The sequence below is a fragment of the Pseudomonas sp. GW822-FHT01E03 genome, assembly GCF_058802985.1.
Genome location: NZ_JBXAOQ010000001.1, coordinates 432,221 through 655,692 on the forward strand (window position 1 = coordinate 432,221; position 223,472 = coordinate 655,692).

Genomic DNA, 223,472 nt, shown 5'->3' on the forward strand with positions numbered 1-223,472 from the left:
TTCCCGGCCATTGACGGACAACCATTGGCCCATCTCTGCCTGAACCTTTGCCGTGCATTCAAGGCCGGCGAAGCGATAGATGCGCTCGACCACGGCCTGGGGCGCGGCCAGGGTGTCTTCGAACTGCACATCGAGAAAGCGCCCGGCCGGCATGCCTTCGCGCACCGCCATGGCATGGCGCAAGGCCCGCGCCATGCGCCGGTTCCACTGTTCGCCGACAGCTTGGGCATCGGCCTGGTCGCTGTACAACTGCCACAGGGTATGGATGAAGCTGGCCAGCGAGGGAATGGTCCTGGCCGGTTCGCGATGGGTGAGCACCACCTGCGCACCGGGGAACACTTCGAACAACAGCTCCAGGGTATGCAGGTGCTGCGGGCTCTTGAGCAACCAGCGCCGGCCGGGGGCGATGCCACGGCGTGCCTGCTGCCATTGCAGGAACTGCAGGGAGCGCTTGAGGTAACGGTAGACCTGGGTCTGGTCCTGACGGTCGAGCCAGGCGGTGTAGCTGGGGACGTTGACGTAGGAGTCCATGGCGCAGAGGAACGAGTGCTCCATCAGCATGAACTCTTCGTCGGGCTGCTCGGCGTCCAGTGGGTGAATGGCCAGCAGTTGCGGAAGGAACTCGACCATCGCCGCGACTTCGGCGCGCGCCCGGCCGAGGCGCTGCAACGGCTGCTCCACGGTCTCCCCGTCGAGAGGCGCCGGGTAGCGGGTTTCCCACCACTGCGCCTTGCTGAACTGCGGGTCCACCGCCAGGGTGCGTTGCAGCAGCGTGGTGCCGGTGCGTGGCAGGCCGACGATCACCAGTGGGTCGTTGATTTCCAGCTCGAGGATTTGTGGGTAACGCCGACAGTGATCCTCGATGATCAGACGGTTGACCAGTTGCGCCAACAGTTTCTCACGCAACAGTCCCCGCCCCGACACGGATAGCCGCGCTTCTTTTTCCAGGGCGTCAGCCAGCACCACCAGGCCCTGGCGAAAATCGCCGGGGCCGAAATCGTCGAGGCCGCCCGCACGTGCGCAAGCTTCAGCCAGCAAGGTATCCAGGGCGAAGTCATTGGCACTCATCGCACAAGCTCCTTCAGATCATTGAGTTTGACCACGCGTGTCGTTGGCTGCACCGGCTGCTTTGCTCCCACCCATCGCAGGCAGAGGGTGCCATGGGGATGGCCGGCAGTTTCCAGCCAGTTCGCCAGACCAGGGTCAACGCAGCAGAGGATCATGCGCAAGCGGCCATCCGCCTCCAGTTGCGCCGACTGTTTGTTCAGACAGATACGGTGGTAGCGGTAGTCGAGCGACTCCATCCAGTAGTTGTTGATCTGCACATTCCAGAAATCGCAGTCGGGCACCTGATCGACCTCGATCAGCAATGCCTCGTCATCCGCCAGAGCCCAGTAGGAGTGGTAATAGAAAATGTTCGGGTCGCCCCCCACCGACTGGCATAGTGCCTGGTCGGCGGCGGGCAGTTGATTGGTGTGCTTCTGATAACCCTGAGCCCAGTCGGCGAATAACCGCGCGGTGTTCTCGACGAAACTTCCCACCCGCTGCAGGCTTTGTTGCAAGCGCGGCGCATTCAGCGGTTCGGGTGTCTGGCGGGCATTGAGGCGTTCAATGCGCAGTTGCGCCGGCTGCTCGCTACTACGGTCCAGAAAGGTTTGGCGGACAATCAAGGCATTGCTCTGCGGTTCGAGCCGCAGCCAGTTACCGATGCCGGGTGGATGCTGGCTGAGGATGATTTCGAAGTTGCCCTCGGCATCCGACTGCAACATGCCTGCATCGAGAAACCCGGTCTGGATCATCTTGCCATCCGTCTCGTAGCCCCCCTTCTGGGAGCCGAAACTGAGGTAGGCAACACTGCCGCGCTGGCCGCTGACCCGATACTCGTGCGCGCCGTTGAGGCGCGCATAGCTATACAGATTATCGGGGTTGTCGGCGCCAATTTTCGCGGTTTCATGGGAGGGGGTGATGAAGCCCGGGAAGTCCGGATCGGCAAATTCCAGGTGCATTTCCAATGCAATGCGCAGCAAGCGCGTGAGATAGCGAAATCCTTCGGCGCGGGTCTGCACATCGGCCGGAGCCTCGGCGCGCAATATTTGCTCGCCGCTGCGCCGCAGTTGCTCGCAGAAGAGGTTCCAGCTTTCGCCGCTGAGCACCTCCTGATCAATCCTGTCTGTAACCATGTCGGTCTCCTCTGTTGGCGGAAAGTCCGCCGCTGCCAGTGACCTTAGGGAGCACCCCCTTGCCGATTCTTCGTCCAAGCGGACTAAATCGCCTGCTAGTCCGCACAGACGAGGAGCCGTGCGCCGTGAGCGGCGAGGATCGCGCCTGAGCCCATGGCTTACTTCCCGCCGCAGTTCGTGGCGCGCAGTCATCCTCAGAGGAGTTACCCATGACCGCAGAGAAAAATCTGGTCCGTTCAGTGACCGTGGACATCGCCGCACCGGCCGAATTTGTCTGGTCGGTACTGATCGACCTGGTGCGTTATCCGCAGTGGAACCCCTACACCGTCAAGGTCGAGTCCAGCTTGCGACTGGGCGAACCGGTCAATCTGTTTCTGCCCGATCCGGGACGACCTGGTGAACTGCTGCACGTGATCGAGTACCTGGCTGACTTCGAACCCCACCGGTTACTCGCCTGGGAGATGTATGCCAACGCCGACAATCCCGACGCTGCCCGTCGCGAGCAGCACATCGAGCCCATCGGCGCGGCCAGTTGCCGCTACCACACCACCGACCAGTTCCTCGGCGCCACCGCCGACCAGGTCATGACCGATCATGGCGCTTGGGTCAAACAAGGGTTCGATGCCGTTGCCCACGCCCTCAAGATCCGTGTCGAGACGCTGTACGCGTCCGTCGCGTGACCTGCAGCTGCCGGCGCCTCTTCGTCCAAGCAGACGAAGAAGTGCCGGCGGTGCTTTACCTACCGTGGTGTTCAGCCGGCGCCAATCCCGGCAGAACTCGAGGAGGTATTCGATGTTGACTCATCTGCAATGGCTGGAAGCGGAAAGCATCCAGATCATCCGTGAAGTGGTGGCCGAGTGTGAAAACCCGGTGATGCTCTACTCCATCGGCAAGGACAGCGCGGTCATGCTGCACCTGGCGATGAAAGCCTTCGCCCCGGGCAAGCCGCCCTTCCCCCTGCTGCACGTGGACACCACCTGGAAGTTTCGCGAAATGATCGCCTTTCGCGACCAGACCGCCGAACGCCTGGGCCTGGAACTGCTGGTGCACATCAACCCCGAAGGCGTGGAAAAGGCCATCGACCCTTTCATCCACGGCTCGGCCTTGCACACCGATGTGTGGAAGACCCAGGGCCTGAAGCAGGCCCTGGACCACTACGGTTTCGATGCCGCGTTCGGCGGCGCCCGGCGCGACGAGGAAAAGTCGCGGGCCAAGGAGCGGGTGTTTTCCCTGCGCTCCGAGCAGCACCGCTGGGACCCCAAGCAGCAGCGCCCGGAGCTCTGGCACCTGTACAACACCCGCAAGCGCAAGGGTGAAAGCCTGCGGGTGTTCCCGCTGTCGAACTGGACCGAGCTGGATATCTGGCAATACATCTACCTGGAACAGATCCCCATCGTGCCCTTGTACTTCGCCAAGGAGCGCCCGGTGGTACGCCGTGACGGCACGCTGATCATGGTCGACGACGAGCGCCTGCCGCTGCTGCCGGGAGAAACCCCAGAACTGCGCAAGGTGCGCTTCCGCACCCTGGGCTGCTACCCGTTGACCGGCGCAATCGACAGTGACGCCGACAACCTGCCGGCGATCATCGGCGAAATGCTGGTCAGCCGCACCTCGGAACGCCAGGGCCGCCTGATCGACAGCGACTCGGCGGGCTCCATGGAGAAGAAAAAACAAGAGGGGTATTTCTGATGAACGCAATCACCGACGCACGCAATGGCGACCTGACGCCCTACCTGCAACAACAGCAGAACAAGCAGCTGCTGCGCTTCATCACCTGTGGCAGTGTCGACGACGGCAAGAGCACCCTGATCGGCCGACTGCTGTATGAATCCAAGGTGTTATTCGAGGACCAGCTTGGCCAGCTCGAAGCCGACTCGAAAAAGCTCGGCACCCAGGGTGACGAACTGGATTTCGCCCTGCTGGTCGACGGCCTGAGCGCCGAGCGCGAGCAAGGCATCACCATCGATGTGGCTTATCGCTTCTTTGCCACCGACAAGCGCAAGTTCATCGTCGCCGACACCCCCGGCCACGAACAGTACACCCGCAACATGGTCACCGGCGCGTCCACCGCCGACCTGGCGGTGATCCTCATCGACGCCCGCCAGGGCTTGCTGACCCAGACCCGCCGGCACAGTTACCTGGTGTCGCTGCTGGGCATCCGCAAGGTGGTGGTGGCGATCAACAAGCTCGACCTGGTGGACTACTCCCAGGCGGTGTTCGAGCGCATCGAAGCCGAGTATCGCGCCTTCGCCGCACAGATCGGCCTGCAGGATATCCAGTGCATCCCCCTGTCGGCGCTGCGCGGCGACAACATGCTCCAGGCCAGCCCCAACACGCCTTGGTACCAGGGCCCGAGCCTGCTTGCCTACCTTGAAGACGTACCGCTGGAGCAGGACCGGCAGAGCCAGGCAGCGTTCCGTCTACCGGTGCAGTGGGTGAACCGGCCGAACCTGGATTTTCGTGGCTATTGCGGCAACGTCGTGGCCGGCAGCGTGCGCGTCGGCGAGCGCATCCGGGTGCTGCCCTCGGGCCAGCAGAGCGAGATCACCGGCATCCTTGGCAGCGCCGGGGAGCAGCAGCAAGCCCTGTGCGGCCAGGCCGTGACCCTGACCCTCAAGGACGAGATCGATATCAGCCGCGGCGACCTGATCGCCCTGGCCGACACCCCGCCGGCGGTGGCCGACCAGTTCGAAGCGACCCTGGTATGGATGGACGAACAGCCCCTGCTGCCGGGGCGCCCGTACCTGATGAAGATCGGTTGCCGCACCGTCGGCATGAGCTGCGCCAACCTCAAGCACCGGGTCGATGTGAATAGCCTCGAGCACCTGGCGGCCAAGACCCTGGAGCTGAACGGCATTGGCGTATGCAACCTGCACCTGGACCGGCCGATCGCCTTCGATGCTTATGCCGACAACCGCGATACCGGGGGCTTTATCGTTATCGACCGCCTGAGCAATCGCACGGTCGGTGCCGGCATGCTGCACTTCGCCTTGCGTCGTGCGCAGAACGTGCACTGGCAGGCCATCGACGTCAACCGCGAGGCCCACGCCGCGCTCAAGGGCCAGTCGCCACGGGTGCTGTGGTTTACCGGTTTGTCCGGCGCGGGTAAATCGACCATCGCCAACCTGGTCGAGCGCAAGCTGCATGCCCTGGGCCGCCACACCTATCTGCTCGACGGCGACAACGTGCGCCACGGCCTGAACCGCGACCTGGGCTTTACCGAAGCCGACCGGGTGGAAAACATCCGCCGGGTCGCGGAGGTGGCCAAGCTGATGCTCGATGCCGGACTGATCACCCTGGTCTCGTTCATCTCACCGTTCCGGGCCGAGCGTGACATGGCCCGCAGCCTGGCCGGTGACGGCAACTTCCTCGAGATCTTCATCGATGCGCCGCTGGCCCTGGCCGAGCAGCGCGACCCCAAGGGCCTGTACCTCAAAGCCCGGCGCGGTGAGCTGAAGAACTTCACCGGCATCGACTCGCCCTACCAGCCGCCAGTGGCGCCGGATATCCATATCGACACCCGGCACGAGTCTGCCGAGGCCGCCGCCGAACGCATAGTCGAAGCCCTGCTGGCGCTGTAAGAGCTACCGGGCGCAGCCTGCCCCTTGGGTATGCGCTGCGCCCGTCAGTGCCTAGGCCAAACGGACGATTTTGCCGCCGTGACCCCGGTCGATACTCGCCCATGACAACACGCAGCCAAAGAGGCGCGCATGACCCTGCCCTTTTCCACCTGCCCGGACCTGCACGCCAGCATCGACATCCCCTCTGCCGAGCTCAGCAACCTGCTCGGGCTGGTCTACCACGGCACGCTGGAGCCCACGCCCTGGGCCAGTTTGCTGGAAGCCCTGCGCCAGCGATTCGCCGCCAGCTTCTTCACCCTGGTGCTGCGCAACCCCGACCATGAACGCCCCGGGCTGATCGTCAATGCCTCGGTGCATGGCGCGCTGTTGCCCGGCGAGCCCTCTTACAGCGAACACTTCTATTCGATCTGCCCGTTCCTCGACTGGCCCGCGGACCAGGTGGCCAGTGCCGACCAGGTGCTGGGCACGGAGGCCTGGCTGGCCCATGATTTCTACCGCAACTACCTGCATCCCCTGGACCTGCGCGATGTGCTGGTGGCCAACATGCGCACTGCCGCCGGCATGCACTGCGCACTGTTCGCCTGCCGCGACCACGCCAGCGAAGCGTTCACCCCGGCGCAGATCAACCTGATCCGCCTGTTGCTGCCGCACCTGCAACAGGCGGTGGACCTGCACTCGGCGGTGGATCAACTGGATGCCGAACGCCAGCTCTACGCGGCAACCATCGACCGCCTGATGGTGGGCACGGCCATCCTCGACGAGAACGGCCGGATGATGCGCTGCAACCGTGCCGCCCAGCGCCTGTTCGACAGCCATGACGGTCTGGAGTGCAAGCACGACAAGCTCTGTGCCTTCGCCAACCATGAGAACCGCACACTGCAGCAGGCCATCCAGGCCGTGTTGAAACAACGCCCCCGCGGCCTCGACGACCTGCAAGTCCTGACCCTGTCGCGGCCCAGCGGTGAGATGCCGCTGAACCTGCTGCTGCGCCCGATTGCCATGAACTACCAGACCCACAACAGCGCCCGACGCCCGGCAGTGGTGGTGTTCATCCGCGATCCCGCCGACTCGCCACAAGCCTCTCGTGACCTGCTGCGTAGCCTGTTCCAACTGACCCGCACGGAAACCGAAGTGGCCATGCTGGTCATGGACGGCCAGACCCTCGATGAGACAGCCGAGGCACTCGGGGTTTCGCGCAACACCGTGCGCGCTCACTTGCGCGGTGTATTCGCCAAGACTGGCGCCACGCGCCAGGCGCAACTGGTCAAGACCTTGCTCAATAGCGTGGCGTCGTTGGGGTAGCTGTCTGCATAAACTCAACCGCGCACCAGGTAGGCCCCCGGGGGAACCCGATGTCGCAGCTTCTTGCATTTGCCGGGTGCGGGCTGATGCCCTGCCGGGCGATCAGGAAACCAGATTCGGCATTTGCCCGGACGCGGCATATGGCCGCGGGGAATCTCGACCTCAGCGTACGCCCGCTCTGGCTCAGCATTAGTCATTTGTAATTTTCCTTCGGACCCGGCTCTGCCAGCCGACGGCGCATCCAGCCCCCGATATGCCTCTGCGCGAGCCAAGTTGCCAGCGTCGCTCCCAGTGTCCGGAGTGGATTGCTCAGCAACGGCCACTTCCGCTTCGCGACGCCTTTGGGCCTCCTCCTCCAGCCCCTTCTGTACTGCGACCAAGTCCTCTTTTGCATTGGGTGGGGTACCCGAAGACTGGGCCTGCTGCGCCGCCTGGATCAATTGGAAGTTGCGGTTGCGTAACTCGACGTTGCGACCAACCCGTATGTTCGAGCGCGCCGCCAGGGTTTCAGCCTGCTGGTACTGCCCCTGCTGAAGGCGCAACACACCCAGGTAATGCAACGTCGCGGGATTGTTCGGCTGGATATGCAGGGCACGCTCCAGCGTAGCGGCGGCCTGGTCCAGTTGGCCATTTTCATACTGCCGCGAGGCGGTTTCGATCAAGGTGGTTGATGCGCTGTTACTCCGCGCCGGCGCGCTTCGTTCGGCAGCAACCGAACAAAGCGACGGGACAGCGCAGAACACCAGGATGAGGCCCGGCAGAAAACTCTTGGTTGGCATCAGGGGGCGGACTCGACTGAATTCAAACGGCACTGCCGTAAAACAGGCCACAACGCTGCTCGGCATTTGCGATACAGGGCCGCTATTGACCTGGCCAATACCCTGAAGTTCCTGCTGCAACGACCGTTGCGACCAGTACCATTTTTTACCACCCCCAACATCCAGGCACGATCTGTTGCTGTTCTTCACGCAGGGAGCAAAACGGCCATTAACGGACGCTCAGCCTACGTCTTTTTCCTGCGTACATTACGTCCTCCTGAAAATAGATCAGAAGGTGTAAACCTTATTCAGGACGGGACACTTCCGTTTGTTCCGGCATTTCCAGGGCATCATCGACCTCGATTCCCAGGTATCTGACGGCGCTTTCAAGCGTCGTATGACCAAGCAGAAGCTGGACAGCTCTCAGGTTGTTCGTCCTGCGATAGATCAGCGATGCCTTGGTTCGCCGTAGTGTGTGAGTACCGTACATGGCTGGGTCCAGGCCAATCGCTGTCACCCACGCTTTGACTATTCAAGCGTATTGTCTGGTGGAAGATGGACGCATCGTCAGGCGTATTCAACGGAATATTCCATTTAAGAGTTTTCTGCCTCGGGCGCACGGAAGGCCTTACTGTAATAGCCGGACTGGTCGAAACAGCAAACCTGCTTCTTGCCGGTTGCAAGCATATCGCAGGCATCACCAATTCGCTTTTCGCGCGTCTTGAGTTGCTTGGCTGAAGTAATCCAGTGGATCCAGTCTACTCGTGCGATGGTCGTTGTATTATTCCAAACTTTACGAGCCTCAGGAGTGGCTGCCAGTGCTTCCTCAAAATCTGCCGGGATGTCAGGTTCGGGTTCCTTTTTCACAGGGGTTAGCTCGAGTGTAACGATATCCCCAACGGCCACACCTGCGGCGTCGAGTAACTCGCTACTTACCTTCAGCCAATGGCTCAGCTGACCATCGGGCTCAAGGGTTGCCTGGAAATGGTGCCCATTGATTGTGCCTTCAACTGTCGTCCTTCCCCGCCTCGGAAGCGGTTCACTCGCGTCTCTTGGCAGTACTGCGAACGCCCACGACGTATCATTACCGGGCTTTGCCGGACGAAGAAGCTTTGCTTCGAATCGGGATTTCACATCGATTACTGTCATTGCCACTCCTCCAACTAATATGCCTGACTACGTTCTGGCAACATCACTGTCGCGTTTAAATGCGACATTGATGACGCCAAGATGAGCGCTTAGTTATCCATCACCTCGTCCAGTGCCTTCTCGAGGGTGCTGACCGTGCGCTCGATATTGTGCAGCTTTTCGAGTCCGAACAGACCGATGCGAAAGGTCTGGAAGTCGGCCGGCTCGTCGCATTGCAACGGCACTCCGGCGGCGATCTGCAGGCCGTGGCTGGCAAATTTCTTACCGTTCTTGATGTCGGCATCATCGGTGTAACTCACCACTACGCCAGGAGCCTGAAAGCCGGCTGCGGCCACGCTTTTGATGCCTTTGCCGGTCAACATTGCGCGCACCCGATCGCCCAGAGCCTGTTGTTCGCCGCGGACCTTGTCGAAACCGTAGGCTTGCGTCTCTTTCATCACTTCGTTGAATCGCGCGAGGGAATCGCTGGGCATGGTCGCATGGTAGGCATGTCCGCCCTGTTCGTAGGCCTGCATGATCTGAAGCCACTTTTTCAGATCGCAGGCGAAGCTGCTGCTCTGCGTCTGCTCGATGCGCTCTAGGGCCAAAGCACTGAGCATCACCAGGGCGCAGCACGGGGAGGCGCTCCAGCCTTTCTGCGGTGCGCTGATCAGCAGGTCGACTGCGCATTTGTGCATATCAACCCAAATCGTGCCTGAGGCGATGCAGTCCAGCACGAACAGGCCACCCACCGCATGCACCGCGTCGCCAACGGCCCGCAGGTACTCGTCGGGCAGGATAATCCCTGATGACGTTTCAACGTGGGGGGCGAAGACAATCTGCGGCTTCTGCGCCGCAATGGCTGCCAGCACTTCGTCCAGAGGGGGTGGAGCGTAGGCAGCCTGGCGACCTGTGTCGACCGGTCGGGCTTTGAGCACCGTGGTGGCCGCCGGGATGTTGCCCATCTCAAGGATCTGGCTCCAGCGATAACTGAACCAGCCGTTGCGTATCACCAGGCATTGCTGGTCGGTGGCAAACTGTCGCGCCACCGCTTCCATGCCGAATGTGCCGCTGCCCGGCACCACCGCAACAGCCTGGGCGTTGTAGACCTGTTTCAGGGTCTTGGAAATGTTCTTCATCACGCCTTGAAATGACTGCGACATGTGGTTGAGCGAGCGGTCGGTGTAGACCACTGAGTACTCGACCAGCCCCTCGGGATCGATACTGGGATAGAGCTTTGACATGGGTGACTCCTTTGGCAGGGATCTCAGTGGTATCGACCCTGCCCTAAGCCTTGGCAAATGACAAGATTGCTCGGGATTGAATTGCGACTTCTGTCGAGCGGCTGGCAGGTCGCTGCTGAGTTGTGGGAAGGGGGGCTTAAAGGTTCAAAAGTGTTTGAAACCCCAAGGGGAATTCATTTTTGGACATTGCGGTTGGGCGGTAGCCAGATCGATACGCCGCTCGCGCCTAGCACATGGGGCCTAGGCGCTGCGCTGATAAGGATGCTCCCGGTCTATAGAGCCCGGGGAGATTCAATTTGTTGAGAAGTGTCGTCTATTTTGACGCAGTATCCATATAAGACTTTACCGCCGCGAGCCCAGGTTGACCTTCCACTGTTTGAACATCAAGCAACGTTCTATCAAGCCATTCGGGATGGGCACTCAGCCATTTTTTTACCGCAGAGCGTGGGTCAAGGCCACCATTGATCACGTAGTCCATCATGGTGTTTTCGGCATCGATGGAAAACTCCAGATTTTTCAGGAGTTGGCCCACGTTAGGGCATTCCTCCAGATATCCCGTACGCACGTCGGTCCGCACCGACGATGCGCCGAAATTTTCTCCGTAGTACTTGTCGCCACCTGACAAATATTCCAGTTCAATATTCTTGTTCATTGGGTGAGGAGCCCAGCCCAGAAACACAATCCAGTCGTTCTTTCTGATTTGCCTGCCGACTTGTGTCAGCATGCCCTTCTCACTGGACTCAACCAGGCTCCAGCTACCCAGGTTATACGCGTTATCCGCGATGAGGTTCTGGATCGGTTTGTTTCCGCCTGGCTCTACTCCATAGATTTTCCCGCCAAACTTTGACTTGTAAGTGTCCAGGTCAGCATAGCTTTTTACACCTTGCTCATAGACGTATCGCGGAACCGCCAAGGTAAATTTTGCGCCCGTGAGGTTCACTCGCACTGTCTGAATCGACTTGTTGTTGTAGTAAGGCTGAGCCGCCTCGATCAATGCGGGATCCCATGTTCCGAGGAACACGTCGATACTCTTGCCTTCCATCGCCTTGTAGGCAATTCCCGTCGATAACGTTATGACTTTTGGGGCGTAGCCCAGTCCTTCCAATACTGCTGTGGTCAAAGACGTCGTCAACGTGATGTCGGTCCATCCCACCTCTGCGAACTGAGGCGCGCGACACCCCACAGGGTCCGCGGCGCCGGCAATCCCCTGGAATGTCATCAACAGCACGGCACAACCGATAGCACTGCTTTTCATACCGGATCCCCTTGCGTTCTCTTGTTTTTTGGAGAATCCAGTGATAACTTTTTTTTCATTGAGTGTCCAATGAAAAAAGAGAGCCCCCCATGCCAAAGGTCGGAATGCAGGAAATCAGAAGGAAGCAGCTCGTTGAGGCGACGCTCACCCTCATTGGTGAGCAAGGCATGGCGGGGACGAGCATGGCTCAGGTCAGCGCCCGTGCGGGGTTGGCCAACGGCATCGTCCACCACTATTTCTCGGACAAGAATGCTTTGCTTGAAGCCACCTTGAGAGAGCTGAACAAACGCATAAATGCCGAGATCTTTGCGCGCCTGCGAAAGTCCGCAACACCCGCTGAGCGTGTTCTCGCGTTTGTGGACGGGAACGTCAGTGCCTTGAACCTGACGCGAGACAATGTCGCGGCCTGGCTCGCTTTCTGGGCCCAGGTACCGCAGTCCCCCAAACTGCAGCGGGTACAGAACATCGTTGCGCGCAGGAGCCACTCCTTACTTTTCCATGCCTTGTCAAAAAGCATGGACAAGGCAATAGCCCATTCCAAGGCGCAGATGATCGCGATCTTCATCGACGGTTTATGGTTGAGGGCTGCGGTCGATTGCAACCCGGACACGATCGACGATTCGCGCCGCCTGGCTTACGAGTTCCTCAACAACGTACTTGGTTATGATCTGGAGGCGTAGAAATGACACCTGAAGAATATAAAAGTCTTGATGCCGTGGGCCTCGTTCAATGGTTGAAGTCCGGTGAAGTCACTCCGCTGGAGTTGGTCAACCTGGCAGCCAGAGAAATTGAAATCCAGGACCCTGCCTTGGGCGCGGTCGTTGCAATCGATATCGAAGGCGCACAGCGAGCGGCGCTAGATCCCAAGGCAGGACCACTCGCAGGTGTGCCGATCCTGATAAAGGACACCAATATCGATGTAAAAGGCTTTGCAACCAGGCACGGTTCGCGATTGTACGAAGATGCCGTCCCCGCTCAGGTCGACAGTGAGTTTGTGAGTCGATTGCGTAATGCCGGGGCAATCATTCTCGGGAAAACCAAAACACCTGAGTTTGCAGGAGACTTTGTGACAGAGCCTGAATGGCAAGGCCCTTGTCGAAACCCCAGGAATCCGCAGTACGCTTCTGGTGGGTCAAGTGGAGGATCCGCCTGTGCCGTGGGCGCAGGCATGGTGCCCGTTGCACACGGCACCGACTGTGGCGGGTCGATCAGGGTTCCGGCTTCCGTTTGTGGTGTGGTTGGGCTGAAGCCAAGCAGGGGACGCAACCCTGTAGGTCCTCATGTCGGCGAGTTTGTTGGTGGCCTTGATTCCGAGCATGTACTGACCAGGACCGTCCGCGATAGCGCATTGCTGCTGGATGTCCTGTCTGGCTATGAACCAGGCGCGCCTTATGCTGCTCCCCCCGCCCCTCCCTCTTGGCTCGAATGCCTGAAGACGAGGTCGCCACGACTCAAAATCGCCTTTGCCTGCGCCCGTCCAGATGGCTCGAGTATCGATGAGACCATCCACAAAGCCATATTGAATGCTGTGGATTTTTTAAGTAAAGACGGCCATGAATTACGCCCGTTCAATTGGCCAGACATGACCAAAGCCGGTGCAGCTGCTGCATTATTCTGGCAGATGGAAATTGAGGCCCTGATGGAACACAAAGCCCAAACTCGCGGTTATCCGATCTCGGCAAAAGATGTTGAATGGATTACCTATGAGTTTTACAAATGCTCGACTCAGAGAACGGCACTGGATGTACACCATGCACGGGCCACCCAGAACAAAGTAAGCCACGACATGGCCGATAGCTTCACCGATATCGATGTCCTCATCACGCCAACGGTAGCGCTTGCTCCACCGCTGATTGGTGGTTTTGTCGCCACAGGGGAAAGGCATCTGGACGAGTGGTATAAAAACGCTTACGCATTTTCTCCCTTCACCGAAGTTTTCAACTTGACCGGCCAGCCGGCCATCAGTATCCCAGTCGGGATCATGGAGAACGGCCTTCCAATCGGGATGCAGATAGTTGGCAAATTTGGTGACGAGGAAACCATCCTTAGACTTGCAAGCGAAGTTGAACGGAGCTTGTTAGCAACCACCCTGTTTGCAAAGGCATGATCACGCGCTGAACTACGACAGATTTTCTGCGCGTTGTCGCTGGCTCGCTGAATTGACCCAAACTCTATAGACACTTCCTGCAGGCAGTTATTGGATCGTTGCCTGACGTGATTGGCTGCTTCACGGGCAAAAGGAATATTTTATGAGTGTCGGATTTGGGTCGATTCTGTTGAGAAATCCAGCTTCGGTTTCCACCGCAGAAAAGTTCGCGCCTGTGTGCGCAATCCGTGTTTTGCGCAAAAGATTCAGGGCTCAGTGACATAGCCGCGTGCAAAAAAGACGCTCGCACTACTCACGCTCGGCCCAAATCACTCTTGATCTGCTTTGCGCATATGCCCATCTGCTTTGTGACCCAATCCCTGAAAGCGGTGCACTTGGCACTCTCCTCAAAAGGCCTGGGTGACAGTAGGCAATAGGCCGACCCGTCCTGGATAAAGCCAAACGGTGCGATCAATTGTCCGGACCTGAGTTCATCCTGAACCATGAGAAAGGACACCACACTGATCCCCAATCCCGCAGCTGCTGCCTGAATACAAAGATAGAAATGCTCATAGTCGACCGAGCCAGCATTAGGCATAGCCATTTCCGAAAGGCGCAGCCAGTTGTCCCAGGCCAACGGGCGTGTCTGGCTACGCAGCAAGCGCACTCCTTCCGATTTCCTTTTATCGGGACTATTGGACGGGGTGCACACAGGTCCAATCCATTCCTCACAAATCGTCACGCTGTGGATTGATTGATCCAAGTGAAAATCATCACGTCGGATGGCCAGATCCGCACCTGAGCGCGCGAAGTCTATAGGACCACCGGCCGCCAGCAGTTGGACTTGAAGGTGCGGGTGAGCGGCATGGAAGTCAGGCAGTCGCGGGATCAGCCATTTCATTGCGATGGTAGGCTCACACGATAGTACGAGTACGTCCTCGCGGACTTCTCCCTGCAACCGGTAAACAGCACTTTCCAATTGTTCGAACATGGGCCCGGTAACGTCGTACAGAAGGCGGCCAGCACGGTTGAGAAAGATCGCACGGTTGCGCCGATCAAAAAGTTCGACCCCTATTGCCTCCTCCAACAATCGAACCTGGCGGCTGACTGCGCCATGGGTGACGTGCAGCTGCTGAGCGGCTCTCACGAAGCTTTGAGTCTGGGCCGCAACGTTGAAAAAACGAAACGCAGCCAAAGGAGGCAAATTCATATTGACGATGATTACTCACAGGTTTCGACGACTATAAATCGTTTTTTTTATCGGTGGCAATTCTCCATCATGACCTCCATTCGCCCCATCTGCACGCACAACTATCAATGATTAGAGGCATTGCATGAATGCCATGCGAAGCCAAATACCACTGGGTGATGTAAGTGCCGCGAGCAAGTGAAGCTGCCACCCACCCTCAATCTGTGCAAAAACGTAGCGCAAATGCAATTACTGTCGTTCGCGGCATGGGCATCCATTGCGCCGGAGAGTCTTCATGAACGAATTGCTTCTAGTTGCTGCCATTTCCATCCTGGCAGTTATCAGCCCCGGCTCTGACTTCGCCATGGTCACCCGCAACAGTTATGCATATGGACGACGCAGCGGTTTGATGGCCGCACTGGGTATCGCCTGTGGCGTCCAGATTCACGTTTTCTACACAGTGTTCGGCGCTGCAGTGATCTTCACTCAATCACCCTTGCTGTTCATGGCAATGAAGTTGCTGGGCGCCGGATACCTCATTTATCTGGGTATCAAGTCCCTGACCAGTACTTCTTCGTTGACATTTGGTGGCGCCAACGCCTCAGCCCCTTCATCCTGGGAAGCATTTCGTACTGGCTTTTTCACTAACGCGCTCAACCCTAAAACCATGTTGTTCGTGGTGGCGACATATAGCCAAGTGGTGCACACAGGCAGTTCGCTAACCGCAAACTTTGCGTACGGCCTGTTTATGTCGTTCACCCATTGGGCGTGGTTCAGTTTCGTGGCACTGTTTTTCTCCGCTGAAGCGTTGCGCCGGCGAATGCTGGAAAAGCAGCAGGTTATCGACAGACTCATTGGCACGGCACTGATCGGCTTGGCGGCGCTTCTGGTCATTCCAGGGGTTGGAGGAGTGTTATGAGGTCAGTGCGAAGGGCTCCTTATAGGCAGCAATCGGCTGACAATCGCATTCACTTTTGTATCACCGCTTGAACTGGCTGGGTGCTATCAGTGCAGTTACGGGTTGCGATGTTTTCTCGGGCAGTCGCCGCAGCCTGATTTGGTCGCCGGCACTCCCGGCTTGCCGAGTCAGCCCGCCGGCCATACGATTCGACTATTCCTCAGACGGAGGAGTCATTGTGAAGCCGGTGATGCTCCTGACGCGCATCCTGGCGCCTGCCATCGCTCTGGCGTTGGCATCTGCCGGTCTGCATGCCGACGACCCGTTCTCGCCGTTGCGCGATGCCATGGTGCGGGAGATCGCCAACATGTCGTCCGTCACCCGCGACGAAACCGGCAGAGTCGAGTTTGCCGCGCCGGTGATGGCCGCGATGGCCAAGGTGCCACGCCATAAGTTCGTCCCGCCCGACGAGGTGCCCTACGCCTACGAAAATCGTCCGCTGCCGATCGGCTACGGCCAGACCATCTCCCAGCCGTACATCGTCGCCTTGATGACCGACCTGACGCAGGTCGGGCCCGGCGACGTGGTACTCGAGATCGGCACTGGCTCGGGCTACCAAGCGGCGATCCTCGCCGAGCTGGCGCAGGCGGTCTATACGATGGAGATCATCGAGCCGCTGGCAGTGCAGGCCGGGGAGCGCTTGGGCCGTCTGGGATATGCGAAGGTGCAGGCCCGGCTGGGCGATGGCTACCACGGCTGGCCCGAGCACGGGCCTTACGACGCCATCCTCGTCACCGCCGCCGCCAGCCATGTGCCGCCGCCACTGATCGCCCAGCTCAAGGCCGGCGGACGGATGGTAATCCCGGTCGGCGCGCCGTTCATGATCCAGTACCTGCTGCTGATCGAGAAGGCCGGCGATGGCAGTGTGTCCACCCGGCAGGTGCTGCCTGTGAGCTTCGTGCCGCTGGTCGGAGGCGGTTGAGCATGCATTCGCCGCCCTTGCTTGCCCTGGCACTGCTGTCTGCCTCCGCGCTCGGCTATGAGGTGCTGCTGCTGCGACTGCTTTCGATCATCCAGTGGCACCATTTCGCCTACATGATGATCAGCGTCGCGCTGCTCGGCTACGGCGCTGCCGGCACCGCCGTGGCGCTGGCACGGCCTGTGCTGGCGCCGCGCTTCCACGGCGTGTTCATTGGCGGCGCGGTGTTGTTCGGGCTGAGCGCCATCGCCTGCTTCAGCCTGGCCCAGCAGGTTCCGTTCAATCCCCTCGAGATCCTCTGGGACGCGCGGCAGTCGGCACGCCTGCTGATGATCTACCTGCTGCTGTTCGTGCCGTTCTTCTGCGCGGCGGTGTGCATCTGCCTGACCTTCACCTGCTTTCAGGAACAGATTCACCGGATCTACGCCTTCGACATTCTCGGCGCCGGCGTGGGCAGCCTGGCGGTCGTCGCCGCGCTGTTCGCCCTGACGCCCGTCGATGCGCTGCGGCTGCTGGGCGGCACCGGCATCGCCGCCGGGGCGCTGGCCGGAATGGCTTGCACCGGGCATAGGCGCTGGCTCGCGCCGTTGCTGCTGGCGGCGGCAGTCGCGGTGCCGGCCGGCGTGCCCGGACGCTGGATCGCCCTGTCGCCCTCCGAGTACAAGGAACTGAGCCAGACGCTGCGTATCAAGGATGCGCGCGCAATCGCCCAGACCTGGAGTCCGCTGGGTCTGCTCACGGTCGTCGACAGCCCGACCATTCCCCTGCGCTACGCGCCTGGCCTAAGCCTCAACGCGACACAGGAACCGCCCGCACAACTGGCCATCTTTACCGACGGCGACGGCCTTTCCGTGCTGAACCGCTATGACGGGCGCCGCGAGCCGCTCGCCTACCTGGACTACCTGACCTCAGCTCTGCCCTATCACTTGCTGCGCCAACCCCGCGTGCTGGTGCTGGGCAGCGGCGCTGGCGCCGATGTGCTGCAGGCGATCTACCACGGCGCCAGCGCGGTGGATGCCATCGAACTGAACCCGCAGGTGATCGATCTGGTCCAGCGCCGCTTCGCCGACTTCTCCGGCAAGCCATACAGCGCGCCCAACGTCCGTGTGCTGATCGGCGAGGCGCGCGGCCTGGTGGCTTCGCGCGGCGTGCCTTACGACCTGATCCAGATCGCCCTGCTGGACTCCTTCGGCACTGCCTCGGGCGGCCTGCATGCGCTGCCCGAGAACTACCTGTACACGGTGGATGCCTTCGCCGAGTACCTGCGCCATCTCGCGCCCGGCGGCTTGTTGGCCATCACCCGCTGGGTCACCCTGCCGCCGCGCGATGTTCCCAGGCTGCTGGCCACCGCGGCCGCGGCCATCGAGCGCGACGGGCAGGCCAGCGCGGCGCGCCGCATCGTCATGATCCGCGGCTGGAAGACCGCGACGCTGCTGGTCAGCAACAGGGATTTCGACGACGCCGGCATCGCCGTGCTGCGGGAATTCTGCCGGGCGCGCTCCTTCGACCTGGCCTACTACCCCGGGATGACCGTGGCCGAGGCGAACCGCTACAACCTGCTCGACCGGCCCTGGTTCTTCGAAGCGGCGCAGGCCCTGCTGTCCGGCGAGCGCGCGGAGTTCCTGGCGCGCTACAAGTTCGACGTGCGTCCGACTACGGATGATCGGCCGTATTTCTTCCACTTCTTCAAGTGGCGCTCGCTGCCGGAACTGTTGGCGCTGAAGGCGCAGGGCGGCCTGTCAATGCTGGAGTGGGGCTATCCGGTGCTGATCGCCACGCTGCTGCAGTCCAGCGTGGCCGCCGTGCTGCTGATCCTGGCGCCGCTATGGGTGGCTCGGCGGCGCCAGCGACGCTCTCGGAATGCGGCTTTGGCCAGGTTCGAACTTCGGGTCGTGTCCTACTTCGCCGCCATCGGCTTTGCCTTCATGTTCGTGGAAATCGCCTTCATCCAGAAGTTCACCCTGTTCCTCAGCCACCCGTTGTATTCGGTGGCGGTAACGCTCAGCGCGTTCCTGATCTTCGCTGGCCTCGGCAGCCGTTACTCCGGCCGGCGGCGGGGGGACATTGGAACGGGTGTGGGGCCCCGTCATCCGCTCGCACGGCCAGTCCTGGCGATCTGCGCGATCGCCCTGCTCTACCTGATCGCCCTGCCCCCGTTGTTCCAGCTGCTGGCGCCGGTGGGGACCCTCGCCAGGTTCGGTATCTGCGCCGCGCTGGTAGCGCCGCTGGCGTTCGCCATGGGCATGCCGTTTCCGCTCGGACTCGGGCGCGTCTCCGCGCGCGACGAAGCACTGGTGCCGATCGCCTGGGGTGTCAACGCCAGCGTATCGGTGGTGGCGGCCGTGCTGGCGACCCTGTTGGCGATCCACCTGGGTTTCACCGTGGTGTTGCTGCTGGCGTTGCTGCTGTATCTCGCGGCGGCGGTCGCATTTCCCTGATCGCGGCGGTTCGCAGCAAAACGTCAACAGACCCTGGTGAGACGAATGGCCTGTTGGAACGCCGCTTGACCAGTTCACACGTCTCGCCGGTGGTGACCGGCAGAAACCGGCCAAAAGCAGCCAGTCGGAAATGTCCACGAAACCATGGGCGATTCACTCTGGGGCACATTGGCATTCAGCTTCCCTCCGCCCTCGGTTCCCGACCGGGAGCGCGGCGCCTACAATGTTGCCATTATCATTTGTCGTCCATCTTTGTTGACGATTGTGGCCGGCGCTCAGTGCTCTCTTCGGCGTTGGGCGCTTCTGGAAAACTCCCTGGCGTGAACACATGGGTCTGCAAGTCGCTGGCATCGACTTCGGCGACACCATGAACCGAACGAGCCAGAACAATGGCCTGTTCACACTGTCTATGAGTGTTGACGCGGCCGCTTAACCCCACTATGCCCGCATGGGTTTTGACATTGATATGCAGGCTAAGGGTCGGATCGGAAAATGCCAGGGCCGACTTCACCTTGGCGGTAATCCATGCATCGTGAACGGCCATTTCCAGACCATGGGAGTAATGCTGGAAGGAGTGAATTTTCATGGCTGAACCCTCTGTCGCGTAATCAGACGTACCGTCCATCCCATTTGCTGTGTCGCCCTCTGCCTGTCAGGTGAACGCTATGGATACCTGATTCGCTTTGGAGCGCTCGTCACGCAAACATTGACAGAAATTAATTATAGTACGGCCGTTGCCTGCGGTCAGAGCGCTGTCCCCGTGAACGTCCGCCTTGGTCGCTCGGTGCTTGGCGACTGCATAAATCAAAAGGGATCGCGCATGAGCAAATATTTGGTTTTGTTATTGGCTGGCGCCACAGGCGTTGCTCAGGCGCAATCCATATGCACTTACCCATGGTATCAATCGATCGATAAGATACTGCACACATCCGATGCGCAAGGGCACGGGCCAGATATAGGCTCAGACGAATGGAAATCGGTGATCGAATTCAAGTTAGGGGTTCGCGATGGGGCAAATGTCCCTGAACGAAGCTCCGAACAGTGGTGCCAGTACATTGATCAGCATATCAATGCAATGCAGCCGACTGGGGGCGGCACGGAAAAATCGTCGACTGCCAATGTGACACCTGGCCCTTCATACGATTGCGCCAGAGTTGAGCCTGGCGGTATCGAAGCGATGATATGTGAGGACAAGGCGTTATCCGCGCTCGATCGCAATCTGTCGGCAGTTTATGCCAGTGCGAGTATTAAGGCCGGCAACGAGCATCCTCCCCGGCTAAAAGCAGAACAACGTGGATGGATCAAGGGACGCGACGACTGCTGGAAGAGTGATGACGTCAGTGCATGCTTGCGCATGGAATACCAGCGCCGCATCGCCGAGTTGCAAGCACGCTACCGACTGGTCTCGGGCACTGGGCCTGTCTATTACGAATGCGACGGCAACCCTGCTAGAGAGGTGACTGTCATGTTCTTCAAAACCGATCCGCCGACATTAATCGCCGAGCGTGGCGACAGCGTATCGCTGATGTACCAGCAGCCAAGTGGCAGTGGCATAAAGTACCTAGGGCGCAATGAAACGCTTTGGGAGCATCAGGCCGAGACCATAATCACTTGGGGATACGGTGCGCCCAAGTCGCATTGCAAAAGAAAGCCTTGAGCAACGATTCAATCAGCTGGGTAATTGCATATTGCTGCCCCTCGTGACAGGCAGAAATCGGCCAGAAGCTGTCGTTCGAACACCAAGGTTAAACGGGCTTGTTCAAGCCACCATTGCAACCTTACGGATTACTAATCCTTGCGAGTAAGGGCTAATGACGAAGCATCTAATGATGCCTCGTCTTGAAGCTTAGGCTGGCTTGAAACAGTACGCGGCCAGCTTGTTCCCATCGAGATCCCGCGCGTAAGCCGCATAGGCGTCAGGTGCCCAGCCTCGCGGACCCGGTGCACCTTCGTCGGTGCCGCCACTGGCCAGCGCCGCGGCGTGGAAAGCGTCAATGGCCGCACGATTCGGCGCTTCGAAGCTGATGGTGACACCGTTACCCACGCTGGCCGGGGCGCCGTTCGCCGGTTTCAGCACGAAGAAGGACGGAGCGCTCTCCCCCCAGATCGACCCCTTGTCGTCCAGATCAGCGATGCGTTTTTGGCCCAGGGTACCCAGGACATTGTCATAGAAGCTGCGCGCTTTTTGCAGGTCGTTGGTACCGACGGTCACATGAGTGAAAATGGTCATCTTTGTGCTCTCTTTGGTGTAGATATGCTGGGTTGATGTTGCAGGTTTTCGCGCCTTTGACTGGCCCTGACGGGTTTCGCCAAACCTGTTGAGTCAGCGATCGAAATGGATAACGGTGCGGATGCTTTCGCCTTGGCGCATCAGGTCGAAGGCTCTGTTGATCTCCTCCAGCCCCATGGTGTGGGTAATGAAACTATCCAGTGGAATGTCGCCCTTTTGCGCGTTCTCGACATAGCTGGGTAGCTCGCTACGTCCTTTCACACCGCCAAATGCCGAGCCGCGCCAGATGCGCCCGGTCACCAGTTGGAAAGGACGGGTACTGATTTCCTGACCGGCGCCAGCGACGCCAATGATCACCGACTCACCCCAGCCCTTGTGGCAGCACTCCAGGGCGGCGCGCATCAGATGGACGTTGCCAATGCATTCGAAGGAATAGTCCACACCGCCCTCGGTCATCTCGATGATCACGTCCTGGATCGGCCTGTCATAATCCTTGGGGTTGATGAAGTCGGTAGCGCCCAGTTGCCTGGCAATCTCGAACTTGGCCGGGTTGATATCGATCGCGATGATCCGGCCGGCCTTGGCCATGGTCGCACCGATAATGGCTGCCAGCCCGATGCCACCCAGACCGAAGATTGCCACGCTGGCTCCCTCCTCCACCTTGGCCGTATTGATCACCGCGCCAATGCCGGTGGTCACACCGCAACCGAGCAGGCAGACCTTCTCCAGTGGCGCATCCTTGGGGATTTTGGCCAGGGAAATTTCGGGAAGCACGGTGTATTCGGAGAACGTCGAGGTGCCCATGTAGTGAAAGACAGGCTGCCCTTCGTAAGAGAATCGGCTGGTGCCATCTGGCATCAAACCTTTGCCTTGAGTGGCACGGATTTTCTGACAAAGATTGGTCTTGCCGGAGGTGCAGAATTTGCACTCGCCACATTCCGGGGTGTAGAGCGGGATCACATGGTCGCCCACCGCCAGTGAAGTTACCCCCTCGCCAACCGCTTCGACGATACCGCCACCTTCGTGGCCAAGAATAACGGGGAAGATCCCTTCGGGATCGGCACCGGATAACGTAAACGCATCGGTATGGCAGACACCTGTCGCAACAATGCGTACCAGCACCTCACCGGCTTGCGGCGGCGCTACATCGACTTCGACAATTTGCAGAGGCTGGTTCGCCGCGAAGGCGACGGCCGCTCGTGATTTGATCATGTTCGTGATTTCCCGGACGCAAAGAGGCGCCGTTCCTGTGTAGAAACAGTCAAGAGATTGTGTTCAGAGGGGCGTTACAGAGGGCGGGCGTCCTTGCCCTTGAGACCGATTAGAGCGATGCCTCGATCTTCTTTGCTGCGGCTTCGTCGACCCAGGCATGCCAGATTTCCGGGTGTTCCTTGAGGAACATCCTGGCCAGCTTCGGCGATTCGATGCGTTCCCGGGTCATCCTCGCCAGGTTCTGATTCAACAAGTCGATCGGAATGTTGACCTTCTCCAGTACTGCGACCAGTTCAGGAGCCTGTTCATGAAATGCCTTGGAGAGTCCCACCATGGTGATGACGTCTTTGTTGGCGCCGGTCTTTTCCTCCAGCCTTATCGCATCGATCTGCCCCATCAGCGGCGTCGGTGACCAGTAGTAGAACAGCACCGGCTCACCGCGTTTGTAACTGGACAGGACAGCCGCATCCAATGCCGCACCGGTACCTGGACGAAAGTTTGTGAACGTGTTTTCAAGACCATACTCTTTCAACATCTCGGTATTGTCCTGCTCACAGATCCAACCCGCAGGACAGTTGTAGAAACGGCCTTTGGACGGTTCTTCCGAATCGCGAAAAACACTCGCGTACTTGCTCAGGTCCGCGACTGTCCTGAGGTCGGGCGCCTGCGCTGGCCGGTTACGTTTAGCGTCCCCTTCAACGACGTAACGCGGCACATACCAGCCCTGAGTCGCACCAATGATCGGAGCGCCAACCCCGACAACCTTTCCGGCCGCCACCGCCTTTTTCCAGACTTCGCTGCGCTCCATCCACTCTTCGCCAAACACCTGAATGTCGTTGCCGGCCAGTGCGGTCTCGAGAATGATGGTGTTACCCACCAACTGATCCGTTGTACAGCCATAACCATCCTTGAGCACGATCATCATGATGTCGGTGAGGAGCATCCCGCTCTCCCAGTTCAACCCGGCAAATTTCACCGACTTGCCCGATTCACACCACCCTGAGGCCTGGCTTGAAGCACTACCGACAAGCAAGCCAAGGGTGAGCAAAGAGGCCAACAAACTCTTCCTGTTTTTCATGATCAGACGCTCCGAATCATTATTATTGGGGGCAGCGAACTGTTGTGTGCGACACAGGAGCAAACGAGTCCATCAGATTTAGCATGGACAAGTGCGTGCGCAAACACGTGAAACAAAGGCGTGAATCAATTGCATTTATTGTTATTGGCGAAGCTCAAGCTAATGGATCAACAGAAGTACGCCCGTAGAACAACTGGCGCGCATAGGCACTGAACTCGACATCGGGCTGGTCCACGTACGCAAACACCGCGTTGAGCCTCAACCTGTCCCCTTCCACCGGCGTGACCCGGTGCAATGAATAGCGGCCGCGGAACAATGTCAGGGTGCCTGGCACTTGAGGCAGAACCTCTACCTGCTGTGTTTGCGAGTCATCGAGGAAATGCCTGACCGCGTCATAGCAATCGTCGCTTTCATTGCGCAGCATCCGCACATACTCGAAATCCCCACCGGCGCTTGCAGCCTGAAGCGACAGCGTGACGCTGAAGTCGGAACGATCAAAGTGCCACCCCAACTCCTGCCCTGCCGTGAAGCCCTGCAAGTTAAGGGCGGCTAATGGATCGGCATGACGATAGAGCGTGTCCAGAGCCAAAACATCTTTGATGAAAGCAAGGACTTCGTCCGATCCATAGATCTGCCGGATCAAATGGTCGGCAGGAATATCGGCATAGGCAACAGTGTCTTTTGCCGTGTTCATCAAGCGTCGTAGCGGGTGTTCCGGATCAACGCTTTCGTCCTGAGGTTTGAAATAAACCGTGTGGCTTTCCCGAAAATGAAACATGCGCGAGTGCAGTGCAAGTGTCTGCTGCGCCATCGCGACAACCGATGGATTGCGAACAAAACCCGGAAAGATCGCAACGCCCTCTTGTGCCAGCAACGACTGACTGTGAGTGACCAGTGCGAGATAAGCGGGGCTGGTGCGATCGGTGATTGGGTAACGCTCGAGATCGACGAGATCGCCCAGGGTTAGCGCAGGTGTGAAAGGCAGGGTAGTCATTGTTGTTGGTCTCCGTTGGCTCTGCTGGATTCAGATTGCATCGGCACCAAAAACAAGTCACGCTCATAATTTTACGCAATTTTGTGAATTATTTTCAGGTCGTATACCCATGAGACTGACGCTGGATCACTTGGTGATGTTGCAAACCTTGTCGGAAGTCGATTCGATCACCGCGGTGGCCGAACGTTTATGGCTGACACCTTCAGCCGTCAGTCACCGCATACGCGAAGCGGAGCGGCGGCTAGGTGTGAGCCTGACGGAAAGATCAGGAGGAAAGCTCAGACTCAGCCCTGCCGGCGTGCGCCTGGAACGGGCCGCCAAAGACATCATCGCCATACTCAATGAGGCTGAGTCCGAGGCCCGGTCCATGGCTGGTGGCGTCACAGCGTTTGTCCGTATGGGTGTCACCTCCTACGGCCCATTTCGCTGGATTCCAAAATTCATCAAGCACTACTCAAGTCTTCGGCCGGACATCGAAATCACACTGGTGACCGTGCCCCGTAACGACGTTTACGCGAGCCTGATGCAAGGCAGACTGGATGTGTCCATTATCGATGACGGCATGGTGCCTAGCGGTGTCGCGAAGTTGCCACTTTTTCGGGACGATTTGATTGCAATCATGGCAACCGATCATCCCCTTGCGGGAAGGAAAAATATCTATGCGGAAGACTTCAAGACTTACAACCTGGTGACGTATTCGACCGATCGCGCCAGTGGCTGGGAGTATGACCGTTTCTTCGCCCCCGCCAGCATCTTGCCGCGCCGCATGATCACGGTGGAGTTGATCGAAGCCATCGTTGAACTGGTCCGCTCAGGATACGGAATCAGCATATTGCAACGGGATTTGGTAACCCCCAGCCTGGAGCGTGGGGAGCTTGCGTGGGCGGCCCTGAATGACGGCCTGGATATCGCCTGGAACGCAATCGTTCGCCCCTCGGAACGGGAAGATAGCGAGGTCAGTAAAATGGTTACGGAGCTTGATACCTGGATAAAAAACGCAGGAAAACCTGAACGCAGCTAATCGCTGGTTGATGCGTAAAAATGGTTTTTTGGTCGATGGCAGCCCTTCGCGACGGGCAGCAATCGGCCGAGTCCATTGCCCCACCTGATCCATCACAATCAGAAAGCACTCGTGACGAGTTTACTTGCGTTTTTCGGTGTGCTCGGCATCGAAAAAGGTAACCTGCTTCAGGAGTCTCGGCTAGCGAGAGCGGTGCTTTTTTATCAGATCGAATGGGGGCTGTTCAGAGTTTCCTTAGGTGAAAATCAACTAACTCAGTCGACCAACAACCTAAACTTTAATCAAAATAGCCACCATACTCAGCCATTGAGTTGAGCGCGCAGTAAATGCCCGCAAAAGAACAACTCGATTTATTCCACCAAGGTCGGGGATATCCATCTGCGCGTAGCATTTGCGCGGGCGGATAAGCGCAGGCAAACACGGTATTTAAAGCGGCAGACACTCAGGCGCTTTCTTTGCCACCGGCGCAAGTAGCAAGAAGTAACGCATCATCCGGCACCAAGTGTACCGGTCGCGTTACAACTCAAATAAATATAGATGCATTGGAACAACAGCGCCAGCGCTGTGGAGTCAACTTGCGCAGTTGCATGAGCGATCAGCAGCCGTTCCGGTAATTAATGCCAGTTCGATTCAAGCGTTAACAATCGCACTGAGCGGGCAAAATTCGATTTTAGCTATCGCGTGCATGATGTCGGTAAGTGAGCTTCCGGTTGACGGGCGGGCAAGGCCAAGAACGCCCTTGCCGCCGCCCCACATAAAAACTGTACTCACGCACAGGAAGACTCTCATGCACACCATTCGTAACACCTTGGTGGTGGTAGATTCGCAGCAGTCCACGGACCTGATCCTGAATAGAGCCAAAATGATTGCCAGTGCCACCCGGTCGCACCTGCATCTGCTGGCCTGCGACAAGGGACACCACCATTCCTCTTACCTGAACGAAATGCAAGGCGGCCTAGTACAAGCGGGTTATAGCGTCAGCACCCAGCAGGACTGGCATGGGAGTTCACACAAGACCATCATAGCCGCCCAACAAGCGGAGGGCTGCGGCCTGGTGATCAAGCAGCACCTGCCCGACACCCCGCTGATGAAGGCTCTACTCACCCCCGAGGATTGGAAGCTACTGCGATACTGCCCCAGCCCGGTGCTTATAGTAAAAACCGCAAGACCCTGGACCGGTGGCGCTATTCTCGCGGCCATCGATGCTGGCAGCAGTGATATGGAGCATCGCGTCCTGCATTCCGGCATCGTCAGCCACGGCTACGACATCGCCACACTGGCCGGCGGCACTCTTCACATGTTGAGCGCCCACCCCTACCCCATGCTGTCGGCGGCCGACTCTGTATTCCAACTCAAAGAAAGCATTCAGGCTCTCTATCGCGAACTGTGCAAGACATTCCAGGCCGAATTCGACGTCAGCGACGAATGCCTGCATATCGAGGAAGGTCCTGCCGATGTGCTGATCCCGTACATCGCGCACAAGCTCGAAGCCGTGCTCACGGTGATCGGTAGCGTGGCCCGCACCGGACTGTCCGGCGCATTGATCGGCAACACCGCCGAGATGATTCTGGACACCCTGGACAGCGACGTACTGGTGCTCAAACCGGACGATATCATCACCCACCTGGAAGAACTGGCCGCTCCACCAGCGAGTCCATCGGCCGATACGGCAGCATCCTCTTGGCCGTATAACCATCATAACCATCGGCCACATACTTAGGAGTTAGTCAACTGCACCGGCCAACCAACTGCCTTGGCATAGCACCTCAGGCCAACCATGCAGACTCACTCAGTAACCAAGACCTGCCGTCCTGTCAGTCCGTGCCAAGAAGAAGGCGAGGCCGGCCTGCACCGGAATCTGCAAGCAAACATGTCTGCAGGATGAATTGCCACGTGTTTCTTCGGCACTTGTGATCGTCGGCTTTGGGTCGATCTCGGTCCTTCGTGACCGGCAGAAACCGGCAAAAAAGCAGCCACTCACGAACGACTACTTCCGACCCAATATAGCCTGTCAGTAGTCTTGGAGGTTCCTTCCTTTGACAGGTTCATCTGCCCACCCCGGCTGCCGCTCGAACGCCTCGAACAGCTCGAAAATGGTCGACTTGACCTTCTGCACGGCATTGCTCTCTACAACCGTGTCATGCCAGCACAGCGAAAGATCCCGCTTGAACAGTCGATGATCGATCCTGGCCAGTTTGAGCCTGTGTTGCACAAGCTCAACATGGGCTGCGGCCCACGGCAGGATCGTGACACCGAGCTGCGCCTTGACGGCTGAGAACAACAGGTCGGTGGAATTGGCTTCGAATTCAACCTCGCATTTCAGGCCGGCCTCCTGCAGTGCAAATTCGACCCGACTGCGAATGGTGTTCGGAGCACAGGGCAGCACCAGCGGCATCTTCGCCAATGCCTCAATCGACACCGGTTCATCCGGTAATGAAAACTCCGGCCACGCCACCAAGTACAGCGTTTCGGTTAACAGCCGTCGGAAAGCCATGCCCCGGGTTTCGACCACATCGACATTCACCGCCAGTGCCACTCGCCCTACCGTGATCAAACGTCCGAGTTCGGCGCTCGGAGAATCAATCAATTCCAACTTGATACCCGGATAACGGCTGCGAATCGTGCGTGCGAGCGGAATTGCCAGCATGCGCGCCGTACTCGACGGCATGCCGACCGAGACTTTGCCTTGCGGGAATTCGGCGTCCTGGCGCAGCAGTTCGTGGGTGCCGTCGGCCTGGCGCAGCAGTTCGATGGCATGCCGATAAAGCGTTTGCCCAGCCGCCGTGGGAACAACGCCATGCACGCTGCGCTCGAGCAGTTGCATGCCCATGTCCTGTTCCAGGTTGCGCATCTGCTGGCTGATGGCTGGCTGCGCGATATGCAGCGTTTCACTGGCGCGGGTGATGTTCCCGCACTCGACCACCTTGATGAAATACCGCAACTGGCGCAGGTCCATGTGTACCTCCCAAGTCATATGATTTTCCGATGACTGTAGAGAAATATCATATTTGAAGGTTATGAGATACGGCGCCTAGACTCGTCTCACAACACGAAGCGCTAACGGTCGTCACAGGCGAATGGCGCTTCAAAGGCCTTAGTGCAATGACCGGTATTCAACCCTTCAATGGAGAACCCTATGCAAGCTATGCAAGGCGTGAAAATCGTCGACCTGAGTCGCGCACTGTCCGGGCCGTTCTGCACCATGGTGCTGGCAGACCTCGGTGCCGATGTGATCAAGATCGAGCCCGGCCCGACTGGTGATATGAGCCGCACCTGGGGGCCCTTCGACCGTGGCGTGAGCACCTACTACTTATCGTGTAACCGCAACAAGCGCGGCATGTGCATTGACTTGCGCACCCCCGAAGGGTTGACCACCATCCAGCAGTTGATCGATGACGCCGACGTCGTCATCGAGAACTTCAAACCTGGCACGCTGGAAAGCATGGGCCTCGGTTATGAGGTGCTCAGCGCCCGCAATCCGCGACTGGTATTGGGCAGCATTAACGCCTTTGGCGCCGACGGGCCGATGAGCAGTTGGCCCGGCTTCGACCAGATCGCCCAAGGCTACTCGGGGCTGATGAGCCTGACCGGTTTCGTCGATGGCGACCCGACACGCACCGGCACCGCCATCGGCGATTTGACTTCGGGCATGTGGCTGGTGACAGCGGTGCTGGCTGCGCTGCTCGAGCGCGAGCGCACCGGGCGTGGCCAACATGTCAGCACGTCGCTGCTGGCCAGTCTGGTCGGGTTGCTGAGTGTGCACGGCCAACGCTACCTCAGCCTGGGGGATGTGCCGCGCCGCACCGGTAACGCCCATTCGGTGATTGCACCTTACGGCGTGTTCCAGACAAAGGATGGCCCGCTCAATCTGGCGCCGATCACCTCGGCCATGTGGGGGCGTTTGTGCATACTGCTCGATTTGCCCGAGCTGCCGGACGATTCGCGCTTCGCCACCAATGAAGCGAGGGTCGAACGTCGTGACGAATTGAGAGAGATTCTGGAAAGTCGTTTGAAAACCCGCAGCAAACGCGAGTGGACCTCGCTGTTCGTCGACGCAGGATTACCCGCCGGCCCGATCAACACACTCGATGAGGTCTTCGACGACCCGCAGGTGCTGCACAGCCAACTGACCGAGACACTCACGCACCCGACCCTTGGTGCACTGCGTCAGGTAGTGACCCCGGTGTTCTGCGCCAATGACAGCGTTGTCAGCCGCCCACCGCCGCTGCTTGGCGAACACACCGTCGAAGTATTGCGCGAAGCCGGTTTCGACGCTGCATCAATCAACGCACTGCTCGCCGCTAAAATAGTGTTCCAGAATTCCGATGACATGACCGGCGCGCAATCGACAGGAGCCGCACAATGAATTCAGCCTCTTCCACAACAGTGACCGTCAACCGGGTCGATGAACGCATCGCGCGGCTGGTCTTCAGCAACCCCACACACCGCAATGCACTCAGCGCGCAACTGCTGACGGCGCTCGACGAAAGTCTCATCGCACTGGCGTCACAACGCATCCCGGTGGTGATCCTCGGCTGCGAAGTCGGCCAATCCGTGTGGAGTGCCGGCCACGATATCCGCGAACTGCAACACGACCGCGACCCGATTGCCTATGGCAAACCGCTCGAACAGGTATTGCGCCGCATCCGCGCCTATCCCGGCGTGGTGGTTGCCCTGGTGTCCGGCTCGGTGTGGGGCGGCGCGGTGGATCTGGTAATGAGCTGCGACATGGTCGTCGCGGACCGCAGCGCAAGCTTTGCCATGACTCCGGTGAACATTGGATTGCCCTACACCACCAGTGGATTGCTGCGCTTCTTCAACAATTTGCCGATTCACGTGTTGAAGGAAATGTTTTTCACTGCACAAAAGCTCGATGCGGTGCGGGCGGAACGGTTTGGTCTGGTCAACCGACTGGTCGACACTGATGTGCTGGAAGCGACCGCGCTGGAACTGGCGCACGGCATCGCCTGCAAAGCGCCGCTAGCCGTTGCGGCGGTCAAGGAACAGCTGCGTATCCTCGAAGACCTGCAACCGATTCCGGTGCAGGCGATGGAGCAGATTGCCGAACTGCGCCGACAAGCCTGCGAAAGCGCTGACTTTGGCGAAGGACTGGCAGCCTTTGCCGAGCGCCGACCAGCAGCATTTAATGGCAATTAGCACGACAGCGTTGAAAGCTTCTGTGTTTGTACGATCGACTTCGCAGGCAAGCCACGCTTCCTCGTTTCGTCACGCTCGGCCCGACGCGAGTCGATTGCTAAACATCCCGAGACAATAACAACAAGGACGGTACCTGCGGGACCGTCCGAATGCGGGGAGTCAGATTGAAATGAATAATGAAATTCTGTCGATTTTAGTGCTGGTGGTCATTTTCGGCATCGCCAGCGTGTTGCCCATCAATATGGGCGCGCTGGCGTTCGCGGCGGTCTTTATCGTCGGTTCGGTGATAATGGACATGACACCGGCGACCATTTTCGCCGGTTTTCCCAGTGACCTGTTCCTGACTTTGGTCGGTGTCACCTATTTATTCGGCATCGCCCAGAACAACGGCACCATCGACTGGCTGATCGAACGGGCAGTGTTGATGGTGCGTGGCCATGTCGCCTGGATACCCTGGGTGATGTTCGTGGTGGCGGCGCTGCTAACCGGTTTCGGTGCGCTGAGCCCTGCGGTGGCAGCCATCCTCGCGCCTATTGCTCTCAACTTCGCCTTGCAGTACCGCATCAACCCCGTGCTCATGGGACTGATGGTGATTCACGGCGCTCAAGGCGGCAGTTTCTCCCCTGTGAGTATTTTCGGTGGCATAACCAATCAGATCGTTGCGTCCTCCGGGCTGCCTTATGCACCGTTCACTCTGTTCATCGCCAGCCTGCTGTTCAATCTGGGGATTGCCATGGTGGTATTCGTAGTCTTCGGTGGTTTACGTAGCGCTCGCGTGTCAATGGTGGTGGTCCCGTCCGGTCCCGAATTGCATGCTGCCGGTGCATCGCTGGCCATTCTTGGCCACGGTGGTACGCCGGCGTCCCCTGCTTATCATCGTACTGACCTGACGGGTGCCGGTGCGCCGCTACATACCCTCAGCGGCCTGGACGGGGCCAAGCTGTCGACGCTGGTCGGGCTGTTGGCCCTGGCGATCTCGGCATTAGTGTTCAAGTTCAATATCGGGTTGGTGGCCATGACGGTCGCGGTAGTCCTGGCCATGTTCGCGCCCAAGGCGCAGAAGGCGGCCATCGACAAGGTCAGTTGGTCGACTGTTCTGCTGATTACCGGGATCATCACTTACATCGGAGTGATGCAGACCATCGGTACCATCGACTATGTCGCCCATGGCATCTCCGGCTTGGGTGAGCCGCTGCTGGTCGCTTTGCTGCTGTGCTTCACGGCCGCAATTATCTCGTCCTTCGCTTCGTCCACGGCGTTGCTAGGGGTGATCATTCCCCTGGCCGTGCCATTCTTGAGCCAGGGCCACATCAGTGCGGTCGGCGTGGTCGCGGCTATCGCCATTTCCACCACCATCGTCGACACCAGCCCGTTCTCCACCAATGGTGCGCTGGTGGTTGCCAATACCCCCCCGCTGGAACGAGAAAAAGTGTTGCGCAGTCTGCTGATCTATAGCGCGGTGGTTGCCCTGGTGGGACCCTGTGTTGCCTGGTTGACCCTGGTGGTGCCCGGGGTGCTCTGAGCTTTCGGGTCAGGCCCTGATCAGCCTGATGGACTCAATTTTTCCGTCACCGGCCACGAGGGGTAAATTCCTGCACGATTTTCGGAAGGGAAGAATCGAAGCCATAAGTGCAGAACCTGCCCGCCCGCAAAAATGAGCCTTTTGAAATGGAAGTCATCTCATGTTCGAACGTAACAAACTGGTTCCGGAGTTAATGGTAAGCAACCTGGATAGCAGCCTGGCTTTTTGGGTTTATTGCCTGGAGTTCAAAGTAGCTTATCAACGCCCGGAAGATGGATTTGCATACCTTGATTTGAATGGTGCTCAAGTAATGCTTGAGCAGGTTGATTCGGACGCGGGTCAATGGCTGACTGCGCCGTTGACTAAGCCGTTTGGAAGAGGCATCAACCTACAGATTGATGTTGAGGCTGTCGCACCCATCATCCAAAAACTTGATCAGGTTGGATTTCCTCTCTATCGAGAATGCAAAGACACCTGGTATCGGGCGGACAATGTAGAAGTAGGCCAGCGCGAATTCATCGTCCAGGATCCCGACGGTTATCTCGTAAGGTTGGTAGAGCGGTTGGGTGAGAGACCGGCTTGCTCAATCTGAATCTGAGCCAAGCCGACCGTCAGCTTTGTGTTGTGGACTCAACCGGTCGGTAGCTGCCCATCGCGTCAGGCAGCTATCGGCCAGTCGGCGCCCCTCCCCCTGCTGCGTACCCTTCACACTCACGCCTGATCCATAGCCTCTTCTACCACGCCCTTATCCTCCCCCAGGAACCCGCCGCTTTGATGCTGCCAAAGCCGCGCATAGACGCCATTCTTCCCGAGCAATTCGGTGTGGGTGCCCTGTTCGATGATGCGTCCGTCATCCATGACGATGAGCCGATCCATGGCTGCAATCGTGGACAGCCGATGGGCGATGGCGATCACAGTCTTGCCCTGCATCATTTCATCGAGGCTTTCCTGAATGGCCACTTCGACTTCCGAGTCCAGCGCGCTGGTGGCCTCGTCAAGAAGCAGGATCGGGGCGTTCTTGAGCATCACCCGGGCAATCGCGACGCGTTGGCGCTGGCCGCCCGACAGCTTGATGCCGCGCTCCCCCACAAGGGTGTCGTAGCCGGTATGGCCTTGCCGGTCGCTCAATTGGCTTATGAATTCATCGGCCTGGGCATTGGCCGCGGCGCTGCGGATTTGCGCGTCGGTCGCATCGGGACGGCCGTAGGCGATGTTGTCGCGAATGGAACGGTGCAGCAGAGAGGTATCCTGCGTGACCATACCGATGCAGCCGCGCAGGCTGTCTTGCGTCACTTGTGCGATGTTTTGGCCGTCGATGCGAATCTCCCCGCTGTCGACGTCATAGAAACGCAGCAGCAAGTTGATAAGCGTGGATTTGCCGGCGCCAGAGCGGCCAACCAAGCCGATTTTTTCGCCCGGGCGGATGCTCAGGCTCAGGCCATCGAGCACCTGGCGTTCACCATTGTAATTGAAGCTCACCTTATCGAAGGTTACCGCGCCGCCGGAGGTCACCAGCACGCCGGCACCCGGCGCGTCCTGCACCTTGGTGCCCTGGGTCAGCGTTGCCATGCCATCCTGCACGGTGCCGATGCTCTCGAACAGCGAGGTCATTTGCCACATGATCCAGTTCGACATGCCATTGATACGCAACGCCATGGCGGTGATTGCCGCCACGGCACCTGCGCCGACCTCACCCTGGTGCCATAGCCACAGGGCATAACCACCCGCTGCCATGATCAACGCCACCACCAATGCCTGGTTGACGATTTCGAACTGGCTTACCAGGCGCATCTGGCGAAAGCCGGTGTGCTTGAAGTCCTCCATTGCTGCGCGCGCGAAGTGCGCTTCACGATTGGAGTGGGAGAACAGCTTCACCGTAGTGATGTTCGTGTAGGCGTCCGAGATACGCCCGGTCATCATCGACCGCGCATTAGCCTGTTCCTGCCCGACTTTCCCCAGACGGGGCACGAAGTACAGCATGGCCAGGCCGAACAACACGACCCAGGCAACGAAAGGCAGCATCAGTTTCAGAGCGAAGCCACCGGCCAGTGCGATGATCGCAATGAAATACACCCCGATCCCGGGTGCGATCTCGATAAGGGTGAATAGCACGTCGCGCACCGCCAGCGCAGTCTGCATCACCTTGGTAGTGACTCGGCCGGAAAACTCATCGGAAAAAAACGAAAGGCTTTGTCGCAGCATCAGGCGATGGAAGTCCCAACGCAGCCGCAACGGCAAGTTAATCGCCAATATCTGGTGCTGCACCATGGTGCGCAATGCCACCAGCCCGACACTGGTCACCATTACGATGCCCATGCCCCACAACACGCGACTTTCCTGCGCAGCCGCTTCACCGCCTGCCTGCCAGGTCGAGAGCAGGTCCACGACCTGCCCGAGGAAGGAAAACAGCCAGGCTTCGTAAATCGACACACCGGCACTTAGTAGCGCAAGTGCAAGGATGTAACCGCGGGCGCCCCGCGTACAGGCCCACAGAAAGCGAGCCAGGCCATCGGGTGGCGGTGGTACCTCGTCAGGAGGAAAGGGGTCGAGCCTTCGTTCAAACGCACGAAGCATGGTGTTCTCCAAAACGATCAAGTTGAGGAGATTCTGCCATTGAACGGTTGCTTTGAGGGTTTTGCGAAGTTGAGGTGTGGCGCTGTTGGCAGGTCGCTCCCAGGATTGGGTTGCCGGGTGCGGGCTATCAAACGTTGCCAGAGACCCGGTCGGCAGGGATAAATCGGCCGGTATCGAAGGGAACTGGCCAAGACCGGACGTTCATCCAAGGACCGCTTTCGGCCGACTCGGTTGAAAACAGTCGACCATGGTTTCCGCAGCAGAAAACAACCGGGCCTCGCGCTCAGGACAATTCAATGGGACCAAACATATTCTGCAGGTGACGTGACGAACTGGATCAAAACTCGGGTTGAAGCTATACCGAAAGGGTTCAGAGTGGGGATGGACCACACGCTCGATTAGCGACTGAGGAGAACTTCGCGGTGTCGAATCAGCTGGTCATACGCAACATGACCCGTCCCGAGCTGGACGAGCTCGTCGATTGGGCTGCCCGTGAGGGTTGGAATCCCGGTCTTCACGATGCCGAGCTGTTCTGGGCGACGGACCCTGCCGCCTTCATCGCGGCGTCCCGGGGCGGCGAATTGATCGGCGGCGGTGCCATCACCTCCTACGATGGCGAATTCGGTTTCATGGGCTTTTTCATCGTCCGGCCTGAGTATCGCGGTCAAGGTCTGGGCAATACCCTCTGGCACGCACGCCGCGAGCGACTCCTCGCCCGCCTGCGCCCAGGCGCGAGCATCGGCATGGACGGCGTCTTCGCGATGCAGGACTACTACGCCAAGGGCGGTTTCGTCTTCTCCCATCGCAACATGCGTTTTCGTGCCGAGATCACCGAACGCCTGGCGACCTCGCAAGTAGACGACCAAGACATCGTCCCGCTGGCCACTTTCCCGCTCGATCAGGTTGTCGATTACGACCGCACCTGCTTCCCCGCCGCGCGCGCAACCTTCCTGAGCGGATGGATAGCCCAAGCCGATGCACTCGCCGTGGGTTGCCGACGCGAGGGCAGGCTAAGCGGCTATGGCGTAATCAGGCGCTGCCGGGAAGGCTGCAAGATCGGCCCCTTGTTCGCCGATGACGGCCTGGCAGCCAATGCCCTCTACGCGCGCCTGGCGGAATTTGCGCAGGGTGGCCCGCTGTTTCTCGATGTCCCGCAGAACAACCCCGCCGCGATGGCGCTCGTGCACCAACAGGGCATGATCGAAGTTTTCGGCTGCGCACGCATGTACCTCGGCCCTCCTCCGGCGATCGCGCACGAACGTGTGTTCGGCGTCACGACTTTCGAGCTGGGCTGATGTCCGCTCGCGACCTCATCGGTTATGGCGGCTGCCCACCCCACCCGCGCTGGCCCGGTGAGGCGCGCGTCGCGGTCCAGTTCGTACTCAACATCGAAGAGGGCGCGGAGTCATGCATCCTCAATGGCGATGCACAGTCGGAGGCCTGGCTTCACGAGCTACCGGGCCGTCCGCCGCGTGTGGGGGAACCGGACTTGAGCGTAGAGGGCATGTACGAATACGGATCGCGCGCAGGTGTGTGGCGCATTCTGGAGCTGTTCAACGCCCGAGGCCTGCCGCTGACCGCTTTCGCCGTCGGCCGAGCACTGGAACTCACCCCGGCGATTGGCCATGCGCTCTGCGCTGCCGGACATGAGATTGCCGGGCATGGCTACCGTTGGCTGGACTATCGCGACATGCCTGAAGACCAGGAGCGGCGCCATATCCGCCTCACCCTCGACGTGATCGAGCAGATCTGCGGTAAACGCCCCACAGGTTGGTACACAGGAAGGGTCAGCCAGAACACCCGCCGCCTGTTGCGTGAGGAAGGTGGGTTTCTCTATAGCTCGGACGCTTACAACGATGACCTGCCCTATTGGCTCCCGGGCTCGCCCGCCCACCTGGTGATCCCTTACACGCTGGTCAACAACGACGCCCGCTATCTGCTGGCGAATGGTTTCGCCTGCGGTGAAGACTTCTTCCGGCTGCTCAAGGATGCTTTCGACCTGCTGTGGCAGGAGGGCGCGCACCACCCGAAGATGATGAGCGTCGGCCTGCATGGGCGGATCAGTGGCCATCCTGGTCGTGCGATGGCGCTGGCGCGTTTTCTGGATTACGTGCAAGGCCACGACGCAGTGTGGATCTGTAGGCGCGAAGAGATTGCCAGGCACTGGATTGCCCAATTCCCCGCCTGAGTGATAAGTGGCTCGGGACGGCCTGAGCCACGCTCAATGATGCGGCAATATGTTTCGACCCCCAGTACGCGACCGTGCTGGCTACAAACAAATCGGGTGGGCGCGCTATGCGGTTCAACACCTCAATCCGCTAATCCACAATGAACAACTTCGCTGCGGTGGTGGCGGGATCCACCGGCTGAATCCAGAAGAGATGACTGCTCATGCGAGCTTTATGGTGCCGCCCTGGATATCGTCGCGCGCCATCCGCAAGTCATTGGCATCGCGGTTGAGCTGGTGAATCATGTTGAGCAACCGCTGACGAAGCACCTCGTCCTGGAGCTGTTCTGCTGCGCGCATCACATCAAGCGCCGCTACCTCATTATTGGTTGCGACGGAGTCGAGCAGTTTGCGCATGCTTCTTGATGGCCGATTCATCTCCAACCCCCCAGGTTTCAGTGACGCGAATCATAAGGCTGGAATGTTTCGCCAGTGTTTCAGCTGCACGAACGGGTTCTGAATCGCCGACTCCGGCTGAGTCGACGCTAGCCGAATCCATCAGTGATGAAGCTAAGCGGCCCGCTCCAGGGCATCCAGCAAGCCAACAAACTCCAGCGAAAGCCTGTGGCGAGGAGCCAAATGGACGAGAGGGACTGAAACTTCGTGAGATTCACGCATCTTGACGGAGCTGCTCAGGTAAACCGGTAGCAGAGGTAAACCCTCTGCCAACAGCTCATCAATGAGACTTTGGTGCATGCCAGTGCGCTCAGTGAACTGGTTAACCACCACCCCTTCCACTTCCAGTGATTCGTTGTGATCACAACGTAGATCTTCTACCTGCGCAAGAACGCGATACAGCGCCTGACGAGAAAAGCTGTCGCAATCGAACGGAATCAGTATTCGATCGGCAGCCACCAGTGCACTGAATGTGTAGAAATTCAGCGACGCAGGTGTGTCGATATAGATGCGTTCATAATCCCCGGACAGCTCAACCAATAACTTGCGTAGCTTGTTGATCTTGAACTTGCTCTCAAGTTTTGCCTGAATGTCTGAGAGTTCAGGGCTGGCAGCCACCAGGTGAAGGTTGTCGTAAAGGGTCTCGGTTATGGCCACTCGATTCCTTCTGCCTTCGAAGCCGCTGGACAGTGTCTGTTTGAAGAAATCGGCTATGCCTGCGGGAATGCGCTCGTTGAGTAGTCCCGTGAGGTAGTGAGTCGAGTTTGCCTGGGGATCGAGGTCAACCAGCAGCGTTCGGTAACCTTCGGCAGCACTTACAGCGGCAAGATTGCAGGCAATGCTGGATTTTCCAACACCACCTTTCTGATTGAATACGACACGACGCATCGGGCTTGCTCATCCATGAAAGTGGCCTAAGGCCAACTGAAGGAAAATCTAAGTAGTCATTTCAATTCTATGACCGCAACATTACAGTTTTACGACAGCCCGTCCATCAGGCCAGCTTCAATCACTCGGAGTGCTGATGCACATCAATGACTAATCAGTACAAGGGGGACCGTTAAGCAACTTGCGCAGATACTTCGCCGATGCAGGGCACAAATGCTTGAATTGAACTGTCTGGGTGATAGCCGCAGGCGCCTCGTCCCTGCCAAGCAGTTCGTATCCATTGGCAGAGAAAAAACCGGCAGCGCCTTGAGTCAACAGGTGCAATCGGACTGCGCCTTGAGAGACCGCATAGCGTTCCAGTTCAGACAACACCGCTTTACCCAGCCCCTCTCCACGATGCGTCTCACAAACGACTATTGAGCGAAGCAACAGATCGGAACCCGCACCCTCGAGCCCCCCATAAGCCACCCACTCCCCATCCACTTCGAACCGGTAAAACTGTCGATCTGGTTCACTGACATCACTGAAGGGCAGCCCTGCCTGGCTTAATGACTTACACAGATGTTCCAGATCACTCGGCCCTACTTTTCTTGCCTGCATTGCCGCCCCCCCTTGCTTCTGACTCACTGAGTTTCACGGTAGTAATTACTGGTGTCGACAAGATCACTGCAACGCAAGAGAGCGGTTAATGGCATGCTGACCTTGGTCTGTGATTGAGCACTCTCAAGATCGGTACCCATTTCTCATCCAAGGTCAATAGGACGCAGGGTCGGCAGGAGGCATGCAATGGAACTGAAGTTCAGTCACATCGATGTATTGGTCAAGAATCTCGACGAAGCCTGTGCTTACTACGTACAGATACTGAACGCCAAGATCTCCAAAACGCTCGTCTGGGAGCGAGGTGGTCTGCACGTGCGCTACGCGATTGCGCTGATCGGTCAAGAGCGTTTCATGTTAGTACAGCCGTTGGCCGGGAACCTGAGGGAGCTATTGGACTCCTCGGGTGAAGGGATGATTTATCGCCACTGCTATTCGACGCCGGACATCGAGAAGGCCTATGACGAACTGATGGTCGCCGGTGTTCAGCCAGAAGACGAAAACGGAAAGCCATTGGCCCGCGCCAACCTGCAATCCCCGTCCGGGACACGCATTATCTGGTTGCCCAAGCGCTTCGGGCACTTCTCTATCGAAATCCTGGAAGAAAAGGCGCTAGAGGCATTTGTAGAAGCTGCATTTGCCTGAGTGATGCGGCGATAAACGTCTGCTTGCTGTGGATTCAACGGTCATACCCATTTTTCGCATGCCCGAGAAGCACCTCCAAAACAGCACTGACAGACAGGGGAGCTACTTTTTCAACAGAACCGGTCAGAAGCAGCCTCCCCCCATAAAATCCTGAAATAAACAGAAGATGTGCCGCGCCGATCACAATGGTAGCGGTCTGTCTTGAATGACCCGCTTCATGACCAGGGTCGAGGTGAGCCGTTGCACATTAGGCAATGTCGAGAGGCTCTCATCGTAAAGCCTTTGAAAGGCGGGCAAGTCCTGGGCAATGACGTGCAGCAGGTAGTCCGGCTCCCCAAACAACCTTTGGGCATCGACCACCTGAGGTATTTCAATGAGCGCCGCCTCGAACGCCTCGACGGCTTGCCGGTCACCCTCGCGGAGCGTGGCAAATACCATTGCGGAAAAATTCAGGCCCAGTGCACCGGGATCAAGCTGCGCACGGTAGCCCAGCAATACACCGGAGTCCTCCAGTGCCCGCACTCGCCGATGACAGGGTGAAAGGCTCAAGCCGACGCGTTCAGCAAGTTCAGTGACCGAAAGACGGCCATCCTTTTGCAGCTCGGCAAGAATCTTCCGGTCAGTTCTGTCCACGTAGAATAATCTCCCTCACTGCGACGAAAATACGACCACCTTTGAAAGTTAATTCTAACAACATTTCATTAATCTTCCCCCATCCATTAACAGCCGTACTCCTCTTCAGGAAACAAGAGGGGCGGCCTATGAGAGGCGGGATGATGAATAACGCGATGATTGATGAACGGGCGTGGGTGACGCCATGACCTTCAATGTCTTTGTTGCCTTCTGGGCGGTGTCGTTTCTGTTCGTCGTTACGCCCGGAGCGGATTGGGCCTACGCGATATCCGCTGGCCTGAAGCATCGCGTCGTCATACCGGCTGTGGGCGGACTGCTATCCGGCCACCTGATTGCCACATTGGTAGTAGCCGCTGGTGTCGGCACCCTGGTCGCCAACCATCCTGGGGTCATGTCAGTGCTGACGGTCGCCGGGGCGGGTTACCTGCTTTGGTTGGGCATCAACATGCTCACCCGTCCCTCCACACCCCACACCGATGAAGTTCAGGCGTCAGGCTCATGGTTGCGCTGGGCGCTCAAGGGGCTTTGCGTCAGCGGCTTGAATCCGAAAGTGTTCCTGCTGTTCCTGGCGCTCTTGCCCCAGTTTGCCGATGCCACTGCCCCCTGGCCTGTACCGACGCAGATGATTGTGCTCGGGCTCGTCCACACCGTCAGTTGTGGCGTTATTTATCTCCTGGTCGGTTTTGGCTCACAGGTTGTTCTAAAGGCACGCCCAGCCGCCGCTCAGTGGGTCAGTCGTTTCTCCGGAGCGATCATGATCATCATCGCCGTGACGCTGTTTACCGAACAGATGCCGGCTTGATTGCCTCATCAGGACAGGTCGTCGCTCTCATCCAGAGGTGATGATTGATGTGCGCATTCTCGTAGCCAGTTCATGAAAACCAGCAGTCGCTTAGGGATAGTGCCGAGCGACGGGTGAACCAGATAGTAATCGTAGTGGCCTGAGCGGCTGAATTCAGCGAGCGGCAGGACGAGCTCGCCGCGATCAACCCGCTTCTGCACAAGCTGCTGACGGCCAATCGCAATGCCGGCGTGGTTCATGGCTGCGGTCACACATAAATCAGAGCGATCGAAGGTCAAGCTACGTTTGGGAAGTGCCGCGAGCATGTTGTGTTGCTCTGCCCAAAGCGTCCACTCGGCATCATAGGCCGCATGATCCCACGCCAGGGAGTCATGCAAGATTGTGCAGTTCCTTAAGTTGTCCGGGTTCTCCTCCAGGCGATGGCGTCGCGCATACTCGGGACTACACACCGGGGCCAGCCGCTCGCGCATCAACCGATGGCTCGTCAACCCGGGAAACTCGCCATTGGCGTAGTACAGGGCCAAGTCGATTTTACGGGTTCGAAAGTCGACATTGTCATTGCCTACCCGCAGGTCCAATGACACCAAGGGATATCGCTCGATAAAATCCGCCAGCCTGGGAACCAGCCAGCATTGGGCAATGGAAGGCCTGACATAGAGCGCGATCGAGCCGGCAATTTCCGCCTGTGTCGATTGCTCGAGTGCCTCGGACAATTCTCCCATCGCATTCTGGAGTATTTCGAAGATACGCTCGCCTTCGTCGGTCAGGCTGACCTGCCGGGTCAGGCGCTGGAACAGCTTCATGGATAAGGCGGTTTCCAGACGACTTATACGGTGGCTCACGGCGCTTGCGGTCAAACACAGCTCCTCTGCCGCACGGGCGAAGCTCAGATGACGAGCGGCAACCAAAAAGGTGTGAAGGTTCGCGAACTGGCTGCTGTTGAGCCTGGAGCTGATACGTGGAGGAAGGTTGAGCACGACAGTTTTCCCTCAAACCCAAAAGCCGCCTTGCGTTGTACGCATTTCCAGCGGGCAAACGTAACGGATGTGGCAAGACGTTGATCTTGCCACATCCGGTTCAGGCTTAAATCAGCGAGAACTCTGTCGAGTCCAGGCAATTCGGGTCCATTCAGACCAGATTAACCTTTGGCGAGCAATTCACGGCCCTTGGCCAGATAAGCTTCCATCTCGTCGCAAGGCACCATATTGCCGCCCGTTGCCCAAACCAGATGGGTGGCTTGCACCATGGCCTGACGGTCCAGGCGCGCGCGCGCCAGGTAGCCCTGCTGGTCGGCCTGGACTCTGGCAATGCCGGGCACGCCGGCGAGCGCGGATGGCTCGAGGCGCACACCTTCGCTGCGCTCCATCAGTGCCAGCAAACTGTACATTTCCTCGTCGCTGACCGTGTAGAAACCATCAAGCAAGCGCTGCATGGCCTTGCCGACAAAACCTGAAGCGCGTCCGACGGCCAGGCCGTCCGCAGCCGTCACGTTGTCAATGCCGAAGTCTTGCACGCTCACTTCGTCGTGCAGGCCGGTATAGACGCCCAGCATCATGCATGGCGAGTGTGTGGGCTCGGCGAAGATGCAATGGACAGCGTCGCCAAAGGCTAGCTTCAGGCCGAAGGCCACGCCGCCAGGCGCGCCACCCACCCCACAGGGCAGATAAACAAACAATGGATGTTGCGCATCCACGGTGATGTCAGCCGCTGCCAATTGCTTTTTCAGGCGCTCGGCAGCCACCGAGTAGCCCAGGAACAGGTTGACCGAGTTTTCATCGTCCACAAAATGGCAGGCTGGATCTGACTCCGCTTGTTGACGGCCTTGCGAGACGGCCACGCTGTAATCGGAGGAGTACTCAATAACGGTAACGCCGTGTGAACGTAACTTGTCTTTCTTCCATTGCCGCGCATCCGCCGACATATGCACGGTCACCTGGAAACCCAATGCCGCCCCCATGATGCCGATGGACATGCCAAGGTTGCCGGTCGAGCCAACGGCTATTTTGTATTGGCCGAAAAAGGCACGCGCCTTATCGCTGTCCAGCACCGCGTAGTCGTCATCAAGCGTCAGCAGATTCGCGGCCAACGCCAGGTCTTCGGCATGCTTGAGCACTTCATAGATGCCACCGCGCGCCTTGATGGAGCCCGAAATCGGCAGATGGCTGTCCCGCTTGAGCCACAGCGCCCCTTGCAACGCCTGACCGTAGCGCTCGCCGAGCAATTGCTGCAGGTGTGGTACGGGCAGAATGTCCGATTCGATAATGCCGCCACTGCACTCCGTCTCCGGAAACGCGCGCCGCAGGTAAGAAGCAAAACGCGTCAGTCGCGCGCTGGCATCGGCGACGTCTGCGGCCGTCAACCCCACATCGCCAATCGATTCCGCGACCGGCGCCACGGCAGGGTTGAACCAAGTGGTTTCTTGCAGCGCGACCAGATCGCGAATCAAAGGATAACTGGCGTACCAGCTTTCAAGTGTCTTGCCCAAAATCATGGCGTGATCCCTTTAAACAATCAGGCGGAAAATACGGGTTGAATCAAACGAATTGCGACAGCAGCAGGGTCAGCCCCAGCGCGATCAATGAAGCCAGTACGGTGGCCGAGGTGAATTTCTTCAACGCTTCGGCGAGTGAGACACCCAGGTACTCCTTGACCACCCAGAAGGCAGAGTCCGTCACATGGGTCCAGCCAATGGCGCCGGCACCGATGGCAATGCAGATAATTTCCTTACTCACGGTGGGATGAGCGCTCAGCATCGGCATCACCATGCCGGCGGCGCTGATCATTGCCACCGTTGCTGAACCGACGGCGAAGTGCATCAGCCCTGCCACCAACCACGCCAGGACGATGGGATTCATGTTCAATTGCGTCAACGAGCCGGACAGCGCGTTACCCACGCCGCTGTCGACCAGGATGCCGTTGAATGCCCCACCGGCACCGATGATCAGCAGAATGCTGGCCAGCGGAGGAAAGCTCTTCTGAGTGTGCGCGAGCAAGTCAGGCATTGATAAGCCGCGGCGCAAACCCAGCGCCCAGTAAGCGAACACCACAGCAATGGACAGTGCTATCAGCGGCGTCCCCAGGAACGAAACGATGCTGAAGAGCCCGGAGTCATGGGGCAGTCCGGCCGCAAAACTTTTGCCGACCATCAGCAGCAGTGGCAGCAGGATGGTCAGCAGTGTCAAGCCAAGGCCTGGCAAGTCCCGGGTCGCGCTGTCAACGCAATGTTCGTCCAGAAAAGCTTCTTGAGTGTCAGGCGCTTCACTCTTGCAGACCAGCTTGATCCACAGCGGCCCGGCAATGATGGCGGTAGGCAGCGCGATAATGAGGCCATACACAATAACCTTGCCGACATCGGCGCCCAGCAGCCCGGTGATGGCCATCGCGGCGGGGTGCGGGGGCAACATGCAATGAACTGCCATCAGCGACACGGCCAAGGGCACGCCCAGGTACAAAAGGTTGATCCGGGTCTCTTTGGCGACCACATAGATCAGGGGAATCAGCAGAACGAATCCAACCTCGAAGAACACCGGGATGCCCGCGATAAACCCTACTAGCATCATGGCCCATGAGGCACGCTCTTTACCCAGGGTGCTCAATAGCGTCTGGGCAATGCGCTCCGCGCCACCGGATTCTTCCAGCATCTTGCCGAGTATGCCGCCAAGGCCAATGATCGTTGCCAGGAATCCGAGTGTTCCACCGACACCTTTTTCATAGGAAGAGGCCATTTGCGCCAGTGGCATGCCGGAACCGATGCCCACCACAAAGCTCGCTGCGGTCAAGGCCAGGAATGCGTGGACACGCACTTTGACGATTAGAAAAACGATCAGAATGATGGCGGAAAACAACACCACCAATAGAGTGGGACCACTGTGCATACAATCTCCTGAAAGAGCTTTTATTGTTGAAACAAGTGATCTTGGTCACTCAGCTTTTCGGCATTAGAGAGCGCAACACAGGGACCTGACAAAGGATGGATTTTCAAGGGATGGATGACATGAGGTCATCTATGGTGAGTGCATGGCGTGAAGTGATGAAAGTTCCAGCCATATCTACAAGGGACTGGAGGCTATCAAAGCCTGGAAGCAAGCCTCGCAGGCCAAATGAACCTGAGCGCGCGGCCAATGAGTTTTTTTATCATGTCAAGGAGCGCAAAATGAGCTGTCTGGCGTTCGAATGATGTGTCGCAGTCGGCTGGCGTGTAGACATCTCGGGCACCATGGGTAAGGACTTTCTCGAGTACGATGAGCGCGCGCTTGCTGTCGACTGCAGGGGCCGGAGGAGGCGTTTTGAAACCATTCGCGCTCAGACCAGGCGCCTCGACTCTCAACATGTTCCTGCAAGGGGGCTTGCCGCGCCGTGATGCTGTGCCGCAAACGTTAACGGAAAAAGCGGTCATCCCTGGCATTCCCAATGCTCGCTATTGGTTGGACCACGACCTGACTCTGTTCATTCAGGATGCAACTGAGGGCAACAAACGCGAGAGCGAGGCTCTCGCCAAGGCAGGGAAACCGAACAACATCCTGCCGCTGGCAAATATGCTGGCAGTTTCGGGAGGCGGTGACGCAGGCACATTCGCAGCAGGACTCATTACGGGGTGGACCACGCATGGGACTCGCCCCATGTTCAAGGTCGTCACGGGCATTAGCGCGGGCGCCCTGGTCGCCCCGTTCGCTTACCTGGGATCCGAGTACGACGAAGTCATTCGGTATATCGCCAACGCCATCGGTCCAAAAGACGTTTTTCATTCGCGAAACGTGCTGACCCGTCTTGCCAGCGACGGTATAGCGGACAGCAAGCCACTGTCGCGGCTCATCACAAAGTACATCACCGCGGAAATTCTTGCGGCGATTGCATCGGAATACGCCAAAGGGCGAATCCTGCTGATCGGCACAACCGACCTTGACTCAGGGCGGCCAGTCACTTGGAACATGGGCACTATTGCCGCAAGCGAAGCACCGGGAGCGCTCGACCTCTTCCGCAACATCATGATCGCGTCGATGAGTATTCCCGGCGCCGTCTCACCCGTCATGATCGATGTAGACGTTGACGGCAAACAGTTTCAGGAAATGCACGTGGACGGTGGGGTAATCACTCAGGTGTTCCTTTACCCACCTGGCACAAAGATGGCGCTGAACAGAGCCACTGGAGCACCTTTGCGACTCGAACGGCATTTCTATGTCATTCGTAATGGGACACTGGAGCCGCAGTGGTCCGGGACGAAACGCCGTACATTGAGCATCGGCGGTCGAGCCATCAGTGCATTGATTCAAACTCAGGGGATCAGCGACCTGGAGCGAATTTACCGTATGGCGCAGCAGGATGGAGCGGATTTCAATCTTGCGTACATTGGCTCCGACTTTTACTTTCCGCGCAATAAGAAATTCGATGGCGAGTACATGAAGCGTTTATTCGATTACGCCTTTCAACTCGGCGCGAAGGGCTATCCGTGGCATAAATCACCGCCCTCGGAAAACTCTGAACTACGAAACACCCGCTGAACGATTAAGCCAATCTGTTGCGTCGACCGGTTGAATCCACAGCCAATGGCCAGAAACCAAATCTCCACCTGGCAGCGCGAATGCCCCTACCGCCGATCTATTCCTTATAGACCCCGACCTTCACATTACAGCCCGCCTTCGTGACCTTTGAATAACAAGGGAGTCGACCGGCATTTTCTCAGGGGCCGAGTGGGATGCAAGGTGATTGACCATGGCTTGAAATACTCGTATAGCTCATGTCAGGCCACAGAGGTTTGTTCTATGATCACGATTGGCTTTGTTTTGCCGCACGGCTTCCAAATCATGGGATTGGCAGCAGTTTCCGCGTTCGAACTCGCTAACGGCACGGCGAATGAGCCGTTGTATGGCATCCGACTCCTCTCGGAGAGCGGTGGCGCTGTTCCCAACTCGTTTGGTGCCCCTGTTGAAACGAGTCCGCTGTCGAGCAGCAAGGTTGATACGCTGATCGTCACTGGCTCGATGCATCCGGCACCCTCTCCGTCTGACTTGATAACGCAACTGCGTAAGGCATCCGAGTCCACACGGCGCACTGCATCGGTCTGCACGGGGGCCTTTATACTTGGTGAAGCAGGATTGCTCGATGGTCGACGAGTCACCACGCACTGGTTTCATGCGCGCGATCTTCAGAAACAGTTTCCGAAAGCACATGTAGAGGACGATCGAATTTTCATCATCGACGGACCTATCTGGACCTCCGCCGGGATGAGCGCCAGCATAGACTTGGCGCTTGGCATGATCGAGAAGGATTTTGGCCCGGAACTGTCCCGTAGGGTTGCCCAAGACTTGGTCGTCTATCATCGACGTGCCGGCGGACAGTCTCAGCACTCGGCGCTGTTGGAGTTAGACGCCAAGTCCGATCGCATCCAACGTGCATTGGCACACGCCCGCCAGAACCTGCGCGCCCCACTTACAGTAGAAGAACTGGCAATGGCAGCCCATCTGAGCCCAAGGCAGTTCAGTCGAGCGTTTCGAGCCGAAACCGGACAATCGCCCGCCAAAGCAGTCCAACACCTTCGTTTAGAGGCAGCGAGGGTAATGGTAGAGCAAAGCCGTCATTCAATAGACGAAGTCGCCTCCGAAACCGGTTTTATCGATACAGAGCGAATGCGCCGAGCATTCTTGCGTGCATTCGGGCAGCCCCCGCAGGTTCTGCGACGCAATGCGCGATTGGCGGAAGTTTAGGAATGCTGATCACTATGGGATTGAATTGAATTTTGCGACCCGGACCAGTTAAGTCCGGGCCATGACTAGACGTATCTCCGTTAACCACGGTTACACAATTGATACATGCCCTATCGTTCAGACGGAGCGCGCTACCGCTCCTACTGCCGCCTCCACGCGACGAGCAAGTTCAAGGAGCTTTCGGTCGTCACCATTCTTGCCGTCTATTTCCAGACCGATAGGAAGTCCGTTGCTGGACATTCCCATCGGAATACTAATGCCCGGCAACCCTGCGATGCTCCCAGCGACGGTATGCCTCGCGAGAGCCAGGTCGTCGACCTCCTGCCCTGCGATGGTGAACTTCGTCTGTTGCTCAATCGTTGGTGCAGGACAGGGTGTAGTTGGCATGATGAGCGCCTGAGCCCCACTGCTGGAAAATGCCATGTTAAATCGGCGCTGGATTTCCGGACGATCATGATCAAGCGCGGTTTGATATGTCTCATGGGAAATGAATCCAGCGCCACTCGGCAATACAAGATGGCCCCAAGCATCTTTCAAGCCAGGCTTCAATTCATTGTAAATATCTTCAAATGAGCTCGGTATCCGATTCTTGCGAAGGAAGCCTGCGACCGACTCCATCGTCTCATGGAAGAAAATACTCCACGTCGACCTTTCGGTCATGGCGAAAAAATCTTCACCAAGGTCTACTTCGACAACTTCCGCACCAGCGTCACACAGCCGACGAATCGTCTCTTTGAAGTGCTCCTCAACTTCATGATTGATACGCTCAAGATGTTGCCGAGGAGCATAGGCTAGCCGGATTCCTCTAAGACCCGTCCAGTCACCATGAACGGTAGATGTGGCCTTCGTGACGACCTGGTCGATCAGTGCGCAATCCTCGACGGTGCGCGCGAATACACCCGCTGTATCGAGCGTATGGGAGATGGGAGCAATCCCATCACCAGACCACCGCCCCGGGCTGGGCTTGAACCCCACTACACCACAGAACGACGCTGGCACGCGGATAGAACCCACGGTGTCACCGCCGAGAGCCGCGGGCACGATCTGAGCGCCTACCGATGCTCCCGCGCCACTCGAAGAGCCTCCGGTCACGTGTTCAGGATTGTGCGGATTTTTCGCCTGGCCGAAGTGGCTGTTATGTCCGGTCAAACCATATGACATTTCCACAAGATTGTTCTTGCCGAACACTATGCCCCCGGCATCCTTGATCGCTCTAACGACCTCTGCATCTCGAGCTGGCACAAAGTTCTCCAAACTGCGGATGCCGAGTGTTGTCCGTAAACCTTGCGTTAGATAACTGTCCTTGACCGCAACCGGAACGCCCAACAACGGGGCGGTAGAACCAGTAGCGCGAGCGGTATCACAGGCTCTCGCCGCGGCAAGTACTGCGGCTTCGTCGATCGTGATAAAGGCGCCCAGGTCAGAGAAAGTGTGAGCTCGCCGAAGTAGCGCCGCAGTATAGGATTCTGACGAAATGTCGCCTCTACGTATGGCGGCAGCCGCAGCAGCAACACCAAGTTCGCTGAACCTGTCAGGTGATATTCCAGTGTCATCGCCCTTAAGCATATAAACCTCACGGTAGGTTGGGTTGAGACGAGGGATGCTCCCGTCATGACTTGAATCTACCCACACCGCGCAAAGTCCGAAATGTCGAATATACCTCGTTTAGGGACATTGCCCGTCCGCCAATGGATCAGAGCGACCTAACGAAGATCCACATCGCGTTGAGATAAGGTCAACATCGTCGGCAGAAACATAAAAAAACGCCCCCGCGTAAAGCGGAGGCGCATGACGATGAAGTGAATGGTTCACTCCTTGGTAGAGAACAGACCATTGGGCAGTTCCTTGCCGTTCTCGTTATAGGCCGCCTTGACGCTCAGGTACGACTCCATTTCATCAATGTAGCCGTCTGTGTTGGTGTCCTTCTTCGCGAATACGGCTTGCCCCTTCGGCTCAACCACGAGGAACTCGGCGCGCGAGATTCGCGCATCATCATCAGTATCGATCGCGTTGAAGATCGCATCACCGCACTGGCCCTCACCGCACTTCCCTTCGGTGGTCTTTGCCTGTGTCTTGGTCTCCGTGCCACCGCACTTACCTTCACCACACTTCCCTTCAGCTCCGGTGTGCGACGCGGCAAGCATGTAGCCTTGCGGCAATTGTTGTACGGCAAAAGCCGATCCACTCAGAACGATCCCGGCCAGCGCGACACTCATCAGACCAATACTCTTGTTACGGATGGTTTTATCAGACATTACATTTTCTCCAGGTGGGGTGCGGCGAAGCCGCTGGGTAGCACTGCGAAATGCAGTAGCAAGTCAAGATTTGGAAAGCGGCATGTGAACGGAGCCAGGTCTGCGGGAAAAAACCAGCAGGATCGCTGCGATGCCCGCCAACGTTCCTCCCACCCACGGCAACAATAGCGAAACCGTCACCCCCAACGTCAGGAGCACAAGCCCCCAAACGCTCGGACCAGCAGAGCTCTTACTTGCTGAGTCTCGGAGGACTTCGATGAGATGATCGAGGCTTAGTCGACCGGATCCGTTGAGGATGAGAGGCAAAAGCATCACCAGGTAGATCAACGGCAGCTTGTAGTTGCCGTAGCCATCGTTGCTGATTGCGTAGCCTTGCCACAGCTCGCTCAAGCTCGACCAATCTGACGGCCAGTGAATGGTGTAGGTGGCCACTATTGTCAGCACCCACAGTGACAATGCGACAAAACGGGTGCCCAAGCCGAGCAGCAAAGCGAAGCTGCCGACCAGTTCGAACCAGGTTGCCATGGTCCAATTCGTACTCGAGCTCAGCAAAGAGAAGGGCATCGGGAACTTGTCGCCAAGGTCGGCGAACCAGTTCGCCCCTTGCAGCTTCTCAAGTCCGGATTCGAAGAATTCCCATGCGAGCAAAATGCGGAGCCCAAAGGGCGCCAACCAAAGCCCGACAACATCTATACGGGATGTCAGCGACTGCTCGACTTGTTGGTTTCGGTTCGACATCTGGTTTTCCTCGGGCAACGTGTGCCCTATTTCGAAGGGCCGGTCGCGCCGATACCCACATTGTTGACGAGCACGGTGATGCAGGAATCGGTTTGAAGTACGCGCTCAACACGGGCCAGATCGTCAGCGCCAGTGAGATCAGCTGCGATAGTCTCAACTGAGCGGCTAGTGCACGTGGTAATCGCCCGCACCAGTTCGCGAAGCTTTTCGACGCGGTGCGCAACCAGGATCAGATCGTAGCCAGCACGGGGAAGCCGGTCAGCGTAAACAGCGCCAATACCAGAAGATGCGCCAGTTGCCAGCGCAGTACCTTGGTGGATGCGGGTGTTCATGGCAGTTTCCTTTAACCGGCGGGGTACCGGGTTCAGGAACAAATCTACGCCAACAGGCTTTTGACCTAAATGACGCAGATACCTCCTTTTGCGCCGTAACGTTAGCGAAGCTCACGTCTTTGAGTCTGCCCGTTCGGGCTCGGAATGAAGCTCGCACCCGCAAGCTGAGCTATCCCGCGCCAGACGCTGGCGCGCTGGGTGATTCGGTGCGGTGAACAGCTACTGCCCCTGTTCAACCTCATTCGAGATGAGTTGCTGGATTAGAAGTAGCTTGTTTCTACGGACAAAAAAATTGTCGAACAGCAAGCGGCCTGACTGATCTGACCGGTTTCTGCCGGCTCTCACCGGCAGCTATTGGCTGAAGCGCACTTCCGCTACACGAGCTATGGCTCAAGCCTTTTTCTCCGATCGCCTTCTATCAAACTCGTCTCGAATGTCTGTCCAGTGCCGGGGCCTACGCCGAATCAAGAGTGCAATCTCGATTTCGGTTCCCCGCGAACAACATAGCCAACTCATTCGCGCCCATGAGCAGGGCTGTTGCTTGCATGGCAAATCATTCCGTCCTCCAGCGAGACGTCGGCGAAAGGCTCACCCTACTCCCTCGATCGGCGTGACACACATAAACAATTTTGTGCCATTATGCTTGGCGCACAATTTGATTTTTGTGCCATAACCACCACTGGCGTCACAGAGCCCAACCCCGGGCTGAACCTTCGTCAGTAGCCTTTCCCCAATGACATCACTCCCAAGGAGGCGTCATGAGCAGTGCATTGCTTGGTCCGATCAGTCAGATCGGTTATCTGGTCGAGAGCCTGGAACAAAGCATGGAACGCTGGCGACAGCATCTCGGTGTCGGGCCCTGGACGCTCTTTCGCAACGTCAGCCTCCAAGGCAAGTATCGAGGTGAGCCGGTCACTGTCACGATCGATGTCGGGCTTGCGTATCAAGGGGATATCCAGATCGAGCTGATCCAGGTGACCAACGATGCGAAGTCGCCCTATCGCGATGCTGAAGGTCAGCCAATCCGGGGGATGCACCATGTCGCCTGGGTCGTCGATGATTTCGACCAGACGCTGGCGCGATTGACCGCGACCGGTTTGCAGATGGTTTTTAAAGCCAGCAACCCGACGACCCGCGTGGCCTATCTGGAAAACCATTCGGAGCCTGGAGTGCTTTACGAAATCATCCATGGGATTGGAATGCGCGAGTTGATCCAGCAGGGCATTGAAGCCGCCAGGCACTGGGATGGCACGGATCCGGTTCACATTATTGATGTGGGGGCGTAAGGGACAGCATGTCGAAACGACTTGAAGGTAAAGCGGCATTGGTGCTGGGTGTGGCACCTGGCAACGTCGGCGAAGCCGTGGCTCGACGTTATGTCGAACAAGGGGCGCGCGTGCTGGTTTCAGGGCGCCGCGCCGATGCAGTGGCGGCGGTTGCACAGTCACTCGGGGTGCCTTGGCTGGCGTGCGATATCACCTCGCAGGCCGAGGTCGACGATCTGGTGGCGCAGAGCAAGCAGTGCCTGAACGGCCTGGACATCGGCGTCAATGCCACGGGCTGGGGGCTCTTGAAGCCGTTCCTGGAACACAGCCGCGAAGACCTGGAGAAAATGAACGCGGTGCAATTCACCGGCCCGTTCCAGTACTTTCAGGCACTGCTGCGTCATATGCCGACGGGGGGATCAATCATCCAGATCTCGTCGGTCACGGCCAGCATCATGTTCGACAACCACGCCGCGTACATGGGCACCAAGGCCGGCATCGACCACGTCATCCGTTGCATCGCTCACGAATTCGGTCAGCACGGGATCCGGGCCAACTCCATTGCCCCCGGTGGTGTTGCCGATGCGCCGATGTCGGGTGGCGGGCTGCTGAACCCGTCTATCGCTGCCCTCTATCACCGCGAAATCCCCCTCGGGCGCAGTGGTGTTTCCGCCGACGTGGCCGATGCGGCACTCTGGCTGGCCAGCAACGAGTCCAGCTTCGTGACCGGTCAGGTCATTCATGTCAGCGGCGGACAGACGCTTCGACGCAATCCCTCTATTTCCGAGATCTATGCGGCGGCCACTGCACCCGCAGGCCCGGCCCGGCACCTCTGATAAACAGCACGGCCGGCATTGCCGGCCGTGCGACGGTTCAGGGCTTGATGATGACTTTGGCCGACCGCTGTGGGTCAGCCGCCGTTTTATAAGCCTGCGTAACGTCATCGAGCGAGAAACGGTGGCTGATCATGGACTCCGGATCGAATGCGCCGGATGCCAGCAGTTCCAGTGCCTGCGCGAACTCCGTGGGATAACACAGGGTGCCGATCAGTTCGAGTTCCTTGACCTGCAGGATCGAGAAGTCAAAAGCCTGCGGTTGCTTGTAGACACTTGCCACGGTGATGCGGGCGGCATCCCGGGCCCTAGCGATGGCCTCGTGCAGCACGCCGCTCACCCCTGAACACTCAAAGATCACCTGGGTCGCGGGCGCTTGCGTCCCCAGGAAAGTCGGCACGCTGCCATGGGCCCGTGCGAGTTCGCTCCACAGGTCGTCTCGTGTCGGATCGAGCGTCAGATTCGCCCCCAGCCCGGCAGCAATCTCCAGGCGCCCGGCAGACAGGTCAGCCACAGCGATCTGGCTGATGCCCCGGGCCTTCAGGCACGCGACGATTCCCAGGCCAATGGCCCCGGCGCCAAGGACCAGCACGGACTCACCGGCCGTCACCCGTGAGCGATTGACCGCGTGCAAGGCCACCGCCAGCGGTTCGACGAGGGCGGCCACCTCCAGGGGAAGGTTCGCGGGCAGTTGATGCAGAATCGGGCCGCTGTTTACGTTGCGCACCCGGACCAGGTTCGCCAGCGCCCCCTCATCGCTGCCCACGCCGATCATCGCGCCGTTGGCCATGGGATTGACCACGACCCGCATGCCGGGCCGGTAGTGGACGACCGCCGTGCCCACCTCGCGGATGACCCCGGAGAACTCATGCCCCAATGGCATCGGTGCCCCATCGCGGCGAATGCCCCCGCTCTCATAGAAGCCCAGGTCACTCCCGCAAACACCGCACGCGGCGACTTCGACCAGCACATCTGTCTCACCCGGGGATGGTAAAGGGACTTCGTCCACCCGCAGGTCTCGAGGGCCGTGGAGTCGTACCTGTTTCATCACATGGTTCATTGTTGAGTCCTGTTGGTGGCTGACGCCGATTCGGCGGCGATGTGATCGGCGGCGATGAAGGCGAAGGTCATCGCCGGGCCAATGGTCGAACCGGGGCCGGGATAGGTCTTGCCCATCAGCGCAGCCGAGGTGTTGCCCACCGCATAGCAGCCGGCAATGGCCGAGCCGTCCGGGCGCAGCACGCGCGCGCAGGCGTCGGTGCGCAGTCCGCCTTTGGTACCCAGCTCGCCCGGATCGATGCGCAAGGCATAGAACGGCGCGCGATCGATCGGGCCAAGGCAGGGGTTGGGTTTGCAGGTGGTGTCACCGTAGTAGCGGTCGAACAGGTTGCCACCCTTGCCGAACTGCGGATCAACGCCAGCGGCGGCGTATTGGTTCATCTGCACGAGGGTGGCTTCGAGCCCGGCGACGTCGACGCCGATCTTGGTTGCCAGCTCGGCCGGTGTTTCGGCGCGGTAGATCACATTGTCGAGCCAGCCGGCGGGGATCTTGCTGTCCGGCTGCACACTGCCCGGCAGCAACACACCGCAGGGATAGCGCTTGCGGTACTCGGCATCGAATACCAGCCAGGCCGGTGCATTGGCCTGGGTGCGTTGATGGTCGGCATACATCGCATAGATGATGTCCGTGTAGGGCGCGGCTTCATTGACGAAGCGCTGGCCCAGTCGATTGACCATCACGCAACGGGGCGCCGCACGCTCAACGAACAGGGCGCGCTGGCTCGACTCCCCTGGCACCTTCACTGTCGGAGCGCCCCAGGTGTGTTCCATCAGCGCCACCGCACCGCCGGCCTCCTGCCCGGCGCGAATGCCGTCGCCATGGTTGATCGGCGGCGCCGCCGTCCATTGGGCCTGTGTGGGCCGGGGCAGATACAGTTCGCGCATCGCCTGGTTCGACTCGAAACCGCCGCAGGCAAGCACCACACCGTGCCGCGCCCGCAGGCGTTGAATGCGACCCTCGCGCAGCACATCGATGCCAACCACCCGGCCCTCATCCAGTTGCAATGATTGCATCGAGGTTTGCAGCCACAAGGGAATGCCCCGCTCGGCCAAGGCTGCGCGCAGGCTCGCCACCAAGGCGTTACCTAGGGTCAGGCGGCGATCTCGCCGGCTGCGGCGACGCCAGCGAAAATCACTCAGGTAGCGCAACGCCAGCCCGGCGGTCAGCAGCAACCAGCCGCGCTCCTTGGCAAGGATGGTGTGGGCCTCGACCTGGGTCATGGCGATACGCCCGCCAATCAGGGTCGCCGGCGAAGCTGCCCGCAACAGCTCGAAGTGTTCACCCAGGCGTGCCCCGTCGAACGGGGCCGGCTCCATGGTGCGGTAGCCGGGCTTGCCACCTTTACGGTCCGGGTAGTAGTCGGGGTAGCGCGGCACCGCGCGAAAATTCGTGCGCGCCTGACGTGCCAGGTACTCAACCATTTTCGGACCATTGTCGAGATAGGCGTCGATGCGCTGCTGATCAAAATCTTCGCCAACCACCTCGCGCAGATAGCTGATCGCTTCGTCGTATGAATCGCTGCCCCCCAGTGCGGCAATCTGGTCGTTACACGGAATCCAGATCCCTCCCCCGGATACCGCCGTGGTACCGCCATAGACATCGCTCTTTTCAATCGCGAGTACCGACAAGCCGTTGTCGTGCGCTCGCAGTGCTGCAGTCAAGGCGCCGGCGCCCGAACCGACAATCACCACATCAAACTCATCGTCCCGGTTCGAGTCCTGCTGATTACTGGTCATGGCTATGCCTCCTTTTAAATGGCCGACCCTATGTCACACTTATTATTATCTGCGCCAGAGATTGGCACGAAATGGCTTTTTGTGCCATGCCATGTGAAAATCGGGCTCAATTGCTTTTCCCAAGGGCCGGGCACGAATGCCCGCCCCGCCCCCCGAGCGTGTGAAGGTGCAAATGAGTCGACAATTACGCTGGGGTGATGCCAGCAGGATGGAAAACGCCAGTGATGGCCGGTCGCTGATCCTGCGTGCCGCCCTCGATGCGATGATTGCCGAGGGCGCCGAAGGTTTCTCGATCGATGACGTGGCCCGCGGTGCCAACATCTCGCGACGCACCCTGTACCGGTATTTTGGTTCCAAGAAGGAGCTGATTCAGGCTGTCGTCAGTGCAGAGAACGCTGCCTTTTTTGAGGAAATGCAACGCTCCCTGAATGAGTTCGAAGATGACTTCGAGGCCTATCTCACAGAGTGCGTGTGTTTCTCCGTACGCTACCTGGATCGTCATAACGGCGGCTTCCACCACAGCTATCTGACGAAGAACTCAACCTTGGAGGTGTTCACCTACATCCTCGAAAACATCGCACCGATGTGGCGTGATTTGCTGGAAGAGCCCTATCGTCGTTATGTCGAACGCAACAACAGGTCTGTCGCGTCGCTTGAGAACATCATCGCGCTGATCAGTCGAATCGGGCTCGCGTACTGTCTTGTTCCTGCCGATGAACATGCAATTCGTGAGCAACTGGCAATGCTTCAGCCGACACTTGTTTGCAGGACTCTTGAGTAAGAGATTAATCCGGTTTTCTGGCCGAAAATTCAGCGAGTCCTGATTGTCTCGATGAAAAAATTCGTGACAGGCAACTATCAGCTGTCACTCAAACACCGTCACCCTCACCCACTGCCCTATCGATTAACTTAGTCTAAAGAGTTCGCCGATCCGCCTTAGCCGGCGCCGATACTTCTTCCAAAGGCCCACGAATTTTTCAGTAACCGGAGTCACCTACATGGACGTCATCAATCAGTTGCAGCCCGAAGAGTGTGCAGGAATGGAGGATATTCGACGTGAAATCGATGCCCTTGATCAGGTTGTTATCAAACTGTTGGGCAAGCGTTTTCACTACGTACTGGCTGCCTCGAAGTACAAGACCTCAGTGACTTCGGTGCGTGCTCCGGAGCGTTTCAAGGCCATGTTGGCGACAAGACGCGAGTGGGCCGAGGCTGAGGGACTGAGCCCGGATGCAATCGAGAGGATGTACAGTGACCTGGTGAACCACTTCATTGCAGAAGAGATGAAACACTGGGCGGCTCATCAATCCAACACCGGACTCTAGTGTCCGGACTGTCCGCCATGGGGGGACAGGAATGGGGTACCTTGTTGACCCAGTTACTCACCGCTCAGGGAGAGCGCCATGTCTGTAGAAATCCAACTTTCTGAAAATGCTACTGAAGCAGAGCGGCTGGGAATTTTGACCCCGTTGCTGGCCCATAACCAGGTCAACGGTGGAGACGACGCACATGAAACATTTGCTCTGTTGCTACGAGACCCAGACAGTAACGAAGTCATTGGCGGACTGTACGGCAAGGTCTCTTATCGATGGCTGCTCATCGATCTTGTCAGCGTTCCCGAGTCGATGCGTGGCCAGGGTATCGGAGAACGGCTAATGCGCATGGCTGAAGAAGTCGCGCAGAAAAAGCACTGTATTGGTATCTGGCTGGAGACTTTCAGCTTTCAGGCACCCGGGTTTTATCGAAAACTTGGTTACTCCGAATTCGGACGCCTGGCAGATTATCCACCGGGGCATACCCGGTTCTATTACCAGAAGTCGTTGTGCTGATCGCGTTTTGGATCTTGGGCCGATAGCTGCGCACCGTAGCAGGCAGCAATCGGCCAAAAGCAGACGGTCAGACCCAATACGTCTTAACCGTAAACTGCCGTTGCACCTGACCATCGCAGGATTGACATGGTTGCCTAAGTCAATAATATAATTGCCAAAAGCAACTATATGGGGTTTTCATGACCGCAACCATCATGGAGCGCGCTGACACAGTCCGCCGCTTTAACCGTTTCTACACCCGGCAGATCGGCGCCCTGCAAGAGCACCTGCTGCAAGCCGAGTTTTCCTTGACCGAGGCACGCATCCTTTATGAATTGGGCGCCAGTGCTGGCCTGAAGAGTTCAGACCTCTGCCATATGCTCGGCCTAGATGCTGGCTACCTCAGCCGCGTCATCGGCGGATTCGAGAAAAAAGGATTGATCAGCAGGACTCGCTCGGCAACCGATGCCCGAGCATCTCAAATCCAGCTCACCGATCCAGGTCGTACCGTGCTGGCCTCGCTGGAGCAAGCCGCTCGTGAAGAAGTCGTGGTGATGCTGCAAGGCTTGCCTGAGCCACAGCAAGAGCAATTGATCCAAGCCATGAGACGGATACAGACGCAACTGGGCGACAGGGATCCCTCCTACCTTCTGCGCGATCCACGAGCGGGTGACATGGGCATTGTCGTTCAGCAGCAAGCTCAACTCTATGCCCGCGAATACGGTTGGAATACGGAGTTCGAAGCGCTGGTGGCGGAAATCGTCGCCAAATACCTTCGTGAGTTCGATCAGTCTTGCGAACGGTGCTGGATCGCGGAAAAAGATGGCATGGTCATCGGTTCGGTCTTTGTCGTCAGACATGATGAGACGACCGCCAAGCTACGGATGCTGTATGTGGATGCGAGTGCCAGAGGCATGGGAATCGGCAATCGGTTGCTGGAAGAGAGTCTCCGATTTGCACGCCATGTGGGCTACAAGAGCATGATCCTCTGGACAACCAGCGTGCTTTCCGATGCCCGAAAGCTATACCAGAAAGCAGGTTTTCAACTGGTCGAAGAAGAACAGGTACACAGCTTCGGAAAAGACCTCGTCAGCCAGACCTGGGCTCGGGACTTGTAGTGGCGTTGACGACACTGAAAGTGTTGGTGTTGCCCACCGTCCGCAATGGGTCGAAACCACACCTCTTTCTACCTGTAATTTTTCGTTGGCTGTGGTTTGACCAACTCCGCATTCCTGATGGCAACGAGGAGGCTCGCTAGCTGTCGCTCGAGCCTCCAGCTGAAGCGACCGACCGACGGGTTCAACGATCGAGCTTAGTAATTTTTGAACCCTGCAGTCCCAGCCCGGCCATTAAGCCCTTTTGATCAAAGATGAACGCATAAACATCAGACTGAGCCGTTGAAGTAGTCAGCGACTTAGCCATGCCTGAATCTACGACCACAATGCTTGGGCCCACGCCGACCTCAAAGCCATTAACATTTTTCAGATCGTTCATCGCTGAATAGGTCATGAAGAACATCACGTAACCAAACTTCTGCGCGCCCGCCTGAAGACCGTATGAGGCTGCAGTGGTCGAGTAGTATCCCGTGACTTTGCCGTTCTCGATCAATTCGCCTTCGCCATGCTGTGCACCGACGATGAGACCCGCTTTCAGCACATCCGGGAAAACGAGGATACCCTTGGCTTTCTGCGCTAAGACACGCGCTTCCGGCGTACTGATATATAAACTCTTTAACGCCGCTTTTGCCTCCTGATCCATCTGAGCGTTCGCAGCCTTCGCACCAGAGGCGGAAGTCGATTGATCCGTTTGGCACCCCGCAACGATCGCGAAGATAGAAACCAATGCCATTATTTGAAGGTGTTTGATCATGAGGAATACTCTTTTTCTACCCCCCCGCCACTGATGAACCTGCGTGACGACAGCCGTTGCTGGTTAACGTCTAACAGGTCCGACCTTTATTGCGTCGTGCTCACAAACAACTGGACTTTAGCCCTGCTAAGCGTTTGGTCAAATACGATGCGATGAACGCTTCGGATCGGCCCAGCAAAACCAAAATAGATCGCAGTGGTTTTAGACAGCTTCCACCCTCTCTCCGGCGTCGTGCCAACGGAACACAATCCACCTATCGCAGTAGTGATGCGCTAGTACATCACTGGTAATCTTCGCGCCACGTTCGCCAAACATTAAGGGATGGGGGCGAAAATAGAAGCCCCGGAGCCGCGAACCTTCGGGGCTTTGCTTTTTCTGCCTGGTGCTACGCTCACCTCATAACCGAGGATCCGCGATGCCTAATTTTGACCTGCTCCCCTCCCTGCTTCTCAAAATCAACGAAAACCAACTCGCCCTCGAAGCCGCCATCCTGGAACTATTCAACTGGGTTGAGCAGCGTGGGTCAGCTGAGGTCGCCGACAACGTACGCGGCGCCTTGGAGGCGATCGACCGGTTGAATCCACAGCCAGAAGCGGACAGTGAGCCTAAGATGATTGCGCGGTTTCATGACGAAACTCGCTGAACCTCGCCGCGTTTGGCTCAAGCGGAAGAGCCAGACTATTGGCAATATACGATACCGTTCGATAGAAGCCCGCCAGCATGAGCACTTCAAGAATCTGATTGTCATCGAGGTACTTTCGGGCGGCCTGAAATTCCGCTTCGGTCAATGTAGCGCGATCGTGCAGGGCATCGATCGTAGCCAGCAGCACCGCTTCTTCTTCCTTCCAGTATTCCGCCCGGAGTGGATGGTCCAGCGTGTGGCCGATATCGTCTCTGGTCAGTCCGGCGCTCTCAGCGAAAGCCATAACGTGCACACCCCACTCATATTCGCATCCAGTACGCGCGCAGACCCTGTTGATGATCAGTTCCCGTTGACGAAGCGTCAGCAGGTTTCCATCCAGCAATGAACCGCCCCTGAACTTGCGCCACGCCCTCTCGCTGCTGGCGATGGTCGTGAACAACAACAGTGGTGGGACACCCTCCCCCATTATTTTGTCGAACGTTGCCTGGAGTTCTTCTGTGTAGGGTTTGCTGAGTGCTTGAATTCGAGCCACGGTGTACCCTCCGCTATCAAATATGTAGCACCAGTATTCGCTACACAATAAGTAGCACACAAGGGCCATAATTATGAGTGATGAGCAAAACTTGGATTCACGAATGCTAGACGGGCGTCGTCCGATCATGGCGCTCCTGGATGTGCTCGGACAAAAATGGGCCTTGCGGATTATCTGGGAGCTTCAGCACGGTTCACTGAGTTCCCGTGCATTGAGAAGCGCGTGTGGCGATATCTCGCCCACCGTTTTGCAAAGCAGAGTCAATGAACTCCGAGAGGCGGGCTTCATCGAGTCAAACGATGGCGGTTATGGACTAACACCACTGGGTAAGGAGCTATCGGACTCGTTCTTACCTCTCTACAGGTTCGCCAATAAATGGGCCAATTCGTAGAGTAAAAATAGCGTTTGATTCTCGGCGAAATGTCCCCTTTGGGTCGGATAGCGACGGTCTAGCATCGACCGTCACTATGGATGATCAGACCTCCGTTTGTTCTGCCATTTCCAGGGCATCATCGACCTCGATTCCCAGGTATCTGACAGTGCTTTCAAGCTTCGTATGACCAAGCAGGAGTTGGACAGCTCTCAGGTTCTTCGTCCTGCGATAGATTAACGATGCCTTGGTTCTCCGTAGCGTGTGGGTACCGTACATGGTTGGATCAAGACCAATGGCTGTCACCCACGCTTTGACTATTCGAGCGTATTGCCTGGTGGAAAGATGGTCTGAGGCGTGCAAGCGGCTCAGGAACAAGAAGTCCTCACTGCGGAGATGGGCCCGATGCATCCAAGCCTCCAGAACCGTTCGGGTTTGCTCAGTGATTTCAAATTGCACTGGGTGCTGAGTTTTCTGCTGCATCACGATGGCTCGTGACGACACATGCTCCCCATGGGCGATGCCTCGGACTCGCAACTTGGTTAAGTCACAGGCACGCAGCTTGCTATCGATGGCCAAGTTGAAGAGCGCCAAATCACGCGTCTTCTCAGCAAGCTGAAGTCTGACCCGGATGGCCCAGATATCTCTGACTCGAAGCGGGGCTTTCTGCCCGACAAGCTTTCCCTTGTTCCAAGGCTGATGGCTGTATCTAGCAATAGTGTTCATGGCTCGTCCTCCAGGTTGAGGGAGGACAAGGGTGGGTCAGTCACAATGGCTGGTGGTCGCTATCCTACCCACAGGTGCCCTTGGCGGAGGGCTGCTAACGCTACACCGGAAACGAAAAAGCCCGCTGTTTAGCGGGCTTTTCGTTTCCGGCGGTGATTACCAGTTCATGGCATACATCTCCGGTCTTGAGTGGGGGTCACTTCAAATGAACTTTCAGCTCTTCGGAAGCCTGCAGCATTGCAGAGCGTACCGCCGGAACCTGGCTGACCACGTTCAGCAAGCCGTAGTCATGGATCATGCCGTTGTAGCGCACCGCAGTGACCGGCACGCCGGCTTGGTCCAGTTTGCGAGCGTAGGCTTCCCCTTCGTCACGCAGCACATCGGCACTCGCGGTCTGGACCAGCGCTGGCGGCAGGCCTTTCAACTGCTCAGTGGTAGCGCGCAGCGGCGAGGCGTAGATCTCGGCACGTTGCTTGGGGTCGGTGGTGTAGTTGTCCCAGAACCACTTCATCATGTTCTTGGTGAGGAAGTGCCCCTCGGCGTACTGGTTGTACGACGCTGTCTCGAAGTTGGCGTCGGTCACTGGCCACAGCAGCACCTGGTACTTAATGGCCGGGGTACCTTTATCCTTGGCCATCAGGCTGACCACGGCTGCCATGTTGCCGCCGACGCTGTTGCCCGCTACCGCCAGGCGCTTACCGTCGACATTGATTTCCTTGCCGTGCTCGGCCACCCATTTGGTTGCCCCGTAGGCCTGGTTGATCGCCGTCGGGTAGTGCGCTTCAGGGGATGGGGTGTAATTGACGAACACCGCCGCCGCCCCGGACCCGACGACCAGATCGCGCACCAGGCGCTCATGGGTCGGGAAGTCGCCGAGCACCCAGCCACCGCCGTGGAAGTACATGAACACAGGCAAGGTCCCCTTCACACCCGCCGGACGCACGATGGTCAAGCTGATGTCCTGGCCGTCGACGGTGATGGTCTTCTCGCTGACATCCGCCTTGGGCAGTGTCAGTTTTACCCCGGCCTGAGCGCCGGTCAGTACCGCACGGGCGTCCTTCGGCGAAAGCTGCTCGATGGGTTTACCACTGCCTGAGTTCAATGCATCGAGGAATGCCTGGGTGTTGTGTTCGACGCCAGAGTCAGCGAATGCGTTACCGATCGACAAGGCAAGGAGCGAGCCGACGAGTGTTTTGGTCAAAACGTTCATTTCATATCTCCTGTTTCTCGTGAGGCGGGAAGTTAGACGGTGACGTGCAGACGGACATCGACGTTGCCACGGGTTGCGTTGGAGTACGGGCACACTTGGTGGGCCGCCTCCACCAACGCTTGTGCATCGGCGTGCTCCAGGCCTGGCAGGTTGATGTTCAGGTCGATATCCAGGCCAAAGCCGCCTGGGATCTGGCCAATGCCGACCCGCGCAGTGATCGAGGCGTCGGCTGGAATGCTGCGTTTGCTCTGGCTGGCGACGAACTTCAGTGCACCGATGAAGCAGGCCGAGTAACCAGCGGCGAACAGTTGCTCAGGGTTGGTGGCATCACCACCGGCACCGCCCAATTCCTTCGGAGTGGCCAGTTTCACGTCGAGGTTCTTGTCGCTGGAGATGGCTCGGCCATCACGACCGCCGGTTGCGGTTGCGACTGCGGTGTAGAGAACTTTCATGGCTTTCCTCACTTTTGAATGTCTTCGAGGGATTCTGTTAGCGATTTAAATGTTTGCGTTATAACAATGTGCAATAAGTTGCCGCTCAATAATTTAGCGCGCAAGATTTATAAAAAATCGTCGATAGCTGTAACAAATTGATTTTCAAGGGGGTTACACCTCAGTCCGCTTGGGCTCGCCCGCGCGTTGATGATGCCTTACCGTCTCAAGCAACGACCGGAATCGGGCAGATTGCTTGTTGCTGCCAAGCCTTCGGTGTCATGCCTTCAGCCTTCACGAATGTACGGCAGAAGTGAGATTGATCGCTGAAGCCGCATTCCTGCGCGATCTCTGTGAGCAACATCGTGGAAGCCTTCAATAACTCTCTGCTCTTCATGACCCGCTGTTCACGCAGCCATCGCTGCGGGGACATCCGGGTGCTTTCCTTGAACCTGCGTGAGAAGTGACTGCGCGACAATGCGCAAGCTTCGGCTAGTTCAGTCACTGAAATGCCGGTATCCAGCCTGTCCAGCATCAGTTGTTTGGCAGTTCTTATCTGCCAGGATTTGAGCTGCCCTGTCGAAGCCAGTGTGAGAGTCGCCAGCACGGTAGATTTGTCCTTGTTCATACACATCCCTTAATCCAGGTAACAGGATGCGAGCGCCTGACTCGAACAGCGCTGGGCACTGGAAATCCCCAAGGGGGCCAGGCCAGGCTCGTTGACTCGGTTCAGTCGACTGCGCACCCTTCGCAAGTCTGTGAACAGCCCCCAGGGCAGGGGCTGGCGATGGCTCAGACAGATGCAGCGACAGGCGCCAGGGTGGGGCCATGCTGAACGCGCTCAGGCGCCTTGTGCACCATGGTGTAGGCGTAGTCGACGCCCATGCCATATGCACCAGAATGTTCCTTTACCAGTTCCATTACGGCGTCGTAGGTGTCGCGGTTCTTCCAGTCCCGTTGCCATTCCAGCAGCACCTGCTGCCAGGTCACCGGTACCACGCCGGCCTGGATCATGCGCTGCATGGCGTAATCGTGGGCTTCTTTGGTGGTGCCGCCGGAGGCATCTGCAACCATATAGATTTCATAGCCGGCATCGTTCATTGCCGACAGGGCGAAGGTGGCATTGCATACCTCGGTCCACAAGCCGGAGACGATGATCTTGTTGCGACCATTTCTCTTGAGTGCGTCGCGTACCTTCTGATCATCCCAGGAATTCATGGAGGTGCGCTCCAGCAGCGGGGCGTCCGGGAACACAGCGAGTAGCTCGGGGTAGGTGTGACCTGAGAAGCTTTCTGTCTCAACCGTGGTGAAGGTAGTGGGGACATTAAAAATCTTCGCTGCCTTGGCCAAGGCAACGGTATTGTTTTTCAGCGTTTGCCGGTCAATGCTCTGAACGCCGAAGGCCATCTGTGGCTGCTGATCGATGAAGATCAGTTGGCTATTCAGCGGAGTCAGGACTTCAGTTTTAGGATTGCTCATTTTTGTTTCCTTTCGGCTTGATGATGTTCAGTCGCACAAGTCTCGGGGCCCGCACCTTGCAGGCATTACCGTAGCCACGAGTGCACTCCTCAGCGTCAGTGCTTGAGGACGAGCAAAAGATAACGAAACAAGGCGCTTTTCGGTGGCGCATTTTTGCGCTCCTGTCGGCTCATTTATGCGCCATAAAATGCGCGATCGCGCTGCTAGCATTCGCCCATCCATTCGGATCAAGCCGGTCCCTCATGTGCAGGAGAATGCAATGGCAGCTTCACAACCGTTCAACAAGCAGACCGCCTACTGGGGCGTTTCCTGGGAGGAGGCGTATGGCTATCCGCAGGCACGGCGGGTAGGAAACGAGATCTACGTATCAGGTCAATTCAACCATGATGAGGCAGGCAATCTGGTAGCCCCGGCGCCGCTGAACGCCGACGGTAAGCCCAGTGATTTCTCTTCGATGGGAGAGCAGATGCGGGTCTCTTACGACAACATTTCGAAGCTGCTCGCCTTGTATGGCGCAACTATGCAAGATGTTGTCGAGGAAACGCTTTATGTGCTGGACATGGACGCTGCGTTCGCGGTGGTCGGCAAAGTGCGCAAGGCGGCCTATGGCACTGAGCGGCCTCAGTGCGCGAGCAATATCATTGGGGTGTCGAGACTTGCCCAGCGTCCGCAGCTGATTGAGATCGTGTGCAAGGCCGTGATTGGCGCCCGAGACATCTGAGCTGCACTCCCGGTTTCGATCTAGGTGACCGGGAGTATCAATTGCCCCTCGACCAAGGGCTTTTGACTGGCCACGGCAGCGGCGCAGAAGGTCATGAATGCTTTGACTCGCCACGATTTTCGAATGTCCTGGTGAGTCAGCAGCCACAACTCATCCTGAAGCTCTGGCACCACCGGGCCGGCGCGTACCAACCCTGGGGTTATGTCGCCCAACATGCAGGGAAGGAATCCAAATCCCAGACCCGCCGCGATTGCAGCGCTTGCTGCTGCAACAGAATCGGTGCGGTACGCTATGCGCTCAGCAGCGACTCTGCTTTCGACATAGCTTGTCGCCTTCAAACCGCAGAGCGCTGCGGAGTATGACACCCATGCCTGGCCCTCTTCGAAAAGGGGCAAGGCAGTCATCTGCTTGGCGCAGCAGTAAGGTGCCCAGGCAATGTTCGCCAGTTTACGGCCCACCAAGCTTTCTGCAGGTTTTCTCGTCGCTCGAATCGCGATATCCGATTCATCCCGGGCGAGGCTAAGGGTTTCATTGCCCACCAGCACCTCGATGGAGATCCCCTCGTTCAGGGCCTTGAAGTCCGCGATGATGGGGGTGAAGAAGTACAGCAGCAGCGAGTCGCTGGTGGTAATTCGAAGTTTCCCGAGGGGGCCTTGGCCTGAACGTGAAACACGCCGCGTGACGCTGACGATATCCAGCTCCACTCGCTCGGCGAGTGCTCGCAATTCAGCACCCTCGGCGGTGAGCAGATACCCTGATTTGCGGTGATCGAACAGCGCGATGCCGAGCGTTCGCTCAACTTGAGCAACTCGGCGCGAAACGGTGGATACATTGATGCCAAGCTTCTTGGCCGTAGCCGAACGATTGCCGCAATCACTGAGCGTCTTGATGATGCGCAAGTCGTCCCACGAGAGCTGATTGACAGCCTCGCCTACGTCCCACTTCGTCCCATCAGGGGCAGCCGGGGCTTTTCCAGTTGGCGATTTCACACAGTTCGTTCCAGATGCAAAGGCGCTGATGATACGAGAAGGGGTTGGGTGAAGCAGCCACATTGTTCCGGCGATTGGTTGAAAACTGTTATGCCGACTGGCTGCAATGGGTCGGTTTCAGCCCCTCACGACAGGCAGTTATCGGCCAAAAATGGCCGGTGGTCGTTGCATTACGATTGTCACCGGCGTTTGGCTAAGCTTAATAAATCAGGGCGAACTGAAGCCTTGAGTAATAGCGGCCATCAACGGATCTGGATTGGCATCAAGGCGACACTCCCAAGGGAGACGACTATGTATGCGGTTATAAGAACCTACCTGGGTACTGGAGCAAAGCAGCTTTTCGAGTTGTTGGAAGAGCGCAATGCCGACGTCGAAGCGACCCTGCGGACAGTGCCTGGCCTCGTCAGCTACACACTGTTGAATACGGGTGATGGTGGTACAGCGGTGACTGTTTGCACGGACAAGGCCGGCAGCGATGCGAGCCTGAAAGTCGCGCGTGACTGGATTCAGAAAAATGCATCGAATATCCGCGCGAACCCGCCGATCGTGACGGAAGGTCCAGTCATTGTGCAGATTAGCTAGCGACCGGTCCGCAGGATGGTGAGTGCTATACTTTTTTCAAATTGCACCGGGTGTGCAACGTTCCCCAAAGTACAGCTGCCAAGTGCTGCCGGACAGAGGAGGTCTGCAGCAAACCCGAGATGGGAGGTGTGGCATGAACCGACACTATTACATCAGTGACAATCTCAACGATCTTGAAAACGTTGAATATGAATTGGAAGCCAGCGGCATCAATTCCGAACAGATTCATGTACTCAGTGAAAAAGTTGCTGATGTAGAAGAACATCACCTCCACGAGATCAGCTCGCTGATGGAACAGGATGCTGTTCACTCTGGTGAGATTGGTGCGGTGATCGGCGTGCCACTCGCAGCGCTGGTCCTGGGTGGCGCCTATTGGATGGGCTGGACCGAATCCGCCGCAGGCTGGATGCCCTTTATCTTCCTTGCCATTGTTGTATTGGGCTTCTGCATCTGGGAAGGCGGTTTTTTTGGGTTCCAGGTGCCGAACACTCACTTCCGTAATTTCAAGCAGGCAGTAAAAGAAGGCAAACATATCTTCTTCGTGGATGTTGAACCGAATCAGGAATCGGTACTGGACCAGGTCATCAAACAGCATCCGAAGCTGAAGATCGCCGGCACGGGAACGGCAGCCCCCCACTGGACAGTGGCCTGGCAGCACAAATGGCATCAGTTCAAGCGAGTGATATCGGGTTAGCGCCTGGGGACTCAAGGCCATCCGAAAGCTGCTTGCCTACTGGCCAAAGAAAATGCCCCTGCTGAGGAAAATATAGTCTGCCTCGGAGGCCATCAGCCCGATAAGCACCAGTAAACACAAAGGTGGCACCAATATGGCGTAGACCAATGCCAGGCGCTCCCATGCCATATGCATGAAGATGGAGACAATCAAACCTGCCTTCAACAACATGAAAGTGATGATCAGGGACCACCGAAGGTAGCCATGGAAGTGGAAATAGTCGACAAGGTACGACAGCGTGCTGAGGACGAATAACAGTCCCCAGATTTTAAGGTACAAACTGATTGGATGTTGCTGACCCTGAGCATGTGCCATCACCCGTGCTCCTCTACCATAAATAGAAGAATGCAAAAATAAATACCCACACCAGATCCACGAAGTGCCAGTAAAGCCCGGCTATCTCGACGTTCTGATAGTTGCCGGAACGCTCATAATCTCCGCGCCATACCTTCAGCGCCACAATGCTGAGGTAGAGGGCGCCGATTGATACATGCAGTCCGTGAAAACCGGTAATCATGAAAAAGCTGGCGCCAAATTGCGCCGCTCCCATGGGGTTCCCCCAGGGACGCACCCCTTCTGCGATGAGCTTGCTCCATTCAAATGCCTGCATGCCGACGAAAGTCACACCCAAGGCAGCAGTCGCCAGCATCAGGGTCGCGGTTTTCGCGCGATTACGGCGATAGGCGAAATTGACGGCCATGGCCATGGTGCCGCTGCTACTGATCAGCACAAAGGTCATGATGGCGATCAGAATAAGCGGGATTTCCTTGCCGCCGATCGTCAATGCGAACACTTCACTGGGGTTCGGCCAGGCGCTGGTGATGGTCATGCGTACCGACATGTATCCGGTCAGAAAACAGGTGAATATAAACGTGTCGCTGAGCAGGAATATCCACATCATCGCCTTGCCCCAGGGCACCTGCTTGAAGGCCTCTTTATCCGAGGACCAATCGCTGGCGATGCCCTGCCATCCCGGTGCAGGCGGCGAACCTGGTGGGTTGGATGAACTGGATTCGACTTGGGCTTGTGGGTGCAATGCCATGACTGTTTACCTCAGGCCGCAGAATCTGGCGATGGCTTCATAGGTTTGCGGCGTGCTGGCCAGCAGCGCGAAAAGCACGAACCAAAGGCCCAGCAAGTAATGCCAATAGATGGCACAGAGCTCTACGCTGGCGCCAAGTTGCGCCAGTGGCACATGACGCAGAAATCTGGCGACGATCCAGCACCAGGCGATCAGCCCGCCCAGCAGGTGGAGCCCATGCAGGCCGGTCAACAGGTAGAAGAAACTGTTGGCCGGATTGCTGGCGACAAAGTAGCCCCAGGCGACAAACTGCTGCCAGACCCAGAGTTGCCCCGCCAGAAAGGCAATGGCAAACACACCCCCCAATGCAAAACCAATGACCGTTGCGCCCAGCCGAGCCTTTCGGGCGGCCATACGCGACCATTGCAGTGCGATGCAACTCAATACCAGAAAAGCCGAATTCAGCCAGAGCGGCCGGAGATTGTCTAACGGCGCCAAAGGCTCTGTCAGGGGTAGCCAGTCGGCCATTTGAGAACGGGCAATAAAGGCGATCAGGAAGAGGAAGAATAACGAACTCACCACCACCAGAAACAAGCGCAGGCCTACCCTTGCGGTTTGCCTTCTATCGGCATCCTCGGCGGCCTGCATATCCTCAGGGTCGCGACTCCAGCTGCCGCCGGGATCAGCGCCGTCGGCGTTTCTCAATAGCAGCCTGTTCATGTCTTGATGTCCGCCTTGGTTCCGGCACTGAGTTGCCGCATCTGCTCCAGCTCCTCGGCAGAGACCGTTTGCGGCACGAAATCCTGCTCAATGCCCGGCACACTGTAGTCATAGGCCCAGCGATGCACGACCGGCAACTTCGCGCCCCAGTTACCGTGTTTCGGCGGGGTGTCCGGCGTTTGCCATTCCAGGCTGGCCGCCCCCCAGGGATTACTGCCTGCGGGCTTGCCCTTGAATGCACTCCAGGCCAGGTTGAACAGGAACAGCAACTGGGAAACGCCGACAGTCAATGCGATCACCGTAATGAAGGCATTCAAGTCTTGCGCGGACTGCGGGATGAACGCGTAGTTTTCATAGGCGTAGTAGCGACGTGGCATGCCCTGGAAACCCAAGTAGTGCATGGGGAAGAAAATGGCGTAGGTGCCCAGAAAGGTTATCCAGAAATGCAACTTGCCCAGGGTGTCGTTCAACATGCGCCCGGTGACTTTCGGGTACCAGTGATAAATGCCGCCGAACACCACCAGTACCGGGGCTACCCCCATGACCATATGAAAATGGGCCACGACGAAATAGGTGTCCGAGAGCGGGATGTCCACGATCACATTGCCGAGAAACAACCCGGTCAGACCGCCGACCAGGAAGGTGACGATAAAGGCCAGGGCAAACAGCATCGGCACCGTCAGGTGGATGTCGCCGCGCCACAGGGTCAGTACCCAGTTATAGACTTTCAGCGCCGTCGGCACCGCGATGATCAAGGTGGTGACTGCGAAGAAAAAGCCAAAGTACGGGTTCATTCCGCTGACATACATGTGGTGCGCCCAGACCACAAAACTGAGTACGCCAATCGCAATAATGGCCCACACCATCATTCGGTAGCCGAAGATATTTTTACGCGCATGGGTACTGATCAAGTCGGAGACCAGACCAAACGCAGGGAGAGCGACGATGTAGACCTCCGGGTGGCCGAAGAACCAGAACAGGTGCTGGAACAATATCGGGCTGCCGCCCTGGTGATCGAGCTGCTGCCCCAGCGAGATCATCGCCGGCATGAAGAAGCTGGTGCCCAACAGCTTGTCGAACAACATCATGACCGCACTGACAAACAACGCCGGGAAGGCCAGCAAGGCCATGATCGAGGCCATGAAGATGCCCCATACCGAGAGCGGCATGCGAAACAAGGTCATGCCGTGCGTGCGCGCCTGCAACACCGTGGTGACGTAGTTCAACCCGCCCATGGTGGCGGCGACAATAAAAATCGCCAGTGAGACGAGCATCAGGACAATGCCCCACTCGACCCCCGGTGTCCCCTGGGTAATGGACTGTGGCGGATAGAGCGTCCAGCCCGAACCTGTGGGGCCGCCAGGGACAAAAAAACTGCTGAGCAACACCAGTACCGCCACCAGGTAGAACCAGTAGCTGAGCATGTTGACATAGGGGAAGACCATGTCGCGGGCGCCCACCATCAGCGGGATCAGATAGTTGCCGAAACCACCCAGAAACAAGGCTGTGAGCAAGTAAATGACCATGATCATGCCGTGCATGGTCATCGCCTGATAGTAAGTACTGGCGTCCATGAACGCCAAACTGCCGGGGAAACCTATCTGCATGCGCATCAAGCTGGACAACACCAGAGCGATAAGACCCACGAAGATGGCCGTCACGGAATATTGAATGGCTATGACCTTGTGGTCCTGACTCCAGATATATTTGGTCAGGAAACTCTTGGGCTCGTGCAGTGCTTCTGTCTCGGCTTGCTCCGCATAGGCCATCACGTCATCCTCCTGCCGAAGTTTCAGTGCATTCCTGGCTGTTTTACGGCTACTTCCCTGGCTCCGCCTTGCTCGCATCAGCGTCAGCATTCGCTTTGGATTTGATAAAAGCGATCAGTGCATTGAGCTCCTCGTCACTCGGAGCCAGGGCCGGCATGACGGCTGCATAGCCCTTGACGATTTTGGCATTGGGATGCAGAACCGATTCTTTGATATAGCCCTCGTCGACCTTTACGCTCGTATCGTCGGCAAGGGTTTGCGTCTTGCCATACAGGCCCTGCCAGCTGGGGCCGACGCCCTTGTTGCCATCGACACTGTGGCAGGCCAGACAGCCGAGCGAGCCGGCCAGTCGCTGCCCCTGCGCCACCAGGTCTTCACCCGGGCTCGACGCTTCGCCGGTCGAAGGTTCATCGTCTTGCCCCGCAGCACCCAGTGACTTGATCAGGGCGATGACAGCGCCCATTTCATCGTCTTTGAGAGTATAGGCCACCATCACCGGCGGGTAGCCCTGTACCAGCCGGGCCTTCGGATCGAGAATCGACTCTTTCAGGTAGGCCTCGTCGACCACCGCACTGGTGCCATCGGCAAACTGTTCAGTGCGGCCGTACAGCCCCTTCCATCCCGGGCCGAGACTGGCACTGCCATCCTGGCTATGGCAGGCCTTGCAGCCGAGCTGTTCGACCAACTGGCGGCCTTTTTCCAGCACGCTGTCGCGACCGGGTTTGGCAGTTGTCGTCAATGTCTGCGCAAAAGTCGGCTGGCCGTTGAGCCATTGATCGAAGACGCCCTGCTCTTCCACGATCATATGGCCGCGCATGTTGTAATGACCTACACCACAAAATTCAGCGCAAAGGACTTCGTATTTTCCGGTTTTAGTTGGCGTAAACCAAAAGTACGACACCATTCCTGGCACCATATCCATCTTGCTGCGAATTTGCGGTACATAGAAATCGTGCAGGACATCTTTAGCGCGCAACAAGACTTTCACCGGCCGGTCGAGCGGAAGGCGAACTTCATTATTCATTACAAGCACATCGTCTTGCCCTGCAGGATCCTTGGGATCAAGGCCGAAGGGATTGGCGGCATCAATAAACCTGATATCCGATTTGCCCAGCTTTGCGTCCTGGCCGGGAAAACGAAAGGCCCACTGCCACTGTTGGGCGACCACTTCAAGTTCGTAAGCCTCTTTCGGTACCCGGATGAAGTCGTTGTAGACAACAAGGCCTGGCGCCAGCATCCCGGCAATACCTACCGACGTAATGATAATTAACCACAGTTCCAGCTTTTTATTTTCTGGCTGGTAGGCCGCCCTGGCGCCCTCCTTGTGACGATACCGCATCACCGCGAGCGCCATGAACATCGTGATGGCAATGAAAAATATTCCGCTAATGATCAGGGTGATGAACAGGGTGGTGTCTATGGAACCCCAGTTGGAAGCTGCCGGTGTCGCGTGCCAAGGCGCCAGTATGTGGAATAGCACTGATGCAATAACGATTAGTATCAGGACAATTGCTATTGCCATTTCCTCTTCATCCTATTCCTGTTGTTCATTGGTTATGCAAAAGCATCGCCTCTGACGTCCAAGCAGGGCAGACAAATACCACCCATCGGGGCGGCAAAGTCAGTAAGAAGTATAGAGCCCATCGGGTTGTACGTGAGGTTGGCAAGCGAGGCCCGGCGACCGGCTATACTGAATGTCTGATGACGGGCAGCAGGGTCGGCCAGAAGCGGCGCCAAAAATCGAACCCTGCCCTTGTGCAGTCATCCAACATAAGTGATGGCATCGAGCAGGAACGATAGATACAGATTCCAGCAATCCACATGGGAGGTTTCGTCATGAGTGCCCTGACGATCGAAGGTTGGTGCAAAACCAGCGGCGCCCAAAAATCCACCCCGATGGGGGAAGTTCATTTCTACGTCGACGGCCCTCTGCACCTCCGTCTGGAGCAGGCCGAAGAGCACTTGCAGAAGACCCACGAGCCGGAAGCCATGGTCGATGTCGATATGGACTCGATGGATCTGATCATGCCCGAGGGATACGCCCCCTTGTCCGACTGTCAGATGCGTGTCTATTTGCACCACGAACGCGGACAGTTCCATCTGGTTGGACACCGGGCGAGTGACGGCAGTTTGATCTACACCAATGCGGTGTTGATAGATCAGCTGCTTGAGTAGCGGTTACGTGATTCTCGGCATCGATGTTTCTCCGCGGGTAATGTGCGGTGCCGAAAACTCACTCGTCTATTAAACAGAATTCAGTGTGTTGCTTCGACCGGTTGAAACCACAGTTAGAAGCAGCCCTCTCGCCCCGTTGAATCCACCTCGCCTCAGGGACAAGTAGCCCCTACCAAAAACGATCGGTTAAACAGGGCCGCTACTCTCTCCAAAAATGGGGTACTACACCCACCCAACCAGGCGTTTACCACCAACTTTGAGGAATATTCCCCCCTCCCCCCTTTCTCTCGCTTGAAACCCCTCGCAAACAGCTTGTTAATTAATTTGAGTTTTTTCTTCGCCCTATTGAAATGGCTCATTAGTTGCACCACCCCTGGTACCCGCAACAGCTGTCGTCCCGGACATCATGGAGACGGCGGGGCTCGCCGGATTCGGCATGACGCGAGGGGTAGGAAATGAAACGCGCGACACCATGCGGTTCCATCGCCTTACTGCCCAAGTCAAGCCTGTGGTGCGTGTTCCACGCAAAAGTGAGGATGAGTGATGGCTTCCACTGATAGATCAATTGCTCGAATCACGAAACGGCCGATGGCCCTTTATAAGCAGCTGGCCGAGTTGGGCCTGATTTTTATCGCGTTGGTGATGACGCTGGCGTTGTCCGCTGTACTGGCGATGGAATTGACCCTTGGAGTGTTCTGACGAGTTATTGCTCATGCGACGAGCGCCCGTTTTACCAGGCACCCATGTAAAGAAAGCGGTTATGGGAGGTGTGTCATGTGGAATCAGCCTCTGATGATTGTGGCGATCTACCTTGCCATCACCCTCTGCATCGGCTGGTTGTGGTCCGTTACTATCCTGTATTGGCTTTGATGCAATGGAAAAAGTGAATCACCACCTGATTTTATGAACACACATGGCCGGCAGCCATGTGTCGGTCAGGGGAATCGAAGGTCAGCCGGTCAGATGGTCCATGGGGGCGCGGGGGTAAACTTTGACTCGATCCATTGTTTGAACGCGACGACCACGGCACCCGGAAACTTGGCTGATGGCCTGACCAGGTAGACCCCACCGGCGGTATCCAATTGCCAGTCAGGAAGGACCTGCAACAGTCCCCCGGCAGCAATATCACGACTCATCAACCAGTCACCTGCCCCCAGTATTCCCGCATCGGCGCAGGCCGCCGCAAGTAATGATTCGCTGTCATTGGCCGTCAGGTTTCCTTTGGGAGAAACCGTCTGCAGTTCATTGCCGCGATGGAGTCTCCACTGAGGAAAAGACGCAAGGCCACTGAAGCGAAGGCAATTGTGCCTGATCAGGTCCTGTGGCGTTTCGGGCATGCCGTGCTTTGTGATGTAAGCAGGCGAGGCACACAGTATCCGGCGATGGTCACTCAGTTTTTTGGCTATCAGCCGGCTGTCGTCCAACTCTCCGATTCGGATCGCCGCGTCAAAACCTTCATCGATGATGTCGACCAGACGCTCGCTGTAGTCAGCGATGATCGAGACATGCGGATGAGCCTTGAGAAACTCCGGCAGCATCGGGCCAAGCCAACGTCTGCCCATGGCTGCCGGCAATGCAAGGCGCAAAGTACCGCGGATTTCGCTGGCGCCCTCGGACGCTTGCTGCTGCGCTTCATTCATCAATTCGATGGCTGAGCGAAGCCGTTGCTCCAGCCTGGCACCTGTTTCAGTAATTCGAACCTGGCGGGTGGAGCGCTCCACAAGCCGAACGCCAAGGCGCTTTTCCATTGCGGCGAGTCGTTTCGAAACGACGGTTGGGTGTCGCTGCAATAGCCGGCCTGCCCCGACAAACGAGCCTTGCGAGGCCACGGCCAGAAACGCAGCGATTTCGTCGCTGTGCTGATTGTTCAGAACATCAAGATTCATGGTTTTAGAATGATCGCCCCCGATGAACGCCCCGACTCCAGGTCCGCATGCGCCAATGCTGCGTCCGCCAGAGAGTAACTTGCCCGGACCGAAGGTTTGATAATACCTGCACCTATGGTGGCCAACACATCCTGCGCTCGTTCCTGGTACTCAGAGACACTCGCCGTATGGGCTGCCAACGAAGGACGTGTCAGGAACAGCGAGCCTTTGGTATTGAGTGTCGACAGTTCTACGGCTGACGGCGCACCTGATGAGGCTCCGAACGATACCATCAGGCCTCGTGGTCGCAAGCTATCCAGGGATGCCTGGAAAGAAACACGCCCAATCGGGTCATAGACGACGTCGACCATTTTACCCTTGGTGATACGAGCGACCCGGGAAGCCAGGCTGTGCGCATCGAACACCAGGACTTCATCGCATCCCGACGCCAGAGCTTTCTCGACACTGGCCTGCTTTGAAACCACACCGATCACGATGGCACCCAAGTGTCTGGCCCACGGCACCATGATTTCCCCCAGCCCTCCGGCCACACCGTAGAGGAGAATGGTTGTACCGGGCCCCACAGGATAGGTGGCTTTCAACAGGTACTGCGCAGTGATGCCCTTGAACATGACGGCTGCTGCATCGTCAAATGACAGCGAATCCGGAATTCTGACCAGCCGCTCTGCCGGATAAAGCCGGGCCGAAGCATAGGAACCCAAGGGGCCGGTGGCATAGGCGACGCGATCCCCTACTCGCACGTTGCTGACACCCACACCCACAGCGGCGACACGCCCCGCGCCTTCCAGCCCAACTCCAGATGGCAAAGCAATCGGCACCGCCCCTTTTCGTTGGCTAACGTCGAGAAAGTTGACACCTACAGCCTCTTGCTCAAGCCATACCTCACCCTGGCCGGGCGCTTGTTCGCTCAGTGTCTCCAGGTTCAGTACTTCAGGGTTGCCGAACTGGATAAACCGGATCGCAGATACCATGGTCATCTCTCCTTCAGTCAGAAGCCGTTATCAAATGAGTGACCTCAGTGTGATAACTGACCTACTGATGAACAAGACTGGTTTATTGCAGGACATTAATGCACCTGTTGCAGCAATATAATCATGGGTAGCACGCTTTACTACGTGGAGCATGTTGGTTTCATTGTGATTTTGGAGATGCCAAAGATTGCCTCCGAGAGTCCTCCATGGGTCGGATATAGCCCTCGGTGACAGGCAGAAATCGGCCAATACCCGACGCATGACAATCGGTCATGACATGTCATGACCTCCTTGAAAAACGGACTTTTTCCAGCAAATACGGGGGTTAAAGGACGAACGGTCGAGAGGCGTCAAGCGTGGGGAATTGCCGGGAGTTTGCAGCCACTACAGGCTTTTCAGGCAGGCGCGTTCGTCGCGGTCAAGTGAACTTCACTTTCACCACGTGTCACATTAAGTCCTTGTCAAGCGAACTTCAGTGGAGGTACAGCCTTATGAGCATGGCCACGATTGTCAGTGCCGTGATTTCCAGTCTCGCACCCAGTGTCTTTGACCAGAGCAGCCTGCAAGAACCCGGCGCGCATGTTTCAGCCGTCGAATACCACTACGGGATGGACATCGATGTGAAACGGGTACTGCAGCGCACCGATACATCCGACAAGACCGGCGTGGTACCGGTGACCCTGGTCTACGAAGACAGCGAGGGCGAGGTTCACAAGATCCGTTTCCTCGAATGGGGTGGAAGCCCCGCCGACCCTACCAGCATTGCCTGATTCGCTCGTCGATCGGGTTCCGGGCCTCACCGCCCCCCAGAAGCGGAAGTTAAACCTCCCATGCACTCAGTGCGATTGAGGTTTTTGGTTACCTGAAAATGGACATGATCGAATGACTAAAAGTTCATTCGAGAAACTCACTATTATCTTGCTGGCGTAATGTCGCAAGATTAACTGATAACAATTGCTGGATCTAAATGGCAGTCAGCAACGGTAAATTCCAATCAAGCCGTGCCGAGAGCCAAGTTGATTCACTATTGAAGCCAAGAGGTCACCATGGAACTTAGTATGTTTTCTTCGTCCACCGTGGAATATGTGCGTTTGGGCGTTGTATATTTTCATCTTATCGCCTGCTGTGTGGCAATCGGGCTGGTCTTGACCAGCGACATTGCAATGGTCAAGCAACTCCTGAAGGGAGATGCGTCAGGCCACCACGATGACGCGCACATGGAAAGCCTTCAGAAAACCGTAGTGCTTGCACTTGTAGCGCTCTGGATTACGGGCATTGGTATTGTCGGGATCGATTATGCCGGCAAGGGGATGGAATATTTCCTCAATCCAAAACTGCAAGCCAAAATCGGCATAGTAGTGCTGTTGACCTTTAACGGCATCCTGTTGCATAGCGCTGTATTGCCGGCACTGAAAAAAGCCGGTTCGTTACTCAAGCTCTCCTTCAGCCTGCGCATGCTGGCGCTGTTTTCCGGCGCCCTCTCTGGCGTGTCATGGTTCTATGCCGCCATGCTGGGTATTGGTCGTCCGCTGGCCTGGAAGTACTCGCTGGTGGAGTTGCTGGCAGCCTATCCGGTACTCATCGTCGGTGGTTTCGGGGCGATGGTACTGCTCACCGCCTGGGCAAAAGACAGAGACACCGAAGCGCGTTTGGAGCAAGACACCAGGCCCCTGGGAAACGCCGCCCTGGCTGGATGGTGAAGTCAGGTTGAACAAGGAAGTTCAGCTTTAGCCAATAAAATCCGTTGTTAGCCGTTCGCAAAATTTGAGTTGAGCGCCTGACCGGAAAAGTCTCCCCGCCGGGCGACGATAGTGAAATCTCAATTACCCGCAGTAGTCATGGAAACAGGCATCTATCGCTTACCCTTCATGCAGACTACGGACAGATATGCACCCCAAAGAACACCACATAGGGCAAGTATCAGCTCCGGATTGAAAACACTCTGATCGACCGGCGCCACCAGGATTTCGCTATAAAGACACATGGCGCCCGCGATCAACGCAAAAAAGTAGCCTGTCCGGTTTCTAGTCCGGCGCAGCAACAGAACCTTTTTCAGACCCTCGTCTTTCCATTCCTGTCGGGGTATGAGTTGGATCTCCTCCAGCAGCACCACTCCCCACAGCAATGCGCATAACCAATAACCTATCATCATGATGCCCTCCAGTTTGAACATTGATTCAACATGAATGCAGCGTGCACTCCGCGCTCAACTTGCGAGTATCAATTCCGGAGTCTTTTCTGACTCGTGAAACTTGCTCTCATGCATATCCTGAAGGCCATGGCGGTACAAGACTTTGACGAAGACAACTCCATTGAGCGAACGAAAATTTGTCGAGAGGTAAATATGCTTGATTGGAACGGCTCCCGCTATCGACGTTAGCAGGACATCTTTGTGGAGATTTCGACCAAGAGCTTGTAGTGATTCCACTACAAACAGTCTGGTGCCCGGCTGCGTCGGATGGCAGGGCGATCTAAGTCAACAGGCCGTTTTCGAGTGCATAGCGGGCCAGTTTCGCGTTGCTGTCCATCCCTGTTTTTTCCAGGATACGTGCCCGGTACGTCGTGACGGTACTCGGACTCAAGTGCAATATCTGAGCGATGCGGACAATTCTCTCGCCTGCAGCAAGGAGCTTGAGTACTTCAAGCTCCCGGTCGGATAGCGCTTCGTGGGGCGCCGCGTCGCCTTTGCCGATAGCGTTGACCAGTTTTTCCGCCAGCTCAGGACTGACGTGCTTGCCACCTGAGGCCACCTTGCGAACTGCCGTAACCAGGGTGGCTGCGGAAATATCTTTGGTGAGGTAGCCCGCAGCGCCGAGCTTGATTGCGCGTAACGCATAGGCCTCGACCGAATGCATGCTCAGCATCAGAACGGCGAGCTTGGGCTTGTGCGCACGCATGAGTTTGAGAAGTTGGAGGCCGGTCTTGTCGGGAAGCTGAATATCCACCAGCGCCACGTCGAAATCCTGCTCCCGGACCAGGAGCATTGCGTCTTGTGCCGTCTCGGCTTCACCCGTTACGTCGATCTCGCCGGCAGTCTCCAGCATGCGTCGTACGCCGCTACGCACGATGCTGTGATCATCCACCAGCAAGACTCTGATTTTGTGGTCAATCATCTGTAATTTCCATTCGCACCCGCAAGGCCCCGGCCGTATCGTGTCTCGACCTACAGATGATGATGAACCCGCCGGCACAGTGGCGCGCTCATGCATTCCCACACCAGCCCTGCGGCCAGTGGCCAGCAAGCCATGGAATCTACTGCAGAGTTTGACGTTAGCAGGCACAGAGCACACTTGCACTTTTGCCTCAGGCGTTAGCGGCGCCTAAGCTCTTAGGATTGTCTGCACGCCCATGGGTAATGCCTTGCCCGTGGCATCAATTATGACTGGACAGAGGCATGGCCACAGTGACGACACCGATCGAAGTTTTCGACATGAAGACGTTGCTGGCAGCGCTGAAGTCGTTGCGCAAAGGTGACTTCACTACGCGTATGCCGGAAGACTGGACCGGCATGCCGGGCAAGATCGCTGACACGCTCAACGAGATCATCGACATGGCAGCCGACACCACCACCGAATTCGAACGCGTGGCGCGTCTGATCGGCAAGCAGGGCAAGGTCGATGAGCGTATCGAATTGCCGATGATGAAAGGCTCATGGCAAAAGATCGTCAACTCGAGCAATGCGCTCACCAGCGACCTCATCAGCCCGATGAACGAGATCATTCGCGTTGTCGGTTCGGTTGCCGAGGGTAATCTGAACCAGCAGGTACCGCCGGTACTCAACGGCCTGAGACTGCGGGGTCAGTTCCTCAAATCCGCCGAGATCGTGAACACCATGGTGACGCGACTGGGCTCCTTCGCCTCCGAGGTGACCCGCGTGGCGCGCGAAGTCGGCACTGAAGGGATTCTCGGTGGGCAGGCCAATGTCAAAGGGGTGTCCGGCACCTGGAAAGACCTGACCGACTCCGTCAACGACATGGCCGCCAATCTGACCACCCAGATGCGCAACATCGCTTACGTGACGACTGCGGTGGCCAAAGGCGATCTGGGCAAGACGATTACCGTCGAAGCCAAGGGTGAGATTCTCGAGCTGAAAAACACCATCAATACGATGGTCGGCCAGCTCTCGAGTTTCGCTGCGGAGGTGACCCGCGTGGCGCTGGAAGTCGGTACCGAAGGCAAGTTGGGCGGTCAGGCGGAAGTGCGCGACGTATCAGGCACCTGGCGCGACCTGACCGAATCGGTCAACGGCATGGCGGCCAACCTGACCACCCAGGTGCGCAACCTCGCACAGGTGACGACGGCGGTGGCGCGCGGCGACCTCGGCAAGAAAATTACGGTTGAAGCCAAGGGCGAGATTCTCGAACTGAAAAACACCATCAACACGATGGTCGACCAGCTCTCCAGCTTTGCCGCGGAGGTGACACGCGTCGCACTGGAAGTCGGTACCGAAGGCAAACTGGGCGGACAGGCCGAAGTGACCGGCGTGTCCGGTACCTGGAAGGACTTGACCAATTCGGTCAACGGCATGGCGGCCAACCTGACCACCCAGGTGCGCAACATTGCCGACGTGACGACGGCGGTGGCCAACGGCGACCTGTCACGCAAGATCACAGCCGAAGCGAAAGGAGAAATTCTCCAACTCAAGGAAACCATCAACACGATGGTGGACCAGCTCTCGACCTTTGCCGACGAAGTGACGCGCATGGCTCGCGAAGTGGGGACCGACGGCAAGCTCGGTGGCCAGGCCAAGGTGACAGGCGTCGGTGGAACCTGGAAAGATTTGACCGACTCGGTCAACAGTATGGCGGCCAACCTGACCAATCAGGTGCGCAACATCGCCGACGTGACGACGGCGGTGGCCAAAGGCGACCTGGGGCGCAAGATTACCGTGGAAGCCAAGGGCGAAATCATGGAGCTGAAGAACACCATCAACACCATGGTGGACCAGCTCAATAGCTTTGCCGCCGAAGTGACGCGGGTGGCGCGCGAAGTCGGCACCGAAGGAAAGCTCGGGGGACAGGCACAGGTGCAAGGCGTGTCCGGCACCTGGAGGGATTTGACCGAAAACGTGAACTTCATGGCCGCCAACCTGACCAGCCAGGTGCGAGGCATCGCGAAAGTGGTGACCGCGGTAGCCAACGGCGACATGAAGAAGAAACTGACACTGGAAGCCAAGGGTGAAATCGCCGAACTGGCCGACACCATCAACGGTATGACCGATACGCTGGCGCTGTTCTCCGATCAGGTGACCTCGGTGGCGCGTGAAGTGGGCGTCGAGGGCAAGCTGGGGGGCCAGGCCAACGTGCCGGGTGCTGCCGGCACCTGGCGCGACCTGACCGACAACGTGAACGGTCTGGCGGCCAACCTGACCAATCAGGTGCGCGCAATCGCCGATGTGGCGACTGCCGTGACCAAGGGCGATCTGACGCGTTACGTGGAGGTGGAAGCAAAGGGTGAAGTGGCGGAGCTGAAGGACAACGTCAACGAGATGATCCGCAACCTGCGGGAAACCACGCGGCAAAACGCGGAGCAGGATTGGCTCAAGAGCAATCTGGCGAAATTCAACCGTCTGCTGCAGGGCCAGCGCGATCTGGCGGCAGTCTCCAAGATGGTGCTGTCTGAACTGGCTCCGCTGATCAACGCCCAGCACGGTGTGTTCTACATGATGAACGAGAGCCCGCCCGATCCTGCGAAACTCAAGCTACTGTCCGCTTATGCGTACAAGGGAAACATCAATGTGAACGATGAGTGGCGGCTCGGCGAGGGCCTGGTCGGGCAATGCGCCTACGAGAAGCGGCGCATCCTGCTGACCGATGTACCCGCAGATTACGTCGCGATTTCATCCGGACTGGGTGCCGCCGCCCCGCTGAACATCATCGTGTTGCCGATCCTGTTCGAGAACAAGGTCAAGGCCGTCGTCGAAATGGCTTCGTTCACGCGCTACAGCATCATTCATCAAACCTTCCTTGATCAGCTTGCTGAATCGATTGGTATCGTGCTCAACACGATCGAAGCCAATATGCGTACCGAAGAACTGCTCAAGCAGTCGCAATCGCTGGCGCAGGAGCTGCAAAAGCAACAAGAAGAATTGAGACAGACCAACGAGGAACTGGGGGACAAGGCTGGACTGCTGGCGGAGCAGAAAGCCGAAGTCGAGCGCAAGAACCGCGAAGTCGAAATCACCAAGCTATCGCTGGAGGAGAAGGCGGAGCAACTGACGCTGACCTCGAAGTACAAGTCCGAATTCCTCTCCAGCATGTCCCATGAGCTCAGAACGCCATTGAACAGCTTGCTGATCCTGGCCCGCCAGCTCAGCGACAACGCGGAACACAATCTCACTCCCAGGCAGGTCGAATATGCCAAGACCATCCGTAGCGCGGGCAAGGATCTGCTGGAGCTGATCGACGAGATTCTCTATCTGTCCAAGATCGAGTCGGGTACGGTCACACTGGATCTGAATGAAGCGCTGTTCGCCGATCTGCACGACCAGATCGAACGCACCTTCCGGCCGGTCGCCGAAAGCCGGGGCCTCTCCTTCACGATTGAACTGGCGACTACCCTGCCCCCCGTCATCCGGACCGACGAAAAGCGCCTGCTGCAGGTGGTCAAGAACCTGCTGTCCAACGCCTTCAAGTTCACTGAACAAGGCAGCGTCAAGATCAGCATCGCGCCCGCTGTGTCCGGGTGGAGCGTGGATAACAGCGAATTGAATCGTGCCGATGCGGTGGTCGCCTTCGTGGTCACCGACACCGGCATTGGCGTCTCGGCCGGCAAGCAGAAGCTGATCTTCGAAGCGTTCCAGCAGGGAGATACCGGAACCTCACGAAAATACGGCGGCACCGGCCTCGGCCTGTCGATCAGCCGCGAGCTCGCACACCGGCTGGGCGGTGAGCTGCGACTGATCCCCGGTGAGATCGGCAAGGGCAGTACTTTCGCGCTGTACGTGCCCTTGCGTACACAGGATGCCCAGGGTCAGACGCTAGACGAATCAGCGACAGAGGCAGTACCTGGCCAGGTCAAACGCGACCTCATGTCAAACCCGACCGCACAGGTACTGGACGACCGCGAGTCTGTCCAACCCGGGGATCAAGTGCTGCTGATGCTCGAGGGCGACGCCCGATTCGCCAGCATTCTGCTCGAGGCCGCGCACCAGAAGGGGTTCAGGGCTATCGTCACGACCCGTGGCGCGGATGCACTGGAGCTTGTCGAGCGCTTCAAACCCGCCGCGATCACGCTGGACCCGGGCCTGACGGACATCGATGGCTGGTCGCTGCTCGAGCAGTTGAAGCGCAATTTCGCCACGCGTCACATCCCGGTCCAGATCATCTCGATCGCTGACGACCACACCCGTGGGCTGCGCTATGGCGCTTTCGACTATCTGCTCAAGCCGGTCACAGCCGACGAGATTCAAAATGCGCTGGTCGGCATCGTGGCATTCGCTCGGCGCAAGACCCGGGACCTGCTGCTCATCGACGGCGACGAAGGGAACCGCGCCCGCATCCTCGATCTGCTCGGTAACACCGACGTGAAGATCACAGCGACCGACAGCGGCGCTGACGCCATGAAGAAACTGGCAAAGAAACGCTACGACTGCATGGCAATCAATCTCAAACTGCCCGACGCATCCGGCATCAGGTTTCTCGAGGCGTTGCAGGAAGACCACGCCATGCGTGAATTGCCGATCGTCGTCTATGGTGCACAGACGCTGACCAAACCGGAACACGAGCGTTTCAGGACACTGCTCGGCAAGAGCGTCATCAAGGCCGTTCAGTCCCCCGAGCGCATACTCGACGAAACCGCTCTGTTTCTACACCGTGTCGTCGCCAGGCTGTCGCAGACCCAGCGCAGAATGCTGGAAAAACTCTATGAGGGTTCGGACAGTCTCGAGGGTAAAAAGGCCCTGGTGGTCGACGATGACGTGCGCAATATTTTTGCCCTGACCAGCGTGCTTGAGAGCAACAAAATGCTGGTGGCCACGGCCGAAAACGGCCGAACCGCCATAGAACTGCTGCAGCAGCAGCCCGATACCGACATCGTGCTGATGGACATCATGATGCCCGAGATGGATGGCTTTGAAACCATGCGCCAGATCCGTACATTCAAAAGATTTGAAGCCCTGCCCATGATTGCGCTGACGGCCAAGGCGATGATGGGTGACCGTGAAAAGTGCATCGAGGCAGGCGCCTCGGACTATGTCAGCAAGCCGGTGGACACCGACCAGCTACTGTCACTGATGCGCAAATGGCTCTATCGATGATTCTGTGCCGCGCTGATTGCGCGACAGCAAAGGTGGCAAAGTGCGCAAGGCCGGCTCGACTTTACCGGTGTTGCCGTAACGGCAAGAGGCGCTAGCGCAAACCGAAGTGGCATAAATATGCAGCAGGAACCCCCGGTATTCAATGAAAGAGCCCAGGTGCGGCACCCGCTCCCGCCTGATGGCGTGCCAGCATCCGTGTTGCTGGTGGATGACAATCCCGCCAAGCTCACGGCGCTCGCCGCGGTGATTGCCGACATGGGCCTCGATATTGCCACGGCGACTTCCGGACGCGAGGCGCTACGCCTGCTATTGCAGCGCGACTTCGCCGTCATTCTGCTCGACGTGAAAATGCCAGTGATGGACGGTTTTGAAACCGCTGCACTCATTCACGGCCGCCCGAAGTCGGCCCACACGCCCATTATCTTCGTCACGGCGGAGGCCGACACCGATTCCGAGCGTTTCCGCGGTTATACGGCCGGCGCAGTCGATTACATCTTCTCGCCGATTGTGGCCGAGGTTCTTCGCGCCAAGATCCAGGTGTTTGTCGACCTGTTCTACTTGCAGCGCAAACTGACAATGCAGGCCGAAGAATTGCTGCAATCGAAGCTGCAGCTGCGTGAACTGGCCTCCTATCAGGAGCACATCAAGGAAGAAGAGCGAAAGCGGATCGCACGGGACATCCATGACGAGCTGGGGCAGAGTCTGCTGGCGTTGCGAATCGATGTCTCCATGTTGCAGACGCGCACCAGTACCATGCACCCCAAGCTCAACGAAAAGGCCAGCGATGCTCTGAATCACCTCGATACAGCCATCCGCAGTGTCCGCAGTATCATCAATGATCTTCGGCCACCCGTACTCGATCTGGGATTGCAGGCAGCGATCGAGTGGCAACTTGAAGAGTTCCGGCAGCGCAGCGCGATCGATTGCACGATGTCGGCGAAAGACGAAAACTTCCGTTGCGATCTGAATGAGAAATCCGCCACCACTCTGTTCCGCATCGTGCAGGAATCGCTGTCGAACATTGCCCGGCACGCGCAAGCGACACAGGTGCATATCGAACTCTCCAGGGAGGGTCGCCGGCTTTACCTGCAGATCAAAGACAACGGCGTAGGCATGACGGATCGCAAAAAACTGAACTCGTTCGGGTTGGTGGGGATGAAGGAACGCATCAGCATGCTGGGCGGGGAGTTCACGATCGACAGCGCACCGGACAAAGGAACGAGATTAACGATATCGCTGCCACTGGACTGACCCGGCTGGCATCAACACCAGAACAACCACACTGCAGCCCTGCCATACTGTTCAACATGACCAGTGCAACTTTCCGCTTCTACGAGGAGCTCAACGATTTCCTGCCGGCCGAACGGCGGCGGCAACCCTTCACCTGTGAGTGCGCGCAAGGGGCGACGGTCAAGCACATGATCGAGGCGCTCGGGATACCGCACACCGAGGTCGAACTGGTGCTGCTCAACGGTGAGTCGGTGGGCCTGGAGCGGGTGATCCTCGACAATGACCGGCTGGCGGTGTATCCCAAGTTCGAAGCGCTGGACATCAGCCCGCTGCTCAAGGTTCGTGCGCAACCTTTACGGGTGCTGCGTTTCGTCGCGGATGCGCACCTTGGCGGGCTGGCCAGCCTGCTGCGCATGAGCGGCTTCGACACCCTCTACGACAATGGCTTCGAGGATAGCGAGATCGCCGAGATCGCTGCGCAGCAAGGACGCATCGTGCTGACCCGCGACCGCGAACTGCTCAAGCGGCGAATCATCAGCCACGGCTGTTATGTGCATGCCCTGAAACCGTCGCTGCAGCTGCGCGAATTGTACGAGCGCCTCGACCTGGCGCGTAGTGCGCGGCCATTCAGCCTGTGCCTGCATTGCAACCTGCCGCTGCACGAGATCAGCCTGGAACTGGCCCGGACGCAGGTGCCGCCACGCATTGGCGTCCTCTATTCGCACTTCCTGCGCTGCGACGCCTGCCAACGGGTTTACTGGGAAGGTTCGCACTGGCGCGGTATGTGCGCATTGCTGGCACCGCTGCTGAATCGATAGCCGCCAGTCCTTGGCGGGCAAAATAACAAAATTGCCATGTGCTCCCTTCGTTCCTTCTTGCGTCGCACTGTTCATTGCCCGTTCCCGTACGTCTGGAGTTTTCCCAATGCCCTCGCCTCATTCCTTGCCCGCTGCGCTGCTGGGCCTGGCCCTTGTTTATCCGGCCATGACCGAGGCTCAGGGCCTGGAGCTGGGACAAGTGCTGATTGGCGCTGAGGACCAGAGCGACGAAGACCAGGGGATCGAGGACGCCAGGGCCCGACTGGCCCAGGTGCCCGGCGGCACCAACGTTGTCGACATGCGTCGTCCGTTGCAGGGCCGCGTGGCCAGCAATCAGGATGTGCTCGCTTACCAGCCGGGGATCTATGCCCAGTCGGCGGGCAACGAAGGGGTGAAGATTTCGATCCGCGGATCGGGGATCAACCGTGCACCGGGCGCCCATGCCTCGGGGCTGTACGCCATGCTCGACGGTCTGCCGCTGACCGGCCCCGGCGGCACGCCCTATGAATTGCTGGAACCGCTGTGGCTCGACCATGTGCAAGTGCTGCGCGGCGCCAACGGATTCGACCGGGGCGCCCTGGCTCTGGGCGGTGCCATCGATTACGTCAGCCATACCGGCTACAACGCGCCGAAGTTGCAGGTACGCTACGCAACGGGCAGTCACGGCTATCAGCAGCGCCAGGTCAGCTCCGGACAGGTGCTCGGCGCCTTCGATTACTACGTGGCCATGACCGACGCCAACGCCGACGGCTACCAGGACCACACGGCCAGCGAGAGCCAGGGTGTCATCGCCAACTTCGGCTATCGCTTCAACCCCAACCTGGAAACACGCTTCTACCTGCGCCACCGCCAGACCGACAACGACCTCGCGGGACGGGTGACCAAACACTCCATCGAGCACAACCCACGGGCGGCCAACCCTGCCTACGTGGCGCGGGACGACCGCCGCGACGAGCCGGGCAGCACCTTTATCGGCAACAAGACCACCTGGTACATCGATGACGATTCGAGCATCCAGACCGGTCTTGTCTACCACGACTATCCCATGGACCTGAGCGAGGGCCCCAACCGCCTGAAGGTGGCGTACACGGATGTCAGCGGCACGTTCGACTACAAGCGTCGCGACACGCTCTGGGGGCTGGAAAGCCAAAGCACCCTGGGCCTGCGAGTGACCAAACACCTGCCCAACGCCGGTGCCAGCGAGTTCGTGCGCATCCCCACCGGCAACACCGCCGGTTACGCACCGGGCACGCTGATCCGCAACTTCACCTACCAGGGCTCGGACACGGTCCTGCATGTCGGCAATGACCTGGAGATCGCCGACGACCTGTGGCTGACCACCGGCCTCGCCGCGATCTACACCCGCCGTGAAAGCGCTGTCACCTACCCGCAGGAAGGTGGCAAGACCAGCCTGCACGACTGGGACTACGCCCCGCGCGTGGGCCTGCGTTACCAACTGACACCGGACCTGCAACTATTCGGCAATCTCAGCCGCTCGGTCGAGGCACCACACCCGTGGTCGCTGATCTATAGCTCGAACATCCGATTCCCCGCCGGCAGTGGCGTCGCCACGGGCGCCCAGCGCGAACCGGTCACGCTGCAAAACCAGACCGCCACCACCCTGGAAATCGGCGGCCGTGGCGACAGCACGCTGGGGCAGTGGAGCCTGGCCTGGTACTACGCCCAGGTGCGCCACGAATTGCTTTCGGTGCTGCCGGACGCCAACGCCACCACGCCCTACGAGCTCAACGCCAGCCCGACCGTGCACCAGGGCGTGGAAGCCAGCCTGCTGAGCCCCCTCTGGTCGCCGGGCGATGGCGGCCAATTGAGCCTGCGCCAGAGCTATACCTTCAGTGACTTCCACTACCGCGACGATGAGCGCTTCGGCGACAACCGCCTGCCGGGTCTGCCGATGCACTATTACCAGGGCGAACTGCGCTACGACTGGCCACAAGGCTTCTTCGCCGCGGTCAACACGCAATGGGTGTCGAAGGTGGCCGTCGATTACGCCAACAGCTACTACGCCGATCCCTATGCCATATTCGGCGCGACCTTGGGCTACAACGCGCCCAAGGGCGACTGGCAGACTTGGCTGGACCTGCGCAACCTGACCGACAAGCACTATGCCGCCACGGTCACGCCGGGCTACGACGACAAAGGGCTGGACGCGGCACGATCCACCCCCGGTGAGGGCATGGCAATGTACATCGGGGTGTCGTGGAGCCTGCTCTGAGGCCGTTTACCTCACTTCGTAAACGCACACAACCGCGCGCGACGACTAAGCTTTTGTAACGCCACTTCGTCCCTCAAGGAGCTATCCATGAGCGCCGCCGCCCTGTCCGAACTCGATGCCGCCCTACCCGGCCTGACCCGCAAGATCCGCGTGCTGGATGCCCTGTCCTGGCCGGACGGCGTCGAGGAAGACTTCCTGACGAAATGGCGCGGCGGGCGGGCCGAGTTACCCAAGGTCCAGTTGCAACCCCGCGACCACAGCGCCGACATCGCCGCCCTGGAAACCTTTATCCGCCGTTGCGATGTGGGGCATCCGGCCGGCAATTACCTGGCCATGACCGCCCGTAGCTATGCCACGGCCGGGCACATGCTGGGAGCCATCGGTACTCCCGCCTTTACGCAGTATTCATCCGCCCTGTACCGGCGCCCGGATTTCTATTACACACGCCTGCAACTGAGCATGCTTGACGCGGCCCGGTTCTTCCTCAAGACCACCGACGCCCTGCTGGGCAGTGCGCGGATTCCACCCTGCCCGGCCGAGATCCCGGCCAAGGCGTTCGCCGCCTGGATTCAACCGGAACTGGACCGATTCTTCGGCGTCGGACAAATCACGGTCGTGCTCGATCCGAACCTGGCCGCCAAGGCCATCGCCGGATCGAGCCGCATTCGCCTGCGGGCCAGCGCGCTGTTCTCGGAACTGGACAAGCATCAGCTGTTGCAACACGAGGCGTTCGTGCATGTCGCCACGGCACAGAACGGCGCGCGCCAGCCCAACCTCACGAGCCTGGGCCTGGGGGCGCCCCGCACCACACAGACCCAGGAAGGCATTGCCACCCTGGCCGAACTGTTCACCGGCAGCATGGACATCAACCGCCTGCGGCGCCTGGCCCTGCGCGTGCTCGCCGTCCAGCAGGCACTGGAGGGTGCGGATTTCATCCAGGTGTTCGAAGGTTTTCTGGCGGCCGGACAGACAGAAGAGGAATCCTTCCGCTCAACCCAACGGGTGTTCCGCGGCGCCGACCTGCGGGGCGGTTCGGCGTTCACCAAGGACGCCGCCTACCTGACCGGGTTGCTCGGCGTCCACACCCTGCTGCGCATTGCTATCCGCGATAACCGACCGGAACTGGTCGGGCATCTGTTTGCAGGGCGCCTCAGCCTGGCTGACACCGTGCGCCTGGCGCCCCTGTTCGAGTCTGGCTGGCTCAAGGGGCCGGTCTATCTTCCGGCCTGGGCCAGCGACCTGCGCCTGCTGGCCGCCAACCTGGCCTTCTCGGCGTTCATCGCCCAGATCAAGCTGGAGGTGCTGGACCTGGATGTGTTCATGGCATTCGCCGAAGAACACGAAAGCGATGCCAGTGCACATTGACCAGGAACAGGATCACACCGTTTGAAAGTCAACCTGGCTTTTTAAAATCAACTGCTACCATTAGGAAGCGGTGTCGAGGTCAGGCTCTGTGGCTTGCAAAGTCGGCTTCACCTGCCAGGGATTGATCCACTCATTTCAAGCCTGCCTGACCCCATGGGGGGTGCAATGCACAATCCATTACTTTACGCGTTGTCGGCCGTACTGTTCTTGAGCGGATCGTCCTGCCTGGCACTGGGTACGGAGGGGATCGCTGCAGCACCGGCCCCGGTTCCGGCACCTGCCGCAGCCCCCGCACCGGCAAGCACAGCCAATGCAGCGCCCGTCGCCCCGGTGGCCAAGGATCCGGTATTCACCCAGGAACAACTGGATCAGATGCTGGCGCCCATTGCGCTTTACCCGGACCCACTGTTTGCACAGGTGCTGATGGCCACCACCTACCCCGGGGAAGTCGGCGAGGCGGTCAACTGGTCCAAAGCGCACCCGGACGCCAAGGGTGACGACGCGGTCAAACAGGTGGCGAACCAGCCCTGGGATCCGAGCGTGCAGGCACTGGTTGCCTTCCCGCAGGTTCTGGCATTGCTCGGACAGGATCCCGTCTGGGTCCAGCGCCTGGGCGATGCCTTCCTGGCGCAGCCCGACGATGTCATGGAAAGCGCGCAACGCTTGCGGCGCCAGGCACAGGCAGCCGGCAATCTGCAGAGCAACCAGTATCAGAACGTGACGATCCAGAATGTCGCGGCACCGGCACCGGCACCGGCAACCACGACTGCGGCACCGGCTCCAGCCCCTGAATCGGCCCCCGCCAGCAACTCCACCATCATCATTCAGCCTGCCGATCCGCAGGTGGTGTACGTCCCCACCTATAACCCGACCACCACCTACGGCACCTGGCCCTACCCGGCGTCGCCGCCCGCGTACTATCCACCGCCACCGGCCTATTACCCTGGTCAGGCCCTGATGGCCGGACTCGCGTTCGGTGCCGGAGTGGCGATCATTGGATCGTTGTGGGGTGAATGTGACTGGGGCAATAACGACATCGACATCGACGTCAATCGCTACAACAACATCAATGCCAACAACCGGATCACCAACAACAAATGGCAACACAACCCGGTGCACCGTAATGGCGTGCCCTATCGAGACAACGCAAGCCGCGCACAGTACGGCCGCCAACTCAACGGTGCCAACCAGCGTGAAGCCTATCGCGGGGACAATGCCCAACGCGCCCAGGCCCGTGAAAATGCCCGCACCTCAATGGACAGGCACGGTATCGAACGACCTGCCACCAGCAACCGCGAAGCCCGTGATCAAACACGCAAACTCCAGTCCGGGGCCTCGGGCGGCGACCGGTTACAGGCCGGTGCAGACAGACCGAAGGCGGCGGACAGAAGCCAGGGCACGGCCAGGAACACCCGGGAGAATCAGCAGCCCAGGAGAGAGACCCAGCAACCCAGGAACCAGAGCGCCCAGTTGAATCAGCGCAGAGAAGGCTCCGCGCAGACGCGGCAAGCGACGAATAAACGGCCTGCCGCCAGTGCCGGCAGTGCCCGCAACAATGCGTTCGCCGGCGCACGCTCACCGTCCCAGGCCAACGTCCAGGCCAATCGTGGCCGGGCCAGCCAGGTTTCCGCCCAACGCCCCAGTGCTTCGCGATCAGCCGGCCACCAGGTCAGCCGGCCGTCCAATCCACCATCGCGTCAAAGGGGGGGCCGTCGTTGAACAACCATCCTCGATTGAAGGGACTCACGGGCTTGCTCCCTCATGTCCTGGTTATAGCCGCCGGCTTGTTGTGGTCGTGCATGGCGACGGCACAGCAGGCCTTTCCAACCCCGGAAAAGGCTGCAGAAGCCTTTGTCGAAGCACTGGGCACGGAACACGCCGACCAGGCACGCCTGACCGAACTGCTGGGCAATGACTGGCACAATTACATCCCCCGCGAAGGCGTGCAGCGCAAAGATGTGGATGCGTTCTTGCAGCAGTACCGCGAGCAACACCACTTTGAAAACACCAGTGACCGCAAGGCTGTCCTGGCGGTCGGCAGTGAGAACTGGACACTGCCTATCCCCCTTACAAAGAACGAGAACGGTTGGCGGTTCGACATGAAGGCCGGCAGTGCAGAGATCCGTGCACGTCAAATCGGCCGCAATGAACTTGCCGCGGTGCAATCGGTGCTGGCCTATCACGACGCCCAGATGGACTATGCGTCAGTGGATCGGGACGATGATGGCGCACTCGAGTATGCGCAGAAAATCTTCAGCACCCCCGGCATGCACGACGGACTCTATTGGGCCGAAGACGACAGCGGCCAGATCAGCCCGCTGGGGCCTTCGTTCGGCAAAGCCATTGCCGACGAAGAGTGGCATGGCTACCGCTTCCGCATCCTTCATGGCCAGGGTCCTTCGGCACCGGGTGGAGCCTACAGCTACCTCATCGGTGACAAGATGAGCCGCGGCTTTGCGCTGATCGCCTGGCCGGCAAAATACAACGACACCGGCGTTATGAGTTTCATGATCAGTCATGAAGGACAGGTATTCGAAAAAGACCTGGGACCCGAAGGTGAAAAACTGGCGCTGGCGATGAAACGCTTTGATCCGGATGACAGCTGGAAAGAGGTGCCTGAAGATCAGGAGTAGCAGGCATGACCTGCTACAAGCCTTCAGAATGGTTGAACGCAGTTATCTGATCGACAGGACGAATCGATCTTCGCCCCCCGTGTTGTCGTTGCAGGAGGGTTGCTCAAGCTTGAATCCGCACCGATCCAGGACCTTTCTGGAGCCGGCGTTCTCCCTGAAGGCATACGCAACCAGTTGCGCAAGTCCCCAGCGTATCCGGGCCTCCTGGATCAGGTGCCTCAGCGCCCGTGTTGCCAGCCCCTGCCCGCACACGCGTTGATCGATCCGATAGCCGACTTCGGCAGAACCCATCGATGAGTCGATGCTTTTCAGATTGGCTCGACCGACGATTCTCTGACTGGAATCCTCGATGACAAAGGGGTGCCAAGCGCCGATGGCGAAATCGGACAAATAGCTTTCGATATGATCGGCGACACCCTGCAACGAGTAAAAAGCAGGGGCGCGCGCATCGATATGGGATTCGAACCATTCACGGTTCTGGATTTCGAAAGCCAGCAACGCTTGAGCGTCAGTCATTTTCAGCTCGCGTACGCTAAATGATTCCATTCACCGCCTCTCCTGTGCCTTGTGCCGAATCGGCTCGAGTCTATCTCATACCTGAACAACCTGGTCGGGCCGAGCCTTCCCTTCGCGAGCCCGAGCGGCTTGCACAACACATATGGAAAATCGTATATTCGAATAACCATATGTATCGAGCCACGCCAATGCTCAATCCTGCCGCCGTATTCAAATGTCTGGCCGACGAAACCCGCGCCCGGGCCACTTTGCTCATTACTCGTGAAGGCGAGTTATGCGTGTGTGAGCTGGTCTGCGCCCTAGACGACAGTCAGCCCAAAATTTCCCGCCACCTTGCCCAGCTTCGCGGCTGTGGCCTGCTTCTCGACCGCCGTCAGGGGCAGTGGGTGTATTACCGGCTCAATCCCGATCTGCCCGCGTGGGTTCGCGACGTTCTCGAGACAACGTTGCTGGCAAACGCCGACTGGCTTTCGAACGACAGCACTCGCCTTGCCGCGATGGGCGACCGTCCGCTCAACACTTCCGCCTGCTGCTGACCCTTCATTCATCGAGACTCCGCATGTTTACTGCGTTTATCATTTTCCTGTTCACCATGGTGTTGGTCATCTGGCAACCCAAGGGCCTGGGCGTCGGTTGGAGCGCCTCCCTGGGAGCCATCCTGGCCCTGCTGGCAGGCGTCGTGACGCTGGACGATATTCCACTGGTGTGGGCCATTGTCTGGAACGCCACCGCGACCTTCATCTCGCTCATCATCATCAGTCTGCTGCTCGATGAGGCCGGGTTTTTCCAGTGGGCGGCATTGCATGTGGCGCGCTGGGCCAAGGGTGACGGGCGGCGCCTGTTCGTCTTCACGATTCTGCTGGGGGCCGGCGTATCCGCGCTGTTTGCCAACGACGGTGCAGCCCTGATCCTGACCCCCATCGTTGTTTCAATACTGCTTGCACTGCGCTTTTCGCCAGCGTCTACCCTGGCGTTCGTCATGGCAGCCGGTTTCATTGCCGACACGGCGAGCCTGCCCCTGGTGGTGTCCAACCTCGTCAACATCGTTTCGGCCGACTACTTCGACCTGGGCTTCAGCGAGTACGCCGCCATCATGGTGCCGGTCAATTTCGTTGCCGTGGCGACCACGCTCGTGGTGCTGTACTGGTTTTTCCGGCGTGACATCCCCAGGGACTACTCTCTCGATGACGTGATGGACCCGCGACGCGCCGTGCGTGATCCCCTGACCTTCCGCGTCGGCTGGATTGTCCTGACCCTGTTGCTGATCGGGCTGTTTGCTCTGGAACCCTTGGGCATTCCCATCAGTGCCATTGCAGCGGTCTGTGCCGCGATGCTGTTCGCCGTGGCTGCACGTGGGCATGTGATTTCAACGCGACGGGTGCTGCGCGAGGCGCCCTGGCAGGTCGTGATCTTTTCGCTGGGCATGTACCTGGTGGTGTACGGGCTGAAAAACGCCGGACTGACCACCTACATGACCATGGCGCTGAACCACATGGCCGAATTCGGCATCTGGGGCGCCGCGCTGGGCACTGGCCTGCTCACGGCGTTACTGTCATCGGCCATGAACAACATGCCCACGGTGCTGGTGGGTGCCCTGTCGATTCAGGCCAGTGACGCCACCGGTGTGGTGCGTGAAGCCATGATCTACGCCAATGTCATCGGTTCTGACCTCGGTCCCAAAATCACCCCCATCGGCAGTCTTGCCACCTTGCTCTGGCTCCATGTGCTGGAGCGCAAGGGCATCCGCATTACCTGGGGTTACTACTTCAAGGTCGGCGTGGTCCTGACGCTGCCGATTCTGTTCATCACCTTGTCTGCCCTGGCCCTGCGCCTGAGCGTTTAGCCCAGTGCGACTGCAAAGAGGAATCATCATGCGCGTTCTGTTTATGTGTACCGCCAATAGCTGTCGCAGCATCCTGTCCGAAGCCATGTTCAACCATCTCGCCCCGCAAGGTTTTGAGGCGATCAGTGCCGGCAGCTTCCCCAAGGGACAGGTGCTGCCCCGCAGCCTGAGCACGTTGCAAGAAGCCGGCATCGCCATCGAAGGCTTGAGCAGCAAAGGCAATGAGGCTTTCGAAGCCAACCCGCCGGACATCGTCATCACGGTCTGCGACAAGGCCGCTGGTGAGGCGTGCCCCGTGTACTTCGGGCCGGCGTTGAAAGCTCATTGGGGCCTGGAAGACCCATCGGACATAAAGGGAGATGACGCGACGGTATCGGCGGCGTTCCACTCGACCCTGGCGCGCATCGAAACGCGCTGCCGGGCATTCCTCGACCTGCCTTTTGCACAACTCGACCGCGATGCGCTGAAGCGGGAACTCGACCGCATCGGCACGCTATGACCGGAGCCCCCATGACTCATCCCCTGCCCAATCTCGACACATCACTGACCCAGCCCATCGACAGTGGACGCGACGACCAGCACAAACCGCGTATCCTGTTGCTATACGGTTCGACTCGTGCACGGTCGTTCAGTCGCCTGCTGGTCGAGGAAGCAGCCCGGTTGCTCGAACACTTCGGCGCCGAGACACGGATCTTCAACCCGTCAGGCCTGCCGCTACCGGACGACGCGCCCTCCGATCACCCGAAAGTCCAGGAGCTGCTCGAATTGATGCAATGGTCCGAAGGACAGGTCTGGTGCTCGCCAGAGCGCCACGGCTCCATGTCTGCGGTGTTCAAGGCGCAAATCGACTGGGTGCCATTGGCGTTGGGGGCCGTTCGCCCAACCCAAGGGAAAACCCTCGCGGTCATGCAAGTCTGCGGCGGTTCCCAGTCCTTCAATGTGGTGAATCAGCTTCGTGTGCTGGGGCGCTGGATGCGCATGTTCACCATCCCCAATCAATCCTCCGTGCCAAAGGCTTTTCTGGAGTTTGACGACACCAATCGCATGAAACCCTCGTCGTTGTACGACAGGGTGGTGGACGTCATGGAGGAACTGGTGAAATTCACCCTGCTGCTACGGGATCGCCCCGATCTGGTTGACCGCTACTCGGAACGCAAAGAGTCCGCGCAAGAACTGAGTCAGCGCGTGAATCAGCGGTCGATCTGACTGTAGAAATGTTCGCCTTGGCTCGATAGCCGAAACAAGTCGCAAACCCCACGATGCTTCGGGGCTTGCGACTCTTTGCCGATACGTCCCTCAAGCTCCCGGGACGTTTTCTACGGTATGCCTGCCGTGTTCATTGCCGAACGTGCAGGTCTAGTTCTCTACCTCAACCGCGTCGAAATCCGGTTCGTCCGGGGCATCCGGGGCGTCCGCCATATCCTCTCGGACGTCTTTCGCCTCAACTTTGGCAGCTTCTCTGGCTGCGTTCGCCTCGGCTTTGGCGGCGTCCCTGGCAGCATCCGCGGTAGCCCGGGCAGCATCCCTGGCAGCATCTGCTTCAGCCTTGGCGGCGTCCCTCGCTGCATCTGCAGTGGCCCGGGCAGCGTCCCTGGCTGCATCCGCTTCTGCGCGCGGTACGCCAGCCGCTCTTGCGGCATCCCGGGCGGCATCTGCTTCAGCCCTGGCGGCATCCCGTGCGGCATCGGCAGTGGCTTTTGCCGCATCACGGGCGGCATCCGCAGTCGCTCTGGCGGTGTCCCGGGCTGCATTGGCATCAGCTCTGGCAGCGTCCCTGGCTGCATCGGCGGCATCGTTGTCATGGGCATTGCCCGGGCCTTTGTTCCCGGCTACACCACCATGGTCAGCTTCGCCGCGCCCCGGACCTCCATGACCGTCACCGTCATGGCCTGCAGCACCATGATCGCCACCCTCTCCTCCATGGCCGCCGGCACCGTGACCGCCACCACCGGAGCCACCGCCACCGCCGTGACCTCCACCGCCTCCACCGCTGCCGCCATCCTTGGCATACACGCTGGAGAAACTACCGATGTAATCGGGCACCAGGACAGTCGAAGCCGACAGGACTCCGCCGATTGCCAGAGCCAATAAACATTTCTTGAGCAGCATGATGCACCTCCGCATGGAGTTGCGTACCCATCTCCGTATCGAACGCAATGTCCAGTGAGTTCCCGGCCGCCCGTTGGAGCAGCCGGCCAACCGGCACGGCCATCAATCTGCAGCATGAACGAGCTACTGCGGTATCCGCACGATCCCTGAAAGCCAGTTGGCATCGTTGCGTGGGAAACATTCCCATATTTTTTGGATAAGTGCTTTCAGCCCGAGTTCAAAAAATGAGCATCAGGGCTTATGCATGGGTTGAGCAAAAACGTCTACCTGGCTCAATGGAGCATCGTCGCGATCAAAACTGATATGTTTATTTTCAGTTTATTTGCATATAGAATTTTATTGTGTCATTTATAGGCTCGCCGATCACAGGACTGATCCACCACGCCAACCTGGATGGCGGGCACCCGTTTCCCCCAAATGCCTTCCAAGGAGTCAACAATATGAACAAGACAGAACTTCTAGGTGCTCTGGCGCTATGCGCTTTCAGCTTCCTGGCACATGCCGACGAAGACAGCCTGCGTATCGGTATCGAAGCCGCCTACCCGCCCTTCTCCTTCAAGACACCGGAGGGCAACGTCAGCGGGTTCGATTACGACATCGGCAACGCCTTGTGCGAAGAAATGAAGGTCAAGTGCGAGTGGGTCATTCAGGAGTTCGACGGCATGATCCCGTCGCTCAAAGTGCGCAAGATCGATGCCGTGCTGTCGTCGATGTCAATCACCGAAGACCGGATGAAGTCCGTGGACTTCAGCAAAAAGTACTACCACACACCGGGCAAGTTCGCGATGAAGGCCGGCAACGTGATCAATGATCCTTTGGTGGACCTCAAGGGCAAGAAAGTCGGCGTGCAACGCTCCTCGACTTACGATCGTTTTGCCACCGAGCAACTGGAAAAAGCCGGCGTCGTCGTGGTGCGCTACTCCTCACAAAATGAAGCCTTTCTCGATCTTGCCTCGGGTCGTCTGGACGCCACCCTCGCCGACATCGTCAACACCGATGAGAGCTTCATCAAAACACCGGCTGGCCAGGGCTTCACCCTCACAGGGCCCGACATCAACGACCCGAAGTATTTTGGCCGTGGCGCCGGGATCGCCGTGCGCAAAGGCGACAGTGCCAACGTTGCGCGCCTGAGTGCCGCGATCGACGCCATTCGCGCCAATGGCAAGTACCAGCAAGTGATGGCCAGGTACTTCGCGTTCGATATCTACGGCGAGTAAGCCTTACCCATAGCCCCGGTGCCGGCCTATTGCAGGCGCCGATTCGGGCTTGTCTTGCGCGCCTCGCGGCGCTCGCTTGAGGAACTTCATCATGCTTCACGGCTACGGATCGAGCATTCTCGATGGCGCCTGGCTGACCATAAACCTGGCCCTGACTTCCATGTCCCTGGCGATTGCCCTGGGCCTGGTCGGCGCGGCCTTTCGCCTGTCACCGCTCAAATGGCTGGCCCTGCTCGGGGAAAGTTACACCACCCTGATTCGCGGCATTCCAGACCTGGTGCTGATCCTGCTGATCTTCTACGGCGGCCAGGATCTGGTGAACCGCATTGCCCTGGCGCTCGGTTACACCCGCTATATCGACATCAACCCCTTTATCGCCGGCGTCTGCACCATGGGCTTCATTTTTGGCGCCTACCTCTCGGAAACCTTTCGCGGCGCCTTCATGGCAATCCCCAAAGGTCAGGCCGAAGCCGGCGTGGCCTATGGCATGGGCGGTGCGCAGGTGTTCTGGCGAATTCTGGTACCGCAGATGATTCGTTTCGCCATTCCCGGGTTCACCAACAATTGGCTGGTACTGACCAAGTCCACCGCGCTGATCTCGGTGATCGGCTTGCAGGACATGATGTTCAAAGCCAAGAACGCAGCGGATGCCACACACGAGCCATTCACGTTTTTCCTCGCGGTGGCGGCGCTGTACCTGATGCTCACCAGCCTGTCATTGCTGGTGCTGCGCTATCTGGAAAAACACTACTCGGTCGGCATCAAAGCCGCCGAATTGTGAGGGGAGCCGCCCATGATTCTCGACTACAACCTGATTTGGGAAAACCTGCCGCTGTACTTCAATGGCGCCTTGTTGACCCTCAAAGTCCTGCTTATTTCCCTGGCCCTGGGCCTGGTATTGGCGATTCCACTGGCGTTGATGCGGGTGTCGCGATCACCGCTGATCAACTTCCCGGCCTGGCTCTATACCTACGTGATTCGCGGCACGCCGATGCTGGTGCAATTGTTCCTGATCTATTACGGCCTGGCGCAGTTCGAAGCAGTGCGCCAAAGCGTGCTCTGGCCTTACCTCTCCAGCGCCACCTTTTGCGCCTGCCTGGCCTTCGCGATCAACACCAGCGCCTATAGCGCAGAGCTGCTGGCCGGCAGTTTGAAATCCACCCCCCATGGCGAGCTCGAAGCCGCCAGGGCCGTGGGCATGTCACGCCTGACCCTGTATCGCCGCATTCTCATGCCGTCGGCCTTGCGCCGGGCATTGCCGCAGTACAGCAACGAGGTGCTGATGATGCTGCAAACCACCAGCCTGGCCTCCATCGTCACCCTCGTCGACATCACCGGGGCCGCGCGTACTGTCAGCTCACGGTTCTATCTGCCGTTCGAGGCGTTTATCACCGCCGGCCTCTTCTACCTCGCCCTGACCTTCATTCTGGTGCGCCTGTTCAAGCTGGCCGAGCGCCATTGGCTGGCGTATCTGGCACCGCGCAAGCACTAAGGAGCTGCTATGGAGCACATTCAATACCTGTTGCCGTGGAGTGCCTCGGGCACCGAACGAACGCTGTCACTGTTTCGTTTTGGCAGTGGAGCACGCAAAGCGTACATCCAGGCGTCATTGCATGCCGACGAATTGCCAGGGATGCGCGTCGCCGTCGAGCTCAAGCGCCGTCTTCTGGAACTGGAAACACAAGGCCGCCTGACCGGGGTGATCGAGTTGGTGCCAATGGCCAATCCGATCGGTATCGCCCAGATGTTCCAGGCCACCCATCAGGGGCGCTTCGAGTTCTCCAGCGGCAAGAACTTCAATCGCGACTTCCCGGAGTTGGTCGATGCCGTTGCACCACTGCTGGAGGGCCGATTGGGAAGCGATGCCGACGCCAACATCGCACTCATACGCCGCGCCATGGGCGATGCCCTCACCGCCATGCCGGCACCGACCTCGGAACTCGACGGCCTGCGCCGCCTGTTGCTGCAGCATGCCTGCGACGCCGATGTGGTGCTGGACCTGCACTGCGATTTCGAATCGATCATGTTGTTGTATGCGATGCCGCAAAACTGGCCACGCCTGCAGTCATTGGCCGCTCGCCTCGGTGCCGGGGTCACGTTATTGGCCGAGGATGCGGGCGGCAGCGCCTTCGACGAAGCCTGCGCCATTGCATGGCTACGCCTGGCTGAGCTGTTTCCCCAAGCCAACATTCCCCTGGCGTGCGTGGCCACCACCATCGAACTGCGTGGCATGGCAGACACCGAACGCGAGCAATGCGTCGACAGTGCACAAGCCATTCTCGGGTATCTCGCCGAACAAGGCCTGATCAGCGGTGACTGGCCAGCGGCACCGCCGAGCCATTGCCAGGCCGTGCCATTCGCCGGCGCGCAGTACGCCTGTGCGCCCCATCCCGGTGTGGTGAGTTTTCTGCAACCGCTGGGCGCGCAGGTCAAGGTCGGCGATCCGCTGTTCGAGGTCATCGACCCGCTGACCGACCGCCATAGCGTGGTGAGCGCCAGCACCGACGGCATTCTCTATGCCCGCGAACGGCTGCGCTTTGCCCAGCCTGGATTGTGGCTGGCCAAAGTTGCCGGTTCTACCCCCATTCGCCAGGGTCGCTTGCTCAGCGACTGATTCCAGAGAGTTCAAACCATGTACAAACTTGAAGTTCAGGACCTGCATAAAAGTTACGGCGCGCACCAGGTGCTCAACGGCGTGTCCCTGCAAGCACAAGCCGGTGACGTGATCAGTATCATCGGCTCCAGCGGCTCTGGCAAAAGTACGTTCCTGCGCTGCATCAACCTGTTGGAGCAACCCAATGCGGGCAATATCGTGCTCAATGGCGAACCGCTCAAGCTGGTGGCCAACAAGCTTGGCGGGCTGAAGGCGGCCGAGCCCAGGCAGTTGCAACGCATGCGTTCGCAGCTATCGATGGTATTTCAACACTTCAACCTCTGGTCACACATGAGCGCTCTGGAAAACGTCATGGAAGCCCCGGTGCATGTGCTGGGCCTGGGCAAGAAAGAGGCACGGGAAAAGGCCGAGCACTACCTGAACAAAGTCGGTGTGGCGCACCGCATGAACGCCTGGCCGGCGCATATGTCCGGTGGCGAGCAGCAGCGCGTGGCCATTGCCCGCGCACTGGCGATGGAACCGCAAGTGATGCTGTTTGATGAGCCGACTTCGGCGCTCGACCCCGAACTGGTCGGCGAAGTGCTTAAAGTCATGCAGGATCTGGCGCAGGAAGGCCGCACCATGGTGGTGGTGACTCACGAAATGGGCTTTGCCCGCGAGGTTTCGAACCAACTGGTGTTCCTGCACAAGGGCGTTGTCGAAGAGCGCGGCGACCCGCGCGAAGTGCTGGTCAACCCGCAGTCCGAACGCCTCCGGCAGTTTCTGGCCGGGAGCTTGAAGTAAGACCGCCGCCTACCCATCGACTGCTCGGCGCTGCCCTGACAAGGTTGGCTTCGGATACACTCCAGCCAACCTTGTCAGGGCATCAGGCACAGCCCTTCTCTCACCTTCAGGAAATGTTGAGCCGGATATGCCCACCCCATCGAAAGACACCACTGTCTATGCCGCGCCGGTCATGCGCAAACTGACGGAAATCGTTTCCGAACTGCCGCCGTCATTGCGCAAGGTCGCGGACTTTATCCTGCGTCACCCGCTCAAAGCCGCGACGCTGACCATCGAGGAGATGGCTCACGAAACATTGACCTCACCCGCCGCCGTCAACCGCCTGGCCAAAGCACTGGACCTCGGTGGCTACAGCGGCATGAAGGCCGAACTGGTCGCAACGTTGCAGCAGATGGTGTCGCCGGTCGACAAACTGCGCAACGAACTTGCCCATCGCCCGGGCGGCGCGTTTGGTCTGCATGAGCAACTCCAGAGCGCCAGCAGCAACCTGGCCACCGCGGCGAGCAACAACCACGCTGACACCTTTGAAGCCTTCGTCACTCGCCTGACCAAAGCGCGCAAAATCTACATCCTGGGCTTTGGCAACAGTGTCTACTTCGCCGGTCTCGCCGCCTCGACCCTGATGCCCTTTTGTGCGGACGCCACTGCCATCAGCATGGAGGGCGGTAACGAAAACGCCGCTTACCGTCTGGCCGCCATCACCGACCAGGACGTGCTGCTGGCGATCTCCCTGCCACGCTACTCCCTCGACACCCTGCAACTGGCACGCTTCGCCAATGAACGTGGCGCATCAGTGCTGGCAATTACCGACTCACCCGCCTCGCCGCTCACCGGCATTGCCGAGCACACGCTGTTTGCGCCTTGCGATCACCCGGTGCTGACCAGTTCCAACATCGCCGTACTGGCCTTGATCGAAGGCTTGGTTGCCGGCGTGATGGCACGCAATAAAGAAGCGGTCAAACTGGCAACCGAACTGACTGAAAGCGTGATGTCGTACCTGCACATCCCTGCCAGCGGTAAACCAGCGAAAAAGTGAGCGATGGAAATCCAGCGCCCGCTTCTTGCCGGCAGGCTGTGAGAACATTCATCCAATTGAAAGAGTCCATTTCAGCCTCTACACTCCAGCCCATGAAACGCTACCTGCGGTTTTGCCTCATTTTCGTGATTAGCCTGGTGCTTCCCCTCAGCGGGATGGCGGGTGTCCAGGCGCCCACAGAACCGTGCCCGATGAAGACGATGGGCATGGCGATGATGGATGACATGGGAATGGACTGCTGCAACGACATGAAAAGCCCGACAGAGCATGGCAAGCCCTGCAAGCCGGGCCAGGAATGCAAGACAGGCGGTATGCTGCAAGTCTCGATCCTCAAGCCTCCTGTAACCGTGTTCAGCCCCGTAGTGGTTTCCTTCTTCAGTGATTCCATGCCCGTACAAACCCCGTCCGGGGTATGGCGACCGCCTCGCGTTTGATTCCTGTCCAACATTGAGCCTCATTCCGTATTAGCGGGATGGACTGGCTGTGCGCATGTCTTTTTGACGCGTGCAGTGGATGATCACAGGAATCGTAAACATGAACTCCAAGTGCTATTGCACAGGCTGGTCCCTCGTGGCCGGTCTGGCGGCAAGCGTACTGGCATTGCCGAGCTTCGCTGCCACGCTGACCCTCGATGAAGCGCTGCGGCTGGCCGAAAACAATGCGCCGTCGCTGGCTGCACAAGATGCAAAGATTCAGGCTGCCAGCAGTGCGGCTATTCCAGCGGGTGAATTACCTGACCCCAAGTTGCTGGCAGGTGTGCAGAACTACCCCATCGGCGGCCCGGATCGCTGGAGCATCAACGACGACTTCATGACCATGCAAATGGTCGGGGTCAGGCAAGAGATGCCCAACGGTGACAAACGCAAAGCTCGCATCGAGGTCGCCAACGCCGCCGTTGATCGCGCTGCCGCCGAGCGTCGGGTTGCACGACTGAACGTACGCCAGTCCACGGCATTGGCCTGGATCAACAGCTACTCAGTCGAGCGCAAAGATGCGCTGTTCCAGGACCTCTACAAAGAAAACCGCCTGCTGACCGATACCGTCCGGGCCCGGATTGCCGGTGGTCGCGCTCAACCCGCCGATGCGGTGACGCCCAAGCAAGAAGCGGCTCGACTGGCGGAGCAGCAGGACGATCTGGTGCTTCAGAGAGCGCAGGCCCGATCGGCCCTCAAACGCTGGATTGGCTCCGCAGCCAACGACAAGCCTGTGGGCAGCTTGCCGCAGTGGCCTGTCGATTCCTCGAGCTACGCCCATAAACTGCAACACCACCCCGAGTTGGCAGCGTTTGCGCCGATGACCCGCGAGGCGCAAGCCAAGGTTCGTGAAGCCGAGTCGGAGAAAAAGTCAGACTGGAGTTGGGAGCTTGACTATCAACATCGCGATCGCCAGTTCGGTGACATGGTCAGCGTGCAATTGTCCTGGGACTTGCCACTGTTTCCTGACTCCCGGCAAAACCCCAAAATCGCAGCCAAACAGGCTGAACTCAGCCAGCTTGAGGCTGAGCGCGAAGCCCTGTCACGGGAGCACACTCAGCAACTGGAAAACGAACTGGCTGACTATGAGCGCCTCAATCGTGCGGTAACCCGCAACCAGGAAAGCCTGCTGCCGCTGGCCAGGGAAAAGGTCGAACTCAGCATGGCCAGCTACCGTGCCGGCACAGGCGATTTAAACGCCGTTGTCGCCGCCCGACGCGAACTCATCGAAGCCCGACTCAAACAGATCGACGTGGAGGAGCAGCGAGCGCTGACCAGTGCGCGTCTGTATTTTGCTTATGGGGAGTCCGGCCAATGATCCTTGAAAAATGGAACGGAGCATTGCTGGTTGGCATCTCGCTGGCATTGGGTGTTGCCGGTGGCTACTGGTTCGCTCACACGCGCATGAGCGCGGTACCTGTTACCGCCCGGGAGCAGAAACTCAATTCGCCGGACGAACGCAAGGCACTGTATTGGTACGACCCCATGTATCCGCGGCAAAAGTTCGATAAACCGGGCAAGTCCCCCTTCATGGACATGCAACTGGTACCCCGGTACGCCAGCGGTGACGAGGATCGTGCGACCGTGAGCATCGATCCGGGTCTGACCCAGAATCTCGGTCTGCGTTTTGCGACCGTCACCCGTGGAGTCTTTGACTCCAGCCTCGATGTGACAGGTGTCCTGGCATTCAACGAACGTGATGTGGCGGTGGTACAGGCACGTACAGCCGGCTTCGTGGAGCGAGTCTATGCCCATGCTCCAGGCGACCTGCTCAAAGCCAATGCGGCACTGGCGGATATCCTGGTGCCGGAGTGGGCGGCCGCCCAGACAGAGTTCCTTGCCCTCAAGCGCAACGCTGATGCCGACCTGTTGGCTGCGGCCCGCCAGCGACTGCGGCTCACAGGGATGCCCGCGGCGCTGATCACCCAGGTAGAGCGCAGTGGCAAAGTCCAGCCGAACCTGACCATCACCAGCCCCATCAGCGGTGTGCTGCAAGAGTTGAACGTACGTGCGGGTATGACCGTGACGGCTGGCGAGACTCTGGCACGCGTCAATGGCTTGAGCCGTGTCTGGCTCGCCGTGGCCGTTCCGGAATCGGATGCCGCAGCCATCACCGTGGGGCAGGCAGTCGAAGCGCGACTGCCCGCCTTCCCGGGGACAATGTTCAATGGCAAGGTCAGCGCGATTTTACCCGAGACCAATCCGGACAGCCGCACCCTTCGCGTACGTGTCGAGTTACCCAATACCGACGGGCGCCTGAGACCAGGTTTGACCGCGCAGGTCCGCCTCAAACACTCGACCGGGCACAGTGTGTTGTGGGTGCCTAGTGAGGCGGTGATTCGCACTGGCCGACGTGCCCTGGTAATGCTCGCCGAAGACGCCGGCCGCTACCGCCCGGTGGAGGTGCAACCCGGGCAGGAAAGCGATGGCAAGACGGAGATTTTGAAAGGTCTGGAAGAAGGCCGGAAGGTGGTTACGTCTGGCCAGTTCCTCCTCGATTCCGAGGCCAGTCTCAAGGGCATTGTTACTACCTCCGAGCAAGAGTCACCCGCCAGTGGAGCAGCCGCCAGTTTGCATGAGGCGGATGGGCAGATCGTTGAGATCAACGACAAAGAAGTTACGCTCGCCCACGGTCCTTTCAAGACGCTGGGCATGCCTGGCATGACGATGACTTTCCCTCTCGCCAGTGCGGCGCTGATGCAGGGCCTCAAGGCGGGTGACAAGGTTCGGGTCACGGTGAGCCAGACCGACGATGGCTTGCGTGTCGAGCGCCTGGCCAAATCGGGGAGCCAGCCATGATCGCTGCCCTCATTCGTTGGTCAGTGGCCAACCGGTTCCTGGTACTACTGGCGACGTTGTTCGTCACGGCTTGGGGTATCTGGACGGTGCAGAGCACACCCATTGATGCACTGCCAGATCTCTCGGATGTGCAGGTGATCATCCGCACCCCTTATGCAGGACAAGCGCCGCAGATTGTCGAGAATCAGGTGACCTATCCGTTGGCCACCACCATGCTCTCGGTGCCGGGCGCCAGAACCGTGCGTGGTTACTCCTTCTTCGGCGACAGCTTCGTTTACGTGCTGTTCGAAGACGGCACGGACTTGTACTGGGCTCGCTCGCGGGTGTTGGAGTACCTGAGCCAGGTACAAAGCCGGTTGCCGGCCAGCGCCAAGCCGGCGTTGGGGCCGGATGCGACGGGAGTGGGCTGGATCTACCAGTACGCACTGGTGGATCGCAGTGGAGGCCACGACCTGGCGCAACTGCGCGCGCTTCAGGACTGGTTCCTCAAGTTCGAACTCAAGACCCTGCCCAACGTGGCGGAAGTGGCCACCGTGGGGGGGATGGTCAAGCAGTACCAGGTGCAGCTGGACCCGCTGAAACTGGCCAGCTTCGGCATCACTCAGGCTGAGGTGACCGACGCTATCGGCAAGGCCAATCAGGAAACCGGTGGCGCGGTGCTGGAGATGGCAGAGACCGAGTTCATTGTGCGCGCGTCCGGCTACTTGAAAACGCTCAATGACTTTCGGGCAATCCCGCTCAAGCTGGGTTCGGGCGGTGTTCCGGTGACCCTTGGCGATGTTGCCACGATCCAATTGGGACCGGAAATGCGCCGTGGCATCACCGAACTCGACGGCGAAGGCGAGACCGTCGGCGGCGTGGTGATTTTGCGCAGCGGCAAGAACGCTCGCCAGACCATTGCAGCGGTCAAGACCAAACTCGACGAACTGAAAAGCAGTCTGCCGGCCGGGGTGGAAATCGTCACCACCTACGACCGCAGCAAGCTGATCGACCGCGCGGTGGAAAACCTCAGCCACAAACTGATCGAAGAGTTCATCGTCGTCGCGTTGGTCTGCGGGATCTTTCTCTGGCACTTGCGCTCATCGCTGGTGGCGATCATTTCGCTGCCGGTGGGGGTGCTTGCTGCCTTCGTCGTCATGCGCTACCAAGGCATCAACGCCAACATCATGTCCTTGGGCGGGATTGCCATCGCCATCGGCGCCATGGTCGATGCCGCCGTGGTGATGATCGAGAACGCCCACAAAAAGATTGAGGCCTGGCACGTAGCCAATCCAGGGGAGGAACTGAAGGGCGAGCGTCATTGGCATGTAATGACCGAAGCAGCGGTGGAGGTAGGCCCGGCGCTTTTCTTCTGTCTGCTGATCATCACCCTGTCGTTCATTCCGGTGTTCACGCTGCAAGCTCAGGAAGGACGGCTGTTCGGCCCTTTGGCCTTCACCAAGACCTATGCCATGGCCGCAGCGGCGGGATTGTCAGTGACCCTGGTACCGGTGCTGATGGGCTACTGGATTCGGGGGCGAATTCCCAGTGAACAACAGAATCCGTTGAACCGGTGGTTGATTCGAATCTATCAGCCGGCCCTGGACGCGGTCTTGCGCCGCCCAAAGATCACGCTACTGGTCGCGCTGTTGGTTTTTGTCAGTGCGCTATGGCCAATGTCTCGCCTGGGTGGCGAGTTTCTCCCCCCGCTGGACGAGGGCGACCTGCTCTATATGCCTTCTGCCCTGCCGGGATTGTCGGCGCAGAAAGCGGCGCAACTGCTGCAACAGACCGACCGGTTGATCAAGACCGTACCAGAGGTCGAACACGTCTTCGGTAAAGCCGGTCGTGCCGAAACCGCCACCGACCCGGCACCGCTGGAAATGTTCGAAACCACCATCCAGTTCAAGCCACATGAGCAATGGCGTGCAGGCATGACTCAGGAAAAGCTGGTGGCGGAACTGGATGGCGTGGTGCGCGTTCCCGGTTTGACCAACATCTGGATACCACCGATTCGTAACCGTATCGACATGCTGGCGACGGGTATAAAGAGCCCGATCGGTGTGAAGGTTGCCGGCACCAATCTGGCGGAAATCGATGCGGTCACCCAGGCGGTCGAGCGAGTGGCCAAGGACGTGCCCGGTGTCAGTTCGGCCCTGGCCGAGCGGCTGACCGGTGGCCGCTACATCGATGTGGATATCGACCGCAAGGCTGCTGCTCGTTACGGGCTGAACATCGCCGATGTGCAGTCCATCGTGGCCGGTGCCATCGGTGGTGAAAATGTCGGGGAGACCATTGAAGGTCTGGCACGTTTCCCGATCAACGTACGTTACCCACGGGAGTGGCGCGACTCGCTCGGCGCCCTGGAACGACTGCCGATCTACACCCCGCTGGGTAGTCAGATCACCCTTGGCACAGTGGCGAAGGTCAAGGTCAGTGACGGCCCACCGATGCTCAAGAGCGAGAACGCACGGCCTTCAGGCTGGGTGTACATCGATGTTCGAGGCAGGGATATTGCCTCGGTGGTTGCCGATCTTCGTCGGGTCGTCAATGAACAGGTCAGGTTGCAGCCAGGCATGAGCCTCAGTTACTCGGGACAGTTCGAGTTTCTCGAAAGAGCCAACGCACGACTCAAACTGGTGGTGCCTGCCACGCTGCTGATCATCTTCGTGTTGCTCTACCTGACTTTTGCCCGATTCGATGAGGCCCTGCTGATCATGGCCACTCTGCCATTCGCACTGACTGGGGGGGCATGGTTTCTCTATCTGTTGGGCTTCAACCTGTCGGTCGCCACGGGGGTCGGCTTCATCGCCTTGGCCGGCGTTTCTGCCGAGTTCGGCGTGATTATGTTGCTCTACCTGAAAAACGCCTGGGCCGAACGTGAAGACCTCGGTGACAGCACTGAACGCGGGCTGGTGGCGGCGATTCGTGAAGGCGCTGTACAGCGCGTTCGACCCAAGGCCATGACCGTTGCCGTCATCATTGCCGGTCTGCTGCCCATTCTGTTGGGCAGCGGAACCGGTAGTGAGGTGATGAGCCGAATCGCCGCGCCCATGGTCGGCGGCATGGTCACGGCCCCCTTGCTGTCCCTGTTTGTCATTCCGGCAGCCTATCGATTGATGCGCCGCCGGCACCTCCTGCCTGTACCCACCACACCTCAAGGTAAAGTCATATGAAACTCACCCTGACCGCAGTCGCAAGCACCCTATTCGCGCTTTCACTTTCTGCCCACGCGCAGGACATGCCGGGCATGAAAATGGACGGCATGGAAGGCATGCCGATGAAGCAGGAAACAAAACAGGCTCCGGTATCCAATGCCGAAGGCACGATCAAGGCTATCGATACTGCGAAGCATACGGTGACCATCTCCCACGGCGCCGTTCCCGCCCTGCAATGGCCACCAATGACGATGGCGTTTTCCGTGACGCAAGATCAGTTGTCAGGGTTGGCGCCTGGAGACCGGGTATCGTTTTCCTTCCGGCTAGAGGGTAACAGCGCCTCGATCGTGTCGATTAACAAGTAAATTCCGGTGGTGGAAGTGTCCGGCACATATTGTCGTGCCGGACTAACCCGTTAAATCGGCTGGTTCAGGAAAAACGGAGGGTTCGGGGGATTTTGAACGGCTGGCAATTGCTTACCCGCCCAGTTCCGTCTCCTCTTGCGTCATCCTCGTCAGTGTTTCGGACCTGCAACAGATTTCGAAAAAAAGTCGCAAGCCCCGAGATTCTTCAGGGCTTGCGACTCATTGCCGATACGTCCTTCAAACTCCCGGGACGTAATCTACGGGATGCCTGCAGTGTTCAATGCCGAACATGCAGGCCTAGTTCCGCACCTCAGCCGTGTCGAAATCCGGCGCGTCTGGTGCGTCTGGAGCATCCGGTGCATCCAGTGCATCCGGTGCGTCTGGAGCATCCGGTGCATCCGGGGCGTCCGCTACATCCCTCGCCCCAGCTTTGGCAGCCTCTCTGGCTGCGTTCGCCTCGGCTTTGGCTGCGTCCCTCGCGGCATCCGCGGTAGCCCGGGCAGCATCTCTGGCTGCATCTGCCTCGGCCTTGGCAGCGTCCCTGGCTGCATCCGCAGCGGCCCGGGCAGCGTCTCTGGCTGCATCGGCTTCTGCGCGCGATACGCCAGCAGCTCTTGCGGCATCCCGGGCTGCATCCGCCTCAGCTCTGGCGGCGTCACGGGCGGCATCCGCAGTCGCTTTTGCCGCATCCCGCGCTGCATCTGCATCAGCCCGAGCAGCGTCCCGGGCTGCATTGGCATCAGCCCTGGCCGCGTCCCTGGCAGCATCTGCGGCATCGTTATCATTGTCTTTGGCGTTGTCGTTGTCACGCGCATTGCCCGGGCCTTTGTTCCCGGCTATACCACCATGGTCAGCGTCGCCGCGTCCCGGGCCTCCACGACCGTCACCGTCGTGGCCGTCACCACCATGACCGCCACCCTCTCCTCCATGACCGCCACCGCCGTCACCACCGTGACCACCGCCTCCGGAGCCTCCACTGCCGGAGCCACCGCCGCTGCCGCTGCCGCCACCATGGCCGCCTCCGCCACCGCCGCCGTCACCACCGTGACCGCCGCCTCCAGAGCCACCGCCACCACCGTGACCGCCGCCTCCGGAGCCACCGCCACCACCGTGACCACCGCCTCCGGAACCGCCGCCACCGCCGTGACCGCCACCGCCTCCGCCGCTACCACCACCGCCGCTGCCGCCATCTTTGGCATACACGCTGGAGAAACTACTGATGTAATCGGGCACCAGGACAGTCGATGCCGACAGTACCCCGCCTATTGCCAGAGCCAACAAACATTTCTTGAGCAGCATGATGCACCTCCGATTGGAGTTGCGTTTTCACCTCCGTATCGAACGCAATGTCCAGTGAGTTCCCGGCCGCCCATTGGAGCGGCCCGCCAACCGGCACGGCCATCAATCTGCAGCAATAGCGAGCCACTGCGGTATCCGTACGGTCCCTCAAAGCCAGCTGGTATCTATGCGTGGGAAATATTCCCACACACCTTAGATTAGTACCCTCAGCCCAAGTGTCAACGACCACATATCAGGTCCAAGGCACGCGTTGAGCAATTGGCCAAAAACAGACAGAGGACGCAGCAATAACCAATGAGTAGCTATGCTTTGGTTTGTGGCCAGGCTCTCCTGGCAACATCGTGAAAGGAGGCGTTTGAGATGCAACTCATCACGTTGAAAATCGAAAAGCCGGATGCGACGAACTTCATTCTGGGCCAGACGCACTTCATCAAGTCCGTCGAGGACATCCACGAAGCGCTGGTCAATACCGTGCCAGGTATCCAGTTTGGCGTGGCCTTTTGTGAAGCCTCTGGTCAATGCCTGGTGAGATGGTCTGGCACCGATAGTTCAATGATTGAACTTGCACAGAAAAATGCGAAAGCCATCGCCGCCGGCCATAGCTTCATCATTTTCCTGGGCGACGGTTTTTATCCGCTGAACGTGTTGAACACCATCAAAATGGTTCCAGAGGTATGCCGTATTTTTTGTGCAACAGCCAATCCAACCGAAGTGATTCTCGCTGAGACGCAGCAAGGGCGAGCGATCCTTGGCGTAGTGGATGGCTTTTGTGCCAATGACATCGAAGGCGATGAAGACATCCTGTGGCGCAAGAACCTGTTGCGGCAGATTGGCTACAAGCAGTGAATTGCAGAACGTGCTGGCACACCACATGACGTTACAAATTACCTGAATGCCTTGCGCAAGAGCAGTTCACACCGTCCCGGGATGCTGGCCCGGCCAGCCTCCTGATGTAACGAATCAAGTCAAAATGTTTACCTGCAGAGCAGATCCTTATACGATGAAGTCCGCTTCTACCGCTCTCCATCGGGTCTGAGCAGCCCGTGGTTATTATGCATGACAAAGCGACTTAACAAATTGTGCTCTATGGCCATGCAAGTTTTTGCGCGGCAAACAAGAAAAAATTGTATACAAGTTAACTCATACAATTAAATAGAATAACATTGAGCACCTGAACGATGAACAACCCTGACTTACTGACTGAAAACTCCAAAACCTTCAGCGTAGTTATAGTAAATTACAAAACACCTGAAATCACCAAGATATGCCTGGACTTATTACACCAGCATTTTGGCAGCAACAGTGTCCCGGTATGGGTGGTTGACAACTATTCCGCCGATGAGAGCACTGAGTACTTACGAACGCTTGACTGGATCAATTTGATTGAACGCTCTGTTTCCGAACCAGAAGCGGGCCATATTGCCCATGGCAAGGCACTTGACCTGGTTCTCGATCGAATTGACACCGATTATTTATTCCTGATGCACACTGATACATTTGTTTTCGACAAAAATGTTTTTCCGATGATGCTGAATAAATGCTTGAGAAACCCAAAAGTCGTGGCCGTCGGTTGTGTCGAGCAAATTAACCGCGGTACCGCAAGAACTGTCTGGCGCTATAGCTCGCGACTATTCAAGCATCACTTCAGACGCCTGAAAATCTCCATGGGATTGCGCTCCAGAGAACCAAAGCCGTACAAAGAAGTCTATTTGAAAAGTTTCTGCACATTGTGGAACTGCAAACTTGTAAAACAGCACAACATGCACTTTTCGATGGATGATCGCGTGCCAGGCTATACGCTTCAGGACCGCATGACCGAACTGGGTTATGTCGTTGAAATGCTATCACCGCGTAAAATTTTCAGCTATCTGGATCACATACAGTCCGGCACTGTTGCAGCGGTTGGCGGCTATGCTAAAAATCATAGACGAACCAAAATGTACAACAACATCCTTAAGCGTCTGAACAAGGACGACAGAACAAATTGAGTTGCGAATAGACGCAACGAGCAGTGCATTCAACGCTGCATGAAGTCACCCACAGGTTTTTATATCAGGTCATTGGAGCGGTAATGGCACCCATCACTCAGGCACTACCTATCACCCTGTCCCCGGAGCTTGATTTCGACCAGAATGCCGCCAGCGCCTTTGGTGCCTCATTGACCGATAGCTATGTTCAGGCTACGCCATTTCCGCACATAGTCATCGACAACTTCTTGCACGAAGACCTGATTGCGAGCATCTGCTCGCATTTCCCGGTCGAGCCAACCAACAACGAAATGCTCTACGAGCGCGGCTATAAAGGTCAACGCAAACGTCAAATCAGTCCCAACGAATGCGACCCTTATTTGAAGACTGTTTTCAACGCCTTTAACTCGGCCCCCATGTTGCAGTTTCTTGAAAAGCTCACTGGCATCGAAGGCTTGATACCCGACCCCTACTTTACCGGTGGCGGCCTGCACGAAACAAAAAGCGGTGGTTTCCTGGGGGTGCACTCGGACTTCCGGCTCAACAAAAAACTTAATGTTGAACGCAGACTGAACATCATCATTTATCTGAATGAAGACTGGCAAGAGGAATACGGCGGCAACCTGGAACTTTGGGATGTCGGCATGAAGACCTGCCTTAAAAAAGTCCTGCCCATCTACAATCGCTGTGTCATTTTCAACACAGACAAGGACAGCAATCATGGGCACCCGGAGCCTTTAACGACTCCGGAACACATCACCCGCAGGTCTATTGCGCTTTATTACTACACCGCGGGAACCATGGCGGTCGATCCGGCACAAAGAAACAAAACCCACTACAAACCAAGGCCCAAGGATCGTTTGAGCCTGAAGTACTACATCAATAAACTGATCAAGAAGAAAAACTGAACTGCAAAACGCCCGGGAGTGAGGCAAGGGCCTGAGTCGAGGCGGTGAAACGCATCAATGCTGGAAGTTACCTGACAGGCAATGGCCAGGAATCAGAAAGCGTGGCTGAGCAACAGCCCGGCCTCGCCGTCCGGGCTGGCGTCGGAAAAGCCCTTGACGGCATATAACTGAAACTTCCATTCCTGATTGAGCTTGTGCGTGAGGAAGAGCGTCAACTCCTTGATTTCGTCACCCGTGGAAACGACCTTCTGCCGCCAGTCGTAGGACACGCCCGCCGTGGTGCGCACGAACACGGGCATGGCAAAGCCCAGGCCGGCGAATATCGGGTTGTCGAATTCGGAGCCCGACGGGTCGCCGAACTTTTTCCAGCCCAGGGTCGCGAACCCGGTCACAGGACCGAAGGCTTTGGCGACATCGACCTGGGCGGAATAGTCGGTTTTGCCGGTGCCCAGGCACTCGTCTTCGTCGGCGGTTGGCAACTTGACCTTGCCGATCAGGTCCACGAACAGCCCGCCAACGCTGCCGTCCAGCACAGCATAGTCGGCACCGGCAACGGTGTCGCCCAGACCGCTTTCCACCTTGCCGCAGCCGCCGGGCAGCGGCTCGCCGTCAGGGCCGACTGAAGGATTGGTGATGCGTAGCCAGGGTACGGTGAGCTTGTAGGTCATGGGGCCGGTTTCGTATCTGCCCACCAGCGGGACGTACCATGTTTCGGAAGTCGTACCGGTGCCATAGTCGCCCCGGGAGTAGTCGGTTCCGATCGAGGTCGTAAAGGTATCGGCCAAGGTCGGCAAAGCCAGGCTGGCAAGCCAACCGACGAGCAGGATGCGCTTGGGATCCATGTTCACCTCGTGTCTGACGTCATCGAAGTTCACACGCATGATTTGTTGCGTGACTTACCCAGCCTAGTTACTTATGACGAAAGTGCATCATGACTGCACTGTTTAACCCGACTTGCCAGAGCGATCGACTTTTTCAACCGGCTCGACTTTTTCGACCTTCTCAACTTTTTCTGGCCGATCTACTTTGTCTATCTTCTCAACCTTTTCTGGCCGATCAACTTTCTCGACTTTCTCCGGACGTTCGACTTTCTCCACCTTCTCTACCTTCTCTACCTTCTCTACCCTCTCCACTTTCTCGATTTTGCCGGATTGCTCGACCCTCTCGACTCGCTCTGACTTGCCGGACTTGTCCACGTCCACGTCCACGTCCACGTCCACGCGTTCAATCTTGTCGCCACCGCCATGGCTGTCACTCCCCCCGTGGCGAGTATCGTCGACAACGCGGCCTTCGCTCTCGGAGCGGCCGCTCCTGTCACCGCCCGAGCTCCCTGAACTCCCCGAGCTGTCAGAGTTGCCGGAGTTGTCGGAGCCACTTGAGTCGATCGAGTTGCCCGAGCCGCTTGAGTCAATCGAGTTGCCCGAGCCACTTGAGTCGTCGGTGTCTTGCTCGTTGGTGCCATGTCGTCCGTGCCGGTTGCTCGCTGGTGAATCGGAGCGATCGCGGGGCAATTCAATACGCGTTGCCTGCACCTCCCGCGCGCCGGTGAACACGCCGTTGATCCGCACCCGTCGATCCAGCGCCAGCTCCGAAGCCTGCACACCGACAAACACGGTGTCGTGCGCCAGCGTCACATTAATGCCGCCCACCACCAAATGGCGGTCCTGCCGGCCCTGTACCAGACCCTCGATCACCGCATTGTGTGCCCGGCCAATGAAAGGCAGGCTCGGATCGGGGCGGCTTTGGTTCACGTCCAGCTCGCGGCCGGACCAATGGCCGCGCACCAGCATTTCCTGCGCCGGGCCTGGGTGATTGCTGAGCTTGAGCCCCTGGAGATAGCCACTGCGATCCACCGGGCCGATGGCACTGGCCTCCTTGAGGCCGGGCGCCCGATCGATGCGGCTGGCCACCACTTCGCCACGAGCATCGCGCAGCCCGCTGACCCGCACGGGATCCCCCGGACGCAGGCCGGCAGCGACCTGGGCACCGTTGGCCAGGCGTACCGGTTGCCCCATGACGCGCATGGGCATGGAGTCGCGCGGCAGGGCTGTCAAAGGGCCTTCGTAGGCGTGCAGGATAGAAATGCGCCCGGCCTCCAGACCGCGCCGGGAATTGAACGCTTCCACGGCAACCACTTGGCCTACCGCCAGGCGGGTACTGGAGCTGGCGATGCCGTTCTCGCTGACAGGAACGTTTTTGTTGAAGTGCACTTCCACGCCATTGACGCAGATCGAGGCGAACCCGGTGATGGTGCCGACAATGCCGGTGCCACCGATTCCTCCGTTATCGTTGCTGATGCCCGTGCCACCCACTCCACCTGCAACGGCACCGGTGCCGCCAATGCCGCCAGGGCTCTTTTTCAGTGGTGCGCCGGTACCACCGATCCCACCGTTGTCGGTGTCGATGCCGGTACCGCCCATGCCGCCAGGTGTTGCGCCCGTGCCGCCGGTGCCACCAGGTGCCTCGATGACCGGCACTTCGCTGGTGCCCGCATCATTCTGGCTGACACAGGCTGGGGCGGCTTGCAACACACTTGCAAGCCCGAGGCCCAGAACGAGGGCGACTGCACGAATCAGGCGCAATTTGACGGTCATGGTTCAGGGGCTGTTGGCGAGTTGGGATCGGAAGCTTCAGTGTAGAAGTACAAGCCGACTGTGATGCGCTGGCGCGGTTCAAGGCTGGGCAGGTCCCGGGACTCCAGTTCGGCGGCGAGTCGGTTGAAGCTCAACAGGGCCTGCATTCCCTCGCTGGCCACGGCCTCGCGTAACGCCTCGACGCTCATCGGGGCCAGTGCGTCATAGTGGACGCTGCGTTCAAAAAAGGCCGGGGCTTCGCTGCTCAGGTTGTGAACCGCAGCGCAAGCATGATCGTGCAGATTGTGCCCCAGGTAAGCCGCTTTCTCATCGAAGCCCTTTTGTGGCACGAAGGCCTGGGCTTCAAGGTGCACGCGCTCTTGTTCGTCAAGGCGCACGACCCCCAGGCGCAGCCACTCGTCCAGCACCACCCGCGCCCTGATATCGGTACTGACCTTCGCCACCAAGGCGTCAAAGGAGCGGTCGCCGCCGACACTGGCCAATCGAGGCAACGGCAGTGGCTGGCCGGCGTCGTTGCAGAAAGGCGCGCTGGCCCAGGCGTTGACCAGTTGTGCACCAAACGTGATGTTTTCCGGAAGCGTGGAAGCAGCCGGATCACCGGCATTGCGCAAGCGCCGTACATCTTTGCGGTGCACACCGGTGAGCAGGCTGATGCGGCTGTCGGTCGGTGCCTTCTCGCCCAGGCGGAACTCACGGTCCGCCACTTCGACGAAAACCTCCTTGAGCAGGTCGGCAAACACCAGGTAGGTGACGCCTTTGCGCAGCATCAGGCGCACCAGCGGCCGCATGACATGTCGCAAGGCTTTGAGGAGCGAGGTGGGCAGCGTTGACGATTGCATTCAGCGAATTCCTGGGTAGATAACCCCAGTATAGCCGCGTGGGAAATAATCCCATGAATTTACCGAGAGCCGTGCCAACGCAATACCCGTTGCTATCCGGGAGCAGCTTGGGAGCAATTCGTCAGTCTTACAGTTTCGCCTGAATTTTATGCGCGGGAACTTTTCCCGCGCAATGAAGCTGACCCGAATTTACAGGTATGAAATACGCCGTGCTGATCGCTACCCCGGTACCGAGGATTTTGGCGCATCGACACTGCCCGCCCTGCCGGCAACTGCCAGTGCCACGCAACAGGCCAGCAACGAGAATGCGACGAATGCGCCCATCACATGCAGGTAAGGCAACACGTGATTCCAGGCTCGAGCCACGCCCAGGAAAGCGGCGAATAGCCAACCGCTCATGGAAAGCGCACCCAACAAGGCCAGCCGCGTGCGGCCTGCACTGCGCAGTGCGACGAATGGAGCCTTTTGCAGCAGCGGGAAGCCGACTCGATGCAAGAGTGCACCGTTGAGGCTCAGCAGCGCGACGACCGTCACCTTGGCCCAGAGTTTCTGATTGAGCAGATACGCGTCGCCTTCATTGAGGTAACCCTGAAGCACCAGCAACAGTCCACTTGCCCAAAGGGCCAGCAGTGCAAGGCTGACGATCTTCTGAGTTTCATCGAGGTATTCAAGCCTCGCCTGGTCCAGTACTTCCTTGCGCCAACTCCAAAGCTTGTGATCCGCCTGCAACACCCTCCCCAGGGCAATACACGTAGCGAGCAGATGACCGTACACGAGAAGCATTTTGAGCATTGCCTTGACCTTATTATTGTTTTGGCGCTGCGTTCCCTGCTTCGCTGAATTGAAACCGAATGATACAAATTTGCAATTGCACCTTCAAGACAAATCCTCGCTAACACGCACCTGCACAGACCACCATACGACCTTCGTCGTATATGGGCCGCGCACTTTGTTGTCGATTTCACAGCGTCTGGTTCGACTACCTTTCAGGGAACGGTCTCAAGGAATTGCAGACTTCCCGGTCTAAACGCTTAAACCGGAATGAATCAGGAGAAGAGCATGCGCACACTGACCGTTGCCGCATTCGTGAGTCTGGACGGCGTCATGCAAGCGCCTGGCGGGCCCGAAGAGGATTCCAGTAGCGGATTCCGCTTCGGTGGCTGGATCGTGCCCTACGCCGACAAAACCACCGGCCAGGCTGTACAGGACCTGTTCTCGCAGCCATTCGAGTTGCTGCTGGGGCGTCGCACCTACGACATCTTCGCCGCCTATTGGCCGAATATTCAGGCCGATTCAACCCATCACACCATCGCGGACCTGTTCAACGCCGTCCCCAAGCATGTGGCCACCCATCGCGCCGACTCGCTGGCCTGGCACAACAGTCATGCGCTGGAGGGCAACCTGGTCGACGCGATCAACGCGCTTAAACGCCAGGAAGGTCCTCAGCTGCTGACCCAAGGCAGCGGCGATCTGGTGCGCCAACTGCTTGCCGCCGGCCTGGTGGACGAGTTGCGGCTGATGATTCATCCCATCCTGCTGGGGCGCGGCAAGCGCCTGTTCGACGACAACGCACAAGCGTCTGCCTTCACCCTGGTGAATTCGATCAACTCACCCGGGGGTGTGCTGATCGCCCGCTACATCCGCAGTGGCGAAGTGCGTACAGGTTCATTCGAAGGCGTCAGGCAGCGATAGCCAGCGTCGTGTCGCCCAGGTGAAATTAAGCTTGAACTAAGGTTGCCCCTTTAGTCTTCGACTCTTTTGAGTCGTCGAGCATTTCGAAGATGGGTCGTGTCGATACAAACGCCAAGCCACCGTTCAGCATCGTTCTGGTTAATTACAAAACCCCGGAGCTCACCAGGATCTGCCTGGAACTGTTGCAGGAGCATGTCCAAAAATCAGGCATTGCGGTCTGGGTGGTCGATAACGGTTCGGCGGACGCCAGCGTCGAGTATTTGCGCTCGCTCGACTGGATCAACCTGATCGAACGCGATGCCCCCACCAAAGAACCGGGGCACATCGCCCATGGCAAAGCGCTGGACATGGCGCTGGCCAGGGTCAATACCGACTACCTGTTCCTGATGCACACCGACACGTTCGTCTTCGATGCAAACGTCTTTGCGATGATGATGGACCACTGCACCAAGGATCAAAACGTCATCGCGGTCGGTTGCACGGAGCAACTCAACCGCGGACTGCCAAGGACCGTTTGGCGCTTCACTTCACGCCTGATCAAGCACCACTACCGACGCCTGAAGCAATCGCTCGGCCTGCGCTCGAAGGAGCCGAAACCCTACAAGGAAACCCACTTGAAAAGCTTTTGCACGCTATGGAATGGCAGGCTGATGAAGCAGCAGGGGTTGCATTTCCAGATCGATGACCGTGTACCCGGTTATGAGCTGCAAGACCGCGTGATCAGGCTTGGCTACAAAGTCGTGTTCCTTTCGCCCGGCAAAATCTTCAAGTACCTGGACCACGTCCAGTCTGGCACCGTCGCTGCTGCGGGCGGATATGGCCAAGGTCATCGACGGACGAAAATGTACCAGGACATTCTCAAGCGCTTCAGTGCAACCCACTCCTCGATATCTTGAACAAACCCGCGCCCGCAAAAAAAGCCCACTGACCGTCGCCGGTTCAGTGGGCTTTTCGCATCAGGCTGAGACTGACTTACTGTTGCAGGATAAAAGTCGCCAGGCTTTTCAGGTCGTCCGGGCTCAACTGCGTGAAAGGCGGCATGGGCACATCCCCCCACTTCCCGCTGCCACCGTGCTGGATGCTGGACATAAGCCTGTCCATTGCCTGCGGGTCCTTGGCATATTTGGCCGCCACATCGCGGTAGGCCGGGCCTACCACTTTGTGATCGGTCGCGTGGCAGGACAGACAGGCGTTGTTCTGCAGCAAGACCTTGGCATCGACTTTTGCCCCAGCCCCAGCCACCACCGGGAGCTGGGCCACCGGGGCGTTCGAAGCCGCCAGAACATCGGCATCATTGGCCTTCGCACTGCCGTAGGTCACCGCCAGGTAAGCGCCGATAACACTCACATCCCGGTCGCTGATCGGGGCACCGTACACGTGCCGCATCTTGCCCGCTTCAGCGGTCCACTGCGCCAGGCTCATACCAGGCGGCTGGAAGTTGATGTAGTCGGCCGAATGGCAGACGGAACACTTCTGCTGCGCCAAAGCGTAGCCAGGCATCGTGCTGGGCTTGAACGCAGCCGTTTCAGGCGGCAGCGTGATGGACAGCGGCGCGGCGACAGCCAGGGTGGCCAGACAAACCTGAGCCGCGCAGAGCAAGGCGGTCATGCATTTCACAAGTTTCATGCGGCCCTCCTCAGACGACGGTCACGTGGGTGGTTTCGACGACGTGGCGGCGGTAGCCAGCGGGATTCCAGTCGGCCTGCAGCGGTTGCGTCTCGCCAGCACTGTTGCTGGCCCGCACCATCAACGGTGTGGCGCCCTTGCCGGTAAAGGTGATCGGCAGCGTCCACTCACGGAAGGAGTAACGGCCAAGGTCCTGCCCGAGCGTGGATTCACGCCAGGTTTTTCCGCCGTCGATCGACACTTCCACCTTGTTGACCCCAACGCCACCGTCGAACGCGATGCCCTTGAGCACCACGCTTTTGTTCAGCGGCAATACATCGCCGTGTTTAACACTGGTGATGAAACTGCGGACCGGCAATCTGGAAATCGGCTGGGTTTTCGCCGCCGTGGTGCCTGGGGCAATACAGAAGCAATCGTTATCCGGAACCCGGTAACCCTTGGCCATGAAGAAACCGTCGTAGGTATGGTCGACGACTTCGATCTCACTCAGGTGCTTGACCCAGTACGTGCCGAAGTAGCCTGGCACCACCAGACGAATCGGGTATCCGTTGAGAAATGGCAGGTCGGTGCCATTCATCGACCACGCGATCATGGGCTCGCCGTCCATGGCATGGCTGATATCCAGCGCCTTGATGAACTCCGGCGTGCTCGGCAACACCGGCTTATCGAGCCCACGGAAGGTCACTTGCCGGGCCTCGGCTTTCACACCGGCCTTTTCCAATACCGCCTTGAGTGGTACCCCTACCCAGCGCGCATTGCCCATGGAGCCATTGCCCAACTGTGCGCCGAACACGCGAGGCATCGAGAAGCCACGACTGTTACCCGAACACTGATTGACGGCCACCACTTCCACCGGTGCGGCAAGGGCCTTGAGCTCGGCAAGGGAAAGCGACAGCGGCGTGTCGACCGAGCCCTTGATCGTCAGGCGGTAACTGTCCGGATCGATGCTGGTCGGGAAATTGGCCAGGTGGTAACGCACGAAAAAGGCGTCATTGGGCGTGATCGGTCCTTCGTTGAAGACCGGGAACGGCGTCTCCAGATGCGGCGGCCGAGTAGTCACCAGGGTCAACGGGCGTTTTTGCGGGTATTGCACCAGCGGTCGTGGGCCTGCGGCAAAGGTCACGTCTTCGACGGATTCACTGGCCGCTGCGGATTCGTCGGATGCCCTGGCCAGGCTTGCCAACGGCGAGGCCGCCAAAGCCAAAGTGAAAGCATCGCGTAAAACCCGCCGGCGGCTCGGCTGGCTGCTGTCTACAAAACTGAACTTCATTCTGCGCTCTCTATGATTGTTTTATTGAGATGCAACTGACTGTGGGAGCGAGCTTGCTCGCGATGATTGTTAACGAAAACGCGTGCTTACTGACTAAACGCGGCGCACTTGAGTCCATCGCGAGCCAGCTCGCTCCTACAAATTCCCGCCAGGGCGGAGAGGTATCAGGCTTACGGTTTCGCCTTACCGAGGTCGGAAAACAAACCAGTATCGTCAGGGCCGAACTGTCTGCTTCTCATTGAGCGTCAGTGACTTGACAATTGATGACAGGAACCCCCGTTACGGCCGGCGTAGACGCTCCGAGCTCAAAGCGTTGCCTGTGCCATCTCCCACAAAAAAACCCACTGACCGTCGCCGGTTCAGTGGGTTTTTTCACATCAGTCTAAAAACTGCCCTCGCCTGCTGCCGCCAAGGCAATGGTCTGTCCAAATTGCATAAACGCCAGCTTGTAGGAGCGAGCTTGCTCGCGATGGACGTCAACGATAACGCGTGCTGCCTGAGTGCCCGCGTTGTCCTGGCGTTTTTCGCGAGCAGGCTCGCTCCTACAGGGAATCAGGGGTATTTCGAGGGATCCGAGAGCAAAAAAGCCCACTGACCGTCGCCGGTTCAGTGGGCTTTTTTTGATCCGGCAGTCTAATTAGAGAGCCATATCACTCGCAGCACTAGCTTTCGGCGCTTTCGCATCCGTATCGACAGTCACTGGCTTCACAGCCGGCGCAATCACCGCTGGTGGCGGAGTCAGTTCCAGCACCTTGGCGGTGTAGGCCCATTCTTCAGCAACCTTCTCAGGGCTGGCGTTCAGCTGGGTGCCGTAGCTCGGTACGATCTGGTGCAGTTTTGCCTGCCACTCAGGGGTCGCGACCTTGTCCTTGAACACTTTCTGCAGCACGGTCAGCATGATCGGTGCAGCGGTCGATGCGCCTGGGGAGGCGCCCAGCAGGCCGGCGATGCTGCCGTCTTGCGAAGCGACGATTTCGGTGCCCAGTTTCAGCACGCCACCAGCGGCTTCATCACGTTTGATGATCTGCACGCGCTGGCCGGCTTGCCACAGGCGCCAGTCTTCAGCCTTGGCGTTCGGGAAGTATTCCTTCAGGGCGTTGAGGCGGTCTTCGTCAGACAGCATCAACTGGCCTGCCAGGTACTCGACCAGCGGGTATTCCTTGATGCCGACCTTGGTCATTGGCCACACGTTGTGGGTGGTCGTGGTGGTCAGCAGGTCCAGGTACGAACCTTCTTTCAGGAACTTGGTGCTGAAGGTCGCGAACGGGCCAAACAGGATCACGCGCTTGCCGTCCAGCACGCGGGTGTCCAGGTGCGGAACCGACATCGGCGGTGCACCAACGGAGGCTTTGCCGTAGGCCTTGGCCAGGTGTTGCTCGGCGATGGTCGGGTTCTCGGTCACCAGGAACGAGCCGCCTACCGGGAAGCCTGCGTATTCCTTGGCTTCAGGAATGCCGGACTTCTGCAGCAGGTGCAGGGCACCGCCGCCGGCGCCGATGAACACGAACTTGGCGTCGGTTTCGGTCTTGCTGCCGTCTTTCAGGTTTTTGTAGCTGACACGCCAGCTGCCGTCTTCGTTCCGGGTGATGTCCTGTACTTCGCTGGACAGCTTCAAGTCGAACTTCGGCGTGGTTTGCAGGTGCGCAACGAACTGGCGGGTGATTTCGCCGAAGTTCACGTCGGTACCCAGCGGGCTCCAGGTGGCCGCGATCTTCTGGCTCGGGTCACGCCCTTCCATCATCAGCGGCACCCACTGCTTGATCACAGCCGGGTCTTCGGAGTACTGCATGCCAGCGAACAGCGGGCTCGCTTGCAGGGCTTCGTAGCGTTTTTTCAGGAACTTGATGTTGTCATCGCCCCACACGAAGCTCATGTGCGGTGTGGAGTTGATGAACGAACGCGGGTTCTTCAGCACGCCTTGCTGAACCTGCCAGGCCCAGAACTGACGGGAGATCTGGAACGCTTCGTTGATTTCAACGGCCTTCGGGATCGAAACCTTGCCGTTCTCGTCTTCAGGGGTGTAGTTCAGTTCGGCCAGGGCGGAGTGACCGGTACCGGCGTTGTTCCAGCCGTTGGAGCTTTCCTGGGCGACGCCGTCGAGGCGCTCGATCATTTCCATCGAAGTGCCGGGTTCCAGCTCATTGAGCCACACACCCAGGGTCGCGCTCATGATGCCGCCGCCGATCAGCAGTACGTCGACTTTCTTGGCTTCTTCGGCCTGGGCTGTCGTCATCCCCAACGACAAGGCCAGCCCCAGCAGGGCTGTGTTCACTTTCTTAAACATCTGTAGCACCTATGATAAAACGCCATCCGCCCTTCCATCCTCATGCGCACAACCCCGTGTTTCACGGCAGTCACGGGTGCGGCACTCAAGGATTGCAGGGTGGGCACACAAGGCCGACGAACCGCATCGACCCCACTTTAATGTCCCTTCTGAACTGACTTTTTATCTTTATTGGCTTCAGCTACTTGAGCGACAGTGATTCTGCTCGCCCGTCTCAAGGACAGGAAAACTGAATAGATCAAACCAAGTTGTCGCGAAGAATATCACGACAAGGCTTACCCGCGCGTCTGTTCCCGACCGGTTAGCCCGGGCCCGGGCGCCCGGCCTTCTATACTCATCCTGTTTTTCTCAACGAGCGTGTGAGCAACAGCCTCAGCGATAGGAGCAGTCATGAGCGACAAAGACGATCTGCGCAAGTACTCCTCTCAGGTAATCGACGGCGTAGAGGCCGCACCGGCACGCGCCATGCTGCGGGCCGTGGGCTTTACCGATGCAGACTTCACCAAGCCGCAGGTCGGCATCGCCTCGACCTGGGCCATGGTCACGCCCTGCAACATGCACATCGACAAGCTGGCGCTCGAAGCCGAAAAAGGCGCGAATGCCGCCGGTGCCAAGGGCGTGATATTCAACACCATCACCATTTCCGACGGCATCGCCAACGGCACCGAAGGCATGAAGTATTCGCTGGTGTCCCGCGAGGTGATCGCCGACTCCATCGAAGTGGTCACCGGTTGCGAAGGTTTCGACGGCCTGGTGACCATCGGCGGTTGCGACAAGAACATGCCGGGGTGCCTGATCGGCATGGCGCGGCTGAATCGCCCGTCGATCTTTGTCTACGGCGGCACCATCCAGCCGGGGGCCGGCCATACCGATATCATTTCCGTGTTCGAGGCCGTGGGCCAGCACGCGCGGGGCGACATCAGCGAGATTCAGGTCAAGCAGATCGAGGAAGTGGCGATTCCCGGCCCCGGTTCCTGTGGCGGCATGTACACCGCCAACACCATGGCCTCGGCCATTGAGGCATTGGGCATGAGCCTGCCCGGTTCCAGCTCCCAGGACGCCATCGGCGCCGACAAGGCGTCGGACAGTTTCCGCGCCGGCCAGCAGGTCATGGAGTTGCTCAAGCTCGACCTCAAGCCTCGCGACATCATGACCCGCAAAGCCTTCGAGAACGCCATTCGCGTGGTGATCGCCCTCGCCGGCTCGACCAACGCCGTGCTGCATCTGCTGGCCATGGCCAATGCGGTGGATGTCGAACTGACCCTGGATGACTTCGTCGAGCTGGGCAAGGTTTCCCCGGTGGTCGCCGACCTGCGCCCCAGCGGTAAATACATGATGAGCGAGCTGGTGGCCATCGGCGGCATTCAACCGCTGATGAAGCGCATGCTCGATGCCGGCATGCTGCACGGCGATGTGCTGACCGTCACCGGCCAGACCCTGGCGGAAAACCTGGCCAACGTACCCGACTACCCGGCCGGCCAGGACGTGATCCGGCCTTTCGACCAGCCGATCAAAAAGGACTCCCACCTGGTCATTCTGCGCGGCAACCTCTCGCCCACCGGCGCCGTGGCCAAGATCACCGGCAAGGAAGGCCTGCGCTTCGAAGGCACGGCCCGGGTCTATCACGGCGAAGAAGGTGCACTGGCCGGCATTCTCAATGGCGAAGTCCAGCCCGGCGAAGTGATCGTGATCCGCTACGAAGGGCCAAAGGGTGGCCCGGGCATGCGCGAAATGCTCTCGCCGACGTCGGCGGTCATGGGCAAGGGCCTGGGCAAGGAGGTGGCGCTGATCACCGACGGGCGTTTTTCCGGCGGCTCCCACGGTTTCGTGGTCGGTCACATCACGCCGGAAGCCTTTGAGGGCGGACCGATTGCACTGGTCGAGAATGGCGACAGGATCATCATCGATGCTGAAACCCGGCAGATTACCGTGGACGTCTCCGAGGCTGTGCTGGCCGAGCGCAAGAGCCGCTGGGTGCGGCCGGAATCAAAATACAAGCGCGGGGTGCTGGCCAAGTATGCGAAGACGGTGTCCAGTGCTTCGGAGGGGGCTGTGACGGATAAGTATCTTTAGGCCGCTGGTCCTGCGTTTTCTGGGCTATTGCCATCGCGAGCAAGCTCGCTCCCACAGGTGATCTTCGGCAAATGGAGATCCCCTGTGGGAGCGAGCTTGCTCGCGATGGCGTCCTGTCAGGCAACCTCTACCTCAAAACCTGAACCGATCAACCGACCGCGACAGCTGCCCCGCTGAAGCCGTCCACCCGATCACCTTGCAGTCGTCACCGGTTGCTTTTGCGCCATGCCCCGCAAAGACACCAGCAACAGGCTGACAAACGCACCGGCAACCGCGATGGCCATGTCCTTTTGCGAGTCCCAGGGATCGTTTTGCGCACCGACGAAGGCCTTCGCCGTGTCTTTGCCCAGGAAAGCACCGCCGATCCATTCCACCAGTTCGTACAAGGCCGATGTCGACAGCATGATGTTCAGGGTCACGAAATACAGCCAGAACCCGCGCAGTGGCGTCAGGCGCCACAGCACTTCGCGCACCGGATAAACCAGCAGCAGCCCATAGCTCAGATGTACCAGGCGGTCGTAGTGATTGCGATGAGCACCTGTCGCCCGGTCGAAACTGAAGCCCAACCACGCCGAAGACCATTGTTCGTAAGGCACCAGGGAATAGGTGTAGTGGGCGCCCAGTTCATGCACGCACAGAAACGCAAACACCAGCGTGATAGACGTCGCCGACAAGCGGAACCGCCGTGAAACCGCCACCAGCGTCCCCACCAGCAACAGCACCAGCAGGTTCTCCAGCGCCCAGTCCACCCGGCTGCGGGGAGCAAAACCCGACACCACGACAATCACCAGAAACACCATGAGCAACGTCAGGTCGTGCCGTAAACGCGGGTCAGGCTGCATGGCGCAATACCTCGAAGTCAGGGCATCGCCCTTTTAACTTCGAGGTACGGTCACCGGGCAAGTTCGCTTTTTTCCTCCATCGCATGCTACGTTGTACGATGACTGATGAATACTCGAGCAGTCGTCGCGCTATCCCTACAACAACAAGGAAACACCCATGAAAAAAGCAACAGTGCTGATTGGTTTTCTGTGCCTGTTCAGCGGCTACGTCTCCGCCACCCCGGCCACCGCGGACAAGGACGTGGCCCAGGCTGTCGACCACCTGACCCAGGCCATGCTGCACAAAGACATCCCTGAGCTGAACGCCTTGACCGCCGAGAACCTGACCTACGGGCATTCCAGCGGCAAGATCCAGGACAAGCAGGCCTTCATCGCCGACATCGAAACCGGCAAAAGCGCCTTCAAGACCCTTGAGATGCAAAACCAGACCATTACCGTCTCGGGTAATGTCGCGCTGGTCCGTCACCACTTCTCGGCCCAAGCGCTCAAAGGCACCGAAGTGGTGCCCACCGAAATCGAAAACTTCCAGATCTGGCAAAAGCAGGACGGAAAATGGCTGCTGGTAGGACGGCAGGCGTACAAGTTCTGATGCACAGCTAACCCCCCCCTTAACCTGTGGGAGCGAGCTTGCTCGCGATAGCGTCATGCCAGTCGACATTGATGTTGAATGGACTACCGAATCGCGAGCAAGCTCGCTCCCACAGGTTTTTCGGGTGAATCAGTTGCCCCTTCACTCCCGCGGGCTGAGCCCGGTCTTGCGACGAAACGCCCGGGCCAGCGCCGAGGGACTTTCGTAACCGACTTCCTCGGCAATCAGCGCAACCGGCCGGCCTTCGCGCAAGCGCTTCTGTGCCAGGCTGATGCGCCAGCTCACCAGGTAATCCACCGGCGTCTGCCCGACCACCCGGCGAAAATGTTCGGCGAAACTGGCCCGCGACATGTTGGCGGCGACCGAAAGTTCGGCCACGCTCCAGGCCTTGGCCGGGGTTTCATGCATCAGGCTCAGGGGCCGCGCCAGGCGCGCATCGGCGAGGCCGGCCATCATGCCCGGTTGCTGGCCACCCGAACTCAGAATGTGCCGCAGCAACAGAATCACCAGCAATTCAAACAACCGGTCCATGACGGCTTCACGCCCGCATGTGCCGTCAAACGCCTCGTTGAACAGCCATTCCAGAGTCCCGGCCAGTGCCGGGATTTCATCGAGCTTGAGCACCAGGTAATCAGGCAGTGCCGCCGCCAGGGCATTGCCCGCGCCGCCGTCGAAATCCAGGGTCGCGCAGACCAGTTGCGTGCCGGACGCTTCTGAAGCGAACAGGCGATGCCGATAGGGTCGGGGGAAAAATATCAGGGTCGGTTCGGTCAGTTGCAGATCCGGCTGATCCCCCAACCTGAGCAGCAACTCACCCGCCTGAAGCAGGTGCAAATGACCGCTGACCTGTTGGCCGTCGAAGGCGGTGGTACCGCAAAACGTGCCGCTATGGAACGTGCCGGCATTGACGCCAAAGTGTGTGAGCAACGTAGACAAGCGATCCATGACAAGGCTCCCGAAGGCAGTTCTGGACGATCTGTCGCATATCCTCGACGACTTGCACCCAACAAGCCAGGCGTTCTCCCTAACATCAGCTCCGTACCCAGCGCATTCCGCGCTTCACACCACGGAGTATCACCATGACCCGCATTGCCCCGATCAGTCTGGAACACGCCACCGACGCCACCCGCCCGCTGCTGGAAGGCGTGCAGAAAAAAATTGGCTTTTTGCCCAACGTTTTCAAGGTATTGGCCCACGCCCCGGCGGTGCTGGCCTCGTTCCTGCAAAACTCGGCCGCACTGGGCAAGACGTCCCTGAGCGCCACGGAAAAAGAAGCGGTGTCCCTGGCTACTTCGCAGGTCAACGGCTGCGACTACTGCCTGGCCGCTCACACGCTGTTCGCCAGCAAGGCCGGGCTGTCGAAGCAGGACATCCTCAGCGCACGACACGGTGAACTAAACGCCATAGCCACCCTCGCCCGCCAGATCACCGAAAGCCGTGGCCACCTGACCGTCGAACAGATCGCCGCTGCGCGTGCCGCCGGTATCGACGACGGCAAGATCATCGAAGTGATCGCCCATGTAGCTTCGCAGACATTGACCAACTACCTGAACAACGCAGTGCTGACCGACATCGACTTCCCGGCCATCGATGCCTGAGCCCATGTAGCGTAAATCCAGTCTGAAAAAACCTGTGGGAGCGAACCGAAACCTGTGGGAGCGAGCTTGCTCGCGATGAGGGCGTGCCAGTCGGTATCACAGGTGTCTGACATACCGTTATCGCGAGCAAGCTCGCTCCCACAGGTTCAGCGTCACTTCAGATTGATCGCGATCATAAGACGATCAGGTATTGGTTTTCAGCTTGGTCCACAACCTCGTGCTCAACCGTGCGATGGCCGCGGGCAAGTCCTCGACGGTGAACAGCTTGTCCATCACGTTTTTCGGCGGGTAGATCGCCAGGTCCTGCTTCACCGCCGGGTCAACGAAGGCATCCGCTGCACTGTTGGGGTTGGCGTAATGGATGCTGTTGCTGATGTTGGCAATCACCTTCGGCTCCAGCAGGTAGTTCATGTAGGCGTAGCCGTTGCGCTCATGGGGCGCGTTCTTGGGCATGACCACCATGTCCAGCCACAAGGTGGAACCCTCGTCCGGGATCGAGTAGGCAATATCGATCCCGTTTTTCGCCTCCCCGGCACTGGCGGCGGCCTGCACGATGTCGCCGTTGAAACCGATCACCGCGCAGACGTTACCGTTGGCCAGGTCGCTGATGTACTTGGACGCATGGAAATACTGGACGTAAGGCCGGATCTTCAGCAGCGCCTGCTCGGCTTTCTTGTAGTCGGCAGGCTCATGGCTGTGGGGCGGCAGGCCCAGATAGTTAAGCGTGATCGGCAGGATCTGCGTCGGGTTGTCGATGATCGCCACCCCACATTCGCTGAGTTTCTTGATGTTGTTCTCGTCGAAAAACAGGCTCCAGGACCGGGTGACGTCGGTATTGCCGAAGATCGCCTTGATCTTCTCGACGTTGTAACCGATGCCCGCCGTGCCCCACATGTAGGGGTAGCCGTACTGGTTACCCGGATCGTTGACCTCAAGTTTTTTCATCAACGCCGGATCGAGGTTTTTCCAGTTGGGCAACTGGCTCCGGTCGAGTTTCTGGATGGCGCCGGCCTTGATCAAGCGCGACAGGAAGTGGTTCGACGGGCTGACCACGTCATACCCGGTGTTGCCGGTCATCAGCTTCGATTCCAGCACTTCGTTGCTGTCGTGGATGTCGTAGGTCGCCTTGATCCCGGTTTCCTTGTTGAAGTTGACCAGGGTGTCGTCGGCGATGTAGCCGTTCCAGTTGGAAATATTGACGGTTTCGTCGGCATGAGTCACGGCGGTAAAGGTCGAGATCAGGGCCACAAGGGAAAGCGTATTGACGCGCATGTTGAATCACCTTCGATGGGAAGTGCTTTTGTTCTTGTTGTGAAACGGGTGTTTTCAGATTTCGCTTCTGGCCCGGACCGCTTCCACGCGCATACGCAGCATGGCACCGATGTCGAGCAAGGGCTTGGGCGGCAGCCAGCCGGGTTGTGCCCGTTGAATGACCGATTGCAGCAACGGCGAATCACGACCCGAGGCCAGCTCCGCCAGCAAGCGGCCCCACAGCGTGCCCCGTGCCACGCCGGAACCATTGCACCCGGCCACGGCGAAAACGCCCTCCTCGACTTTGCCGAAATACGGCTGCCCGGAGCGCGAAGCGCTGAGATGACCGGTCCAGGTGTATTCGATGTCCTGCTCGCCGAGCATCGGGAAACGTCGTTGCAACCCCAGCACATGGTGCTGGCGGCGGATCGACAATTCGCTCAATGAAAGATCCCGCGAGCGGTATTCCGCGGTGTTGCGGATCATCACCCGGCGATCCGGGGTCAGGCGCACCGTGGCGCCCAACGGGCGGGTCGACAGCACGCCCCAAGACGCCGGCGCACCAAGGGCTTGAAACTCTTGATCGCTGAGCGGCCGCGTAAGGCTGGCGCTGAGCTCCATTGCGAAAGTGCCGCTGTCATCGATGCCCGCGCGAGGGATAAAGGCGTTCAGGCAGACCAAAACCTGTTTGGCTTCGACACTGCCGTTTTGGCCCCGGGCGCGAATCCGGCCGTCGCCCAGGCGCTCAAGACCTGCGATATCGGTGTTCTCGTAGACCGTCACTGTCGGCGGCAAGGCATCGAGCAAGCCCCGCACGTACTTCGCCGGTTGCAGCAGCGCATTGCCGTTGCCGCACCAGATCGCGGCGCGGTAGTGCCGGCTGCCGAATTTTTCGATCAATGGCTCGCCTTGCAGAAATTGCGCGCTGGCGCCAACGTTACGCAGGGTCTGCAGCTTGGCTTCGACATGAGTCAGCTTGCGTGGATCGCTAACGGCGAAGAAATAGCCCGATTCCCTGAAGTCGCATTCGATGCCATGGCGGGTGATCTGCTTGCGGACTTCGTCGGCGGCTGCGCGGCCGATTGCCGTATCCGCTTGATACCCGGCGAACCCGTCGCTCCCCAGTAGCTCCCCGGCAGCGGGATGCTCATGAGCCACCACAAAACCGGAGTTGCGCGCCGAAGCGCCTTGCGCGGCACGCTGGCGGTCAACAACCACGATACGTGCCTGGGGGTGCATTTGCGCCAGAGCGTGCGCCGCACTGAGGCCAGTGATGCCAGCACCGATCACCAGCCAATCGGCTTGCTGCGCGCCTTTGAGCGGCTCGCGCAAGGGGGAACTCCCCGCTTGCGCAATCCAGCCACAGATATTTTCCATGTGTCACCTCAGGTTCTTGTTCTGCGAACCGTCTCGATCCAAAACAGCACTGCATGCAAAATTTGCATAAGCTGTTTTCGAGGACGGTGGCGATGACTAGAATCTAAAGGCTCAAAACGCGGGTAACCAACGTTATTAAATCATCGAGGCATTCTGAAAACGCATGGACAAGATTCGCCACGTGCCCTCGCTGCAGGGCTTGCAGGCTTTGGTCGAGGTTGCCGGGACAGGCAGCTTCACCCAAGCGGCGCAAAAGCTCTGCCTGACCCAGAGCGCGGTGAGCCGACAGATTCAGCAACTGGAGAGCCACTTTGGCCTGCCGCTGTTTGTCAGGAGCAGCCGCAGCCTTCAACTGACCGCCGAGGGCGAACAGGTACTGGCCAGCGCCCGCAGCATCCTTGAACAGTTGCGTACCCTCGAAGACCGGCTCGCGCCGCAAAAACGCCCGTTCCGCATTCGCATGCACGTGTCACTGGCGGTGCGCTGGCTGCTGCCCAAACTGAGCGATTTCTACCGGCATCACCCGGACGTATCCCTGGCAATTGAAACCGTGGCCACCGAAGTGGTCGAGCCGGCCAGCGACAGTGACGCCTACATTCTCTATCTGCCTGAGCCGTCCACAGCGCCCGATTGCCTGACCCTGTTCGAAGAGGCATTGGTGCCCGTGTGCGCGCCAGGGCTCGGCACCAACGACCGGCCGTTGGCTTCGCAAGAAGATCTGTCGGGCTTTGCGTTGCTGCACCGCTCCTCCGATCAACATGACTGGAAGGTCTGGCTGTCAGCCCATGGTGGCATGTCGCTGCATGACTACCGGCACATCCCTTTCAACCTCGACGAACTGGCGCTCGATGCCGCCGCCCGGGGCCTGGGCGTGGCGATGACCGACATGACCCTGGCGGGTGAGTCGATTCAACGGGGCGAACTGGTGATTCCGTTCGGGGAGCCGTTGAAGACACGGGGGATCTACTCGCTGTGCCTGCAACCCTCGGCGGCATCGCACCCAGCCTGCGCACCGGTCATGCAATGGTTTACCGCGCAAACCACAACACCGCCAGTCAACTAAGCCCCAGAATCTGTGGGAGCGAGCTTGCTCGCGATGAGGGCGTGCCAGTCGGTATCACAGGTGTCTGACACACCGCTATCGCGAGCAAGCTCGCTCCCACAAGAATTGCGCATCGCAGGACTCAATCATCCTCATGCAACTTGATGCCGCGTTTATGCAACACATAGGGCACCAGCAGCACCAGCAGCGTCAGGGCGAGGAAGAATGCCGAGATCGGTTGCGTGACGAACACCGTCCAGTCGCCCTGGCTGATGGACAAGGCGTTACGCAGTTGTTTCTCGGCCATCGGCCCCAGCAGCATGCCGACGATCACGGGGGCGACGGGGAAGTCGAAACGCCGCATCAACACCCCGCCCCAGCCGATCGCCAACATCAGTATCAGGTCGAAGGATGAGTGGCGCATGCCGTACACGCCAATAGTGGCGAACACCAGGATGCCGGCATTCAGGTATGGCCGGGGGATTTGCAGCAGTTTGACCCACAGCCCCACCAGCGGCAGGTTCAACACCAGCAGGATAACGTTGCCGATGTACAGCGACGCCACCAATGTCCAGACCAGGTCGGCGGAGGTTTCGAACAGCATCGGCCCTGGTTGCAGGTTGTAGTTCTGGAACGCGGCCAGCAGGATCGCGGCGGTAGCGGACGTCGGGATGCCCAAGGTCAGCAACGGCACCAAAGACCCGGTCGCGCTGGCGTTGTTGGCCGCTTCCGGGCCGGCGACGCCTTCGATGGCGCCCTCGCCCTTGTTGGCGGAAAACTCCTTGGGGTATCGGCTGAGCTTGCGCTCGGCGGAATAGGACAAAAAGGTTGGAATCTCGGCGCCACCGGCCGGAATCGAACCAAACGGGAAACCGATCAGCGTGCCCCGAAGCCACGCGGGCACCGAGCGTTTCCAGTCCGCGCGGGTCATCCACAACGAGGTCAGGCGATGCCGCCCTTCGTTTGATTCCCCTTGATAGAGCAGGCTGTACAAGGCCTCGCCCACTGCGAACAAGCCGACCGCCACCAGCACCACTTCGATGCCGTCCACCAGTTCGGGCACGCCGAGGGTGTAGCGGGCAATGCCCGAGGTCGAGTCCAGGCCGATCAAACCGATGGTCAGCCCGACGCCGAGCGAAGCGAACCCGCGCAGCATCGAAGCGCCGAGCACTGCCGACACGGTGGTGAACGACAGCACCAGGATCGCGAAATATTCGGTCGGCCCAAAATTCAGGGCCAGCCTGGCCACGACGGGTGCGAACAGGGTCAGCAAAACGGTGGCGATGGTGCCGGCGACGAACGAGCCTATCGCCGCCGTTGCCAGCGCAGGTCCCGCCCGGCCGTTGCGCGCCATCAGGTTGCCTTCCAGGGCCGTGACCATGGAGGACGATTCACCGGGTGTGTTGAGCAGGATCGAGGTGGTCGAGCCACCGAACTGTGCGCCGTAATAGATACCGGCGAACATGATCAAGGCGCCGGTGGGGTCGACCTTGGCGGTGATCGGCAACAGCAGGGCCACCGTCAGCGCCGGACCGATCCCCGGCAATACGCCGATGGCGGTGCCGAGCAGGCAGCCGATGAACCCCCACATCAGATTGATCGGCGTCAGTGCCGAGGAAAACCCCATCGCCAGGCTTGAAAGAATGTCCACGGTGTCGATCTCCTTTCAAAGCCAAATGTTGATCAGCGACGGCAGGGAAACCCCCAGCCCGGCGTTGAACAGCCAATAGATCGGCAAGGTCAAGGCAATGCCGATGGCCAGGTCCCGCACGGGATGACGGCTGCCAAAACCCCGCGCCGAACAGGCGAACAGCAACCCGGCAGCCAGCACGAACCCGATCAGGTTGATCAGCAGGGCCACCCCCACCAACCCTCCAGTAACCCAGGCGGCTCCGGATCTACCGCCAGGGATCGCACCATTGCCGCTGTCCAGTTCGCGAAAACCGCCGGTGAGCGCCTGATAACTCAGCAACAGGCCCACCACGCCGAGAAAGCCGGCGACGATCCAGGGATAGACGTAAGCCGGCAGAATCACGAAGCCCATCTCGGCTGGAAAGCGGTTGGCCCCCACGGCCAGCAAGGCGCTAAGGGTGATCAGTCCAAGGCCGATCGCCAATTGCGTCGGTACGATTGCGCGTGACCCGGCCATCTCAAAGCAGCCCGACCTTGACCAGCATCGCCCGCAGACGCACGTGCTCTTCGTCGACGAACTTGCCGAAGTCATCACCGGTCAACACGCTCTCGGTCCAGGCATTGGTTTTAATGTTGTCTTGCCAGACTTTGCTTTTGCTGGCGGTCACGACCGCGTCGGTCACTTCTTTACGCTGCTCGGCTGTGAGGTTCGCAGCACCGTAGACACCGCGCCAATTGCCGATGATCACGTCGTAGCCGCTTTCCTTGAGGGTCGGCGCATCGATCCCCGGGACACGCTCGGGCGCACCGATGGCCAGCACCCGGATCTGGCCGTTCTTGATGTATTGACCCAGTTCGGCGTAGCCCCCGGTGAGTACCTTGATCTGGCCGCCCAGGGTCTGGGCCACGATTTCACCCCCGCCGCCGGTGGCGATGTAATTGACCTTGTTGACCGGGACATCCAGTTTGCCAGCCAGCTCGGCGATGCCGATGTGGTCGATCGACCCCTTGGAACCACCGCCAAAGGTGACGCCGGTGGGCTTTTCCTTGAAGTCCTTGATCAGGTCATCGAGGGTCTTGTATGGCGAATCCTTGCGCACGGCAATCACGTTGTACTCGGTGAACAGCCGGGCTATGGGCGTCACATCCTTAAGGCTGATCTGCGGTTTGTTCTGTTCGATCCCCGCGACCATGATCGCGCCGACCACCAGCAATGCGTTCGGGTCACCCTTGGTGCTGTTGGCAAATTGCGCCAGCCCCAGGGTCCCGCCCGCCCCGCCCTTGTTCTCGAAGGTCGCGGACTTGGCCGTATTGGCCTCGACCATGGCCTTGCCCAGCACCCGGGCGGTCTGGTCGTAACCACCGCCCACCGAACCCGGGGCCATGAATTTCACGGTATCCAACGCGAAGGCTGGTGCGACCAGCACGGCAGCGGTCAAACCGGCGGCCATGCAGCGACTGAAACGACGGATCAAGGCGGACATGGGATCTCCTGATTGCATTGTTTTTATCGGTGCCGCTTGCCCATCGAGGTGTGCGATGGACCGGGGCCTGCAAACAAGCTTAGGCCATGGATTCATGGGTTGACTTGTTTTGCTGAAACCACCCGCCAAAGGCGCCGCCCCCCTTGTAGGAGCCCCCTGTGGGAGCGAGCTTGCTCGCGATGACGGAGTGTCAGTCGACATTTTCGGTGTCTGACACACCGCCATCGCGAGCAAGCTCGCTCCCACAGGTTCTCGGGTTCCATTGCGACAAAACAATGTCCAGAGCCTAACCTCATTGGCTAAGTGACCAACAATCCGTCGAGCTCGCCGATGCGCAATGTCTTGAAGTCAATGATTTACGTCGCCTTCGCGGTTCTGGTGGCAAGCCCGGGATGGCTGTTGGCGGGGGATATGGCCGACGCGCCTGCTCTTGCCCCCGCCCCCGCCCCCGCCCCCGCAGCCCCGATCATCAGCATCTCCGACAGCGAATTGCTGGGGGTGCAAAACCAGCTCAACAGCCTCAAGCAGCAGGTTTCCCAGGCCAGCAATTACACCCAGCTGGAAAGCTCACAGGACCAGGTGCAAGTACTGATTCAGGAGATTGAACGCCTGTCCACATCGCTGCTGCCTGGCCAGGCGCAATTGCAGGCGCAACTGAACGTGCTGGGGCCCGTGCCGCTTGACGAGAACGCACAGGTGACATCTGCAATTACTACCCAACGAGACGCCCTCGGCGAGCAAAAAAACAAGATCGACAGCCAACTCAAAACCCTGGCCGCGCTTAAAATAAGTGCCGCCGAGCTGATCACCCAGATTGCCAGCATTCGGCGCAGCTTGCTGGAAGCGGAAGTGACTCAGCAGACCAGCAGTATCCTGAGCCCGAGATTCTGGTCGCCATTGTTCGCTCTTCCGATCGAGGACCGCCAACGTTTCAGCGTCCTCATCGAGCAACTCGAGGCCACGCACCGGGCCGCCTGGCAACCCGGACAACGCGGGATCACGGCCATCCTGTTGATCCTGGCCCTGCTCATATGGACCGTGGGTCGAAACCTCGCCGGCCGGGTTCTGGCGTGGCTGTGCTTTCATCGAATGCCTGCAGGTCGGCTGCGACGCAGCTCCCTTGCGCTGGCGTCGGTGATGGCGACGGTGCTGACCGCTGGCATCGCCCTGCAACTGCTGCATTTTGCCGGGACCCGGCAACTGCCCTACCCCCCCCTGCTGGCCGACCTGGCGCAATATCTGGAAAAGCTGGCCTATACCTGCGTACTGATCACCGGATTGAGCCGCGCACTGTTGTCCACCAAACATCCTTCCTGGCGCCTGCCCGATATTGCCGATCCGGTGGCGCTGGCGATGGAGCCCTATCCGAGGTTGCTGGCCAGCCTGCTGCTGGTGCTGGTGACCCTGGTGCAGATGAGCAATGTCACTGGCATGAGCGCCGAAGTGGTGTTGTTCGGTCGGGGCATCGTGGCATTGGTCGCGGCACTGGTGATCGGTGCGCTGCTGTTGCGCGTCAGCAAGACGCGCAGAGACCTGATCGTTGCCGGAGAAGCCCCCGAAGGCGTCACCACCTTCGCCGGCCTGATTTACACGTTCACGGGCGCTGCCGTGGTGGTGTCCCTGTTCGCCCTGTTGATCGGCTACGTGACGATGGCCCGGTTCATCACCTATGAAATGGTCTGGATATTCATCATCTGCGCCGGTTTCTACCTGCTCACACAGGTCTATCAGGACACCTGCGACTACGTTTTTTCGCCCCGGCAACCCACCGGCAAGACCATCAAACAGCTGCTGGGCATCGGCAATCCGCGCCTGGAACAGATCTGCACCGTGCTATCCGGGGCCGGCCGCGCCATCCTGATACTGATTGGCCTCATTGCGCTGTTTGTCGGCGGGATCGGTACGACACTCGGGCAACTGTTCACCGGCACTGTGGCCGTACTCGGCGGTGAAGGGCTGCGCAAGCTGAACATCGTCCCGGACAATTTGATGCATGCCCTCCTGACACTGATGATCGGTGTCTACCTGATTCGTACCCTGCGCCGCTGGCTGGATCGCGAATTCCTGCCGAAAACCGAGATGGACCCGGGCATGTGCGCCTCGCTGAGCACCCTGTTCGCCAACATCGGCTACGTGTCCGTCGTCCTGCTCACGCTGGCGTCGCTGGGGATCAAGTGGACCAACCTGGCCTGGATTGTCAGTGCCTTGTCGGTGGGTATCGGCTTTGGCCTTCAGGAGATCGTGAAGAACTTCATCTCCGGCCTGATCCTGCTGACCGAGCGCCCGGTGAAAGTCGGCGACCTGATCAGCATCAGCGGCGTCGAAGGCGACATCCGCCGGATCAACGTACGGGCCACGGAAATACAACTGGCCGACCGCTCGATCATGATCGTGCCCAACTCCCACCTGATTTCGCAGAACCTGCGCAACGTCACCCTCGGCGGCAGCGCCCAGGGCGTGGTGATACTCGAGCTGATGTTCCCGTTGGATATCGATCCGGAGCTGGTGCAAAACCTGCTGATGGACACCTACACCGAGCATGAATCCATTCTGGATAAACCAGCGCCGTTTTTGCGCTTCAGTCAGCTGAAACCCGAAGGAATCACATTGACCATCACCGGCTATGTCGGCAGCCCACGCACGGTCGGCGCGATCAAGAGCCAGCTGCTGTTTGAAATTCTCAAGCGGTTGGGGGCCGCCGGGATTGAACTGGCGAAACCGCCTGCAGCGTGATGTGGGGGCGAGCCTGCTCGCGATGGTCGCCAACGATAACGCGAACTAACTGACAGACCGCATTATCTTGACGTTTTTCGCGAGCAAGCTCGCTCCTACAGGTTGATCAATGTGCGATGCACACCGACTTGAGCTCGGTGTAAGCCTCGATCACCGCACGACCGAACTCACGGCCCATGCCCGATTGCTTGACGCCACCGAACGGCATCGCCGGGTCGAGCAGCACGTGGGCGTTGACCCAGACCGTACCGGCTTCGATGCGAGGCACCAGGTTCATCGCTTTGCCCAGGTCATTGGTCCACAGGCTGGCCGCCAGGCCGTAGCGGTTGTCGTTGGCCAGTTCGATCACGGCGTCTTCGTCGTCGAACGGCATCACGCCCAGAACCGGGCCGAACACTTCTTCGCGGGCCACGGCCATGCTGTGGTCGATGTCCGCCAGAATGGTTGGCTGCACGAAGAAACCATCACCCTCCAGCAACTCGCCGCCAGTCACCACCCGCGCACCTTGCTGGCGGGCCAGTTCGATGTGCTTGAGCACGCTTTGTTGTTGCTTGCGCGATACCAGCGGGTTGATTGCCGCGTCGCAATTCATGCCAGCGCCAATCGGCATCGAAGAAACGGCGGCGGCCAGGGCTTCGACGAATTGGTCGTGGATCGAACGGTGCACGTAGAAGCGCGAGGCCGCGGCGCAGACCTGGCCATTGTTCAGCAAGCCGCCGAGGATCGCGCCTTGCACGGCTTTTTCGATGTCGGCATCGGCGAGCACGATCATCGGGTTCTTGCCGCCCAGTTCCAGGGAGAAGCGCGTCATGTTCTCCATGCACGCCACGCCGACACTCTTGCCCACGGCGGTGGAACCGGTGAACGACACTTTGCTCACCAAAGGATGCTGGGTCAGCACGCCGCCAACGGAGGCGCCGCCACCGGTAACCACGTTGAATACGCCAGCCGGGATGCCGGCTTCCAGCGCCAGTTCAGCCAGGCGCATGGCGGTCAGCGGGGTTTCCATCGCCGGCTTGATGATCACCGTGCAACCGGTGGCCAGGGCTGGCATCAGCTTCCAGGCGGCGATCAACAGCGGGAAGTTCCACGGCACGATGCCGACCACCACGCCCACCGGCTCACGCTTGGTGAACGCGGTGAACTTCGCACCGGGTGGCAACGGGATCGACACGTCGAAGGTCTGGCCTTCGATCTTGGTCGCCCAACCGGACATGTAGCGCATGAACTCCACCGTGGCGTTGAGGTCCAGGGCGCGGGCCATGTTGATCGACTTGCCCTGGCTCAGGGTTTCCAACTGAGCCAGTTCTTCGGCGTGTTCTTCGACCAGGCGGGTGAAGTTCAGCAGGATGCGTTCACGGTCCGCCGGGCGCAGGCTCGACCACACGCCAGATTTGAAAGCCTTGTGGGACGACTGCACCGCACGCTCGACGAGTTCCAGCGGCGCATCCAGGGTTTCACACAGGGTTTGCCCGGTGGCCGGATTGACCACGGCGATGCTGTCGCCCTCGGCAAGCACCCACTGGCCGTCAATGAAGCAGCCGTGACGACGTTCGAGGAATGCAGCAACCTGGGGCAGGATTTCAACGTTGCTCATAATTCACCTTTCATTCAGACGATGTGTTCAGGCGCAAATCCGGCCTGATCAGTGTTGTTCTTTGAGGAAGCACGCGACCGCCTGGCGGTCGTCGGCGGAAGCGAGGCCCATGTAGGGCATGTAGGTGCCCGGCACGAAAGCCTGGGGCTGGGTGATCAATTGCGTGATGTTCTCGGCCTGCCAGTCGACGTCTTTGTCGCGCATGGCCTGGGAGTAGCTGAAACCCACCAGCGAGCCGGACTTGCGCCCATACACACCGAACAGGTTCGGCCCCATCATGCCGGTCGTGCCCTTGGTCACCGCGTGGCAGACGCTGCACTCAGTGGCAAACACTTCGGCACCACGGCGCGTGTCCGGTGCGCACTCGGCGGCGGACACCGCCTGAACCAGGGTGAAAGACAGCAAACCGATCACGGGCAAACGCAGCGAAGTGAACATAGGAAAACGACCTTGAAAATCCACGCGCCCGCCAGCAGGCGAACGCCAACACTAAAAATGCCGAAGCAACGGTGCTTCGGCAGGTTGGTAGGGATTGTCGGTGGTCGCCGGCACGCAGGTTTTGCCCTGCGTGCCAGTTGTATTGGCCGGGCTGCCAAACCGGACAATCTGGCATGCACAACCAACTAATTGGCAAACAGGGAAAAGGGCAAACAATAGCCGCGCCTTAGTATCCGGACAGACCGCAAACCTGCGCTCAAGAACAAGAACGGATGCCACACCATGCTCAAGTCCCCCTTGCTTCGTCTCTCGACGCTCGCGCTGATGATCAGTGCCGGCAATGCCGGTGCCTATGAACTCTACGCCGATGACGACAGCCATCTGAACGCTACCCTCGAAGCCGTGTTCGGCATTTTCCACAGCCAGGAAAACTACGCCCTGTCCGGTCGCCTGAATGAAGGCAGCTCGTCGTGGCGCGAGGGCTACATCAAATACGGCTTGAGCTTCGATCAAGGCCTGGGCGGTGTGGGCACCGCGTACGGCGCGGCGAACATGCTCAGCTCTGGCACCTGGGGCGATGGCGATGCGGCGGGCTTCTCCGATGGTTCGGAACGCACCACCAAGTTCGAAGACGCCTACCTCGGCTGGCGCTCGGCCGATCTGTTCGGCGCGCTGGGCAGTGACGGCGTCGACCTGTCCTTCGGTCGCCAGAACATTGTGGTCGGTGACGGTTTCCTGATCGACGGCGACGCGTTGAACATGGGCAAAGGCCTGGCCGACGGCGAATTCAACCGCGGCGGCGCCTACTACCTGGCTGCACGCAAGGCCTTCGACGAAACCGCCGTATTGCGTCTGGGTGGCAAGGAAGGCTGGCGCAGCGACCTGATGTGGCTCAAATCCGACAACCGCGCCCAGGCCAAGACCGAAATGTACGTCGGCACCCTGGAGCACGTGGCCGAGGCCGGCACGGTCGGCCTGACCTTCATCAAGACCACCGATATCGATGAACAGTACGCCTCGCCGATCCAGCTCGAACGCGACGGCATGAAGACCTACAGCCTGCGTGCGGCGGGCAACGCCGGGGTGAAAGACCTGTTCCTGTCCGGTGAATACGCCAAGCAGGACAAACCCAACACCTCCAGCGAAGACGCCTGGTACCTGGAAGCCGGCTGGACCTTCTCCGACGCGGTCTGGACGCCTAGCGCCAGCTACCGCTACAGCCGCTTCTCGGAAGGCTACGACACCCTGTTCTACGGTTTCAGCCGTGGCTACGGCACCTGGTTCCAGGGTGAAGTGGCGGGCAACTACGCCGGGCCGTTCAACAGCAACTCGCGCATCCAGAACGTCACGCTGAAAGTCTCGCCGCTGGAGAACCTCACCGTCGGCGCGATGTACTTCAACTTCGACACCATCGACCGCAACCTGGGCAACACCGATGGCCACGAAGTCGACCTGTACGCCGAATGGCACGTCAACGACCACCTGACCGTGATGCCACTGGTGGGCATCTACCAACCGGACAAGAGCGCCGAAGACGGTGGTACCCAACTGGGTAACAACGACAAGAACGTCTACGCCCAGGTGGTGTTCGCCACCGGCTTCTAATCTCGGTCGCGGGCAGTGGCCACGCCATTGCCCGCGTGGAAAAAGGTATTTCCAATGCACAGAACATTCCTGACGATCCAGAGCAAGATCGCCCTGCTCGCCGGTCTCTGTCTGCTGTTGGTCGTCGGCTTGTTGATGGGTTTGTCGCTCTATCAGACCCACAAGAGCAGCCGGCAAGTGACCGAGGCCAGCGGCGAGATGCTCGCCAATGCGGCCAGGGAACACATGCAGGCCCTGGGCAAAGTACAGGCCATGCAAGTGCAACGCACCTTCATGCAGACCCACGAATATGGCCAGGGGTTATCGCGCTACTTGTTGTACCTGCGACAGTTGCAGCATCAGGGCAGCCTGACTCGCCCGCAACTGCGCCAGGAACTCAGCACCCAGCTTCACCAAGCCTTGATCGACAAGCCCGACCTGCTCGGGCTTTATGTCATTTTCGAACCCGGTGGACTCGACGGTGCCGACGCCGACTTCGCCGGCCAGGCCGCCTTGGGCAGCAACGAAACCGGCCGCTTTGCGCTCTATTGGGTGCAGAGCAAACCCGGCGAGCTGCAAGCGGTCATCGGCGACGAAGGCCTGCTTGCCAACACCGAGCCGGGGCCGAGCGGCGCACCGTACAACGCCTTCTACACCTGTGCCCGCGACACCGGCCAGGCCTGTGTGCTGGAACCCTATTTCGACGAGGCCTCCGGCAGCCGCAAACTGGTGACCAGTGTTGCCTTCCCGCTGCTGGAAAACGGCAAGGTCATTGCCGTGGTGGGACTGGATATCAACCTCGCCGCCTTGCAACACAACAGCGAAGCCAGCGCCCGTGAACTGTTCGATGGCAACGGCCAGATCAGCATCGTCAGCCCCCATGGGGTGATTTCTGCCAACAGCCAGGACGTCGGTCGCCTCGGTCAGCCGATGGACAATGCCGATGTGATGGACAGCCTGCGTCAGGGCCAGCCCAAAGTGTTTGTCGACGCCCGGCAAATCAAGGTGCTTGAACCGCTCTCACCGATTGCCGGTGCCGCGCCATGGGGCGTGTTGGTCGGCGTGCCGCAGAACGTGTTGCTGGCACCGGTCACTACGTTGCAGAAAGAACTCGATGCCCAGGGCGTGCAAAGCACTGCGCTTGAACTGCTGCTCGGTGGCGGCTCGGCCCTGCTCGGCCTGTTGTTGATCTGGTACACCGCGCAACGCATCACCCGGCCACTGCAAGCGCTGACCCGGGTCATGGAGGATATTTCCCTGGGCGACGGCGACCTGACCCGTCGCCTGCAAGTGCAATCGCGAGATGAAATCGGCCAACTGGCGACCGCCTTCAACCGCTTTGTCGAGCGCATCCACCATTCGATCCGCGAGGTGTCATCGGCGGCGTTGGGGGTGAACGAAGGCGCTCGGCGGGTACTGGATGCTTCAAACTCGTCGATGAGCAATTTCGACGATCAATCCACCCGCACCAACAGCGTGGCGGCGGCAATCAACCAGTTGGGCGCGGCCGCGCAGGAGATCGCCCATAACGCCTCCGATGCCTCGCAACAGGCTTCGTCCGCACGGCAGCAAGCCGAGGATGGACGCCAGGTGGTGCAGCGCACGATCGAGGTGATGAACGAACTGTCCGGCAAGATCAGTGCATCGTGCGCCAACATCGAAGTGCTCAACGACAAGACCGTGAACATCGGGCAGATCCTCGAAGTGATCAAGGGCATCTCCCAACAGACCAACCTGCTGGCGCTCAACGCAGCGATTGAAGCGGCGCGGGCGGGTGAAGCGGGTCGTGGGTTTGCGGTGGTGGCGGACGAAGTGCGCAGCTTGGCCGGACGCACCCAGGCCTCGGCGCTGGAGATCCAGCAGATGATCGAAGAGCTGCAAGTGGGCGCGCGGGAATCGGTCACCACCATGACCGTGAGCCAGCGCCACAGCGAAGAAAGCGTCACCATCGCCAACCTCGCCGGCTCCCGCCTGGGCAGCGTGACCCAGCGCATCGGCGAGATCGACAACGTCAACCAGTCCGTCGCCGCCGCCACCGAAGAACAGACCGCGGTGGTCGAGGCCCTGAATGTCGATATCACCCAGATCAACACCCTGAACCGGCAAGGCGTGGAGAATTTGCAATCGACATTGAGGGCTTGTACCGAGCTGGAGCAGCAGGCGGCGCGGTTGAATCAGTTGGTGGGGAGTTTTCGGATTTGAGATTTTGGTTGCCTGATATGCCGCCATCGCGAGCAAGCTCGCTCCCACACTGGATTTTTGCCATACACAAACTTTGTGGTCACCCGAAATCCCTGTGGGAGTGAGCTTGCTCGCGATGAGGCCACCACATCCAACACCATCGTTGACTGACACTCCGCCATCGCGAGCAAGCTCGCTCCCACAGAGATCAAGGCAAGCCCGCACAAATCTGGCACCCACAACCAACCACATGGCATGCGCGCAAACATGTCGCCGCGCCCCCCGGGCGTAGTATCGAACCCGACCTCAGGGGCACAACCCGCTCCTGGGCGCCCTGCAATGCAACGCTGAACCCCTCCATTTCTCACTAAAACAATAATTCGGCCTTCGGGTCGCGGGAGACTTCTGTGCTTAAGAAAAGTGTGCTGGGCTGGCCAAAGATTGCCGGCCTTGGAATTGCGTTGGTGGTGGCCGGGCAGTTTTCCGGCTGGAACTTCGGGCTGGCGGCCGGTGGCTGGCTGAACATGCTGATCGCTACGTTGTTGATGGCCCTGCTCTGCGGCGGCCTGGCGTTGTGCGTGGCGGAAATGTCCACCGCGCTGCCCAGCGCTGGCGGTGTATTCGTCTATGCGCAAAGTGCGTTCGGGCCGTTCGTGGGTTACCTCGTTGGCGTGGCCTGTGCCCTGGCTTTGACCATCGGCACCGGTGCAGCCGCGACCTTTATCTGCGCCTATACCGAATCAATTTTCGGCCTCGGTGGCTGGCCGGTGAAGATTGCCCTGTTCACGGTGATCATCGGCATCCACATGCGGGGTGTCGGCGAAGCCATGGGCCTGACGTTCATTGCCGGCGTGATCGCCGTCATCGCCCTGCTCACTTTTGGCGTGGCCATGGCGCCCCATGTCGAGTTGGCCAATTTGCTGAAGTTGCCCGCCAGCGTCGCAACACCAGTCAGCCTTGGCGGTATCTTCGCCTGCGTGCCATTCGCCATCTGGCTGTTCATCACCGTTGAGCAAACCGGCTCGGCCGCCGAGGAGGCGCACAATCCCGGTCGCACCATGCCCCGCGGCATTCTGGCGGCCATTGGCACGTTGCTGGTGACCGCGCTGGTGGTGCTGGTATGCGCACCGGGTGCCGGTGGTGTCGAGCTCGTCGGTTCGGCAGGTGATCCGCTGTATGCCGCGATGTCCAGCAACAGCGCCTTCGGTGAAGGTTCATGGCTGGCCAGGGTGATTGGCTGCGGCGCGGTGTTCGGCCTGATCGCTACCTTCTTTTCCCTGGTGTATGCCGCGTCCCGGCAACTGTTCGCCATGGCCCGCGACGGCTTGTTCCCGCAATGGCTGGGCAAGACCGGCAAGCGCGGCACGCCCTACCCGGCATTGTTGCTGATCGGTTCCATCGGCCTGCCGCTGTCCGAAGTGGACCCGGCCACGGTGATGCTCGCGGTCGTGTTGCTGCTCAACGTTTGCTACCTGTTCATTTTCGGCGCGTACCTGCACATCAAACGCAACCAACCGGACCTGCCACGGCCGTTCACCCTGGTCGGCGGCAAACTGGTTGCCTGGCTCGGTCTGGCCCTGACGCTGGTGGTGATCGCCGCCTGCTTCCAGCTCGACATGCTGATGCTGATCGCCCTGGCGGTGACCTTCACCCTGTGCATTTTCAATTACCTGTTGCGCAACCGTCGCGCCACCGTCATCGAGGTTCCAGACCATGCCTGAAGACACTCTGCTGCAACGCCGCCATCGCGTGCTCGGCAGCGCCTCGCCGCTGTTCTACGACAAGCCCTTGCATCTGGTGCGTGGCGAAGGCGTCTGGCTGTTCGACGTCGACGGTCGCCGCTACCTCGACGTCTACAACAACGTTCCCTGCGTCGGTCACTGCAACCCCCATGTGACCGAGGCCATGCACCGCCAGGCCACCACGCTGAACATCCACACCCGCTACCTGGATGAACACGTGGTGCGCTACGCCGAGCGCCTGACCGCGACCTTCGCCGCGCCGCTGGACACCGCCATGTTCACCTGCACCGGCAGCGAGGCCAATGAACTGGCGCTGCGCCTGGCGCGGTTCGCCAGTGGCGGCACCGGCATCATCGTCAGCGACTACAACTACCACGGCAACTCGGCATCGCTGGCCGAAGTCACCACTGCCCTGCCCTCGCCGGAACCCTTCGCCGCCCATGCCCGGGCCGTGCCGATTCCGTGCCTGTACCACGCACCGGCCGGCACCACCGAAGCGCAACTGGCCGAGCAGTACGCCGCCAACATCGCGGCGGCGATTGCCTCGATGCAAGCCCAGGGCATTCGCCCCGCCGCGCTGCTGATCGACACCCTGTTCGCCAACGAAGGGCTGCCACGGGTACCGGCCAGCTTCGTCAACAAGGCGGCAGCGCTGATCCGTGCAGCAGGCGGATTGTTCATCGCCGATGAAGTGCAGTCCGGTTTCGGTCGTACCGGCGATCACCTGTGGGGCCATCAGGCCCACGGCGTGGCGCCGGATATCGTCACCCTTGGTAAACCGATGGGTAACGGCTATCCACTCGCCGGGTTGATCACCCACAAGGTGCTGGTCGAATCCTTCGGTCGCCACGCCATGTACTTCAACACCTTCGGCGGCTCGCCGGTCGCGGCAGCGGTTGGCATGGCGGTGCTGGATGTGATCGAAGAACAGCAACTGCTGAAAAACGCACAAAACGTCGGTGCCTATGTGCAACAACGCCTGCAGGTGTTGGCCGGCAAGCACTCGATCATCGGCGACGTGCGCGGCAAGGGTCTGTTCTTCGCCATGGAGCTGGTACGTGACCACGCCAGCAAGGAACCGGCTGGACTGGAGGCGCGCAAGGTGGTCAACGACATGCGCGAGAACGGCGTGCTGATCAGCAAGATCGGCGCTGGCGACAACATTCTCAAGCTGCGCCCGCCGCTGGTATTCAGCCGCGACCACGCTGACTTGTTCGTCGACACACTGGACAGCGCCCTGAGCGCGATTTGAGGCCCTGCCATGACTGAATTCCACACCCTGCCCCATGACCAGCAAGTAACCCGTCTGCACGAACTGGCGCGCCATGCCCTGCAACAGTGGGAAGGCGAATTCGCCGACATTGAACTGGTGAAGTTTCGCGAGAACGCAGTGTTCTCGGCCCGCCGCCACGACGGTCAGCGCGTCGCCCTGCGCATCCATCGCAATGGTTATCACTGCGAGGCCGCACTGCGTTCCGAGCTGCAATGGATGGAAGCCCTGGCCAGCGCAGGTATTACCGTGCCGCAGATTATCCGCGCACAGAATGAAAGCCATCTGATCGAAGTCACCCACCAGGCCATCGGCGAGGCGCGTCACATCGACATGCTCGCCTGGCTGCCCGGTGCCACCGCCGGTACTTCCGAGGCGGGTGTGCAGGCCGATACGGAGATCGATTTCCTGTTCAATGAGGCGGGGGCGATTGCCGCGCGTATCCACCTGCATTCGGCGGATTGGCAGCAACCGGACGAGTTTGTCCGGCATGCCTGGGATGAAGAAGGCCTGATCGGCGCCAATCCGTTCTGGGGGCGTTTCTGGGAGCTGGAGCAGCTCAGCGACGAGCAACGGGATCTGCTGCAACAGGCCCGGCGTACGGCGCGCAAGGACTTGCGCCAGTACGGTCGGCACCTGGGCAACTTCGGCATGATTCACGCGGATCTGGTGCCAGAGAACCTGCTGATCGAGGGCCCGCAACTGCGCCTGATCGACTTCGACGATGCGGGGTTCGGCTGGCACATGTTCGAGTTGGCCACTGCCTTGTACTTCTGCCTGGATGACCCGCGCTTTGATCTGATCAAGGCGGCGCTGCTCTACGGCTACAACGCGGTCAAGCCGCTGACCGAGGCGGATCGCAAGACACTGGCGTTGTTCCTGATGCTGCGTGGCACCACGTACCTGGGCTGGGTTCACACCCGCCAGGGCACGCCGACAGCAATTGAAATGGCGCCGATGCTGATTGAGCGGGCTTGCTTGTTGGCTCGGGAGTATTTGCAGGCCTGATACATCGAAATCGCGAGCAGGTCGGATCGCCGCACCGTCGCTCCCACACTGGATTTCAGTGAACTCAGAACTTGTGTTCGACGACGATCCACTGTGGGAGCGAGCTTGCTCGCGATGGGGTCATCACATCCAGCATCATTGCTGACAGATACTCCGCTATCGCGAGCAAGCTCGCTCCCACAGTGTTTAGTGGTTAACCGGGCCGATCGACCTGATCCAGCGCCCGATTCACCGCCAACTCCCCCAGCATGATGACTTGCGCGATGCCCAGCAGGGTGTTGCGGTGCGTGCCTTCCAGAAAACCCGCCAGGTCATTGGCCATGACACTCGCCGAGGCCAGCGATTCGCAGGCGTGGGCCAGCAGGGTTTCGGTGTTGATGTCGGGGTTGATGGTGAAGAGTGTGGAGGGTTTGTGCGGGCTGGCCATGATGTGAGCGGCCGGGTTGGGGCAAGAGTCGGTATTCGGTGGATCAGGGGTAACCTTCAACATCCTTCGGTCTCCAGAACTGGAGCCGTCACCGATTCGCTGCTAAACGAGGGGTGGCGGCTGTACGCAGGTTAGCAGACCGGGGAGACGCGAAACCGGCGCGCCCGAGGGCGCCCTGCGCACAGCTGCCATCAAGTGCAGGGATGGGGAATACCTGACTGTCTGGACTGCCAATGCGTCTCATGTCACCACGGGCTGCTAAACCCGATCACTGGGAATCAGTGACGCGGACCAAGTTACCGATGGCCTCCAGGGCGCACAAGCCGGCGGATTCTGGCTTAGCTGTAGGCAATGACGCAAGGCGTTGTGGCTTGCAGGAAGTTACTCCTACAGCCGTTAAACATGCATTCCAAACTGGCACCGCCATCGCGAGCAAGCTCGCTCCCACAGTTGATCTCAGTCGTACACAAACTTTGTGTTCACTACAGATTCCTGTGGGAGCGAGCTTGCTCGCGAAGAACGATAACGCGGTCTCAATCAAGCCGCGCTGGCATGCTCAACGCGATGAAACAACCGGTTGAAATACACCAGGCTGTCGCGTGGCTCGCGCACGCCCACCTTCGTCAGTTCCACGAACATCACCGAATGCGACCCCACTTCCTTGCACTCGCTGATACGCCCTTCGAGCTGCACTAGGGCATCGCGCAGTACCGGCACATCGGCGGCGCCGTCGTCCCACAGATCCCAGGCAAAACGCTCGGCCATCGGCACCTGGGTCATGCCGGCGAAATGACGGGCCAGTTCTTCCTGCTCGCCACACAGCACGTTGACGCACAGATGGCCGTTGGTGCGGAACACGTCGTGGGTGGCGCTGTTGCGGTTGACGCACACCAGCACGGTGGGTGGCGAGTCGGTCACCGAGCACACGGCGCTGGCGGTGATGCCGCAACGACCGCCAGGGCCGTTGGTGGTGATGATGTTCACCGCGGCAGGCAGCTGCGCCATGGCGTTGCGAAAGTCGATTTGCTGCTGGCTCAAGTCGGCCATGTCGATGCCCCTTCCTTCAGGAGGACCGCTATCTGGCGGCCCGTAGGTGATGGAACAAGACTAAGGCTGCGGGCGCGCCGCAACCATTCTGACGATCCCCATGGTGGGGTTGGGTTTCCGCTAGTCGACTAGGTGGTTTCTTTATCGCAAGGGCCGGCCACAGTGGGTATTCTGCATACAGGCTCCAGAACGATGAGCCGATGCGTGCCGCGCGTTCGCGTGCGAAAACAATAATTAGAAAACTTTCGTGGCAGCCCCGATGGAAATCCGAAAACCGATTGTTTATATCGTTGACGACGACAAGGACCTGCGAACCTCACTGGCCTGGTTGCTGGAGTCGGTGAGCGTGCAGGCGCAGTGCTTTGCCGGCGCCGAAGAGTTCCTCAGCCAGTACGACCCCAAGCAGCCCGCCTGCCTGGTGCTCGACGTGCGCATGCCGGAGACCAGCGGTTTCCAGTTGCAGGAAATCCTCAACCAGCGCGGCAGCACCCTGCCGACCATTTTCGTCTCGGCCCATGGCGATATTCCGATGTCGGTCACGGCGATGAAGAACGGCGCGCTGGATTTCGTCGAGAAGCCCTACAACCCGCAGCAGATGATCGACCGCATCCAGGCCGCGCTGAAGACCGCCGTACACGCCCAGGCCGATCAGCAGCAGCGTCAGAACCTGCAAGGCAAACTGGCACTGCTGACCAGCCGTGAGCGGGAAGTGTTGATGCTGGTGATCGATGGCAAGGCCAGCAAGGTGATTGCCCGGGAGCTGAACATCAGCGTGAAGACCGTTGATGTGCACCGCACCAAGATCAAGGAAAAGATGGGTGTGTCCAGCATCGCCATGCTGGTGCGCGAGGTGCTGCATTTACCGGTGGATGAGCCGGTGCGGCACTGAGTGATTTGCAGCGGTCATGAGGCCGCCATCGCGAGCAAGCTCGCTCCCACAAGTTGATCTCTGTCGTACACAAACTTCGTGTTCACTGAAGATCCACTGTGGGAGCGAGCTTGCTCGCGATGGGGCCGGCACATCCAACATCGCTGGCGACTGACATACCGCTTTCGCGAGTAGGCTCGCTCCCACAGGTTGATCCCGGTCGTACACAGACTTTGTGTTCACCGCAGATCCACTGTGGGAGCGAGCTTGCTCGCGATGGGGCCAGCCCATTCAAGATCGAATTCAGCAGCTATAGCGCTTGCGATAAGCACCCGGCGACACGCCAAAACGTGATTTGAAGGCCGACGAGAAGTAGCTCGAATCCGAGAAGCCCCAGGCATAACACAGTGCCGATAGCTTCTGCTCGACATCGGCGCGGCGCAGGTTTTCGGCGCAGAAGTCCAGGCGGCGGTGCTTGATGTATTGCGCCACCACCAGGCCGCGCTTGGAGAACATCCGGTACAGGCCGCGCACGGAAATCCCCACTTCACGGGCGATCAGCTCGGGGCACAGTTCTTCGTCGCTGAGGTGGGCGTCGATGAAGGCGATGATCTTGCGGAACTGCCGCTCATGGGCGTCTGCACCGCCGTCCCGGGCGCTGATGCCCGGCAGCAACAGGCTGGCCAGGGCATCGAGCACGGCCTCGCTTTCCTGCATGTCCAGCCCTTCCTGCTGGCGGGTGTCCAGCACCAGCTTGTTGGCCATCGCCGCCAGGGGGCTGCCGGCCGCGATGCGCGTGGCGCAGTTGACGGCATTGAAGTGCGAACCCCGCTCGACCACCTGGCGCGGAAGAATCAGCGACAGCTGTCGGCAATCGTCGTTGTAGATCATGTCGCTCGGACGGCTGGCGTCGATCAGGGCGATGTCGCCACAGCCCAGTTGCGCGCGGTTGTCGCCCTGCTCCAGTTGCGAGCTGCCGCGCATCTGGAACACCGCGTAGTAGTGGCCGTCGCAGCTGGTGCTGACGTCCTTGCTGGTGCGGTACAAATGCACGTGCGCCATGTCGACCACACTCAGGTTGATCGCACCGCTGCGAAATTCCGCCAGTTCGCCGTAGAAATCGGTGTCCAGCGCCCGGGCATCGAAACGCCCACAGGCCTGGTTCACTTGGCTCAACCAACTTTCGAACGCCTCGTTGCGCACCGTCGATGCTGTAATCATGTCCGCAAAGCCTCACGTTTTTGTTGTTATTTTTCGACCGCTTCATCGAGCGGTTCGTCAAAACGGTTATTTCTGTAGCCATCTCCTCCTTCGACGGCCGCCGGGCGCCCATTCAACAGGCTCCGGCCCAAGCTTTCCAGTCGACCTACGGGTTAAATGTCCAATACCAGACGAGCGGAAAGCGCCCGTGATACACACGCGCAAATCTGCTTGTTGGACGCCTTTTCCTTGTTCGACAGGCAGTTGTCGCGGTGCTCCGGCACGCCGTCCAGTACCTCGACGATGCAGGTGCCGCAGATGCCTTCGCGGCACTCGGTGTCGATGTCGCAACCGTGGGCCTGCAACACGTCGACCAGGCTGGCGTTGGCCGGCACCTGCAGCACCACGCCGGAACTGGCCAGCTCCACTTCGAACGTGCCGGCCGGAGCGCTGTTGGCGGCCGGGTCTGCGGCAAAGTGTTCAAGGTGAATCGAATCGTCAGAGCGACTGCGGGACGCCACTTCCACCACTTTGTTCATGAAAGGTGCCGGGCCGCAGGTATAGACGTGAGCGGCGCTGCCGGCACGCGCCAGGCATTCGCTCAACGCGCCGTCCAGATCCGCCGGCTCTACGCCGTAATGAAATTCCACGTGGGCGGCGAACTTCGTCGCCAACAGCTCTGTAAACGCCGCGTACTGCGCCGAACGGGCGAAGTAATGCAAACGATACGGCTGGCCGCTTTCCGCCAGTCGATAAGCCATGCTCAACAGCGGCGTCACGCCGATACCGGCGGCGAACAGCACGTGTTCGCGGGCACTGTCATCGAGACGGAACAGGTTGCGCGGCGCGCCCATTTCCAACTCCATGCCCTCTTCCACTTGCTCGTGCAGCGCCAGCGAACCACCGCGCGACTGCGCTTCTTTCTTCACCGCCACCAGATACGCACGGCGATCCTGCGGCGGGCTGCACAGCGAATACTGACGGGTCACCCCGGTCGGCCCGGTCAGGTCGACGTGGGCACCCGGTTCATAGGTGTCGAGCGGCTGGCCGTCACTGCGCACGAGGCGAAAGGAACGGATATCCAGCGCTTCGTCGACGATCCTTTCGATCTTCACCTTCATCATTGCATCACCTGAATACTGTTGTTTTGGTTTACTGCACCTTGTAGGAGCGAGCCTGCTCGCGATGAACCTGAGAACAACACGGGGTGTCAGGTTTCCAGCGTCATCGTTGACGATCATCGCGAGTGAGCTCGCTCCTACAGGGTGGGGGCATTTTTCTGCAGCTCAGCGCATGAACAGGCCGCCGTTGATGTCCAGGCACGCTCCGGTTACGGAGGTGGCGTGATCGGCGATCAACAGCAACACGCTGTCGGCGATGAACGTTGGGTCACCGAGGGTGCCGGCCGGGATCATTTTCAGGATCTGTTCCAGACGCTCCGGAGCCACGGTTTCGCGTACCACCGGCAAGTCCAGCGGACCTGGCGAGATGCTGTTGACCGTCACGCCCTGGGGCGCCAGTTCACGGGCGAAGACTTTGGTCAGGGTCGCCACGCCGCCCTTGGCCGCCGCGTAATGCGCGCCGGTGGCGGTGCCGCCGTTCTGCCCGGCCAGGGACGCAATGTTGACGATGCGACCGAAGCCGCGCTCGGCAAAGTGCGCGCCGAATACCTGGCAGGCCACGAAGGTGCCCCGCAGGTTGATCGCCATCGACTCGTCGAATTCTTCTGGTGTGATGTCCATCAGCGCGGCGACTTTCGACACACCGGCGTTGTTCACCAGAATGTCGGTGCCGCCCCAGCGCTCGGCGAGCACATCGCGGGCACGTTGAAAGTCGGCCTTGCTGCGCACATCCAGCTCAATGGCCACGGCGCTGGCGCCGCTGCCATCGAGTTCCAAAGCCAGTCGCTGCACGCCATCGAGGCGCACATCCGCCAGGCCGACGCGATAACCGGCTGCGTGCAGACGGCGGGCGATGCATTCGCCCAGTCCGCGCGAGGCACCCGTTACGAGGGCTACTCGACTCATGATGTTGCCCTCACAAAAGGAAGCCGAGCGCGCTCAGGCTGTCGGTGGAGTTGATCAGGCGCACCACTTTTCGCTCCAGGGTCGGCACGCCGTCGGCGAAGCGGATACGGTGGTTCAGGTCGGCCACGAACGGCGTGTGCACGCCGCGCTTGTAGGCGTACAGCAGCTGCGCCGAATTGACTTCGACGATGTCGCCGGCCGCTTCCACCAGGCGGAAACGCGAGATCGTGCGAATGGTTTTAGCCGCGTCCACCGCCGACGGCGAGTAGCCGGCGGTCAGGCGTTCGATGCGCAGGTCACGCATGCGCGCATCGTCGTAGGCGTAGTTGAGGGTCGCTTCGAAATCTTCGGTGTCCGGGTCGATCGGCACGATGTACTTGCCGCTTGCGCTCCACAAGGTTGCCCATTCGGCGTAGTTCTTGTGGTCGAGCAGTTCGGCTTCGCGCCAGATGAACTCGATGGCCTGGGCCAAGGGACCTGCAAAACCGTTCAGGGTGTCGTGATTGCTCATTGGCTCATCATCCTTTTCCACATGTCGTAGGCACCGCGCATGCCGCCTTCGTCGGTGGCGTGGCTGACCTTGTCGCCGTTTTCAGCGGTGATTTCGCGGTTCAGGCCGCGGTTGACCAGAATTGGCGCATCGACGCCGGCGTACGAGCCGCGCTGCACGCGGTCCCAAGCTTCGGCGTCGTCAGGGCTGCCGAAACCGAACGGGCCCTGGAAGTGTTCGTGGATGCGCATGCGTTCGCGGTTGGCGATTTCCGGGCCGCCGTCCATGCCGAGGGCCACGTGGCGGATCTCGGTTTCGGTGACCGACACCGGGCGCAGCACGCGGAAGAACGACATCGACATCGCCACGTTGGGGAACAGGTTCAGGTTGAAACCGGCGCCGTGCAGCGAGCGCACGATGCGACGGACCTGATCGGCGGGCAGGGTCTTCGACAGTTCTTCGGTCACATGGGCGAAGCGCTCCTGCAACTGCTCGGTGCCGTCGTCGTGATCGAGGTCGACGTGCTCCGGCACCATCACCATCACGCTGTGGCCGTTGCCCAGCGAGTGGGTCACGGCTTGTTCGTCGGTCATGAACGAGAGCATTTCCGAGGTTTCTTCATCCACCGACGACATGAACGACTTGTGCACGATCGGGAAGTGATAGCCGTCGGTGGTGTTTTCCAGCTGGATCTTCCAGTTGCCCTTGAAGCTGAACTTGTGTTCGCCCTGGGTCTTGATCGGGTAGCCGGCGCCCTGCTTCATGAACAGGTCCATCCAGTGTTTCGCGCCGCCGAGGAAGTCCTCCAGCGGTTCGATCTCGTCGTTGTAGCTGGCGAACACCATGCCGGCGTAGCTCTCGACGCGCAGGCTGGTCAGCGGCAATTCCGACTTTTCCAGAATGCCTTCGTAGCCGTCCGGATACGGCAGCGCACGCAGCTTGCCGTCCAGGCCATAGGACCAGCTGTGGTACGGGCAAGTGAAACCGGTGGCGTTGCCCTTGTGCTTCTCGCACACGGTGGCGCCACGGTGCCGGCAACGGTTTTCCAGCACGTTGATGTTGTTCTTCTTGTCGCGCACCACAATCACCGGGCGGCGGCCGATGGTGGCGGTCTTGAAGTCGCCGCTATTGCGCACTTCGCTTTCGTGGGCAACCCACACCCAGGTGCGGTAGAAAATCTTGTCCAGCTCGGCTTCGAACAGCGCCGGGTCGTTGTACAGCGAGACGTCGACGCGGTCATGCCGGACCAGGTCTTCGGGGCTTTTCGACGTTGCGATCAGCTGATATTCATGAGTGCTCATGCGGTTCTCCTCATGGCTTCTTTTTATGATTGAGTGGTAGAGGCTTGCAGCTGCGCACCAAAGGCGCAGACCAGTTCGTCCTGACCTTTGCGGCCAACGATTTGCAGGCCGACTTTCAGCCCGCCGCAATCGAGTTCCACCGGCACCGTCAGCGCGGGGTGACCACTGAGGTTGAAAGGCCGCACCAGCGGGGTCATGCCGGCCACGGCTTTGCTACCGGCGCGGGCTTCGCTGAGGGTTGGCGGCAGGGTCGGCAGTGTCGGTAACAGCAACACGGCAAAGTCTTCCAGCGCTGCATCCACCTGTTGGGTGAACCGCGTGCGCACGGCGCAGGCATCGGCCAGCTCTTCGCGCGTGGTGCGGCTGGCCGCCAGCAAGCGTGTTTCCACATCGGCGCCGATCAGGCCCTTGCCGGTCAAGTGGCCGAACGCCGCCCAGTTTTCGAAATTGATCACGGTCAGGCCGGCGGCAAACGCTGCTTCGAACTCGCTCAGGTGCAGGTTGCTGCGACGCCATCCGGCGCGGTCCGCGGCGGCACCCAGGCTGGCTTGCAGGTGCGAATCACAGGCCACCTCGAGAAAGCCGACCCTGGCGCCGTCACCCGGCAGGCCTTGAGCGGTAAAGCCCGGGCAGATCACCTGCATCGCGGCGATCAGGTCGTCCATGCTTTTGGCGAACGGCCCGACGCAATCGAGGCTGGACTCCAGCGGATGCGCACCGACACGGCTGACCCGGCCATAAGTCGGCTTGAGCCCGGCAATCCCGCAGCACGCTGCCGGCACCCGCACCGAACCACCGGTGTCGGTACCGATGGCGACGTCCGCCAGGCCTGCCGCGACCGCCGAAGCCGAACCGCTGGACGAGCCGCCAGGCACACGATCCGGCGCTTGCGGATTGATCGGAGTGCCGGTCCAGTCGTTGATGCCGGTCACGCCGAACGCCAGTTCATGCAGGTTGGTCTTGCCGACGATCTGCCAGCCAGCATCGAGGATCGCATCGACCACCTCGGCGTTTTGCGTCGCCGCCGGTGCATCGGCGAACGCACGGCTGCCTGAGTGGGTCGGATGGCCGGCGATGTCGATGGAGTCCTTGATGGCGACGCGCTTGCCGTTGCCGCCGAGGAGGAATTCGCTGATGAACGTACTCATGCGCCCGCTCCCAAGGTGAAGAGCTCCGTATTGAACAGCCGTTGCGTGCGGAAATGCGCGATCAGCCAGACGCCGTCGACACAACGGAAATCGATGTTCAAGCGAGTGCCGAACAATTCGTTGCGACCATCGGCGTAGGTGGAAATCTGCTGCATGATCCACTGCCCCTGCGCCACCTTGCCGTCGACCACGATCGACTCGCTGGTGAGGTAGTGCAGGTTCAGCTTGAAGTGGTCGGACGGCGGCAAGTAACCGCCGACAAACGCCGCCACCGCCTCACGTCCACGGTGTTGACCGAAGGTCTGCGCGGTCTGGGTGCCGAGGCCTTCCCAGACCGCATCCTCGGTGAACAACTGCGCCAACTGGTCGAGATGAATCGCCGCCCGCGGCACATCGCACAGGTCCATGTAGCGCGCCATCAGGCGACGCACTGCGCTTTCCCCTTCGAGCGTCGCCAGACGCTGCAGCAAGGCCTCGTTCATGGCTTACACCTTGGCCGCATCAGGAATGGTCAGCGGACGACCGATGCGCGCTTCGATCTTGGCGTAGCGCCACAGGCTGTATTGGCCGACCGGTGTGGTGCGGAACAGGTTGCAGGCGTCGATCACCGACTGGTGGCAGTCGACGTCGGCCATGATGTACACGGTCCAGGGCGAGGTGGTGGACGGGCCGACCATCAGGCGGTCGTCATCCATCGCGCCGAGCACGGTGATGCCGGGCATCGCGCCAAGGTCACCCATCATCTGGCTGAAGCCTTTCCACACGCTCAGGCCTTCGCCGGTGGGCAGGTCGAAAAAGTTCTGGGTGATGCCGATGCAGAAGACGACGCGCAATGGCTCTTGGGTGGTTTGCGACATGGGTGCGGTTCCTTGAAAAAGTAATGGGGATTCAGATGTAGCCCGGGAACGGCGGTACGCCGAGGAACACCGAGCCGGCGCCGTCGTACAGGCCTTCGCTGAGGAAGGCGTGCTGGGTCACCACCATCGAGTCACGCAAGTAGCGTTGCAGCGGATGGCGCAGGTAAATGGCGGTGGTGCCGGCCAGGCTGTAGGCGCTCTGCACCACCTCGGCACCGGCCTGGGACACATGAATGGCCGACAGGCGCAACAGGCTGGTCTGCTCCGGCGTGACCGGGTTACCGGCCAGGATCGAGTTCCACACCTGCTCGGTGGCGTTGTAGAAGAAACCGCGCGCGGCGCTGAGCTTGGCTTCAGCCTTGGCGATCTCGATGCGCACGTAAGCGCGGTCGGACAATTTCGGCGCGCCGGTGATTCCGCTGCCACCCGCCATGCGGCTGATTTCGTCCAGCGCAGCACGGGCCAGTCCGAGGTTGACCACCGCCAGCACTTGCGCGGCGTAGGCGATCGATGGATAGCGGAACAGCGGCTCGTCGATGGTCGAGGCACCGCCGCGGATGAACGTCCAGCGCTCGTCAACGCGTTTATCGGTCACTCGCAGGTCATGGCTGCCGGTGCCTTTGAGGCCGACCACTTCCCAGTTCTCGACGATGTCTACCTGCTCCGGGCGGAACACAGCGGTGCGCGGCTTGCCGCCAGCGGCGCCGATGCCAACGCCCAACAGGTCTGCGCCTTTGCAGCCACTGGCGAATTTCCAGGTGCCGTTGACCTGATAGCCGCCTTCTACGGCCTCGGCCGGTTGCAAGGGGAACAGGCCGCCAGCGAACACCAGGTCAGGGCTTTCGGCGTAGAGTTCAGCGAGGGTTTCCCGTGGTAAAGCAGCCAGGTAGACACCGGCGCTGCCGAAGCTGGCCACCCAGCCCGCCGAGCCGTCGGCTTCGGAGATGCGTTCGATCATTTGCAGGAACAGGTGCGGTGCCAGGGCGTCGCCACCGAAGCATTTCGGCGTGGCGGCACGGTAGATGCCCACTTGTTTGAAGCGCTCGATCATGTCCCGTGGCACGTGGGAGCCAGTGTCGAATTCTTCGCGGCGCCGGCGCACTTCATCCAGTACCTGCGCAAAGGCCTGGCTGTCGACGACATTCTCGTCAACGCCGATCGATGCGTCTTGTTGCGCAACCGCTGAACGCAGCATGGGCATTCTCCGTTTTGTTTATTGTTAGTGGGGCTACACGCATGCCCCGTTGTAGGAGCGAGCCTGCTCGCGATGGTCGTCAACGATGACGCTGGAAACCTGGCACCCCGTGGCGCTCTCAGGTTCATCGCGAGCAAGCTCGCTCCTACAGGGAATCGGCGTGGTCACCCTTGCATTGCGGTCCAGTGTAAAAACCGCATCCGGCCGCCACTATTGGTGCGTGCAGCCCCCTCGCTAAAGAAAACCCCTAGACCCACACCGGTAACCTCTGAGCGCATCCCGCTGTGCGAGCAGGTATAAAACGCCATACTGCAAATCTCTGCCGCCAGGGGCCGTGCGATGTACCAGCCAAAACCGAACGACTTTTATGCGCTGATCGAAGCCATGCCGCTGTGCATCATTCTTCATGACGCGCACACCAAGGAGATTCTCTGGGCCAACGCCGCTGCCCTGGCGGCGTTGGGCTTTACCCTGGAGGAACTGACGCCGCTGAAGGCCTCCGACATGACCCGCGATGCGCCGAAATACCGGCGTTCCATAGGTTTGCGCTGGCTCGAAAGGGCCGCGCGCACCGGGCAACGGACCATCGAGTGGTGCTATCGCTCCAAGCAAGGGGTGGAGATTCTTTCCGAGGCGGTGGCGACCCTGGTGCACCTGGACGATCGCGATGTGTTGATGGTGCAGTTCCGTGACATTTCCAAAGAGGACAAGGTCAAGCGCGACCTCAAGCGTTTCGAGAGCCGGCTCAAGGCCTTCATGCAGGACCTGGCCGAAGGTGTGGCGGTGCTCGGCCCCGAGGGCGATATAGGTTTTATCAGCGACTCCGGCGCGCACCTGCTCGACAGCGAAGTGCACCAGCTGATGGGCGAGAACTTCCTGGCCTGGTGCGACGACGCTTCGCGTCAGCGCTTGTTGCAACAGTTCGCCCATGAAACGCCGGAGCACACGCCGTTCAACGTGCACTACAAGGTGCAGCGCCGGAACGGCGAATGGCGCTGGCATGACGCAACTTGTCGCTACATCGAGATCGAGGACGATCTGGTCGGCCATCTGCTGCTGTTCCGCGACGTGACCGAGCAGGTGCAGGCCGAAGAGGCGCGGCGAGTCAGCGAGCAGAAGCTCGAGTACCTGGCGCGCTACAACGCCATGGGCGAAATGGCCGTGGCCATCGCCCACGAGCTGAGCCAGCCATTGGCGGCGACCCGCAACTTTATTGAAGGCGCAGTGATTCGCCTGGGCAACACGGGGGAAACCGATCAAGGCGTCGCCTGGGGCTTGCAGAGCGCCGTGCGGCAAATCGAGCATGCCTCGGTGATCATCAAGAGCGTGCGCGATTACGTGGTCAAGCTGGAGCAGACTGAAGAGCTGGTCGACCTTAATGAGCTGCTGCGCGAAACCCGCTACTTCATCAGCCTGCGCGCCGATCCGAGCCGGGTACGCGTGGAAATCGTCGCCGCGTCCGAACCGCTGCGGGTGAGTTGCGAGAAGGTGCTGATCGGCCAGGTGATCCTCAACCTGGCCTTCAACGCCATTGAAGAAATGGCCGACCTGCCCACTGAACGACGCCTGTTGCGTATCCACGCCAGTCGCGAGAACAATGTGGCCCTGGTGCGCATCGAAGACTGCGGTCGCGGCATCCAGGCCCAGGCGCAGGAGAAGCTGTTCGACGGCTTTTTCTCGTCCAAGGTCAGTGGCAATGGCATCGGCCTGGCGCTGTGCAAGAACATCATCGGCAGGCATCGTGGCGATATCTGGGCGCAAAACCTGGAGCCGTGCGGCGCGGTGTTTACCTTCTCCCTTCCCCTCGCCAATCCCGCCTGACCTGCACCACTACTGTGGTCTGACATACACAAATCCTGTGGCGAGGGGGCTTGCCCCCGTTCGGTTGCACAGCAGCCGCAAAACCTGCTGGCACGGTGTGACTGGCAAATGCTGGGGCCGCTTCGCGACCCAACGGGGGCAAGCCCCCTCGCCACAAATGCAGCTTCGCCCTTCCCACCTCTGACGCCAGTCAAACCCCCGCCTTATCAGATTGTGCAACCAGTTTCATGACACTGGCACAGACACACAAACACTTGGCAGGCAGGGCAATTCTCCCGATCTCGGGGCACGGCAGAATCAAAGGGTAAAAATCTGCCAAAGCACCCGCGATCCGCGTTACCAACAATTCAGGAAGTTCCCCTTATGCGAACAAACAGGATCTCCGTACAGTCAGCGCTAGGCCTGAGCCTGCTTGTACTCGGTTTGAACAGTGCCCACGCGGACCTGCCCGCCGGTACGATTGGCCAGACCGTTCTGGCGTTTCCACCCGAAGCTCACCGCGCGTTTGTCATCGACGTCGAGTTCGACAGTTTTGTCGCTGGCCGCGTGACCGTGGTCGACCCGGACCAGAAGCGCATCCTCGGCATGGTGCCGACCGGTTTCGCAGCGCCGTCGACCCTCAGTCACGACAAAAAAACCATCTACAGTGCGGATATCTGGTATTCCCGGGGCACCCGCGGCACCCGCACCGACGTGCTCACCGCGTGGGACAGCTCGACCCTGTCGCCGGCCTGGGAAGTGCTGATTCCGAACAAGCGCGCCGAATCGCTGACCCAGCGTTATGCGCTCAAGCCAAGCGGCGACGACAAGTTCGTCTACGTCTACAACTTCACCCCGTCGACGTCGGTGACCGTGGTCGATACCCAGACCAAGGCGGTTGCCACGGAAATCGCCATCCCCGGTTGCGTGCTCAACTACCCGGTCGGTAACCGCCGCTTCGCCTCGCTGTGCGGCGACGGCAGCCTGCAAGTGGTGACCCTCAACGATCAGGGCCAGGAAACCGCGCGCAGCCGCACGCCGTTCTTTGATCCGAACGCGGAAAAACTGGTAGAGCGCGCCGTCAACGTCGGCGACACCTACTACTTCACCACCACGACCGGCACCGTACGCCCGGTGGATTTCGCCGGTGATGCGCCGAAGGTCCTGCCGTCCTGGTCACTGGTTTCCGACGAAGACAAGAAGGCCGGCTGGGCGCCGGGTGGCTGGCAGATGATGGCCGTGGCGCCGAAGCTGGACCGCCTGTACGTGCTGATGCACGACGCCCACGAACCGATGAAGTGGGAAGACCCGAGCCCACTGATCTGGGCGTTTGACCTCAAGACCCACAAGAAGGTGGCGACTCTGGAAGCCCCGGTTCCGGTGTGGAGCATGCAGGCAACCGGCGACGACAAGCCGTTGTTGCTCGGCACCGACGTGGAAGGCGGTTTGCAGATTTTCGATCTGAAGACCAACAAGCTCACCGGCAGCATGCCGAAAGTCGCCAAAACCGCGACTCAGGTCCTGAGCTACTAAGAGGTTCGGCCATGCACACAGATCCGATCTTCATCATTGCCAGCGCCATCGCCATCGCGGTGTTGCTGGCCAGCGCCGCGACCCACAAGTTGCGCGCGCCGGCCCGCTTCACCCGGCAACTGGCGGACTATCAGCTGCTGCCCGAGGCGCTGGTGCGCCCGACGGCACGGTTGGTGCCGCTGTTGGAACTGGCCATTGCCTTTGCCCTGCTGGTGCCGGTCAGCCGTGGTTACGCCGCGTTGAGCGCCGCCAGCCTGTTGGCGCTGTACGCCGCCGCCATCGGCATCAACCTGTGGCGCGGTCGCGCGGACATCGACTGCGGTTGCGCCGGTCCCGACCAGGCACAGCCGCTGCGTCCGGTGCTGCTGGCACGTAACAGCGCACTGATAGCGCTGGCGCTGGTGGCCAGCGTGGCGCCGGTTGCCCGCGACCTCAACCTGTTCGATGGGTTCGTGACCCTGGCTGCCGCCGCGGTTGCGCTGCTCATCTACGCCGCCGCCGATGGGCTGCTGGCGAACTCCCCTCTTCTGCTCAAATTGATTGGTAGGTAATCGAAATGGAAGGCTTGATTGTTTCCAACGTTCTGCTCTGGGTGCTGCTGGTGGCCGTGGCGTTTGTCGTCATGGGCCTGGTGCGGCAGATCGGCGTGCTGCACGGTCGTCTCGCCCCGGCTGGCGCGCTGATGGTCGACAAAGGGGTGGCGGTCAACGAGCCCGCGCCGCAAGTCACCGCCAGCGACCGTCACGGTCGTCCGGTGAACTTCGGTTACGCCGGCGAGAAATCGCAACTGCTGTTCTTCCTCTCGCCGACCTGCCCGATCTGCAAGTCGCTGCTGCCAGCGATCAAATCCATCGCCAAGGAGCAATCGGACCGCCTCGATGTGGTGTTCGTCAGCGATGGCGACATGGACGCCCAGCAAGCGCTGATCCGCGAACACAAACTTGAAGACGCCACCTATGTGGTCGGTCCGGAAGTGGGCATGACCTACCAGATCGGCAAGCTGCCATACGCCGCGCTGATCGACAAGGCCGGCACCCTGCGCGCCAAAGGCCTGGTCAACTCCCGCGAGCACCTGGACAGCCTGTTCGAAGTCGAGCATTTGAAGCACGCCACGTTGCAGCAGTACCTCAATGCCCAACCGCACACCCACGATCACGACCACAGCCACGGCCACGGCCATAGCCACTGATAAGGCAGGGAGACCTTTATGAAACTGCTGGATCTGTTGTTTGAGCGTTCGTCCCGCCGTGTCGCCGACACCACTTCGCGCCGCAAACTGCTGGCACGCATGGGTTCGCTGATGGTGGCCGGTGCCGCCCTGCCACTGTTGCTGCCGCTGGACCGCACCAACAAGGCCCTGGCCGCGGAGCCTGCGCAGGCCGGCGACCCGGGCGATCCGAACACCTGCGACTACTGGCGCTACTGCTCCATCGACGGCTTTCTGTGCAGCTGCTGCGGCGGGTCGGTGACCTCCTGCCCACCAGGCACCGAAGCCTCGCAAGTGACCTGGATCGGCACCTGCCGCAACCCGGCCGACGGCAAGGACTACATCATTTCGTACAACGACTGCTGCGGTAAGCAAAGTTGCGCCCAGTGCGCCTGTACCCGTAACGACAGTGAAGAACCGGCCTACCGCCCGTTCAACAACAACGATGTGAACTGGTGCCTGGCCGCCAAATCGCACATCTACCACTGCACCGTTTCGGTCATCCGCGGCGTCGCCGTTTAAAGAACGCGCTTTGCGCCGGTTGCTCGCGCAATCGGCGCTTTTTTTTCTGTGGCTGCTTTTCTTTTTACTGCTTTGTGTGTGTGTACCTGTAGGAGCGAGCCTGCTCGCGAAGGACGTCAACGATAACGCGGGCTATCTGGTTTAACGCGTCGCCCTTGAGTTCTTCGCGAGCAAGCTCGCTCCTACAACAGGTGCCAAACCGGTCATCAGCGGAGTTGGATTACATGCGTAGTTTGATATTGCTCGGTCTCGTCTGCGCCCTGAGCGCCCCGCTCGCTTTCGCCCGGGCCATTCCCGACCCGGCGCAGAGCCATGCGCCGGGCAACGAAGACGTTCAAACCCCGATTGCCCAGGCCGGTTACAGCGTCGGCGTGAACTACCAGCTGCAATGCGCCGGTTGCCACCTGGGCGACGGCACGGGTTCGGCCGCCAACGACACGCCACGGATGAAAGACTTCGTCGGCAATTTCCTGAAAGTGCCCGGTGGCCGCGAATTCCTCGTGCGGGTGCCGGGCATGTCGCAGTCAGCGCTGAACAACGCACAACTGGCGGACCTGCTCAACTGGCTGTTGCGCGAAGACGGCATGGCAGGTAGCAGCATGCCGGCCGATTATCAGCCTTACACCGCCGAAGAAGTCATGACATTGCGCGCCAAGACCATGCTCAACCTGCCCGGCACCCGTGGTGAGTTGATCAAGGCCATGCGTGCCCAAGGCCTCGCGATCGATGACGGGATGAATTACTGAGAACATTTGCCCCGCCCCGCTTCAACATCAACCGCCCGGACGATGGACGCGTTGACGGCAAATAAGTAACGTAACCGGTGCTGTTTTCGAACCTGGAAAATCGAAAAGGGAGTTTGCATCGTGACCGAAGAGACAAAAACCAAAGGACCGGCTTCGTACTTCCCATCCATTGAAAAAAAGTACGGGCAGCCGATCAGCCATTGGCTGGACCTGCTCAAGTCTGTCAGCGACAAGAAACACATGGAGATGGTGGCCTGGCTCAAAACCGAACACGGAATGGGTCATGGTCACGCCAATGCGCTGGTTGCCTATCATCTGGCAGCTACCAAAAGCGCCTAGCCGCGGGTCCATCCTTTGCTGTGCTATCGGTGGTGCCGGGTAAAACCGGCTCCACCGTAAGTCTTCTGTTGCCCTATCCTTTCATCCAACCCATCACGCCGGACATCGACCATGTCAGCCCCCGAATCCACCCTCCTCGACAGCTGGCACCACAACGCCCGGGCCTGGATCGACGCCATACGCAGCGGCACCATCGAAAGCCGCCTCAAGGTCACCGACCAGGCCATCCTGCTGGCGGTGCTGGGTCGCCAGCCCGAGCGTGTGCTCGACCTGGGTTGCGGTGAAGGCTGGTTGTTGCGTGCGCTGGCAGACCGGGCCATCGATGCGGTCGGTGTGGATGGCGATGCGACGCTGGTGGAGGCGGCACGGGCGGCGGGCACTGCGCGGGTGCATTTGGCGAGCTATGAACAACTGGCTGAAGCGAAAGTCGACATCGGCCGCGACTACAACCTGATCTGCGCCAACTTCGCCCTGCTGCATCAGGACATCATCCCCCTGCTCGCCGCCATGAACACCCGGCTCGCCCCGGGTGGCGCGCTGCTGATCCAGACGCTGCACCCGTGGGCGGCTGCGGCGGGCGACTACCAGGATGGCTGGCGGGAAGAGAACTTCTCTGGCTTCAAGGGGCAGTGGCAGCCCATGCCATGGTATTTCCGCACCCTGTCCAGTTGGCTGAATGCACTGGACATGGCCGGCTTTGTATTGGCTGGCTTGCAGGAGCCACAGCACCCGCAAAGCCCCGTGCCGCAGTCATTGCTGTTGGTGGCCGAGCCACGGCGCTGAGTGGCTTTAATATCGCACACAGTTCTTGCCCCGCCGAACATCCCTGCGGGAGCGGGCTTGCTCGCGATGAGGCCGGCACATTCAACATCAATGTCGCCTGACACTCCGCCATCGCGAGCAAGCTCGCTCCCACAGGTTCTGCGGCTGTACGCAACATCTGCGAACCACACAAATCATTGTGGGAGCGAGCTTGCTCGCGATGAGGCCGGCACATTCAACATCGATTTCGCCTGACATTCCGCCATCGCGAGCAAGCTCGCTCCTACAGGTTCAGTGGCTGTACGCAACATCTGCGAACCACACAAATCACTGTGGGAGCGAGCTTGCTCGCGATGAGGCCGGCACATTCAACATCGATTTCGCCTGACATTCCGCCTCTGCGAGCAGGCTCGCTCCCACAGGTTCAGTGGCTGTACGCAAAATCTGCGAACCACACAAATCACTGTGGGAGCGAGCTTGCTCGCGATGAGGCCACAGGTTTCAGTGGTGCACCCAATACAGCGTCAGGCCCACTCTTTACGCAGCTGACGCGCAGCGTTGACCATGTGCACCAGCGCCGCTTCGGTTTCCGGCCAACCGCGGGTCTTCAGGCCGCAGTCCGGGTTGACCCACAGGCGGTCGGCGGGAATACGCTTGGCGGCCTTGCGCAGCAGGTTGGCCATTTCCGAGGAGTCCGGCACCCTTGGCGAGTGGATGTCATACACGCCCGGACCGATTTCGTTCGGGTAGGCGAAGGCTTCGAACGCGTCCAGCAGTTCCATGTCCGAGCGCGAGGTTTCGATGGTGATCACGTCGGCATCCATGGCGGCGATGGACTCGATCACATCGTTGAACTCGCTGTAGCACATGTGGGTGTGGATCTGGGTTTCGTCGCGCACACCGGAGGCGCACAGACGGAACACTTCGGTCGCCCAGTCCAGGTAGTGCTGCCACTGCGCCTGGCGCAACGGCAGGCCTTCGCGGAATGCGGCTTCGTCGATCTGCACGATCTTGATCCCGGCGGCTTCCAGGTCCACCACTTCATCACGGATCGCCAGGGCCAGTTGACGAGCCTGCACTTCGCGGGTCACGTCTTCGCGGGGGAACGACCACATCAGCATGGTCACGGGACCGGTCAGCATGCCCTTCATCACCTTGTCGGTGAGGCCCTGGGCATAGCGGATCCACTCCACGGTCATGGCTTTCGGACGGCTCAGGTCACCGAAGATCACCGCCGGTTTCACGCAACGCGAGCCGTAGCTCTGGACCCAGCCGAAACGGGTGAACACATAGCCGTCAAGTTGCTCGGCGAAGTATTCGACCATGTCGTTACGCTCGGCTTCACCGTGCACCAGCACGTCCAGGCCCAGGTTTTCCTGCACTTGCACGGCGTGACGGATCTCACTGTGCATCGCTTCGGTGTATTCGGCTTCGGTCAGCTTGCCTTGCTTGAACGACTGGCGAGCCAGACGGATCGACGCGGTTTGCGGGAACGAACCGATGGTGGTGGTCGGGAACAGCGGCAGGTTCAGGCCGGCGCGCTGTTTCTCGATTCGCTGGGCAAACAGCGAATGACGCTGGCTGTCCTTGGCGGTGATGGCGGCCACTCGCGCCTGCACGGCCGGTTTATGGATACGTGGCGACGCAGCACGGCTGGCCTGCACGGCGCGGCTTTGGGTCAGCGCTTCAAGCACTTTCGGCACTTCCGGCTCGTTGACGGCCTGAGCCAGCACCGCGACTTCTTCACACTTCTGCACGGCAAACGCCAGCCAGCTTTTCAGTTCGGCATCGAGCTTGTCTTCACGCTCCAGATCAACCGGGCTGTGCAGCAGAGAACAGGATGGCGCGACCCACAGCCGATCACCCAGACGCTCATGAGCATGCTGCAGGGTGGCCAACGCGTTTTCCAGGTCGCAGCGCCAGACGTTACGGCCGTTGACCAGGCCCAGCGACAGCACTTTATAGGCCGGCAGACGATCGAGGATGGTCGGGTACTGCTCAGGCGCACGCACCAGATCGATGTGCAGGCCGTCCACCGGCAGATTGGCGGCCAGGCCCAGGTTTTCTTCCAGCCCACCGAAGTACGTGGCGACCAGTTTCTTCAACGGGTCACGCTGAATCAGGTTGTAGGCCCGCTCAAAGGCGTTTTTCCAGTCCTGCGGCAGGTCGAGCACCAGGATCGGCTCGTCGATTTGCACCCACTCGACGCCCTGTGCCGCCAGGCGCTGGAAGATCTGGCCGTACAACGGCAACAGACGATCCAGCAGCTCCAGCTTGTCGAATTCGACGCCCTTGGCCTTGCCCAGCCACAGGTAAGTCAGTGGGCCGATGATCACCGGCTTGACGTTGTGCCCCAGTGCGCGGGCTTCCTCGACTTCTTCGAACAACTGGTCCCAGCCGAGCTGGAACTGCTGATCGGCGCTGAACTCAGGGACAAGGTAGTGATAGTTGGTGTCGAACCACTTGGTCATTTCCTGGGCATGCGCGCCGCCGCAGCAGCTGTCGCTCACACCGCGCGCCATGCCGAACAGGGTTTGCAGGCTGGCCTTGCCATCGTGCGGGCGGAATCGCTCAGGGATCACACCGAACATCAACGAGTGGGTCAGGACCTGGTCGTACCAGGCGAAGTCGCCGACCGGCAGCAACTCGATGCCGGCCTTTTTCTGCAAGTCCCAGTGGGTCTTGCGCAGGTCGCGGCCCACGGTGCGCAGACCGGCTTCGTCGAGTTCGCCCTTCCAGAACGCCTCTTGAGCCTTTTTCAGTTCGCGGTCGCGACCAATGCGCGGAAAACCAAGGGAATGGGCCACAGCCATGTCAAATAACTCCAATGCGTTCGATGGGAGCCATTGTCGACAGTGTCAGCGAGTGAGACAAACTCATTTTAATCGTGATGATCACAAGTTCTTCTCATGATCCGAAGCACTGCGCAGCTGGCGCTGGATGGACATCTGGTTCAAGGCGCTCGCCCGTGGCGTGTGCGTAAGCCGCGCGTCAATGGCATCATCACCCGCTACGAAAGTTTCGATACCTGCCCCCCTCTGATCGGCTAAGGAATAGTCCCGATGCGTATCAAAACACTGCTGGCCTGTGTCACGGCGCTCTACCCGGACGCCAAAGCGCAGACCGCCGGGATCAGCCCATGACGGCCATTTTTCGGCCGCGTCCGACGTTGATCTTTTTGCTGCTGTTGCTGGTGCTGGTGTTCTGGCTGTCCCTGGCCCTCGGACCGGTCAGCCTGCCCCTGGGCGATACCTTGCTGGGCGGGATGCGCCTGCTCGGGTTGCCACTTGACGGTGGTGACACGCAGCAGGCGGAGTTGATCCTCGGGCAGATTCGCCTGCCGCGCAGCTTGCTCGGCATCGCCGTGGGGTCGGTACTGGCGTTGTCCGGCGTGGCGATGCAGGGGTTGTTCCGCAATCCCTTGGCCGATCCGGGTCTGGTCGGTGTGTCCGGCGGTGCTGCGCTCGGTGCCGCCCTTGCCATCGTCGGCGGCAGCCTGCTCGGTGGCTTGCCGCCTGTGATAGAACCCTACTTGCTATCGGTGTGCGCCTTTGCCGGTGGCCTGATCGTCACGGCGGTGGTGTATCGCTTCGGTCGTCGCAACGGGCAAACCGACGTTGCCACCATGCTCTTGGCGGGTGTGGCGATGACGGCCATGGCCGGTGCCGGGGTCGGGCTGTTCACCTACCTGGCCGACGATGCCACCTTGCGCACCCTGACGTTCTGGAACCTGGGCAGCCTCAACGGTGCCAGTTACCCGCGCTTGTGGCCGTTGCTGATCGTCACCCTGGGCGTGGCGTTGTGGTTGCCCCGCAGGGCGGCGGCGCTCAATGCATTGCTGCTGGGTGAGTCGGAGGCCCGTCACCTGGGTTTTGACATCGAGCGGATCAAACTTGAGCTGGTGTTGTGCACGGCGCTCGGCGTCGGCGCGGCAGTCGCGGCGGCCGGGCTGATCGGTTTCATCGGCCTGGTGGTGCCGCATCTGATGCGCCTGCTGGTCGGCCCGGATCACCGGGTGTTGCTGCCTGCGTCGTTGCTGGCCGGTGCCAGCCTGCTGTTGCTGGCCGATCTGGCGGCGCGTTTGTTGTTGGCGCCAGCCGAATTGCCAATCGGTATCGTGACTGCACTGATCGGCGCTCCGTTCTTTCTTTATCTGCTGGTGCGAGGACGCTCCTGATGTTGCGGGCAAACAACCTGCTGGTACAACGTGGCAAGCGCACGGTGCTGACCAACATCGATATCGAGTTGCGCCCCGGTGAAGTGCTGGGTGTGCTGGGGCCGAACGGCGCCGGCAAAAGCACCCTGCTCGCCGCTTTGTGTGGTGAGCTGGCGACCAGTGAAGGCAGGGTCAGCTTCGACGAGCGTCCACTCGCCGACTGGCCGGGACAGGAACGGGCCAAGCGCTTGGCCGTGCTGCCGCAGAGTTCGAGCCTGAGCTTTGCGTTTTCGGTCAATGAAATCGTCGGCATGGGTCGCTTGCCTCACGCCAGCGGCCGCGTGCGCGATGCCGAAATCGTCGACGAGGCGCTCAAAGCCGCCGATGCGCTTCATCTTGCCGGACGCAGCTACCTGGCCCTGTCCGGCGGTGAACGCCAGCGCGTGCATCTGGCGCGGGTGCTCGCTCAGCTCTGGCCGGGTGCCGAGGGGCAAACCCTGCTGCTCGATGAACCGACGTCGATGCTCGATCCGCTGCATCAGCACACCATTTTGCAAGCCGTGCGTGACTTCGCCGAGCGCGGGGTCGCCGTGCTGGTGATTCTGCACGACCTCAATCTGGCCGCCCGTTACTGCGATCAACTACTGTTGTTGCATCAGGGCCTGCCCCACGCCTACGGTCCACCGGCAGAAGTGCTGACCACCGAAACGCTGGCGGCGGTGTATGGGCTACAAGTGCTGATTCACCAGCATCCGGAACGCGGGCACCCGCTGATCATCGCGCGCTGATGCCGCTCCCTCTTCTGTCATCGAGGGGGCACCTGTCCAATAAGGAAAACCGATGCGCTTTCTGTTGCTCTGTGCATTCAGCCTGTTGGCTGCCTGCCAAATCCATCAGGTCACACCACTGCCGGCGCCGATCGCCCCGCACGGCCGTGATCACGCCGACCTCGGAGTCATCCGCGAACTCGCCACGGGCCGTACGCTGACGCCGCAAGAACTTGTCCAACGCCTGGCCGTAGTGCCTCGGGTATTGGTCGGTGAACAGCACGACAACCCGGACCACCACGCCCTGCAATTGTGGCTGCTGCGCGAACTGGCGACACAACGCCCCCAGGGCAGCCTGCTGATGGAGATGCTCAACCCCGATCAACAGGCCAGGGTCGATGCCGCGCAAGCCGTGACCCGCGCGGGCCAGCCACCGGCCGATGCGTTCACGGCGCTGGCCTGGCAGGCCAATTGGGACTGGAGTGTTTATGGCGCACTCGTCACCTACGCGCTGCGGCAACCGTATCCGCTGCTGGCGGCGAACCTGGACCGCGCGCAGATCATGCAGATCTACAAACAGCGCCCGGTGCTTACGGGGCAAGCGTCCACCACCCAACAGGTGCGGGCGACCTTGCTGGATGACATCCGCCAATCCCATTGCGGCCTGCTGCCCGAAGCGCAGATGCCCGCAATGCTCGCCGTGCAACAACAGCGTGACCGGCGCATGGCCCAGCGCCTGATAGCCGCACCGACGCCGGCGTTGCTGCTGGCCGGTGCCTTCCACGTGCGCAAGGATCTGGGGGTGCCACTGCACCTGAAAGACCTCGGTGCCGGTGAAGGGAATGCGGTGCTGATCCTGGCCGAAGCGGGCAAGACCGTGACCGCCGAGAATGCGGATTACGTGTGGTACACCGCCGCGCAACCGGAACAGGATCATTGCGCGCAACTGCGTCGCTGAACCCGACCGAAACATTGTGACGAGGGGGCTTGCCTGTGGTGAGGGGGCTTGCCCCCGTTGGGTCGCGCAGCGACCCTGAACCCTGCAATCGCGGTTACTCAGACAAACCGCATTGCCTGGATCGGGACTACTTCGTAGTCCAACGGGGGCGAGCTTCCTCGCCACAGGTGTCGGCCTGCCGGCGCGACACTATGTCACGCCTGTACGCCGGTCCAATGGTCGTATCCGCCCCTCCGACACCGGCACAGTTTGTTAACATCCCCGCGATTTTTTCGTCTGTACAGTCATCACGCTGTCATTTCAGCCTGTTCAACAGGATGCTTTTTTCATGAGTACTTTGTATACCCGCCGGACTGTCCTGCAAGGCATGAGCCTGTTGAGCCTGGGCCTGCTCGCCGGTTGCGACGACAGCAGCAAGCTGTCGTTCAACTACGGCAAGGACCTCAGCGACAAGATCATGGGGCGTAACTTCAAGCTCAAGAACCCTGAAGGCGAAACCAGGATGCTAGGCAGCTATCGCGGCCTGATGCCGATGGTATTCTTCGGTTTCACCCAGTGCCCGGCCGTGTGCCCGACCACCCTGGCCCGCGCCGCGCAGGCCAAGAAGCTGATGGGGCGCGATGGCGAAAGGCTGCAGGTTATCTTCATCACCCTGGACCCTGAACGCGACACGCCAGAGTTGCTGGACCAGTACGTCAAGGCGTTCGACCCGAGTTTCGAAGCCCTGTACGGCACGCTTGAAGAAACCGCCGCCACCGCCAAGGAATTCGGCGTGTTCTTTGAAAAAGTCCCGAGCGGCGATACCTATACCCTCTCCCATACCGCGACCAGTTTTGTCTTCGACTCCCGGGGCAATCTGCGCCTGGGGCTGTCCGCGTCCCTGACGGCCAAAGAGTGCGCAGAAGACCTGCTCACCGTGATGGAGGTTTGCTGAAATGAATGCCCCGCAAGCTAAAAAACGCTTCGTGCAAAGTTGCAAGCAACTGGCACTGGGCTTGTCCCTGGTCGGCTTGGCCTTTCAGGTATCGGCACAAACCCGGGTCGACGACGCCTGGGTACGCGCCACCGTGGCCGGCCAGCCGTCGAGCGGCGCCTTCATGACCGTCACCGCCAGCAGCGACAGCAAGTTGCTGAGCGTGCAAACGCCGGTTGCCAAGCTAGTGCAGATTCATGAAATGAGCATGAAAGACGACGTGATGAAAATGCAGCAGGTGCCGTCCGTTGCGCTGCCAGCCGGCAAGCCGGTGAGCTTCAATCCCAACGGCTATCACATCATGCTGATGAATCTCACAGGTCAGATCAAGGAAGGCGACAAGGTGCCACTGACCCTGACCGTGGAAGACGCCAAGGGCGAGAAAGAGTCGATTCAGATTGAAGCCGTTGCCAAGGCGATTAACACCATGGATCACAGCAAGATGATGCATGATCACAGCAAGATGAATTGATTGCTTCGTCATTTAAAACACAGGACCTGTGGGAGCGAGCTTGCTCGCGATGAGGCAGGAACATTCGACATCGATGTCGCCTGACACTCCGCCATCGCGAGCAAGCTCGCTCCCACAGTTTGATCTTCAGTGAATACGAGTCCTTTTCACGTCAACTCAAACAAGCTTGAGCACCACGTTGATGTTGTTGCGCGTGGCTTTCGAGTACGGGCAATACTGGTGCCCGGTGTCGACGATTTTTTGTGCGGTTTCACGGTCCAGCCCCGGCAGGCTGACATTGAGCCGCGCCTGCAGCAGATAGCCGCCTTCATTGGTGCCCAAATCAACCTCGGCATCGACGGCCACATCCTTGGGCAACGCCACTTTCATTTCCCTGGCTGCAACTTGCATGGCGCCGATGAAACAGGCGGACCACCCGGCAGCGAACAGTTGCTCCGGATTGGTTCCACCGCCACCCGCGCCCGGGGACGACAGCTTCACATCGAGGATTCCGTCGGAGCTGCGGGACGCGCCGTCACGCCCGCCGGTGGTGTGGGTTTGGGCGGTGTACAACACTTTATCGATCTGGCTCATGATGACCTCCTGATTGAGTTGTAAAAAACCGGTTTTCACCCCATCGGGTCGCTGGGATGGTCAATCAATATAGTCGTCGCAGCCCCACCTCGCGGTCGATCCGACCAGCGCCCCCTCTACTTTATTTACGCGCCAACTTGTACCTGACGCAGTCCTCATAAAAGCTCTGGCGTACAGCAGTCGGCTTGAATCGCGACGGACTGTCATAAGTTTGCTCTGTAATGCCAAGTGCCATCATGCGCATCCAGGATTTTGCAAACTTGTAGACCTGGATTTTTTGGCGTGCGGCGTACAGAGAAACGCCTGAAAGCTTGAGCTCCTGTGCCCTTGCGGCGGTTCCCGCCCCCCAACTGCACATGTATTGATCATGGGTGGCCAGTTCTTTGGCTTGAGCCGAATGGGCTACACCCGCGATAACTAACGGCATTAACGCGATCCATGTCTTGCGCATCTTGACCTGTTTAACTAGCTGAAAATGAACTAATTTTGCTGAGGATTTTTAAACTTGGGGGCCAGCATCGTGCCTTTTTTGCAAATTAGTGCGAAAACGAGATGTGTGACGTTATTTCTTGCGAGTTTTCAATCCTTTGCTATAGCTAAGACTCTCAATCGCCAACTAAGTGAGGCAACGGAATGTCAGTCGCAAAGAAAATGAGTGTGGGGCAACTGACAATGTTGACTGCGGTCAACATGTTGGGCTCAGGCATTGTGCTGCTACCGACGAAACTCGCGGAAGTCGGTGCAATTTCGATCCTCTCCTGGCTGATAACGGCCACCGGCTCCCTCGCTCTGGCGTACGCCTTTGCGCGATGCGGGATGCTCAGCCGCAAGACCGGCGGCATGGGCGGTTATGCCGAATACACCTTCGGTAAAGCAGGTAACTACATCACCAACTACACCTACGGCCTCTCGCTGTTGATAGCCAACGTGGCGATCAGTATTACAGCGGTCGGTTATATCCAGGTGTTGTTCGGGATAGAACTCGACTCACTGCAAGTAGGCCTGGCCACTATTGCCCTGTTGTGGATCACCACCTTCGCCAACTTTGGCGGCGCCAGCATTACCGGCCGTATCGGCGCGGTGACGGTCTGGGGTGTGATTGCACCGGTGGTGCTGGTCTCAACGGTGGGCTGGTTCTGGTTCGACAGCAGCGTATACGCCGCTGGCTGGAACCCCCACGACAAAGGCTGGTTCGAAGCGGCAGGCGCCTCGGTGGCAATTACCCTGTGGGCCTTCCTTGGCCTGGAATCGGCTTGCGCCAACACCGACGCGGTGGAAAACCCTGAGCGCAACGTACCGATTGCCGTGCTGGGCGGCACCCTGGGTGCAGCGGTGATCTACATCGTCTCCACCAACGTCATCTTCGGTATCGTCGGCAACGAAGAACTGGCCGCGTCCACTGCGCCGTTCGGCCTGGTGTTCGCCAAGATGTTCACCCCGATGGTCGGCGACATCGTGATGGCGGCCATGGTGCTCGCCTGCATCGGTTCGCTGCTGGGTTGGCAGTTCACCATCGCCCAGGTGTACAAAAGCTCGGCGGACACCGGTTACTTCCTGCCGATCTTTGCCAAGGGCAACAAAGCGGGAACGCCGATTGTCGGCATGCTGGTGCTGCTGGCGGCACAGACCGCGCTGGCCCTGCTCACCATCAGCCCCGACTTGAGCAAGCAGTTCGACACCCTGGTCAACCTCGCGGTGGTCACTAACCTTGTGCCGTACATCCTGTCCATGGCCGCGCTGATGACCATGCAGAAAGTCTCCAACGTGCCGGAAGGCAAGGCACTGGCGACCAACGTCATCGCCCTGATCGCGGCGGCCTACAGCTACCTGGCGTTGTACAGCTCCGGTGAACAGGCGCTGATGCTGGGCGGCGTGGCCACGATCGTTGGTTACACCCTGTTCGGCTTCGTCAACAACCGCCTGATCCGCCTCGAAGCGCTCAACAACAGCGTACCGACACAAACCGTCAGCGCGCAGCACCTCACTGCCGAGCCAGTGCCGGTCAACAACCTGAATTAACTCTGGAGGATCAATCATGACGGAATATAAACACTCGCTGGGCATGCTGGCGCTACTGGTCAGCAGTCCGCCGGACAAGCGAACGGTGTTTGGCCGCGCCCTGGATCAACTGGTCCACGACGTAGAGGGACGTGGCGTCAGCGTACTGGCCTCGGAAAGCCTCACCGATGCCGCCTCGATCCTGCGCTCGGACCCTGCCATTCAATGCGTGCTCATCCGGTGGGAAATGGACACCAGCGAAGGCCACGCCGACTGCACCAAATTGCTGGTCAAGCTGCGCGAGCGCAACACGCGAGTGCCGGTGTTCCTGATCAGCGACCGCACCACCGCGTCGAGCATTCCGTTGCTGGTCATGCAACACGCCGACGACTTCATCTGGCTGCCCGAGGACACCTCCCGGTTCCTCAGCGGGCGCATCCTGGCGGCCATCGAACGCTATCGCCAGGCCGCCCTGCCGCCGATGTTCGGCGCGCTGGTGAAGTTTGCCCGCAACTATGAATACTCGTGGCACACCCCAGGCCATGCCGGCGGCACGGCTTTCCTGAAGAGCACCGCAGGCCGGGCCTTCTACGAGTTCTTCGGGGAGAACCTGCTGCGTTCCGACCTGTCGATCTCGGTTGGCGAACTCGGTTCGCTGCTCGATCACAGTGGCCCTATCGGCCAGGGTGAACGCTATGCCGCCAAGGTCTTCGGCGCCCACCGCACGTATTACGTGACCAACGGCTCGTCGATGTCCAACCGCGTCATCCTCATGGCCAGCGTCACGCGCAACCAGATCGCCCTGTGCGACCGCAATTGCCACAAGTCCGCCGAGCACGCGATGACCCTGTCCGGGGCGATTCCGACCTACCTGGTGCCGACCCGCAACCGCTACGGCATCATCGGCCCGATCCTGCCGCAGACCCTGAGCGCCGAAGGCGTGAAAGCCGCCATCGCCAACAACCCGCTGGTCAAGCAAGGCATCGACCCGACGCCAGTGCACGCCATTGTCACCAACTCCACCTACGACGGCCTGACCTACAACGTCACCCGCGTCGAAGAACTGCTGGGCGAAAGCGTGGACCGTCTGCACTTCGACGAAGCCTGGTACGGTTATGCGCGCTTCAACCCGCTGTACAGCGGACGCCATGCCATGCACGGCAACCCGGCCGATCACGACAAGTCCAAGCCGACCGTGTTCGCCACCCAGTCGACCCACAAATTGCTGGCTGCCCTGTCCCAGGCCTCGATGATCCACGTGCGTGACGGGCGTAACCCGATCGAACATGCGCGCTTCAACGAGTCGTACATGATGCACGCCTCGACCTCGCCAAATTACGCGATCATGGCGTCCTGCGACGTCAGCTCGGCGATGATGGAAGCACCGAGCGGGCAGATCCTCACCAACGAGTCGATTGAAGAAGCCATCAGCTTCCGCCAGGTTCTCTCGCGCATGCACAACGAGATGGTGGGCAAGAACGACTGGTTCTTCACCTGCTGGCAGCCGCCGACCGTACAGGTTGGCGCAGCGGCCGTGCCGTTCCATGAGGTCGACCCGGCTACGCTGAAAACCGATCCGAACTGCTGGGTCCTGCACCCGAACGCGGTATGGCACGGTTTCGGCGACATCGAAGACGGCTACTGCATGCTCGACCCGATCAAGGTCTCGGTGCTCAGCCCGGGCATGGGCGACGACGGCAGCCTGCTCGCCTCCGGTATCCCCGCTTGCGTGGTCACGGCGTACCTGGGCCGTCAGGGTATCGTGGTCGAGAAAACCACCGATTTCACCATCCTGTTCCTGTTCTCCATCGGCATCACCAAAGGCAAGTGGGGCACGCTGCTCAACGCCCTGCTCGACTTCAAGCGTGACTACGACGACAACGCCGAGCTCGAGCTGTGCCTGCCCGACCTGTACAACGCCAACCAGCATCGCTATGCCGGCATGGGCCTGAAGGATCTGGCCGACGAAATCTTCGCCGCCATGAAGAAACACAAGACCACCGCCAACATGTCCCAGGCCTTCGGCACCCTGCCAAAAGCCGAGTTCAGCCCGGTGGAGGCCTACGAAAAACTGGTGCGTAACGACATCGAGCTGGTGACGCTCAACGAGGCCGCCGGACGCCTTGCCGCGACCGGTATCGTGCCGTATCCACCAGGCATCCCGCTGCTCATGCCGGGTGAGAACGCAGGGCCTGCGGACGGTCCGTTGCTGGCGTATCTCAAGGCACTGGAAGCCTTCGACAAATCCTTCCCCGGCTTCACCCATGACACCCACGGGATCGAAGTCGAAGATGGCGTTTACCGGATGCTGGTACTGAAATGAGTTAGCCAGGTTCACCGCAACCCCTGTAAGAGCGAGCTTGCTCGCGATGGAGTGTCAGCTACGTTGATGTCGACTGACACACCTTCGCGAGCAAGCTCGCTCCTACATTGCATTGTAAAACCCCCGAAATCCCTATGGGCAAACTCGATCACAGCGCTCTATGATTGATCCCCATGACCACCACCGCTGCGATCCGCTCACCCTGCCCGCCCGGCGCCTGCGACTGCGGGCGTGACCCGTTGCTGGAAACACCAGGGGCGGACCTGCGCATTCTGTTTCTGACCCGCAACGAAGAAAAACGCCTGATCGAACGCCTGGAGAACCTGCAGAGCCTGAGCGATCTGGAGCACCTGCAACGGCGCATGCTCGAACAGTTGGGCATCCGCGTGGAAATCGCACCCGGTTTCAACGAAGTGCGCACCATGCGCGGCATCGGTATCCAGATTGGCGAACTGCCGGGGCTGTGCCGCAAGACCCGCGCCAACATCCCCGCCGCCATTCGCCGGGCCATGGAAAAGCGCCCGGAGATCGCCTACGAACTGCTCAATGCCAACGACCTGTTGCGTGACGCCTGATGAAGCTTCTTCTCGAACTCCCCCTCACCGACGAGATTCTCACCTCGTTCGCCCTGGCCATCGGGGCCGACCTGCAGGGCTACCGCAACCACATTTACCGGGTGCTGAATTTCCATGGAGCCCTCAGTGGTGCCGATGGCCTGCCCCCGGCCGCCGTCCAAATCGCGGCGGCGTTTCATGACCTGGGCATCTGGACCGATGACACCCTCGACTACCTGCCGCCGTCCATTGCCCTGGCCACCGAGTACCTCGACAACCAGCAACGAGCGGAACTGAAGGATGAAGTCAGCGCATTGATACTTGAGCATCACAAACTGCGCCGGTATCGCGGCGCCTATGCTGCCAGCGTCGAACCCTTCCGCCAGGCCGATCTGGTGGATGTGTCCCTGGGCCTGGTGCGTTTCGGCCTGCCCCGCTGCTTCATCAAAACCGTGCAGGCGACCTTTCCCGATCACGGCTTTCACTCGATGCTGATGAAGCTTTCAGCCCGTCAATTCATTCGCTCGCCGCTGCGCCCGCTGCCCATGTTTCGCTGGTGAAACAGGCGTCTGTTACCCCCTCGAAAACGCACCGGAACAGGATCAGTGGTCATTCATGAATCGCGGGGCACTGCTATGCCTTCCTTAGGAAATTTTGCCATTTCGGTGCAACGCGCCTGAAACACTAACTTTCTGATTATCCATTACTGGATATTCCGCCATTCAAACCTACGCTCTTGGCGGGGGTAACGAAATTCAATGACGGTTGGGGGCTCGTCTCGATGTACTCACGCAAGAACGCAGGAGCTCGACAGGAACCGGACAACCTTCTCCTCGAAGTTTGCGATCCTCCTTTTGCTGTCTGCGATGGCGTTACCCGGCCTGACCCTGGCCACTGACAAGGCCAAATAACAACCGAATCCACGGGTAGCCGGTGCAGTCCACCCGTATTCGAAATGGACAATTGCCGAGGGGTTCCAATGCCGATAAAAACAGCAGCCCTGCCCACCTCTGCGCTACTTGCCCTGTGCTGCCAGCAAGCCTGGGCCGGCGGCATCATGCTCTATGAAATCGGCACCGATAACGCCGGTCTGGCCAACGCCGGTGCCGCCGCCCGTGCCCAAGGCCCCTCGACCATCGCCAGCAACCCCGCGGGCATGAGCTATCTGCCAGGCACGCAAATCACCGCCGGCTTGCAGGTTCTGTACGGCGACCTGAGCTTCGACCGCGACTCCGGCACCAACACCCCGGGCAGCGGCAGTGGCAACGCCCTCGATCCGATTCCCGGTGGCAGCTTCTTCATCAGCCATGAACTCGACGAGCACTGGAGCGTCGGTTTCGGCCAGTACGGCGATTTTGGCCTGGCGGTCAATTACGACAACGACTGGTCCGGCCGCTACTTTGCGCAGAACTCAAGCCTGCTCGGCCTGTCGCTGGTACCGAGCGTGGCTTATCGCTTCAATGAGCAGTGGTCGGTCGGCCTGGGCGTCAAGGCCATGTACGGCATGTTAAAGGCAGACACCGCCATCGACCGCTCCCCTTTCGGCTTCACTGACCGCTCTGACGGCCAATACAAGTACCGGGACAACACCTGGGGCTATGGCGCCAACGTGGGCGTGATCTACGCCCCGCAACCCGGCACGCGCATCGGCCTGACCTACACCAGCCAGGTCGACCTGGACTTCAAGGACCGGCTGGACGTCAAGGGCGACGGCCGCCTGCTCGAGCGCGTCAACAACACCGATACCGAACTGGACATGAAGGTGCCGCAAACCGTCACCCTGAGCCTTTTCCAGCAACTGGACCGGCAATGGGCGTTGCTCGCCTCGGCCAACTGGCAGGACTGGTCCGAGTTCGGTGACATCGCCGTAGAGGTCGACACCACGGCGTTTGGAGCGCAATCGACAACAGTCGACGCCGGCTTCAAGGACACCTGGCACCTCTCCCTTGGCGCGCAATACCAGGCCACCGAGCAGTGGTTGTGGAACGTCGGTGTGGCCTACGACAGCAGCGCCGTCTCGGACAGCAACCGCAGCGTGGTCGTGCCGATGAGTGAATCCTGGCGCATTGCGACAGGAGCCACCTATGCTCTGAACGAGAACACCGATGTCAACGTCAGTTGGGCCATGGTCTGGCTCGGCGACATGCCGGTGGACCAGGCGAAGGCCGTATCGGGCAATCGAATCTCCGGTCAATTCGACAATGCCTGGATTCAGGCTATAAACGGAAACATGACCTGGCGATTCTGATGTCTTGTAAACGAAAGAATGACGATTTAAACCAAGGAGTAAACACCACTATGAATCTGTCCCGAAAACTGCTCGTCGGCGCTACGCTGGCCAGTCTGTTGCTAGGCGGCTGCACCTCGAAAGTGACTGAGAAGGAGCAATATTCAGGCTTCCTGTCCAACTACAACAACCTGCAGGAAGTCGAAACGCCGAGCGGCGGCACCGCGATGCGTTGGGTCAGCCCTGCGTGGAACCCGAATGCCTATGACACCGTGGTGTTCAACAAACTGGAGCTCTACCCGGCCCCCAAACCCGATGAGCGTGTCAACCAGCAGACACTGACCGACATTCAGAACTACATGACCAGCAAGGCCAAGGCTACGCTGGGCCAGAAATACCGCGTAGTGACCAACACCTCTTCCGCACCGGCGGGTTCGCGCCCCCTGATCATGCGCGCGGCGATTACCGGGGTGAACGCCGAGAACGAAGGCATGAAGTGGTATGAAGTGGTGCCCATCGCGGCCGTAGTCGGGGCAACCCAGGCAGCCACCGGTCACCGTGACCAGGAAACCACCCTGTTCATCGAAGCCGAGTTCGTCGACGCCAAGAGCAACCAGACCGTAGCCAAAGTGGTGCGCAAGGTGTTCGGCACCGAACTGAAAAACGAAAGCCAGAAGATTACCGCCAAGGACTTCAAGGCGGCGATCGACAAACTGGGTACCGACTTCCAGGCATTCCTCAAGTAAGAACAGGTTGCTCGCGTAGGAGCTGCCGCGGGCTGCGATCCTTTGATCTTCAGGTTATTGAAACCATGAAAAGGTCGCAGCCTTCAGCAGCTCCTATCGGCACAGTTCACTTTTTCATCCCCACCCGCCGGCGCATCTCGGCAGTGATCGCTTGCCGGGTTTTGGGCATGTCCACGCCGAGCTTCTCCCCCTGCAACTCGAACTTGAGTCGACCCTTGGCCCAGGCTTTGGCGAGACCGTCCTGGGGAGTCCAGATGCCCCGGTCCCAGACGATCACCTCGCCCACGTCGTAATGCCCCTCAGGTATGCTTCGCGCCAGGACGTTGAATGCAAACGTCTTCTAACCAGGCAGAGCACACGAGTGGCGCAGTAATTCAATCGGCGTTGAAAATGCCCGGACAGACGGGCCATGGGCGCGCCACCCGGCTGGCGCTTCGGGGCCTATACTTCGCCGGTGCAGTCTCATCCCCCGGAGAGCAGCCATGCGCAGGGTTCACATCATCGAAGCCGGAAATCCCCCGGGGCCGGTCAACGTCGTGGGTGAAACGATCACCGTCCTGGCCGGCGGGGATCTGAGCAAACCGTTCGAGATGCACATCCAGAAAGGCATACAAGGAGGCGGGCCACCGCCACACTTTCATCCCTGGGACGAAGCGTTTTACGTCGTTGAAGGTCAGGTGGAAGTGACCGTCGAAGGCAAAGCCACCACCGTCCTGGCCGGTGGCTACGTGCATATCCCCAGCGGTTCGATTCATGCCTACAAGAACGTCAGCCCCACTGCGACAATGATCGGTGTGGTGTCCGATCCACGCGGTGGGCAGTTCTTTACGGCGCTGGATCAACTCAAGGTACCCGAGGACCTGCCGCGGATCTTGCAGATAGCCGAAAGCTTCGGGGTGACGTTTCTGCTGCCCAAGGCGATTTAGGCCGCACCGCCCTTGGCCTGCTGCTCCAGGTGGACTTGCAACTGCGGGTCGATCTGCAACGCTGCGGCCAGTTCATCCAGATAGTTGCGCTCGGCGTCCTGCTGGTCGTCCACCAGCATGACGCTGGCCAGGTACATCTCCGAGGCCATGCCCGGGTCCGTGGCCGACTGCGCGACGTCATAGGCATCCAGTGGCTTGGCGACCTCGTCGTCCAGCCATTGCTGCAATTGCGGATCGTCGGTGTGACGGCCGATTTCAGTGCTGATCATCTGTTTCTCGGCGGCATCGATGCGGCCATCGGCCTTGGCCGCGGCAATCAATGCCCGCAGGATCGCATGGCTGTGTTCCTCGGCCTCCGGGCCGGCCAGCAAGTCCACGGTCCGTGGTGCCTCCTGCGGCGCCGAGGCCTGACTGCGCTGCCAGGCCTGGTACGCCTGGAACGCCATCATGCCCAGGGACGCCAGCGCGGCATAATTGGTGCCGCCAGCGGAGCGACTTTGCGGTGCACCGCCCATCGGCGAACCGCCGCCAAGCAAACCACCGAGCAAACCACCCAACCCTGCGCCACCGCCGCCAGCACTGGTACCGGCACCCCCGCCCAACAAACCGCCGAGCAATCCACCCAGGTCGCCGAGCCCACCCTGGGCCGATGCGCCACCGCCACCCTGTCGCGCCATCGAGCCCTGGCCGGCGCGCAGTAATTGTTCGAGCAGATCGCTGGTGTTCATGACGTTTGTCCTCTTGAAGGGCGTTTATCCAGTCAGGCAACGATAGCCCCCGCAGGCGAATGTGCCAGCACCGTTGGGCTGACCCGCCCGCGCTATCCCGGATTCGTCCGGGGTATTTTCTTGCGGCGCAGCTAAGATTCATGAGTGGTGAACCTTATTCCCGGATACCCGGTCGATACCTGCACACGACCCGGTTTGCCACCACCCCGTACACGAGGTGACAACTGGCTTGCTTCATTCACTGGAGAACGCCCCTGTGATTTCAACCCTGTACATCGCCAGGCTCAAAGCATGGGGCGCCCATGGTTTTACCGCCACTGGCGTGGTCACCGCTTTCCTCGCCACCCTGTCCCTGCTGGAAAACCAGCCGACCCATTGCCTGCTGTGGCTGGGTGTCGCCCTGATCGTTGACGGTCTGGACGGTGCGCTGGCACGCAAGGTCAACGTGCAGTCGGTGTTGCCGAGCTTCGATGGCTCGATCCTCGACCTGGTGATCGACTACCTGACGTACGTGTTTATCCCGGCGCTGTTCATCTATCGCTATATCCCGTTGCCGGACTACACCTTGCTGCTGAGCGTGTCGCTGATTCTGGTGTCGTCGCTGTTCTGCTTCTGCAACGTCAACATGAAGAGCAAGGACAACTACTTCCAGGGCTTCCCCGCCGCCTGGAACGTGGTTGCCCTGTGCCTTTACATCATCGCCCCGTCGCCGTGGATCACCTTCATTACAGTCATTGGCCTGGCCCTGCTGACCGTGACCCGGATGAAATTCCTGCACCCGTTTCGCGTGCGCCGGTTCATGCCGATCAACATTGCGGTGACGGCCATCTGGTTGCTGTGCAGCCTGTCACTGGTGCTCAACCATCCGCTGATCAACCCGTGGGTGATGGGGCTGTGGCTGCTGATGTCGGCGTACTTCATGGGCATCTGCTTGTGGCGCACGGCGCTGGAGTGGTTCGACGAATCGAGGCTCAAGTAGCCATGGCGGTCCATATCGTTCAGCTCGGCTCACCCCGCCGACCCGATGAAGGATTGCGCCTGGGCACGGTACGCCGCCCTCCCCGTGGCGTACCGAAAGCCGAATTCGCCCGTCGGGACTTTTATGATGTCTGGCAGCCGCTGCTGTCGCCCAGTGCGCAGTTGGTGGCCGAGGCCAAGGCTGCGCAAGATGCCAAGGCCTGGGAGGTGTTCCGGCGCAAGTTCAAGGCCGAGATGAGCCAGCCCGCTGCCAGTCAGTTGCTGGATCTGCTGGCCGCGTTGTCCCATCAGACGTCCCTGGCCGTGGGCTGTTATTGCGAGGATGAAGCGCATTGCCATCGGTCGGTGTTGCGCGAGTTGCTGGAGGCGCGTGGGGCCGTAGTGATTTAGATGCCATGACCACCACACAACCCCTGTGGGAGCGGGCTTGCTCGCGAAGGCGGTGGGTCAGCCACAGCATCTGTGACTGGAAGACCGCTATCGCGAGCAAGCTCGCTCCCACAGTTTTTTACAGGGTTGTCATTCAACGCCGCGTGATCACCACCTCCAGGTATTCACTCGGCACCACCAGCGACTTGTCGCCCGCCCGGTTCAACCGATTGATCAGCTCGGTCAAGTCGGTCTCCAGGGCCTTGGCGCCATCCGCGGGCAGCGCGGCGAAGGCCTTGTGCACCGGCCCGTACCACTGGCGGAAGGTGTCGATGAAATGCGCCGCCGAGCGATAGCGAAAATTGAACGTGCGACGCGTCACCTGGAGCAGGAATTCATGTTCGTCGAAATGCTCGTGCAACCAGGCTTCGGTGCCCCAGCGGGAGGGCGGATTGGCACCCGGAGGGGGTGGCAGGTGCTGGCCAAGGGTCTTGAACATCTGGCCGACGAAACCTTCGGGCGTCCAGTTGGCCAAACCAATCCGCCCGCCCGGGCGACAAACCCGTGCCAGTTCCGCGGCGGCTTTGGGCTGGTCCGGCGTGAACATCACACCGAAGGTCGACAGCACGGCATCAAAGCTGCCGTCGGCAAAGGGCAAGGCTTCGGCATCGGCGACCTGGAAGGAGACATTCAGCCGTTCTGCCCGGGCCCGTTCTTCGCCGCGTTCGAGCAAGGCGGCGACATAGTCGGTGGACGTCACCTGGCAGCCACGGCGCGCAGCCGCGAGGGTTGCGTTGCCGTTACCAGCGGCAACGTCGAGCACGCGCTCATCGCACAACAGGTCACAGGCTTCGGCCAGTTGCTCGCCGACGATCTGCAGGGTGGTGCCGATCACGGCGTAGTCGCCGCTGGCCCAGGAGGCCATCTGGCGGTTTTTCAAGGCAGTCAGATCAATAGGTGTACTCATGGAGAAGGTCTCTGGGTTGAAACATGAGTCGGGCCTGGCGGGCATTCACTCCGCCGTTGTCGGATCGATGATGTTCATGACCTGGGAAATGCGATTGGCGGGAAACCCGCTCACCCGAGCGTGCTCCCTGATCTGCTCTTCGTTCGGCGAGATGTACACGCAGTAGAGCTTGTCACCGGTGACATAGCTCTGCAGCCACTGCACCTCAGGCAACTCACGCAACGCCCGGCAGGACTTTTGCGAAGCGGCTTTCAAATCCCTATCCGATAATGCTCCGGCGCCCTGGATCTCACGTTCAATGACGAACTTAGGCATGGCAACCTCTCTTTATTGTTCTTGATGGCAGGGCGGCACTCACCCTGTGATCAAACTATCGCCCTGACGGGCGCTGGCGTCCTGTCCGATCGTCGCCCAACCCTGCCCGATCGTCCGGAGATTCCACGTTGCGCGCCGAGGCGCTCACAATCAGGAATCCTTCCACGGGAAACCCCAATGGACGCTCTGTCGCAGACCCTGCGCGTCGTGCATCTGGTCGGCGCGATCTTTATCAACGCCCGGTTCACCGCGCCCTGGTGCTACCAGTCGCCCAGCGCCGACACCGCTGCGCCGTTTCTGGAACCCGATGCGGAACGGGTAGTGATCTTTCACCTGATAACCGAAGGTGAGTGCTACGTTGAACTGGGCGATGACCCGCCGCTGCATCTGAGTGCGGGCGACGTGGTGATCTTCCCCCAGGGCGACGCCCATCGCATGTGCTCACGCCCTGGATTGCCCCCGGCCACGGGTGCGCGACTGGATGCCGTGCTGGCGCGCCGGCCCCGGCAGTTGAGTTATGGCGGGGGTGGCGCGGTCACCCGGTTGGTGTGCGGTTACCTGGCGTGCGACACGCGCCTGGCGGGCATGTTGCTCAGGGGCTTGCCAGCGGTGGTGCGGGTCAATGTGCGCGGTTCGGATGCCGGTATCTGGCTGGAATCCTCCGTGCGCTATGCCCTCGCCGAAGCCCGCTCGCCCCGCCCTGGCGGCGAAGGGGTATTGGCCAAACTGGCCGAAGTGCTGTTCATCGAAGTGTTGCGCCTGTACATGAACGAACAAGGCGAAGGCCGCACCGGCTGGCTGGCCGGTGTGCGCGACCGCATCGTCGGCGCCGCCCTCAACGCCTTGCACAAAAAACCCTGCCACGCCTGGACACTGGACGAACTGGCGCGCACTGCCAGCACCTCACGATCGGTGTTGGCCGAACGCTTCCAGCAACTGGTGGGGGTGTCGCCGATGCAGTACCTGACGCAATGGCGCATGTTGCTCGCCGCCAATCTGTTACGCAGCAGCAACAGCTCATTGACGCGCATCGCCGAAGAAGTCGGTTACCAGACCGATACCGCCTTCAGCCGGGCCTTCCGTCGCGAGTTCGGTGCGCCACCGGCGGCGTGGCGGCGCGGACAGGAGAAAAAAACCATGGCCCACGGGGCAAGACCCGTGAGCCATTGATCGAGCAAGTTACGCCGCTGGCGCGCCGGCCTTGGCCTCCTCCAGCAACTGCTGAATCATTTTTTCCTGAGTGTCGTAGCTGCCTTCACCGAAGTGGGTGTAACGCACCTGCCCCTTGGCATCGATCAGGTAGTGCGCCGGCCAGTACTGGTTGTCGAAGTTGCGCCAGATCGCGTAGTTGTTGTCGATCGCCACCGGGTAGGTGATGCCGTATTCCTTCACCTTGGCCCTGACGTTGTCGATGATGCGCTCAAAGCCGTATTCAGGCGTGTGCACGCCGATCACCACCAGCCCGTCCTTTTCGTATTTCTTCGCCCACTCCTTCACGTATGGCAGGGTGTGCTTGCAGTTGATGCAGTCGAAGGTCCAGAAGTCCACCAGCACAACCTTGCCTTTCAGGGCCTCGTTGCTCAGGGCCGGCGAGTTGAGCCATTCCACCGCGCCGGACAGCGAGGGCATGGCGCCTTGGGCATCGCCCATGGTGCTGTCTGCCTTGACCTTGCTGACCAAGTAATCGACGACTTTCGGCACGGCTTCCAGCACGCCTTTCTCCACACTGTTGACACCTTCCGATGAGGTGTTGGCCAGCAACAGGTCATTGGCCCCCGTTGCAATCACCGCCGCACCGGCGAGCACCGCAACCCCGGCGCCACGGCGCAACCAGCCGGTGACCGGAATCGACGGTTTCAAGCGATTGACCAGGCCGCGCCCGGCAAAGATCAAGGTGCCCAGGGACAGCGCACTGCCCGCGCCATAGGCCACCAGCAACAGACTGGTGCCGGCGTTCGCACCTTGCAGCATGGCGCTGGTGAGAATCACCCCGAGGATCGGCCCGGCGCAGGGTGCCCAGAGCAGCCCGGTGGCGACACCGATCATGATCGAAGCCAGCGGCCCGGACATCTTGCGCGAGTCTGGGTCGATGCGATTGCCCAGCAGCACGAAGGGACGGGCCAGCCAGTCACCGACCCGGGCGGAGATCAGCGACAGGGCGAACAGCACCATCACCGCCAGCGCCACGTGGCGGCCGGTGTTGCTGGCCTGTATCACCCACTCACTGCTGACCACGGCCAGGCTGGAGACCAGGGCAAAGGTCAGGACCATGCCGCCGAGGGTCAGCAGGATCGAGGAGCGTGTACGGTCGGCCCCGGCAAACAGGAATGGAACGACCGGCAGGATGCAAGGGCTGAGGACGGTCAATATGCCGCCCAGGAAAGCGATGAGTAACATGGGATCACCTAATGCAAATTAGAGGGCAACACATCACCACTGTAGGAGCGAGCCTGCTCGCGATGGCGTCCGGTCAGGCGACACATCGTTGACTGAACCATCGCTATCGCGAGCAAGCTCGCTCCCACAGTGGATCGGGGTGTTCTCAAGCCGTCTGCTCATCCAGCAACTGCCCCTGAGGCGTGCGGCTGGAACCGTTCTCGGCGAGCATCTGCCCCTGCGGCGTGCGGCTGGAGCCGTCCTGCGCCAGGAAACCCTGGGTGCCCTTCTCTGCTACCGGCGTGAGCTGGAAGCAGGTGTTGCTGGCGCAGGCGCTTTGCTCGACAGCGGCGTTGGCATGGGCCGCCACACCGGCGACGGAAAAGACGATGGCGGTCAGGTAGCGGGTAACGTTGTTCATGATGTCCTTCCTGTTGCAAATGGATTTGGCGGGGGTTGATCGCGACACTCAGTTTTCCGAGTTGCAGTTGTCGGCGAATTTGCTGTAATCCAGCACCCGGGTTTTTGACTGGGAGTCGAGGTACGTCAGCCGCGCATTCACCACGCCGCAGGAAGGCGTAGTGTCCTCGGTCAGCGACACCACTTTCCTGATATCCAGTTGGGTGCCATAGGTGTAGGTTCTGGGAGCGACATCGGCTTCGGCACGGGCCGACAAGGTGCAGATGTTCAGTGCGGCAAACAGGCCGGCTGCGTAGATGGCTTTGGTGTTCATGGCGGACTCCTCAAGGTTTCAACAGGTCAACTGTTCGTTGGGCCGAGGCGCTCTGGTTTGCCTCGATGGAACCTATTAAAAGCCTGCGAGGTATCTCGTCTGTGTCGGGAATCGGCGAGAATCAATCGGTACGTATCAGAACGGTGCCTGGATACAAAGCAATACAAAACCGCTGAAAATCGGCTTTTTTGCCTTCGTGTGTATCCGCAGGCAAGCCGGATACACTGCAATACAAAGGGCGGCAGGCGAGCCCGCCCAGGCTCGATAGACTGTGTGGCATTCCCCATTAACCAGAGGTTTGGCCCAATGGATCACGTTGATCACATCCTCATCGTTGACGATGACCGCGAAATCCGCGAACTGGTTGGCAACTACCTGAAGAAGAACGGCCTGCGCACCACGGTCGTGGCGGATGGACGGCAGATGCGCGCCTTTCTGGAAACCACCCCGGTGGACCTGATCGTGCTGGACATCATGATGCCGGGTGACGATGGCCTGCTGCTCTGCCGCGAACTGCGCGCCGGCAAGCACAAGGCCACGCCAGTGCTGATGCTCACCGCCCGCAACGATGAAACCGATCGCATCCTCGGCCTGGAAATGGGTGCCGACGACTATCTGGTCAAGCCATTCGCTGCCCGTGAACTGCTGGCGCGGATCAACGCGGTGCTGCGACGCACCCGCATGCTGCCACCGAACCTGGTGGTGACCGAAGCCAGCCGCCTGTTGGCCTTTGGGCGCTGGCGCCTGGACACCTCGGCCCGTCACCTGCTCGATGCAGACGGCACCATGGTGGCCCTGAGCGGTGCTGAATATCGATTGCTGCGGGTGTTTCTCGACCATCCACAACGGGTGCTCAACCGCGATCAATTGCTCAATCTGACCCAGGGCCGCGACGCCGACCTGTTCGACCGTTCCATCGATCTTTTGGTCAGTCGTCTGCGCCAGCGCTTGCTCGACGACGCTCGCGAACCGGCCTACATCAAGACCGTGCGCAGCGAAGGCTATGTGTTTTCCCTGCCGGTGGAAATCCTGGGCGATCAATCATGACCCTGGCGCTGCATTGGCCGCGGACCCTGGCCTCGCGGCTGTCGCTGATATTCCTGATCGGCCTGATCCTCGCCCAGGCGCTGTCCTTCGGCGCGCAGTACTACGAACGCTACGAGTCCTCGAAAAACACCATGCTCGGCAACCTGGAAACCGACGTTTCCACGTCCGTTGCCATCCTCGACCGCTTGCCCGCCGATGAGCGAGCCGCCTGGCTCAAACAACTGGAGCGGCGCAATTACAGTTACATGCTCAATGAGGGGTCGCCGGGCACGCCCATCCGCACCGACATGCCCGATGCGCCCATTGCCATTGCCTCGATCAAAGACGCCATCGGCCACGATTACCCGATGACCTTTACCGACATCCCCGGGCCGAAAAAACATTTCCAGGTGCACTTGAACCTGGCCGATGGCAGCCCGCTGACCATCGACGTCCGCCCGGCGATGGTGCCGTTGTCGCCCTGGCTGCCCGTCGTGTTGCTCGGGCAACTGGCGCTGATGCTGGCCTGCTCCTGGCTAGCGGTCAGAATCGCCATCCGCCCCCTCACCCGCCTCGCCGGTGCCGTCGAAACCCTGGACCCCAACGCCCATCCCGTACTCCTGGACGAAAAAGGCCCGACCGAAGTCGCCCACGCCGCCAAGGCCTTCAACGCGATGCAGGCACGCATCGCGGCGTACCTGAAGGAACGCATGCAATTGCTCGCGGCAATCTCCCACGATCTGCAAACCCCGATCACCCGCATGAAACTGCGCGCCGAGTTCATGGACGACTCCAGCGAAAAAGACAAACTGTGGAACGACCTGGGCGAAATGGAACACCTGGTGCGCGAAGGCGTGGCCTACGCCCGCAGCATCCACGGCGCCACCGAAGAAAGCCGCCGCACCGATCTCGACTCGTTTCTCGACAGCCTGGTGTTCGACTATCAGGACGTGGGCAAGGATGTTCAGCTCAGCGGCAAGAGTGCCGCCGTCATCGACACACGCCCCCACGCCTTGCGCCGGGTGCTGGTCAACCTGACGGACAACGCATTGAAGTTTGCCGGTGCCGCCGAGTTGCGGGTGCAAAAGCAGGCCGATGGCAACCTCTCGATCAAGATCCTCGACCGTGGTCCGGGGATCGCCGAGGAAGAACTCAAGCAAGTGATGGAACCGTTCTACCGCGTTGAGAATTCCCGCAACCGCAGCACCGGCGGCACCGGGCTGGGGCTGGCGATCGCCCAGCAACTGGCGGTCGCGATTGGAGGCTCCTTGACCTTGAGCAATCGCGAAGGGGGCGGGTTGTGTGCGGAGTTGCGATTGCCGGGGCAGAAGGGTTTGGCTCAGGGGTGAGAATGCCGGACCAACCGTAGAAAATGGTCGGCTGTCAGGCCGCCTTCACGGGCAAGCCCGCACACAGGGGGGGCGCCGTGATTACAACAACGACAAGGTGTAATTGATGATGAACCGGTTCTGATCCACGTTGCGCCCGGCATCGGTATTGGACTTGGCGTTACGCAGTGTGAACCCCACCCCCTTGAACGTACCCGATTGCAACACGTAGTCCAGGGTCATGTCGCGCTCCCACTCGGACTGGTCACTGGCGTTTTGCGCCTTGATGTCCGTGCCCTTCAGATACACGATCGAGGCTTTCAGGCCCGGCACGCCCACGGGTGCGAAGTCGTAGGTGTATTGGCCGAAATTCGTCTGTTCGCCGGCCCGGGCAAAGTTCTGGATCATCTTGTCGGTGGGCAGGTAGACACTGCCGCCGCCCGCTCCCTTGTCCACCAGGCTGCCCTGGTTGGGCTGGACGAAGTTGCTGCCATCGCCCACACGTTGATGCCCCACCGACACTGCGTGACCACCGTGGCTGTAGGTGACCATCGCGGCCCAGGTGCTGTTGTCGATTTCACCATCGTTGTCGTCGGTGTAGCCCGATACCCGGTAGCCTTGCGCGCGGCCGGAGGCAGAGCTGTTGGCACCGCTCGATGTGGTACGGAAGTAACGCAGGTCGGTGGTGAGCGAGCTTGCGCTGTCGATGAACAGGATGTGCGTCAGGCCGAGGAAGTTCTGGTTGTAGAAGTCTTCCAGTTGCGCGAAGTAATACTGGGTCTTCAGGTTCCTGGCGAGGTTGTAGTCACCACCGGCGTAGTAGAACTTGTTGCTGTCCCGCGTGCTGCCGGCGACCGACAGACCTGTGCGGTCCGTCGAGGCGCGCCCTACCGCGTGCTCCAGCACACCGCCGGTCAACGTCAGGCCATCGATGTCGTTCGAGGTGACCTGCGCGCCGGTAAACGATTGCGGCAACACACGGGCATCGTTCGCCAGAAGGATCGGCAATTTCGGCAGCAAGGTACCGTAGCGAAATTCAGTCTTGGCCAGGCGCATTTTCGCCGTAGGGCCGAAGCTGCTCCAGGCATCGGCCGCGCCGTCGCCATCAGAGGGAATCATGCCGCTACCGACGTGGCGCCCCGCTCCGCTGTCCAGCGTGATGCCGAGCAACGCCTGGGCATCGAGCCCGAACCCCACCGCGCCCTGCGTAAACCCGGACTCATAGCGCAACACGAAACCCTGGGCCGCCTCTTCGGTTTTCGAGGGGGCAGCGCTGCCATCGCGATTGTCGCTGTTGAAGTACAGGGTGCGCATCGACAGGTTGGCCTTGCTGTCTTCCAGAAAACCATGGCCTGCGGTATCGGCAGCCTGTGCGCACACCGAACTGGTGACCAGCAGGACTGCGGTGGGAATCGCTCGTTTGAACATAGGGGGCTCCTGGGTGTTTCTTATCGTTATTTGAAGGTTTCACCGCCAGACAGGACCCGATTACCGCCCACGCAACAGCGCTCGATGAGTGACATGAGTCATCGGACGTTCGAGGTGAGGGTTGACTGACTGGCTTGTGAAACTCTTAAAACACTTCGAGAGGCTATTATCAAACGCGGTGAAAGTAGTTTTCGTACAGGGATAAGCCTTGTCGCACAGGGGTATGGACGATCAGTGTTTTTGAATATCGGTGCGGCGGATTTTCATCATACTGACTTCATCGGCAGCGATCGGTGGCTGCTGGTATGTCACTACAAGAGCAATGACCCATGAACGATCAAATCGAACTTTACGGCGCGAACACCGGCAACAGCCTGAGGGCCGCGATTGCCCTGGAAGAGTCGGGCATCGCCTATACGGCACGCAAGCTCGACCTGTATGCACAGGAGCACCGTGGCCCGGCCTTCCTGGCGCTTAACCCGGCCGGGAAAGTGCCGACCCTGATCGATCACGGGACAACTCCGGTGCTGGTCATCAACCAGTCCAACGCCATCATCCAGTACGCCGATTCCATTGCGCCCGGAAGGCTGGCACCGGCGCAGCCAGGACCTGATCGCACCCGGGTGATCGACCGCTATTTCTTTTTCGTGACCGATGTCATCGCCCCCAGCCATGCCGCCTTTTTTCTGCACCAGGCGGGGCAGACCAAGGCGGCGGCGATCATCGATCTGCGGGTGATTGAACAGCTCACCTACTCGGAAAGCTTTCTGACGGACGACTTCATGGCCGGAGCGCAGTTCTCCATGGCCGACATTTCGGCCTTCACCATTGCCACGGCGTTCCGTGATCGGCTGGACTGGAAGGAGCTTGCGCAACTTTCACGCTGGTACGACACGGTCGAAGCCAGGCCGGCGGTACAACGCGGCCTGAATGTGTTCAAGCATTCCTGAGCGTTCGCCGAAAACAAAAATGCCCCCATGTCGCCGGGCATTTTCTGACGAACACGAAACGACTTTGCCTCAGTCGGTGTAGCCAAACTTCACCGAACGGCTTTCCTGCGCGTGGCTTCGCGTAGCGAGGCAGTAATACAACGGGCACGTCACCACCAGCCCCACCAGCCACGACAGGTCCGCGCCCTCCACCAGATTGGCATACGGTCCGACGTACAGTGAAGTATTGGCGAATGGCAGTTGCACGATGATGCCGATGAAGTAGGCAATGATCGCATGCAGGTTGAAGCGACCGTAGATGCCGCCGTCAGCCCGGAAGATCGAGGCGATGTCATAGCGACGACGCTTGATCAGGTAAAAGTCGATCAGGTTGATCGAGGCCCACGGCACCAGCACCAGCAACAGCGCCAGAATCAGGCCGATGAATTGCGAAATGAAATTCGCCGAGGCACCCAGCGCCACCACGCAGCAACCCGCCAGCACGATGCCCGACAACACCACGCGCACCTTGATGCTGGGCGTCCATTGGCTGGCGAAGGTCTGGATCGAGGTGATGATCGACAGCACTGCGCCATACAGATTCAAGGCGTTGTGGCTGATGATGTTGAGCAGGAACAACACCATCAGGATCGGCCCCAGCCAACCGGTGGACTGCTTGACCGCCGCCATCGCCTCGGTGCCTTCCGGGGTTGCCAGTACCGCCACGGCGCCGAAGGTGAACGACAGGATCGTGCCCAGGGTCGCCCCCAGATACGTGGCCCAGAATGGCTTGGCGATCCCAATATCCGCAGGCAGGTAACGCGAGTAGTCCGACACATACGGCGAGAAGCTGATCTGCCAGATGATGCCCAGCGACACCGTGGCCAGCCAGCCGGACAGGTTGAACCCGCCGCGAGTGAAGAAGTCCGCCGGCAGATCATGGGCGAAGATATAGAGGAAACCGGCGAGCAAGGCACTGCCCATCACCCAGGTGCCGATGCGGTTCAGGGTATGGATGAAGCGATAACCGATCACCCCGATGGCCGTGGCGCTGAGGGCGCCGATGAGAATGCTGGCCGGCACCGGAACCGACGGCGCAATGCCGACAATCGATTTGCCTGCCAGCACGATGTTGGAAATGAAGAAACCGATGTAGATCAACGCCGCGAAGAACACGATCAGCAGCGCGCCATAGCGGCCGAACTGACCACGGCTCTGCACCATCTGCGGGATGCCCATGCACGGTCCCTGGGCCGACGCCAGCGCAATCACTACACCGCCGACCATGTGCCCGAGGGCAATCGCCAGCAACCCCCAGAACAGGTCGAGGTGGAACACCTGGACCACCATGGCGCCGGTGACGATGGGCAGTGGCGCGATGTTGGTGCTGAACCACAGGGTGAAGAGATCGCGGGCCTTCCCGTGGCGCTCTGCGAGTGGAACGTAGTCGACCGTATGGTTCTCGATCAACGGGTCTTGCCGGGACATCTGGGACATGTGCATGAACTCGAGTTTGTCTGTTCTTATCTTTGTATGAAGCCAAACCGGGGGGACTCTCTGGCCGCCCCTCAGATGCTGACCATATTATGGTATTCCAAACTTTAAACAAGACTGATCCGGTCTTTGAACAAGCATCTGAGCCGGCATCCTGCCCGATCCACGCCAGCGTTTGCTAGCTTAAAGCCCAGCAATCATTGGGTTCCAGACGAAAGCCTTACGTTTATCGGTTCACCTAAAAAGACCTTGCAATCGATGTATTACGGTATACCATCAGACCTATAAACACATAAAAACGCGTCACACCACCCGAGGACCGTCCAATGATCGATGCCGCCATCTACAAACAAGTCATGGGTTCGTTCCCGTCCGGAGTGACCGTGATCACCACCCTGGATGACGACGGGCAAATCGTCGGCCTGACCGCCAGCGCCTTCAGTTCGTTGTCGATGGACCCGGCTCTGGTGCTGTTCTGCCCCAATTACAGCTCCGACTCCTACCCGGTCCTGATCAAGAACAAACGTTTTGCCATCCACGTGCTTTCCGGCGGCCAGCAAAACGAAGCCTATGCCTTCGCGCGCAAAGGCAAGGACAAGGCCCAGGGGATCGAGTGGACGCTCAGCGAGCTGGGCAACCCGATTCTGGCCAATGCAACGGCGGTCATCGAATGTGAGCTGTGGCGCGAATATGAAGGCGGTGACCACGCCATCATGGTCGGCGCGGTGAAAAACCTGATCGTGCCCCGCCAGAGCAGCGGGCCACTGGTGTATTGCCACGGCAAGATGGGCGCGTTGCCGGTCCTGGCCTGATCCCCTTGTGGGAGCGGGCTTGCTCGCGAAGAGGCCGGCACACCCAACATCAATGTTGTCAGGCATACCGCTTTCGCGAGCAAGCCCGCTCCCACAGGTTGCTCACTGACCAGTGAGAAACATTTGCACAGATTTCGTATTATGGTATTCCAATAATCAACAGGCCCGCGATCGACAGGCCGACAACAATAGATCCGAGGTAAGCGTCATGAAGTTTTCCCTGTTCGTACACATGGAACGTTGGGACGAGAGCGTCAGCCACCGCCAGTTGTTCGAAGACCTGACCGAACTGACGCTGATGGCCGAGGCCGGTGGTTTCAGCACCGTGTGGATCGGTGAACACCACTCCATGGAATACACCATCTCGCCAAGCCCGATGCCGCTGCTGGCTTACCTGGCGGGCAAGACCACCACCATTCACCTGGGCGCCGGCACCATCATCGCGCCGTTCTGGCATCCGCTGCGGGTGGCCGGTGAATGCGCGTTGCTCGATGTGATCAGCAACGGACGCATGGAAGTCGGCCTGGCCCGTGGCGCCTACCAGATCGAGTTCGACCGTATGGCCGGCGGCATGCCGGCCTCCTCTGGCGGCCAGGCGTTGCGGGAAATGGTTCCGGTGGTGCGGGCTTTGTGGAACGGTGACTACGCCCATGACGGCGATATCTGGAAATTCCCGACCTCCACCAGCGTACCCAAGCCGATCCAGCAGCCGAACCCGCCGATGTGGATCGCCGCCCGCGACCCGGACTCGCACAACTTCGCCGTGGCCAACGGTTGCAACGTCATGGTCACGCCGTTGATGAAAGGCGACGAGGAAGTCCTCGACCTGAAGAACAAATTCCAGGCCGCGCTCGACAACAACCCCGGCGTGCCGCGGCCGCAACTGATGGTACTGCGTCACACCCACGTGCACACCGCCGACGATCCTCAAGGCTGGGAAGTCGGGGCCAAGGCAATCTCCAGGTTCTATCGCACCTTCGATGCCTGGTTCGGCAACAAGACCACCCCGGTCAACGGCTTCCTCGCACCGAGCCCGGAAGAGAAATTCGCCGGTCGCCCTGAGTTCGAACTGGAAAGCCTGCACAAGACCGCCATGATCGGTACCCCGGAAGAAATCATTCCGCGCATCAAGTACTACCAGGAACTGGGGGTCGACGAATTCAGCTTCTGGTGCGATAACAGCCTGCCCCACGCGGAGAAGAAAAAATCCCTGGAGCTGTTCATCAAGCATGTGGTGCCAGCGTTCCGCTGATTGCGCCGCCCTGCTCCCCGGACGCGAAGCCGGGGGTCAGCACACCTCAACTGTGGGAGCGAGCTTGCTCGCGATGGACGCCAACGATAACGCGGGCCATCTGAATGACCGCGTTGTCCAGAGTTTTTCGCGAGCAGGCTCGCTCCTACGAGGGTCGATTCCAATGATGACTGGTCGCCTCCCATCACTCGCCCTTCCCTCCGGCGCCGCGCGGGCTTACCTGCGCGGTGAATGGACCGCTTCGCACCTGCATTTCAAGCGCCTGCGCGCCAGCGTTTCGGCCAAGCAGAACGGTTTCTGGCAAATAGTTCACTGAGCCCACCCGAACAGCCAATCACGCACCCCGCGTCTCGCCATTGCATGGCGCGTACGGTGCATCGTGTTTCGTCTTGATCAGGTTTGCCCAATGAACAATAACAACGCGCTGTTGATCATCGACATGCAGCAGGAGGACGGCTTCGTCCTGGAAAACTTCGACACAGTGGCTACCAATACCGCCACCCTGCTCGATACCGCCCGCCGTCAGCGGATGCCTGTCATCTATACCCGCCACATCAATCAGGCCGACGGCAGTGACCTGCCCCACGGCGAACCTCTGGCCACCGACGGTGGCCCCGGCAGTTACCGCGCCGGCACCCGCCAAGTGGAAATCATCGAGTCACTGACGCCTCAGCCCGGTGAGTTGATCATCGACAAGGGCCGTTACAGTGCCTTCCACCGCACCGACCTCGATGCCCGACTCAAGGCAATGGCGGTTGACACGCTGATCGTCTGCGGCGTGTTGACCGACGTCTGCGTGCTGACCAGCGTGTTCGATGCCTTCGCCCTGGGTTATCGCGTGCGCCTGGTCAGCGATGCCTGCACCACGACCACCGAGGCCGGGCATTACTCGGCCCTGCTGATCATGGCCAACTGGGTCTACGCGCTGGAAATCCTCACCACGACTGAGTGCCAGCGCGCCCTGCAACAGCTCGATCACATCAGCCTGATCCCCGAGCAGCCGGACCTGTTTGCCCACCAGCCCCATGAGCTGCAAAGCACCATCGCCCGTCTGCAATCCCACCTCGTCCGGACTCAGGAGTGATCGCCATGCAAGTCGAAAAAAGAAGCATCGATTTCATCCCCGAAACCGAACGTCACGGCAAACCGGGGTCGCTGTTCTACATCTGGTTCGGCGCCAACATGAACATCACCACCATTGCATCCGGCGTGTTGCCGGTGGTGATGGGACTCAACCTGTTCTGGAGTGCGCTGGCGATCATCATCGGCTCGTTGCTGGGGGCGATTTTCATGGCCTCCCACTCGGCCCAAGGACCGAAGCTGGGCATTCCGCAAATGATCCAGAGCCGGGCACAATTCGGCGTGTTGGGGGCGGTGTTGCCGCTGCTGTTCGTGATGCTGATCTACCTGGGTTTCTTCGTCAGCAACACCTTGCTCGCGGCCCAGGCGCTGGAGTCCGTCAGCCCACTGCCGATGTCCGGCAATATCTACCTGATCGGCGCGTTGTGCTTCGTCGTCGCGCTCTATGGCTATCGGTTGATTCACCGCTTGCAGAAGCTGCTGTCGATTCTGTCGCTGGTGGTGTTCGTGGCCGCCACGGTGCTCGCCTTGCAGTTGCCGATCCCGGCCGAACAATGGCTGCCAACAGGCTTCTCCCTGTCGAAGTTCCTGGTGGCGGTGAGCATTGCCGTGACCTGGCAACTGTCCTATGCACCTTATGTCGCCGACTATTCGCGCTACCTGCCGAGCAACACGCCCACCGCCCAGGTGTTCTGGTACAGCTACGCCGGCACGGTCAGCGGCGGCGCGTGGATGATGATTCTCGGGGCGATCCTGAGCGTCGGCATCGGCGACTTTTCCAGCAACGTCGGCGGGCATGTCGCCGGTCTGTTCGGCGCTGGCGCGGTGCTGCTGTTCGCCTTCATCGTCTACGGCCAGGTGTCGATCAATGTGTTCAACCTGTACGGCGCGTTCATGTCGACCATCACCGTGATCGAACCTTTCGCCCGGCTCAAGGTGACCCCGCGGGTACGCGGTGTGTTCATGCTGCTGATCAGCCTGCTAGCCACGGCCCTGTGCACCATCAGTCAGGACGACTTCATCAGCTTCTTCCTCAACTTCATCTTCTTCATGAGCTACTTCCTGATCCCGTGGACGGCGATCAATCTGGTGGACTACTACTGCCTGCGCAAAGGCCAGTACCGGATTGACGACATCTTCGACTTGAACGGAATCTACGGGCGGGTCAACCGGATTGCCTGCGGCAGTTTCCTGCTGGCGATTGCCCTGGAAATTCCGTTCATGAACACCACGCTGTATGTCGGCCCGGTGGCCACGGTGCTGGACGGAGTGGACCTGGCGTGGATCGTCGGGTTGCTGGTGCCGGCGCTGAGTTATTACTGGCTGATGAAGCTCGGCAAGCGAGCGCCGATGATGGATTCAGTGACGTAAAGATAAACGGGTGATAGAAAAAGATCGCAGCCTGCGGCAACGCCTTGTTTTTCGACTATCGCTCCGTCAGGAGCGATAGTTCTCGACTGATCATCGAGGGAGGGATCTGGAAGACGCGCAAATCCTTAGGCGTTAAGCCTGCAACAACGTAGCAGGCTAATTACCGGATGCATCCTACAAAGCACACGGAAATGTCCTATTTGTAACTAAATCAACTTCGCCAAAGCTATGCAGCCCCAGGACCGGGGCGCAAACGCAGCCCTTCCTGCTCGCCCCCATTCAGACCAGGAAGGCCTGATCATGCTCCCACAACTGTCCACCTTCTTCGATGACAGCCGCCTCAAACGCTGGGGCCGTAACCTTGACTATGGTCTCGATGTCTTCGCGTTCCACGGCAGCAAACGCCTTGGTCATCCCTTCACCCATCACGTCAAACGGCCTATGCCGAGATTGCCATTCGCTACGTATCCGCTGTCCTTGTTCTGCGTTCTAGTCGGTACTTTGTTCGCCCAAAGCACCCAGGCTGGGACCCTTGAAGCAGTCAATCACACCCACTGGGCCATCAATCGATTCAGCGTTGAGGGTCGTTCGGGAATCGACATTATCGGGCCATATCAGGGCGGGGGTGGGGGGTGTTGTTACAGCGCGCCGTCGCGCTGGAAACCGGGGATGACGGTGCGGGTTGAGTGGGAGACTGGGGTGGCCTATCCCGACGGTTTCCCCGGTTTTGCCGATGAAGCTAAATACGACGCTTGGGCAGAACAAATAAGGACTCAAAAACGCAAGCACACCAAAGTCGTGCCAGTCCCCGACTACACCGGCCAAAAAACCTGCGGCCTCACCGTGCACTTCCTGCCCTGCAATGACCTCCAGGTCACCACCTCCTGTTACGCCTACGGCAGCCCCGACTACCCGATCAACACCCCATTGCACTTGCCGGAGCCTCAATCATGTCCGAAGTGAAACATGCCCGCGTCTGCTATCCGCCGCCATTTCCGCTGGAGGGTCGCTTGCCCCGTCGGGCGCATCAGGTTCAGCTTAACCTCCATCGCCAGCGCCAGCAGGAGCGGGACTACCATGATGCCCTGTGCCTGGCCGCCGGTCGCCGTGTGCTGCTGCCATGCTGCAAGTCTCTGCACATCAGCCTGTTCTTCGACGGCACCGGCAATAACCTCAACAATGACCTGTACGAATCCACTCCGCCCCACCCGACCAATATTGCCCGTTTGTTCCGCGCAACCATCGGCGACGGGCATGCCGGCGGCACTGCGCACAACGCCAGGGCTCAGCGCCTGACCGATGCCGCGGGTACGGGCTATGGCGAGTATTTCAAGTACTACATGCCCGGTGTGGGGACGCCTTTTGCGGAAGTCGGTGATCTGGATTACACCACGCTGGGGCTGGCCGGCGCCTGGTACGGCGAGGAGCGGATCAACTGGGGCCTGCTGATGATCATCGACGCCCTGCGCCGTGCGCTGGGCCAGCCACGGCTGGACGACGCCAGTCTGCTGGCGGCGGTCAAGGCCATGGGCACCGTACCGGGCATGGAGTGGGCGACGGCGCAGACTAACCGTCGCCGCGAGTTTCGCAAGCAGCTCAAGGCCATTGAAAAACCCTTGCATATCGCCCTGAGTCAGCCGCAGCCCGGTCTGTCCAAGCTGTTGGGTATCAAGCTGTTTGTCTATGGCTTTTCTCGCGGCGCGGCGGCGGCGCGGGCCTTTGTCAGTTGGTTGAATGAGCTGATGCGTTATACGCCAGCGCTGAAACTGGGCGACTTGGAGCTCCCCGTCAGCGTGGAGTATCTGGGGCTGCTGGACACCGTGGCCTCGGTGGGCTTCGCCGATATCGTGCCGGGCGCGAACGGTCATATGAGCTGGGCCGATGGCAATCAGGAGTTACCCGGTGGCGGACTGGTCAAGCGCTGTTTGCATCTGGTGGCCAGCCACGAGCAGCGATTGTGTTTTCCGTTGGAATCGATTCGTCGTGAGAGCGGTACGTACCCGGTCAATAGTGAGGAAGTGCTCTATCCGGGTGTGCATTCTGATCAAGGGGGTGGGTATCCGCCTGGTGATCAAGGTAAGGCAAACAGCTCGGATTCACGGGTAGCAGATGGTCTCTTGCTCTCACAGATCGCTCTGAACGATTTGTACGCTGACGCCTTTGCTCACGGTGCCCCCATGAAAGTACCTAAGGCTGTATTGCCAGTTGAGATGAACGATCAAGTTTGGAGGATGATGGATCTTGACGGCGAAAGAGAGTTTGCCGTTGCTCCAGACTTGGTGATTCGCTTCAACGCCTGGCGCCAAATGACTCTGGGGTTCCCCCCTGTTTCCCAGCCACTACCCACCGAACAGACAGAACGCTACCAACCGCTACCATCCAACACCACGTTAGAACAGGCCGTACGCGAACAACTCGGCTGGATCACTGCCTGGCGCATCGACCGCTATGCCTTTGCCAGCCTGAGAAAGACCGCTTTCTATCTCGACGCGAGCGACACCCACGCAGATCCCGACACACGAGCCACCGCCGAGACCCAGCGTAAAAAAGCCCAGGCGGAGATTGAAAAAAACCGCCTCCAACAACGCGCCCGCGAACGCGACGGGCGCACGCCAAAAACGCCCCGGAAGCCCGGAGTCCCGGATTTCGACCCGGACCTTGCAAGAACCCAATTGCGCGAAGCGGCCGAGGAGTTCCGTACGAACTACCACGACCCCGATCACCTGGCCTCCAGTCTGAGCCAAGTATTACCGGCCAACGCTCCGCCAGCAGTCGTAATGCGCATCATCACCGCCGATGCGCGGGTCGAATGCCGGCAGATGAAGGCCGCCGGTAGAGCCAGGGTCAGCGAGTTGTTTCCCCCTCCGGAGCGCGAACGCAATCACTGGGACGAAAAGAACCGTGGCAATGTCGACGAGAGCCGCAACGCCAACCAGCCGGCGGGTCTGCTGCGTGCGCTGTTCGATGATCATGTCCACGACTCCCGCGCCTGGTTCCTTTATTCGTTCGGGCGCGAACCGCTGGGCAGCTATTTTCGTGAGCGCATGGTGTTCTTTGGTGAAGCCAGCCGCAGGGAGCTGGCACTCAATCCCGAAACGCAGGCGGCAATGCTGGCGAGCGGCACGCCATTGCCAGCCTATGCACCTGGCGTGGCGGCCCGACCTCCCGTCATGGATGCCCAACGCCTGGCTGAGGTCCACCAGGCCATCGACGCCATCTGGGAGGACTTTTACAGCAAAGTCGGCGAGGCAGGCGATGCACAGGCCTGACTCGGTGGTTCGGCACTCGGTAAAAGGAACAAACCCCATGTCCCATCGCAATGCGTGTCGCCTACGGATCCGGGCTCTAGCGGGCCTGATGGCGGCCGTGCTCCTGCAAAGCGCCGAGGCCAGTTCTCTCGAGGCCATCAATCACACCCACTGGGCCATCAATCGCTTCAGCGTTGATGGGCGGTCGGGAATTGACATTATTGGCGCCTACCAAGGCGGGGGTGGAGGGTGCTGCTACGTCGCACCTACGCGCTGGCAGCCAGGGATGACGGTGCGTATTGATTGGGAAACCGGAGCTAGCGCAGTAAGTGAACTCGCTGATGAGTTTCCGGGTTTTGGCGACTGGCCCAAGTATTTGGCTTGGGTTAGTAAAGTTGATGAACAAAAGCGCAAACACAGCAAACTCGTCCCCATCCCAGACTACACCGGCCAAAAAACCTGCGGCCTCACCGTGCACTTCCTGCCCTGCGACGAGCTCCAGGTCACCACTTCTTGCTACGCCTACGGCAGCCCGGAATACCCGATCAAGACCCCGCTGCATTTGCCGGAGCCCCGGTCATGTCCTAAGTAACGCGGTGATTTCGTCACGACGATGAGGCCGAAACTCTGAATGCCATGACCGCAGATACGGGTATGGGCCCGGAAAACAATTAGCTTCCGAGCCGCCTTCGTTGGCAAGCCAGCTCCTACAAGGGTCAGGCGTACTCCTTGCGGGAGCTGGCGCAGCCTGGGATCTTTTGATCTTCGCCATGCACACGGAATTTCAGGCAAAAAAAATCCCAGGCAGCTGATGGACGCCTGGGATTTAAAAATGCATAAACCGTGGTGGTGAACGCGGCGCGGATATTACGGAATATTTCGGCCTGTAACAAGATATTTTTATTCACTATCCAGTTACTAAACGCTCTAACCCATTAAATATCCACATATTTTCTAAGGCCGACTACAGGAACCAGCGATACTCCCGCGCGCTGATGTCATGCAGAAATGCCAGATGATCCTGACGTTTGTTCTCGCAATAGACGTCCACAAACTCTGCCCCCAAGCCTTCGCGCAGCGCTGCATGATGTTGCATGGACCGCACCGCTTCGAGCATTTCCAGCGGAAAATCGATGCCACTGCCGCGGTCTTCGTTGAGCGGTGCAATCGGCTCGCGCTCCCCTTCCAGGCCTTGCTCCAACCCCACCAGAATCGCCGCCAACGCCAGATAAGGGTTGGCATCGGCGCCGGCCAGACGATGTTCAATGCGCAGGTTCTTGATGTCCGACTCCGGAATACGCAAGCAGGCATCGCGATCCTCGAAGCCCCAACTGGCACGGGACGCGACGTTCACCGTGCCGCTCAGGCGGCGCATGGCATTGTGGTTCGGGGCAAAAATCGGCATGCAGTGCGGCAACACATCCAGGCAACCGGCCACCGCATGGCGCAGCGCCCGCTGCCCATTCGCCGCCAACAGGTTGTTGCCGGCCTGGTCATACAGGCTGACATGCACGTGCATGCCGCTGCCGGGGTGTTGCAAGTAGGGTTTGGCCATGAAGCTGGCGCGGTAGTTGTGCTTGAGCGCCACACCCCGGGTGCTGCGGCAGAACAGGGCCGCCCAGTCGGCGGCGCGCAGGCCGTCATCGCAATGGCCGAAGTTGATTTCGAACTGGCCCGGGCCGAGCTCGGCGGTGATCACCGTGGCATCGACGCCCTGGGCTCGTGCCGTCTCGACCATTTCATCGAGCACCGGGGCGAAGCGCGACAAGCGTTCGATGTGCATGTTTGGCTGATCGTCGGCATCGCCGGTCAACTCATCACGGGGAAATTGCGGCAAGCCGTCCTTCAAGCGGCTGTCGAACAGGTAAAACTCCAGCTCGAAGGCCACCACCGGGAAAATGCCTTTGCGGTGCAGACGGTCCAGCACCCGCGCCAGCACTTCACGGGGTTCGAACTCGATGGGTTTTTCGGTGCCGTCGGAGGTGATCAGCATCTGGCCCAAGGGCTGCTTTTCCCAGCTCACCAGCTTCAGCGTGCCGGGCACCAAACGGCGCAGCGCGTCCGGGTCACCATCGTTGAAGCAGTAATCGCCGATCTTGAACAGCCCACCCTGGGTGCCGAGCAGCACGCAGTTCTGCGGCAGCTTCAATGCACTGCCGGCAGCGACTTTTTCCAGCATCTCGATCGGGTAGCGCTTGCCGTAGAAATGCCCCGGAATGTCCAGGGAGATCAGGTCGACGTAACGCACTTCAGGGTTGCAGTGGCGGAAGTTGCGAACCTCGGCCAGCAGTTCAGAGCACACAGCATCCATTGTTTTGTTCCTTGTTGTTATCAGGTGTAAACCCAAAGCACGCGGGTCAGTTGGTCGGACAGGTTGCCGTAGCGGCAGTGCGCATGGCTGGCCAGTTGAAAGCTGTCGCCGGGGTGCAGGGTCACCGGTTCGTTGTCGTCGAGCCACAGGGTCAGTTCCCCTTCCAGGACATAACCGCCCTGCTCGGAGCTGTCCTTCATGTGCCGGTCACCGCTGCTGGCACCGGGTTCGAGCTGGCTTTCGAGCATCGAGAACGACGCGCGCATTTTCGGCGAAACGAGGATGTCGGTGATGCCGTCGGCGTAGTACAGCGTGCGGCGCTCGTCCGGGCGAGTGACCCAGGACAAGGCCATGGGTTTGGGCAGGCTGTAGAAATAGGTGGTCGGCACCCCCAGGGTTTCGCTGATGGCGGTCAGGTCCGCCACCGTCGGGCGCGACAGGCCGCGCTCGACCTGGGACAGAAAACCCACGGAGCGGCCGATTTTGTCCGCCAGTTCCTTCAGGGTGTACTTCTTGTGTTTGCGCAGGTCCTGGATCAGGATCGCCAGCGCCGAGATTTCTTCTTGCATGTCCATCTAGAGGCTTCCAGAAAGTGTCGCTTCAAATGCTGTCGCGCAGTCGATACCAGGCCTTGCCGATGGCTTCCAGCGGCGCGGCCAGGTATTTGCCGCCGGGAAAACTGCCGTTGTTCAGGCCCTGGTACAGGGACAACTCGTCGGGCTGACCGAGTACCGCGTCGGACACCGCCCTCGCCGCGGCCAGTGTCGGCAGCACGCCATGCCCGGAATACCCCTGCATCCAGTACAGATCGCCACGGCGGCCGATATCCGGTGTGCGCTTGAGGGTCAGGTCGATGTGGCCACCCCAGGCAAACTCCAGGTCGACGCCGGTGAGTTGCGGGAACACGCGCTCCAGGAACGGCCGGGTCGCGGCGGCGATGTCCTTGGGCATGCCGCCCAGGTAAGTGCAACCGCCGCCGAACAGCAGGCGGTTATCCGGGGTGCGGCGGAAATAATCGAGCACGAACTGGTTGTCGGTCACGCACACATTGCTCGGCAACAGCGCGGTGGCTAACTCCTTCGTCAGCGGCACGGTCGCGACCTGATAGGTCCCGACCGGCAACACGCAACTGGCCAGTTGCGGGTCGAGTCGATCGAGGTAAGCGTTGCACGCCAGCACCAGCACATCGGCGCGAATACGACCGCGCTCGGTGGTCACCACAAACCCGTCGCCCTCCTCGGCATAGCTCAGCGCCTTGCTTTGCTCGTGGATGCGGCCACCGGCCCGCTCGATCGCATCCGCAAGGCCCAGGGCCAGTTTCAGCGGATTCAAATGCCCGCCCTCGGGATCGAACAGGCCGGCCTGATAACGCTCGCTGGCAACCCACTGCGGCAAATCGCTGCGCTCGATAAATTGCAGTTTGTCGTGGCCCCACTTGTGGCTCGCCTCGTGTTGCCACTCGGTCAGCAGGCCTACCCGACGGGGCATCACCGAGGTCCAGAGATGACCGGCGCGGTAGTCGCAATCGAACTCATGGCGGCCGGGCAAGTCACGCAGCTCGCGCGCGGCCCAGCGCATGCCGTCCCACAGGCGCCGCGCCCGTTCGTAACCCAGCGCCGCTTCCAGCGGTGGCATGTCGCACGACCAGCCGAGAATCGCCTGACCGCCATTACGCCCGGACGCGGCCCAGGCCACCCGGCTGGCTTCGAGCAAGGTCACGCGCTTGCCGGCCAGCGCCAGACGCAAAGCCGTGTGCAATCCACTGAATCCGGCCCCGATGATCAGCACTTCGGTGTCTTGTTCACCTTCCAGTACGGCTCGATTGACCAGACGATCGGCGCAGGTATGGGCGTAGTAACTGGCGACATGCCGGGTGGATTGCTGAAACATACGGCCTCGTGAAATTTTGTATTTTTAATTTCATGAAAAAATACACGGTAAATTTCACACAAGCAATCAACGCGTAAAAAATCCCGCTCAGGCGAACCCGAGCGGGATGTTTTTATTCAGACGTGACGTTCGAATCAATCAGGCCACGGGAATCATCGGATCCGCCGAAGCCAGCGCCGAGGCGCGATCAGCCGCCGGTGGGTAGATCCACTGGGTGTTGATCTGAGTCTTCAATGCCTTGGCTTCGTGCTTGACCAACTTGACCTGACGATCCCAACCCTCGGTGTACACCGCGCCCCAAGCGCCCAGGTCGAGGCAGGTCACGTATTTCGGCTGGCTGTACGGCGTCGGGTCGACACCGAGAAGCTGCGCGGCGACATTGTTGCCGGCATGGCGGCCCAGCGAAATAGCATGCTGACAGGTCATCAAGGCGTAGTTACCGATCTCGTCACTGGCCGCATAGGCGACGTCGCCGGTAGCGAAGATGTCGTTCTGGCCAATGACTTTCAGGTGCGCGTCGACATGCAGTCGGCCCAGGTGATCGCGTTCGGCGGGAATCTGCTCGGTCAGGGAGCTGGCGCGAACGCCGGTGGTCCAGACCACGGTTTTTGCATCGATGCGCGCCCCGTCGGACAGGGTGACGCCGTCGGCATCGACCGACACAACCGAAGCTTTCAAGTGCCATTGCACGCCGGTCGCCACGCTGGCCTCAACAATCGATTCGGCGATTTGCTCACCCATCGAGCCGCCCACTTTATCGCCGCGGTCCACGATGATCACATTGATGTCGGCACGGTCGCCGAAGATGGCCCGCAGACGGGTCGGCATTTCAGTCGCCGTTTCGATCCCGGTGAAACCGCCACCGGCCACCACCACCGTGTTGCGCGCCTTGCTTTCGGGCTGGCTGGCCAGCGCCTTGAGGTGGTTTTCCAGGCGAACGGCCTGCTCGATCTGATCGACATCGAAGGCATGTTCGGCCACGCCCGGAGTGCTCGACGAAGCCAGGCGACTGCCGGTAGCCAGAACGAGTTTGTCGTAGCTGCAGACTTGTCGGGCCCCTGCGGCATCGACATAGCCGACCTGCTTTTGCTCGACGTTGATGGTCTGCGCCGCGCCCTTGATGAACCTGACCCCTACAGCATCAAACAGATCGCCAATCGGCGCGGCCAGTTGATGGGCATTCGGTTCGTAGAAGCGCGGACGCACACGGAGTTCGGCCTGAGGCGCCAGCACGGTCACTTCAACATCGTTGTGGCCGTGAATGTCGAACAGGCGCGTGGCACTCAATGCGGTCCACATGCCACCGAAACCTGCGCCGATCACCAGAATGTGCTGTTTCATTTTTTGACTCCTGGGGGGGAATGACCAAGTGTTGAAAATCGTTGAGCGGTTTAAGGACCGACGCGGGCTTGTACCCAGATAAGCGTCTGCCACTGCGACCGAGCAACTACGACTATATTGATCCTAGTTAAATCCCGCAACAGGTTTTTATCGAGGGCTGCCACCGAAAAACGTGACCCATGACCTGAGCCCCCTGTATTCAGCGCATCACAGGAGTGTTTTGCTGTCATGAAAAAAGATCCAACGAGAAGGGATTCGTTGCCTTGCTTGCTCTCGGCTGTTAGAATTTGCGACTAATTCAGTCGGAGATTTGCATGTCTCTTTACAGCGCGGGTGTCGAATACGGCATCCACTGCCTGCTTTTTCTGGTGGGTAATGGCGGCGACTCGCGCGAAGCGAGCGTGCGCGACCTTGCCGATCTGCAAGGCGTCCCTCAGGACTATCTGGCGAAAATCTTCACCAAGCTGGCCAAGTCCAAACTGGTGGTCGCCACCGAAGGCGTGCGCGGTGGCTTCAAGCTGGCCCGGCCCGCTGACGAAATCACCTTGCTGGATATCGTCAATGCCATCGACGGCCGCAAGTCGATTTTCGATTGTCGGGAGATCCGTGGTCGTTGCGCCGTGTTTGACGGTGCCCCGCCTGAATGGGCACTGGAGGGTCTGTGCGCGATCAATGGCGCGATGATGGTTGCGCAAAAACGCATGGAAGAGGCCCTCGCGCAACAAACCATCCTCGACATCGCCAGGAAATTCGGGCGCAAGGCCCCGCCAGAGTTCGGCGTCAAAGTGGAAAGCTGGATGAACGAGCGCCGGGAACGCAAAAGTGCCGCCCAGGCCAGTGAGCAAATCATTCCGACGACCAACCTTTCAGACTGATCCACACAAAAAAAAACCGGATGCGCGCCAGGCATCCGGTTTTTTTCTGGATTCAGGCGAACATCGGTCGCTGACCGATTTTCAGCCTCCCGCGCTTACAAACAGTCGCGCACGATTTTGCGCAGGTCGCCGGACTTGGCCCAAGGTGGCCCCTGATACAGCGAAACCCGGCTGCCTTCCTTGTACTTCACGATATCCAGCACTTCGTCGGCCGTGATCACGCTGGGCGCGGTGATGCGGAATCCGTTGGATATCGAAACCTGGGTCGTATTCGATACTTCCTTTTGCCAGGCAGGCAACACGCACGCCGCATACTCTTTTGGCGTCTTCTCGCTGTGCTTGCTGACATTCGGCTCACCCGGTACCAACGAAGCCGGCAACGAGCACCCGCCCAGCAATGCCAACACGACTCCCCCCATCAACATCCGCATGCTGTTTCCTTTAATTTGAAATAAGAAAATGTAGCTCGCCGTCGTCCCTACAGCCATCCCCAACGATTCAGCGACTGTCATTGATATCGCTTGCCCCGGTTAGTTCCTTGAATTCAGATAATCCATCCATCTTTCGCAGGCGTCATGCTGGCGTTGTGTGACTTGCTCCCATTGCGGCCCGCTGAGTTGATGGGCCGATATCAGTTGTATCGTCTCGTTGGTCGCCGCCTCCAGGTCAGCGATCAATTTCTGGGCCATGGCCCTGAAATCATCGGTTGTGGTCATTTTACGTCGCCCCCGCAGGAACATTCGGCATTTGAGTAGGACAGCTTACTTTTTCGTTCGCTGTTGTTTTCCCGACCAAAGGAAACCTCGCTGACTCAGACGAACACAACATACGGCGCGGTAAACAGGTCTAAAATTTTGGTGTGCAAAGTTCAGGAGGTCATCATGTGGCTTAACAAATCGGAACAAGAACTTCGGCGCGATCTGCAAGGGCTTGCGTCAGATTTGCGCTGGTCGGCCGTCGAGCTGTTGCGCATCGAGCAGCAATTGCGCCTGCTCGGGAGCGAAGTCGACGCGCAAGCCGTTCAAAGACTGTGTTCTTTATTTCAGGGCGATGAAGAAAAACTGTCCGGCTACGCCGAGGAAGTGAAGGCCAAGGTCATTAGCCGCAACAAGGCTCAATAGCGGGAGCGCTGCCATGAACAGACCTCTATTCACGCTGGTCGTCGTACTGTCCGCGTTGGCAGGCTGCAGCACCAACTCGATCTACAAGGATCAGCCGCTGGTCGCGAAAGTCGACACCGGCATGACCCAGGAGCAAGTCCGGCAAATCGGCGGCCAGCCGCTGGCGGTCAGCGATCGTAGCGTCGAACCCGGTACGTGCTTTGACTACAAACTGACTCATGCCGACCATCAGCAGCCGTACAACGTCAGTTTCGACGGCCGCGGCATGGTCGACCACAAGAGCTTCATGACCTGCGCGGAGTGGAGCCACACGCAGCAAAAGGCCCGGGAACCCTCCCGCCCCAGCGGAGGCGGCGGCTACTAGCGCCCTTAAGGATTTTGCAGGCTGTAGGAGCGAGCTTGCTCGCGATGGACTCAAGCGCGGCGGGTTTAGCCAGGAAACACGCGTTATCGTTAGCGACCATCGCGAGCAAGCTCTCTCCTACAGGGGGGCTTCATTTTCCCGCTGGCCTGGCAGCACGTGCCCTGTAGCCGGGCAGCGATGCGGCAAATGCCAGCGCTTCTTCCCGACTGGCAAACGAGCCAAGTCGGTCACCCTGGGTACATACCCGCCAGGGGCCGTTGTTCACGCTGAGTACGTCATAACCATTCATGTGCATCTTGTTCAACATCGGAACGCTCATAGTCACCTCCTCTCGGGCAGTGATCTCAGGTTGACTTGCCTACCTTACACCCACCCTTGTCCAAAATACCGACCAGACGTCGCCATGGAAATTCCCGAAATCGATTGCACTTTTCCTCGCATTGCCCCCTCGAATTACTCGTAAAGTGCTCAATCGGCCCTGGCCCGAATGCTGCATTTCAATGCCTGCACCATCTCAACCGGCCATTAGGTAATCAATGAAAGTACGCGCAACGATCATCTTCGAGCAGGAAAGGCATGTACTGCTGGTACGCAAGCGAGGAGGACGCTGGACGCTGCCCGGCGGCAAGCTTGAACAGGGTGAAAGCGCAGCCGATGCCGCCGTTCGCGAGCTGCTGGAGGAAACCGGCCTGCGGGTCGACGAGTTGATTTACGTGCTGGAACTGGAATCGGGCGGCACCCGACACCACGTATTCGAGGTGTCGGTGCTGAATCTGGAGCAATTGCGGCCACTGAACGAAATCACCGATTGCATCTGGCACCCGCTTGATGCGCTACACAACCTGAACATCAGCGACGCCATGCGCAGTATTGTCAGCACCTTTGTGCGCCGCTTGTAGGCCCTAGCCTTTGGCCAACGCCGTCGCAGCCCTGTCGATCAAGGCCGCCACTTCGGCGGGCATCGACGCCAATGACGCGTGGCTGGCATTCAAGGTCAGGATCTCCCGGGCGTTGAGCCGCTCCGCCATCCATTGCTGGTTCTGTGGCGCGATCATCCGGTCTGCGGTCGAAATCTGATACCACGATGGCTTTTTCTTCCAGGCCACCGTTCCAATAGTGTCACCGAAGGTACTCGCCAGCGGCGCTTTCTGGGTGATACCCATGACCAACCCTTCGGTCGCCGGCAGGTCCTGACAGAAGCTTTCGTGGTAGAGCTCAGGCTTGACCCACAGGTATCCGTCGCTGTCGGGAGCCAGGTTGGCCGCCGCCGCCGGCAGATGCCTTTGCGTGATGCCTCCGGGGCTTTCACCGGCGTCCGGTGCGAACGCGGCGATGTACACCAGGCCCACCACATTCGGCAAATCACCCGCTTCGGTGATCACCGCGCCGCCATAGGAATGCCCCACCAGCAGCACCGGACCGGGCACCTGGGCGACCATCTTGCGCGTACGCTCGGCATCATCGGCCAGCGAAGTCAGTGGCAACTCGACGGCACGAATGCGCGTGTCACCACGGCTGACCAATTTAACGATGACCTTGTTCCAGTGGGCAGCGCCGCCCCAAAAACCATGGACCAGCACGATCGTGGGTTTATCACTCATCACCATGACTCCGTTTGCCGATGGGGTTGTCTGTCGTTCGCCTCAGCCCTGATCGCCTCCGCCCACGGGCATGACCATGCCGGTGATATAGGACGCGTCGTCGCTGGCCAGAAACAGAATAGCCCCCGCCTGCTCATCCAGGGTGCCGTAGCGTTTCATCAAACTGCTGTCGAGGGTCTGGTCGACGATCTGCTGGTACCAGAGTTTTTCCTGCTCACTCTGCTCGGCACCATTGCGGGGTATGCGTCGCGGCGGTGCTTCGGTGCCGCCAGGCGCCGTGGCGTTGACTCGCACGCCGCGACCGGCGGTTTCGAACGCCAGACAAGCGGTCAAGGCATTGACCCCACCCTTTGCCGCACCGTAGGGCACGCGGTTGAGGCTGCGGGTGGCGATGGAGGAAACGTTGACGATTGCACCGCTGCCCTGCTGCAACATGAACGGCAGCGCGGCATGGCAACACCACAAGGTCGGGAACAGCGAACGGCGAACCTCGGCCTCGATCTGTGACGCTTCATAGTGCTCGAACGGCTTGGCCCAGATCGTCCCGCCGACGTTATTGACCAGCACATCGAGGCGACTGAAGCGCTCGACGGCGGTTTGCATCACCCGACTGCATTCCTCGTATTGCTCAAGGTCGGCGGTCAGGGCCAGTACCTGGGTGGTTGGCGCCAACTGTTGCTGGACTTCGAACACCAGGTCGGAGCGATCCACCAGGATCAGCTTCGCCCCTTCGGCGGCCATACGCTCGGCCACCCGCCGCCCGATACCTTGGGCGGCACCGGTGATCAGGGCGACTTTTTCGTGAAATCTGTTCATGTGTACCTCATGAAGAAGGTTGCCGTTCAACTGTGGGAGCGAGCTTGCTCGCGAAGAGGTCCTTCCAGTCGACACCGTGGGGACTGCCAGACCGCTATCGCGAGCAAGCTCGCTCCTACAGGGGGTATTTACCAAGCAAGGGAAATCGCCTGCGACTCACGCCGCGCTGGCAGCAAATTTTTCGTAGTAGAAATTCGCCGGCTTGATGCCTTGCTCGCCAATGTACCGGCTGACGGCTTCGACCATCGGCGGCGGGCCGCACAGGTAGACGTCGACGTCGCCATCGTTCAAATGCCTGGGCTCGATGTGCTGGGTCACATAGCCCTTGAGCGGGTGTTGGCTCTCGGGGCTGGCGACGCAGGCGCTGAAGGTGAAGTTGGGGATGCGCGCGGCAAAGGCTTCGAGACGGTCGAGTTCCACCAGGTCGAAATCGTGGGTCACGCCGTAGATCAGATGCAGCGGGTGATCGCTGCCCTGCTCGGCGATCTTCTCCAGCATCGCGGTGAACGGCGCCAGCCCGGTGCCACCGGCCAGCAGCAGCAACGGCCGACGGATGTCGCGCAGGTAGAAGCTGCCCAAAGGACCGGCCAGGCTCATGCAGTCGCCAGCCTTGGCCATGCCGGTGAGGAAGCTGCTCATCAGGCCACCCGGCACGTTGCGGATCAGGAAACTGACCTCACCGTCGCGCTGCAACGAGCTGAACGAATAGGCACGGGTCTGCTCGCTGCCGGGAATCCCCAGGTTCACGTATTGCCCCGGCAGGAACGCCAGTTTGCTCAGGGATTCGCCCTTGATCGACAGCGCGATGGTGCTGTCGGACAGTTGGCGCACGGCACTGATGGTCGCGTCGTAATTGGCCTGACGGGTGCGGCAAACCTGCGAGGACGTCGGTACGCGCACCACGCAATCGCTCTGGGCACGCATCTGGCAGGTCAGGACAAAACCCTGCGCGGCCTCTTCAGGGCTGAGGGCGTCTTCGATGTACTCCTCGCCCAGATCGTAGGTGCCGGCTTCGGCAAAACACTTGCAGGTACCGCAAGCACCGTCGCGGCAGTCCAGCGGGATGTTGATGCCCTGGCGGTACGCGGCATCGGCCACGGTTTCGCCGACGTTGGCGTCGATGAACCGGGTGACGCCGTCTTCAAAATTGAACGCAATGGAATGGGTCATGACGGCAGTCTCACAAGTGGTAGACATCGATGACCTGGCGAACGTAATCGTTCTTCAGAATCACTTTCTTGGCCTTGATCAGCGGATTTTCACCGCGAACATCGAGGGTGTAGAAACTGCTGCCGAAATAGCTGTCGACGGTCTTGTAGCGAAAACTCAGGGTGTGCCAGTTGAAGCGCACCTTGCACAGTCCGTCGGCCTGTTCGAGCAGCTCGATGTTGCTGATGTTGTGGGAGGTGCGGGTGTCCGGCACGCTGGCGCTGGAGCGCTCGGTCTTGATGCGGAAGACGCGGTCTTCAAGGCCCGTGCGGTTGCCGTACCAGATCAGCGAGATTTCCCGCTGCGGGTCTTCGGTCAATTCGTCGTTGTCGTCCCAGGACGGCATCCAGAATGTCGCGTCGGGGGCGTACAGCTCCAGCCACTCGTCCCACTGGCGGTCATCGAGGTAGCGCGCCTCGCGGTAGAGGAAATCGCGCACGGCATCGTAAGAAATGGTCATTGCACGTCCTCCACGGCGATCAGCTTCGACTGTTCGGCAGCCAATGCCTTGAGCATGGTCTGCTGCCAGTACTTGTGTTGCAGCACGAACAGGCCTTCGTCCTCGGTGCGCACGCCACTGAGCAGCGGATGCAGGTCGATTTCTTTTGCAGCCTCGTCAGCACCTTCAATCCAGTGCTCAGCGCCACGGGACATGTCGTTCCAGGTGGTGACGCTGCCCTGGTAGCTGGTCTGACAGGAGCGGAACTCTTCCAGATCGTCGGGCGTTGCCATGCCGCTGACGTTGAAGAAATCCTCGTACTGGCGAATCCGGCTCGAACGGGCGTGGTCGCTCTCGCCTTTGGGGGCGATGCAGTAGATGGTGATTTCCGTGCGGTTGACCGAGATCGGCCGGGCAATGCGGATCTGCGAGCTGAACTGGTCCATCAGGTACACGTTCGGGTACAGGCACAGGTTGCGCGAGTTCTCGATCATCCAGTCGGCGCGAGCCTTGCCGAAGTCTTGCGCCAGCTCATCGCGGCGCTCGTACAGTGGACGGTCCTCGGGGTTGGCCCAACGGGTCCAGAGCAGCATGTGGCCCTTGTCGAAGGAATAGAAACCGCCGCCCTGCTTGGCCCAGCTGCCGGCGCTCATGGTCGGGTTGGTGTCGCCGGCTTCGCGCTGCTTGCGCTGGTTCTGGGTGGCCGCGTAGTTCCAGTGCACGGAGCTGACATGGTAGCCATCGGCGCCGTTCTCGGCGGTGAGTTTCCAGTTGCCTTCGTAGATGTAGCTGGAGGAGCCACGCAGCACCTCCAGGCCATCGGCGGACTGGTCGACGATCATGTCGATGATCTTCGCCGACTCGCCCAGGTGTTCGACCAGTGGCAGCACATCAGCTTTCAGGCTGCCGAACAGGAAGCCACGATAGGACTCGAACCGCGCAACCTTGGTCAGGTCGTGGGAGCCTTCGCAGTTGAAACTCGACGGGTATCCGGCGTTGGCCGGGTCCTTGACCTTGAGCAGCTTGCCGGAGTTGTTGAAAGTCCAGCCGTGGAACGGGCAGGTGTAGGAGCTCTTGTTGCCGGACTTGTGTCGGCACAGGGTCGCGCCGCGATGGCTGCAGGCGTTGATAAAGGCGTTGAGCACACCGTCCTTGTTGCGCGCGATGAAGATCGACTGGCGCCCCATGGTAGTGGTGTAGAAATCGTTGATGTTGGGGATCTGGCTTTCGTGGGCCAGATACAGCCAGTTGCCTTCGAAGATGTGTTCCATCTCCAGATCGAACAACCGGGGGTCGGTGAACATCTCGCGCTTGCAGCGATAGAGGCCTTGCTCGGGATCGTCTTCAAGCAGGGAATGCAAATATTCGGGTCGCAGGGTCATGGCCGCCGCCTCCATTGTTATTGTTCAGGCAGGGGTCATGCTAGGACGGGGGGTCAGGCTGGAATATCCGCGCAGTGCAGACCTTTATCCGTTTTGTGCAGTGAGTCAGCGTTGTGTCAGGCAACATAAATGCTGGATGTACCGCCCCCATCGCGAGCAAGCTCGCTCCCACAGGGGTAACGCGATCCAATGTGGGAGCGAGCTTGCTCGCGATGGGGCCAGACCAGACAACATCAAACTTGAAGGTTCAATGCCGGCGCTTGAGGGTATCGGACGGCAATTCGCCGAACTGCTTGCGGTAGCTGTCGGAGAACCGGCCCAGGTGCAGGAAGCCGTAATCCATTGCCACTTCGGTGACGTTGCGCACGTTGCAGGTTGGATCGCTGAGGCAGGCGTTGATGCGTTCCAGGCGTTTCTGGCGTAGATAGTTTTTCGGCGTAAGGCCGGCATTTCGCTCGAACAATCCGTACAACGAGCGCAGGCTCATGTGGGCCTGGCGCGCCAGCTCTTCGCTGTCGATGTCCTGCTTGAGGTTATTGGCGATGTAGTCGGCAATCGCCTCGAACGTGGCCGTCTGCGAGCCCAGTTCGAGGCGGCTGACGTTGGTTTTCATCAAGCTGAGCATCTTGCTGACGATGATCTGCGTGTAATGCTCCTGGACCCTGGGGATCTGCTCGGTGGATTCGGCCTCCTGGCAGATCATCGCCAACAGGTTGACGAAGCCTTCCAGTTCATCGAGCTGATAACGGTTTTCCAGAAACCGCACGCCCTGCCCCGGATAGCGCCAGCGCTGCTCATCGCAGACCGATTCAAACAAGCGGGTCGGGACTTTTAGGATGAATTTTTCGCAATCGGCGGAGTACGTCAGGTCCACCGGATCGTCAGGATTGATCAGCAGCAATTCGCCGGGAGCGAAGTAATGCTCCTGGCCGTGGCCACGCCACAGGCAATTGCCGCGCAGCAGCACTTGCAGGTGATAGATGCTGTCCAGCGCACCGGACGTCACCCGTACACTGGCACCGTAGCTGATGCGGCACAGGTCGAGGCTGGCGAACTTGCGATGGTCGAGACTGGCCAGCGGGCTGCCGGCACGGGGCATGAGAATGCAGTGGTTACCGACGTGCTGATTGACGTAGCCCGACACCGCATAGGGGTCGGCATGGTCGAATACTCTGCTGCGCTGACTCAACAGTTGAGCTTGCATCATCGGGTCACTCTCGTTGTTGTTATAGGTTGCGTCGGGGCATTCTAGAACACTGCATCAGTCCCTTGAGATTTTCCAGACAGTTAGCCGAAACCCTTGTGGGAGCGAGCTTGCTCGCGATGACGGAGTGCCAGTCAACATGGATGTTGAATGTAAAACCGCTATCGCGAGCAAGCTCGCTCCCACAGAGTGGTGATCCCACAGGGTCGTGCTATCAGTCTTCCAGTGCGCGAACCCGCTCGTGGCGCTGCTGTTCTTCAGGCTGGGCCGAGGACTGCAGGGTGAAATCGAAGTCGATTTCGGCAAAGCGACCGCTCACACCATGGGCCGCCGCGCGCTGCTGATCGTCGCTGAAGGTGATTTTGGCGATCAGTTCGTCACGGGTGGCGTAGGCGAAATCGTCGTGCAGGTACTGATCGCCGTCGAGGTTGATCTGGGTGGTCAGGTGGCGATGATCCGGCGCGGAAATGAAGAAGTGCACGTGCGCCGGACGCTGGCCATGACGACCCAGTTGATCGAGCAGTTGCTGGGTCGGACCGTCCGGTGGGCAGCCATAGCCCGACGGCACGATGCTGCGGAAACGATAGCGGCCTTCAGCGTCGGTCACGATGCGGCGACGCAGGTTGAATTCCGATTGCGTGGTGTCGAAATACGAGTAGGTGCCACCGGTATTGGCGTGCCAGACATCCACCACGGCGCCGGCCAGGGGTTCGCCAGCGGTGTTGAACACGCGGCCTTGCATGAACAGGGTCACACCCGGATCGACGCCGTCGTCCAGACGCGCTTCGCCTTGCGACAGCGGCGCACCCGCCACGTACAGCGGGCCTTCGATGGTGCGCGGGGTGCCACCGGACTTGCCGGCCTGCTCGTCTTCGGCGTCCATCAGCAGGTCGAGGTAGTGCTCCAGACCGAGACCGGCCACCACCAGCCCGGCTTCCTGGCGAGCGCCCAGCACGTTGAGGTAGTTGACGGCTTTCCAGAACTCTTCCGGGGTCACGGCCAGGTCTTCGATGATGTTCACCGAATCACGCAGGATGCGATAGACCAATGCCTTGGTCCGTGGGTTGCCGGCGTCGTTGAGCAGGCCGCTGGCCTCTTCGAGAAATTTCTGGACTTCGGCAGTGTGGGAAATCTTGACGTTCATTTTGAAGGGTTCCTCATCTTGTAATTATTAGCGTAGCGCGCTGAACAGGCTGGGCTCAGCGGTCATCGTCACGGATGGAAGAAGGATGCCGGCACATCGCGTCGATTTCGATGGCCATGTACGGGAACAGCGGTAATTGCATCAGCAGGTCATGCAGTTCCTGAACGCTGTCGACATCGAACACGCTGTAGTTGGCGTAGTGCCCGGCGATGCGCCACAGGTGGCGCCACTTGCCCTGCTCTTGCAGGCGCTGGGCCAGGGCTTTCTCGTCAGCCTTGAGTTTGGCTGCCGCTTGCGGATTCATGTCGACCGGCAGATTCACGGTCATTTTTACGTGGAACAGCATAATGCTCTCCTCAGGCTTGATGAATGGCGGTGGATGTCTTGTCGCGGCGGAAGAACGCCAGGCGCTCTTCATCCAGGCTCAGGCCCAGGCCCGGGGTGTTCGGCACGTGCAGTTCAAAATCGCGATACACCAGCGGTTCGCTGAGAATGTCTTCGGTCAGCAGCAACGGGCCGAACAGTTCGGTGTCCCACGCCAGCTTGTTCAGGGTGACGAAGGCATGGGCCGAGGCCATGGTGCCCAGGCCACCTTCAAGCATGGTGCCGCCGTACAGGGCAATACCGGCCGCTTCAGCGATCGAGGCGGTGCGCAATACAGCACGTGGGCCACCGTTTTTGGCGATCTTCAGAGCGAACACCGAAGCCGCGCCTTCGCGGGCCAGGTTGAACGCATCTTCCACGCATTCGATGGATTCGTCGGCCATGATCGGCGCCGGGCTCATCGCGTTGAGGCGAGCCATGCCGGCGCGGTTGTTGCGTGAGATCGGCTGTTCGATCAGGTCGATGCCGTTGGTGCCGAGGATCCGGCAGGCCCGCAGCGCCACCGCTTCGTCCCAGGCCTGATTGACGTCGACCCGCACGCTGGCGCGGTCACCCAGGGCCTTCTTGATGGCGATGACGTGGGCCAGGTCGCGGTTGACCTCCCCGGCGCCGATTTTCAGTTTGAAGATGCGATGGCGACGCAGGTCGAGCATTTTTTCCGCTTCGGCAATGTCCTTCTCGGTGTCGCCGCTGGCCAGGGTCCAGGCCACGGGCAGCGCATCGCGAACACGACCGCCAAGCAATTCGCTGACCGGCAGGCCGAGGCGTTTGCCCAAGGCATCGAGCAGTGCGGTTTCAATACCGGATTTGGCGAAAGTGTTGCCGCGAATGCTGCGCTCCAGACGCAACATGGCAGCGTTGACATTGTTGCTGTCCTGGCCGATCAACAGTGACGCGAAGTGCGTGTCGATGTTGGTCTTGATGCTGTCCGGGCTTTCATTGCCGTAGGCCAGACCACCGATGGTGGTGGATTCGCCGATGCCTTCGATGCCGTCGGCGCAACGCACGCGGATGATCACCAGGGTCTGGTTCTGCATGGTGTGCATCGCCAGCTTGTGCGGGCGGATGGTCGGCAGATCGACGATGATCGTCTCGATCGACTCAATGGCTGTTGCAAGCATTTCGATACCCGTCAGGTTCTTGAAGTTCTGGAATCGATTCTCGTACGGCTTTTTTCCTGAAGCCAATATAGAATTGGTCTGACTTGATACCTTAAAGGTATGCAACTGATTGACTGGAGGCCCCATGGAACTGCGGCACCTGCGTTACTTCCAGGTATTGGCTCAAACCCTCAACTTCACCCGCGCGGCCGAGTTGCTGCACATCGCCCAGCCGCCCTTGAGTCGGCAAATCCAGCAACTGGAGGACGAACTGGGGGTGATGCTGCTCGAGCGCGGCCGACCGCTGAAGTTGACCGACGCCGGGCGGTTTTTCCACGAGCACTCCACCGCCCTGCTCGAACAACTGAACAAGGTCTGCGACAACACCCGGCGCATCGGGTTGGGTGAGAAAACCTGGCTGGGTATCGGCTTTGCGCCGTCGACACTGTATGGCGTGCTGCCGGAACTGATCCGCCGGTTACGCAGTGGCGAGCCGCTGGAGCTGGAGCTGGGGCTTTCTGAAATGACCACCCTGCAACAGGTGCAGGCGTTGAAGGCCGGGCGCATCGATATCGGTTTCGGTCGAATCCGTATCGACGACCCGGCCATCGTCCAGACCGTGCTCACCGAAGACCGCCTGGTCGCCGCCCTGCCCGCCGGGCATCCGTTGCTCGCAGGGCCCATCAGTTTGCGGGAACTGGCCAAGGAACCCTTTGTGCTGTACCCCGGCAATCCAAGGCCGAGTTACGCCGACCATGTGATTGCCCTGTTCGAGTCCTACGGCGTGAGCATCCACGTCGCGCAATGGACCAACGAGCTGCAAACGGCGATCGGGTTGGTGGGGGCGGGAATCGGCGTCACGCTGGTACCGGCCTCGGTGCAGTTGCTGCACCGCGACGACATCGGCTTCACCCCGCTGCTGGAAGACAACGCCACCTCGCCGATCATTCTCAGCCGACGGGTGGGCGATGTATCGCCGGGGTTGAACCATTGTTTGCGGATGATTGATGAGCTGCTGCCACCAGCAGCGTAAGGCAATAGAACAGGCGATAATCACCTGTGGCGAGGGGGCTTGTCGGATCGCCGCACCGCCCCGTTCGGCGGCGCAGCCGTCGCAAGCTGAGATGGTTTTAGGGCCGCTGCGCGCCCCAACGGGGGCAAGCCCCCTCGCCACAGGTCAGTGTTCACTGGGAACCTGGGTCAGCCCGCAACCCGCCCCGTGAAATTCGCAATGAGTGCGATCCAGTTCTCATTTCTGCAAGCGTCTAACGGGTGTTCCCGCCCCAGATCCAGTTCCAGAACCCCGGCAATTCGACCGGCTGCGAACCGTCACGCACGGTGCGCGCCATGGCCGCCCGCTGTAACGCAGCCTGATCGTCGTAAAACGGCTTGTCGGCGGTTTTCACCCCGGTCTCCCGGGCGCTGTCGAGCAGAATCTGCAGGTATTCGCGGGTATGCCGGGCGGTATAGCGGTTGAGGTCGTGGAAGGTCACCACCACCGGAATCACGCCATCGACCACCGGCAACTCGCTGCGGGCAATGCGTTCGCGAACTTCGGACATCGAGCGCAGCATGTGCGACCGGCGCCGGGGGCTGGCGTTGAAGCCCCAGATCTTGCCGTCATTGGCGCTCAAGTCGGTGAGCAGTACATGCAGGCCATGCCGCTGATAAGCGGCGAAGGTGCGTTTGTCGTAGTTCCAGAATGGCGGGCGCAACAGGGTTGGCGCAGCGCCGGTAATCGCAGCGATGTCGGCGCTGCCATCGGTGAGGGCCTGCTCCAACACGGGTGGGTCAAGGGAACGATGATTGGTGTGCCGGGGTGTTGCCGTGTGGAAGCCCAGGATATGACCTTCGGCATGTTCACGACGCATGATGTCCCGGCCCAACTCGCTGCCACCGGCTCGCGGAGCGCGGGTTTGCACGAAGAACACGGCCTTGATGTCCGATTGCAGCGGGTTTTGCGCCAGGCTCTCCAATACAGTGACGGTCGGATTCCACCAACTCGATGCACTGGGGCCGTCATCGAAGGTCAGCAGAAACCGGATGGGGGGTTGCGCCTGCAAACGCTGCTCGGTCCGCGGAGTCATTTCGATGGGTGCGGCGATACAGCCGAACAAACCCACTGCCAGGGCGCACACCGTTAAACACTTGAACAATCGTTTCATCTTTTGCCTTGGGCCAGACCATCGCGGTCGATACTTCAATGGGCAAGGATCCTTCGCCCGCTCATCCGTCGTCGGCCCGCATCGAGACGACGGGCCGAGGTTGGATAGGGTACACAGGGTTTGGTTCCGGTGCTTGCCAGGCCCGTTTCGCCACGAGCAACTAAACTCAAAGCTTCGGTCGGAGCGTCTTAACCGGAGTGTCAGGCCATGTGCGGACGACTGTCGCAATACCGTGGAATCCACGACTTCGTAGCGGTGCTGAGCATCCCCGACGCGCTGATCAATCGCGTCGGCAACGAACCCCTGGGGCACTATAACGCCGCCCCCACCACGCAACTCGCCCTGCTGCACCTGGAGAATGAGCGGCTGCACGCCGATGCCGTGCGTTGGGGTTGGCGACCGCACTGGGCGACGGATCGCACGGAGCCGGTCAATGCCCGGGTCGAGAAAGTCGCCCACGGCCCGTACTTTCGGGCGATCTGGCCCCATCGCGCGATCTGCCCGATTGACAACTGGTTCGAATGGGTCGACACCGGCGAGGCCAACAAACAACCGTGGCTGATTCGGCGACGGGACCGCGCCCCGGTTTTCTGCGCGGCCATCGGCCAGTACCCCATCGGTGGAGCGCCCCAC

Annotated in this window: 215 protein-coding genes and 7 pseudogenes (2 of these 222 running past the window's edge); 117 read left to right on the forward strand and 105 right to left on the reverse strand. The window is 59.6% G+C overall.

All coding sequences use genetic code 11. The features are described 5' to 3' along the window. Both AC1RP7_RS01850 and AC1RP7_RS01855 read right to left on the reverse strand, forming a co-directional pair. Window positions 1-1,068 carry the 5' portion of a sulfotransferase family protein gene (locus tag AC1RP7_RS01850; protein WP_493182329.1) on the reverse strand. 102 nt of this gene lie to the left of the window's left edge, so only the first 1,068 of its 1,170 coding nucleotides appear in the window; it begins with the start codon at window positions 1,066-1,068; the stop codon falls past the left edge of the window. Next, window positions 1,065-2,180 carry a DUF1214 domain-containing protein gene (locus AC1RP7_RS01855; RefSeq protein WP_159389773.1) on the reverse strand — a complete coding sequence of 372 codons (1,116 nt, stop codon included), beginning with the start codon at window positions 2,178-2,180 and terminating at the stop codon, window positions 1,065-1,067. The genes AC1RP7_RS01850 and AC1RP7_RS01855 overlap by 4 nt, the downstream gene beginning before the upstream one ends. Before the next feature lie 209 nt (window positions 2,181-2,389). Between AC1RP7_RS01855 and AC1RP7_RS01860 the strand changes: the two genes are divergently transcribed. The 4 genes from AC1RP7_RS01860 to AC1RP7_RS01875 all read left to right on the forward strand — a co-directional run bounded on the left by AC1RP7_RS01860 (window position 2,390) and on the right by AC1RP7_RS01875 (window position 7,063). Continuing rightward, window positions 2,390-2,860 (forward strand): SRPBCC domain-containing protein, encoded by a 471-nt coding sequence (locus AC1RP7_RS01860; protein ID WP_493182331.1) that lies wholly within the window; start codon window positions 2,390-2,392, stop codon window positions 2,858-2,860. Beyond that, window positions 2,802-3,869 (forward strand): sulfate adenylyltransferase subunit CysD, encoded by a 1,068-nt coding sequence (gene cysD / locus AC1RP7_RS01865; RefSeq protein ID WP_256353645.1) that lies wholly within the window; start codon window positions 2,802-2,804, stop codon window positions 3,867-3,869. The genes AC1RP7_RS01860 and cysD overlap by 59 nt, the downstream gene beginning before the upstream one ends. Continuing rightward, complete coding sequence (gene cysN, locus AC1RP7_RS01870; protein WP_493182332.1) at window positions 3,869-5,761, forward strand: sulfate adenylyltransferase subunit CysN; 1,893 nt, start codon at window positions 3,869-3,871, stop codon at window positions 5,759-5,761. The genes cysD and cysN overlap by 1 nt, the downstream gene beginning before the upstream one ends. Before the next feature lie 129 nt (window positions 5,762-5,890). Beyond that, on the forward strand, window positions 5,891-7,063 hold the full coding sequence (locus tag AC1RP7_RS01875; RefSeq protein ID WP_154862271.1) for a helix-turn-helix transcriptional regulator: 1,173 nt from the start codon (window positions 5,891-5,893) through the stop codon (window positions 7,061-7,063). Between the two features lie 14 nt (window positions 7,064-7,077). Here AC1RP7_RS01875 and AC1RP7_RS01880 read toward each other — a convergent pair whose 3' ends face one another. From AC1RP7_RS01880 to choX, 5 genes and pseudogenes are all read right to left on the reverse strand, one after another. Continuing rightward, window positions 7,078-7,842 (reverse strand): tetratricopeptide repeat protein, encoded by a 765-nt coding sequence (locus tag AC1RP7_RS01880; RefSeq protein ID WP_493182535.1) that lies wholly within the window; start codon window positions 7,840-7,842, stop codon window positions 7,078-7,080. Between the two features lie 283 nt (window positions 7,843-8,125). After that, window positions 8,126-8,374: pseudogene (locus AC1RP7_RS01885) on the reverse strand (tyrosine-type recombinase/integrase); the annotation flags it as partial. A gap of 41 nt (window positions 8,375-8,415) precedes the next feature. Further along, window positions 8,416-8,970 (reverse strand): YdeI/OmpD-associated family protein, encoded by a 555-nt coding sequence (locus tag AC1RP7_RS01890; protein WP_493182333.1) that lies wholly within the window; start codon window positions 8,968-8,970, stop codon window positions 8,416-8,418. Between the two features lie 89 nt (window positions 8,971-9,059). Next, complete coding sequence (locus AC1RP7_RS01895) at window positions 9,060-10,193, reverse strand: aminotransferase class V-fold PLP-dependent enzyme (protein ID WP_493182335.1); 1,134 nt, start codon at window positions 10,191-10,193, stop codon at window positions 9,060-9,062. A gap of 313 nt (window positions 10,194-10,506) precedes the next feature. Continuing rightward, entirely contained in the window at window positions 10,507-11,448 is a 942-nt protein-coding gene (gene choX / locus AC1RP7_RS01900; protein ID WP_090454910.1) for a choline ABC transporter substrate-binding protein, read from the reverse strand. Window positions 11,449-11,537: 89 nt separating this feature from the next. Here choX and betI point away from each other — a divergent pair, with 89 nt between their 5' ends. After that, window positions 11,538-12,128, forward strand: a complete 591-nt coding sequence (betI, locus tag AC1RP7_RS01905; protein WP_057715282.1) for a transcriptional regulator BetI — start codon at window positions 11,538-11,540, stop codon at window positions 12,126-12,128. 2 nt (window positions 12,129-12,130) lie between these two features. Then, the gene (locus AC1RP7_RS01910; protein WP_493182337.1) at window positions 12,131-13,555 is read left to right on the forward strand and encodes an amidase; all 1,425 of its coding nucleotides are present in this window, start codon (window positions 12,131-12,133) and stop codon (window positions 13,553-13,555) included. Window positions 13,556-13,847: 292 nt separating this feature from the next. Here the strand turns inward: AC1RP7_RS01910 and AC1RP7_RS01915 are convergent, their stop codons facing one another. Beyond that, on the reverse strand, window positions 13,848-14,744 hold the full coding sequence (locus AC1RP7_RS01915; protein ID WP_218498307.1) for a LysR substrate-binding domain-containing protein: 897 nt from the start codon (window positions 14,742-14,744) through the stop codon (window positions 13,848-13,850). 274 nt (window positions 14,745-15,018) lie between these two features. Here AC1RP7_RS01915 and AC1RP7_RS01920 point away from each other — a divergent pair, with 274 nt between their 5' ends. From AC1RP7_RS01920 to AC1RP7_RS01930, 3 genes are all read left to right on the forward strand, one after another. Next, entirely contained in the window at window positions 15,019-15,642 is a 624-nt protein-coding gene (locus AC1RP7_RS01920) for a LysE family translocator (RefSeq protein WP_057715285.1), read from the forward strand. A gap of 217 nt (window positions 15,643-15,859) precedes the next feature. After that, window positions 15,860-16,603 (forward strand): protein-L-isoaspartate(D-aspartate) O-methyltransferase, encoded by a 744-nt coding sequence (locus AC1RP7_RS01925; protein WP_493182339.1) that lies wholly within the window; start codon window positions 15,860-15,862, stop codon window positions 16,601-16,603. A 2-nt stretch (window positions 16,604-16,605) separates the two neighbouring features. Then, window positions 16,606-19,038 (forward strand): SAM-dependent methyltransferase, encoded by a 2,433-nt coding sequence (locus AC1RP7_RS01930; protein ID WP_493182342.1) that lies wholly within the window; start codon window positions 16,606-16,608, stop codon window positions 19,036-19,038. A gap of 235 nt (window positions 19,039-19,273) precedes the next feature. On the opposite strand, the gene AC1RP7_RS01935 is transcribed toward AC1RP7_RS01930, so the two are convergent. Further along, window positions 19,274-19,624: a BON domain-containing protein gene (locus AC1RP7_RS01935; RefSeq protein ID WP_057715287.1), complete on the reverse strand. Its 351-nt coding sequence runs from the start codon at window positions 19,622-19,624 to the stop codon at window positions 19,274-19,276. 234 nt (window positions 19,625-19,858) lie between these two features. Between AC1RP7_RS01935 and AC1RP7_RS01940 the strand changes: the two genes are divergently transcribed. Further along, window positions 19,859-20,695: an MliC family protein gene (locus AC1RP7_RS01940; protein ID WP_493182344.1), complete on the forward strand. Its 837-nt coding sequence runs from the start codon at window positions 19,859-19,861 to the stop codon at window positions 20,693-20,695. A 189-nt stretch (window positions 20,696-20,884) separates the two neighbouring features. Here AC1RP7_RS01940 and AC1RP7_RS01945 read toward each other — a convergent pair whose 3' ends face one another. The 4 genes from AC1RP7_RS01945 to AC1RP7_RS01960 all read right to left on the reverse strand — a co-directional run bounded on the left by AC1RP7_RS01945 (window position 20,885) and on the right by AC1RP7_RS01960 (window position 24,552). Beyond that, window positions 20,885-21,268: a VOC family protein gene (locus AC1RP7_RS01945; RefSeq protein ID WP_057715289.1), complete on the reverse strand. Its 384-nt coding sequence runs from the start codon at window positions 21,266-21,268 to the stop codon at window positions 20,885-20,887. A 93-nt stretch (window positions 21,269-21,361) separates the two neighbouring features. Further along, window positions 21,362-22,480 (reverse strand): S-(hydroxymethyl)glutathione dehydrogenase/class III alcohol dehydrogenase, encoded by a 1,119-nt coding sequence (locus AC1RP7_RS01950; RefSeq protein WP_090454906.1) that lies wholly within the window; start codon window positions 22,478-22,480, stop codon window positions 21,362-21,364. Window positions 22,481-22,589: 109 nt separating this feature from the next. Further along, a complete protein-coding gene (locus tag AC1RP7_RS01955; RefSeq protein ID WP_090454905.1) occupies window positions 22,590-23,558 on the reverse strand; it encodes an ABC transporter substrate-binding protein in 969 nt (322 codons plus the stop codon). Window positions 23,559-23,712: 154 nt separating this feature from the next. After that, window positions 23,713-24,552, reverse strand: coding sequence for a HalD/BesD family halogenase (locus tag AC1RP7_RS01960; protein ID WP_493182348.1), 840 nt, complete (start codon window positions 24,550-24,552; stop codon window positions 23,713-23,715). 109 nt (window positions 24,553-24,661) lie between these two features. Here AC1RP7_RS01960 and AC1RP7_RS01965 point away from each other — a divergent pair, with 109 nt between their 5' ends. Next, a complete protein-coding gene (locus tag AC1RP7_RS01965) occupies window positions 24,662-25,573 on the forward strand; it encodes a LysR family transcriptional regulator (protein WP_057715293.1) in 912 nt (303 codons plus the stop codon). Between the two features lie 787 nt (window positions 25,574-26,360). Beyond that, window positions 26,361-27,293 (forward strand): universal stress protein, encoded by a 933-nt coding sequence (locus AC1RP7_RS01970; protein ID WP_493182350.1) that lies wholly within the window; start codon window positions 26,361-26,363, stop codon window positions 27,291-27,293. Between the two features lie 291 nt (window positions 27,294-27,584). Here the strand turns inward: AC1RP7_RS01970 and AC1RP7_RS01975 are convergent, their stop codons facing one another. Further along, window positions 27,585-28,529: a LysR substrate-binding domain-containing protein gene (locus AC1RP7_RS01975; RefSeq protein WP_429521976.1), complete on the reverse strand. Its 945-nt coding sequence runs from the start codon at window positions 28,527-28,529 to the stop codon at window positions 27,585-27,587. A 180-nt stretch (window positions 28,530-28,709) separates the two neighbouring features. Between AC1RP7_RS01975 and AC1RP7_RS01980 the strand changes: the two genes are divergently transcribed. The 4 genes from AC1RP7_RS01980 to AC1RP7_RS01995 all read left to right on the forward strand — a co-directional run bounded on the left by AC1RP7_RS01980 (window position 28,710) and on the right by AC1RP7_RS01995 (window position 32,844). Further along, window positions 28,710-29,939 (forward strand): CaiB/BaiF CoA transferase family protein, encoded by a 1,230-nt coding sequence (locus AC1RP7_RS01980; RefSeq protein WP_057715296.1) that lies wholly within the window; start codon window positions 28,710-28,712, stop codon window positions 29,937-29,939. Further along, complete coding sequence (gene scpB, locus AC1RP7_RS01985; RefSeq protein ID WP_223504335.1) at window positions 29,936-30,730, forward strand: methylmalonyl-CoA decarboxylase; 795 nt, start codon at window positions 29,936-29,938, stop codon at window positions 30,728-30,730. The genes AC1RP7_RS01980 and scpB overlap by 4 nt, the downstream gene beginning before the upstream one ends. A gap of 169 nt (window positions 30,731-30,899) precedes the next feature. Continuing rightward, window positions 30,900-32,252: an SLC13 family permease gene (locus AC1RP7_RS01990; protein WP_493182354.1), complete on the forward strand. Its 1,353-nt coding sequence runs from the start codon at window positions 30,900-30,902 to the stop codon at window positions 32,250-32,252. A gap of 160 nt (window positions 32,253-32,412) precedes the next feature. Continuing rightward, entirely contained in the window at window positions 32,413-32,844 is a 432-nt protein-coding gene (locus AC1RP7_RS01995) for a bleomycin resistance protein (RefSeq protein ID WP_218498429.1), read from the forward strand. A 119-nt stretch (window positions 32,845-32,963) separates the two neighbouring features. Here the strand turns inward: AC1RP7_RS01995 and AC1RP7_RS02000 are convergent, their stop codons facing one another. Further along, complete coding sequence (locus AC1RP7_RS02000) at window positions 32,964-34,826, reverse strand: ABC transporter ATP-binding protein (protein ID WP_090454898.1); 1,863 nt, start codon at window positions 34,824-34,826, stop codon at window positions 32,964-32,966. A gap of 422 nt (window positions 34,827-35,248) precedes the next feature. On the opposite strand from AC1RP7_RS02000, the gene AC1RP7_RS02005 reads away from it, so the two are divergent. Both AC1RP7_RS02005 and puuE read left to right on the forward strand, forming a co-directional pair. Next, window positions 35,249-36,121 (forward strand): GNAT family N-acetyltransferase, encoded by an 873-nt coding sequence (locus AC1RP7_RS02005; protein ID WP_493182357.1) that lies wholly within the window; start codon window positions 35,249-35,251, stop codon window positions 36,119-36,121. Then, window positions 36,121-37,014: an allantoinase PuuE gene (gene puuE, locus AC1RP7_RS02010; protein ID WP_154862268.1), complete on the forward strand. Its 894-nt coding sequence runs from the start codon at window positions 36,121-36,123 to the stop codon at window positions 37,012-37,014. Before AC1RP7_RS02005 ends, puuE begins: the two co-directional genes overlap by 1 nt. Window positions 37,015-37,215: 201 nt before the next feature. Here the strand turns inward: puuE and AC1RP7_RS02015 are convergent, their stop codons facing one another. From AC1RP7_RS02015 to arsN2, 3 genes are all read right to left on the reverse strand, one after another. Next, the gene (locus AC1RP7_RS02015) at window positions 37,216-37,431 is read right to left on the reverse strand and encodes a hypothetical protein (protein ID WP_057715303.1); all 216 of its coding nucleotides are present in this window, start codon (window positions 37,429-37,431) and stop codon (window positions 37,216-37,218) included. A 132-nt stretch (window positions 37,432-37,563) separates the two neighbouring features. Next, window positions 37,564-38,337: a ParA family protein gene (locus AC1RP7_RS02020; protein WP_340315778.1), complete on the reverse strand. Its 774-nt coding sequence runs from the start codon at window positions 38,335-38,337 to the stop codon at window positions 37,564-37,566. A 150-nt stretch (window positions 38,338-38,487) separates the two neighbouring features. Then, window positions 38,488-38,937 (reverse strand): arsenic resistance N-acetyltransferase ArsN2, encoded by a 450-nt coding sequence (gene arsN2 / locus AC1RP7_RS02025; protein WP_493182359.1) that lies wholly within the window; start codon window positions 38,935-38,937, stop codon window positions 38,488-38,490. Between the two features lie 186 nt (window positions 38,938-39,123). Between arsN2 and AC1RP7_RS02030 the strand changes: the two genes are divergently transcribed. Beyond that, window positions 39,124-39,579 (forward strand): VOC family protein, encoded by a 456-nt coding sequence (locus AC1RP7_RS02030; protein WP_349736163.1) that lies wholly within the window; start codon window positions 39,124-39,126, stop codon window positions 39,577-39,579. A 180-nt stretch (window positions 39,580-39,759) separates the two neighbouring features. Here AC1RP7_RS02030 and AC1RP7_RS02035 read toward each other — a convergent pair whose 3' ends face one another. Beyond that, the gene (locus tag AC1RP7_RS02035; RefSeq protein ID WP_090457843.1) at window positions 39,760-40,212 is read right to left on the reverse strand and encodes an Lrp/AsnC family transcriptional regulator; all 453 of its coding nucleotides are present in this window, start codon (window positions 40,210-40,212) and stop codon (window positions 39,760-39,762) included. Window positions 40,213-40,396: 184 nt separating this feature from the next. Here AC1RP7_RS02035 and AC1RP7_RS02040 point away from each other — a divergent pair, with 184 nt between their 5' ends. Then, on the forward strand, window positions 40,397-41,014 hold the full coding sequence (locus AC1RP7_RS02040; RefSeq protein WP_493182360.1) for a LysE family translocator: 618 nt from the start codon (window positions 40,397-40,399) through the stop codon (window positions 41,012-41,014). Between the two features lie 8 nt (window positions 41,015-41,022). Here the strand turns inward: AC1RP7_RS02040 and dsdC are convergent, their stop codons facing one another. The 3 genes from dsdC to AC1RP7_RS02055 form a co-directional block, all read right to left on the reverse strand. Next, window positions 41,023-41,991, reverse strand: coding sequence for a DNA-binding transcriptional regulator DsdC (gene dsdC / locus AC1RP7_RS02045; protein ID WP_223504323.1), 969 nt, complete (start codon window positions 41,989-41,991; stop codon window positions 41,023-41,025). A gap of 161 nt (window positions 41,992-42,152) precedes the next feature. Then, on the reverse strand, window positions 42,153-43,505 hold the full coding sequence (dsdA, locus tag AC1RP7_RS02050) for a D-serine ammonia-lyase (RefSeq protein ID WP_493182362.1): 1,353 nt from the start codon (window positions 43,503-43,505) through the stop codon (window positions 42,153-42,155). Window positions 43,506-43,548: 43 nt separating this feature from the next. Further along, window positions 43,549-44,889, reverse strand: coding sequence for a GntT/GntP/DsdX family permease (locus AC1RP7_RS02055; RefSeq protein WP_057715308.1), 1,341 nt, complete (start codon window positions 44,887-44,889; stop codon window positions 43,549-43,551). A gap of 660 nt (window positions 44,890-45,549) precedes the next feature. Between AC1RP7_RS02055 and AC1RP7_RS02060 the strand changes: the two are divergent. The 3 genes and pseudogenes from AC1RP7_RS02060 to AC1RP7_RS02070 form a co-directional block, all read left to right on the forward strand. Then, window positions 45,550-46,092: pseudogene (locus tag AC1RP7_RS02060) on the forward strand (patatin-like phospholipase family protein); the annotation flags it as partial. A gap of 322 nt (window positions 46,093-46,414) precedes the next feature. Beyond that, window positions 46,415-46,546: pseudogene (locus AC1RP7_RS02065) on the forward strand (IS30 family transposase); the annotation flags it as partial. 227 nt (window positions 46,547-46,773) lie between these two features. Continuing rightward, a complete protein-coding gene (locus AC1RP7_RS02070; RefSeq protein WP_057715310.1) occupies window positions 46,774-47,715 on the forward strand; it encodes a GlxA family transcriptional regulator in 942 nt (313 codons plus the stop codon). 117 nt (window positions 47,716-47,832) lie between these two features. On the opposite strand, the gene AC1RP7_RS02075 is transcribed toward AC1RP7_RS02070, so the two are convergent. From AC1RP7_RS02075 to AC1RP7_RS02090, 4 genes and pseudogenes are all read right to left on the reverse strand, one after another. After that, window positions 47,833-49,281: an amidase family protein gene (locus AC1RP7_RS02075; RefSeq protein WP_150813973.1), complete on the reverse strand. Its 1,449-nt coding sequence runs from the start codon at window positions 49,279-49,281 to the stop codon at window positions 47,833-47,835. A 242-nt stretch (window positions 49,282-49,523) separates the two neighbouring features. After that, window positions 49,524-49,970, reverse strand: a complete 447-nt coding sequence (locus AC1RP7_RS02080) for an HvfA family oxazolone/thioamide-modified RiPP metallophore (protein ID WP_057715312.1) — start codon at window positions 49,968-49,970, stop codon at window positions 49,524-49,526. 255 nt (window positions 49,971-50,225) lie between these two features. Continuing rightward, window positions 50,226-50,708: pseudogene (locus AC1RP7_RS02085) on the reverse strand (HvfX family Cu-binding RiPP maturation protein); the annotation flags it as partial. 26 nt (window positions 50,709-50,734) lie between these two features. Continuing rightward, the gene (locus AC1RP7_RS02090; protein ID WP_492588114.1) at window positions 50,735-51,040 is read right to left on the reverse strand and encodes an SDR family NAD(P)-dependent oxidoreductase; all 306 of its coding nucleotides are present in this window, start codon (window positions 51,038-51,040) and stop codon (window positions 50,735-50,737) included. A gap of 758 nt (window positions 51,041-51,798) precedes the next feature. On the opposite strand from AC1RP7_RS02090, the gene AC1RP7_RS02095 reads away from it, so the two are divergent. Continuing rightward, window positions 51,799-52,326 (forward strand): VOC family protein, encoded by a 528-nt coding sequence (locus tag AC1RP7_RS02095; protein ID WP_492625240.1) that lies wholly within the window; start codon window positions 51,799-51,801, stop codon window positions 52,324-52,326. Between the two features lie 8 nt (window positions 52,327-52,334). Then, window positions 52,335-53,141, forward strand: a complete 807-nt coding sequence (locus AC1RP7_RS02100) for an SDR family oxidoreductase (protein WP_090454869.1) — start codon at window positions 52,335-52,337, stop codon at window positions 53,139-53,141. A gap of 37 nt (window positions 53,142-53,178) precedes the next feature. On the opposite strand, the gene AC1RP7_RS02105 is transcribed toward AC1RP7_RS02100, so the two are convergent. Continuing rightward, a complete protein-coding gene (locus AC1RP7_RS02105; RefSeq protein WP_492625239.1) occupies window positions 53,179-54,198 on the reverse strand; it encodes a zinc-dependent alcohol dehydrogenase in 1,020 nt (339 codons plus the stop codon). Continuing rightward, entirely contained in the window at window positions 54,195-55,934 is a 1,740-nt protein-coding gene (locus tag AC1RP7_RS02110; protein WP_492625238.1) for an FAD-binding protein, read from the reverse strand. Before AC1RP7_RS02110 ends, AC1RP7_RS02105 begins: the two co-directional genes overlap by 4 nt. 172 nt (window positions 55,935-56,106) lie before the next feature. On the opposite strand from AC1RP7_RS02110, the gene AC1RP7_RS02115 reads away from it, so the two are divergent. From AC1RP7_RS02115 to AC1RP7_RS02130, 4 genes are all read left to right on the forward strand, one after another. Continuing rightward, complete coding sequence (locus tag AC1RP7_RS02115) at window positions 56,107-56,715, forward strand: TetR/AcrR family transcriptional regulator (protein WP_492625237.1); 609 nt, start codon at window positions 56,107-56,109, stop codon at window positions 56,713-56,715. A 217-nt stretch (window positions 56,716-56,932) separates the two neighbouring features. After that, window positions 56,933-57,259: an isochorismate lyase gene (locus tag AC1RP7_RS02120; RefSeq protein ID WP_090454865.1), complete on the forward strand. Its 327-nt coding sequence runs from the start codon at window positions 56,933-56,935 to the stop codon at window positions 57,257-57,259. Window positions 57,260-57,337: 78 nt separating this feature from the next. Further along, window positions 57,338-57,763: a GNAT family N-acetyltransferase gene (locus AC1RP7_RS02125; protein WP_057715321.1), complete on the forward strand. Its 426-nt coding sequence runs from the start codon at window positions 57,338-57,340 to the stop codon at window positions 57,761-57,763. 179 nt (window positions 57,764-57,942) lie between these two features. Continuing rightward, window positions 57,943-58,860, forward strand: a complete 918-nt coding sequence (locus AC1RP7_RS02130; RefSeq protein ID WP_057715322.1) for a bifunctional helix-turn-helix transcriptional regulator/GNAT family N-acetyltransferase — start codon at window positions 57,943-57,945, stop codon at window positions 58,858-58,860. A 181-nt stretch (window positions 58,861-59,041) separates the two neighbouring features. On the opposite strand, the gene AC1RP7_RS02135 is transcribed toward AC1RP7_RS02130, so the two are convergent. Continuing rightward, a complete protein-coding gene (locus AC1RP7_RS02135) occupies window positions 59,042-59,611 on the reverse strand; it encodes a lipid-binding SYLF domain-containing protein (protein ID WP_057715323.1) in 570 nt (189 codons plus the stop codon). 415 nt (window positions 59,612-60,026) lie between these two features. On the opposite strand from AC1RP7_RS02135, the gene AC1RP7_RS02140 reads away from it, so the two are divergent. Further along, window positions 60,027-60,254 (forward strand): hypothetical protein, encoded by a 228-nt coding sequence (locus AC1RP7_RS02140; RefSeq protein WP_492588108.1) that lies wholly within the window; start codon window positions 60,027-60,029, stop codon window positions 60,252-60,254. Here AC1RP7_RS02140 and AC1RP7_RS02145 read toward each other — a convergent pair. After that, on the reverse strand, window positions 60,217-60,786 hold the full coding sequence (locus AC1RP7_RS02145; protein WP_057716630.1) for a carboxymuconolactone decarboxylase family protein: 570 nt from the start codon (window positions 60,784-60,786) through the stop codon (window positions 60,217-60,219). The genes AC1RP7_RS02140 and AC1RP7_RS02145 overlap by 38 nt on opposite strands. 127 nt (window positions 60,787-60,913) lie before the next feature. On the opposite strand from AC1RP7_RS02145, the gene AC1RP7_RS02150 reads away from it, so the two are divergent. Further along, on the forward strand, window positions 60,914-61,177 hold the full coding sequence (locus AC1RP7_RS02150; protein ID WP_223507869.1) for a winged helix-turn-helix transcriptional regulator: 264 nt from the start codon (window positions 60,914-60,916) through the stop codon (window positions 61,175-61,177). A gap of 84 nt (window positions 61,178-61,261) precedes the next feature. Here AC1RP7_RS02150 and AC1RP7_RS02155 read toward each other — a convergent pair whose 3' ends face one another. From AC1RP7_RS02155 to AC1RP7_RS02175, 5 genes are all read right to left on the reverse strand, one after another. Further along, window positions 61,262-61,882 (reverse strand): tyrosine-type recombinase/integrase, encoded by a 621-nt coding sequence (locus tag AC1RP7_RS02155; protein WP_493182366.1) that lies wholly within the window; start codon window positions 61,880-61,882, stop codon window positions 61,262-61,264. A gap of 196 nt (window positions 61,883-62,078) precedes the next feature. Beyond that, window positions 62,079-63,092 (reverse strand): alpha/beta hydrolase, encoded by a 1,014-nt coding sequence (locus AC1RP7_RS02160; protein WP_340315743.1) that lies wholly within the window; start codon window positions 63,090-63,092, stop codon window positions 62,079-62,081. A 32-nt stretch (window positions 63,093-63,124) separates the two neighbouring features. Then, window positions 63,125-63,544 (reverse strand): organic hydroperoxide resistance protein, encoded by a 420-nt coding sequence (locus AC1RP7_RS02165; protein ID WP_057715327.1) that lies wholly within the window; start codon window positions 63,542-63,544, stop codon window positions 63,125-63,127. Window positions 63,545-63,749: 205 nt separating this feature from the next. After that, a complete protein-coding gene (locus AC1RP7_RS02170; protein ID WP_057716631.1) occupies window positions 63,750-64,151 on the reverse strand; it encodes a helix-turn-helix domain-containing protein in 402 nt (133 codons plus the stop codon). A gap of 164 nt (window positions 64,152-64,315) precedes the next feature. Then, the gene (locus AC1RP7_RS02175; RefSeq protein WP_008020170.1) at window positions 64,316-65,002 is read right to left on the reverse strand and encodes a hydrolase; all 687 of its coding nucleotides are present in this window, start codon (window positions 65,000-65,002) and stop codon (window positions 64,316-64,318) included. 259 nt (window positions 65,003-65,261) lie between these two features. On the opposite strand from AC1RP7_RS02175, the gene AC1RP7_RS02180 reads away from it, so the two are divergent. Beyond that, window positions 65,262-65,723, forward strand: coding sequence for a RidA family protein (locus AC1RP7_RS02180; protein WP_008020169.1), 462 nt, complete (start codon window positions 65,262-65,264; stop codon window positions 65,721-65,723). 20 nt (window positions 65,724-65,743) lie between these two features. On the opposite strand, the gene AC1RP7_RS02185 is transcribed toward AC1RP7_RS02180, so the two are convergent. Continuing rightward, entirely contained in the window at window positions 65,744-66,712 is a 969-nt protein-coding gene (locus AC1RP7_RS02185) for a LysR family transcriptional regulator (RefSeq protein WP_492588105.1), read from the reverse strand. Window positions 66,713-67,003: 291 nt separating this feature from the next. Here AC1RP7_RS02185 and AC1RP7_RS02190 point away from each other — a divergent pair, with 291 nt between their 5' ends. Next, the gene (locus tag AC1RP7_RS02190) at window positions 67,004-67,294 is read left to right on the forward strand and encodes a hypothetical protein (protein WP_493182368.1); all 291 of its coding nucleotides are present in this window, start codon (window positions 67,004-67,006) and stop codon (window positions 67,292-67,294) included. Between the two features lie 133 nt (window positions 67,295-67,427). Continuing rightward, window positions 67,428-67,988: a hypothetical protein gene (locus AC1RP7_RS02195; protein ID WP_057715331.1), complete on the forward strand. Its 561-nt coding sequence runs from the start codon at window positions 67,428-67,430 to the stop codon at window positions 67,986-67,988. 36 nt (window positions 67,989-68,024) lie between these two features. On the opposite strand, the gene AC1RP7_RS02200 is transcribed toward AC1RP7_RS02195, so the two are convergent. The 5 genes from AC1RP7_RS02200 to AC1RP7_RS02220 are packed head-to-tail and all read right to left on the reverse strand — an operon-like array spanning window position 68,025 to window position 73,059. Then, the gene (locus tag AC1RP7_RS02200; protein WP_057715332.1) at window positions 68,025-68,342 is read right to left on the reverse strand and encodes a cytochrome C oxidase subunit IV family protein; all 318 of its coding nucleotides are present in this window, start codon (window positions 68,340-68,342) and stop codon (window positions 68,025-68,027) included. 13 nt (window positions 68,343-68,355) lie between these two features. Further along, the gene (locus tag AC1RP7_RS02205; RefSeq protein ID WP_218498406.1) at window positions 68,356-69,069 is read right to left on the reverse strand and encodes a heme-copper oxidase subunit III family protein; all 714 of its coding nucleotides are present in this window, start codon (window positions 69,067-69,069) and stop codon (window positions 68,356-68,358) included. Window positions 69,070-69,075: 6 nt separating this feature from the next. Beyond that, window positions 69,076-69,768 (reverse strand): cytochrome c oxidase subunit 3, encoded by a 693-nt coding sequence (locus AC1RP7_RS02210; protein WP_090454861.1) that lies wholly within the window; start codon window positions 69,766-69,768, stop codon window positions 69,076-69,078. Next, window positions 69,765-71,537, reverse strand: coding sequence for a cytochrome c oxidase subunit I (gene ctaD, locus AC1RP7_RS02215; protein ID WP_218498432.1), 1,773 nt, complete (start codon window positions 71,535-71,537; stop codon window positions 69,765-69,767). The genes AC1RP7_RS02210 and ctaD overlap by 4 nt, the downstream gene beginning before the upstream one ends. Window positions 71,538-71,586: 49 nt before the next feature. Continuing rightward, window positions 71,587-73,059, reverse strand: a complete 1,473-nt coding sequence (locus AC1RP7_RS02220) for a c-type cytochrome (RefSeq protein ID WP_493182370.1) — start codon at window positions 73,057-73,059, stop codon at window positions 71,587-71,589. A gap of 314 nt (window positions 73,060-73,373) precedes the next feature. Between AC1RP7_RS02220 and AC1RP7_RS02225 the strand changes: the two genes are divergently transcribed. Next, entirely contained in the window at window positions 73,374-73,712 is a 339-nt protein-coding gene (locus AC1RP7_RS02225; protein WP_057716632.1) for a hypothetical protein, read from the forward strand. A 959-nt stretch (window positions 73,713-74,671) separates the two neighbouring features. On the opposite strand, the gene AC1RP7_RS02230 is transcribed toward AC1RP7_RS02225, so the two are convergent. Together AC1RP7_RS02230 and AC1RP7_RS02235 are read right to left on the reverse strand one after the other, a co-directional pair. After that, window positions 74,672-75,598 carry a LysR family transcriptional regulator gene (locus AC1RP7_RS02230; RefSeq protein WP_090454858.1) on the reverse strand — a complete coding sequence of 309 codons (927 nt, stop codon included), beginning with the start codon at window positions 75,596-75,598 and terminating at the stop codon, window positions 74,672-74,674. Continuing rightward, window positions 75,595-76,569: a quinone oxidoreductase family protein gene (locus AC1RP7_RS02235; protein ID WP_493182372.1), complete on the reverse strand. Its 975-nt coding sequence runs from the start codon at window positions 76,567-76,569 to the stop codon at window positions 75,595-75,597. The genes AC1RP7_RS02230 and AC1RP7_RS02235 overlap by 4 nt, the downstream gene beginning before the upstream one ends. 491 nt (window positions 76,570-77,060) lie before the next feature. Here AC1RP7_RS02235 and AC1RP7_RS02240 point away from each other — a divergent pair, with 491 nt between their 5' ends. Further along, the gene (locus tag AC1RP7_RS02240) at window positions 77,061-77,339 is read left to right on the forward strand and encodes a DUF2790 domain-containing protein (protein ID WP_057715339.1); all 279 of its coding nucleotides are present in this window, start codon (window positions 77,061-77,063) and stop codon (window positions 77,337-77,339) included. A 276-nt stretch (window positions 77,340-77,615) separates the two neighbouring features. Continuing rightward, the gene (locus AC1RP7_RS02245; protein WP_057715340.1) at window positions 77,616-78,269 is read left to right on the forward strand and encodes a hypothetical protein; all 654 of its coding nucleotides are present in this window, start codon (window positions 77,616-77,618) and stop codon (window positions 78,267-78,269) included. A 152-nt stretch (window positions 78,270-78,421) separates the two neighbouring features. On the opposite strand, the gene AC1RP7_RS02250 is transcribed toward AC1RP7_RS02245, so the two are convergent. Next, entirely contained in the window at window positions 78,422-78,721 is a 300-nt protein-coding gene (locus tag AC1RP7_RS02250) for a hypothetical protein (protein ID WP_057716633.1), read from the reverse strand. Between the two features lie 319 nt (window positions 78,722-79,040). Then, entirely contained in the window at window positions 79,041-79,682 is a 642-nt protein-coding gene (locus AC1RP7_RS02255; protein ID WP_057715341.1) for a response regulator, read from the reverse strand. Between the two features lie 281 nt (window positions 79,683-79,963). On the opposite strand from AC1RP7_RS02255, the gene AC1RP7_RS02260 reads away from it, so the two are divergent. The 7 genes from AC1RP7_RS02260 to AC1RP7_RS02290 all read left to right on the forward strand — a co-directional run bounded on the left by AC1RP7_RS02260 (window position 79,964) and on the right by AC1RP7_RS02290 (window position 93,105). Beyond that, a complete protein-coding gene (locus AC1RP7_RS02260; protein WP_493182374.1) occupies window positions 79,964-84,826 on the forward strand; it encodes a HAMP domain-containing protein in 4,863 nt (1,620 codons plus the stop codon). 117 nt (window positions 84,827-84,943) lie between these two features. Continuing rightward, a complete protein-coding gene (locus AC1RP7_RS02265) occupies window positions 84,944-86,077 on the forward strand; it encodes an ATP-binding response regulator (protein WP_150813700.1) in 1,134 nt (377 codons plus the stop codon). A gap of 56 nt (window positions 86,078-86,133) precedes the next feature. Next, complete coding sequence (locus AC1RP7_RS02270; RefSeq protein WP_057715344.1) at window positions 86,134-86,874, forward strand: Mut7-C RNAse domain-containing protein; 741 nt, start codon at window positions 86,134-86,136, stop codon at window positions 86,872-86,874. A gap of 106 nt (window positions 86,875-86,980) precedes the next feature. Further along, window positions 86,981-89,107: a TonB-dependent receptor family protein gene (locus tag AC1RP7_RS02275; RefSeq protein ID WP_493182376.1), complete on the forward strand. Its 2,127-nt coding sequence runs from the start codon at window positions 86,981-86,983 to the stop codon at window positions 89,105-89,107. A gap of 87 nt (window positions 89,108-89,194) precedes the next feature. Beyond that, window positions 89,195-90,472, forward strand: a complete 1,278-nt coding sequence (locus AC1RP7_RS02280; RefSeq protein ID WP_493182378.1) for a peptidase MATCAP family protein — start codon at window positions 89,195-89,197, stop codon at window positions 90,470-90,472. A 165-nt stretch (window positions 90,473-90,637) separates the two neighbouring features. Then, on the forward strand, window positions 90,638-92,191 hold the full coding sequence (locus AC1RP7_RS02285) for a DUF3300 domain-containing protein (protein ID WP_493182380.1): 1,554 nt from the start codon (window positions 90,638-90,640) through the stop codon (window positions 92,189-92,191). An 80-nt stretch (window positions 92,192-92,271) separates the two neighbouring features. Further along, window positions 92,272-93,105, forward strand: a complete 834-nt coding sequence (locus tag AC1RP7_RS02290) for a DUF2950 domain-containing protein (RefSeq protein WP_218498396.1) — start codon at window positions 92,272-92,274, stop codon at window positions 93,103-93,105. Window positions 93,106-93,147: 42 nt separating this feature from the next. Here AC1RP7_RS02290 and AC1RP7_RS02295 read toward each other — a convergent pair whose 3' ends face one another. After that, complete coding sequence (locus tag AC1RP7_RS02295) at window positions 93,148-93,651, reverse strand: GNAT family N-acetyltransferase (protein ID WP_493182382.1); 504 nt, start codon at window positions 93,649-93,651, stop codon at window positions 93,148-93,150. Window positions 93,652-93,809: 158 nt separating this feature from the next. Between AC1RP7_RS02295 and AC1RP7_RS02300 the strand changes: the two genes are divergently transcribed. The 4 genes from AC1RP7_RS02300 to arsH are packed head-to-tail and all read left to right on the forward strand — an operon-like array spanning window position 93,810 to window position 96,670. Continuing rightward, the gene (locus AC1RP7_RS02300) at window positions 93,810-94,157 is read left to right on the forward strand and encodes a metalloregulator ArsR/SmtB family transcription factor (RefSeq protein ID WP_340315712.1); all 348 of its coding nucleotides are present in this window, start codon (window positions 93,810-93,812) and stop codon (window positions 94,155-94,157) included. A 23-nt stretch (window positions 94,158-94,180) separates the two neighbouring features. Further along, on the forward strand, window positions 94,181-95,464 hold the full coding sequence (locus AC1RP7_RS02305; RefSeq protein ID WP_493182384.1) for an arsenic transporter: 1,284 nt from the start codon (window positions 94,181-94,183) through the stop codon (window positions 95,462-95,464). 28 nt (window positions 95,465-95,492) lie between these two features. Continuing rightward, window positions 95,493-95,963, forward strand: coding sequence for an arsenate reductase ArsC (locus AC1RP7_RS02310; protein WP_057715352.1), 471 nt, complete (start codon window positions 95,493-95,495; stop codon window positions 95,961-95,963). A gap of 11 nt (window positions 95,964-95,974) precedes the next feature. Further along, window positions 95,975-96,670 carry an arsenical resistance protein ArsH gene (gene arsH, locus AC1RP7_RS02315; RefSeq protein WP_057715353.1) on the forward strand — a complete coding sequence of 232 codons (696 nt, stop codon included), beginning with the start codon at window positions 95,975-95,977 and terminating at the stop codon, window positions 96,668-96,670. A gap of 150 nt (window positions 96,671-96,820) precedes the next feature. On the opposite strand, the gene AC1RP7_RS02320 is transcribed toward arsH, so the two are convergent. Further along, window positions 96,821-97,573, reverse strand: coding sequence for a hypothetical protein (locus AC1RP7_RS02320; RefSeq protein WP_493182386.1), 753 nt, complete (start codon window positions 97,571-97,573; stop codon window positions 96,821-96,823). Window positions 97,574-98,013: 440 nt separating this feature from the next. Between AC1RP7_RS02320 and AC1RP7_RS02325 the strand changes: the two genes are divergently transcribed. From AC1RP7_RS02325 to AC1RP7_RS02375, 11 genes are all read left to right on the forward strand, one after another. After that, complete coding sequence (locus AC1RP7_RS02325) at window positions 98,014-98,790, forward strand: ABC transporter substrate-binding protein (protein WP_090454844.1); 777 nt, start codon at window positions 98,014-98,016, stop codon at window positions 98,788-98,790. Window positions 98,791-98,881: 91 nt separating this feature from the next. Next, on the forward strand, window positions 98,882-99,571 hold the full coding sequence (locus tag AC1RP7_RS02330; RefSeq protein ID WP_057715357.1) for an ABC transporter permease: 690 nt from the start codon (window positions 98,882-98,884) through the stop codon (window positions 99,569-99,571). Between the two features lie 12 nt (window positions 99,572-99,583). Continuing rightward, a complete protein-coding gene (locus AC1RP7_RS02335) occupies window positions 99,584-100,282 on the forward strand; it encodes an ABC transporter permease (RefSeq protein ID WP_493182388.1) in 699 nt (232 codons plus the stop codon). A gap of 9 nt (window positions 100,283-100,291) precedes the next feature. Further along, window positions 100,292-101,404, forward strand: coding sequence for a succinylglutamate desuccinylase/aspartoacylase family protein (locus AC1RP7_RS02340; protein WP_492588097.1), 1,113 nt, complete (start codon window positions 100,292-100,294; stop codon window positions 101,402-101,404). An 18-nt stretch (window positions 101,405-101,422) separates the two neighbouring features. Further along, entirely contained in the window at window positions 101,423-102,187 is a 765-nt protein-coding gene (locus AC1RP7_RS02345) for an ABC transporter ATP-binding protein (RefSeq protein WP_057715360.1), read from the forward strand. 127 nt (window positions 102,188-102,314) lie between these two features. Continuing rightward, complete coding sequence (locus AC1RP7_RS02350) at window positions 102,315-103,223, forward strand: MurR/RpiR family transcriptional regulator (RefSeq protein ID WP_057715361.1); 909 nt, start codon at window positions 102,315-102,317, stop codon at window positions 103,221-103,223. Window positions 103,224-103,315: 92 nt separating this feature from the next. Beyond that, window positions 103,316-103,657: a hypothetical protein gene (locus AC1RP7_RS02355; protein ID WP_057715362.1), complete on the forward strand. Its 342-nt coding sequence runs from the start codon at window positions 103,316-103,318 to the stop codon at window positions 103,655-103,657. Between the two features lie 100 nt (window positions 103,658-103,757). Continuing rightward, the gene (locus AC1RP7_RS02360; RefSeq protein ID WP_340315698.1) at window positions 103,758-105,014 is read left to right on the forward strand and encodes a TolC family protein; all 1,257 of its coding nucleotides are present in this window, start codon (window positions 103,758-103,760) and stop codon (window positions 105,012-105,014) included. Further along, a complete protein-coding gene (locus AC1RP7_RS02365; RefSeq protein WP_493182392.1) occupies window positions 105,011-106,495 on the forward strand; it encodes an efflux RND transporter periplasmic adaptor subunit in 1,485 nt (494 codons plus the stop codon). Before AC1RP7_RS02360 ends, AC1RP7_RS02365 begins: the two co-directional genes overlap by 4 nt. Then, on the forward strand, window positions 106,492-109,650 hold the full coding sequence (locus AC1RP7_RS02370) for an efflux RND transporter permease subunit (protein ID WP_493182394.1): 3,159 nt from the start codon (window positions 106,492-106,494) through the stop codon (window positions 109,648-109,650). Before AC1RP7_RS02365 ends, AC1RP7_RS02370 begins: the two co-directional genes overlap by 4 nt. After that, entirely contained in the window at window positions 109,647-109,997 is a 351-nt protein-coding gene (locus AC1RP7_RS02375) for a copper-binding protein (RefSeq protein ID WP_090454838.1), read from the forward strand. Before AC1RP7_RS02370 ends, AC1RP7_RS02375 begins: the two co-directional genes overlap by 4 nt. 297 nt (window positions 109,998-110,294) lie before the next feature. Here AC1RP7_RS02375 and AC1RP7_RS02380 read toward each other — a convergent pair whose 3' ends face one another. Further along, the gene (locus tag AC1RP7_RS02380) at window positions 110,295-111,296 is read right to left on the reverse strand and encodes a hypothetical protein (protein ID WP_493183935.1); all 1,002 of its coding nucleotides are present in this window, start codon (window positions 111,294-111,296) and stop codon (window positions 110,295-110,297) included. A gap of 360 nt (window positions 111,297-111,656) precedes the next feature. Here AC1RP7_RS02380 and AC1RP7_RS02385 point away from each other — a divergent pair, with 360 nt between their 5' ends. The 3 genes from AC1RP7_RS02385 to AC1RP7_RS02395 all read left to right on the forward strand — a co-directional run bounded on the left by AC1RP7_RS02385 (window position 111,657) and on the right by AC1RP7_RS02395 (window position 114,171). Further along, entirely contained in the window at window positions 111,657-112,142 is a 486-nt protein-coding gene (locus tag AC1RP7_RS02385; protein WP_057715369.1) for an adenosine-specific kinase, read from the forward strand. A gap of 332 nt (window positions 112,143-112,474) precedes the next feature. Further along, window positions 112,475-113,284 carry a glycosyltransferase gene (locus AC1RP7_RS02390; RefSeq protein ID WP_493182396.1) on the forward strand — a complete coding sequence of 270 codons (810 nt, stop codon included), beginning with the start codon at window positions 112,475-112,477 and terminating at the stop codon, window positions 113,282-113,284. An 83-nt stretch (window positions 113,285-113,367) separates the two neighbouring features. Next, a complete protein-coding gene (locus AC1RP7_RS02395) occupies window positions 113,368-114,171 on the forward strand; it encodes a 2OG-Fe(II) oxygenase (RefSeq protein ID WP_493182398.1) in 804 nt (267 codons plus the stop codon). Between the two features lie 92 nt (window positions 114,172-114,263). Here AC1RP7_RS02395 and AC1RP7_RS02400 read toward each other — a convergent pair whose 3' ends face one another. The 4 genes from AC1RP7_RS02400 to AC1RP7_RS02415 all read right to left on the reverse strand — a co-directional run bounded on the left by AC1RP7_RS02400 (window position 114,264) and on the right by AC1RP7_RS02415 (window position 118,396). Continuing rightward, window positions 114,264-115,013, reverse strand: coding sequence for a hypothetical protein (locus AC1RP7_RS02400; protein ID WP_493182400.1), 750 nt, complete (start codon window positions 115,011-115,013; stop codon window positions 114,264-114,266). 102 nt (window positions 115,014-115,115) lie between these two features. Next, window positions 115,116-116,765 carry a DUF5666 domain-containing protein gene (locus AC1RP7_RS02405; protein WP_493182401.1) on the reverse strand — a complete coding sequence of 550 codons (1,650 nt, stop codon included), beginning with the start codon at window positions 116,763-116,765 and terminating at the stop codon, window positions 115,116-115,118. Next, window positions 116,762-117,604 carry a DUF6502 family protein gene (locus AC1RP7_RS02410; RefSeq protein WP_090454836.1) on the reverse strand — a complete coding sequence of 281 codons (843 nt, stop codon included), beginning with the start codon at window positions 117,602-117,604 and terminating at the stop codon, window positions 116,762-116,764. The genes AC1RP7_RS02405 and AC1RP7_RS02410 overlap by 4 nt, the downstream gene beginning before the upstream one ends. Window positions 117,605-117,823: 219 nt before the next feature. Then, a complete protein-coding gene (locus AC1RP7_RS02415; protein ID WP_218498384.1) occupies window positions 117,824-118,396 on the reverse strand; it encodes a hypothetical protein in 573 nt (190 codons plus the stop codon). A 267-nt stretch (window positions 118,397-118,663) separates the two neighbouring features. On the opposite strand from AC1RP7_RS02415, the gene AC1RP7_RS02420 reads away from it, so the two are divergent. Together AC1RP7_RS02420 and AC1RP7_RS02425 are read left to right on the forward strand one after the other, a co-directional pair. After that, entirely contained in the window at window positions 118,664-119,296 is a 633-nt protein-coding gene (locus AC1RP7_RS02420; RefSeq protein WP_493182403.1) for a dihydrofolate reductase family protein, read from the forward strand. 89 nt (window positions 119,297-119,385) lie between these two features. Further along, entirely contained in the window at window positions 119,386-120,192 is an 807-nt protein-coding gene (locus AC1RP7_RS02425; protein WP_493182405.1) for a glycosyltransferase family 2 protein, read from the forward strand. Window positions 120,193-120,268: 76 nt separating this feature from the next. Here the strand turns inward: AC1RP7_RS02425 and sorB are convergent, their stop codons facing one another. From sorB to mqo, 3 genes are all read right to left on the reverse strand, one after another. Continuing rightward, window positions 120,269-120,922, reverse strand: a complete 654-nt coding sequence (sorB, locus tag AC1RP7_RS02430; protein ID WP_493182407.1) for a SorB family sulfite dehydrogenase c-type cytochrome subunit — start codon at window positions 120,920-120,922, stop codon at window positions 120,269-120,271. Between the two features lie 10 nt (window positions 120,923-120,932). Beyond that, entirely contained in the window at window positions 120,933-122,192 is a 1,260-nt protein-coding gene (gene sorA / locus AC1RP7_RS02435) for a SorA family sulfite dehydrogenase catalytic subunit (protein ID WP_493182409.1), read from the reverse strand. Between the two features lie 637 nt (window positions 122,193-122,829). Beyond that, complete coding sequence (mqo, locus tag AC1RP7_RS02440; protein ID WP_090454830.1) at window positions 122,830-124,476, reverse strand: malate dehydrogenase (quinone); 1,647 nt, start codon at window positions 124,474-124,476, stop codon at window positions 122,830-122,832. A gap of 390 nt (window positions 124,477-124,866) precedes the next feature. Here mqo and ilvD point away from each other — a divergent pair, with 390 nt between their 5' ends. Continuing rightward, window positions 124,867-126,549: a dihydroxy-acid dehydratase gene (ilvD, locus tag AC1RP7_RS02445; RefSeq protein ID WP_340315672.1), complete on the forward strand. Its 1,683-nt coding sequence runs from the start codon at window positions 124,867-124,869 to the stop codon at window positions 126,547-126,549. A 191-nt stretch (window positions 126,550-126,740) separates the two neighbouring features. On the opposite strand, the gene AC1RP7_RS02450 is transcribed toward ilvD, so the two are convergent. Further along, window positions 126,741-127,391: a DUF2238 domain-containing protein gene (locus AC1RP7_RS02450; RefSeq protein ID WP_493182410.1), complete on the reverse strand. Its 651-nt coding sequence runs from the start codon at window positions 127,389-127,391 to the stop codon at window positions 126,741-126,743. 157 nt (window positions 127,392-127,548) lie between these two features. Here AC1RP7_RS02450 and AC1RP7_RS02455 point away from each other — a divergent pair, with 157 nt between their 5' ends. Further along, window positions 127,549-127,980 (forward strand): nuclear transport factor 2 family protein, encoded by a 432-nt coding sequence (locus AC1RP7_RS02455; protein ID WP_493182412.1) that lies wholly within the window; start codon window positions 127,549-127,551, stop codon window positions 127,978-127,980. A gap of 141 nt (window positions 127,981-128,121) precedes the next feature. Here AC1RP7_RS02455 and AC1RP7_RS02460 read toward each other — a convergent pair whose 3' ends face one another. Further along, complete coding sequence (locus AC1RP7_RS02460; protein WP_493182414.1) at window positions 128,122-128,925, reverse strand: helix-turn-helix domain-containing protein; 804 nt, start codon at window positions 128,923-128,925, stop codon at window positions 128,122-128,124. A gap of 134 nt (window positions 128,926-129,059) precedes the next feature. Between AC1RP7_RS02460 and AC1RP7_RS02465 the strand changes: the two genes are divergently transcribed. Then, complete coding sequence (locus AC1RP7_RS02465) at window positions 129,060-129,578, forward strand: carboxymuconolactone decarboxylase family protein (RefSeq protein ID WP_349736115.1); 519 nt, start codon at window positions 129,060-129,062, stop codon at window positions 129,576-129,578. Between the two features lie 183 nt (window positions 129,579-129,761). Here AC1RP7_RS02465 and AC1RP7_RS02470 read toward each other — a convergent pair whose 3' ends face one another. Both AC1RP7_RS02470 and AC1RP7_RS02475 read right to left on the reverse strand, forming a co-directional pair. Beyond that, complete coding sequence (locus AC1RP7_RS02470) at window positions 129,762-130,850, reverse strand: polyamine ABC transporter substrate-binding protein (RefSeq protein ID WP_493182416.1); 1,089 nt, start codon at window positions 130,848-130,850, stop codon at window positions 129,762-129,764. Window positions 130,851-130,904: 54 nt separating this feature from the next. Further along, window positions 130,905-132,206 carry an NAD(P)/FAD-dependent oxidoreductase gene (locus AC1RP7_RS02475; RefSeq protein WP_493182418.1) on the reverse strand — a complete coding sequence of 434 codons (1,302 nt, stop codon included), beginning with the start codon at window positions 132,204-132,206 and terminating at the stop codon, window positions 130,905-130,907. A gap of 163 nt (window positions 132,207-132,369) precedes the next feature. On the opposite strand from AC1RP7_RS02475, the gene AC1RP7_RS02480 reads away from it, so the two are divergent. Further along, a complete protein-coding gene (locus AC1RP7_RS02480) occupies window positions 132,370-133,269 on the forward strand; it encodes a LysR family transcriptional regulator (protein WP_493182420.1) in 900 nt (299 codons plus the stop codon). Window positions 133,270-133,390: 121 nt separating this feature from the next. Here the strand turns inward: AC1RP7_RS02480 and AC1RP7_RS02485 are convergent, their stop codons facing one another. The 3 genes from AC1RP7_RS02485 to AC1RP7_RS02495 are packed head-to-tail and all read right to left on the reverse strand — an operon-like array spanning window position 133,391 to window position 136,364. Further along, the gene (locus AC1RP7_RS02485; protein ID WP_493182421.1) at window positions 133,391-134,899 is read right to left on the reverse strand and encodes a tripartite tricarboxylate transporter permease; all 1,509 of its coding nucleotides are present in this window, start codon (window positions 134,897-134,899) and stop codon (window positions 133,391-133,393) included. A 15-nt stretch (window positions 134,900-134,914) separates the two neighbouring features. Next, window positions 134,915-135,397, reverse strand: a complete 483-nt coding sequence (locus AC1RP7_RS02490) for a tripartite tricarboxylate transporter TctB family protein (protein WP_218498372.1) — start codon at window positions 135,395-135,397, stop codon at window positions 134,915-134,917. Between the two features lies 1 nt (window position 135,398). Next, window positions 135,399-136,364 (reverse strand): Bug family tripartite tricarboxylate transporter substrate binding protein, encoded by a 966-nt coding sequence (locus AC1RP7_RS02495; RefSeq protein WP_057715393.1) that lies wholly within the window; start codon window positions 136,362-136,364, stop codon window positions 135,399-135,401. Window positions 136,365-136,694: 330 nt separating this feature from the next. Here AC1RP7_RS02495 and AC1RP7_RS02500 point away from each other — a divergent pair, with 330 nt between their 5' ends. Then, window positions 136,695-139,097 (forward strand): DUF3772 domain-containing protein, encoded by a 2,403-nt coding sequence (locus AC1RP7_RS02500; RefSeq protein WP_218498371.1) that lies wholly within the window; start codon window positions 136,695-136,697, stop codon window positions 139,095-139,097. Between the two features lie 106 nt (window positions 139,098-139,203). Here the strand turns inward: AC1RP7_RS02500 and AC1RP7_RS02505 are convergent, their stop codons facing one another. Together AC1RP7_RS02505 and AC1RP7_RS02510 are read right to left on the reverse strand one after the other, a co-directional pair. After that, complete coding sequence (locus AC1RP7_RS02505) at window positions 139,204-140,694, reverse strand: aldehyde dehydrogenase family protein (RefSeq protein ID WP_057715395.1); 1,491 nt, start codon at window positions 140,692-140,694, stop codon at window positions 139,204-139,206. 48 nt (window positions 140,695-140,742) lie between these two features. Then, entirely contained in the window at window positions 140,743-141,132 is a 390-nt protein-coding gene (locus AC1RP7_RS02510; RefSeq protein WP_218498369.1) for a c-type cytochrome, read from the reverse strand. Between the two features lie 282 nt (window positions 141,133-141,414). Between AC1RP7_RS02510 and AC1RP7_RS02515 the strand changes: the two genes are divergently transcribed. The 6 genes and pseudogenes from AC1RP7_RS02515 to AC1RP7_RS02540 all read left to right on the forward strand — a co-directional run bounded on the left by AC1RP7_RS02515 (window position 141,415) and on the right by AC1RP7_RS02540 (window position 148,917). Next, the gene (locus AC1RP7_RS02515; RefSeq protein WP_057715399.1) at window positions 141,415-142,737 is read left to right on the forward strand and encodes an alginate export family protein; all 1,323 of its coding nucleotides are present in this window, start codon (window positions 141,415-141,417) and stop codon (window positions 142,735-142,737) included. A 273-nt stretch (window positions 142,738-143,010) separates the two neighbouring features. Further along, window positions 143,011-143,517 (forward strand): annotated as a pseudogene (locus AC1RP7_RS02520) (cache domain-containing protein); the annotation flags it as partial. Between the two features lie 369 nt (window positions 143,518-143,886). Continuing rightward, a pseudogene (locus AC1RP7_RS02525) lies at window positions 143,887-144,918 on the forward strand (methyl-accepting chemotaxis protein); the annotation flags it as partial. 386 nt (window positions 144,919-145,304) lie between these two features. Further along, a complete protein-coding gene (locus AC1RP7_RS02530; protein WP_493182425.1) occupies window positions 145,305-146,618 on the forward strand; it encodes an amino acid permease in 1,314 nt (437 codons plus the stop codon). Then, the gene (locus tag AC1RP7_RS02535; protein ID WP_493182427.1) at window positions 146,611-147,891 is read left to right on the forward strand and encodes an aspartate aminotransferase family protein; all 1,281 of its coding nucleotides are present in this window, start codon (window positions 146,611-146,613) and stop codon (window positions 147,889-147,891) included. The genes AC1RP7_RS02530 and AC1RP7_RS02535 overlap by 8 nt, the downstream gene beginning before the upstream one ends. 9 nt (window positions 147,892-147,900) lie before the next feature. Continuing rightward, window positions 147,901-148,917 (forward strand): phosphotransferase enzyme family protein, encoded by a 1,017-nt coding sequence (locus AC1RP7_RS02540; RefSeq protein WP_493182429.1) that lies wholly within the window; start codon window positions 147,901-147,903, stop codon window positions 148,915-148,917. A 193-nt stretch (window positions 148,918-149,110) separates the two neighbouring features. Here the strand turns inward: AC1RP7_RS02540 and AC1RP7_RS02545 are convergent, their stop codons facing one another. Both AC1RP7_RS02545 and hpaC read right to left on the reverse strand, forming a co-directional pair. Then, window positions 149,111-149,407, reverse strand: coding sequence for a DUF6124 family protein (locus AC1RP7_RS02545; RefSeq protein WP_493182431.1), 297 nt, complete (start codon window positions 149,405-149,407; stop codon window positions 149,111-149,113). Window positions 149,408-149,881: 474 nt separating this feature from the next. Further along, on the reverse strand, window positions 149,882-150,391 hold the full coding sequence (hpaC, locus tag AC1RP7_RS02550) for a 4-hydroxyphenylacetate 3-monooxygenase, reductase component (protein WP_057715405.1): 510 nt from the start codon (window positions 150,389-150,391) through the stop codon (window positions 149,882-149,884). A 259-nt stretch (window positions 150,392-150,650) separates the two neighbouring features. Between hpaC and AC1RP7_RS02555 the strand changes: the two genes are divergently transcribed. Next, window positions 150,651-151,280 (forward strand): response regulator transcription factor, encoded by a 630-nt coding sequence (locus AC1RP7_RS02555; protein WP_053161157.1) that lies wholly within the window; start codon window positions 150,651-150,653, stop codon window positions 151,278-151,280. A gap of 282 nt (window positions 151,281-151,562) precedes the next feature. On the opposite strand, the gene feaR is transcribed toward AC1RP7_RS02555, so the two are convergent. The 9 genes from feaR to AC1RP7_RS02600 all read right to left on the reverse strand — a co-directional run bounded on the left by feaR (window position 151,563) and on the right by AC1RP7_RS02600 (window position 159,477). Further along, window positions 151,563-152,480, reverse strand: a complete 918-nt coding sequence (gene feaR, locus AC1RP7_RS02560) for a transcriptional regulator FeaR (protein WP_340315639.1) — start codon at window positions 152,478-152,480, stop codon at window positions 151,563-151,565. A 152-nt stretch (window positions 152,481-152,632) separates the two neighbouring features. Beyond that, window positions 152,633-153,583, reverse strand: a complete 951-nt coding sequence (locus AC1RP7_RS02565) for a PDR/VanB family oxidoreductase (RefSeq protein WP_090454804.1) — start codon at window positions 153,581-153,583, stop codon at window positions 152,633-152,635. 162 nt (window positions 153,584-153,745) lie between these two features. Then, entirely contained in the window at window positions 153,746-154,486 is a 741-nt protein-coding gene (locus tag AC1RP7_RS02570) for an SDR family NAD(P)-dependent oxidoreductase (protein WP_407516072.1), read from the reverse strand. Between the two features lie 10 nt (window positions 154,487-154,496). Beyond that, window positions 154,497-154,997 carry an aromatic-ring-hydroxylating dioxygenase subunit beta gene (locus AC1RP7_RS02575; RefSeq protein WP_407516073.1) on the reverse strand — a complete coding sequence of 167 codons (501 nt, stop codon included), beginning with the start codon at window positions 154,995-154,997 and terminating at the stop codon, window positions 154,497-154,499. Next, complete coding sequence (locus AC1RP7_RS02580; RefSeq protein ID WP_102672315.1) at window positions 154,994-156,277, reverse strand: aromatic ring-hydroxylating oxygenase subunit alpha; 1,284 nt, start codon at window positions 156,275-156,277, stop codon at window positions 154,994-154,996. The genes AC1RP7_RS02575 and AC1RP7_RS02580 overlap by 4 nt, the downstream gene beginning before the upstream one ends. A gap of 23 nt (window positions 156,278-156,300) precedes the next feature. Next, complete coding sequence (locus AC1RP7_RS02585) at window positions 156,301-157,425, reverse strand: amidase (protein ID WP_493182434.1); 1,125 nt, start codon at window positions 157,423-157,425, stop codon at window positions 156,301-156,303. Further along, the gene (locus AC1RP7_RS02590; protein WP_493182436.1) at window positions 157,422-157,907 is read right to left on the reverse strand and encodes a nuclear transport factor 2 family protein; all 486 of its coding nucleotides are present in this window, start codon (window positions 157,905-157,907) and stop codon (window positions 157,422-157,424) included. Before AC1RP7_RS02590 ends, AC1RP7_RS02585 begins: the two co-directional genes overlap by 4 nt. A 3-nt stretch (window positions 157,908-157,910) precedes the next feature. Next, entirely contained in the window at window positions 157,911-158,282 is a 372-nt protein-coding gene (locus AC1RP7_RS02595) for a hypothetical protein (protein ID WP_057715413.1), read from the reverse strand. 31 nt (window positions 158,283-158,313) lie between these two features. After that, a complete protein-coding gene (locus tag AC1RP7_RS02600; RefSeq protein ID WP_102672312.1) occupies window positions 158,314-159,477 on the reverse strand; it encodes an acyl-CoA dehydrogenase family protein in 1,164 nt (387 codons plus the stop codon). Window positions 159,478-159,816: 339 nt separating this feature from the next. Here AC1RP7_RS02600 and AC1RP7_RS02605 point away from each other — a divergent pair, with 339 nt between their 5' ends. The 8 genes from AC1RP7_RS02605 (at window position 159,817) to AC1RP7_RS02640 (ending at window position 166,407) form a co-directional block, all read left to right on the forward strand. Continuing rightward, a complete protein-coding gene (locus tag AC1RP7_RS02605; protein WP_493182439.1) occupies window positions 159,817-161,298 on the forward strand; it encodes a sensor histidine kinase in 1,482 nt (493 codons plus the stop codon). 363 nt (window positions 161,299-161,661) lie between these two features. After that, complete coding sequence (locus tag AC1RP7_RS02610) at window positions 161,662-162,810, forward strand: amine dehydrogenase large subunit (RefSeq protein WP_057715416.1); 1,149 nt, start codon at window positions 161,662-161,664, stop codon at window positions 162,808-162,810. A gap of 11 nt (window positions 162,811-162,821) precedes the next feature. Continuing rightward, entirely contained in the window at window positions 162,822-163,361 is a 540-nt protein-coding gene (locus tag AC1RP7_RS02615; RefSeq protein WP_493182441.1) for a MauE/DoxX family redox-associated membrane protein, read from the forward strand. 5 nt (window positions 163,362-163,366) lie between these two features. Then, a complete protein-coding gene (mauD, locus tag AC1RP7_RS02620; RefSeq protein ID WP_493182442.1) occupies window positions 163,367-163,999 on the forward strand; it encodes a methylamine dehydrogenase accessory protein MauD in 633 nt (210 codons plus the stop codon). 18 nt (window positions 164,000-164,017) lie between these two features. Further along, window positions 164,018-164,539, forward strand: a complete 522-nt coding sequence (locus tag AC1RP7_RS02625; protein WP_493182444.1) for a methylamine dehydrogenase light chain — start codon at window positions 164,018-164,020, stop codon at window positions 164,537-164,539. A 224-nt stretch (window positions 164,540-164,763) separates the two neighbouring features. After that, the gene (locus AC1RP7_RS02630; protein ID WP_493182446.1) at window positions 164,764-165,285 is read left to right on the forward strand and encodes a cytochrome C; all 522 of its coding nucleotides are present in this window, start codon (window positions 164,764-164,766) and stop codon (window positions 165,283-165,285) included. A gap of 120 nt (window positions 165,286-165,405) precedes the next feature. Continuing rightward, window positions 165,406-165,624, forward strand: coding sequence for a DUF4287 domain-containing protein (locus tag AC1RP7_RS02635; RefSeq protein WP_057715420.1), 219 nt, complete (start codon window positions 165,406-165,408; stop codon window positions 165,622-165,624). Window positions 165,625-165,735: 111 nt separating this feature from the next. Further along, window positions 165,736-166,407 (forward strand): class I SAM-dependent methyltransferase, encoded by a 672-nt coding sequence (locus tag AC1RP7_RS02640; RefSeq protein WP_493182448.1) that lies wholly within the window; start codon window positions 165,736-165,738, stop codon window positions 166,405-166,407. A gap of 503 nt (window positions 166,408-166,910) precedes the next feature. Here the strand turns inward: AC1RP7_RS02640 and metE are convergent. Further along, window positions 166,911-169,199 carry a 5-methyltetrahydropteroyltriglutamate--homocysteine S-methyltransferase gene (gene metE, locus AC1RP7_RS02645; protein WP_493182449.1) on the reverse strand — a complete coding sequence of 763 codons (2,289 nt, stop codon included), beginning with the start codon at window positions 169,197-169,199 and terminating at the stop codon, window positions 166,911-166,913. A gap of 96 nt (window positions 169,200-169,295) precedes the next feature. On the opposite strand from metE, the gene AC1RP7_RS02650 reads away from it, so the two are divergent. The 6 genes from AC1RP7_RS02650 (at window position 169,296) to AC1RP7_RS02675 (ending at window position 173,712) form a co-directional block, all read left to right on the forward strand. Then, window positions 169,296-169,436 carry a hypothetical protein gene (locus AC1RP7_RS02650; RefSeq protein ID WP_429522037.1) on the forward strand — a complete coding sequence of 47 codons (141 nt, stop codon included), beginning with the start codon at window positions 169,296-169,298 and terminating at the stop codon, window positions 169,434-169,436. A gap of 143 nt (window positions 169,437-169,579) precedes the next feature. Next, window positions 169,580-170,563, forward strand: coding sequence for a FecCD family ABC transporter permease (locus tag AC1RP7_RS02655; RefSeq protein ID WP_191628283.1), 984 nt, complete (start codon window positions 169,580-169,582; stop codon window positions 170,561-170,563). Further along, complete coding sequence (locus AC1RP7_RS02660) at window positions 170,563-171,330, forward strand: heme ABC transporter ATP-binding protein (RefSeq protein WP_493182451.1); 768 nt, start codon at window positions 170,563-170,565, stop codon at window positions 171,328-171,330. The genes AC1RP7_RS02655 and AC1RP7_RS02660 overlap by 1 nt, the downstream gene beginning before the upstream one ends. 52 nt (window positions 171,331-171,382) lie before the next feature. Beyond that, the gene (locus AC1RP7_RS02665; RefSeq protein ID WP_057715425.1) at window positions 171,383-172,267 is read left to right on the forward strand and encodes a ChaN family lipoprotein; all 885 of its coding nucleotides are present in this window, start codon (window positions 171,383-171,385) and stop codon (window positions 172,265-172,267) included. 328 nt (window positions 172,268-172,595) lie between these two features. Beyond that, window positions 172,596-173,201 (forward strand): SCO family protein, encoded by a 606-nt coding sequence (locus tag AC1RP7_RS02670; RefSeq protein WP_493182453.1) that lies wholly within the window; start codon window positions 172,596-172,598, stop codon window positions 173,199-173,201. Between the two features lies 1 nt (window position 173,202). After that, window positions 173,203-173,712 (forward strand): copper chaperone PCu(A)C, encoded by a 510-nt coding sequence (locus tag AC1RP7_RS02675; RefSeq protein WP_493182454.1) that lies wholly within the window; start codon window positions 173,203-173,205, stop codon window positions 173,710-173,712. Between the two features lie 156 nt (window positions 173,713-173,868). Here the strand turns inward: AC1RP7_RS02675 and AC1RP7_RS02680 are convergent, their stop codons facing one another. Beyond that, window positions 173,869-174,285 carry an organic hydroperoxide resistance protein gene (locus AC1RP7_RS02680; protein WP_046040328.1) on the reverse strand — a complete coding sequence of 139 codons (417 nt, stop codon included), beginning with the start codon at window positions 174,283-174,285 and terminating at the stop codon, window positions 173,869-173,871. A gap of 121 nt (window positions 174,286-174,406) precedes the next feature. After that, window positions 174,407-174,736, reverse strand: coding sequence for a hypothetical protein (locus tag AC1RP7_RS02685; RefSeq protein WP_218498448.1), 330 nt, complete (start codon window positions 174,734-174,736; stop codon window positions 174,407-174,409). A gap of 182 nt (window positions 174,737-174,918) precedes the next feature. Here AC1RP7_RS02685 and potE point away from each other — a divergent pair, with 182 nt between their 5' ends. The 6 genes from potE (at window position 174,919) to AC1RP7_RS02715 (ending at window position 182,133) form a co-directional block, all read left to right on the forward strand. Further along, on the forward strand, window positions 174,919-176,304 hold the full coding sequence (gene potE / locus AC1RP7_RS02690; RefSeq protein ID WP_057715429.1) for a putrescine-ornithine antiporter: 1,386 nt from the start codon (window positions 174,919-174,921) through the stop codon (window positions 176,302-176,304). Window positions 176,305-176,320: 16 nt separating this feature from the next. Next, entirely contained in the window at window positions 176,321-178,606 is a 2,286-nt protein-coding gene (locus tag AC1RP7_RS02695; RefSeq protein ID WP_057715430.1) for an Orn/Lys/Arg family decarboxylase, read from the forward strand. A 173-nt stretch (window positions 178,607-178,779) separates the two neighbouring features. Further along, the gene (locus tag AC1RP7_RS02700; protein WP_493182456.1) at window positions 178,780-179,181 is read left to right on the forward strand and encodes a hypothetical protein; all 402 of its coding nucleotides are present in this window, start codon (window positions 178,780-178,782) and stop codon (window positions 179,179-179,181) included. Further along, the gene (locus tag AC1RP7_RS02705; RefSeq protein WP_493182458.1) at window positions 179,181-179,720 is read left to right on the forward strand and encodes a phosphohydrolase; all 540 of its coding nucleotides are present in this window, start codon (window positions 179,181-179,183) and stop codon (window positions 179,718-179,720) included. Before AC1RP7_RS02700 ends, AC1RP7_RS02705 begins: the two co-directional genes overlap by 1 nt. A gap of 419 nt (window positions 179,721-180,139) precedes the next feature. Next, a complete protein-coding gene (locus tag AC1RP7_RS02710) occupies window positions 180,140-181,408 on the forward strand; it encodes an OmpP1/FadL family transporter (RefSeq protein ID WP_218498446.1) in 1,269 nt (422 codons plus the stop codon). Window positions 181,409-181,458: 50 nt separating this feature from the next. Further along, window positions 181,459-182,133, forward strand: coding sequence for a DUF3313 domain-containing protein (locus AC1RP7_RS02715; RefSeq protein ID WP_057715435.1), 675 nt, complete (start codon window positions 181,459-181,461; stop codon window positions 182,131-182,133). 175 nt (window positions 182,134-182,308) lie between these two features. On the opposite strand, the pseudogene AC1RP7_RS02720 reads toward AC1RP7_RS02715, so the two are convergent. Beyond that, a pseudogene (locus tag AC1RP7_RS02720) lies at window positions 182,309-182,452 on the reverse strand (DNA polymerase ligase N-terminal domain-containing protein); the annotation flags it as partial. 163 nt (window positions 182,453-182,615) lie between these two features. Here AC1RP7_RS02720 and AC1RP7_RS02725 point away from each other — a divergent pair. After that, window positions 182,616-183,059 carry a cupin domain-containing protein gene (locus tag AC1RP7_RS02725; RefSeq protein ID WP_057715437.1) on the forward strand — a complete coding sequence of 148 codons (444 nt, stop codon included), beginning with the start codon at window positions 182,616-182,618 and terminating at the stop codon, window positions 183,057-183,059. Here AC1RP7_RS02725 and AC1RP7_RS02730 read toward each other — a convergent pair. Then, window positions 183,056-183,787 carry a tellurite resistance TerB family protein gene (locus tag AC1RP7_RS02730; protein WP_493182459.1) on the reverse strand — a complete coding sequence of 244 codons (732 nt, stop codon included), beginning with the start codon at window positions 183,785-183,787 and terminating at the stop codon, window positions 183,056-183,058. The genes AC1RP7_RS02725 and AC1RP7_RS02730 overlap by 4 nt on opposite strands. 256 nt (window positions 183,788-184,043) lie before the next feature. Between AC1RP7_RS02730 and pcsA the strand changes: the two genes are divergently transcribed. Next, window positions 184,044-184,766 (forward strand): phosphatidylcholine synthase, encoded by a 723-nt coding sequence (gene pcsA / locus AC1RP7_RS02735; protein WP_340315585.1) that lies wholly within the window; start codon window positions 184,044-184,046, stop codon window positions 184,764-184,766. A 2-nt stretch (window positions 184,767-184,768) separates the two neighbouring features. Next, the gene (locus AC1RP7_RS02740) at window positions 184,769-185,155 is read left to right on the forward strand and encodes a DUF488 domain-containing protein (protein WP_489327422.1); all 387 of its coding nucleotides are present in this window, start codon (window positions 184,769-184,771) and stop codon (window positions 185,153-185,155) included. Window positions 185,156-185,288: 133 nt separating this feature from the next. Here AC1RP7_RS02740 and AC1RP7_RS02745 read toward each other — a convergent pair whose 3' ends face one another. Further along, window positions 185,289-186,101, reverse strand: coding sequence for a class I SAM-dependent methyltransferase (locus tag AC1RP7_RS02745; protein ID WP_493182462.1), 813 nt, complete (start codon window positions 186,099-186,101; stop codon window positions 185,289-185,291). A gap of 45 nt (window positions 186,102-186,146) precedes the next feature. Beyond that, window positions 186,147-186,416, reverse strand: a complete 270-nt coding sequence (locus AC1RP7_RS02750; RefSeq protein WP_057715442.1) for a DUF4242 domain-containing protein — start codon at window positions 186,414-186,416, stop codon at window positions 186,147-186,149. A gap of 177 nt (window positions 186,417-186,593) precedes the next feature. Here AC1RP7_RS02750 and AC1RP7_RS02755 point away from each other — a divergent pair, with 177 nt between their 5' ends. Next, window positions 186,594-187,586: an AraC family transcriptional regulator gene (locus AC1RP7_RS02755; RefSeq protein ID WP_493182464.1), complete on the forward strand. Its 993-nt coding sequence runs from the start codon at window positions 186,594-186,596 to the stop codon at window positions 187,584-187,586. Between the two features lie 9 nt (window positions 187,587-187,595). On the opposite strand, the gene AC1RP7_RS02760 is transcribed toward AC1RP7_RS02755, so the two are convergent. The 3 genes from AC1RP7_RS02760 to AC1RP7_RS02770 form a co-directional block, all read right to left on the reverse strand. Beyond that, window positions 187,596-188,813: a cytochrome c biogenesis protein DipZ gene (locus tag AC1RP7_RS02760; RefSeq protein ID WP_493182466.1), complete on the reverse strand. Its 1,218-nt coding sequence runs from the start codon at window positions 188,811-188,813 to the stop codon at window positions 187,596-187,598. Between the two features lie 145 nt (window positions 188,814-188,958). Then, window positions 188,959-189,213 carry a hypothetical protein gene (locus AC1RP7_RS02765; RefSeq protein WP_340315575.1) on the reverse strand — a complete coding sequence of 85 codons (255 nt, stop codon included), beginning with the start codon at window positions 189,211-189,213 and terminating at the stop codon, window positions 188,959-188,961. Window positions 189,214-189,261: 48 nt separating this feature from the next. Then, window positions 189,262-189,525: a DUF2790 domain-containing protein gene (locus AC1RP7_RS02770; RefSeq protein ID WP_493182467.1), complete on the reverse strand. Its 264-nt coding sequence runs from the start codon at window positions 189,523-189,525 to the stop codon at window positions 189,262-189,264. Window positions 189,526-189,831: 306 nt separating this feature from the next. On the opposite strand from AC1RP7_RS02770, the gene AC1RP7_RS02775 reads away from it, so the two are divergent. Both AC1RP7_RS02775 and AC1RP7_RS02780 read left to right on the forward strand, forming a co-directional pair. Further along, window positions 189,832-190,572 (forward strand): response regulator, encoded by a 741-nt coding sequence (locus AC1RP7_RS02775; protein ID WP_008023822.1) that lies wholly within the window; start codon window positions 189,832-189,834, stop codon window positions 190,570-190,572. After that, complete coding sequence (locus AC1RP7_RS02780) at window positions 190,569-191,900, forward strand: ATP-binding protein (protein WP_090454763.1); 1,332 nt, start codon at window positions 190,569-190,571, stop codon at window positions 191,898-191,900. The genes AC1RP7_RS02775 and AC1RP7_RS02780 overlap by 4 nt, the downstream gene beginning before the upstream one ends. A gap of 81 nt (window positions 191,901-191,981) precedes the next feature. Here AC1RP7_RS02780 and AC1RP7_RS02785 read toward each other — a convergent pair whose 3' ends face one another. Then, on the reverse strand, window positions 191,982-193,307 hold the full coding sequence (locus AC1RP7_RS02785; protein WP_493182469.1) for an OprD family porin: 1,326 nt from the start codon (window positions 193,305-193,307) through the stop codon (window positions 191,982-191,984). Window positions 193,308-193,636: 329 nt separating this feature from the next. On the opposite strand from AC1RP7_RS02785, the gene AC1RP7_RS02790 reads away from it, so the two are divergent. After that, the gene (locus AC1RP7_RS02790; protein WP_493182471.1) at window positions 193,637-194,257 is read left to right on the forward strand and encodes a glutathione S-transferase family protein; all 621 of its coding nucleotides are present in this window, start codon (window positions 193,637-193,639) and stop codon (window positions 194,255-194,257) included. 69 nt (window positions 194,258-194,326) lie between these two features. On the opposite strand, the gene AC1RP7_RS02795 is transcribed toward AC1RP7_RS02790, so the two are convergent. Further along, window positions 194,327-195,733: a purine-cytosine permease family protein gene (locus AC1RP7_RS02795; protein ID WP_493182473.1), complete on the reverse strand. Its 1,407-nt coding sequence runs from the start codon at window positions 195,731-195,733 to the stop codon at window positions 194,327-194,329. Between the two features lie 323 nt (window positions 195,734-196,056). On the opposite strand from AC1RP7_RS02795, the gene AC1RP7_RS02800 reads away from it, so the two are divergent. The 8 genes from AC1RP7_RS02800 (at window position 196,057) to tli1a (AC1RP7_RS02835) (ending at window position 204,085) form a co-directional block, all read left to right on the forward strand. Next, window positions 196,057-196,542, forward strand: coding sequence for a flavin reductase family protein (locus AC1RP7_RS02800; RefSeq protein ID WP_008000480.1), 486 nt, complete (start codon window positions 196,057-196,059; stop codon window positions 196,540-196,542). A 208-nt stretch (window positions 196,543-196,750) separates the two neighbouring features. Continuing rightward, window positions 196,751-197,794, forward strand: coding sequence for an LLM class flavin-dependent oxidoreductase (locus AC1RP7_RS02805; protein ID WP_046043514.1), 1,044 nt, complete (start codon window positions 196,751-196,753; stop codon window positions 197,792-197,794). 166 nt (window positions 197,795-197,960) lie between these two features. Beyond that, entirely contained in the window at window positions 197,961-198,110 is a 150-nt protein-coding gene (locus AC1RP7_RS02810) for a hypothetical protein (RefSeq protein WP_162130443.1), read from the forward strand. A gap of 90 nt (window positions 198,111-198,200) precedes the next feature. Next, window positions 198,201-198,878 carry a cysteine hydrolase family protein gene (locus tag AC1RP7_RS02815; protein ID WP_493182476.1) on the forward strand — a complete coding sequence of 226 codons (678 nt, stop codon included), beginning with the start codon at window positions 198,201-198,203 and terminating at the stop codon, window positions 198,876-198,878. 5 nt (window positions 198,879-198,883) lie between these two features. Further along, complete coding sequence (locus AC1RP7_RS02820) at window positions 198,884-200,245, forward strand: purine-cytosine permease family protein (RefSeq protein WP_493182477.1); 1,362 nt, start codon at window positions 198,884-198,886, stop codon at window positions 200,243-200,245. A gap of 441 nt (window positions 200,246-200,686) precedes the next feature. Beyond that, window positions 200,687-201,208: a Tli1a family immunity protein gene (tli1a, locus tag AC1RP7_RS02825; RefSeq protein ID WP_340315831.1), complete on the forward strand. Its 522-nt coding sequence runs from the start codon at window positions 200,687-200,689 to the stop codon at window positions 201,206-201,208. Next, window positions 201,196-203,514, forward strand: coding sequence for a T6SS phospholipase effector Tle1-like catalytic domain-containing protein (locus tag AC1RP7_RS02830; protein WP_493182479.1), 2,319 nt, complete (start codon window positions 201,196-201,198; stop codon window positions 203,512-203,514). The genes tli1a (AC1RP7_RS02825) and AC1RP7_RS02830 overlap by 13 nt, the downstream gene beginning before the upstream one ends. 88 nt (window positions 203,515-203,602) lie before the next feature. Beyond that, window positions 203,603-204,085: a Tli1a family immunity protein gene (gene tli1a, locus AC1RP7_RS02835; protein WP_493182539.1), complete on the forward strand. Its 483-nt coding sequence runs from the start codon at window positions 203,603-203,605 to the stop codon at window positions 204,083-204,085. Window positions 204,086-204,209: 124 nt separating this feature from the next. Here the strand turns inward: tli1a (AC1RP7_RS02835) and AC1RP7_RS02840 are convergent, their stop codons facing one another. The 5 genes from AC1RP7_RS02840 to AC1RP7_RS02860 form a co-directional block, all read right to left on the reverse strand. Next, a complete protein-coding gene (locus tag AC1RP7_RS02840) occupies window positions 204,210-204,401 on the reverse strand; it encodes a hypothetical protein (protein ID WP_493182480.1) in 192 nt (63 codons plus the stop codon). Between the two features lie 56 nt (window positions 204,402-204,457). Next, a complete protein-coding gene (locus AC1RP7_RS02845; RefSeq protein WP_493182481.1) occupies window positions 204,458-205,804 on the reverse strand; it encodes a glutamine synthetase family protein in 1,347 nt (448 codons plus the stop codon). 20 nt (window positions 205,805-205,824) lie between these two features. Next, on the reverse strand, window positions 205,825-206,379 hold the full coding sequence (locus AC1RP7_RS02850) for a helix-turn-helix domain-containing protein (protein WP_008000492.1): 555 nt from the start codon (window positions 206,377-206,379) through the stop codon (window positions 205,825-205,827). A 25-nt stretch (window positions 206,380-206,404) separates the two neighbouring features. After that, window positions 206,405-207,694 (reverse strand): NAD(P)/FAD-dependent oxidoreductase, encoded by a 1,290-nt coding sequence (locus tag AC1RP7_RS02855; RefSeq protein WP_493182483.1) that lies wholly within the window; start codon window positions 207,692-207,694, stop codon window positions 206,405-206,407. Between the two features lie 138 nt (window positions 207,695-207,832). Next, the gene (locus AC1RP7_RS02860; protein ID WP_489847611.1) at window positions 207,833-209,035 is read right to left on the reverse strand and encodes an NAD(P)/FAD-dependent oxidoreductase; all 1,203 of its coding nucleotides are present in this window, start codon (window positions 209,033-209,035) and stop codon (window positions 207,833-207,835) included. Window positions 209,036-209,349: 314 nt separating this feature from the next. On the opposite strand from AC1RP7_RS02860, the gene AC1RP7_RS02865 reads away from it, so the two are divergent. After that, entirely contained in the window at window positions 209,350-209,910 is a 561-nt protein-coding gene (locus AC1RP7_RS02865) for an RrF2 family transcriptional regulator (RefSeq protein WP_057715458.1), read from the forward strand. A 95-nt stretch (window positions 209,911-210,005) separates the two neighbouring features. Here the strand turns inward: AC1RP7_RS02865 and AC1RP7_RS02870 are convergent, their stop codons facing one another. Both AC1RP7_RS02870 and AC1RP7_RS02875 read right to left on the reverse strand, forming a co-directional pair. Next, complete coding sequence (locus tag AC1RP7_RS02870) at window positions 210,006-210,341, reverse strand: hypothetical protein (RefSeq protein ID WP_057715459.1); 336 nt, start codon at window positions 210,339-210,341, stop codon at window positions 210,006-210,008. Window positions 210,342-210,440: 99 nt separating this feature from the next. Further along, entirely contained in the window at window positions 210,441-210,626 is a 186-nt protein-coding gene (locus AC1RP7_RS02875; RefSeq protein ID WP_493182485.1) for a hypothetical protein, read from the reverse strand. A 165-nt stretch (window positions 210,627-210,791) separates the two neighbouring features. Here AC1RP7_RS02875 and AC1RP7_RS02880 point away from each other — a divergent pair, with 165 nt between their 5' ends. Together AC1RP7_RS02880 and osmE are read left to right on the forward strand one after the other, a co-directional pair. After that, window positions 210,792-211,031 (forward strand): hypothetical protein, encoded by a 240-nt coding sequence (locus AC1RP7_RS02880; protein ID WP_057715461.1) that lies wholly within the window; start codon window positions 210,792-210,794, stop codon window positions 211,029-211,031. A 13-nt stretch (window positions 211,032-211,044) separates the two neighbouring features. Beyond that, window positions 211,045-211,395, forward strand: a complete 351-nt coding sequence (gene osmE / locus AC1RP7_RS02885) for an osmotically-inducible lipoprotein OsmE (protein WP_492588037.1) — start codon at window positions 211,045-211,047, stop codon at window positions 211,393-211,395. 130 nt (window positions 211,396-211,525) lie between these two features. Here the strand turns inward: osmE and AC1RP7_RS02890 are convergent, their stop codons facing one another. Next, complete coding sequence (locus AC1RP7_RS02890; protein WP_057715463.1) at window positions 211,526-211,714, reverse strand: SPOR domain-containing protein; 189 nt, start codon at window positions 211,712-211,714, stop codon at window positions 211,526-211,528. 217 nt (window positions 211,715-211,931) lie between these two features. Between AC1RP7_RS02890 and AC1RP7_RS02895 the strand changes: the two genes are divergently transcribed. After that, window positions 211,932-212,294, forward strand: coding sequence for an NUDIX hydrolase (locus AC1RP7_RS02895; protein ID WP_493182487.1), 363 nt, complete (start codon window positions 211,932-211,934; stop codon window positions 212,292-212,294). Between the two features lie 3 nt (window positions 212,295-212,297). Here AC1RP7_RS02895 and AC1RP7_RS02900 read toward each other — a convergent pair whose 3' ends face one another. The 9 genes from AC1RP7_RS02900 to AC1RP7_RS02940 all read right to left on the reverse strand — a co-directional run bounded on the left by AC1RP7_RS02900 (window position 212,298) and on the right by AC1RP7_RS02940 (window position 220,695). Continuing rightward, entirely contained in the window at window positions 212,298-212,996 is a 699-nt protein-coding gene (locus AC1RP7_RS02900) for an alpha/beta hydrolase (protein WP_218498326.1), read from the reverse strand. Window positions 212,997-213,038: 42 nt separating this feature from the next. Then, window positions 213,039-213,812 carry a 1,6-dihydroxycyclohexa-2,4-diene-1-carboxylate dehydrogenase gene (locus tag AC1RP7_RS02905; RefSeq protein WP_090454739.1) on the reverse strand — a complete coding sequence of 258 codons (774 nt, stop codon included), beginning with the start codon at window positions 213,810-213,812 and terminating at the stop codon, window positions 213,039-213,041. A gap of 156 nt (window positions 213,813-213,968) precedes the next feature. Continuing rightward, window positions 213,969-214,982, reverse strand: coding sequence for a benzoate 1,2-dioxygenase electron transfer component BenC (benC, locus tag AC1RP7_RS02910; protein WP_493182489.1), 1,014 nt, complete (start codon window positions 214,980-214,982; stop codon window positions 213,969-213,971). A 10-nt stretch (window positions 214,983-214,992) separates the two neighbouring features. Then, the gene (gene benB, locus AC1RP7_RS02915; RefSeq protein WP_057715468.1) at window positions 214,993-215,481 is read right to left on the reverse strand and encodes a benzoate 1,2-dioxygenase small subunit; all 489 of its coding nucleotides are present in this window, start codon (window positions 215,479-215,481) and stop codon (window positions 214,993-214,995) included. Continuing rightward, the gene (gene benA, locus AC1RP7_RS02920; protein ID WP_057715469.1) at window positions 215,478-216,842 is read right to left on the reverse strand and encodes a benzoate 1,2-dioxygenase large subunit; all 1,365 of its coding nucleotides are present in this window, start codon (window positions 216,840-216,842) and stop codon (window positions 215,478-215,480) included. Before benA ends, benB begins: the two co-directional genes overlap by 4 nt. Window positions 216,843-217,089: 247 nt before the next feature. Then, window positions 217,090-218,049: an AraC family transcriptional regulator gene (locus AC1RP7_RS02925; protein ID WP_057715470.1), complete on the reverse strand. Its 960-nt coding sequence runs from the start codon at window positions 218,047-218,049 to the stop codon at window positions 217,090-217,092. A gap of 211 nt (window positions 218,050-218,260) precedes the next feature. Further along, window positions 218,261-219,190: a catechol 1,2-dioxygenase gene (gene catA, locus AC1RP7_RS02930; protein ID WP_057715471.1), complete on the reverse strand. Its 930-nt coding sequence runs from the start codon at window positions 219,188-219,190 to the stop codon at window positions 218,261-218,263. Between the two features lie 55 nt (window positions 219,191-219,245). Continuing rightward, window positions 219,246-219,536, reverse strand: coding sequence for a muconolactone Delta-isomerase (gene catC / locus AC1RP7_RS02935; protein ID WP_218432980.1), 291 nt, complete (start codon window positions 219,534-219,536; stop codon window positions 219,246-219,248). Window positions 219,537-219,546: 10 nt separating this feature from the next. Continuing rightward, window positions 219,547-220,695, reverse strand: a complete 1,149-nt coding sequence (locus tag AC1RP7_RS02940; protein WP_493182492.1) for a muconate cycloisomerase family protein — start codon at window positions 220,693-220,695, stop codon at window positions 219,547-219,549. Between the two features lie 124 nt (window positions 220,696-220,819). On the opposite strand from AC1RP7_RS02940, the gene AC1RP7_RS02945 reads away from it, so the two are divergent. Beyond that, window positions 220,820-221,707 carry a LysR family transcriptional regulator gene (locus tag AC1RP7_RS02945; RefSeq protein WP_057715474.1) on the forward strand — a complete coding sequence of 296 codons (888 nt, stop codon included), beginning with the start codon at window positions 220,820-220,822 and terminating at the stop codon, window positions 221,705-221,707. 232 nt (window positions 221,708-221,939) lie between these two features. Here the strand turns inward: AC1RP7_RS02945 and AC1RP7_RS02950 are convergent, their stop codons facing one another. Continuing rightward, complete coding sequence (locus tag AC1RP7_RS02950) at window positions 221,940-222,839, reverse strand: polysaccharide deacetylase family protein (RefSeq protein WP_493182494.1); 900 nt, start codon at window positions 222,837-222,839, stop codon at window positions 221,940-221,942. Between the two features lie 207 nt (window positions 222,840-223,046). On the opposite strand from AC1RP7_RS02950, the gene AC1RP7_RS02955 reads away from it, so the two are divergent. Further along, window positions 223,047-223,472, forward strand: partial view of an SOS response-associated peptidase family protein gene (locus AC1RP7_RS02955; RefSeq protein WP_218498330.1) — the 5' portion only. 255 nt of this gene lie beyond the right edge of the window; the window shows 426 of its 681 coding nt (coding positions 1-426); it begins with the start codon at window positions 223,047-223,049; its stop codon lies off the right edge, out of view.

What these genes read in the sequence shown, in the direction of transcription:
- AC1RP7_RS02500 (WP_218498371.1), top strand. Translation starts at nt 136,695, where the DNA reads ATGCGCAATGTCTTGAAGTCAATGATTTACGTCGCCTTCGCGGTTCTG.
- AC1RP7_RS02100 (WP_090454869.1), top strand. Translation starts at nt 52,335, where the DNA reads ATGTCGAAACGACTTGAAGGTAAAGCGGCATTGGTGCTGGGTGTGGCA.
- AC1RP7_RS02090 (WP_492588114.1), bottom strand. Translation starts at nt 51,040, where the DNA reads ATGAACACCCGCATCCACCAAGGTACTGCGCTGGCAACTGGCGCATCT.
- AC1RP7_RS02230 (WP_090454858.1), bottom strand. Translation starts at nt 75,598, where the DNA reads ATGAATCTTGATGTTCTGAACAATCAGCACAGCGACGAAATCGCTGCG.
- AC1RP7_RS02075 (WP_150813973.1), bottom strand. Translation starts at nt 49,281, where the DNA reads ATGCTTAAGGGCGATGACACTGGAATATCACCTGACAGGTTCAGCGAA.
- AC1RP7_RS02245 (WP_057715340.1), top strand. Translation starts at nt 77,616, where the DNA reads ATGGAACTTAGTATGTTTTCTTCGTCCACCGTGGAATATGTGCGTTTG.
- AC1RP7_RS02020 (WP_340315778.1), bottom strand. Translation starts at nt 38,337, where the DNA reads ATGCGTCGTGTCGTATTCAATCAGAAAGGTGGTGTTGGAAAATCCAGC.
- AC1RP7_RS02515 (WP_057715399.1), top strand. Translation starts at nt 141,415, where the DNA reads ATGCTCAAGTCCCCCTTGCTTCGTCTCTCGACGCTCGCGCTGATGATC.
- AC1RP7_RS02750 (WP_057715442.1), bottom strand. Translation starts at nt 186,416, where the DNA reads ATGCCTAAGTTCGTCATTGAACGTGAGATCCAGGGCGCCGGAGCATTA.
- AC1RP7_RS02830 (WP_493182479.1), top strand. Translation starts at nt 201,196, where the DNA reads ATGTCCGAAGTGAAACATGCCCGCGTCTGCTATCCGCCGCCATTTCCG.
- AC1RP7_RS02130 (WP_057715322.1), top strand. Translation starts at nt 57,943, where the DNA reads ATGACCGCAACCATCATGGAGCGCGCTGACACAGTCCGCCGCTTTAAC.
- AC1RP7_RS02820 (WP_493182477.1), top strand. Translation starts at nt 198,884, where the DNA reads ATGCAAGTCGAAAAAAGAAGCATCGATTTCATCCCCGAAACCGAACGT.
- AC1RP7_RS02150 (WP_223507869.1), top strand. Translation starts at nt 60,914, where the DNA reads ATGGCGCTCCTGGATGTGCTCGGACAAAAATGGGCCTTGCGGATTATC.
- AC1RP7_RS01880 (WP_493182535.1), bottom strand. Translation starts at nt 7,842, where the DNA reads ATGCCAACCAAGAGTTTTCTGCCGGGCCTCATCCTGGTGTTCTGCGCT.
- arsH (WP_057715353.1), top strand. Translation starts at nt 95,975, where the DNA reads ATGACTCATCCCCTGCCCAATCTCGACACATCACTGACCCAGCCCATC.
- AC1RP7_RS02850 (WP_008000492.1), bottom strand. Translation starts at nt 206,379, where the DNA reads ATGGACATGCAAGAAGAAATCTCGGCGCTGGCGATCCTGATCCAGGAC.
- AC1RP7_RS02290 (WP_218498396.1), top strand. Translation starts at nt 92,272, where the DNA reads ATGGCGACGGCACAGCAGGCCTTTCCAACCCCGGAAAAGGCTGCAGAA.
- AC1RP7_RS02625 (WP_493182444.1), top strand. Translation starts at nt 164,018, where the DNA reads ATGAAACTGCTGGATCTGTTGTTTGAGCGTTCGTCCCGCCGTGTCGCC.
- mqo (WP_090454830.1), bottom strand. Translation starts at nt 124,476, where the DNA reads ATGTTTAAGAAAGTGAACACAGCCCTGCTGGGGCTGGCCTTGTCGTTG.
- AC1RP7_RS02370 (WP_493182394.1), top strand. Translation starts at nt 106,492, where the DNA reads ATGATCGCTGCCCTCATTCGTTGGTCAGTGGCCAACCGGTTCCTGGTA.
- catC (WP_218432980.1), bottom strand. Translation starts at nt 219,536, where the DNA reads ATGCTGTTCCACGTAAAAATGACCGTGAATCTGCCGGTCGACATGAAT.
- AC1RP7_RS02880 (WP_057715461.1), top strand. Translation starts at nt 210,792, where the DNA reads ATGTGGCTTAACAAATCGGAACAAGAACTTCGGCGCGATCTGCAAGGG.
- AC1RP7_RS02190 (WP_493182368.1), top strand. Translation starts at nt 67,004, where the DNA reads ATGTATGCGGTTATAAGAACCTACCTGGGTACTGGAGCAAAGCAGCTT.
- AC1RP7_RS02675 (WP_493182454.1), top strand. Translation starts at nt 173,203, where the DNA reads ATGAATGCCCCGCAAGCTAAAAAACGCTTCGTGCAAAGTTGCAAGCAA.
- AC1RP7_RS02095 (WP_492625240.1), top strand. Translation starts at nt 51,799, where the DNA reads ATGAGCAGTGCATTGCTTGGTCCGATCAGTCAGATCGGTTATCTGGTC.
- AC1RP7_RS02755 (WP_493182464.1), top strand. Translation starts at nt 186,594, where the DNA reads ATGGACGCTCTGTCGCAGACCCTGCGCGTCGTGCATCTGGTCGGCGCG.
- AC1RP7_RS02280 (WP_493182378.1), top strand. Translation starts at nt 89,195, where the DNA reads ATGAGCGCCGCCGCCCTGTCCGAACTCGATGCCGCCCTACCCGGCCTG.
- AC1RP7_RS02555 (WP_053161157.1), top strand. Translation starts at nt 150,651, where the DNA reads ATGGAAATCCGAAAACCGATTGTTTATATCGTTGACGACGACAAGGAC.
- AC1RP7_RS02745 (WP_493182462.1), bottom strand. Translation starts at nt 186,101, where the DNA reads ATGAGTACACCTATTGATCTGACTGCCTTGAAAAACCGCCAGATGGCC.
- ctaD (WP_218498432.1), bottom strand. Translation starts at nt 71,537, where the DNA reads ATGGCCTATGCGGAGCAAGCCGAGACAGAAGCACTGCACGAGCCCAAG.
- AC1RP7_RS02175 (WP_008020170.1), bottom strand. Translation starts at nt 65,002, where the DNA reads ATGAGCAATCCTAAAACTGAAGTCCTGACTCCGCTGAATAGCCAACTG.
- AC1RP7_RS02305 (WP_493182384.1), top strand. Translation starts at nt 94,181, where the DNA reads ATGTTTACTGCGTTTATCATTTTCCTGTTCACCATGGTGTTGGTCATC.
- AC1RP7_RS02785 (WP_493182469.1), bottom strand. Translation starts at nt 193,307, where the DNA reads ATGTTCAAACGAGCGATTCCCACCGCAGTCCTGCTGGTCACCAGTTCG.
- AC1RP7_RS02210 (WP_090454861.1), bottom strand. Translation starts at nt 69,768, where the DNA reads ATGAACAGGCTGCTATTGAGAAACGCCGACGGCGCTGATCCCGGCGGC.
- cysD (WP_256353645.1), top strand. Translation starts at nt 2,802, where the DNA reads ATGCCGTTGCCCACGCCCTCAAGATCCGTGTCGAGACGCTGTACGCGT.
- AC1RP7_RS02760 (WP_493182466.1), bottom strand. Translation starts at nt 188,813, where the DNA reads ATGTTACTCATCGCTTTCCTGGGCGGCATATTGACCGTCCTCAGCCCT.
- AC1RP7_RS02470 (WP_493182416.1), bottom strand. Translation starts at nt 130,850, where the DNA reads ATGCGCGTCAATACGCTTTCCCTTGTGGCCCTGATCTCGACCTTTACC.
- AC1RP7_RS02165 (WP_057715327.1), bottom strand. Translation starts at nt 63,544, where the DNA reads ATGAAAGTTCTCTACACCGCAGTCGCAACCGCAACCGGCGGTCGTGAT.
- AC1RP7_RS01890 (WP_493182333.1), bottom strand. Translation starts at nt 8,970, where the DNA reads ATGACAGTAATCGATGTGAAATCCCGATTCGAAGCAAAGCTTCTTCGT.
- scpB (WP_223504335.1), top strand. Translation starts at nt 29,936, where the DNA reads ATGAATTCAGCCTCTTCCACAACAGTGACCGTCAACCGGGTCGATGAA.
- AC1RP7_RS02330 (WP_057715357.1), top strand. Translation starts at nt 98,882, where the DNA reads ATGCTTCACGGCTACGGATCGAGCATTCTCGATGGCGCCTGGCTGACC.
- AC1RP7_RS02405 (WP_493182401.1), bottom strand. Translation starts at nt 116,765, where the DNA reads ATGACCGTCAAATTGCGCCTGATTCGTGCAGTCGCCCTCGTTCTGGGC.
- AC1RP7_RS02565 (WP_090454804.1), bottom strand. Translation starts at nt 153,583, where the DNA reads ATGATGAAGGTGAAGATCGAAAGGATCGTCGACGAAGCGCTGGATATC.
- AC1RP7_RS02925 (WP_057715470.1), bottom strand. Translation starts at nt 218,049, where the DNA reads ATGATGCAAGCTCAACTGTTGAGTCAGCGCAGCAGAGTATTCGACCAT.
- AC1RP7_RS01855 (WP_159389773.1), bottom strand. Translation starts at nt 2,180, where the DNA reads ATGGTTACAGACAGGATTGATCAGGAGGTGCTCAGCGGCGAAAGCTGG.
- AC1RP7_RS02630 (WP_493182446.1), top strand. Translation starts at nt 164,764, where the DNA reads ATGCGTAGTTTGATATTGCTCGGTCTCGTCTGCGCCCTGAGCGCCCCG.
- AC1RP7_RS02195 (WP_057715331.1), top strand. Translation starts at nt 67,428, where the DNA reads ATGAACCGACACTATTACATCAGTGACAATCTCAACGATCTTGAAAAC.
- benA (WP_057715469.1), bottom strand. Translation starts at nt 216,842, where the DNA reads ATGACCCTGCGACCCGAATATTTGCATTCCCTGCTTGAAGACGATCCC.
- AC1RP7_RS02030 (WP_349736163.1), top strand. Translation starts at nt 39,124, where the DNA reads ATGGAACTGAAGTTCAGTCACATCGATGTATTGGTCAAGAATCTCGAC.
- AC1RP7_RS02240 (WP_057715339.1), top strand. Translation starts at nt 77,061, where the DNA reads ATGAGCATGGCCACGATTGTCAGTGCCGTGATTTCCAGTCTCGCACCC.
- AC1RP7_RS02740 (WP_489327422.1), top strand. Translation starts at nt 184,769, where the DNA reads ATGGCGGTCCATATCGTTCAGCTCGGCTCACCCCGCCGACCCGATGAA.
- AC1RP7_RS02685 (WP_218498448.1), bottom strand. Translation starts at nt 174,736, where the DNA reads ATGCGCAAGACATGGATCGCGTTAATGCCGTTAGTTATCGCGGGTGTA.
- AC1RP7_RS02490 (WP_218498372.1), bottom strand. Translation starts at nt 135,397, where the DNA reads ATGGCCGGGTCACGCGCAATCGTACCGACGCAATTGGCGATCGGCCTT.
- AC1RP7_RS02270 (WP_057715344.1), top strand. Translation starts at nt 86,134, where the DNA reads ATGACCAGTGCAACTTTCCGCTTCTACGAGGAGCTCAACGATTTCCTG.
- catA (WP_057715471.1), bottom strand. Translation starts at nt 219,190, where the DNA reads ATGAACGTCAAGATTTCCCACACTGCCGAAGTCCAGAAATTTCTCGAA.
- AC1RP7_RS02640 (WP_493182448.1), top strand. Translation starts at nt 165,736, where the DNA reads ATGTCAGCCCCCGAATCCACCCTCCTCGACAGCTGGCACCACAACGCC.
- AC1RP7_RS01915 (WP_218498307.1), bottom strand. Translation starts at nt 14,744, where the DNA reads ATGAATTTGCCTCCTTTGGCTGCGTTTCGTTTTTTCAACGTTGCGGCC.
- AC1RP7_RS02040 (WP_493182360.1), top strand. Translation starts at nt 40,397, where the DNA reads ATGACCTTCAATGTCTTTGTTGCCTTCTGGGCGGTGTCGTTTCTGTTC.
- osmE (WP_492588037.1), top strand. Translation starts at nt 211,045, where the DNA reads ATGAACAGACCTCTATTCACGCTGGTCGTCGTACTGTCCGCGTTGGCA.
- dsdA (WP_493182362.1), bottom strand. Translation starts at nt 43,505, where the DNA reads ATGATTTTGGGCAAGACACTTGAAAGCTGGTACGCCAGTTATCCTTTG.
- AC1RP7_RS02905 (WP_090454739.1), bottom strand. Translation starts at nt 213,812, where the DNA reads ATGAACAGATTTCACGAAAAAGTCGCCCTGATCACCGGTGCCGCCCAA.
- AC1RP7_RS02540 (WP_493182429.1), top strand. Translation starts at nt 147,901, where the DNA reads ATGACTGAATTCCACACCCTGCCCCATGACCAGCAAGTAACCCGTCTG.
- puuE (WP_154862268.1), top strand. Translation starts at nt 36,121, where the DNA reads ATGTCCGCTCGCGACCTCATCGGTTATGGCGGCTGCCCACCCCACCCG.
- AC1RP7_RS02080 (WP_057715312.1), bottom strand. Translation starts at nt 49,970, where the DNA reads ATGTCTGATAAAACCATCCGTAACAAGAGTATTGGTCTGATGAGTGTC.
- AC1RP7_RS02225 (WP_057716632.1), top strand. Translation starts at nt 73,374, where the DNA reads ATGAGTGCCCTGACGATCGAAGGTTGGTGCAAAACCAGCGGCGCCCAA.
- AC1RP7_RS02585 (WP_493182434.1), bottom strand. Translation starts at nt 157,425, where the DNA reads ATGAGTACGTTCATCAGCGAATTCCTCCTCGGCGGCAACGGCAAGCGC.
- arsN2 (WP_493182359.1), bottom strand. Translation starts at nt 38,937, where the DNA reads ATGCAGGCAAGAAAAGTAGGGCCGAGTGATCTGGAACATCTGTGTAAG.
- AC1RP7_RS01980 (WP_057715296.1), top strand. Translation starts at nt 28,710, where the DNA reads ATGCAAGCTATGCAAGGCGTGAAAATCGTCGACCTGAGTCGCGCACTG.
- AC1RP7_RS02320 (WP_493182386.1), bottom strand. Translation starts at nt 97,573, where the DNA reads ATGCTGCTCAAGAAATGTTTATTGGCTCTGGCAATCGGCGGAGTCCTG.
- AC1RP7_RS02140 (WP_492588108.1), top strand. Translation starts at nt 60,027, where the DNA reads ATGCCTAATTTTGACCTGCTCCCCTCCCTGCTTCTCAAAATCAACGAA.
- AC1RP7_RS02815 (WP_493182476.1), top strand. Translation starts at nt 198,201, where the DNA reads ATGAACAATAACAACGCGCTGTTGATCATCGACATGCAGCAGGAGGAC.
- AC1RP7_RS02845 (WP_493182481.1), bottom strand. Translation starts at nt 205,804, where the DNA reads ATGGATGCTGTGTGCTCTGAACTGCTGGCCGAGGTTCGCAACTTCCGC.
- AC1RP7_RS02385 (WP_057715369.1), top strand. Translation starts at nt 111,657, where the DNA reads ATGCAACTCATCACGTTGAAAATCGAAAAGCCGGATGCGACGAACTTC.
- AC1RP7_RS02580 (WP_102672315.1), bottom strand. Translation starts at nt 156,277, where the DNA reads ATGAGCACTCATGAATATCAGCTGATCGCAACGTCGAAAAGCCCCGAA.
- AC1RP7_RS02345 (WP_057715360.1), top strand. Translation starts at nt 101,423, where the DNA reads ATGTACAAACTTGAAGTTCAGGACCTGCATAAAAGTTACGGCGCGCAC.
- AC1RP7_RS02000 (WP_090454898.1), bottom strand. Translation starts at nt 34,826, where the DNA reads ATGCTTCGTGCGTTTGAACGAAGGCTCGACCCCTTTCCTCCTGACGAG.
- cysN (WP_493182332.1), top strand. Translation starts at nt 3,869, where the DNA reads ATGAACGCAATCACCGACGCACGCAATGGCGACCTGACGCCCTACCTG.
- AC1RP7_RS02890 (WP_057715463.1), bottom strand. Translation starts at nt 211,714, where the DNA reads ATGAGCGTTCCGATGTTGAACAAGATGCACATGAATGGTTATGACGTA.
- AC1RP7_RS02205 (WP_218498406.1), bottom strand. Translation starts at nt 69,069, where the DNA reads ATGGCATTGCACCCACAAGCCCAAGTCGAATCCAGTTCATCCAACCCA.
- AC1RP7_RS01860 (WP_493182331.1), top strand. Translation starts at nt 2,390, where the DNA reads ATGACCGCAGAGAAAAATCTGGTCCGTTCAGTGACCGTGGACATCGCC.
- AC1RP7_RS02495 (WP_057715393.1), bottom strand. Translation starts at nt 136,364, where the DNA reads ATGTCCGCCTTGATCCGTCGTTTCAGTCGCTGCATGGCCGCCGGTTTG.
- sorB (WP_493182407.1), bottom strand. Translation starts at nt 120,922, where the DNA reads ATGAAACTTGTGAAATGCATGACCGCCTTGCTCTGCGCGGCTCAGGTT.
- betI (WP_057715282.1), top strand. Translation starts at nt 11,538, where the DNA reads ATGCCAAAGGTCGGAATGCAGGAAATCAGAAGGAAGCAGCTCGTTGAG.
- benC (WP_493182489.1), bottom strand. Translation starts at nt 214,982, where the DNA reads ATGACCCATTCCATTGCGTTCAATTTTGAAGACGGCGTCACCCGGTTC.
- AC1RP7_RS01945 (WP_057715289.1), bottom strand. Translation starts at nt 21,268, where the DNA reads ATGACCATTTTCACTCATGTGACCGTCGGTACCAACGACCTGCAAAAA.
- AC1RP7_RS02455 (WP_493182412.1), top strand. Translation starts at nt 127,549, where the DNA reads ATGAAAAAAGCAACAGTGCTGATTGGTTTTCTGTGCCTGTTCAGCGGC.
- AC1RP7_RS02295 (WP_493182382.1), bottom strand. Translation starts at nt 93,651, where the DNA reads ATGGAATCATTTAGCGTACGCGAGCTGAAAATGACTGACGCTCAAGCG.
- AC1RP7_RS02505 (WP_057715395.1), bottom strand. Translation starts at nt 140,694, where the DNA reads ATGAGCAACGTTGAAATCCTGCCCCAGGTTGCTGCATTCCTCGAACGT.
- AC1RP7_RS02810 (WP_162130443.1), top strand. Translation starts at nt 197,961, where the DNA reads ATGACTGGTCGCCTCCCATCACTCGCCCTTCCCTCCGGCGCCGCGCGG.
- AC1RP7_RS02650 (WP_429522037.1), top strand. Translation starts at nt 169,296, where the DNA reads ATGATCCGAAGCACTGCGCAGCTGGCGCTGGATGGACATCTGGTTCAA.
- AC1RP7_RS02945 (WP_057715474.1), top strand. Translation starts at nt 220,820, where the DNA reads ATGGAACTGCGGCACCTGCGTTACTTCCAGGTATTGGCTCAAACCCTC.
- AC1RP7_RS01920 (WP_057715285.1), top strand. Translation starts at nt 15,019, where the DNA reads ATGAACGAATTGCTTCTAGTTGCTGCCATTTCCATCCTGGCAGTTATC.
- AC1RP7_RS02610 (WP_057715416.1), top strand. Translation starts at nt 161,662, where the DNA reads ATGCGAACAAACAGGATCTCCGTACAGTCAGCGCTAGGCCTGAGCCTG.
- AC1RP7_RS02395 (WP_493182398.1), top strand. Translation starts at nt 113,368, where the DNA reads ATGGCACCCATCACTCAGGCACTACCTATCACCCTGTCCCCGGAGCTT.
- AC1RP7_RS02265 (WP_150813700.1), top strand. Translation starts at nt 84,944, where the DNA reads ATGCAGCAGGAACCCCCGGTATTCAATGAAAGAGCCCAGGTGCGGCAC.
- AC1RP7_RS02535 (WP_493182427.1), top strand. Translation starts at nt 146,611, where the DNA reads ATGCCTGAAGACACTCTGCTGCAACGCCGCCATCGCGTGCTCGGCAGC.
- AC1RP7_RS02420 (WP_493182403.1), top strand. Translation starts at nt 118,664, where the DNA reads ATGCGCACACTGACCGTTGCCGCATTCGTGAGTCTGGACGGCGTCATG.
- AC1RP7_RS02855 (WP_493182483.1), bottom strand. Translation starts at nt 207,694, where the DNA reads ATGTTTCAGCAATCCACCCGGCATGTCGCCAGTTACTACGCCCATACC.
- AC1RP7_RS02510 (WP_218498369.1), bottom strand. Translation starts at nt 141,132, where the DNA reads ATGTTCACTTCGCTGCGTTTGCCCGTGATCGGTTTGCTGTCTTTCACC.
- AC1RP7_RS02590 (WP_493182436.1), bottom strand. Translation starts at nt 157,907, where the DNA reads ATGAACGAGGCCTTGCTGCAGCGTCTGGCGACGCTCGAAGGGGAAAGC.
- AC1RP7_RS02015 (WP_057715303.1), bottom strand. Translation starts at nt 37,431, where the DNA reads ATGAATCGGCCATCAAGAAGCATGCGCAAACTGCTCGACTCCGTCGCA.
- AC1RP7_RS02460 (WP_493182414.1), bottom strand. Translation starts at nt 128,925, where the DNA reads ATGGATCGCTTGTCTACGTTGCTCACACACTTTGGCGTCAATGCCGGC.
- AC1RP7_RS02350 (WP_057715361.1), top strand. Translation starts at nt 102,315, where the DNA reads ATGCCCACCCCATCGAAAGACACCACTGTCTATGCCGCGCCGGTCATG.
- AC1RP7_RS02135 (WP_057715323.1), bottom strand. Translation starts at nt 59,611, where the DNA reads ATGATCAAACACCTTCAAATAATGGCATTGGTTTCTATCTTCGCGATC.
- AC1RP7_RS02255 (WP_057715341.1), bottom strand. Translation starts at nt 79,682, where the DNA reads ATGATTGACCACAAAATCAGAGTCTTGCTGGTGGATGATCACAGCATC.
- AC1RP7_RS02600 (WP_102672312.1), bottom strand. Translation starts at nt 159,477, where the DNA reads ATGCTGCGTTCAGCGGTTGCGCAACAAGACGCATCGATCGGCGTTGAC.
- AC1RP7_RS02160 (WP_340315743.1), bottom strand. Translation starts at nt 63,092, where the DNA reads ATGAACGTTTTGACCAAAACACTCGTCGGCTCGCTCCTTGCCTTGTCG.
- AC1RP7_RS02660 (WP_493182451.1), top strand. Translation starts at nt 170,563, where the DNA reads ATGTTGCGGGCAAACAACCTGCTGGTACAACGTGGCAAGCGCACGGTG.
- metE (WP_493182449.1), bottom strand. Translation starts at nt 169,199, where the DNA reads ATGGCTGTGGCCCATTCCCTTGGTTTTCCGCGCATTGGTCGCGACCGC.
- AC1RP7_RS01895 (WP_493182335.1), bottom strand. Translation starts at nt 10,193, where the DNA reads ATGTCAAAGCTCTATCCCAGTATCGATCCCGAGGGGCTGGTCGAGTAC.
- AC1RP7_RS02715 (WP_057715435.1), top strand. Translation starts at nt 181,459, where the DNA reads ATGAATCTGTCCCGAAAACTGCTCGTCGGCGCTACGCTGGCCAGTCTG.
- AC1RP7_RS01960 (WP_493182348.1), bottom strand. Translation starts at nt 24,552, where the DNA reads ATGACTACCCTGCCTTTCACACCTGCGCTAACCCTGGGCGATCTCGTC.
- AC1RP7_RS02250 (WP_057716633.1), bottom strand. Translation starts at nt 78,721, where the DNA reads ATGATGATAGGTTATTGGTTATGCGCATTGCTGTGGGGAGTGGTGCTG.
- AC1RP7_RS02805 (WP_046043514.1), top strand. Translation starts at nt 196,751, where the DNA reads ATGAAGTTTTCCCTGTTCGTACACATGGAACGTTGGGACGAGAGCGTC.
- AC1RP7_RS02365 (WP_493182392.1), top strand. Translation starts at nt 105,011, where the DNA reads ATGATCCTTGAAAAATGGAACGGAGCATTGCTGGTTGGCATCTCGCTG.
- AC1RP7_RS02125 (WP_057715321.1), top strand. Translation starts at nt 57,338, where the DNA reads ATGTCTGTAGAAATCCAACTTTCTGAAAATGCTACTGAAGCAGAGCGG.
- AC1RP7_RS02355 (WP_057715362.1), top strand. Translation starts at nt 103,316, where the DNA reads ATGAAACGCTACCTGCGGTTTTGCCTCATTTTCGTGATTAGCCTGGTG.
- AC1RP7_RS02705 (WP_493182458.1), top strand. Translation starts at nt 179,181, where the DNA reads ATGAAGCTTCTTCTCGAACTCCCCCTCACCGACGAGATTCTCACCTCG.
- AC1RP7_RS02200 (WP_057715332.1), bottom strand. Translation starts at nt 68,342, where the DNA reads ATGGCACATGCTCAGGGTCAGCAACATCCAATCAGTTTGTACCTTAAA.
- choX (WP_090454910.1), bottom strand. Translation starts at nt 11,448, where the DNA reads ATGAAAAGCAGTGCTATCGGTTGTGCCGTGCTGTTGATGACATTCCAG.
- AC1RP7_RS02105 (WP_492625239.1), bottom strand. Translation starts at nt 54,198, where the DNA reads ATGAACCATGTGATGAAACAGGTACGACTCCACGGCCCTCGAGACCTG.
- AC1RP7_RS02680 (WP_046040328.1), bottom strand. Translation starts at nt 174,285, where the DNA reads ATGAGCCAGATCGATAAAGTGTTGTACACCGCCCAAACCCACACCACC.
- AC1RP7_RS02795 (WP_493182473.1), bottom strand. Translation starts at nt 195,733, where the DNA reads ATGTCCCAGATGTCCCGGCAAGACCCGTTGATCGAGAACCATACGGTC.
- AC1RP7_RS02450 (WP_493182410.1), bottom strand. Translation starts at nt 127,391, where the DNA reads ATGCAGCCTGACCCGCGTTTACGGCACGACCTGACGTTGCTCATGGTG.
- AC1RP7_RS01955 (WP_090454905.1), bottom strand. Translation starts at nt 23,558, where the DNA reads ATGAAAAACAGGAAGAGTTTGTTGGCCTCTTTGCTCACCCTTGGCTTG.
- AC1RP7_RS02895 (WP_493182487.1), top strand. Translation starts at nt 211,932, where the DNA reads ATGAAAGTACGCGCAACGATCATCTTCGAGCAGGAAAGGCATGTACTG.
- tli1a (WP_493182539.1), top strand. Translation starts at nt 203,603, where the DNA reads ATGGCGGCCGTGCTCCTGCAAAGCGCCGAGGCCAGTTCTCTCGAGGCC.
- hpaC (WP_057715405.1), bottom strand. Translation starts at nt 150,391, where the DNA reads ATGGCCGACTTGAGCCAGCAGCAAATCGACTTTCGCAACGCCATGGCG.
- AC1RP7_RS02695 (WP_057715430.1), top strand. Translation starts at nt 176,321, where the DNA reads ATGACGGAATATAAACACTCGCTGGGCATGCTGGCGCTACTGGTCAGC.
- AC1RP7_RS02950 (WP_493182494.1), bottom strand. Translation starts at nt 222,839, where the DNA reads ATGAAACGATTGTTCAAGTGTTTAACGGTGTGCGCCCTGGCAGTGGGT.
- AC1RP7_RS02765 (WP_340315575.1), bottom strand. Translation starts at nt 189,213, where the DNA reads ATGAACAACGTTACCCGCTACCTGACCGCCATCGTCTTTTCCGTCGCC.
- AC1RP7_RS02115 (WP_492625237.1), top strand. Translation starts at nt 56,107, where the DNA reads ATGAGTCGACAATTACGCTGGGGTGATGCCAGCAGGATGGAAAACGCC.
- AC1RP7_RS02170 (WP_057716631.1), bottom strand. Translation starts at nt 64,151, where the DNA reads ATGAACAAGGACAAATCTACCGTGCTGGCGACTCTCACACTGGCTTCG.
- AC1RP7_RS02400 (WP_493182400.1), bottom strand. Translation starts at nt 115,013, where the DNA reads ATGGATCCCAAGCGCATCCTGCTCGTCGGTTGGCTTGCCAGCCTGGCT.
- AC1RP7_RS02380 (WP_493183935.1), bottom strand. Translation starts at nt 111,296, where the DNA reads ATGCTGCTCAAGAAATGTTTGTTGGCTCTGGCAATAGGCGGGGTACTG.
- AC1RP7_RS02665 (WP_057715425.1), top strand. Translation starts at nt 171,383, where the DNA reads ATGCGCTTTCTGTTGCTCTGTGCATTCAGCCTGTTGGCTGCCTGCCAA.
- AC1RP7_RS02260 (WP_493182374.1), top strand. Translation starts at nt 79,964, where the DNA reads ATGGCCACAGTGACGACACCGATCGAAGTTTTCGACATGAAGACGTTG.
- AC1RP7_RS01875 (WP_154862271.1), top strand. Translation starts at nt 5,891, where the DNA reads ATGACCCTGCCCTTTTCCACCTGCCCGGACCTGCACGCCAGCATCGAC.
- AC1RP7_RS02120 (WP_090454865.1), top strand. Translation starts at nt 56,933, where the DNA reads ATGGACGTCATCAATCAGTTGCAGCCCGAAGAGTGTGCAGGAATGGAG.
- AC1RP7_RS01910 (WP_493182337.1), top strand. Translation starts at nt 12,131, where the DNA reads ATGACACCTGAAGAATATAAAAGTCTTGATGCCGTGGGCCTCGTTCAA.
- AC1RP7_RS02575 (WP_407516073.1), bottom strand. Translation starts at nt 154,997, where the DNA reads ATGAGCAATCACGACACCCTGAACGGTTTTGCAGGTCCCTTGGCCCAG.
- AC1RP7_RS02595 (WP_057715413.1), bottom strand. Translation starts at nt 158,282, where the DNA reads ATGTCGCAAACCACCCAAGAGCCATTGCGCGTCGTCTTCTGCATCGGC.
- AC1RP7_RS02780 (WP_090454763.1), top strand. Translation starts at nt 190,569, where the DNA reads ATGACCCTGGCGCTGCATTGGCCGCGGACCCTGGCCTCGCGGCTGTCG.
- AC1RP7_RS02300 (WP_340315712.1), top strand. Translation starts at nt 93,810, where the DNA reads ATGCTCAATCCTGCCGCCGTATTCAAATGTCTGGCCGACGAAACCCGC.
- mauD (WP_493182442.1), top strand. Translation starts at nt 163,367, where the DNA reads ATGGAAGGCTTGATTGTTTCCAACGTTCTGCTCTGGGTGCTGCTGGTG.
- AC1RP7_RS02865 (WP_057715458.1), top strand. Translation starts at nt 209,350, where the DNA reads ATGTCTCTTTACAGCGCGGGTGTCGAATACGGCATCCACTGCCTGCTT.
- AC1RP7_RS01930 (WP_493182342.1), top strand. Translation starts at nt 16,606, where the DNA reads ATGCATTCGCCGCCCTTGCTTGCCCTGGCACTGCTGTCTGCCTCCGCG.
- feaR (WP_340315639.1), bottom strand. Translation starts at nt 152,480, where the DNA reads ATGATTACAGCATCGACGGTGCGCAACGAGGCGTTCGAAAGTTGGTTG.
- AC1RP7_RS02475 (WP_493182418.1), bottom strand. Translation starts at nt 132,206, where the DNA reads ATGGAAAATATCTGTGGCTGGATTGCGCAAGCGGGGAGTTCCCCCTTG.
- AC1RP7_RS02425 (WP_493182405.1), top strand. Translation starts at nt 119,386, where the DNA reads ATGGGTCGTGTCGATACAAACGCCAAGCCACCGTTCAGCATCGTTCTG.
- AC1RP7_RS02325 (WP_090454844.1), top strand. Translation starts at nt 98,014, where the DNA reads ATGAACAAGACAGAACTTCTAGGTGCTCTGGCGCTATGCGCTTTCAGC.
- AC1RP7_RS02390 (WP_493182396.1), top strand. Translation starts at nt 112,475, where the DNA reads ATGAACAACCCTGACTTACTGACTGAAAACTCCAAAACCTTCAGCGTA.
- AC1RP7_RS02155 (WP_493182366.1), bottom strand. Translation starts at nt 61,882, where the DNA reads ATGAACACTATTGCTAGATACAGCCATCAGCCTTGGAACAAGGGAAAG.
- AC1RP7_RS02605 (WP_493182439.1), top strand. Translation starts at nt 159,817, where the DNA reads ATGTACCAGCCAAAACCGAACGACTTTTATGCGCTGATCGAAGCCATG.
- AC1RP7_RS02275 (WP_493182376.1), top strand. Translation starts at nt 86,981, where the DNA reads ATGCCCTCGCCTCATTCCTTGCCCGCTGCGCTGCTGGGCCTGGCCCTT.
- sorA (WP_493182409.1), bottom strand. Translation starts at nt 122,192, where the DNA reads ATGAAGTTCAGTTTTGTAGACAGCAGCCAGCCGAGCCGCCGGCGGGTT.
- AC1RP7_RS02375 (WP_090454838.1), top strand. Translation starts at nt 109,647, where the DNA reads ATGAAACTCACCCTGACCGCAGTCGCAAGCACCCTATTCGCGCTTTCA.
- AC1RP7_RS02235 (WP_493182372.1), bottom strand. Translation starts at nt 76,569, where the DNA reads ATGGTATCTGCGATCCGGTTTATCCAGTTCGGCAACCCTGAAGTACTG.
- AC1RP7_RS01950 (WP_090454906.1), bottom strand. Translation starts at nt 22,480, where the DNA reads ATGATCAAATCACGAGCGGCCGTCGCCTTCGCGGCGAACCAGCCTCTG.
- AC1RP7_RS02285 (WP_493182380.1), top strand. Translation starts at nt 90,638, where the DNA reads ATGCACAATCCATTACTTTACGCGTTGTCGGCCGTACTGTTCTTGAGC.
- AC1RP7_RS01990 (WP_493182354.1), top strand. Translation starts at nt 30,900, where the DNA reads ATGAATAATGAAATTCTGTCGATTTTAGTGCTGGTGGTCATTTTCGGC.
- AC1RP7_RS02770 (WP_493182467.1), bottom strand. Translation starts at nt 189,525, where the DNA reads ATGAACACCAAAGCCATCTACGCAGCCGGCCTGTTTGCCGCACTGAAC.
- AC1RP7_RS02940 (WP_493182492.1), bottom strand. Translation starts at nt 220,695, where the DNA reads ATGCTTGCAACAGCCATTGAGTCGATCGAGACGATCATCGTCGATCTG.
- AC1RP7_RS02310 (WP_057715352.1), top strand. Translation starts at nt 95,493, where the DNA reads ATGCGCGTTCTGTTTATGTGTACCGCCAATAGCTGTCGCAGCATCCTG.
- AC1RP7_RS02220 (WP_493182370.1), bottom strand. Translation starts at nt 73,059, where the DNA reads ATGGCAATAGCAATTGTCCTGATACTAATCGTTATTGCATCAGTGCTA.
- AC1RP7_RS02900 (WP_218498326.1), bottom strand. Translation starts at nt 212,996, where the DNA reads ATGAGTGATAAACCCACGATCGTGCTGGTCCATGGTTTTTGGGGCGGC.
- AC1RP7_RS02360 (WP_340315698.1), top strand. Translation starts at nt 103,758, where the DNA reads ATGAACTCCAAGTGCTATTGCACAGGCTGGTCCCTCGTGGCCGGTCTG.
- AC1RP7_RS02615 (WP_493182441.1), top strand. Translation starts at nt 162,822, where the DNA reads ATGCACACAGATCCGATCTTCATCATTGCCAGCGCCATCGCCATCGCG.
- AC1RP7_RS02465 (WP_349736115.1), top strand. Translation starts at nt 129,060, where the DNA reads ATGACCCGCATTGCCCCGATCAGTCTGGAACACGCCACCGACGCCACC.
- AC1RP7_RS02480 (WP_493182420.1), top strand. Translation starts at nt 132,370, where the DNA reads ATGGACAAGATTCGCCACGTGCCCTCGCTGCAGGGCTTGCAGGCTTTG.
- AC1RP7_RS02070 (WP_057715310.1), top strand. Translation starts at nt 46,774, where the DNA reads ATGATCACGATTGGCTTTGTTTTGCCGCACGGCTTCCAAATCATGGGA.
- AC1RP7_RS02055 (WP_057715308.1), bottom strand. Translation starts at nt 44,889, where the DNA reads ATGCACAGTGGTCCCACTCTATTGGTGGTGTTGTTTTCCGCCATCATT.
- AC1RP7_RS02700 (WP_493182456.1), top strand. Translation starts at nt 178,780, where the DNA reads ATGACCACCACCGCTGCGATCCGCTCACCCTGCCCGCCCGGCGCCTGC.
- AC1RP7_RS01995 (WP_218498429.1), top strand. Translation starts at nt 32,413, where the DNA reads ATGTTCGAACGTAACAAACTGGTTCCGGAGTTAATGGTAAGCAACCTG.
- AC1RP7_RS02875 (WP_493182485.1), bottom strand. Translation starts at nt 210,626, where the DNA reads ATGACCACAACCGATGATTTCAGGGCCATGGCCCAGAAATTGATCGCT.
- benB (WP_057715468.1), bottom strand. Translation starts at nt 215,481, where the DNA reads ATGACCATTTCTTACGATGCCGTGCGCGATTTCCTCTACCGCGAGGCG.
- AC1RP7_RS01940 (WP_493182344.1), top strand. Translation starts at nt 19,859, where the DNA reads ATGAGCAAATATTTGGTTTTGTTATTGGCTGGCGCCACAGGCGTTGCT.
- AC1RP7_RS02545 (WP_493182431.1), bottom strand. Translation starts at nt 149,407, where the DNA reads ATGTTGAAGGTTACCCCTGATCCACCGAATACCGACTCTTGCCCCAAC.
- AC1RP7_RS02335 (WP_493182388.1), top strand. Translation starts at nt 99,584, where the DNA reads ATGATTCTCGACTACAACCTGATTTGGGAAAACCTGCCGCTGTACTTC.
- AC1RP7_RS02775 (WP_008023822.1), top strand. Translation starts at nt 189,832, where the DNA reads ATGGATCACGTTGATCACATCCTCATCGTTGACGATGACCGCGAAATC.
- AC1RP7_RS02870 (WP_057715459.1), bottom strand. Translation starts at nt 210,341, where the DNA reads ATGCGGATGTTGATGGGGGGAGTCGTGTTGGCATTGCTGGGCGGGTGC.
- AC1RP7_RS02110 (WP_492625238.1), bottom strand. Translation starts at nt 55,934, where the DNA reads ATGACCAGTAATCAGCAGGACTCGAACCGGGACGATGAGTTTGATGTG.
- ilvD (WP_340315672.1), top strand. Translation starts at nt 124,867, where the DNA reads ATGAGCGACAAAGACGATCTGCGCAAGTACTCCTCTCAGGTAATCGAC.
- AC1RP7_RS01975 (WP_429521976.1), bottom strand. Translation starts at nt 28,529, where the DNA reads ATGGACCTGCGCCAGTTGCGGTATTTCATCAAGGTGGTCGAGTGCGGG.
- AC1RP7_RS02670 (WP_493182453.1), top strand. Translation starts at nt 172,596, where the DNA reads ATGAGTACTTTGTATACCCGCCGGACTGTCCTGCAAGGCATGAGCCTG.
- AC1RP7_RS02410 (WP_090454836.1), bottom strand. Translation starts at nt 117,604, where the DNA reads ATGCAATCGTCAACGCTGCCCACCTCGCTCCTCAAAGCCTTGCGACAT.
- AC1RP7_RS01935 (WP_057715287.1), bottom strand. Translation starts at nt 19,624, where the DNA reads ATGAAAATTCACTCCTTCCAGCATTACTCCCATGGTCTGGAAATGGCC.
- AC1RP7_RS02180 (WP_008020169.1), top strand. Translation starts at nt 65,262, where the DNA reads ATGGCAGCTTCACAACCGTTCAACAAGCAGACCGCCTACTGGGGCGTT.
- AC1RP7_RS02800 (WP_008000480.1), top strand. Translation starts at nt 196,057, where the DNA reads ATGATCGATGCCGCCATCTACAAACAAGTCATGGGTTCGTTCCCGTCC.
- potE (WP_057715429.1), top strand. Translation starts at nt 174,919, where the DNA reads ATGTCAGTCGCAAAGAAAATGAGTGTGGGGCAACTGACAATGTTGACT.
- AC1RP7_RS01970 (WP_493182350.1), top strand. Translation starts at nt 26,361, where the DNA reads ATGCACACCATTCGTAACACCTTGGTGGTGGTAGATTCGCAGCAGTCC.
- AC1RP7_RS02860 (WP_489847611.1), bottom strand. Translation starts at nt 209,035, where the DNA reads ATGAAACAGCACATTCTGGTGATCGGCGCAGGTTTCGGTGGCATGTGG.
- AC1RP7_RS02710 (WP_218498446.1), top strand. Translation starts at nt 180,140, where the DNA reads ATGCCGATAAAAACAGCAGCCCTGCCCACCTCTGCGCTACTTGCCCTG.
- AC1RP7_RS02790 (WP_493182471.1), top strand. Translation starts at nt 193,637, where the DNA reads ATGAACGATCAAATCGAACTTTACGGCGCGAACACCGGCAACAGCCTG.
- AC1RP7_RS01965 (WP_057715293.1), top strand. Translation starts at nt 24,662, where the DNA reads ATGAGACTGACGCTGGATCACTTGGTGATGTTGCAAACCTTGTCGGAA.
- AC1RP7_RS02730 (WP_493182459.1), bottom strand. Translation starts at nt 183,787, where the DNA reads ATGAACACCAGCGATCTGCTCGAACAATTACTGCGCGCCGGCCAGGGC.
- tli1a (WP_340315831.1), top strand. Translation starts at nt 200,687, where the DNA reads ATGCCGAGATTGCCATTCGCTACGTATCCGCTGTCCTTGTTCTGCGTT.
- AC1RP7_RS02570 (WP_407516072.1), bottom strand. Translation starts at nt 154,486, where the DNA reads ATGAGTCGAGTAGCCCTCGTAACGGGTGCCTCGCGCGGACTGGGCGAA.
- AC1RP7_RS02725 (WP_057715437.1), top strand. Translation starts at nt 182,616, where the DNA reads ATGCGCAGGGTTCACATCATCGAAGCCGGAAATCCCCCGGGGCCGGTC.
- AC1RP7_RS02415 (WP_218498384.1), bottom strand. Translation starts at nt 118,396, where the DNA reads ATGCTCAAAATGCTTCTCGTGTACGGTCATCTGCTCGCTACGTGTATT.
- AC1RP7_RS02340 (WP_492588097.1), top strand. Translation starts at nt 100,292, where the DNA reads ATGGAGCACATTCAATACCTGTTGCCGTGGAGTGCCTCGGGCACCGAA.